The sequence below is a fragment of the Mesorhizobium sp. WSM4819 genome (assembly GCF_055811215.1).
Genome location: NZ_JBVVQO010000010.1, coordinates 1 through 174555, shown reverse-complemented (window position 1 = coordinate 174555; position 174555 = coordinate 1). Strand labels below are relative to the sequence as shown.

Genomic DNA, 174555 nt, shown 5'->3' with positions numbered 1-174555 from the left:
GCCTCGGTCGCCGGCCTGCTGGTCACCACCGAAGCCATGATCGCGGAGGCTCCGAAGAAGGAGTCGGCTGGCGGCGGCATGCCAGGCGGCATGGGCGGCGGCGGCATGGGCGGCATGGGCGGCATGGATTTCTAAGAAATCCATCAGCCTTCATTTACGGAAAGGGCGGCCGAGAGGTCGCCCTTTTCATATGACCAATGGTCTTCCAAGAAGGTCGAGACTCACGTGCTATCACTAAAAAAGCGACGTTGAATCACCCCAAAATGTGTATTATGTTACACGGAGCGCTCTTATGGAACGCGGCAGCCGGAAGCTGATCAAACTGCTTGAGGAGGACGGGTGGTTTGAGATCGGCATCACCGGCTCGCATCATCATTTCAAGCATCCAACGAAACCTGGAAAAGTGACAATTCCCCACCCTCGTAAAGATATACCGATTGGCACGGTTCGGGCGCTGATGAAGCATGCGGGGCTGCTCAACAAAGCAAGATAAGAAAATGCGCTACATCGCCTTTATTCGCAAAGATCCTGATAGCGTCTATGGCGTCGACTTTCCCGATATGCCCGGCTGCATTTCGGCTGGCGACACGATAGACGAGGCTGTGCGCAACGCTGTCGAGGCGCTTTCCGGTCATGTGCGAATGCTGGAGGCCGACGGCGATCCGGTGCCTTCCCCTCGCGATTTCGATGCGATTGCAAATGATCCAGAACTTGCGGAGGAACGCGAGGGCGCTATGACGACGGTCGTTCCGCTGATCCGTGACCGTGGTTCCACAACGCGTATCAATGTATCCTTCGATCTCGGCCTGCTTGAAGCTATCGATGCCGCGGCGCGTGAACGGGGACAAACCCGCTCCGCCTTCCTTGCTTCGGCCGCACGCAAAGAGATTGTTGACTAATTGTGCAGACGTGGGCGCTGGCGAGGCCGAGCCTGTCAAGCTCAGACAAGCAGTATCAGTTCGCCGTGACGGCGACTTCTTTGGCCGGCAAAGCACTCTCTATCAGCGCGGCGACTTCATCGGCCACCGCCAGCACCGGGGCGCGGTCGCGGCTGGCGCGCGCGATCACCATCAGCCCTTCCAGCGATGATTCGACAAGCAGCGCCAGGGCGCGGGCGCGGCGCTCGGGCACCCCTGCCCTGACGAAGGCCGCTTGCAGCAGGCCTACCCATTGCTCGAAAGCCGACCGGCACAGTTCGGCCAGTTCCGGCACGTCGGCCGGCGAGTCCAGCACCACGGGTGCGATCGGACAGCCAAGCGTGAACTGGTTGTCCTCCAGCATGCGTGCGACCGACTGGTAGATGTGGTGGACAGCCACCGCCGGATCTTTTTCGGCGGCCAGCTCTTCGCCAAGCCATCGAGACACCTTGTCCACGCTGTCGCGCGTCACCTCGATGACCAATTGGTCCTTGCCGCCCGGAAAATGAAAGTAGAGCGATCCTCTTGGCGCACCGGAGGCGCTCAAGATGTGGTTGAGCGAGGTGCCGTGATAGCCGCGCTGCCTCAGCAGCAGCGCCGTCGCCTCGATGATGCGGATGCGGGTGTCGTTCGCCATGTCAACCTCTGTCAGGAGTGAGCACTATAGGCTTGCGCCGAATATGACAATCGGTCTATATAATATGTAGATCAGTCTATATATTCGGCGCCATTCCATCGAAGAGGAGAACGACAAAATGACCATTCGTGAAGCAGAGGCCCAATGGCAGGGTTCGTTGAAAGAAGGCTCGGGCCGGCTGCGGCTCGGCAGCGGCGTCTTCGAAGGCGCCTATTCCTTCCCATCGCGCTTCGAAAACGGTCCCGGCACGAATCCCGAGGAACTGATTGCGGCGGCGCATGCCGGCTGCTTTTCAATGGCGCTGAGCGCCATACTGGGCAGCGGCGGCCATGTCCCCGTACGGATTCACACCGTCGCCAAGGTGCATCTCGGCACGAGCACGGCAGGACCGACGCTCACCCGCATTGACCTTGAAACGGAAGCCGAAATCCCGGGCCTGGCGCCCGAGGAATTCCAGCGCCTTGCCCAATCGGCGAAAGCAACTTGCCTCGTTTCCCGGGCTTTGGCAGGCGTGGCTGATATCAGGCTCAGGGCCGACCTCGTCACGGCCGCCGCTACGGAAAAATGAAATCAGGAGGTACCGAGATGAAACGGGATAGCATCATTGTCGTCCATCCCGACGACCAATCCAGACAGACGGCCGATATCATCCGGCGCTTCAACGACGTGTTCCAGCTTCATGATCCGTCGGCGCTCGCCGAGCTGGTGGCCGAGGACTGCGTCATCGAAAACACCGTGCCGGCGCCGGATGGCGCCCGCCATGCCGGCCGTGAGGCATGCATGCGGCTGTGGTCGGCGATCGCCAGCGAACCCGGCACCTGTTTTGACATCGAGGAGACGTTCGTCGCCGGTGAACGGGCGACAATCCGCTGGCGTTACTGGCCTGCCGACGGCAACTCCATCCGTGGCGTCAATCTGATGCGCGTAGCGGACGGGCTGATCGTCGAAGCGATGGGATACGTCAAGGGCTAGCGCCAACAGGCGCTACCGCTCGGTCAGCGCCAGTTTTGCGCGAGCGCGACGAAGGCGCCGGCGAAGGTGCGGCGCATCCTGGTTCTGCAGCAGGGTGTGTCCATGACCCGCAGCGGAAGTTCGCTCGTCCTCGATTGGACTTTGATTTTGGGAGTTGATTTGCTGCAATTCAATAAGAATGCTACCAGATTTAGTCGTCAATATTTTTTTGCCGATCAGCGATCAGCCTGCCAAAACGTAGGGCGCGTTCGTCCGTCGCGAAGTCCATCTCGGATTAGCGGGCGCGAGTTAGCGCTACCGGATATGTGCACATCCAGATGAGCATCGCGAGGTTCGGCGGCATAGGTGCGGCCCCGTAGCCTCAAATCCCGCTTGCATGCATGAACAGCCACCACGGGCACCGGCCAGCGCGGCGTTGAAGATAACGCAACGCACATCCAAACCCAAGGAGATCGTCATGAATGATATTCAGGAGCGCGGCGAAGCCGCAATCGCAACCCCGTCAGCGCGAAGGGTCGACATCAAGCTCGAAGTCGCCGTCATCCCCGTTTCGGACGTCGATCGAGCCAAGCGATTTTACGGCGGCTTGGGTTGGCGGCTCGACGCCGACATCACAGGCGACGAATTTCGTGTCATCCAGTTTACGCCTCCGGGCTCCTCGTGTTCGATAGTCTTCGGCTCAGGGGTCACCCCAGGGCCCTACGCCCGGGTCGAGCTCGATGTCCTCAAAAGCGTTGGCGAGCTCGTCGTGTCAGACATCGAGGCAGCGCGCGCCGAACTCGCCGATCGCGGTGTCGACGTGAGCGAGGTTTACCACTATGCCGGCAGTGAAGGCCGTGTCAGCGGTCCGGACCCTGAGCGGCGCAGCTACTCCTCGTGGGCCTCCTTCAGCGATCCGTCCGGAAATGTCTGGCTGTTGCAGGAGGTCACTGCGCGAGCGCCCGGCCGCGTCGACGCTGACGACACCACGTTTGTCTCGCCGGCCGAACTCGCGGCCGCGCTCCGGCGTGCGTCTGCGGCCCATGGCGAGCACGAGAAGCGGACAGGCGGCCAGCGTGATGAGAACTGGCCGGACTGGTATGCCGAGTACATGGTGGCCGAGCAGGCTGGCAAGCCGCTGCCGCTGTAAGGATGGATCACGACGTCATTTGAAGCAGCATCGACGCAATAGTAACACTTTGATCGGGGAGCCAGCGCCCTCGGCGGCTCGATCGAAGTGCAGGGCGTGCGCATCCCGGTACCAACCACGCTTTGAGGCATTTGTTTCTCGGGCAGATGCGCTTGCAAGCGACCGTGCTCTTATCTTCGGGCGCCGAGCGGCCTCCATCTGGCGCTATCTCATGGCCGACGGCAACTCGCTGCGCGGCGTCAACCTGATGCGCGTCGGGAACAGGCGGATCGTCGAGGCGATGGCTACATGAAGGGATAGCACCGGCGGCTCTACCGCTCGGTCAGCGCCAGTTTTGCGCCGAGCGCGACGAAGGCGCCGGCGAAGGTGCGGCGCATCCAGGTGAGCACCATCGGCCGCGACACGACATGGCTGCGGATCGAGGCGGCGAAGATGCCGTAGCCGACAAAGACGACGAAGGTCAAAAGCATGAAGACGGTGCTGAGTTCCAGCATCTTCGACAGCGCATGCGGTTCGGTGGTGCTGACGAACTGCGGCAGGAAGGCGAAGAAGAAAATCGACAGCTTCGGGTTGAGGATATTGATGAGGATGCCTGAGGTGATCACCTTGCCGGTCGTGCGCGGCGCGACATCCTGCCCGACGTTCAAGCTGCCGCTCTCCTTCAGCGTGTTCCACGCCATGTAGAGCAGATAGGCGACGCCCAGATATTTCAGCGTCTCGAAGGCGAGCGCGCTGGTGTGCAGCAGCGCCGCCAGACCGGTGATGGCGGCCGCGATGTGCGGAATGATGCCGAGCGTGCAACCAACAGCCGCGATGATGCTGGCGCGCGCGCCACGCGAAAGTCCGGCGCTCAGCGTATAGAGAACGCCGGTGCCGGGCGAAGCCACGACGATCAGCGACGTCAACAAGAATTCGATGCTCACGATGCGTCCTCCGGTGACCTGCCGCCGGCAAGGTGGCCAGCGAAACGCGCGGGCACAAGCCAGCCCGAAGACCGTTAGTGCCTCATTTCGAATTTCGGGTCACGACCCAAGGCGGTATCCCTCGGCGGGATTTTAATCCAACTCCCGTAGGCGACGTTTGTCAGAATCGTCAGCTCGTTTCCTAAGGCAAACCTTGCACAGCTGGCCCTGCCGTCATCGCATTGGCCTGACTTTGGACACCACCTTCACTGCGAACGAGGCCAGTCCGGTGCCAGTCCGGAACACTTCTTGACCCGATGCCGTGTAAGCTACAAACTTGTCCTTGCGCCGTGACCACCTCTCCTGAAGCGGGATAATCGTCATGTGTCACAAATCCTTTGGATCGCAGGAGCTGACGAAAGGCAAGGTTGCGGCGCATGCCCTGTCCTGCGCCGCTGTGTTGTTCTTTGTTGCGCGCCCGGTTTTCACGATGCTTCGCTCTGGCAGACAAATGCTTGCGGCGGCTCTCCTGCTTGGACTTTGCGCCAGCGCGAGCGCCGATGACGTGCTTTTCGAAAACGTCCGTATCTTCGACGGGAAGGGCGCCGCACTTTCGGCTCCGTCGAGTGTGCTGGTGCAGGGCAAGCTGATCGCGCGGATTTCGACAAGTCCCATCGCGGCCGAGGGCGCGCAGCGCATCGCCGGCAACGGGCGAACGCTGATGCCGGGGCTGATCGATGCGCATTGGCACGCAATGCTGATTGCATCCACCCCGGCAGAGGCGATGGGCGACATCGGCTTCGCCAATCTTGCGGCCGGCGACGAGGCGAGGGATACGCTGATGCGCGGCTTCACCACCGTTCGCGACGTGGGCGGGCCGGTGTTCGGCCTCAAGCGCGCGATAGATCAAGGCATCGTCGCGGGACCGCGCATCTATCCGTCCGGAGCCATGATCACCGTGACCAGCGGGCATGGGGATTTCCGCCAGCTCAGCGACTTGCCCCGGACGATCGGCGGCTTGTTCACCCCCATGGAGAGGAACGGCGGCAGCATAGTCGTGGACAGCCCCGACGAGGTGCGTTTGCGTGCCCGCGAGCAATTCATGCAGGGGGCCGCGCTGCTGAAGCTGACAGCGGGCGGTGGAGTGTCGTCGCCCCACAGCCCGCTCGACGTCACCACCTTCACCGAGCCCGAACTGCGGGCCGCCGTTGAAATTGCCGAGAATTGGGGCACCTACGTCGCCGCGCACGCCTTCACCTCGGATGCGATCCGGAAGGCTGTCGCGGCTGGCGTCAAGTGCATCGAACACGGCTTCCTCATGGACGAGGCAACCGCCAAGCTGATCGCCGAAAAGGACGTTTGGCTGAGCTTGCAGCCGCTTCCCGAATTGATGAGGACAGGCCTCCGAGAGGGTTCGGTCGAGCGAGCCAAGGCCGATGAGGTGTGGCCGGGCATCGGCAGGACCTACGAACTCGCGAAGAAATACAAGATCAAGACGGCATGGGGCACCGATGTCCTGTTCTCCCGCGCGCTGGCGAAGCAGCAGGGAGCAATCCTGGCGTCGCTTGTGCGTTGGTACACGCCTGCCGAAGCGCTCGTCATGGCGACCGGGACCAATGCCGAGCTGCTCGCGCTGTCGGGCCTTCGCAATCCCTATCCGGGAAAGCTCGGCGTGATCGAAGAGGGCGCGCTCGCCGACCTCCTGCTCGTCGAAGGCAATCCGCTGGAGAACCTCGACCTGGTGGCCGATCCTGCCAACAACTTCAAAATCATCATGAAGGACGGCCTGATCTACAAAAACACGCTGACTCAGTGAGGAACGACTGAGCCGCCCGTCTCTACTCGACGCATCCGATGGCCTGGCCGCAGAGCGCTGGAAATGCACAGCCCAGCGACAGGAATGGCCGCTTCCCACCCGAGGTGGAAATTCAAACTGAGACCTATCGAGGCCCGTTGTCAGGGCGCCGGCAGACCATGCGCCTTGCGCGCCATCAGGCAGTCGTCGCCACCGGGCATGCAAGCGCGGCAGACGTCCGGCCGGACCTCGTAGATGCCGCAAATGGTCGACTTGCCGACCTCGCCGGAAAGTGCCGAGCAGCGCACGCCGTCGCAGCGCATGCCGGCTTCGTCGGCAGCCACATAGTCTTGCGGGATCCGGTCGAGCTGCGCGTCATCTTCGGTCGAGAAGCGCGGCCATTCGGCCGAATAGGAACAGCAGGCGCCACAGCTCTGGCAGTCGAAGAGAGGGGCGGCGCGCTCCTCCAGTGACGAAAAGTCCCCGGCGCTCGCCAGGGCGAGCAGCCCTGAGGCAACGGGATTCTGGTCGGCGCTTCGCGGCAAGGGCGCTATTTTTTCTTCCTGGTCTTGCGCGACGCCACGTCCGCCGGCGACTTGAACAGGTCGGTCGCTGCCTCGGCGGCGACATCGGCTTTCGGCGCGGCGGCCGGCTTGGCCAGCTTTGCGGTGGCAGCGGCTGCTGCCGGCTGATCCTTGGCGGAAAATTTTATGGCCATATCAATCCTCGTCGGAGAAACGCGATGATGGCGCATTCGGGTTGCGAAGCCGGCCGATCAGCGCCGAGACCGCCGTGATGTTCATTTCCTCGGGCGACCAGTTCCTGGCCTCCTCGATGTGCCGGGGTGCCAGTTCGCGATGCGTGCTGCCGCTATAGGCGGCATCCTGATGGGTGACGCGCTCACGGGTCTTGGCATTTTCGCGGACATACTCGATCAGATAGTTCGGGCATTCGGAGCGACCACGCACGCCGAGCCTGACCTGGGCATCGCCATGGGCGCGCTTGCAGCGCTCGAGCTTTTCGAGCACGCGCCGGACATACTCGACTGGCTTGTCGAGGGCTCCCACGACATCGGCGATGGTCGAATCGGCGGCGATCGCCTCTTGCGGGACGCGCTTGGTGGCCATCAGCGTTTGCCCACGCGCTTCGGCGCGGCCGCGAGCGCGGCGGCTGCAGCCAGCTCGTCAGCTTCCTTTTCCAGGCGCAGTTCGCGCAGCCGCGCGGTCTTGGCTTCCCGGGCCTGGCTGACAGCATCCTGCTCGGAAATAATGCGGTTGAGCGACATGGACTGGGTCTGGGTCTTGCTGAAGATGGATTCGGCGTGGTCGCGGGATTTCTTCGAAGTGGCGGTCAAGGTTTTTCTCCCGGTTCGGAGCGTAATGGCGAAAATGGCGAGACCGGTCTTTCGACCAGGACCACGCACAAAGCAATACGGCAGTCGATTTCAAATTGCTGGAGCATCCTTAGCACGTTCAAGCGAACGCGCGGTGCTCTTTTCGAACTTTTGCGGCGCCCGAAACGCAAAAGGCCAGGCATTGCCTGACCTCCGCTGGAGCGCCGCGCGTCCGGTTGAACGCGCGTGCACTTGCTCATTCTGCGCATGATCCTTTCCGGAAACCGGTGTTTCCGGGACCATGCGCTGGAATTAGCCGTTCACCGGTGCCAGTACATCCGTGGTCACCGGCGAGGCTGATTCCGTTTTAGGCCGCCTTCAACTGATCGGCGGACATCTTGCCCGACTTGTTGTCGCGGACCATCTCGTAGCCGAGCTTCTGGCCCTCGACGATGTCGCGCATTCCGGCGCGCTCTACGGCCGAGATGTGGACAAAAACGTCGGCCGAGCCGTCGTCAGGCTGAATAAAACCGAAACCCTTGGTGGCATTGAACCATTTAACTGTGCCTGTGCTCATAACGAACCCTTTCCGTGGCAAATATTCGTTCGCCGTCATGCGAATGCACAACAGCGTTTGTCTCGATTTTGATGGGGGAAGTTCGTCAAAGGCGCGCCTGGACACGCGGATAACAAAAGTCGGTCAAACAAATATCGACGAATTGCTTTTAGACTTCTTTTGGCGCCGTGTCAATTTTTTGCTTTCGCCGTCTACTTTCGTCGTCGGCGGGCCGATGGCGGCACGCTGGCTGCGCAGGCAATTCGACGGCGGATCTGACGCCGAAAACCGGGCCCAGCGCCAGCTGTTAAAAATGTAAAAAAATCGCGCCATGCCGGGAACCATCTTGGCATCCGTGCATTTTAAATATCGCCAGCAGTTCATGAGAGCAATCTCAGGAAAGGCTGACACAAAGGACGCCTCCCGTGCAATAAAACGCGCGAGGGGCGTTCTTTTATGCCGAGTAGCAATCGCCATGGCGGTCAGGGCCAAAGGCCGTACCTGTTGATTGACCGACGAGGCAGGGCTCCGGAACCGAAAACCCAGCCACCCGTTTCCCAAACAGCAGATTGATTCCGGGAGATGCGGCCATGGTGAACAAGAGTCAGATTGCGGGCCTAGCCAAGCAGCTCAGGGCTCGGTGAAGAAAGCCGCCGGCAAGGCCACCGGCAACAGGCGCGTCCAGGCTGAAGGCGTGGCCGACAAGATCGCCGGCAAAATGCAGAAGGCCTATGGCGACATCAAGGACAAGTTCAGGAAGGTGATCTGACCCCTGCGCTGCTGTTTCGATAGCGATGAGGAAAGCGGTTTAGCGGTCAGCTCTATGCTTCAGTTGCCGTTAGAAATTCAGGCTCTTTGAGAAAGCGTTGGTGAAGGCGATCTCGCCATGGTCGCCAACGGCTTCGCCAAGCGCCACGTCCATGCTGTCGCCGCTCACCCGCGCCAGCGCGAAGCCGCCCATATAAGCGGCCTTCGGCTTGAACAGGTCGAGCCCATCGCCGCGGTAGATCATCGCTGTCTCGTGCTGGTGGCCATGGAAGATGCCGATGACGTTGTAGCCCTTCAGCGCCGCCAGCAGCGCCTGCCGGTCCGCCTCGCTCCACCAGTGCGGCGCACCAGCGCCTTCATCGTCGAAGGTTCCTTTGGCGGCATCCCACCGTTCGATCGAGAAAACATCCCAACCATAGTGCTGGAACAGGATGACGGGGCGGCCGTCCGCTGCATAGGTCGCCAGATCCTGCTTCAGCCATGGCAGGCCGGAGACCGCGCCGTGGCCGGTGTCGCCGGCGAAACGGTGCGTCTGGACGAGATGCAGGCCGCCCCAGTCCCACGAGTAGCAGTCGGTGTCGACATCGTAACTGGTCACCGGCACCGGCGGCTTGAAGAACACGCCGGCACGATGGTTGACCTCGACATAGTCGCGCATTTCACGGCGGTACCAGTCGACGTGGTTAGGCGGGCCATTCTGGTCGAGATCGTGGTTGCCGAGGCCGACATAGACCGGCACATGCACGCGATCGGGGCCGACGCCCTGCTGGAAACGCTGGCTGAACTGGAGCAACTGTGTGCCTTCGCTGGGCTGGATGACCTGGCCGCCGCCGTCGTCGGTCATGTCGCCGCCGACGACGAGGCCGAGCGGCGTGTCGATGCGGCTGCCGGCTGAGCGCAGGCCGGTGGCGATGCCGTTGATTTCGGCCGGCCAGTGCTTCTCGCCAATGGCGTTCAACGCGGCGATACTGCGCAGCAAGGCGGCGTCGGTCTTGCCTTCCTGCTGGCAATTGGGGCTCAGCCCGCTGGCCATGCGGCAGGCATGGACATCGGCGACGAACAGGAAGGTGGCGTCGACAGGCGCAATGCGCTGTCCGGTCTGTCCGAGTGCCGGTCGCGCAAGGACGCCGGCCGCGGCCAACCCTGCTCCCTGCGTCAGGAAGCGTCGCCGGGAGAGTGATCCTGAGGAGATGCGATTCATGGCGTGAAATTCAGCACAGCCGGCGCCTCTTCGTCCAGTTGCCGCGAACGGTATGTCGACACGCTGCCGCAGGTCTGGCATTGCTTTCAGGTCAGGACTCAACTTGCGCGGGCAAACGCTATGAAGACTATAACCATCGCAACGGCACTTACCATCCTGGCGAGCGCCGCTTATGGTGCCGAGTGCATCGACGCCAAAGCCGCCAAGGCCGGCTTCATTCTCGAAAGGCCCGGCATCCACAGCGAGTTTCGACCGGCGGCGGGTGGAATGGTGTCGGTCGCCAACGAATACCAATCCCAATCGCCGCAGACGCAGTTTCTGTTCGGCGGTCTGATCGAGGTGTTTCGCGACAGCGAGACCGGTCAGCTTGCGATGATCCCGTTTTCGGATCTCAGAAAGCTGTTTCCGCTCAAGGCAGGGGCGAAAAGCAAGACCGTGTTCGTCCGCCTCGCAGCAAACAAACAGCCCAAGGGCACCGAGACGCTCGAGATCAGCGTCAAAGGCAAGGAGACGTTCAGCCTGGGCGACTGCAAATACAACGTGCTCGCCGTCAGGCTTACGATCAAGAACGAGGCCGGCAAGACACAGGATGAATTCACCGCGCTCTACGCGCCCGATCTGCAGGCCGTTCTGGCCAGGCGCTATGACGAGGGCACCAACGCCGAAAGCGTGGTCGGCTACCAGGTCATCAAACCGCTGCCGAATTAACTCCCGGCAGGGCAGAAGGCGACTGGCGCTCCGGCATCAAAAGGCTTTGTACTGCCGCAGCACCCTCCGACGTCGCTTCGCTCTTGCTGAGGAAACTCCCTGCTCCAGCGCGTTCAGGCAATCGCGCAGCACAGCAGAATCCTGCGTCGTCTTGGCCATCGACATGGCGCCGGAATAGGTCGCGACCGCGAGTGCCGCGAAACGCTGCGGATCGGTGTCCTGCTCCCTGCCCGCTTCCTGGTCGGCCCCGACCTTGTCGGCGATCGCCTGGCGCCACGCCGAAAAAATGCCGGCAAAGGCGGTGCGGAAATCCGGATCGGCAAGCGACAATTCATGCGCCAGGTTGTTGAGCGGGCAGCCGCGCACGAAACCCTGTTGCTCCAGTTCCGCGGCCACTGCCTCGAACACGCTGCGCACGCCCTCGCGCGTCGAGCCTGCCGCCTGCACCGGCGCGATCCATGTTGCTTCGACGGCCGCGGCGACCCGCTCCTCGATCACCGCCAGCGCCAGCGCCTTCTTGGTCGGGAAGTGATGATGCAGCGCGCCGCCGGTGACGCCTGCCGCGGCCATCAGGTCGCCGAGGCTGGAGGCATGGTATCCGCGCGCCTGAAACGAGGCTTCGGCGACATCGAGCACGCGTTTGCGCAGGCCTTCCGGGTCGTTGGTCCGTTTGCCGGGCTGCGCCTTTGGGCGAGCGGTCATCTCTGCTGACATTTTTCAACGATAGCAGATTGACAAAACAGGACAACCGGTCTGTTTATAAAACAGGATGAACGCCCTGTTTTGGAGATTGCGCGATGAGCCTGCCCCTGAATGCCGCGTCCAAATCCAGCCTCAACGCCTCGCCGGTCGTCGAGCTCAGGCAATACACGCTGAAACCTGGCCGGCGCGACACGCTGATCGGCATCTTCGACGGTCACCTCATCGAGGGTCAGGAAGCGGCTGACATGACCATCATCGGTCAGTTTCGCGATCTCGACCGACCTGACATGTTCATCTGGCTGCGCGGCTTCGAGGGTATGGAAGCGCGGAAAAATGCACTGACCGCGTTCTATGAGGGGCCCGTCTGGGCCGCCTGGCGCGACGCCGCCAACGCCACGATGATCTCCTCCGACGACGTGCTGTTGCTGAAACCGGCATGGCCCGGCGCCGGCTTCGATCTGTCGGGATCGCAACGAGCACCCTTGGATGGTTACGAAAAACCAAGCGGAGACAATCGCTTGTCGGATATTGTTGTCATCAAGATTCATCATCTGCGGCACGGCGCCGAAGCCGACTTCGCCAACCGCTTCAAAACCGACGCGATTGCTGTGTTGGCGGCACATGGCGCGCGGCCACTTGCTGCGTTTGTCTCCGAACATGCCGAAAACAGCTTTCCCCGCCTGCCGGTGCGATCAGGCGAAAATGTCTTCATCAGCGTCGCCGCCTTCGACAGCGCGGACGCCCATGCCCGCCACGAGGCAGTCCTTGCCAGTTCCCCGGAGTGGCAGGCATTCGAGCGGGATGCCCAGCCATGTCTGGCTAGATCGACCGAGACCTTGCGCCTATCTCCAACCTCACAGTCGCTGCTTGGGCGGTGAGAGGCGCTCCTTCAACCGATTTGCATCCTTGTCGCCCGCAATCTCCGCTTGAAGCCATTTGTGCAACGCGATAGGCCGTTTGCAAATTGCAATGCGGAGAGACATGTGAGCGCGCCAGAGACCAGAACCGAAACCGACACGTTCGGTCCCATCGAGGTCGCCGCCGATCGTTACTGGGGCGCGCAGGCGCAGCGTTCGCTGGGCAATTTCAAAATCGGCTGGGAAAAGCAGCCGGCGTCGATCGTTCGCGCGCTCGGCATCGTCAAGCAGGCGGCGGCCGAAACCAATATGGAGCTGAAGCGGCTCGACCCGGCCATCGGCAAGGCGATCATCGAAGCCTCTCAGGAAGTCATCGACGGCAAGCTGAACGATCATTTCCCGCTGGTCGTCTGGCAGACCGGCTCGGGCACGCAATCCAACATGAACGCCAACGAGGTGATCTCCAACCGGGCGATCGAACTGCTGGGCGGTGTCATGGGGTCGAAGAAACCGGTGCATCCGAACGACCACGTCAATATGAGCCAGTCGTCGAACGATACCTATCCGACGGCCATGCACATCGCCTGCGCCGAGTGCATCGTGCACGATTTGTTGCCGGCGCTCAGGCATTTGCACGCCGCGCTGGAGGCCAAGACCAAAGCATTCGCCCACATCGTCAAGATCGGCCGCACCCACACGCAGGACGCGACGCCCCTCACCCTTGGCCAGGAATTTTCGGGCTATGCCGCGCAGGTCGCCTCCTCGATCAAACGCATCGAGATGACGCTGCCCGGCCTGCAGGAACTGGCGCAAGGCGGCACGGCCGTCGGCACCGGCCTCAACGCGCCGGTCGGCTTTGCCGAGAGAGTGGCGGATCGCATCGCCGCGATCACCGGCATCGCCTTCGTCACCGCGCCAAACAAGTTCGAGGCGCTGGCGGCGCATGATTCCATGGTGTTCTCGCATGGCGCCATCAACGCCTGCGCCGGCGCCCTGTTCAAGATTGCCAACGACATTCGTCTGCTCGGCTCCGGCCCGCGCTCCGGCCTTGGTGAACTGTCGCTGCCGGAAAACGAGCCGGGTTCGTCGATCATGCCGGGCAAGGTCAATCCCACCCAGTGCGAGGCGATGACCCAGGTCTGCATCCAGGTGTTCGGCAACAATGCGGCCGTGACCTTCGCCGGCAGCCAGGGCCATTTCGAGCTCAACGTCTACAACCCGCTGATGGCCTACAATTTCCTGCAGTCGGTGCAACTGCTCGCCGACGCCTCCATCTCGTTCACCGACAATTGCGTCGTCGGCATCGAGGCGCGGGAAGACAATATCAAGGCCGCCCTCGACCGTTCGCTGATGCTGGTGACAGCACTGGCGCCGACCATCGGCTACGACAACGCCGCCAAGATCGCCAAGACCGCTCACAAGAACGGCACAACCTTGCGTGAGGAAGCGCTTGCCACCGGGCTGGTCAGCGAAGCCGACTACGACCGCCTGGTTCGGCCAGAGGAGATGACGCATCCGGGATGATCTTGCGCTCATCGCAAAAACTTTACTGCGGTGAACAATCTGTAACCAAATCTGCATCTTTGGTGAACAGTCTCCCTGCTTTATGTGGGTGGGCACCACAACCCCTCCCGGAGAGAGCCCATCATGTCCACCAACACGACCGTTGCCGGTTCCGGCACCGTTTCCAACGCCTCAGGCAGCATCCTGTTCGGCCGTATCCTGCTTTCGGTCATCTTCGTGCTTTCCGGTTTCGGCAAGCTCACTGCGATCGCCGGCACCGCCGGTTACTTCGGCAGCATGGGTCTGCCGATGCCGACCGTGACGGCGATTGTCGTCGGTCTGCTCGAGCTGCTCGGCGGCCTCGCCATCCTCATTGGCTTTCAGACCTGGATCACCGCCTGGGTGCTGGCAATCTTCACCGTCGCCACGGGATTGGTCGCCCACACCGGCTGGGCCGATCAGATGCAGATGATCAGCTTCATGAAGAACCTGGCGATTGCCGGCGGCTTCCTCGTGCTGGCTTCCTCGGGCGCCGGCGCCTATTCGGTCGACGCCAAGCGCGGCTGAAGCAGTCCAGGAACCACTTGCAGCAAGGGGCGCGGAATTTTCCGCGTCCCTTTTTCGTTGTCGGTTTATGCCCGTCGATCAGCCGGCCGGACTTTCTGCTAGGATGAGGTGTCGGGGTGAAGCCAACCGCCGCCGACGTCGGAGGTGACCAATGCCCGGCAATGCGCTGCTTCTGCTTTCGCGGCTGCTGCTCGCGGCTCTATTCGTTCCGTCCGGCTTTCACGCGCTTACCGACATTGCCGGCACATCGGGCTATTTTTCCGGCCTTGGCCTGCCGCTGCCGACACTTGCAGCCTGGGCGACGGGGCTGTTCGAAATGATCGCCGGACTGCTCATCCTCGTCGGCCTCAAGACGCCTGTCGTGGCGCTCCTGCTTGCCGCTTTCTGCATCGCGGCAGGCTTCATCGGCCACTATGGCCAGGGCGGCGACGATCCGACGCTGACCTTCATGCATTCGCAGATGCTGATGAAGGACATCGCGCTATCGGGCGGTTTTCTGGCGCTGGCAATGGCAGGCGCCGGCGCCTACTCGATCGACGGGCGGATGCTTCGGATCGGCGCTGAAACGACTTGACCGACACAACTGCCGGACTGAGCCGAATTACTTGACTGAGCCAGACTACTTGGCTGGCATAGTGGGGCCGCCCTCGACCGCCAGCACCAGCCGGCGATTGGTGACCCTCGCCAGTTGCGCCAGTCGCCCGGCCGGCCGCTCGCCGTAAAGGTCGGCCAGCGACGCCGGCAGCACCAGCGCCAGCACGCCATTGCCGCGCCTCTCCCATTTCAACCGCGGCATGACGCCCGGCATTGCCGCCGTCAGCAGGTAGACGACGCGCATCACCGCGGCCAGCACACGGGCGCGCTCGATATAGCGCGGCGTTGCCAGTGCTTTGATTTCCGGCGCGATCGATTCGTTGAAGACGCCATCATGACGGTAGGCGTTGGCCAGCGCCAGGAAGGCGCGGCCGGGATGGTCGACGCCGATGAAGGAGGCGTGGGCAATGATGTTGAGCGATTGCTTGCCGCGATATTCGGGATGCGCGCGCCAGCCGATGTCGGCAAGCAGGCAGGCGGCCTGGCGGTAGCGCGCCTCGTCGACCGTCTCCTCGATGCCGAAGGCGGCGAAGGTCTTGCCCGTCCACTCGACAAGCTCATGCGCGTGGGTGACCGAGCGCGAACGCAGCCGGGCGAGTTCCTCCGAGGCCGAGATCAGCGGATCCGCCTTCTGCTCGGCTTTGTCGAGCAGCGAGTAGAGAAAGCCCTCGCGCACGCCCAGCGCCGAGACGATGATCTTGGACGGCTGCATCGCCGCCATGATCTCCTGCAGCACGATGGCGCCATAAGGCAGCAGCGAGCGGCGGTTCTTCGAGACGCCCTCGATACCCCTTACTTTCTCGATCTCACCCTTGGCGACCTGCTTGAGGAAGTTCGCAGCGGCGTCGATGCCGATCTCGTAATGATGCATGACACTCAGCGGATAGCTGGTCATTTCCATGTACAGCCGGGCGAGGTTTCGCCAGGTGCCGCCGACCGCATAGAAAGGCCTGCCCTGCCCGCCTTTCAGCAGTCTTGCCTTCGCGAGCTCGTCGCGCGCTATCTTTGCCGCCTGGGCCAGTGAGTTCTTGGCCATGTCCTGCAGGCGCAGGCCGCCCAGCGGCAGCGTGATGCCGTCGCCGATTGCCTCGCCATCGACGTCGACCAGTTCGAGGCTGCCGCCGCCGAGGTCGCCGGCGATGCCGTTGGCCGGGTGGAAGCCGGAAATGACGCCAAGCGCGGAATAGTGGGCTTCCTGGCGCCCGCTCAATACCTGGACCTCGGTCTTGAGCACATCTTCGGCGCGGTGGATGAAATCGGGGCCGTTGACCGCCTCGCGGGCGGCGGCGGTCGCCAGCACATACATATGCTCGGCGCCGGCCTGCTCGGACAGCGCACGGAAACGCCGAAATTCCTCCATCGAACGGGTCACCGCCTCGGGATCGAGCTTTCCGGTCGAGACAATGCCGCGACCGAGGCCGGCCAGCATCTTTTCGTTGAACAGCGTGGTTGGCGAGCGCGCCAGCCCCTCATAGACGACAAGCCGGATCGAGTTCGACCCGATGTCGATGATGGACAGCGGTCGGCGGTCCTGAAGCCGGCCCTGGGACGTTGAAATCATCAGCCGGTCGCTGCGGCGTTTTTCTTGCGGCGCTTGAACTGCGCGATGCGCTTGGGCGCATGCGATTTCAGCGCATCGCCGCGTCCGGAGAGGCTCGGATTGGTCATGAAATATTCCTGCGCGTTGAACGGTTCCTCGCCCTCCTCGAGCGTGGCGCGCCGGGAGGTTCCGTCAGCCAATACGTCGAAACTTTGCTGGTTGTCCATGATGTTGCCCAGCATGATCTGACCGAGGACTTGTTCATGCACCGTTGGATTGGTGATCGGCACCATGGTTTCGACGCGACGGTCGAGATTGCGCGGCATCAAATCGGCCGATGAGATGTAGACGATCGCCCCGTCCGACGGCAGTCCATGGCCGTTGCCGAAACAATAGATTCGGCTGTGTTCGAGGAAGCGGCCGACGATCGACTTGACCCTTATGTTTTCCGACAGGCCCGGCACTTGGGGCCTCAGGCAGCAGATGCCGCGCACGACGAGATCGACCTCGACGCCGGCGCGGCTGGCGTCATAGAGCGCGTCGATGATGATCGGGTCGACCAGCGAATTCATCTTCATCCAGATGCGGGCCGGCCTGCCCTCCAGCGCATGGGCAATCTCGTCCGAAATGTGCTTGAGGATGCGCTTGCGCAGCGTGAACGGCGAGATGGCCAGCCGCATCTCCTCGGTCGGCTCGGCGTAGCCGGTGATAAAATTGAACAGCTGGGCGACATCGCGGGCGATTGTCGGAGCGGTGGTGAAGAAGGACAAGTCGGTGTAGATGCGCGCGGTGACCGGATGGTAGTTGCCGGTGCCGAGATGCACATAGTTGCGCAGCTTGCCGTCCTCGCGCCGCACCACCAGCGACATTTTCGCGTGGGTCTTCAGTTCGAGGAAGCCGAACACGACCTGAACGCCGGCGCGCTCGAGGTCGCGCGCCCAGCGGATGTTGGCTTCCTCGTCGAATCGCGCCTTGAGCTCGACCAGCGCGGTCACCGACTTGCCGGCCTCAGCCGCGTCGACCAAAGCGCGCACGATCGGGCTGTCGTTCGAGGTGCGATAGAGCGTCTGCTTGATCGCCACCACTTCCGGATCGGCCATCGCCTGGCGCAGGAACTGCACCACCACGTCGAAGGATTCGTAGGGGTGATGAACGATGATGTCCTTCTCGCGGATGGCGGCGAAACAGTCGCCGCCGTGCTCGCGGATGCGTTCGGGAAAGCGCGGATTGTAAGGCTTGAATTTGAGATCGTCGCGGGCGATGGCGACGATCTCGGAAATCTGGCTGAGCGCCAGCGGACCGGTGAGCACGCTGATCCGGCTCGACGAGACGCCAAGCTCGCCGGCGACGAACTCGCGCAGTTCGGCCGGCATCAGCTTGTCGAATTCGATGCGGATGACCGAGCCGCGACGACGCCGTTTCAGCGCCGTCTCGAACAGGCGCACGAGATCCTCGGACTCCTCCTCGACCTCGATGTCACTGTCGCGGATGATGCGGAACGTACCGGAGCCCTTGACCTCGTAGCCGGGGAACAGCTTGCCGATATAGAGGCCGACCGCTTCTTCCAGCGGAATGAAGCGGACATGATGCTTGCGGTCAGGCAAGCGGATGAAGCGCTTCAGCGCCACCGGCAGACGCAACAGCGCGCTCATCTCCTCGCCATTCCTGCGGTGGCGCAGTTGCAGCGCCATCGAGAAGCCGAGATTGGGAATGAACGGGAACGGATGCGCCGGGTCGATCGACAGCGGTGTGAGCACCGGAAACACCTGCTCCTGGAAATGATCCTCGAGCCAGGTCTTCTCGTCCTTGGTCAGCCCATCGCGGCTGATGCTCTCGATGCCTTCCTTGTCGAGCAGCAGCATCAGAGCGGATAGGCTGTTCTGCTGGTCCTCCTGCAGGCGCTCGACCTCGCGCAGCAATTGTTCCAGCTGTTGTTCGGGGGTGCGGCCGTCCGCGCTCTTCAGCGTGATGCCTTCGCGAACCTGGCCCGCGAGACCGGCGACACGGACCATGAAGAACTCGTCGAGATTGGCGGCCGAAATCGACAGGAAGCGGACCCGCTCGAGCAGCGGATGGTTGGCGTTCAACGATTCTTCGAGGACGCGGCGGTTGAATTGCAGCCAGGAAAACTCGCGGTTGACGAACCGATCCGGGTTGCCGCCCTCTGGGCTCGCCACCTCGACGGTGGTGAATTCGCTCTGCACCGGCTTTAGTTCGTTCATGGTTCCTGCTCGTTTCGCACCCGCTGGCCACAGCGTCGCGCGTCTTTGCGGACGCGCAAAAGGACGCTCCCGCCACTTAAGCTACGCATGATCCCCAGCAAAACCGAATTCGGTTTCGGGGCCATGCCTTAACCGGCTTAGCTTATCCTGTGACAGGCTTTTACGACAGTTTGATTTCATCGATCTTGCAAAGAGACTGCTTATGATCCAGATGCAATCCAGGTACAGCGCGGCGCGTCCTTTGGACGCGCAAAGGACGCGGTGGAATTTTGATTTTGCACATGATCCGGGGTCATGCGGCAAATATAGGAGACGACGATGGCAGGCGGTTCCATTCCCCATTTCCAGAACGATGCGGGTTATGCGGCGATCGACATCGGCGTCAAGGAATTCATGTGCACCGGCGCCAACCCGCCTTTCGACCATCCGCATGTGTTTCTCGACATGGGCGACGACAATGAAAAGGTCTGCCCCTATTGCTCGACGCTTTATCGCTATTCGCCAAAGCTGAAGGCGACGGAAACGCAGCCTGCCGGATGCCTCTATATCCACCAGGCCGCCTGACGCGCACACCATCCGATGGACGACACCCGTTCCCGGCAGGTCGTTATCGCCGGAGCCGGCGTCGCCGGACTGACCGCGGCACTGGCGTTTTCCGAGCGCGGCTATCTGGTGCGGCTGTTCGAACAGGCGCCGCGCCTCGAAGCGGCCGGCGCCGGCATCCAGCTCTCACCCAACGCGACGCGCATCCTTCGCCAGCTCGGCGTGCTCGACCGGCTGTTGCCGGCGGCGGTGCGGCCGGAGGCGGTCGTGCTCAAGGACGCCGCCACGCTGCGTGAGCTGGCGCGGGTGCCGCTTGGCGAAGCGGCCGAAAAGCGCTGGCAGGCGCCTTATCTCGTCGCTCATCGGGCTGATCTGCAAGACGCGCTGATGGCGCGCCTTGCCGAACAGCCGGACATCAGTCTCGTCACCGGCGCGCGCGTCGGCGGCATCGCCACAGGACCGCGCCATGCCACGGCAACAGTCGAGATTGCCGGCAAGACAGTCGAAGCCGGCGGCTTTCTGCTGATCGGCGCCGACGGCGTCTGGTCGGCGATCCGGGCTTTTGGCGGGTTTGCGGCCAAAAGCCGGTTTTCGGGCGAGCTTGCCTGGCGCGCTACGATCAGTGCAGGCAGTGTCGCAGGAGAAGCCCTTGCGGCGGTCGGCGCCGCCAATTGCGTGACCACCTTCCTGCATCCCGGCTTCCACCTCGTCGCCTATCCCGTCAGCAACGGCATAGCGTTCAACCTGGCTGCCTTCACCAGGGGCGAGGTCATGGCCGAGCGCTGGTCGGGCCACGCCGACCCCAATATCCTCGTCGGCGCCATGCGTGGCACGGCGGCAGCGCTGGCCCGGCTTGCCGAGGATGCCGGCCCGTGGACCGCGTGGCCGATCCATACGGTCGACCAGGCACAGCCATGGACGACGCCCGCCGGCATCGCGCTGATCGGCGATGCGGCGCATGCAATGACGCCGTTCGCGGCGCAGGGGGCGGCGATGGCGATCGAGGATGCCGCAACCCTTGCCGGCTTTGTCGCTGCCGCGCCCGCCGATCCGTGGGGCGCGCTTGCCGCCTGGGAGAAGATGCGCCGCCCGCGCATCGCCAAGGTCGCCCGCCGCGGGGCGGTCAACCGGCTCGCCTGGCATGCAGCGGGGCCGGTGGCCGTCGCGCGCAACCTGTTCCTGAAGTGGCGCTCGCCGGAAAAGCTCGCGGCCGATCTCGACTGGCTCTATGGCTGGCGGCCGCCGGATGGCGATCGGCGATGAAAGCTCGACCGGTTGGCGGGACAGCGCCGCCCTCTGTCCTGCAGGACAGAGGGGGCGCGCCGCAATGAGGCGCTGATTACCCGGAGCATCAATTATAAATCCGCATCGACAGGTCGAGTGAGGCCGGCAGCGGATTCCACCAGCCTGTCCGCAGGCCGGCGATACGCAGAGCCGCCGCTGTCCAGGTGTTGCAGCCAACCAGCGCATTGAAATGGCCGTTGGCTTCGTAGAAGCGGTCGAACCTGGAATAAGCGGCATTCTCGATCAGGATCGGACCGTTCGGCCCTTGCTGGAAACTCGCCGCGATGAAGTCGAGCAGCGCTGCAAAACGCTGCTCGCTGATGTCGAAGCCGGCGACGTCGGGGTGCGGCTCGACAATGTTGCCGGCGACATCGACATGCATCACCGATGCGTCCAATGTCAGCGCCTTCATCACCGGCGCCGCCTTCAGTTCCGACCAGGTCGGCGTCTCCAGATAGAAGGCGCGGCCTCCCCAGCCGAAGACGATGTAGCGGACCCCAGCCATGTCGGCCGGAATGCCGCCACCGACCAGGAAATGGAAGCGCTTGCGCACGTCGTCATCGATCGGGATCGCGATATCGGTGTGGATCGGATTTTTCAGCACCAGGACGTGCCTGGTGGCGGCGGGATCGGCGGCGGCCGCCGGCAAGAGCGGCCGTGGAATGAACGTGCCCAGAACCGCGGCAAGCACGATTGCCACCACCAGAATGGCGAGAAAACGCCCAAGCCTTTTCACGAGGGACGGCTTTTTCATGAGGCACGGCCTCGCAATCGGGGCGCAATCGCCTGCTGACGGCTCAGACGCAAAAGAGCCCGGCAGGGTTCGGCCGGGCTCTTTTGATTCGCGTGAGAGCAATCAGTGCAGGATTTGCGACAGGAACAGTTTTGTGCGCTCGTGGCGCGGATTGTCGAAGAACTCGGCTGGCGTGTTCTGCTCGACGATCTGGCCCTGGTCCATGAAGATCACCCGGTTGGCGACCTTGCGTGCAAAGCCCATCTCGTGGGTGACGCAGAGCATGGTCATGCCCTCTTCGGCGAGGCCAACCATCGTCTCCAGCACTTCCTTGATCATTTCGGGATCGAGCGCCGAGGTCGGCTCGTCGAACAGCATGATTCGCGGATTCATGCACAACGAGCGGGCGATGGCGACGCGCTGCTGCTGGCCGCCGGAAAGCTGGCCGGGATATTTGTTGGCCTGTTCCGGAATCTTGACGCGCGTGAGGAAGTGCATGGCGATTTCCTCGGCCTGCTTCTTCGGCGTCTTGCGCACCCAGATCGGCGCCAGCGTGCAGTTTTCCAGGATGGTCAAATGCGGGAACAGGTTGAAATGCTGGAACACCATGCCGACCTCGCGGCGCACCTCGTCGATCTTCTTGAGATCGTTGGTCAATTCCTTGCCGTCGACGATGATCTTGCCCTTCTGGTGCTCTTCCAGCCGGTTGATGCAGCGGATCATCGTCGATTTGCCCGAGCCCGAAGGGCCGCAAATGACGATGCGCTCGCCGCGCATCACCTTCAGGTTGATGTCCTTCAGCACATGGAATTCGCCGTACCATTTGTGCATGGCGATGATGTCGATGGCGACATCGGTGGTGGAAACCTGCATCTTGGCGGCATTGACCTTGATCTCTTCCGCGCTGACTGCATTTTCTATTGTCATGGAAGGTTCCCTTTTTTGTTCTTAGCGCTTGTGGCCGGTGTCGAGCCGGCGTTCCGTGAACATCGAATAGCGCGACATGCCGAAACAGAACAGCCAGAAGACAAAGGCAGCAAACACCAGGCCGGACCTGGCCGTTTGCGGCGTTGCCCAGTTGGGGTCGTTAAAATTCTGTTTGACGACGCCGAGCAGGTCGAACATCGAGATGATCGAGACCAGGCTGGTATCCTTGAACATGCCAATGAAGGTATTGACGATGCCGGGAATGACCAGCTTCAGCGCCTGCGGCAGCACGATCAGGCCCATTTTCTGCCAGTAACCGAGGCCGAGCGAATCCGCACCCTCATACTGGCCCTTGGGGATCGCCTGCAGGCCGCCGCGCACCACTTCGGCCATATAGGCAGCGGCAAAGAGCGAAACACCGATTAGCGCGCGCAGGAACTTGTCGAAGCTGACGCCGGCCGGCAGGAACAGCGGCAGCATGACGCTGGCCATGAACAGCACGGTGATCAGCGGGATGCCGCGCACCGTCTCGATAAAGATGACGCACAGCATCTTGACGATCGGCATCTTCGAGCGCCGGCCGAGCGCCAGCACGATGCCGAGCGGCAGCGACACGGCAATACCGACGAAGGACAGGGTGAGCGTCACCAGCAGCCCTCCCCATAGCGGGGTTTCGACATGCGGCAGGCCGAACACGCCACCAACCAGCAGGATGAAGGCAAAGATCGGCAGCGCCCCGAAGAACAAGATGGCGTTCAGCCCCTTGCGCGGCACCTTCGGGATGAGCAGCGGCACCAGAAGCGCCACGAACAGGATGGCGACCAGGATCGGCCGCCAGCGCTCATCGATCGGATAGCGGCCGAACATGAACTGGCCGAACTTGGCGTTGACGAAGGCCCAACAGGCGCCGGACCAGCCGTCCGGCTGGACGCCGCCCTGTGCCGCCGTGGCGCAAAAGGTACGGTCCGCGCCGGTCCATTGGGCGTTGATGAAGGCCCAGCTGATCAGTTGCGGCAGGATCATCGCGACCAGCACGATGCCGATGATGGTCAGGATCGTGTCACCGGTCGACGCAATCAGGTTCTTACGTATCCAGGCGCCCAGGCCGCGCTCGCTTGCAGGCGCCGACTGTGCCAGCGCCATTTCGACGCGGACGAAGGAAAGATCGTGCTCCTGCATGTCTCTACCTCTCCACCAGCGCCATTCTGGCGTTGACCACGTTCATGACCGCCGACGTCAACAGGCTGAGTGCGAGATAGACCACCATCATGATCAGCACGCACTCGATAGCCTGGCCGGTCTGGTTCAGCACCGTGCCGGTCGTCGCCGTCAGATCCGGGTAGCCGATGGCGATGGCCAGGGACGAGTTCTTGGTCAGGTTCAGATATTGGCTGGTCAGCGGCGGAATGACGATCCGCATGGCTTGCGGAATGACGACAAGCCGCAGGATCGATCCCGGCCGCAGCCCGAGCGCACCGGCTGCCTCTGTCTGACCCTTATTGACGCCCATGATGCCGGCCCGCACGATTTCGGCGATGAAGGCCGCCGTATAGAAGGACAGCGCCAGGTAGAGCGACAGGAACTCCGGCTTGACCTGAAAGCCGCCAGTCAGGTTGAAGGTCGATTGCTTTGGATAATCGAAGCTCAGCGGGAAGCCGCTGAGCGCGTAGGCCAGCAACGGCAAGCCGATGATCAAAGCCGCCGATGTCCAGAACACAGGGAATTGCTGGCCGGTCGCCATCTGCCGCTGACGCGCCTTGCGGGCGACGAACCACGCCATGGCGATGCCGAGAAGCAAAGCAACCAGGATCAGCCAGGAGCCTTCGCCCCACACGGCGCGTGGAAAATAAAAGCCGCGTTGGTTGAGAAAGGAGCTGAACGGCAAATTGATGCTTTCACGCGGCGGCGGCAGCACCGAAAGCACGCCGGAATACCAGAAGAAGATGACCAGCAGCGGCGGGATGTTGCGAAAGACCTCGACATAGACCATGCAGATCTTGCGGATCAGCCAGTTGTGCGAAAGCCGGCCGACGCCAAGGATAAAGCCGATGATGGTGGCGGTGACGATGCCGGCGGCGGCAACGATGAGCGTGTTGACGAAGCCGACCAGAATGGCGCGGCCATAGGTCGAATCCGACGAATAGGCGATGGCGCTGTCACTGATGTCGAAGCCGGCGCGGCCCCGGAGGAAGCCGAAGCCTGACGCAATGCGCAGGCGCGTCAGATTGTCTATGGTGTTTTGGACGATCCACCAGACCAACGCAACCAGCACGATGACTACCACCGCCTGGAAGACTATGCCGCGGACCTTTGGATCATTGATGAAGGAGCCGCGGCTTGGCTCCTCGCGAAGAATTTCCTGCGATGCCATTCGACCATCCCCTGGAAAGAGAAACCGGGAGGCAGACGATCTGCCTCCCGGATCACATTTCGATCAGCGGATCGGCGGAGAGTATTGCAGACCGCCCTTGGTCCACAGCGCGTTGATGCCGCGCGCGATCTTCAGCGGGCTGCCCGACCCGACATTGCGTTCGAACATTTCGCCGTAATTGCCGACGGCCTTGACGATATTGACGACCCAGTCGTTGGAGACGCCGAGATCGGTGCCGATCTTGGTATCGGCCTCCTGGCCGAGCACGCGCTTGATCTCGGGATTTTCCGAGGCCTTCATTTCCTCGACATTGGCCTTGGTGATGCCGAGTTCCTCTGCCTGCAGCAGCGCAAAATAGGTCCACTTGACGATGTGGTACCACTGGTCGTCGCCCTGGCGCACGGCCGGTCCGAGCGGTTCCTTGGAGATGATCTCAGGCAGCACGACGTGGTCGGCGGGCGCGCCCAGCGTCAGCCGGATGCCGTAGAGACCTGATTGGTCGGTGGTGTAGACATCGCAACGGCCGGCGTCATAGGCCGCGTCGACCTCTGACAGCTGTTCGAAGACGACGGGGCTGTACTCCATCTTGTTCGTCTTGAAGTAGTCGGCGAGGTTGAGTTCGGTCGTGGTGCCGCTCTGCACGCAGACCGCCGCGCCCGAAAGCTGCAGCGCGGAATTCACCCCCGGCAGCTTCTTGGCGTTGATCATGAAGCCCTGTCCGTCATAATAGGTGACACCGACGAAGTTCAGACCAAGCGCCGTATCGCGGTTGATGGTCCAGGTGGTGTTGCGCGACAGAACGTCGATCTCGCCTGACTGCAGTGCGGTGAAGCGTTCCTTGGCACTGAGCGGCGTGAACTTGACCTTGGTGCCATCGCCGAACACGGCGGCCGCGACAGCGCGGCAGAAGTCCGCATCGATGCCTTGCCAGTCGCCCTTGTCGTCCGGCGCCGAGAAGCCGGCCAGACCGGTCGACACGCCGCATTGGATGAAGCCCTTGGCCTTGACGTCGTCGAGCGTGGCCGCCGACGCGGCCGAAGCCACCAATCCAAGCGCGGCGGCGCCCAGAATGCCGATTGCAATGTGTTTCATAACCCACAGACCCTTTTCTGTTTTTTTCAGGCGAACCTGACTTTTTTCGGTGTGAACGCAGCTTCCCGTTCCGGCCCATTACCGGAACCCGCATCGCAACCGACGCGCTGCCTCCCATTCACGAACTACATCGAAGGCGATTATCACAGTGAGGTCAAGGAAAATGACCGAAACCCAAAGAGTTTCAAACCATTTGCCGCTAATGCCTGAATTGCAGACAAACGCGCCCGAAAATTAGCCAGCAACTGCGAGGTCCGGCCAACGCGAATCGGAGCTGGCTTCTGAAATCCGTCTTCGGCGAGACAGCGCCCGCGCGTGAATGCCATCGGAGCGATTGGCACAACCAGTCCGCCGGCTGGCGGTTGACGAACGGTTGCGCGGCCAATGCCGCCGCACTATGGCTGGCGCTTCATCAGAGGCGAAGCGCAATGGCAAAAGACGGCAATGAAATGGGCATCAACACGCGGCTTGCCCACTCGGGCAACAATCCGCATGACTATTTCGGCTTCATCAACCCGCCGGTCGTACATGCCTCGACCGTGCTCTTCCCCAACGCGGCGACGATGGCGGCACGCAGCCAGAAATACACCTACGGCACGCGCGGCACGCCGACCACCGACGCGCTTGCCAGCGCCATCGACGGACTGGAAGGCTCGGCCGGCACGATTGTGGTGCCCTCCGGCCTGGCGGCGGTGACAGTGCCGCTGCTCGCCTTCCTGTCGGCGGGCGACCATGTCCTGATTGTCGATTCCGTCTATCACCCAACCCGCAATTTCGCCGACACGATGCTGAAACGGCTAGGCGTCGAGGTCGAATATTACGATCCGCCTGTCGGCGCCGGTATAGCGGCGTTGATCAAATCCAACACCAAGGTCGTGTTCACCGAATCGCCGGCCTCCAATACTTTCGAGGTGCAGGACATACCGGCCATCGCCAGCGCGGCACACGCCGCAGGTGCGATCGTCATGATGGACAACACCTGGGCGACGCCGCTCTACTTCCGCCCGCTGGACCACGGCGTCGACATCTCGATCCATGCGGCGACGAAATATCCGGCCGGCCATTCCGACGTGCTGCTCGGCACGGCGTCGGCCAACAAGGCCTGCTGGAAACAGCTTTGCGAGACATTTTACACGATGGGCTGCTGCGCCGGGCCGGACGATGTCTATCAGGTGCTGCGCGGCCTGCGCACCATGGGTGTGCGCCTCGACCACCATCAGCGTAGCGCTCTGGCGATCGCCGGCTGGCTGGAGGGCCAGCCGGGCGTGGCGCGGGTGCTGCATCCAGCGCTTGCCAGCCATCCCGACCACGATCTCTGGAAGCGCGACTTCTGCGGCTCGAGCGGCATTTTTTCGATCGTGCTCAAGGGCGGCGGCCAGAAACAGCAGCATGCCTTCCTCGACGCGCTCAGGATATTCGGCCTCGGCTATTCCTGGGGCGGCTATGAGAGCCTTGCGGTGCCGGTCTTCCTCGGCGACCGCGTCGTCGCCAAGGGGCCTTATGACGGCCCGCTCATCCGCCTGCAGATCGGGCTCGAGGATGTCGAGGATTTGAAGGCCGATCTGGCGCGCGGCCTCACTGCGGCGGCGGGTTGAGCTACGGTAGCGAGCTTCCAAAACCGATTCAGAAAACGCGCTCAACCTCTTGAAAAGACTAGCCGGATCACGCTGTGTAGCTGCTCCGGCTGGCGGCCGGACCTCGCCTGATCTACCCGCGTAGCGCAACAATATTTCCCAAATCCGCTATTTCTCGGATTGGTTTGGCTTTCGAATTCAGCAGTCTGGCGTCATTGCAAGGCGTTTCAAAGTTCAACACTCCTCGGGGATCAACCCCAGAGTGGGATAAACCCCAGAGCACCCATGGTCTTTCGTCTTTTTTCTCCCATACTGGCCGGCGCGACACTGCGCGAGCGCATGATCGCCTGTTTCGGTGCGACGATCGGCATTGCGCTGACCGGCGCGATCAGTGGCCTCGTGCTCGGCAGCGGCCCGCATGTGCCGCTGCTCGTGGCGCCGATGGGTGCCTCGGCCGTGCTTTTGTTCGCAGTGCCGGCGAGCCCGTTGGCGCAACCCTGGTCGATCATCGGCGGCAACACCATATCGGCGCTCGTCGGCGTGATTGTGGCGCGTTTCATACATGAGCCCGTCCTTGTGGTGGGCATTGCGGTATCGTTGGCCATCGCCGCGATGTCGTTCACACGCTGCCTACATCCACCAGGCGGCGCGGCGGCTCTGACGGCGGTGTTCGGCGGCCCGGCCGTCATCGACGCCGGCTTCCTGTTTCCGTTCGTGCCGGTGGCATTGAACTCGATCGTGCTGGTGGCGCTCGGATACGGTTTTCACAAGCTGACGCGACGGACCTACCCGCATGGTACCACCGCTGCGTCAAAGAACAGCCACGGCACCATCGATCCACCGGCGCAGGAGCGTATCGGCTTCCGGCCCGAGGACATCGATGCTGCGCTCGGCGCTTTGGAGGAGACGTTCGACATCGACCGCAACGATCTCGAACGGCTACTGCGGCAGGTGGAGTTACAGGCGATGGTGCGCACGCACCGGACCTTGCTGTGCGGGGATATCATGTCGCGCGACGTGATTGCCGTGGACGAGCATGCTGATGCCGACGAGGCGCGTCATCTGCTGCTCGATCACAATATCCGGATGCTGCCGGTCGTCGACGCGGAGGCCAAGCTTATCGGCGCCGTCGGACTGCGCGAACTGGCGCGGGCGGCGCAAGCGGTGAAAAGCGTGACAAAGGCCGTGGCGACTGCCTCGGCGAGTGCGCCGGCCATGGGCCTCCTGCCGGTGCTTACCGACGGCCGCAGCCACGCCGTCGTCATCGTAGACGACAACCAGCACATCCTCGGCCTCATCACGCAGACCGATCTGCTGGCCGCAACGGCACGCGCGCAAGCTGGCGACAAGGCGTTGGCGGAAGCGGCAGCGTAAGCGGTGCCGGCCGCCGGGAAAAATGTTCGGGAACCTTTTCGCTGTTAGCCCGTCCAATGTTTCGATCGGAGGATTTGCTTCCGGTCATGAGATTGGCTCGCGATGAGGAAACCGGCCATATCTGCAACCGTCATGCCCGCCGCATCTGGCGAGATGCAGCTTGTCGGCCGTGCGCTGGCGCGCGAGGGCGGAGCCTTCCACACGATTATCAAAATGCACAACCAGCGACTCTATCGTATCGCCCGCAGCGTCGTCCGCAACGACAGCGAGGCTGAAGACATCGTGCAGGAGGCCTATGTCAGGGCCTTTGCCCAGCTCGGGGATTTTCGCGGCGAATCCTCTCTCGCCACATGGCTGTCACGCATCGTCATCAACGAGGCGCTTGGGCGTTTGCGCAAAAGGCGGCGAACGGTAGCGATGCCGCAAAATCTCCAAGCCGAAATCATCGAGTTCCCCCTCAATCCCAGCGACGATCCGGAGCGGATGATGGCGCAACGGCAGATCCTCGAGCTTGTCGAACGGGCGACCGATCGACTTCCCGATGTCTACCGGACAGTATTCGTGGCGCGGGTGATCGAGGGTCTCAGCATAGACGAGACCGCCGAATTACTCGATGTGCGGCCCGAAACCGTCAAGACCCGGCTGCACCGAGCCCGCGCCCTAGTCCGCAAGGCGCTGGCCGATCAGATCGGCCCGGTGCTGCTCGATGCCTTCCCCTTCGCCGGCCGCCGGTGTGAACGGCTGACCGCCGCGGTGATGCAGCGGCTTGGCTTTACCAGCTGATTTTCCCGAATTCCCGGGAACGTTTGCCCCCTTCCGGCATCCAAACGTCGTCAACTGAAAATGCCCGGAGCCAACTGCGTCCGGCGAAGGAGAACGTCATGTTTATTCGATCGACCACCGCACTGGCAGCGCTTTTCCTGCTCAGCGCAGCGACGTTGGCGCAAGCCTCCGACAAGCCGAGCGACCCGCAGATCGCCCACATCGCCTACACAGCCGGCGTGCTTGACGTTGAGGCGGCCGTGCAAGCGCTGAAGAAATCGAAGAACAAGGAGATTCTCGATTTCGCCAAAGACATGGTGCGAGACCATGAAGCCGTAAACAAACAAGCGCTTGACCTGGTCAAGAAGCTCAACGTGACCCCAGAGGACAACGCCACCAGCAAGGCGCTGACCAAGGCGGCGGACGAGGAACGGGCGAAGCTCGCCAAGCTCGACGGCGCTGCGTTCGACAAGGCCTATCTCGACAACGAGGTCGCCTATCACAAGCAGGTCAACGGCGCGCTCGAAACCCTGCTGATCCCCTCGGCCGAGAATGCCGAACTGAAGAGCCTGCTGGAGACCGGCCTGAAGCTATTCCAGGGCCATGAACAGCATGCCGAACATGTCGCCGGCATGCTGAAATGAGAACAGCACCGACGGTGTCGAAACGGCATCTGTGGATTGCAATGGCGTTGACTATTGCTGCCGCACCAGCCAGAGCCGAAACGATTGGGGTGACGATCGAGAAGCTTGTATTTTCGCCCGCAAGCATTGAGGCGAAGGTCGGCGACACGACCGTGTGGGTCAACAAGGACGTGTTCGCCCACACGGCGACCGTCAAAGGCGGCTGGGAGGTGACGATCCCGCCGAAGACATCGGCGAGCATGATCCTTCAGAAGGCGGAAGCGTTCGACTATTTCTGCCGCTTCCACCCCAATATGAAAGGCCGTCTGACGGTGAAGTCGCCCTAGCCATGCCAGCGGAGACCGCCCTGCGCGCGCGCAGGGCGGTCGGGCGGCGTCAGGCCGCCTGGTAGCGAGGCGCCGGCTCGCCGGTCTGCGTCGCGGTGAACGACATGGGTTATCTCCTGAACGTTGAGGGCTCAAATGTTGAGCGCTCAACCAACTAGCCAAATCTGCGCCCCTTTGCAATGCTTCAGCCCTCAACTATTTTGTAAGGATGAAAAAAACAGTCGAATCGTTCACATCGCTAAAAGGTCGGGGCGAGCCAGACGCGGAAGCGCCCGGCATGCCGAACGATTTCGTCTGCATCAATTCGTCGCTGCGCCGTGCGGCGCGGCGGCTTGGCCAGTTGTATGACGTGGCGTTGGTCCCAACCGGGCTGACGTCAACGCAAACCCTTCTGCTCGGCCAGATCGATCGGCTCGCGGCCGCTTACGGCGATGACGGGCCGACGCTGCAGGTCCTCGCCGGCCGCCTAGCGATCCAGATCTCAGCGCTGACGCATGCCCTGCGGCCGCTTGTGCGCGACGGTCTAGTCGAGGTCCGCCACGATATCCACGACCGGCGAACCAAGCATGCTGTGCTGACGCCGCTCGGCAAGGCGCGATACCAGCAGGCATATGTCGTGTGGGTCGAGGCCAACCGGCGCGTAGAGGCGATTCTGGGGGCGGCCGCGGCCGAAAAGCTGAGGAGCCTCGCCGACGATGTCGCCTCGCAGGACTTTCTCGACGCCTATGTTTCGGGCGCGAAGCCGCCGAGCAGCACCGAATCGTCGGAGTGTTAAAGCGCCGCGCGCCCTTTGGGACGCGCTATGGACGGTCTGATTTTGCGCGACCAGCAACCGCTCGGATGCAGGCGGACGACAATCTGTGCTAAAATAACGCTATGAAAGCCTGGCTGGAAGCCGCAAAGCGCCGGGCGCGCGATATCAAGCTCGATGTCGTCGCCCTGTGGTTCGCTGCACGCGATCGTCGGGTGCCCTGGTTTGCGAAGTTCGTTGCCGGGATCGTGGCCGCCTATGCGCTTTCCCCCATCGACCTCATCCCCGACTTCATTCCGGTGCTCGGCTATATCGACGATCTGATCATCGTTCCGCTCGGCGTAGTCCTGGCCATAAGGCTTGTTCCGCCGTCGCTGATGGCCGAATTTAGGGCGCGGGCTGCCGCGCTCGAAAAACAGCCGCAAAGCAGGATGGGGATGTTCATTGTCGTGGCGCTCTGGCTGGCTCTGGCAGCTTTGCTGATCTGGGCGTTCTGGCCCACGCACGCCAAATAGTCCGACCAGGCCTGCACCTGGAGCAGCCTTGCCTGCTGCTAAAACCCAAGTGCCAGCCATGCCGTCCCGGCAAGCAGCGTGACCAGCGTCAGCGGTAGGCCGACCTTGAAGAAGGCGGCGAACGACAGTGGTGTGCCGGAGACCCGCGCGTACTCGGCGACGATCAGATTGGCGACTGAACCGAGCAGCGTGAAATTGCCGGCCAGCGTCGAGCTCATGGCGACGACCAGCCAGGCTCGCTCGGGGTCTTCCAGGCCGGGTATGAACGGCCGCAGCGCCAGCACGGCCGGAACATTGCTCATGATGTTGGACAGCACCGCGGTGAAGCCGGACAGCCGCCAGACGTCGTCCAGCCCGAGGCCTTTTGCCGAGGCTATGATGTCGGGCGTGAGCAGCGTCTTCTCGGCGCCGGCGACGACGATGAACAGGCCGGCGAACATGAACAGCAACGGCCCGTCGATCTCGCGGTAGATGCGCGCCGGCTTTATGGCACGGGTCACGAGAAGAATGGCCCCGCCGATGAGCGCCGCCTTGGCGACCGGAACGCCGGCAAAGAAGGCGATCGCCAGTCCGATGCAGACCACCACCGCCTTGAGTACCTGGCCCGGCAACATGCGGCCGCGATAGACTTCGGGGCTGACTTCGGCCTTGCGCGCGAACTCGGCGCGATAGACGATGCGCACGATGACGACGACGGCGACGAGGCCGAACAGCGCGACCGGCGCCAGGGCCGCCGAAAAGGCCGGATAGGAAATCCCCGACAGCGCGCCGATGACCATATTCTGTGGGTTGCCGGTGATGGTGGCGACACTGGCGCAATTCGACGCCGTAGCGGTGGCGATCAGATAGGGGACAGGGTTTCGGTTGATGACGCGGGTGACGTGGACGACGATCGGCGCCATGACCAGGCAGATCGCGTCGTTGACCAGGAACGCCGACAGCACCCCGGTCAGCAGCGTCACCATCACAAGCAGCATGAACGGCGCATGCGCATGCTCGATGGCAATGGCGCCGAGCGCACGGAAGGCGCCCGAGACTTTCAGATGCGCCACGACGATCATCATGCCGAGCAACAGCGTGATCGTGTCGAAACTGATGGCGCGGTATGCGTCCTCCAGGCTGAGTGCGCCGATGGCGATCATCGCCGCACCGCCGAGCAGCGCGATGCCTGCCCGGTCGAGGCGCAAGCCGGGGAACCTGCCGACGGCGACGCCGGCATAGGTCAGGATCAGGATCAGCAGTGCCGCCGCGCCCATCAAAGTCATTCGTGGAAAAGCCCCGTTCAGATCCGCCCTGTCCCAGGCCCTAAGGGCAGCCGGCGCAAGCTGTGATTCCTGCCGCCATACTCACCCGAACTCAATCCGATCGAGCGAGCCTTTTGGCAACATCAAAGATTGATGTGACGCGCACGGCGTCGAACCATTGGCGCACATCGGCCAACAGACAATCACACCGGCAGAATATCTCGTAAAACGTTGGGTAGGGTTCCGTCAAAAGATGAAAGGTTTGGAAGAGGCCCAAGCTCATCGAAATCGTGGGCTCTATCATGCCCTGAACACTCGGCTGACGCGGGGAACAAGCAGCCGATTGCGGAGTTGGAACGGCGGTAGAGGTTTGCCGGTATGAGACCCACTCCCGTGCTGCAGTACATTTATAGGATAATTGCTCGCGACGTTTTTCTCGTGCTTGCGCGTGACGCTCTTTGCGCGGCGTGGCCGCAATGACGCAGCGCGATCGTAACGCCACTTCACCACGGGAAGACAAGAAGGACGGCATAGGGCGAGCACTTGGACTCGGCCTTATCACCGGCGCCGCCGACGACGATTGCTCGGCGATCGGCACCTATGCAAGTGCCGGCGCGCGCTTTGGCCCGGACCTGCTTTGGACCGCTCCTGTAACGCTGCCGATGATGTACACGGTCGTGTATCTCTCGTCGAAGCTTGGACAGGTTTCGGGCCGCGGCCTCTTTCATGCGATCAAGGACTTCTATCCCCGATGGCTGCTCTGGGCTGTCCTGGTGGGCGTGCTGATCGGCAACACGATCGAAGCAGCCGCCGATCTCGGCGGCATGGCTGCATCCATCAACATCTTCCTTCCTGTTCCGATCCCCCTCATTGTGATTGTAGTCGCGGCCGCGATCTTTGCTCTCCAGCTTTGGGGCTCTTACACGCTCATACGCAACATCTTCCACTGGCTCGCGCTGGCCCTGCTTGCCTATGTCGGCTCGGCCATCATGGCGAAGCCGGATGCGGCAGCCGTGCTGTGGGGAACCCTTGTTCCGAAGATCCAGTTCAGCCGCGAGTTCCTGTCCATTCTGGTGGCCATCATCGGCACCACCCTTTCAGCCTATCTTTACACCTGGCAGTCGAATGAGGAGGTGGAGGAAGAGATTGCCGAGGGGAGAACGACGCTGAGGAAGCGCAAGGGCGCCACCGACGGTGAACTGCGCCGCTCCCGCCGCGATATCCTGATCGGCATGATTTTTTCCAACCTCATCATGTACTTCATCATCCTGTCGACAGGGTCTACGCTCTATGAAGCCGGTGAGCACGACGTCGAGACCGCCGCTCAAGCAGCCGAAGCTCTCAAGCCGCTCGCTGGTGCAGCCGCCGGCGTACTGTTCGCTGCCGGCGTGATCGGGGTCGGGTTCCTTGCCGTTCCGGTCATGACGACAGGTGCCGCATACGATCTGGCGCAGGCGGTCGGGTGGGAGCACAGCCTTCATGCCAAGCCGCGTGAGGCGCCAAAGTTCTATATCGCGATCGGCGCCTTCACGCTGATTGCTGTTGGCCTGAATTTCCTGGGTTTCAACCCAATGAAGGCGCTCGTCTGGTCCGGTATCGTGCAGGGCTTTTCCACGCCGCCACTGCTTCTTCTCATCATGCTGATGACGAACAACCCGCGGATCATGGGAGACAAGGTCAACAGCCGGACAACCAACGCCCTGGGGTGGGCTACTACGATCGCAATCTTTTCCGCCTCTTTGGGGCTGGTGGCGACCTGGTTTATCTAGGTCACCATGACTCGCGCTCATGCCCGGCAATTCGAGCTCACTTTCAATGAAGGAGTTGGCAATGAAGGAGTTGGTCTGCACATCTGCCGCAGCTACCGCGCTCCCGGCGGCAGGGCCAAGTGCGCGTGCTTGTGGAAGATCGCAATCTTGTCGGGATAGGTAATCCGGATCTCGCGTCCGCATCCCTCGCACTTGTAATGGGAAACGACCTGAAACCAGCTGCCGTTCTTGATGACGGTGAAGTTGCACTGCGGGCATTGGAAAGTCAGGCCAACAGAGAATAGGCTGGGAGACAGGGACATTGCAGCACTTCTTGTCAGTCCGGCGGATCGACGACGAAGGATGCGGCAATCAAATCGTCGGCATCGATTCTACCCTTGCCGTCCTCCAGGACTGCTGCGACCTTTCGAAAGGTCTTCAGTTCGTTTTCGGTAATCCGGGCGCCGCGCATCCTTTCAGCGAGGTCAGCCACGCGTATTCGCAGCGCCTGCGACGCTCCAATCTCACGGTTCGACATGGTGATCACATTCCTCGTCGCTCGACTTCCCGCCGCACCTTTCGGCACGGCGGGTCCAGTCGCTTAGCTCATTCGATGACTTTGATGATCTTGCGCGTGCCCGGGTCAACCACAACGGTCCGGTTGTCGACCACCACGTAACGGTATTTTGTGTCGGGGACTTCATGAAGTTCGACGGTTTCGGGCAAGGTTGAACCGATATTGAGCTCCACTCCAGGGATTTTCACCGATGCCAGCGGCTGCTTTTTGACATATTCCCTGATGACGGTCTCCTGTTCAGGCTCGATGACTACGTCCTGAGCGGCAGCGGCGCCGATACCGGCCAGCAACAGAAACCCAGCGGCTGCAGTGGAAAGACGCATACTCATAAGTGCCTCCTTGATGTGAGCTCTCTTGCGCTGAACGGCATCGTCTTCGCGCCAGGCTCACCAAACCTCAGGCAGCCGCAAACGTTCCTTGGTTGGGCTTCGGTCTGATTCGAGACGGGACCTAAGTCTCACCTGTTTTTGCGTAGTAGCCCGGACACCGCGCTACCCGGAACTGCGGCTGCTCGTAGCAGTTGCTAGCTGTGAGCTCACGCAAGGAGCCAATGGAAAATGGCGTCCACCAAGCCCGCTGGTTACTCGCTGCAGTCTTCGCCGTATCGATCACGTTCCTGGCGATAGGAATCATTGGTAGCTAGAGGCACCCGATTTGAGATCCGCGCAGCTAAGTCCCTCCTGCGCTGATAAGCGACCACCCGCCATTTCCCGATTTGGCGGGTGGTCCGCAATCCTGCTGACCAAGTCCGCCCGCGCGAGGCCTGTCCGGGAAGCCCCATCGCCCTTAACCGAACTGAAAACCAGCCCAGCAGCAAATAACCGTGGAACCTTTCAAAGCCGCATGCCTTGTCCGTTCTCCATGGAAGGAGGTGCGAAATGAGCCTTGACATAGGAAAAGTCGCCATAGCCCTGCTTGGCCTGCTTGCCTACAAGAATAAGGATAAGATCGGCGAGTTAATCGCCGGCAGGAACTCGACAGATGCCAAAAACGCTGGCTCCACCGGCGGGCTCGGGGACATCCTGGAGCGTCTCAGGAATGCGGGTGCGGGCGATCAAGTCGATTCCTGGGTTGGTACAGGATCGAATCGCCCCGTTCCGCGCGACCAAGTCGAGAAAGCGATCGACCCGCAAACGTTGAGCGATCTGGCGGAGCAAACCGGTTTGTCCCGCGAGGAACTTCTCGACCGGCTCACAAGTGAACTGCCCGACGCGGTGGACAAGCTTACTCCCGACGGCCAGATGCCTGTGAGCAAAGGGCCAAATCTCCTCGACGAGGCACCTGGAGCCAGTCGCACTTAGCACCAGGCTGAAAAATGAAAGCCCGCGCCTCCTGGCGAGGACGCGGGCCGATCAGCGTCGATCCAATGAGTCCGGAATGGACAACGAAAATGCTGGCGATCCCGACAGGATTCGAACCTGTGACCATCGGCTTAGAAGGCCGGTGCTCTATCCAGCTGAGCTACGGGACCGCTGGCCGACGCCAAGGCCGGCAAATTTATGCGCTGGGACGGCTGCCCGGCATTTGCCGGTCAATGCGTCCAGGGCGTCCTGCGGTCATAGCGGAAATTTTCCGCATAGGAAATCTGGCGGCGCTTTGATTCCTTCGGCTCCTCGACGCGGTAGGCCAGCCCCTCTTTCTCCGCATAGGCCACCGCCTCTTCCCTTGTGTAGAAGGTGAGCCTGATCTGGCTCCGCATGTCAGCCGACGTGGTATAGCCCATCAGCGGATCGATTTTCTTGCGCATCTCGGGATCGAATTCCAGCACCCAGTGGCCGGTCTTGGCCTTGCCGGACTGCATCGCGGTTTTGGCTGGGCTGAAAATGCGCGCGGACATGAACACCTCGTTACTACGTGCAAGCGGCACCGCCGCTGTATTCCCGTCATTACTGCGCAATGCTGCCGGCGGCAAGGCCGAGCCTGCCGAACCCGCTTCACGCCGGGCCACCGACGATGATCGCGCGAGGTGACGGCCGTGGATAGGACGAGAGATCGCAGCGGGCGTTTTCTTCCCGGCGGGGACGTTTTAGCCGGGTTAACGGCAGCGTGTTATCCGGGTAAACGGCAGCGTGCCGCTGGACAGCAACCTGGGTGCCTGAGGTGGCGCTGCCGCGAAACCGTTGCGCGGGCCGGCATTTCCCACTCCGCTCTCGACCCGAGCCTGCGTTTGTTCCGTTTTCGTCTTTTAGGGGTTGCGCAGCCAAGCCCGGAACCCTATACGCCGCCAAGGACTCGGAGTGTAGCGCAGCCTGGTAGCGCATCTGGTTTGGGACCAGAGGGTCGGGAGTTCGAATCTCTCCACTCCGACCATCCATTCACCGGAAATCATCGGCCGTGCTGCCGGCGCAGTTGCGCCGGACAGCATCTGCGACTGACGAAACACCCAAGCGACCGACGGGCAACCGAATTTCCGAGCGTGCCCGCCTGAAGCTTGCGAAGCGTCAGCCCTGGATGAACGCCAGGAGATCCGGATTGATGATCTCCGGGTGGGTGGTGCACATGCCGTGCGGCAGGCCCTTGTAGACCTTGAGCGTGCCGTGCCTCACCAACTCGGCGGCAAGCAGGGCTGAGTCGGCAATCGGCACGATCTGGTCATCATCGCCGTGCATGATCAGGACGGGCACGTCGATCTTCGTCAGGTCTTCCGTGAAGTCGGTCTCGGAAAAAGCCTCGATGCAGTCGTAGTGGGCCTTGGCTCCGCCCATCATGCCCTGGCGCCACCAATTGTCGACGGCCCCTTGCGAAACCTTGGCGCCCTGGCGATTGAAGCCATAGAACGGGCCGGCCGGCACATCCCTGTAGAACTGGGCGCGGTTGGCGACCAAAGCGGCACGGAAGCCGTCGAAGACCTCGATCGGCAGGCCGCCGGGGTTGCTGTCGGTCTTGAGCATGATCGGCGGCACCGCGCCGATCAGCACCGCCTTGGCGACGCGTCCTTCGCCACCGTAGCGGGCCACGTAACGCGCCACCTCGCCGCCGCCGGTCGAATGGCCGATATGGACGGCGTTCTTGAGATCAAGATGCGCGACCAGAGCCGCAACGTCGGCGGCATAGGTGTCCATCTCGTTGCCGGTCGCGGTCTGTGTCGAGCGGCCGTGCCCGCGCCGGTCATGCGCGATGACGCGATAGCCCTTGTCGAGGAAGAACAGCATCTGGTTGTCCCAGTCGTCGGCGCTCAGAGGCCAGCCGTGATGGAACACGATTGGCTGGCCTGTGCCCCAATCCTTGTAGAAAATCTCGGTGCCGTCCCTAGTGGTGCATGTGCTCATCGTCGTGCTCCTTGTTAGCCGAATTGGTTGGAGGAAGGTTCGTTCCTTCTGTGGACAAGCTATTGCAACGGAGTCATGGTGAGAATTGGCAAAACAGACATTGAACGTGGCAAAACTGACAGATGGGTGCGGGGCGTGATCGGGTCGAAATCGGGCTTGTTGCGTATCCCGGCGTTCAGCAAGCGGCAGTGCTGGGCCTCACCGATCTCTTCCAACTGGCCAACCGGCTGGCTGCCGACCGGTCGCCGGACGCGTTGAGGCTTCGCGTCAGCCATTGGCAATGGCAGGAGGCGAGCCAAACCGTCATCCGCAGCTTCGACAGCGAGCCCGGCCCCGACAATGGACCTGCCATGGTCATCTTGCCTCCGACCCTGGGTGATCCGATCGCTCGCGAGACGGCTGCGCCCTATGCCGACTGGCTCAGGGCCCGCCACGCTGCGGGCGCGACGCTCGGCTCGGTCTGCGCCGGCGCCTTCGTGCTTGCCGAGACCGGCCTGCTGTCGGGTCGTGCGGCGACCACGCACTGGGCCTATCGCGACGCGCTGGCGATACGCTTTCCCGACATCGCACTGGATGCCGACAAGCTGGTCATCGACGACGGCGACATCATCACCGCCGGAGGCTATATGGCCTGGACCGACCTCGGCCTGAAACTCGTCGACCGGGTGCTTGGGCCGACCGTCATGATGGACACCGCCCGTTTCATGCTGGTCGACCCGCCGGGACGCGAGCAACGCTTCTACAGCCCTTTTGCTCCCAGGCTGAACCATGGCGACGAGGCCATCCTCAAGGTGCAGCACTGGCTCCAGGCGAGAGGCGCGCGCGATGTAACGCTTGCCACCATGACGGAGCATGCGGCCTTGGAGGAGCGGACTTTTTTGCGCCGCTTTCGCAACGCCACCGGCCTCAAGCCGACCGAGTATTGCCAGCACCTGCGCGTCGGCAAGGCGCGTGAGATGCTGCGAGCGACGACCCGATCCATCGACCAGATCGCCTGGGATGTCGGCTATGACGATCCCGGCTCCTTCCGCAAGGTTTTCGCCAGGATAACCGGCCTGGCGCCGGGCGATTACCGCAGGCGCTTTGCCGCGGAACGAGCGGCGGTGGTGGGCGTAGGGAGCTGAGTTATCACCTCGTTGAAGGCAAGCTCGCCGGGAAGAGAACCCCAACCGCCTCATCTCCCGGCGAGCCTACAACCTGATTTGATACGCATCAGGACCGGGGTTAGCCGGCAAGCTTGCAGGTGCAAGAGAGATGCCAGTCAACCTTTCCCGAAATGGGACACCAGCCGAGCTTTTTCCTTCTCCCCTTGTAGTAGCAGGTGGATCGGCGCGCCGCGCCGAGCCGGATGAGGGGTGTTGGAAGAAATGAGGCGCTGGCGATCCTGTCGCAGTGCGCCCGATTTGGACGAGAGTGTTCGCCAAGCTGGAACACCCTCATCCGACCGAGCTTCGCTCGGCCACTTTCTCCCACAACAGAGGAGAAGGGAAGTTCTCCCACCGCCTAAATCTCGAACTCGCCCTGCCCCTCATCCATGGCGCTGACGGTTTCGGCGGCGAGCGCCCTCGTGATCGGCGTCTTGCGTTCCAGTGCCGTGCGGTCGAGCCGCTCGACCACGCGCATCGCGGTGGCCAGCGAGCGCTCGATGCGGCGCACCAGATATTGCACGACATGCGGCTCGACCTCGACCTGGCGGTCGGCGAATAGTTTGGTGATGACACCGGCCAGCAAGAGATCGTCGGGCTCGTGGATCTCGACCATCGCCGCCGCCTTCAGCCGCGATGCGAGGTCGGGGAGCATGACACCCCAGGCGGACGGAAAGCGCCGCGCGGTCAAGAGCAAGGTCGAGCCGGCCGCGCGCACCGCGTTGATCAGATGGAACAGCCCCTCTTCATCGACCGGACCGGCATCGACATCGTCGATCAGGGCCGGCCGCGCGCCGAGGCTCGCCATGCAGTCGCCGATCCGACCGGCGTCGACCTTCACCGCGCCGGCGCGGGCGCGCCAGATCGACGCCAGATGGGTTTTTCCACAGCCTGCGGGGCCGGCGAGCACGACCACCGGCGACGGCCAGTCCGGCCAGCGATCGACCAGCGCCACCGCCTGGCTGTTGGTGCCTGAGACGACGAGTTCGTCGCGCGAATAACCGGTGCCGTGGCCGAGATCGAGCGGCAACTGGCGCGGCGGGTCGATCCTGTTGTCCGGCATCTGGCTCAACTGCGCGGCCCACCGCTCCCGCGACGACGCGCCGGCAGCGGCGGCACAGGTTCGGTGCTGTGGCCCTTGTAGAGCGGCGACTCGAGATAGCGGGCGATGGCAAAGCGCACCAGGACGGCAACGGCAGCCGAGGCAGGCACGGCGATCAGCAAGCCGACGAAGCCGAACAGCGCGCCGAAGGCAAACAGCGAAAACATCAGCCACACCGGATGCAGGCCGACGCTTTTTCCCACCAGCCTCGGCTGCAGGATGTTGCCCTCGATGAACTGGCCGACGAAGAACACGCCGGCCACCGCCGCGACCATGGTCCAGTCCGGCCAGAACTGGACGAAGGCGACGCCGACGGCCAGCACCAGCCCGGTCAGCGAGCCGACATAGGGGATGAAGGAGATCAGACCGGCGAACAGGCCGATGAGGATGGCGAAATTCAGACCGGTCAGCGTCAGCCCGGTGGCGTACATGGCACCCAGTACCAGGCACAGCGTGCCCTGACCGCGCACAAAGCCGGCGGTGGCGGTGTTAATGTCGTTGGCGATCGCCCTGACGGTCTGGACATAATCGCGCGGCACCCAGCTGTCGACAATCGTCACCATGCGATCCCAGTCGAGCAGCATGTAGAAGGCGACGACGGGCGTGACGACGAACAGGCTGACCACCGAGACCAGCGCCACGCCGGAACTCCAGATCGAGGTGAACACCGTGGTCAGCAGGCCGAAGCCGGAGGTCAGCAGCGAGTTCAACCCTTCGCGCAGGCCATTGGCGTCGACGCCGAATTGCTCTTCCAGCCATCTCGGATCGAAGCTGGTGATCAGGCTCTGCAGCCGGGTCAGGTATTCCGGCAGCTTGCTGGCAAAATCGGCCATCTGCGAAGCCAGCACCGGAATGAGGATGACGAAGGCCAGCACCAGAACGACGATGAAGGCAAACAGGATGACAATCGTCGCCATCAGCCTGGACAGGCCGAGCCGCTGCAGCCGGTCCGCGACCGGGTCGAGAAAGTAGGCGAGCACCATGCCGGCGACGAACGGCAGCAAGATGCCGCTGAAGACATAGAGGAAGACCGCGAGGATGATGGCGCTGATCAGCCAGAAGCGGATTTGGCGCCGAAACACGCCGGACGCGGCCGCATCGGCAGCGGCAGCTTCGGCTGCCGCGTCGATGTTCTGGTCAGGTATCCGGTTTGGAGCCTTCGCCATAGCCGCTCATATGCCTCAGCCAAGCCACGAGATAGGCCGCGGCCGAAGCCACGGTCAAGACCCCGGACAGCAATATGAGCACCGGCCTGAGCGGATCGAGATCGACGGCGAGGGCCAGTTCGCCCAGCACCACCGCCGCCAGCCCGATCTGGACGGCGGTGTTGGCCTTCGACACGAACAGCGGCTTCATCTCGACCGGGTGGGCCATGACGGTGGACAAAACGACGGCGCAGACGATCAGCGCATCGCGCGACACCATGGTGACGACCAGCCACAGCGGCAATTCACCGATGAAGCCCAGCACCACGAACACCGAGACCAGCAGCAATTTGTCGGCCATCGGATCGAGATAGGCGCCAAGCTGCGAAAACTGGTTGAAATGGCGGGCGATGAAGCCGTCGACGCCGTCGGAAATGCCGGCGATCAGGAAGCCGGCGAAAGCCCAGTCCCAGCGCCCCTGCAGCATGGCCAGCACCACGCCCGGCACCAGCACGAAACGCATGATCGTGATCATGTTGGGGATGGTCAAACGCATGTCCCGTCGCTTCTGTTTTGATGATACATGATAGAGATGAGAGGCTACGGCAAGTCAGAGCGACGCAGATGCTGCCAATCTCCGCTCGTGGGAAGAGATTGGCTATCTTCAAGGCCTTCGCCATCGCCAATGTTGGAGATTTGCCTGAGGCCTCTGTCCACGATTTTGTGATGCCGAAAATGCCTGAGCCAGCCGTTATCCTTGCGAGGCGCAGCCGTTCATGCGAAGAGCCCCGGAAAGCAGGAAAGAGTGATGAGCAAGCGCAAGAACGGGCTCACCTATGCCGAGGCGGGTGTCGACATCGATGCCGGCAACCTCATGGTCGAGAAGATCAAGCCGCTGGTGCGCGCGACGCGCCGGCCGGGCGCCGATGGCGAGATCGGCGGCTTCGGCGGCCTGTTCGACCTCAAGGCCGCCGGCTTCACCGACCCGGTGCTGGTCGCCGCCAATGACGGCGTCGGCACCAAGCTGAAGATCGCCATCGATGCCGGCAAGCACGACACGATCGGCATCGACCTCGTCGCCATGTGCGTCAACGACATCGTCGTGCAGGGCGCCGAGCCATTGTTCTTCCTCGACTATTTCGCCACTGGCAAGCTCGACCCCTACCACGGTGCGGCGATCGTCGGCGGCATCGCCGAGGGCTGCCGGCAGGCCGGATGCGCGCTGATCGGCGGCGAGACGGCGGAAATGCCCGGCATGTATCACGGCAAGGACTACGACCTCGCCGGCTTTGCCGTGGGCGCGGCCGAACGCGGCCAGTTGCTGCCGACCGACGATATCGTCGAGGGCGACGTGCTGTTGGGGCTGGCCTCGTCGGGCGTGCATTCAAATGGCTTTTCGCTGGTCCGCCGCATCGTCGCCACCAGCGGCCTTGCGTGGACCGATCCAGCGCCCTTCAACGATGAAGCCACGCTGGCCGAGGCGCTGCTCGAGCCGACCCGCATCTACGTCAAGTCGATCCTCAAGGCGATCCGTAACACGCATGGCATCAAGGCGCTGGCCCATATCACCGGCGGCGGTTTCCCGGAAAACATCCCGCGCGTCCTGCCGAAGGATTTTTCGGCCGAGCTCGACCTCGACGCCATCGAAGTGCCGGCGGTGTTCTCATGGCTGGCCAAGACCGGCGGCGTGGCGCCCGACGAGATGATGCGCACCTTCAACTGCGGCGTCGGCATGATCCTCGCCGTCGCCTCCGGCCAGGCGGCACAGGTTGCGGCCGTGCTGCAGGAGGCCGGCGAGACGGTGACGCCAATCGGCCGCATCGTGCCGCGTCGCGACGCCGGGGTGATCTATCGGGGCGCGATCGGCCTATGAGCATGCGCAAACGCACCGTGGTGCTGATTTCGGGACGCGGCTCCAACATGACGGCGCTGATCGCCGCGGCCACCTATCCGGGTTATCCGGCTGAGATCGTCGGCGTAATTTCCGACCGGGCCAATGCCGCCGGTCTCGGCATCGCGGCGGCGCGCGGCATCGCCACCAAGGTGATTTCGCGGGCCGACTATAGCAGCAAGGAAGCGCATGACGGGGCGATCGACGCCGCACTTGTCTCGTTCGGCGCCGAGATCGTGGCGCTGGCCGGTTATATGCGCATTCTCGGCGCGCGCTTCGTCGAGAAATGGCTGGCCCGGATGATCAATATCCACCCTGCCCTGCTGCCCGCCTTCAAGGGGCTGGATACGCATGCGCGCGCCTTGCGCGCGGGCATGCGCATCCATGGCTGCACGGTGCATTTCGTCACGCTCGACATGGATGACGGCCCGATCATCGCTCAGGCCGCCGTGCCGGTGATGGTCGGCGACAATGAGGACATGCTCGCCGCGCGCGTGCTGAAGGCAGAGCACCGGCTTTATCCGCTGGCGCTCGGGCTGGTCGCCGAAGGCAAGGCGCGGATGGAAGGCGGCCGCACCGTGCTTGCCCACTTCGCCGACGATGCCGACAACAGCACCTCCGTGATCATGGCGCCCGATCCGCTGCGCGAGGAGACCGACCTCGAGCATCTGGCGCGCATCACTCCCTGAGAACCATCCTTGCCAACATGGTAGCAAATGTTGCTACCATGTTGGCAAGGAGACAGGTTGATGGCGACAGTCGAAAAGGTCAGCGTGGCGCTTTGGGCGACCTTGATACCGCCATGGGCACAAAACATGGCGGCGGATATGGGAAAGACTTTCAGCCCGACATTCCTTGGTCTTAAATTGAACTCATGAAGCAACTCCTTCTTCTGCGTCACGCCAAGTCGAGCTGGGACGATCCTGACCTCATCGACTTCGACCGGCCGCTTTCCGGGCGCGGGCTGAAGGCCGCCCCGCTGGTCGGTCGCGAACTGGCCAGCCAGGGCTGGCTGCCCGATCTGGCGCTGGTATCGCCGGCGTTGCGCAGTCGCGACACATGGCGGCTGGTTTCGGCGGAACTACCCGCGAAAACGCCGGCCAAATTCGTCCAGGCGCTCTACGAGGCCAGTGCGGCAGACGTTCTCGCCAAGGTACGGCAGGCAAATGCGGCAACGAGCGATCTCTTGGTGCTCGGCCATAATCCCGGCCTGGAGGAATTCGCGCGCCGACTTGCCGGCGCCGGGTCGGATGCCGCGGCACTCAATAAGCTTGGAGAAAAATTCCCGACAGCGGCTCTTGTCCGCTTCCTTTTCGACGGTGACTGGGCACGGCTGGCCCTCGGCGATGCGCGGCTGACACACTGCGTTTGGCCGAAGGATCTGCGCTAAACGAGGGCTGTGACTTGATATGCAAAAGCAAGAACGGCGGGCCAAGCCCGCCGCTCTTTGCGTTCCGCAGCTTGAGGGTTTAGCGGCCCCAGTTGCCCCGGCCGGACTGAGGCACGACCGGTTCAGTCGTGCCGGGCTGGGTCGTCGCGTTGGTATTGACGGTATTGTGCTCCGCCGTAAACGGCTTGCGAATCGAACCCGTGAACGTGCTGTCGATATTTCCAACAGCCGCATTGCCAACAGGCGCGGCCGGCTGGTTGGCGCCGTCCGAACCATAGTGGTCGCTGCCGGCAAAGGCGCTGCCTGTGGCAATGAGGATGGCCGCAGCGGTGAGAGCAATCTTGGTCATTTCAGGTACTCCAGTACTTTCATACTTTCAGTGTTGTTGTCCGTCTGGTGGCGTGCCTTGGGAGGATTTCGCGTCGCTCGGACCACCCCGAGGTGGGTTGGCCCTGCAGCAGTTTCCAATCACAAAGATGTTCCGGCTACGCCCTGAACCGGCTGCTTGAAATCCGTCAAAAGGCTTCCTTCGCACAATCTTTGACCTTCTTCTCAATGCGTTAGGCGAATATTTCTGCCGCGTGGCCTGGCCATTTGCTGAGCCGACGTTCACTTGGTCTTGCACAATGCGTCAACAAAAAACGAACCGATCGGTTCGATTTCCTGCACAAATGAAATCGCGGATCTACCGGTTTTGCGCTGCCGCCCTAGACGTGCACGTCGCCAAAGGAGAGCTCGCCGTCGTCGCTGGCGGTCAGGAACGCCGTGACCAGCAGGCCGGCATAGAGGGCGGCGACCAGCACGACGATGACCAGGCCGGGAATGGGCCCCAGAGCAGCGCCGGCAACCGCCTCGCGCACCGAACTGACGAAGTCGATGCGGACACCTTCGGTTAGAAGACTGGGGGTCGACAGTTTCAGGATCCAGGCCAACAGCAGGATCAGCAGCATGTGGATGTAGTTTCGACGCAGACGGCGCGCCAACGCCGCTCGTTGCGAAATGAGGAATTTTGGAGTGCGCAGACTTTCGCCGACGACCAACAGCCAATCGGACGCGAAGTCCGGCTGCGGCGAGAATATCTGCGCGAAATAGTGCCGTTCGAACTGGCGCACTCGGGCCCGGTAAACGTCGAAGAAGCGATATCGCCGCGCTTCTATCCACAGCAGCAACAGGACAAGCAGCATGGCAAAAAGCAGTACGCCGTGATGCGCGCTGGCCGTCGAAAGCGAGATGGACAACATTGCCGCGACGACCGTTATCGCCCAATTGCTCGTCCGGTCCAGGCGGTCGCGCCACCCCGTCATGCGCAGAATCTCGGCGCGATGAAAATGCGCCATCGTGGTCACGAGTTCGCCGGGCGAAAGCGTCCTTCCAACGGGGGCCGGCGCTGCCAACGCTTCTGCCATCACCATGTCTCCACCGCCACGCAAAAACGGTTGGTTGGGCTTATCGTTCCGACGCTTCACTTTGCCGGGCGCAGCCACACCTTGTTGTCGTGGAACGCCGCACCGCCATAGGGCGCCGGCGCGTCGGCGCCGGTCAGGACGTTGATGCCCTCGCCGCGCTCGTGGGCGCTGTTGGGCCAGATGCCTTCGGCCACCACGACGCCGCGCTTGACGCCATCGAACAATCTTGCGTGCAGCACAACTTCGCCGCGCGCATTGCCGATCTCGACGCGGTCGCCATTGGCCAGCCCATAGACTGCCGCATCATCCGGATGCAAAAGCAGTTCCGGCCGGCCCTCCTTGGCCATCGACACCGGCGTCTCGGAAAAAGTCGAGTTGAGGAAATTGCGCGCCGGCGAAGTGGCCAGCCGGAACGGATGCGCAGCATCCGCCACCTCGATCAGATCGACATGGTCGGGAAATTCCGGCAGGCTTGCCACCGGCCCGAACAGGCCCATGCTTTTCGGCGGCCGGTTGGGCGCCGCCTGCCCGGTCCAGTCGGCGCGAAAGCGGAATTTTCCGTCCGCGTGGCCGAAGCCGTCGATAAAATGCGCCGCTTCGAAAGCCGGCTGCAAATCGAGCCACTTTTGTTCCTTGAGGCTCGAAAAACTGCCCAGCCCGCGCTTGCCCAAAATGATGTCGATATGCTGCCGCTCGGTCATGCCGAAGCCAGACCTGTCGCCAACACCGAGCCTTTTGCCGAGTTCCTCGATGACGAAATGGTTGCTGCGCGGCCCTTCCGGCGGGTCGATCAGCTTCGGCCCGAGCGTGATGTGCTGATTGCCGCCGCCCTTGTAGACATCGTCATGCTCTAGAAACATCGTCGCCGGCAGCACGACATCTCCGAGTTTTGCGGTGTCGGTCATGAACTGTTCGTGCACGCAGGAAAACAGGTCGTCGCGCAAAAAGCCCTGCTTCACCAGCCGCTGCTCAGGCGCGACATTGACCGGATTGGTGTTCTGGATCAGCAGCGCCGTCACCGTTGGGCCGCCATAGAGCGCATCCTCAGCGCCGGTCAGCACCGGGCCGATGCGCGAATGATCGAGGTGGCGGATCGCCGGGTCGCGCATCCGCGTGCCTTCCAGCAGTTCCTGGTTCAGTTTGAAGATGCCCGAATTGGAATGGAAGGCGCCGCCGCCCTCATATTGCCAGCAGCCGGTGACCGCGGCGATCGAGGCGGCGGCATGCATGTTGACCGAGCCGTTGCGCTGCCGCGAAAAACCGTAGCCGAGGCGGAAATAGGTTTTCTTGGTCGCGGCGAGACGGGCGAAGGCCTCGATCTCATCGACGGAAAGCCCGGTGATATCAGCCGCCCATTGCGGCGTCCTCGTCTGAAGATGCGCTTCCAGACCGTGCGGATCGTCGGTGTATTTTGCCAAATAGGCGCGGTCGGCCATGCCGTCACGGAACAGCACATGCATCACCGCGCAGGCCAGCGCACCGTCGGTGCCGGGCTTCAGCACCAGGCCGAGATCGGCCTGCTTCATCGTCGCGTTCTCGTAGACGTCGATGACGACGATCTTGGCGCCACGCTCCTTGCGCGCCTTGATCGCGTGGGTCATGACATTGACCTGGGTGACCACGGCATTGGTGCCCCAGACCACCACGCAGTCGGACTTGGCCATCTCGCGCGGGTCAGGACCGCGCAGCGCGCCGGCCCCCATCATCCAGCCGGTCCAGGCCAGATTGGTGCAGATCGAACCGAAGAAGCCGGAATATTTTTTCGCGTGGCGCAGCCGCTCGATGCCATCGCGCTGCACCAGTCCCATGGTGCCGGCATAGTAATAGGGCCAGACCGTCTCCGAGCCGTATCTTGCCTCGGCCGCGATGAATTTTTCGGCGACCAGGTCGAGTGCGGCCCCCCAGCTCGCGTCCTTCCAAAGGCCCTCACCCTTGGCGCCCGCCCGGATCAGCGGCTTCAGCAAGCGGTCGGGATGATGGACGCGGTCGGCATAACGGGCGACTTTGGCGCAGATGACGCCGGCCGTGTAGCTGTTGGCCTTGGCGCCATGGACGCGGCCGATGCGCTTGCTGTCGAGCAGCTCGACCTCGAGCGCGCAGGTCGACGGGCAATCATGCGGACAGGCCGAATGGCCGATCCTGAGCTTGGCGTGCTGATTCATGGGAGCAGACTAGTCGGTTGCGAAAGCGGCGTGTAGGGCCAGATGCAGCGCTAACTTGCTTCTCCTTGCTGAGGCAAGCTGAAAATCTGGCGACCACCAGCGCGGGGCCGTTAGAACTGCGTCGTCAACGCCGTCAGCCACTCGGGCGAAGCGTTGACGAGTGCGGTTTCCAACGCCTTGTCGAACCCAGACAGAATCGCGGCGGCGGTCATCACCAGCAAGACGCCGAAGGCGACCTTCAGCCCGCTGCCGGCGCTGGCGATGTGGCTGCGCCAACTCAGCAAGGTCTCGCGGGACAGTAATCCGAGGATCAGCAACGGCACGGCAGCACCGAGACCAAACAGGACCATGGTGACCCCAACCTGGCCAAGGTCTTGGCCCTGCGCTGCAAGGACGGAAGCGGCACCGAGAGTCGGGCCAACGCAAGGGCTCCACACCGCGCCAAGCAACAGACCGACGCCGAACTGCCCCCAAAGGCCAACGGATGAAAAGCCGCCAAACCGCTGCTCGACCCAGTTGCCGGCCGGACCGGCCGCAACCGCGATATGCGCCTGGAGTGGCGGCACGATCAATATCGTGCCGAGGACGAGCATCAGAACTGCGGCGGCGCTGCGAAAGACACCGCCGTCAAGCCCGACGGAGAACCCGATCGTGGCGACGAAAAGCCCTATGGCCGTGAAGGATATGGCAAGTCCTGCGGCCAGCGCGATGGGGCCATAGCGATGCTGACTGACGGCAGCACCGAGCACGATCGGTATCAGCGGCAGCACGCATGGCGACAGCGTCGACAGCACCCCGGCCAGGAACGAAAATATGAGACCGAGTAGCATCTCCGCCGCTCAGATCGTTTTATCAAGCAATTGCTTGATGGCATCCGCCTTGGTCACCCCAACAAGCCGACCGACTTCCGTTGCGCCCTTGAAGGTGATCAGCGTGCTCTGCATCCGCGCACCAAGAGCCCGAACAACCTCTTTTTGGGAATCGAAATCGACTTCGAAAACGGCCAGGTTTGCGTGCTCGGGCGCAGGCAGCAACTTGCCGAGCACCCGCTTCTGCGCCTTGCAGATCGGACACCAGCTGGCGGTGATCTCGACCAGGATCGGCTTGCCTGCCTTTTGCGCCTTTTCGAAGGCCTGCCGTGTGTAGGCCATGCGGCTGGCAGCCAGCGCCGCCGGAGCCGAGGCGAGGCCGGATATTGCGGTCAGGCCGATGAGGAAGGTGCGACGGTCTAGCATTTCTTGACTCCTGAAGTCGTCGGCGGGCAAGTAATCCCGCCGTGGTCGGACATGAGGATACGGTCCGTTGTTCGCGCCAGCGACGGCGAACGTTACAGGCTCACGGTAATGTTACCGAGGCCGCCCTTCGCTTGCGTCCACTTGCATTCGACGCCGTCAGCAGCCATCAGGTGCTGACGCCAAGCGCACCAGTGGCTTCAGCAAGCGCTCGGGATTATGGACGCGGCGGCGTAGCGGGCGACCTTGGCGCCGATGACGCCTGATGTATACGTATTGGCCTTGGCGCCGTGGACGCGGCCGATGCGCTTGCTGTCGAGCGGTCGACGGGCAAACATGCAGACAGGCCGAATAGCCGATCCTGAGCTTGGCGTGCCCCAAACTAACTTCTGACGACCAGCTGTAGGGCCAGATGATTAGCCAATCTCCCCCCTTGTGGGGGAGATGTCCGGCAGGACAGAGGGGGGCGCGAAGGATCGCCAACTTTAGGTGTGATCCCGCCCTGATCAAGAAGAACGGCAGTCGGGCGGGGCAAATACTGCCAGGCCGGCGGGACAGCGCCCCCCTCTGCCCTGCCGGGCATCTCCCCCACAAGGGGGGAGATTACGCTTCCCCTACTCCGCCGTGCCTTCCTCGTACTCTGCCGACATCGACAGCCATTTTTCCTCATGGCCGGCCAGTGTCTGGGCCAGTTGCGAGCGTTCCTTGGCCAGCCGTGTCGCCGTCGACGGGTCCTTTTCGTAGACCGCCGGATTGGCGAGTTCGTCCTCGATCAAGTCGATGCGCTTGCGAATGCGGTCCATCAGCGCTTCGGTGGCGCGGATCTCCTTGGCCAGCGGCTCGAAGGCGGCGCGGCGCGCCGCCGCGTCACGGCGGCGGTCGGCCTTCGAGGCCTTTTCGGCCTCGCGCTTGCCGCGGCGGTCGCCGGCCACGCCGGTGACCAGCGTCTTGTAATCATCGAGGTCCCCGTCAAAAGGATTGACCGTCCCGTCCTTGACCAGCCACAGCCGGTCGGCCGTTGCCTCGAGCAGATGGCGGTCGTGCGAGATCAGGATGACGGCGCCGGGAAACTCGTTCAGCGCATGGATCAACGATTCACGGCTGTCGATATCGAGATGGTTGGTCGGTTCGTCGAGGATGAACAGGTTTGGCCCCTCGAACGCCGACAGGCCCATCAACAGCCGCGCCTTCTCGCCGCCCGACAGGTCCTTGGCGGCGGTGTTCATCTTTTCGGTGGTCAGTCCGAACTGGGCGACACGGCCGCGCACCTTCGATTCCGGTGCTTCCGGCATCAGCCGGCGGACATGCTCATAGGCGTTTTCACTCGGTCGGAGATCGTCGAGCTGATGCTGGGCAAAGATCGCCACCTTCAGGCCGGGCGCCACCGTCATGGTCCCGGTCTCCTGCTTCAGGCGGCCGGACAGCAATTTGGCGAAGGTCGACTTGCCGTTGCCGTTGGCGCCGAGCAGTGCGATACGGTCGTCGGCATCGATGCGCAGCGTCATCTTCTTCAGGATCGGCTCACCCTCGACATAGCCGACATTGACGTTGTTGAGCGCAATGATCGGCGAGGCCACCGTCTTCACCGGCTCGGGAAAGGAGAACGGCCGCACGTTGTCGTTCACAATCGCGGCGATCGGCTTCATCTTCTCCAGCGCCTTGATGCGCGACTGGGCCTGTCTCGCCTTGGAAGCCTTGGCGCGGAAGCGCTCGACGAAGGACTCCATGTGCTTGCGTGCGGCTTCCTGCTTGACCCTGCCCTTCTCCTGCAATTCGCGCTGCTCGGTGTATTGGCGCTCGAACTGGTCGTAGCCGCCGCGCCAGAAGGTCAGCTTCTTCTGGTCGAGATGGACGATCGAGTTGACGGCGCGGTTGAGCAGGTCGCGGTCATGCGAGATCAGCAGCACCGTGTGCGGGTATTTCGACACGTAGTTTTCCAGCCACAGCGTGCCTTCGAGGTCGAGATAGTTGGTCGGCTCGTCGAGCAGCAGCAGATCGGGCTCGGCAAACAGCACCGCGGCGAGTGCGACGCGCATGCGCCAGCCGCCGGAGAACGACGAGGCCGGCCGCCGCTGGGCGGCGTCGTCGAAGCCGAGGCCGGCGAGGATGGTGGCGGCACGAGACTCGGCCGAATGGGCGTCGATATCGGCCAGCCGCATGTGGATGTCGGCGATGCGGTGCGGATCGGTCGCCGTCGATTCCTCATCGAGCAATGCGGAGCGTTCGAGGTCGGCCTTGAGCACGATCTCGATCAGCGGCTCCTCGGTGCCGGGAGCCTCCTGCGCCACCTGGCCGATGCGCGTGTTCTTCGGCAGACCGATCGAGCCGGTCTCGGAGGCGAGGTCGCCGGTGATCGCCTTGAACAAAGTGGTCTTGCCGGTGCCGTTGCGGCCGACAAGCCCTGCCTTGCTGCCGGCCGGCAAAGTCAGCGAGGCATGGTCAAGAAGCAGGCGTCCGGCCATGCGGAGCGAAAGGTCGTTGATGATCAGCATGGCCGCGCTTTTGCACGGGACGTCAGCGCTTCGCAAGACCTCGAGCGGCGGTTGGCCGCATAACGCATGAAAATGGCCGCCAGCGGCAGGTTGCCCGGTGCCGCGGGCGGAGAAAGAAGACGATTGATCCGATCACCGGCCTCGCCGGATCAACGGACCAGCTCCGGGCTGGGCCGGCAACCGCTGCGATGGCGTGGCGCCTGGCGAGCATCGGCTTCTCGCAGCCGAAAACTGCGCATTTGTCAGTCAATTGCCGGTGCAAGGCGGTCGTCTTCGGCTATCGCGTCATGACGCAAGGGCAAGACTCAGCTATGTCTAGGTGTGCGGCGGACCTGATACCCGCCTGGCCGGCGTCATCGCTCCCCTCCCAAGCGGCGCCGGCCATCTTTCCTACAGCTTTCACTGCGCCGGCGGCGCGGCGGGTTGATCATCGCCTGGCGTCGCGTTGGGCGCAGGGTCGACCTGCGGGTTTTGATCGGCGCCGGGAGCCTTTGTCGGTGGAATGTTGTTGTCGCAAGCCGCGATTGCCAGCGCTGCGGCCAAAACGAGCCAGGTCGGGGCCAGCAAAGTTGAGAGCTTGTTCATCGCAACCTCCTGTCACCGGGCAAACGAGACGGTGCCGATTTGGTTGCACGCTCGGGCAAGAGCTTGGGACGTTTTGGAACCCCGGGAACAAAACGAGAGAGGGGAACAAAACGCCGGCTCCTCGGTTGGTCCACACCAATGGAGAAAATCATGATCCGTCTGCTCATAGCCGGGGCCGCCGTCTATGTGGCCTACCGCATCGTCAGGGAAATCGTCGACGAGGTGCCCGACGACTTCGATCCGCTGTTGCTGCCGCCTCCCGATGACGACAAGTCGCTGCCGCGGCAGTCAGCGGCGATGGGCGTCGAGCCGCAGCGCTAGTTCCGGTTCGTCGGTCGGGCGCCAGCAGGATCGGACGCACGCACGAAAGCGTTGCGAACAAAGCAGAAACGATGCTTGATGGGCAATGAACCTCGCTGCCCGTGATTCGACCTTCCGGCCTGCCTATCTCGCAAAGCTGAATGCCGAGCAGTGCGTTGCCGTCGAGCATGGCGACGGCAAGGTCGCCGGGCCGCTGCTGGTGATCGCCGGGGCCGGCTCCGGCAAGACCAGCACGCTGGCGCATCGCGTCGCGCATCTGATCGTCAGGGGCGCCGACCCGAGGCGCATCCTTTTGATGACGTTTTCGCGTCGCGCCGCATCGGAATTGGCCAAGCGCGTCGAGCGCATCGCCGGCGAGGTGCTCGGCCGCGACGCTTCCGTCATCACCGATGCTCTCACCTGGGCCGGCACGTTTCACGGCATCGGCGCCAGGCTGCTGCGCGACTACGCTATGGAGATCGGCCTCGATCCGGCCTTCACCATCCACGACCGCGAGGATTCGGCCGACCTGATGAACCTCGCCCGGCACGAACTCGGCTTCTCGAAAACCGAAGGCCGTGTTCCGACCAAGGGCACCTGCCTGGCGATCTATTCGCGTGCCGTCAACGCGCAGGCGCCGCTCGGCGAAGTTTTGGGTTCGGTGTTCCCCTGGTGCGCGGGGTGGGCAGAACAGCTCAAGGCGCTGTTCGCCCGATATGTCGAGGCCAAGCAGGCGCAGAACGTGCTCGATTACGACGACCTGCTGCTCTACTGGGCGCAGATGGCAGGCGAGCCGGAGATATCGGCGCATCTGAGTGGGCGTTTCGACCATGTGCTGGTCGATGAATACCAGGACACCAACCGGCTGCAGGCCTCGATCCTCGCGGCGCTCAAGCCGGACGGATCCGGGCTGACGGTGGTCGGCGACGATGCGCAGTCGATCTATTCGTTTCGCGCCGCCGAAGTGCGCAACATCCTCGATTTTCCAAAACAGTTCGCCCGGCCGGCCGAGATCGTCATGCTGGAGCGCAACTACCGTTCGACCGAGACCATCCTGGCCGCCGCCAATGCGGTGATCGGCGAGGCCTCGGAGCGCTTTACCAAAAACCTCTGGTCGGAGCGCAAATCGACCGAAAAGCCGAAGTTGGTCAGCGTCCGCGACGAGGCCGAGCAGGCGAGTTACGTCTGTCAGGCGATCCTAACCGAGCGCGAGGCCGGCACGGCGCTGAAGGCGCAGGCCGTGCTGTTTCGCGCTTCGCACCACAGCGGGCCACTGGAGATCGAGCTGACGCGCCGCAACATCCCGTTCGTCAAGTTCGGCGGGCTGAAGTTCCTCGACGCCGCCCATGTCAAGGACGTGCTGGCGGTGCTGCGCTTCGCCGAGAACCCGCGCGACCGCGTCGCCGGCTTTCGCGTGCTGCAGCTTTTGCCCGGCATCGGCCCTTCGGCGGCTTCGCAGATCGTCGACACCATGGCGACGTCGCTCGACGAAGCGATGGGGCTGGCGCGCTACCGCCCGCCGCAACGCGCCGCCGACGACTGGCCGGGTTTCGTCGCGCTGTTCTCGCAGCTTCGCGCCGGGTCGGGAAAATGGCCTGTTGACCTCGAACAGGTCAGGCTCTGGTATGAGCCGCATCTCGACCGCATCCACGAGGACGCGACGACACGCCGGGCCGATATTCTGCAGCTCGAACAGATCGCCTCGGGCTATGCCTCGCGCGAGCGTTTCCTCACCGAACTGACCCTCGATCCGCCGGATGCAACCAGCGACGAGGCTGGGCCGCCGCATCGCGACGAGGACTATCTGATCCTGTCGACCATCCACTCGGCCAAGGGCCAGGAATGGAAGAACGTCTTCGTGCTCAACACCGTCGACGGCTGCATCCCGATCGATCTCGCCGTCGGCTCGAAGGAGGATATCGACGAGGAGCGCCGCCTGCTCTACGTGGCGATGACGCGGGCCAAGGACGGCCTGCACCTGGTCATGCCGCAGCGCTTTTTCGTCCACGGCCAGGCGGCGCGCGGCGATCGTCATGTTTACGCCTCGCGCACCCGCTTCATCCCGGCCTCGATCCTCGGCGCCTTCGAACAGACATCGTGGGCGAGCGTCCAGGCCAGGGATGATCCGCGCCGCCAGCCGCAAGTGCGCGTCGACCTTGGCGCCCGCATGCGCGACATGTGGAAATAGGCCGCTCTTCGGCACGACGCTCATGCCACGGAGCCTGGTGGCGAAAAATCAAATTTCGGCAACATGGAACCTGATGCCGCAATCCGCGTTTCTGGGCGTCCTACCCCCGGTCGGAGAGCGGCGTCCGCCCGTCACCTCCGCCCAATTCGAGAGGCCAGAATGCACGATAAGACATTTTTCACCCCGGTCGCCGTAACCGTCGGCGCCGGCCATAAGCGCATGATCGCTTCGCTGTTCGACATGCATGAGTTCCTGACCGAGTTTCCACCATCGCGGCGACGCCTGAGCTATGGCGCGGCGGTGAAGGCCTGCGAGGCGGCACGCGCCGGCGAGATCTCGCCCGAAGCGGCGTGCGACGCCCTGATCACCTTCGCAGTTTCGGCAGGCATTCTCTGGCCCTCTGCGCAGCCGGCAGTCTCGGTCAAGCCGATCTCCCGCGACCAGGGCGGATACGCCGCCTGACTGGCCAGGCCTGTTTTGCGACTATGGCCCGCCGAAGATGCTGTTCGTCTTCGACGGGTTTTCCTGTCAATTCGACCCGGATGATCCGAAATCAGGCGTAGGCGCGGCCCTCTTCGCTGCGCTGGAACAGCGTCAGGTCGAGCGGCACCGAAGGCCGGCCGAGAATGGTCAGGATCGCGTGCGCCTGGCCGCGGTGATGGGTCTGGTGGTTGAAGAAATGATCAAGCGCCGGCGCAAGCCGCTGCGAGACGGTGCGCATATCGGAGACGGTCATGTAGGAGAAGCGGCCGGACAAAGCCTTGTCGCTTAACGCCCCAACCCAGTCGACGATCCTTTTGTCTTCGGCCTCGCGCGCCAGCCGCAAGCCCGGCAGGGCGCGTTGCAGGACCGTGTCGAGCCTGGCCGGCGCGTCGCCCTCGCCGGTAAAGCGCCTCATCCAGATGCGATCGGCAGTCAGAACATGGTTGAGCGTGCCCATCATCGAGCCGAAGAAGACCCCGACGTTGCGGTGAAAATGTTCCTCGTCGAGATCGGCGGCGGCATCGTAGATGCGGCTATTGGCCCATTGATTGTAGGCCGCAAACATCATGAAGTGCTGTTTCATCGTTTTTTCTCCGGCCCGCGAGACCCCGTTCCGGGTGCTTACCGCAAGGCCCACAACGTCGCTCTAGTAGACCGCAGGGAAGCTGCCGCCAATGACCATTCTGCTCTATGATCTCGTCGGACGCGATGGCGCCCGTCCGTTCAGCCCGCATTGCTGGAAGGCGACGATGGCGCTTGCCCACAAGGGCCTCGATATCTCAACCGTGCCGACACGCTTTCTCGAAGTGCCCATAGTTGAAGGCGGCGTTTCAAAACTCGTTCCGGTGATCCGCGACGGCGAGAAGGTGGTCGCCGATTCTTTCGCCATCGCGCTCTATCTCGACGAGGCCTATCCAGAGCGACCGACATTGTTTTGCGGGGACGGCGGCAAGGCGATGGCGCGCTTCGTCGAACGCTGGTCGCAACTGACCATCCACCCCTATGTCACCACTGCGGCGATCATGGACCTGCACGCCATGCAGGACGAGGCCAACGCCGCCTATTTTCGCCAAAACCGCGAGCAACGCTTCGGCCAGAGACTGGAAGAGGTGGTGGCGGCGCGGGACGCCGGCCTTGGTGCCTTCCGTACCTCGCTGGAACCATTGCGCTCGATGCTTGCCTATCAGCCGTTCATCGGCGGCCAATCACCGCTGTTTGCCGACTACATCGTCTTCGGCGCGCTGCAATGGGCGCGCATCGCCTCACCCTACCGGTTGCTCGACGACAGCGATGTGGTGGCGCAGTGGTTCGAGCGCTGTCTCGACCTGCATGAGGGGCTCGGCCGCAAGGTGGCGGCGGCTGCTGCATAGGGGAGTAAGGCAGTAGGGCAGTAGGGCAGTAGGTATGCGCGCCGCCGTGACTTCCGTACTTCCTTACTGCTGCCTTACTGCCCTACTGCCCTACTGCCCTACTGCCCTACTGCCCTACTGCCCCTACCCCTAGCAAAGGCAGCACGACACCATGACGTCAGACCCGGAATTCCCGGACGATTTTCGCGCCGATCTGGTCAACCTCTTCCTGTGGCGGCGGGATGTCAGGCGATTCAGGCCGACGCCGCTCCCCGAAGGCGCGCTAGAGCGGCTGCTTGACCTCGCCAGCATTGCGCCGTCGGTCGGGCTGAGCCAGCCTTGGCGTTTCGTCATGGTCGAGAGCGCGGAATGCCGCGCCGCCGTCAAGGCATGCTTCGAGCGCTGCAATGCGGAGGCGCTCGCGTCGTTCGGCGGCGAACGCGCCGCGCTCTATGCGCGCCTGAAGCTTGCCGGCCTGAACGAGGCGCCTTGTCAATTCGCTGTCTTCGCCGACCGCGGGACGCAACAGGGACATGGGCTCGGCCGCCTGACCATGCCCGCGACCATCGAATATTCGGCGGTGATGGCGATCCATACTTTTTGGCTGGCGGCGCGCGCCGAAGGAATAGGCATGGGCTGGGTCTCGATCCTCGACCCGGCCGAAATGGCGACGATCCTGGATGCACCGCCGGAGTGGACGCTGATCGGTTACTTCTGCGTCGGCTACCCCTGCGAGAACCACAGCGTGCCGGAACTGGAGCGAGAAGGCTGGGAAGTTCGGCGCGCTTCGATGGTGATAAGGCGGTAGTGCAACGGCAACGCTGCCATCCTCCCTTGCAGGGAGAATGGATATTAGGATGATTTCGCCGATCGTCGGCGTTGCCGACAAGACACCATGGCAAAGCCAGCCGTGACGGCCTTGATCTGAGGAAGGGCACAAATGCTTCGCTACGACGTGCAGGCCGAGATCTGGGTCTATCCAGGCAAGGGCGGCTGGCATTTCGTGACGCTGCCGCCGGAGCTTGGTGCACGGATCAAGACGGCAATGGCGGGGATGGCACGACCCTGGGGCTCGCTTGGCGTGGAAGCCGTCATCGGCCAGACGAGATGGCGAACATCGCTGTTTCCCGACAAGAAATCCGGCGGCCTGCTGTTGCCGATCAAGACGGCAGTGCGGGTCCGCGAAGGCCTTCGGGCTGGCGACACGGCCAAGCTGACAATCGAGATGAAGTTATGACAACATTGGTTTTGGCCGACGGCGACACGCTATGCGGCGGCTAAAGCACGTCGGCGACGCGCTTAAGTTCTTGTTTTTATGGATGTCGTTATCGCAAATCCGCTGCGCACTTTGGCGCGAGATGCATTAGCGCCAGCCCCTTGGCAAGCCGGCGGGCGGCTTGTATAGAGCCCGCCACCGTGAATTCCACTCTCTATCACAAGGACGACTCCATGGCGCTCGAACGCACCTTTTCCATGATCAAGCCGGACGCAACCCGGCGCAATCTCACCGGCGCCATCACCCAGATGCTCGAAGAAGCCGGCCTGCGCGTCGTCGCCTCGCGCCGGGTGTGGATGAGCCGCCGCGAGGCGGAAGGTTTTTATGCCGTGCACAAGGATCGTCCGTTCTTCGGCGAACTGGTCGAGTCGATGTCGTCGGGCCCAACGGTCGTGCAGGTGCTGGAAGGCGAGAACGCCATTGCCAAAAACCGCGACGTGATGGGCGCCACCAACCCGGCCAACGCCGCCGAAGGCACCATCCGCAAGCTGCACGCGCTGTCGATCGGCGAGAATTCCGTGCACGGCTCCGACGCGCCGGAGACCGCCGCGCAGGAGATCAAATACTGGTTCTCGGACACCGAGATCGTCGGCTGAGCCGATAAGTCACCACGTCATATGCAAAAGGCCGGCGCAATGCCGGCCTTTTTCGTTGCGGCGATCCGGCACCAGACGCCGGGCGCCGACACCCGCCACCTGCGCATGATGCTCAAAAACCGAAACCGGTTATCAGCTCGCGGCGTTGAAGCGCAGGATGACGCGGTCGTCTTTGTCGACGATGATGAGCTTGCCGGCGTCGACGTGATACGATGCCGCCTTGGCCAGCGCCTCGAACAGCGCCTTTTCCTCGGCCATAGTCTCGGGCGCGCAGGCCTTGAAGGTCGAACCGATGTCACTGATGGCAATCGTCGAACCATCGACTTTGGCGGTGGCGAAGTAGACGTTGCAAGGCCCGCTGCCGCCGGCCTTGCCGGCCTCGTCGATCCTGAACGTCGCCTGCGGTTCGGCGATCACACCGATGCCGTCGATATACTCGATCAGCCAGATCTGCCCGACCACCGGGGCCGACGCCGGCTGCTCGCGCGACGTCACCATCTTCAGCATGATGGTCTGCGGCGCGTCGCTCAGTGGATCGACCTGGTGGCGCATATCGGAGATGAACAACAGCCTGTCGTCGACGGTGATGCGCGCCTGCAGCGCATAGGTCATATGGGGCCGGATCACCTGGGGATCAAAGCTGATCTCGAACTTGATCGGCACCTGGCCGGCCGGCGCCACCTTGCGCTCGCCGATGACGGCGGCCGTCGCTTCGGCCAGCGAGACATCGGCAAGCTGCACGGAAAGCACGGCGTTGGGCGGCAGAGCGATGCGCTCGCGATACATCACCTCGCCCTTCAGGGTCTTCTCGGCGGCGACGGACAACTCAGGCACCACCAGTATACCAACGACCAGCGGCCCGACACCGAAGATGAAGAACTCGGCGATCCTGCCCAGCATGATCCTGCTCCCCATAATGCGCCAAACTGGTCGGAAGGTCTCGCAGGATTGCGGTGGTTCCGTGGCGCCCCACACGGGCTGTTCACACGGCGGCGCCTTCCGGCGGCTCGTTGCCCTGTGGTCGGCCTCCTTGGCGTGACAGGCGAAATATTGCTCACGCCAAGTCCCCAGGTGATCACAAAGTCGTGTTCCAAAAAGATGTAACGCAGGGAACCTCCGGACCGAACTGGCCAATGCGCGCTTGAGGAATGGCGCGCGCAACAACCCAATCGGAGGTGAAATCATGTCAACAAGATCAACCGTGAGCGCGGCCTTCCTGGCCGGCGCCGTTGCCACGGCTCTTGCTTCTTTTGCGACGGCCGCGCCGCTGTCCGAGGCAGAGGCCAAGGCGGCGATGGATGCCGGCAAGGAGAAGTGCTTTGGCGTCGCCCTGAAGGGGCAGAACGACTGCGCGGCAGGACCTGGCACCACCTGCCAAGGCACCTCGACTGTCGATTACCAGGGCAACGCCTGGAAGTTCGTCGACGGCGGCACCTGTACGACGATGGACCTGCCCGGCGACCGCAAGGGCTCGCCCACGGGGCTGACCCGCGACATCCCTTCCTAAGCAATGCAAGCTGCCCGGAAAGCGGAGATGAAGATGAACGGACTGGCCCCGGCATCCCGCATATCGAAAACCTCGCGCTTTCCGGCGCACCCGATCGCCGGCCTTGCCGGCACCAGTTTCAAGCACGAGCATCTGCACGCGATCCTTGGCGACGGCCCAAAGGACTGCTTCTTCGAGGTCCACGCCGAAAACTACATGGGGGCCGGCGGTCCGCCGCACGATGCGCTGGCCAGGATTCGCCGCGACTATCCCGTTTCGCTGCACGGGGTGTGCATGTCGATCGGCGGACCGCGGCCGCTCAACAAAGTGCATCTCGGCCGTTTCAAGGCGCTCGTCGACCGCTATGAGCCGGCGCTCGTTTCCGAGCATCTCGCCTGGTCGACCCACGACACCACCTATTACAACGACCTGCTTCCCCTGCCCTATACGCCGGCAACGGTTTCGCGCGTCGCGGATCACATCGATGAGATGCAGGAGACGATCGGCCGCCCGATCCTGCTCGAGAACCCCTCGACCTACGTCCTTTTCGCGGAATCGACGATGAGCGAGACGGATTTCATCGGCGCGCTGGTGCAGCGCACCGGTTGCGGCCTGCTGCTCGACGTCAACAATGTCTTCGTTTTGGCCACCAATCACGGCTATTCAGCACTTTCCTACCTCGCGGATTTCCCGCTCGCGCATGTCGGCGAAATCCATCTGGCCGGGCACGCCGAGCAGGAGGATGACGAGGGCGACCTGCTGCTCATCGACAGCCATGACGGTCCGGTCGCCGACGCGGTCTGGAAGCTCTTCGATATCGTCATCGGCCGATGCGGACCGCTGCCGACGCTGATCGAGTGGGACAGCGCCATTCCCGACTGGCCGGTGCTCAAGGCGGAGGCCGCCGCCGCCCAAGCGATTCTCGACCATCACGCCGACAGCCACCAAGTGTTCGGAAAAGCCCATGCCGCAGGATAAACTCCAGTCGGGCGATCTTGGCCACCGGTTCGACTATGCCGCGGCATTCACCGCCGGTTTGCTCGATCCTGACCGTGTCCCGCCTGACGCTGTCTCGGGGCCGAACGGCAAGGCAGCGGTCAAACGATACGCCGTCTACCGCAACAACGTCACGGTCAGCCTGATCGATGCGCTGGCCGCCAGCTTTCCAGCGACGCTGCGCATCACCGGCCCGGACTTTTTTCGGGCGATGGCGCGCTTCCATGTCCGCGAAACGCCACCCACTTCGCCGCTTCTGTTCGAATACGGCCACGACTTTCCCGACTTCATCGAGCGCTACGACTATGCGCGGCCGATGCCATGGCTGGCTGACGTGGCGCGCTTGGAGCGGGCCTGGCTCGACGCCTATCATGCCGCCGACGCGGAACCGCTGGCTTGCGTAGCACTGGCCTCGATCCCGCCCGAACGGCTGGCCGATACCGTGTTCGTACGGCACCCGGCAACGCATGCCATTCGCTCGCGCTATCCGGTCGTGACGATCTTTGCGGCGAACCTGCGCGACGGCCCCGTCGGGCGGATCGAGGCGGACGGCCCTGAAGATGCGCTGGTCACGCGGCCCGGGCTCGAAGTCTTTGTTCGCCACCTGCCGCCCGGCGGCGCAGCTTTTCTGGATCGTCTGATGGCGGGCGAGCCGCTCGGCGCGGCGGCCGCGGCAGCATTTGCGGAAACTGCCGAATTCGACCTTGCCGCCAACATTGCCGGCCTGCTGCAAGCAGGCGCCTTCACAGCGGCAGACCAGGGAGGGTGAGCATGACGAACCATGGATGGAACGCCAGCACCGAGCCGCGAGGGACTGCCACCCTCGTCGAGAGGGTGAATGCCGCGCTGCGCACGAGTGCCACACCTTCGCTGACGCAACTCGTCCTGCGCTGCGCCCTCGCTGTCCCGTTCTGGCGGTCCGGTGTCAACAAATGGGACGGGTTTTTGCAGTTGAACGAGGTCGCCGTGCTGCTTTTCAGCTCGGAGCTCAAGCTGCATCTGCCCGGCGGCCCCTACGTTTTTCCTGCGCCTGGGCTGGTGGCGTTCGCCTCAGGATCGGCGGAAATCCTGCTGCCAATTCTTCTCGTTCTCGGCCTAGCGACACGACTGGCGGCATTCGGCCTGCTCGTGATGACGCTGGTCATACAACTCACCGTGCCGGACGGCTGGCCGCTGCACATCACCTGGGCGGCGATGGCGCTCGGCATCATGGCGTGGGGACCCGGCCGGGTTGCGCTCGATCACTGGATCGGCACTGACAAGGCTGATGGGAGGCCGAGGGGTGATCGGGGTTGATGTGAACCTCGCCCTCCAGCGGTGACGCGAAGCATCAATTTCGTTTCGGCACGGCCTGCTTCCAGCGGCTGGCGGCCTCGTCGTCGGCCTCCTTGGCATCGACCCAGCCGCCTGCCGAGCCGTCGGTGTGATGTTCCTTCTTCCAGAACGGCGCGCGCGATTTGAGATAATCCATCAGGAAGTTCGCCGCCTCGAACGCCGCCTGCCGATGCGCGGAGGCAGCGACCACCAGCACGATGTTCTCACCGGGCGCGATCCTGCCGTGGCGATGGATGGCGGTGAGCCCCTGCAGCGGCCAGCGGTGAACCGCCTCGGTGGCGATGCGGCCGATCTCGGCCTCGGCCATGCCGGGATAATGTTCGAGCTCGAGTGCCGCGAGCCTACCTGCCTCGTCGCGGCAGAGACCCGAGAAAGTAACCACGGCGCCGATGTCGGCGCGGCCTTGCGTCATCTTGGCGATCTCGGCGGCGACATCGAAATCCTCCGCCTGGATGCGCACCGTCGGCACCACCGCGCCGGGCATTTCAGCCACCCGTCATCGGCGGGAACAGCGCGATCTCGCGCGCGCCTGATATCTTCTCGCGGTGCTCGACATGTTCCTGGTTGATGGCGACGCGGATCACGTCAGGATATTGCAGCGCGTGCTCGTACTCCTCGCCGCGCGATTTCAGCCAGCGCAGCAGGTCGGCCACCGTCTCGATGCCGGCGGGCAATTCGACGTCCTCTTGCGGCTTGCCGATCCGCTCGCGCACCCAGGCGAAATAGATGAGCCTCGTCGACATGCTACTCATCCATGATGTGCTTGAGGCCGGCGCGGAAATAGTCGTAGCCGGTGTAAAGCGTCACCAGCGCGGCGATCCACAACAGCACCAGCCCGACCTGGGTGGTCAGCGGGAAGATCTTGTCGCCGGCAGGTCCGGCGAGCAGGAAGGCGATGGCGATCATCTGGATGGTGGTCTTCCACTTCGCCAGCTGCGTCACCGGTACCGAGACCTTCAGCGCCGCCAGATATTCGCGCAGGCCCGAGACCAGGATCTCGCGGCACAGGATGATGATTGCCGCCCACAGCGACCAGCCGGCGATGCCGGCATGCCTATCGGTATCGGCCGCCAGCAGCAGCAGGCATGTGGCGACCAGCAACTTGTCGGCGATCGGATCGAGCATCTTGCCGATATTCGAGGTCTGCTGCCAGGCGCGCGCCAGATAGCCGTCGAAATAATCGGTGATCGAGGCGAGCAGGAAAATGACCAACGCCGACCAGCGGGCGAAGTCGCTCGACTTCAGATGGCCTTCGAGAAAAAAACACAGCACAACCAGCGGCACCGCTAGGATGCGGACGTAAGTGAGCATGTTGGGCAGGTTGAATGCGCGCTGGGCCATTTCTTTGGAACTCTTTCTACCTGCCTACTCAAATCAGAAGCGAATGTGGGGGGTCAACAGATGATAGTCGATGGACCAGCCGAAAATAGCCGAATCATCAGCTCTCGTGAAAATGGTTGTAGACCAGCTTGGCGACCTGCTCGGAAATGCCATCGACCTTGACCAGATCCTCGATCGCGGCGCGGCTGACCGCCTTGGCGGTGCCGAAATGCATGAGCAGCGCGCGCTTGCGACCGGGACCGATGCCGCTGATCTCGTCAAGCGGGCTCTTGACCATCTCCTTCTTGCGGCGGGCGCGGTGGGAGCCGATGGCGAAACGGTGGACCTCGTCGCGCAGCCGCTGAACGAAATAGAGCACGGGGTCGCGTACGGGGAGCGAAAACGGTGGCTTGCCCCTGACGAAGAAGCGTTCGCGGCCGGCGTCACGGTCCTGGCCCTTGGCGATGCCGATGGCCTGGACGCGGTCCTCGATGCCGAGGTCGGCGAGGATTTGTCGTACCGCCGTCATCTGGCCCTGGCCGCCATCGATGAGGATGACGTCTGGCCAGGCCGGGAAGCCGCCTGCATCCTCGATATCGTCGCCCTGTTCGGCCAGGATGTCGTCCGCCGCCTGTTCGCTCCGCGGCACATCGCCATGTTCCTTCAGGAGGCGGGAGAAACGCCGCTCCATCACCTCGCGCATCATGCCGAAATCGTCTCCCGGCGTGATCTCGGTCGAGCGGATGTTGAATTTCCGGTACTGGTTCTTCACGAAGCCTTCCGGCCCGGCGACCACCATGGCGCCGACGGCGTTGGTGCCCATGATGTGGGAGTTGTCGTAGACCTCGATGCGCACCGGCGGTTTCTTCAGGCCGAAAGTCTCGGCGAAACCGGTGAGCAACCGCCCTTGCGTCGAGGTCTCGGCCAGCCGGCGGCCGAGCGCCTCACGGGCATTCTGCAGGGCGTTGTCGGTCAAATCCTTCTTCTCGCCGCGCTGCGGCACCGAGATCGCCACCTTGCGACCCGCGCGGGTGGAGAGCGCCTCAGCCAGCAATTCCTGGTCCTCGACGCCATGCGACAACAGGATGGCGCGCGGCGTCGGCTTGTCGTCATAGAATTGCGCCAGGAACGAGCCCAGCACCTCGGCCGCCTCCATCGCCGGATCGGCCTTGGGGAAATAGGCGCGGTTGCCCCAGTTCTGGCCGGTGCGGAAGAAGAAGACCTGGATGCAGACCTGGCCGCCTTCCTGATGGATGGCGAAGACATCGGCCTCGTCGACGGTCTGCGGGTTGATGCCCTGATGGCTCTGCACATGCGACAACGCCGCCAGCCGGTCGCGATAGATTGCGGCGCGCTCGAAATCGAGATTCTCCGCGGCCTGCTGCATGGCGGCGGAGATGTCGGTCTTCACCTTCTGGCTGCGGCCGGACAGGAAGTCCTTCGCCTCGGCGACCAGCCTGGCATAGTCACTATGCGAGATTTCGCCGGTGCACGGGCCGGCGCATCGCTTGATCTGGAACAGCAGGCACGGCCGGGTGCGGTTCTCGTAGAAGGAGTTGGTGCAACTCCTGAGCAGGAAGGCGCGCTGCAGCGAGTTGATGGTGCGGCCGACGGCGCCGGCCGAGGCGAAGGGGCCGAAATAGTCGCCCTTGCGCGAGCGCGCGCCGCGATGCTTGTAGATGCCGGGCGAGACATGATCGCCGGTCAAAAGGATGTAGGGAAACGACTTGTCGTCCCGCATCAGCACATTGAAACGCGGCCGCAAGCGCTTGATAAGGTTGGCTTCCAGCAGCAGCGCTTCGATCTCGGTGCGGGTGACGACGAACTCCATCGTCGCCGTCTCGCGCACCATGCGGCCGATGCGGCTGGTGTGGAAGCGGCCTTGTGCGTAATTGGTCACCCGCTTCTTCAGGCTGCGCGCCTTGCCGACATAGAGCACGTCGCCTGCGGCATCCATCATGCGGTAGACGCCGGGCGCGTTGGGCAGCCGTTTGACCAGCGTCTGGATGACTTCGGCGCCGACCATGCCGTCGGCATCGCCAGCATGCGGCGTCCAATCGATGGCGGTGAAGGCGACGTCAGGGCCACCGGGGCCGGGCGTTGACGGTTCGACGATCTCCTCCGCCACCTCGTCCTCGAGGTCGACATCGGGCGGCAGGTCGTCGGCGGCGCCGACGCGTTTGTGTTTCTGGTCCATGGGACTCATTCGACAATGCCTGTCACATCCGGCGTCTGCCATGCAAGGTGCTGGCCGCCGTCGAGCGCGATCATCTGGCCGGTGACCGAGCTTGCGCCCCAGAGATAGCGGATGGTGGCGCCGAATTCAGGCAATTCCGGGCCGCGCTTCAGGATCAGGCCGTCGACCTGTGCGGCAAAGTCGCTGTCTTGCTGACGCGCGCTCTTCAGCGTCGGGCCGGGACCGATGGCATTGACGCGAATGCGGGGTGCCAGCGCCTGCGCCATCATCTGCGTCTGCGTCCACAATGTCGATTTCGACAGCGCGTATGAGAAATAGCGGGGCCTCGGGCGCCAGACGCGCTGGTCGATCATATTGACGATCAGCCCTTCCTCGCCTTCCGGCAGCGCGCGGGCGAATTGTTGCGCCAAAAATGCCGGCGCCTTCACGTGGATGGCGAAGTGACGGTCCCAGGCAAGCCAATCGACGTCCTGAACCGTATCATCCACGAACAGCGACGCATTGTTGACCAGCAGTGTAACAGGCCCGAGCGCGGCTTCGGCGCGGCCAACGAGGTCCTCGACCGCGGCCATGTCGGTCAGGTCGGCGGCGACCACAGCAGCGCGGCCACCCCCCTGGCCAAAGTGACCGCTGTTGATCCGCGCGGCCAATGCTTCCGCCTCGGCCCGCGAGCGGTTGCAATGGATGGCGACGGCAAAACCGTTCGCGGCGAGATCCTCGACGATCGCCTTGCCGATCCGCTGGCCCCCGCCCGTCACCAGCGCCGTTCCAGCGGCCTTGCTCATCCTGTCAATCCTCAATGGGGCTCGATTTTGAGCCAGCCGGCAAAATATGGCCGGCGAAGCGTTAAATGCCGTTCGGACCTTGGGCAGCATTGTGGCAAAGCGGCCGGATCGGTCTTTCGACTGTGGCCGGGACTCGGCCTGCCAGCCGCAATATAGGGCTACGGACCCCTTGCTCCAAGCGTCGTTCAGCGCGGCACGGCTAAGCCTCCTGACACCATCTGTTGCGCAGATGCAACGTCAAAGTTCAGCCTTATTCGTGCCAGGTAATGACCCAAGTTCAGGTTCGCTTCAGCCGTATTTTGACACGACATTCGGAACCGTTGAGCGCCAGACCCGTTTTTCCCCCCGGCGGGTTGAGGGCGCTTGTGAAAAGCAAGCCTGTGCCTGTGGCTTAAGGAGTAAAGAACAATGCAAGCCAATCTTAAATTTGCGCGACCGCTGGCGGTGGCGTTCGGGCTCTTCGCCCTCGGCGGAACCGCCTATGCTGCTGACGTCATCGCGGAAGAGCCGCCGGCCCCCGCCCCGATCGCCGAACTTCCGGTCGCTTCCTGGGCCGGTCCCTATGCCGGTGTGAGCGTCGGCTACGGCTTCAGCGGTCACGCCGATGCCGAGGATATCGGCACTGACGTCGACACCGATGGTTTTGTCGGCGGCGTCTTCGGCGGCTATCAGTGGCAGGCGGAGAACTTCGTCTACGGTGCTGAAGCCGATATCGGCTATAGCGGCATCGAGGGCGACGATGGCGGTGTCGAGGCCAAGGGCGGCTTCGAAGGCTCGCTGCGTGCCCGCCTCGGCTACGCCGTCACCCCGGAAATCCTGCTCTACGGCACCGCCGGTGGCGCGCTCAAGAACCAGGAGATCGAAGCGCTCGGCGCCAGCGACGAAAACACCATGCTCGGCTGGACGGCCGGCGTCGGTACCGATATCAAGATCACCGACAATGTGTTCGGCCGTGTCGAGTATCGCTACACCGACTTCGGCGACAAGGACTTTGACGGTATCGGCAAGGTCAAGTCGACCGACAACCGCGTCACCTTCGGCGTCGGTATGAAGTTCTAAAATCGTCCAAGCCACGACACGAAAAAGCCGGGCCTCGTGCCCGGCTTTTTTATGACCCCTTCTCTGGCTGCCGCTCACGCCGGGACGCAGGGTTTCAGCTCGGGAAACTTCTCGTCAAATCGCGCCGCCCAGCGGATCAGCCGATTGCGGCCCTTTTCCCATTTTCCGGCAAAGCGCAGTGAGAGATAGCCAAGGCAGGCGCGCAGCGCCAGCTGGCCGGCGGTGATCTTCTTTGGCAGTTTTGGCGGATTGGCGTTGAGCAGATCGAGCGCGCTGGTGATCTTCGCCCACTGGCGGTCGAGCCACGGCTGATAGACCATATCCTCGGGGCGCGTGCGCCGCTCATAGACCATCGACAGCGCGCAGTCGCAGATGCCGTCGGCCAGCGCTTCAAGCACTTCCGCATCGAGGCGCTTGTCGGGATTGCGCGGAAACAGCGCGTTCTTCGACATGCGGTTGAGGTGCTGGGTAATGGCGCGGCTATCGTGGATCGAGCGGCCGTCGTCGAGCACCAGCACCGGGATCTTGCCGAGTGGATTGGCGTCGATCAGATCAGCCGGTTTGTCTTCGGTTTTTATCGGCACGAGCTCGACGGCGATGCCGGCATAAAGCGCGGCCATGCGCACTTTGGAACTATAGGGTGACGTGGACGCGTAGAGCAGTCTGGGCATGATCGGGTTCCTGTTTGCCGAGTACAGAGCATGGACGCGCAAAGGCCGCTGTAGCACTTTGAATTTGCGTATGATCCATTTCCGCGACACTGTTGGCCGGACATCCCGACATGATCAACAGCCCACAGGCGGAAAAACCGGGCGCCACAGCGAACGACCGTCCTCTTCCACGATCCGCAGGCAGATGAGCGGTACAGTGCCAGCCTGAGAGCATCTGAACAGGTCAGACGGGTTCGAAACCGAGCCAACTCGGTCTTGCACCAAGAATTTTTCTCCGGGCACAGAGAAATGCCCCACCGGACTTCGCCATAAGGCGAAGTCCTGGGAGCTGCGAAAAGCTGTCTTCCCTCCGCCTCTGTTGCTGCCCGAGCACTGACCCTGCGAGCGAGGCGCCTATCCGGCACCCGCCCTCAACCGTCCTCAGCACTGTCCTCCGCGAGCGAAGAAGCGCGATTACTTCTTGGCCTTCGCGGTCGCGGCCTTCGCCTTTGGTTTGGCCGCAGGCGCTGCTTTCTTCACCGCTACCGAAGACTTCGCTGCCGCCGCTTTCTTTGCCGGCGCAGCCTTCTTGGCCGGTGCAGTCTTGGCAGGCGCAGCTTTCTTCGCTGCCGGCTTGGCCGCGGCCTTTGCAGCCGGCTTCTTGGCCGGTGCTGCTTTTGCCTTGGCGGGCGCAGCCTTGGCCGGTGCTGCTTTCTTCACTGCCGGTTTTGCCGCAGCCTTAGCAGCCGGCTTCTTGGCGGGCGCTGCTTTTGCCTTGGCCGCGGCGGCCTTCGGTTTGGCAGCAGGTGCTGCTTTCTTCACAGCGGCTGCGGCCTTTGCCGCCACTGCCTTTACTGGTGCTTTCTTTGCCGGTGCCTGCTTTGCCGGTGACTTGGATGCCGGCGCTTTGGATGACTGTTTAGCCATATCATGCCCCTTAGTTGTGCCGACGGCCGTTAATGACCCGGCGCGTAATGCATATCTGACTCGCGCTTGTCTAGCCAGCGAAGCATCAGCATGATTTCCGAAGTTTAAGTTTCGGTTACAGGCGACACTACGCTCGTGCTGATTTCGCAAAATGCCGGCGCTGCTCTTCGAGCTTTGCCGACCGTTTGCGACAGACATTCTGCGCGCATTGCCGGAACCAATCCCACTTCAAGGCGCTGAAGCTTAGCAAGTTTTTTGTTCGTTGATCGTCGGCCGACACCACCATGACGGCTGCTTCATCGATCTCATCTTCTTGTTCTAGCAGGCGATCTACACAAGCTGCAAAAGCAAAGCGCGGCAATTCCGCTGCCATGATTTGTCCGCGGTTGACAGATTACTCTATTTAGCAGAGTATTCTGAATCATCTGGAAGAGCGCATGTCATTCGCGCAATATCGGGCGGCGCTGTCCCAGATCAGTGAGACTGAACGCCGGACACCACAGCAGGCCCGATAATGGCTGCCGACGAAATCATCCACCAGAGCGTGCGGCTCAGGATCATGGCGGCGCTGAATTCTCTGGAACGGCGCGAAGCGCTGGAATTCACCCGATTGAGGCTCATCGTCAATGCGACCGACGGCAATCTCGGCTCGCATATCGATACGCTTGCCACGGCGGGCTATGTCGATGTCGAAAAGCTGTTTGTCGGACGTCGACCGCAGACGCGGGTCAGGGCGACGTCAATCGGACGGCGCGCCTTTCGCGGTCACGCCGCTTTCCTTCGCGCCATCCTCGATGAGGCGGAGCAGCCCGGCAAACGCGTTCAGCGCAGGACGCGGCAGCGGCCGTTGTAGACCATCCAGCGGTCGAAGCCCGCGACACAGAATTCGACATTATCGCCGATCGAGGCAAAGCCCTGCCCTTCCTCGATCAGATACCAGATGGTGCGGGCGTGGCCGTCGGACAGGCTGACGGTGGCGCCGCAATAGCGGCGGCCGATCGGCCAGGTTTCGTTGGCTGGCAGATAGCGATTCTGGTGGATGCCGTGGAAATCGACAATCGCGACGTCGGGCAGATTCGGCACGTGGTGCACCTGGTAGGAGAAGCGGCTGGTGATCTTGTTCAGCACCCAGGCCTCACCGCAAACGCCGCTGTCTTCTTCGGTATAGACGGCAAGGTCGGCCGCCTTTGCTGGCTGGGTGACAGAGAGGAACGTGCCGAGCGGCGTGCAAAGCGCTATCAGTGCGGCAAGGGCGGATTGGGCGAAGCGAGTCATGGCAGCCTCTTATGGTCGACTGCGCGCACTGTGCGGATTCGCTTGCGCGCGGTCAAGCGGTTGTAGCGACAATGGTTTCCTAGTTTGAAATCGCCTTCAACGAGGACAGGCGCGCGGATAGCTCTGCCGCCCTACGCCGCCAGCCATTCCAGCGTCCAATGCGCCGGTTTTTCAATGACAAGCAAATTGTGCAAAGCCGGCAGCAGTGTGCGCAATTCGCCCTCCAGCGTGAACGGCGGGTTGACCACCACCATGCCGCTGCCGTCAAGGCTGGGCTCGGCCGACGGCGGCCTGATCTCGAAGCCGATGTCGAGCAGCTTCGGGACACCTGACTGCGCCAGCGCATTGCGGAATGCGGCGACCGCCTTGCGGTCCTTGACCGGATACCATAACGCATAGACGCCGCCGGGCCAGCGCTTGTGGGCATTGCGCAGCCCATAGACGAGGCGGTCGAATTCGCCCTCCTCCTCGAAGGGCGGATCGACCAGCACGAGGCCGCGCTTTTCCTTCGGCGGCAGATGCGCGCCGAGTGCCAGCCAGCCGTCGAGCTCGATCACCCGGGTCTGGAAATCGCCTTGGAACAGCGCCCTCAGCTTCGCGGCGTCCTGGCGATGCAACTCGATCGCCGACAGCCGGTCCTGCTTGCGCATGAGATGACGCGCGATCAGCGGTGAGCCCGGATATTTTTTCACGCCGCCTTCAGGATTGAGCGAACGGACGGCTTCCAGATAAGGCGCCAGTAGCGCTGCCGCCGGTGCGTCAAGCGCGGCATCGACCAGTCGGCCGATACCGCCTTGCCATTCGCCGGTCTTTTGCGCTTCAGTCGACGATAGGTCGTAGCGGCCGATGCCGGCATGGGTGTCGATGACGCGAAAGGCCTTGTCCTTCTGCTTCAGATATTCGACGAGCCGGCTCAGCACGACATGCTTGATGACATCGGCGAAGTTTCCAGCGTGATAGGCGTGGCGGTAATTCACGATCTAGTTCGAGCCCCTGCCCCAGCGTGGCGGTGGCGGCTGCGAGTTCGGATTTTGCGGCCGGCGGCCGCCGAAACGCAACGCCAACAGCAGCCCAATCAGGCCGGCCGCTATCAGCGAGAAACCGACCGGCCGCGCCCGGCGATCGATCTCACCGGCGCCGGAACGCAGCACGAGGTCCACCGCCCGCATCTCGATGCCTTCGGCGTCGCCCGGGCCGATGGTGAAGAGGTACGGGCCGGGGCTGACCTTCGCGATCAGGCCGGCTTCGTCGCGAAAGATCTTGTCCGGCAGTTGCGGGCTGACCTGGCGCGGATTTTCCGAATGGTTGAATCGCAGCGTTGAGGCGAGCACGGTCCTGCCGCCGGTGGCGGCGGTCAGCGTCAGCACGGTGCGTTGTTGCGAGACGACGAGGCGTTCGGTTCTCGCGGTGAGGTCGACCAGCACCCGCACCGGCGCGTCGCGAGCGGCCAGCGGCACCGTCACCGGCATGAACCGGCCCTGTTCGTAGACCCGCCAGGTGCCGATCTCATGGCCGGAGAAATTGGTCATCGCCCAGGGATAGACGACGCCGATGCTGATGCCGGCGAGCAGGATCAGAAGAAACAGAAAGCGCATGCGCTCGACTACCTTGCCGGATATTAGCATTAGCGCCGCCGCGGGCGCGTTCCATCTCGTCCCAGAGCTATGTCGAGGCCGAGATCAAATGTCGTATCGAATTCGGCGGTGCCAAGATAGACAATAGCATCGGACCCAAAGGTGGGAACCGGTTTTGGGAGAATCCGAATGATCTGAACGCCCGATAAGGACGATCAGCCTTTCCCCTGCTGGAGGCTCGTTTCCAATGCGCGTATTCCAGTCTCGTCGAACAAATGCAGATGTTGCGGCGGGAAAGCCACCGTCACCGTCGGGCCAGCCGTCAGCGCCGCCCTGTCCAGCGTGAAGACGTTGAATGGCAGGCCATGCAGGCCGAGATGCAGGATGATGCCGAAGCCGGTCGGCTCGATCAGGTCGACCGTCGCCCTCAGGCGGCTCTCCGATGCCGGCGACATCTCGACATGCTCCGGCCGGATGCCGAGCGTCACCGCCGCGCCTTCCTCCAGTTGATAACCAGACGAAAGCCCAATCAGCGTTCCGTCAGGCAATCGTGCGCCGGCCGTGCCTGCGCCGACCTCATAGCGCGCCGACAGAAAATTCATCGCCGGCGATCCGATGAAGCCGGCGACGAACAGGTTGGCAGGGCGGTCGTAAAGCTCCAGCGGACTACCGACCTGCTGCACCACGCCCTCATGCATGGCGACGATCCGGTCGGCCAGTGTCATCGCCTCGATCTGGTCGTGGGTGACATAAATCGAGGTCGCGCCGAGATCGCGGTGCAGCTTCTTGATCTCTGCCCGCATCTGCTCACGCAAGCGCGCATCGAGATTGGACAGCGGCTCGTCGAACAGGAATGCCTTGGGCTGTCGCACGATCGCGCGGCCCATCGCCACGCGCTGACGCTGACCGCCCGACAGTGCCTTCGGCCGCCGCGCAAGCAGCGGCTGCAGCTCAAGCTTCCTGGCTGCATTGCTGACGGCGGCCGTGATCTTCTCGCGGGCAGCCTTGCGGATGCGCAGGCCGTAGCTCATGTTCTCGGCAACATTCATGTGCGGATAGAGCGCGTAGGACTGGAACACCATGGCGATGTCGCGGTCCTTGGGCGCCCGCTCATTGACGCGCATGCCGTCGATCCGGATCTCACCTTCGGTCACCTCCTCGAGCCCGGCGATCATGCGCAGCAGCGTGCTCTTGCCGCAGCCCGACGGTCCCACCAGCACCACGAACTCGCCGTTCTCTATCGACAGGTCGACGCCATGCAGCACGGAGATGACGCCGAAATTCTTGCGGACGTTGCGGATGTCGATCGATGCCATTGAACCTCACTCAGCCCTTGACCGCGCCGGCCGTCAGGCCCTGGACCAGATAGCGCTGGATGAACAGGAAGAAGAGGCAGGCCGGGACCAGCGCCAGCACGCCGGCCGCCATCATCTGCCCGAAATCGACCGAAAACTTCGACACGAAGGTGAGCAGACCGACCGGAAACGTGGCGGCGCTGTTGCCCGAAATCAGCATCAGCGCGAACAGCAGTTCGCTCCATGCGGCGGTGAATACAAAACCCAGCGTCGCCGCAATGCCGGGCAGCGTCAGCGGCAGGACGATCTGGCGAAACGCCATGAACTGCGTGGCGCCATCGATCTTGGCCGCCTCCTCCAACTCCTTGGGAATGCCGTTGAAAAACGACTGCATCAGGAACGTCGCGAAGGGGATGTTGAAGGCGGTGTAGACGACCACCAGCCCGGTCAGGCTGTTGGTCAGCCCGAGTGGCGAGAGCATCTTGAAGATCGGCGCGACCAGCATCACCAATGGAAACATCTGGGTGAGCAGCATCAGCGCGACCAGCCAGTATTTGCCGCGGAAGGTGAAGCGCGACAGCGCATAGCCGGAGAGAGACGCAAGCAGCGTCACGATCACGGCCGTCGCGCCGGCAACGATCATGCTGTTCCTGAAGAAGACCGGGAATGCGCTGTGGGCCAGCACGAAGCGGAAATGTTCAAAGCTCATCCGGGACGGCCACATGCGCACGCCCTCGGAATAGAGCAGGTCGTTCGGCGTGACCGATACTTTCAACAGCCAGAACAGCGGGAACAGTGCAAAGAGGACGTAGCAGAGGATCGCCAGGCGGTGCAGCGCGGTGCCGAAGGTCGAATAGCTGTTCATCTGGTCATCCCGATCAGGCCCGATCCATCAGGACTTGCCGCAGCATGACGATCAGCATCGAATAGGCGAGCAACAGGACGAGCAGCACCAGCGCAATGGCCGAGGCATAGCCGAAATCCAGGGCCCTGAAGGCTTGCGTGAAGATGTAGCTCGCGACGATCTGGGTGCGGTCGGCAGGCCCGCCGCTGGTCATGACAATGATCAGGTCGGCGAAGTTCGAGATCCAGACGGTGCGCAACAGCACGGTGATCGCAATGGTCGGCGCAAGGAACGGCAAGGTGATCGACGTGAACCGCCTGAATGCCCCGGCGCCGTCGATCGCCGCCGCCTCGTAGAGGTCGCGCGGGATGGCCTGGAGCGCGGCCAGCAGCGTGATGGCGAAGAAGGGAATGCCCCACCAGACGTTGGCGATGATCGGTCCCCACATGGCAAGCTGCGGATTGGAAAGGATGTTGGCCGGTTCATTCATGAGGCCGAGCGCATAAAGCCAATGCGGCAGCGGTCCGATGACGGGGTTGAACAGCCACGCCCAGTTGAGCCCGGTGAGGAAAGTCGGTACCGCCCAGGGCAGGAACACCAGCGCCTGCGCTATGGCGCGGCCGGCGAACGGCCGGTCGAGCAACAGCGCCAGGATCAGGCCGAACACGAATTGCAGCAAGACGGACGCGCCGGTCCACCACAGCGTGTTGCGCAGCGCCCGATAGAAATTGTCGTCGTCATAAAGGGTGCGAAAATGATCGAGCCCGACATAGCCGCCGGAGAAGGGGTTGAGCAAGTGCACGTCGCGGAAGGCGTAGGACAGGCCTAATACCAGCGGCGCCAGCATGATGGTGACGATCAGAATCAGCGCCGGGGCGGTGTAAAGATATGGCTCGGCATGGCGCGTGATCCGGTCGACCAGCGACCGGCGGCGCGATTCCGGGAACCCGGCGGTGGCGTCAAAGACCATCAGCTAACGCTTTCGCTCCAATTGGCCATCCGTCCAATCGACCATCCTTCCAATCGACCCTCCTTCCAATTGACCATGGACGAGACGTATCGGAGCCACCCGCGATGGGCGGCTCCGATGCCTGGCGTCCGCCGTTTATTTCTTGGCCAGGTATTTCTGCTGCGCCTTGGTCAGATAGTCGGCCCACTGGTTGGCCATTTCCTCTGGCGTGATATCGCCAAGCAGTGCCTGTTGACTGGTCTTGATGACCATGGAGTCCTTGAAGAAGGCGAACTCCTCGAGATAGGTCGGCATAACTGTTGGCACCGCATCCTTGTCCTCGAGTTCAGCGAACCAGCCCTTGAACTGCTCGCTTGCGTAGAAGGGATCCTTTTCGGCCGACTTGTGGACCGGCAGCGCTCCGGTGCGCTTGTTCCACTCGACATTGCCCTCGGGCCCTTCGAGCGTTTCGATCAGCTTCCAGGAGAGGTCCTTGTTCTGGCTGGCCGCCATCATCGACCAACCGGCATAGCCGATGGTCGGGAACGTCTTGCCGCTCGGCCCCTTCGGCATGGTCGTGACGCCGTAGTCTTCCGGCTTCATCCGCTCGGCTATCGCGATCAGCGCGTCTGGATCCTGATCAAGCATTGCGCAGGTGCCGGTGTAGAATCCGGCGACGATTTCGTTAAAACCCCAGTTGACGCTGTCCTTCGGCGCCAATCCCTTCTTGTACAGATCGACGACCCAGGTCAGTCCCTTGACCCAGCCCTCGCTGTTCATGGTCGAGGTGCCGTCCTCATTGAAGAATCCGTTGGAGCCGGCCATGGTTGCGCCGAACATGATCCAGCCGTTGAGGCCACCCGGCCCGCCGCGCAGGCAGTAGCCATATTTGCCTGGAAGCTTGGATACTTTCTCCGATACCGCCACGAACTCGTCCATTGTCTTGGGCGGCTCGGTGACACCAGCCTCCTTGAACAGCTCCTTATTGTAGAACATCGCCCGCAGATAGAAGCCGTAGGGCAGCATGTAGGCGGTGTTGTTCACGTCGCGGCCGAGTTCGAGCGCGCGATCGGTGAGGCCCGAGGTGTGCTCCCATTTGGCAAGATAGGGTTCGAGGCTTTCGAGAAGGCCGTTGTTGGCATAGAGCGACAGCCAGGTGTCCGGCATCTCCATGACGTCGGGGATTTCGCCGGCAGACACCATGGTCGCGAATTTCTGGAACGCCTCGCCCCAGGGCAGCGAGATCACCTCGACCTTGGTGCCCGGGTTGGCCGCCTCGAATTTGGCGACGATCGACTTCAGGGTTTCGGTACGCTCGGGGCTGGTGATCACCTCCACGAGCTTCAGCGTCGTGTCGGCGAGTGCAGCACCCGACATCAGTACGGTGGCGAATGCGGCGATAAGAAGCTTCTTCATTTTCCGTTCCCTTCTTGTCTGGTTGCTTCAGGTCTTTTCTTCGGAAGCGGCGTCGATCGCCGTTTCCAGGTCACTCCACAGCGCCTCGGTTCCCTCGAGGCCGACATGGAGACGCACGGACCGCGGATGGACGCCGAACGCCATCGCGGAATTGGGTTGGGCCTTCTGCTGCAGCACGACCTCGCCGGGCACAATGAGGCTTTCGTGGCCGCCCCACGACACGCCCAGCTTGAACAGCTTGAGGCGGTCGGCAAAGGTGCGGATGTCGATGCCGTCGCGGAAGACAAATGAGAACAGGCCCGACGTGCCGGTGAGCCCCGCGGGAAGCAGGTTGGCCAACCCTGGATGGCAGACCCTCTCAACGATTGGATGATCCCGCAGGCGCCGTGCGATTTCGAGGCCGGAGGCCTGATGAGCGCGCATCCGGATCGGCAGTGTGCGCAAGCCGCGAATCAAGAGCCAGGCATCGAATGGCGACAGCTTGCCGCCGAGATATGGATAGGCTTCGCCGCGGATGCGGCCGATCAATTCCTTCGAGCCCGCGACCACGCCGGCCACCACGTCGCTGTGGCCGCCCAGGTACTTGGATGCGGAGTGGACCACAACGTCGACGCCGAGCGACAGCGGCCGCTGAAAGACCGGGCTGGCCCAGCTGTTATCGATGATGGTCGGGATGCCGCGAGACTTTGCCAGCGCAGCGAGCGCGCCGATGTCATGCGTTTCCATGACCCAGCTGGTGGGGCTTTCCATATAGAACAGCCTGGCGCCAGGCAGCGCGCTCGCGACAGCCGCCTCGTCGCGCCCATCGACATAGGTCACCTCGATGCGCATGCGCGCGAGCAACGTCCCGAACAGTCTGAACGCGTCCGGGTAGATATGCCTGACCGCGACAATGCGGTCTCCCGGTTCGACGAAGCTCAGCACGGCCGACGAGATGGCGGACATGCCGCTTGCAAAACCGATCGCGTCCTCGGCGCCCTCCAGCTTCGCCAGCATTTCCTCGAACATGCGCACGGTCGGGTTCAGCCCGCGCGTGTAGGTCGGCCGCACTTTTTCGCCGCGGTATGTCTCGAGCATCTCGTCATAATTCGAGAAGGTGAAGAGCGAGGTCTGCACGATCGGCGGGACGACGGCATCGAAGGCGTTGCCCTCGTCATGGGCGGCGATCAGCGAGGCCTGGTCGAAAAAATCCGGGCCATTCATTTCGACATTTCCTCGATATCCTCTTCCACGATCTCGAGGATCTTCAGCGTTTTTCCGCGCGCCAGCTCCGCGTCCCCGGCGACGATGGCATCGAACAGCTCACGGTGATACGGGAACGATCGCCGCGCGAAATCCTGCCGGTCGAAAGGATGGTCCCAGAAGCGCTCGAACGCTTCGCGCATCTGCCCCAGGAGCTGCCGGAAAAGCGGGTTGTGCGTGGCATCGTAGACCGCCAGGTGAAAGGCCAGGTCTTCCGGCCCCGACGTGCCGGTGGCGAGATGGACGCGCTCCATCTCGATGAGTTTCTCCTCGATCGTCCGCAGATCGTCGACTGTCCGCCGCCGCGCCGCAACCATGCTTGCCTCGGCCTCGATGCCGCGGCGCACCTCGAGGGTATGCAAGAGACCGTCGCGCAGCTCAACCGTATTGAGCGACAGCGGCAGATGGATCGTTCCGGCGGATATCGGCTTGAGAAGATAGGTGCCGCTGCCTTTGCGGGTCTCGGTGACGCCGAGGGCTTCGAAACGCCCCATCGCCTCGCGAATCGTCGAACGCCCCACGGAAAGCGCGGCCATCAGTTCGCGTTCGGTCGGAAGCCGGTCGCCGCTCTTCAGCGCAGCGCGCTCGACATAGTCTGCCAGCGCTTCCATGACTTGTTTGCCGCGGTCCAACGGCGGGAGCGTGGCGATTGCCACACGCGTGGCAGGTGCCCCGGGCAGTTCGCCGCGCATACGCATGGGTACCTACGCACAAAATTGGTCTGACATCTTAGCAGTTTTGCGCGCCGCCGGCCTTTCGTCAAGTGGCCTCGGCAGTGCAGAGGTTGCATTTCGGCTCACACCCATTGCGGAACCTTGGACGTTGCCGCGTCTTCTGCGACCTTGCAAAAATCAGCTGCAAACTGTGACTTTAATCAGCGATTTTGCGACAGTCGCTTTCAGCCATAGCTACCGTTCAGCCTCATTTTGGAGAGAGGCCATCGAGCAGGAAGCCGAGGCCATTCCTGAAAGCGCCGTCCCAATCATTGTCCAACAGCAGACGAGAGCGTTCGATTGTCGGATAACGTTCGCTGAGACGTGTAAGGCGCTGCTGCGCAGCGGCCCTGTCGTCGTCCGAGAGGTCGAAGCTCGACCGGGTGATGGTGGCGCCCATCACATAGTTCCAGAGCGACCATATCGCAACGTTCACATCCGCGTCCGCAACGCCGGCTCTGGACAACGTCTTGCTCAGCAGTTCCAAGCGACCGAGGATGTTCGGGCCGAGCGCCCGGCGCGGCAACAGCGTTGCCGACCAAGGGTGGCGCAGCATGCTGGCGCGCCAGTCTTCAAGCACATGAACGACTTCTCCGCGCCAGTCTTGAGCTATTTGCGGCGGTCCGCGATATTCAAGCACCGAGTCGAGCGCCAGATCAAAGACATCCTCTTTGTTGTCGACGTGCCAATACAGGCTCATCACGCCCGAGCCGAGGCGATCGGCCAGCCGACGCATCGTCAATCCGTCGACTCCTTGAGCGTCAAGCAGTTCCACCGCGGTCGCCACGATTCGTTCCCGAGAGAGCGGCGGTTCACTGCGCGGCTCCTGCAAGGGCTGGAGCCGCTCATTTATCCCTCGTTTGCTCCGGCCGCTGCGTTTGGCCGCCATCCGTCTTCCTCGCTGTTCAGAACGTCGATTTTGACCGGCAACGCGAACGAATGTCGATCTGAACGATTGACTCGTACGGCGTACCATACGATGACTCGTACGTCGCACGAGTCATCGTATGGGCGATACGGTTAAAGTTCAATAATGCCGGCCGCGAGGCACGTTGCTCGCATAGCCAAGAGAAAATCATGTCACGCGCAATCAAGCATCTGCTTATCGAAGGGCTAATCATCATGACCATGGGAGTTCCCACTGCCACGACAGCCAAGGAGAAGGATCTCAAGCTGACCATCGTCAATCCACAAAACCTCTACGACCCGTCGCCAAATGGCTACAGCACGGCGGTGATCACGCCGCGCGGAGCCCGGGTGGCCTACATCTCCGGACAGGGCGGGCAAGACAGCACGGGAGCCTTGTCGCCCGACTTCGCTGTCCAGGTTGAGCAGGCCTACACAAATTTGCGCACCGCCCTCGATGCGCTCGGTGCGAGGCCGGATCAGGTCGCCAAGCTCACCGTCTTCGTGGTCGATCACGATATGTCCAAGCTCGAGGTGTTGACCAAGAACGTCAAAAAAATGTTCGGTGAAGCGCTGCCGGCGCAGACCCTGATTCCCGTCCCCAAGCTTGCAATTGACCCCATGCTCTTCGAGGTGGAGGCCGTCGTCATTCTGGAATAGTGGTGCCGGTCGCCTTTGGCAATTGTCCAGAGCTTCGCGGAATTACGAATTACGGATCGCGGTAGGGACGCTCAGCAATGGGCGTCCTACCGCGATCAGTAATTAGACGCCATCAACAGCAAAACCGGACAGCCGGCATTTCCGAGATCATGCCATAATTGGACATTTTGCTGATTTGCCTCCCTGACTGCGCTACAACAAGGCACAGATGGTGCTTAACGGGGTCTGCATGATGCGGGCAATCCGATCCGCCTTGGCAATCGTCCTACTCTCCGTTTCCGCTTTCGGAGCCGATAATTCTTCTGGAGAGGATGCGATTAGGAGCCTCCTTATCAGACCGGAGACCTGGACGATGTACTTGGAGTTCACGGACGCGGCGATGCCCAGCGACCGAGCCCAGAAGATGATTTGGGAGTACTTTCAGCGTGATCAAAAGGTAATGGGACGCCGGGTCGGCCTCGCATTTGGAGGCTGCGATCTTGAACTCTCGTTGAGAAGCTACGGGTTCAGTTTTCGTTGGTGCCCGCCCCTCGACGCCGGCGGGCCATCACTCGTTTACGATCCGAGTGATCCACAATACCCCTTCAAGGGTCACGGTCCGCAAAAGGTCTGGCTCAAGGCAAACGAATGAAGGAGGGTGGGCGCGATGGTGGCGCCCGCCACCCTTCCGCTCATGCCGGTACCGGGTTGTTGCCGGCGCCCAGGCCACTGGAATATCGGTGACAGTGCCCTTGTCTATTTTGCAATCTAATTGGCACAGCCGTCATCGCGCGTAAGCCCGACCGCATCGCCGAGCAAATTGGCAAGGCCGTGAAAAGGGGAAAACGAGGCAGGCGACGAAGGAAGAATAGTGGGGATCGAGGAGCCGAATGTGATGGAATTGGATGGCGTACGTGCGTTGGTATTCGACGTGTTCGGCACTGTCGTCGATTGGCGCAGCGGCGTGGCGCGCGATGCTGAGCCGTTCCTGAAGCGGCATGGAGCAGGATCCGCTATCCCTACCGCTTTCGCGGATGCGTGGCGTCGCCGTTACTCTCCAGCGATGGAGGAGGTGCGCAGCGGCCGGCGGCCCTTTACACGGCTCGACGTGCTGCATCGGGAGAATCTGGAAGCCATATTGCCAGAATTCGGGATCGACCCGGCTTCGATGCCAGCGTCCGAGTTGGACGAACTGAACCTGGCATGGCACCGATTGGAGCCATGGCCGGACGTGGTGGCCGGCCTTACACGGCTCAGGGCCCGCTATATCATCGCGCCGCTCTCGAACGGCAACATCGTCCTCATGCTCAATATGGCGAAGCGCAGTCGCATCCCCTGGGATGCGATCCTCGGCGCCGAAGTCGTGCAAGCCTACAAGCCTGCGCCGGAAGCCTATCTTCGCACCGCTGACGTCCTGTCAATGAAGCCGGATGAGATCTGTCTTGTGGCCGCCCACAATGGCGACCTTGCAGCGGCTCGGGCATGCGGATTGCGAACAGCCTTTGTCCCGCGTCCGACCGAGCACGGGGTAGCGCAGACCACGGATCTGCACCCTGATCAAGCCTGGGACCTGGTGGCCAGCGACTTCATTGACTTGGCTGAACGACTTCAGTTGTAGCAACCCCAGGTTGCTGATCGCCCAGGCGGCAGGCTTTACTACGCCTTGCGTTCCCAGCGCCGGTCTGAGGTCTGCTGCCAGTAGGTGACTGCGTGGCCGGCTTCCTTCATCGTCTTCCAGTGCGTGCGCGCCGCCTCGAGCTGGGCCGCATCGTGGCCGTCGAACAGGAACACGGCGCGCTCATAACCGGCAAGCTTCGGCGGCACCGCGCCGTCAACCAGGAAGCGTATCTGCGCCTCGTTCGGATTGTCATGGCCAGTTGTCAAAAGGATCGGCTGCTCGGCCAGATAGGATTCGTGGTCCGTCGCATGCGCCAGGAAGGAATCGTCCCTGAAGGTCCAAAGATGCTGGTCCAGCGCGTCGCGCCGTTCTTCGGAGCCGGTCTGTACCACGGCGCGCCAACCGCGATCGACACTGCGCTCGAGCAGGCCGGGCAACGCATCCTCCAGAGTCGATTCGGTCAGGTGGTAGAACAGGACGTCGGCCATGATCGCGCCTTGAAAGGCTCACTCCTCGTAGTTGTCGCGAACCAGCCGGTCGAGCAGCCTGACGCCGAAGCCGGAGGCCCATGACTGGTTGATCTCGCTGGACGGCGCGCCCATCGCGGTGCCGGCGATGTCGAGATGCGCCCAGGGTGTATCCCTGACGAAGCGCTGCAGAAACTGCGCCGCGATGATGGCGCCGCCATAGCGGCCGCCGATGTTCTTCATGTCGGCATTTTTCGAATCGATCAGCTTGTCGTATTCGGTGCCGAGCGGCATCCGCCACACGCGTTCCTGCGTCGCCTGCCCGGCGCTCGTCAGCCTGTTCGCCAATTCGTCATTGTTGGAGAACAGCCCGGCATAGTGCTGGCCGAGCGCGACCATGGTGGCGCCGGTCAGTGTCGCCAGATTGACCATGAATTTCGGCTGGAAGCGATCGCTGCAGTACCACAGCGCATCGGCCAGGACGAGGCGGCCTTCGGCGTCGGTGTTGAGCACCTCGATGGTCTGGCCCGACATCGAAGTGACGATGTCGCCGGGGCGCTGCGCATGGCCGTCGACGGCATTTTCCACCAGCCCGATGATGCCGACGACATTGGCCTTGGCCTTGCGCGCGGCCAGCGCGTGCATCAGCCCGGTCACCGCGGCCGCGCCGCCCATGTCGCCCTTCATGTCCTCCATGCCGGAGGCCGTCTTTATCGAATTGCCGCCGGTGTCGAAAGTGACGCCTTTGCCGACGAAAGCAATCGGGCTGTCCTTGGCCTTGCCGCCGTTCCATCGCATGACGGCCAGGCGCGCGCCACGCGGCGAGCCTTGTGCGACGCCGAGCAGCGCGCCCATGCCGAGCTTCTTCATCTCCTTCTCGACCAGGATCTCGACCGCGACGCCGAGCGCCTCCAGTTCGTTGACGCGGGCGGCGAATTCCACCGGCCCCAGTATATTGGCCGGTTCGTTGACCAGATCGCGCGCCAGGAGCACCCCGTCGATCACCGCCACCTCGTCGGCGAAGGCCTTTTTCGCCGACGCCGGATCGGCGGTATGGATGGTCACCTTAACCGGCTTTTTGGGCTCGGCCTTGTTGCCGTCGCGCTGGCCGTCGCCATTGTCCTTTTTCGTCTTGTACTTGTCGAAAGCATAGCTGCGCAGGAGAATGCCCGCGGCAAGCTGTGCCGCTCGCCTGCCGCCGACGTCAGCACCCGGCAGATCGAGCATGACCGCCACCTCCGTCGCCTTGCGCAAGGATGCAGCGATGGTGCCGCCAAGCTTGAGCCAGGCATAGTCGTCGAGCGCCGAGACCTTGCCGGCGCCGACCGCCACCAGCCGGTCGAGCGATGTGCCCTCCGGCGCCAGCACTTCGACCAGGCCGGCGAACTTGCCGGAAAAGTCGGCCACCGGAAACGCCCGCTCCAGGGTCTTTGCCGGATCGCAAGCCTTTGCCGCGTCGCCGAGACCGCCATCGTTGGCCGCCAGCATGAAGACGCTGCCTTTTTTGGGCACTGCGAACCTGGCAAAGGCGATCGAAGGTCTCGAAGTCATCATGTCCTGCTTTCGGGAAAGGCGTTGGGTTTTCGGGGGAGTGCCTTGACGAACCAGATATTTGGCTGTTTCCGACCGGAAGCACCACCCCCATTTTCAATCATCGCCCCTGCCTGGCGATCTGCTGCGTATTGTGTTGGGCGCCGATCACGACCGCACCGTGAAAAATCGATTCCTGGCCGGCTTTGCTGCGCAATTCTGTTACTTCTGCTTTCATGCCTGTACCTGTCGCAGCCGCGGCGGCCATGTCAGTGACCGGCGCGACATTTGGTCGTTTTCCGGCATTTGGCAAGACTTTGCCGGAATCCGATCCCATATGGCAGATGGAATCGATGGCGATTCGTCGCGGCACGGCCCCGCTTTACTGCCGCAACCTGTTGTTAACCATTGATGTTCGCCCTTTCTTATCCAATACCGCCGACACTCCGGCCACCGGAAACAACGATGTGGGACGGAAACCAGATCGAACCGCCAACGGACCGGTTGTGCAGGCGTCGCCGGGCGACTACCTTGTCTGGAGGCATGATGCCGTTCGGCAAAATCGAGAAAAGCCTTCATGAAGGTCGTTGAACGCTACATCATGCGTCGTGCGTTGGCCGTCTTCCTCGCAGCGCTCATCTGGACGCTGGCGATCGTGTGGACGACGCAGGTGCTCGCCCGCATCGATCTCGTGACCGACAGTGGGCAGTCGGCGCTGACCTTCTTCGAGGTCGCTGCGCTGATCATTCCGTCGATCGTCCCGATCGTCGTGCCCTTCGCCCTGGTGGTCGCGGTCGCGCAGACACTGAGCGCGATGAATTCCGATTCTGAGCTTGCCGTCTTGAACGCCGCGGGCGCTTCGCGCTGGACCATCGTCACGCCGATCATGCTCCTGGCACTGGCGGCCAGTGTTTTTTCGTTCGCCGTCGACAACGGCGTCGACCCCTATGCACGACAGAAAAACCGCGAACTGGTGGCGTCGTCGCGCGCCGATCTTCTGTCGCTCATCATCCAGGAAGGCACCTTCCGCAAGATCGACGACGGCCTGTTCCTGCAGATCGGCCAGCGGCTTCCGGACAACCGCCTTGGCGGCATTTTTGTCGCCGATTCACGCGAAGAAGGCGTCAACCTCATCTACTACGCCAAGAGCGGCGCCATCATCGAAAGCGGCGACGAGCGGGTGCTGATGATGAACGACGGCGTCATCCATCGCAAAACGCTGGCCGGCGATCTTTCGGTCATCCGGTTCACCTCCTATGCCTTCGACCTGTCGGCCTTCATGTCGGCCTCATCGGAGGTATTGCTGTTGCCGAAGGACCGGACGACACAGTACCTGCTCAATCCCAGTCCGAACGACAAGATGTTCCAGAAAAGGCCGAACAAGTACCTGGCCGAGGTCCACCAGCGTTTCTCCGAATGGTCCTATTCACTCGTTTTCGCGCTGATCGCGCTTGCGGTCGCTGGAGACGCGCGTTCCCATCGCGAGGCGCGCATTCATCCGCTGATCACGTCTATCGCAATCGCCCTTTTCGTGCGCTGGCTCGGTTTCTTTGCCGCTGGGAAGGCCGACAACATTCCGCAATACGCCTATATGGTCTACGGCGTTCCTATTGTGGCGTCCGCAGTCGCGACATGGTTCATCGTCTCCAACCGGACCATGGAATTGCCGGTCGCCTGGGCCGACTGGATGACGAATTTCGCCGGCCGCTTCGGTGACGGCTGGAGCGCCCTGAAGCTCCGCTTCGCCAGGCGCGGCGCTTCTGGCCAAGAGGCCGGCTGATGGGCTGGACACGCTAATGGGCTGGACTCTGGGCAGATACTTCTTCTTCCGCTACGTGACGATCACCATCTGGTTCTTCATCGGCCTCCTGGCGCTTGTGTTCCTGATCGACTTCACCGAGCTTTCCGGCCGCACGACCGGCTTGCCGGATTTTACCTACGGCACGGCGTTTGCCATCTCAGGGTTGCGAATGCCGATGATCATGCTGCAGACGGTGCCGTTCGTCGGCCTGTTCTCGGCGATGGCGACGCTGGTCTCGCTTAATCGCAGGTATGAACTGGTCATCGCGCGTTCCGCCGGCGTATCCGCATGGCAATTCCTGCTGCCGTGCTGCATCGGGGCGCTGCTGTTCGGGGTGTTGTCGGTCGGCGTCATCAATCCGATCGCCGCCTATGCGTTTTCCTGGTCCGAAAAAATCGAAACCCAGCTCCGCTCCGGCAAGTCGAACACCGTCTCGGCTGACGCCGAGCCCTGGATCCGGCAGAAAACCAGTTCCGGCGATACTATCATCGGCGCGCGCGCCATCCTCAATCAGGGCCTGGAGATGGCCGACGCCGCCTTCTTCGTCCTCAACCCGCAAGGCGACATCGTCGAACGCAAGGACGCGGCGCACGCCTATTTGCGGGATGGTTACTGGGAACTGCAGGACGTCAAGGTGTTCCGGGACGGCAACATCCAATCGGTGGCAACCGACCGCATACCGACCGATCTCAAGCCCGAGTTCGTGCAAGAGCGGCTGGCGCGCCCGGAAACCATCCCTTTCTACGATCTGCCCGGGAAGATCGAGGTTGCCCGCTCCTTCGGCCTCAAGGCAAATGCCTTTGCCATGCAATTTGATTCACTGGTAGCGCTGCCGTTCCTTCTCGTCGCCATGACTTTGATCGCCGCAACGGTGTCGATGCGATTTGCGAGGATGGGACAATCCGCGACGATGATTCTGGGTGGCGTCCTGGCCGGGTTTCTGCTTTATGTCGTGACAGTGCTGGTCAAGGCATTCGGCGTGGCGGGATTCGTACCCACAGTCGTCGCTGCATGGGTTCCGGTTGTCGTGGCTATGTTCTTCGGGGTGACTTTCTTGCTGTACAAGGAAGACGGCTAGTGAGGGGGGCGGTTTTGCGCATCCATAGGCAGGCCGATTCGGCGCGCCTCTATGGGGCGAGCGCCTTGGCGTGCCTGCTCGCTTGCGTCGTTCCGAGTATCCCGGCTTTTGCCCAGGATATCAGCGGCATGGCAGCCGACGTTCCCACCGGTTCGCAAATGCTGCTGGCGGCAGATACGCTGGTCTATGACAATGACAACCAGACCGTAACGGCCGTCGGCGGCGTGCAGATCGATTATGGCGGCAACCGCCTCGTCGCCCAGCGGGTGGAATACAATCGCAACACCAAGCGGCTCGTCGCCAGCGGCAATGTCGAGGTCATCAACAGCGACGGCACCAAGTTCTATTCGCAGCATGTCGACATCACCGATGATTTCGCCGACGGCTTCGTCAACGCGCTGCGTGTCGAAACCGTCGACAAGGCCTATTTTGCCGCCGAAAGCGCGGAACGCATGGGCGGCGTACTGACGACGTTCCACAACGGCGTCTACACGGCCTGCGAGCCGTGCGAGGACCAGCCGGACAAAGCGCCGACCTGGCGCATCAAGGCCAGAAAGATCATCTGGAACGGCGAAAAGAAGACGGTTCGCTTCGAGAATTCGAATTTCGAGTTTCTCGGCTTTCCGCTCGCCTACCTGCCGGCCTTCGAAATTGCCGACCCGACCGTCAAGCGCAAGAGCGGCTTCCTGATCCCCGGCATCGCTTACAAGAGCGACCTCGGCCTTGGCGTCAAAGTCCCCTATTATTTCGCGCTCTCACCAACCTACGACCTCACCGTCACCGGCAGCGGCTATACCAAGCAGGGCTTTCTCGGCGAAGCCGAGTGGCGCCAGCGCTTCAACAACGGCCAGTACAGTCTGAAGATCGCCGGCATCCGGCAAGAGGATCCCGACGAGTTTATCGACGACGACGGGCGCAATGTCGATTCGGGTGCGGCCGGCGACCCAAACGAGTTCCGCGGCATGATGGGCACCAAGGGCCAGTTCGCTATCAATCCGCGCTGGGACTTCGGCTGGGATGTCCTGCTGCAGACCGACAAGAACTTCTCACGCACCTACGCCATCGAAGACTTCGGCGACAGCGTGCATCGCTCCTCGATCTACCTGACCGGCCTCAACGGCCGCAACTATTTCGACGTGCGCGCCATGCGCTTTGTGGTCCAGGAAGAGGCACTCTCTGACGATCCGACCGCGCGCGCCGGCAAACAGCCCTGGGTGCTGCCCTCGCTCGACTACGCCTACATCCCCGACATGGCGGTGGGCGGCGGGCAGCTGTCGCTCAATGTCAACGCGCAGGCTATCAGCCGCGACAGGCTGGATAGGGCCCTTGCCGATCCGAACAACGCTGCGTCCGTCACCAGTGTACGCGGCATCGAGGGCCAATCGGGCCGTCTCACTGCCGAAGCGGAATGGAAGCGCACCTTCACCACCGATGGCGGACTGCTGCTGACGCCCCTTTTGGCGCTGCGCGGCGATGCCGGCTATGTCAACGCCTCTTCGGGATCGCTCAATGCCATCAATCAGATGGCGTCTAACCTCGGCGTCGACGACGATACGCGATCGTCTCTCGCCCGCTTCATGGCAACCGCCGGACTGGAAATGCGCTGGCCGGTGCTGTTCTCGTCGACCAGTTCCAGTCACATCTTCGAGCCGATGGCGCAGGTCTTCGTGCGTCCGAACGAGCAATATGTCGGCGGCCTCGCTGTTCCCAACGAGGACGCGCAGAGCTTCGTCTTTGATGCCACGACATTGTTCGAGCGCGACAAGTTCTCCGGCTACGACCGCTTGGAAGGCGGCACGCGCGCCAATGTCGGGCTGCGCTATTCCGGCGCCTATGACAATGGCTGGAGCACCAACGCGCTGTTCGGCCAATCCTACCAGCTTGACGGCCAGAACTCCTTCGACGCGCCGGACCTGGTCAACGTCGGCGAAGATTCGGGCCTGGAGACCGCGAGCTCCGATTATGTCGGCCTTGTCGGCTTCAACAGCCCCGGCGGGCTTTCCGGCTCGGTCAGCGGCCGCTTCGACGAGCAGAGCTTCGAGATTCGCCGCGCCGAGGTGAAGGCAGCCTATTCCGGCCTGCCGATTTCGTTCAGCGCCAAATACGCCTTCATCCAGGCACAGCCGCTCTATGGTTTTACGACCGATCGTCACGAGGTCACGCTCGGCGCCTCGGCGCAACTTGCCGAGAACTGGCGTGTCTTCGGTACCGGCACCTACGATCTCGAGCAAAGCGTCCTGGTCAAGGACGGGGTCGGCTTTGCCTATAGTGATGATTGCTTCACCTATTTGATGACGTTCTCGGAATCCCGCGACCTGAGCACCAAGGAAGTGTCGCAGAATATCGGTTTCAACCTGTCGTTTCGCACGCTCGGCGATTTCGGCTCGACGCAAAGCTCCTTCAACACTGTCCAGTAGCAGACCACTGGCCAATAACGGACAGGCGGAACGGGCGGCCGGCCAACGCACCAGCCCGAAAAATTCAAAGTGTCTTGAGCATACGTCGTGCGTCAAAGTGGACGCACATCGCAGCTAACGACATCGTTTCGCCGCATAGGGCAGGCACGGGTTCCAGTTCCCTCAAAATGCGATAAAATTGGGCCGCAACCGAGATAGGATTGGGATGCTTTCGATGAGGAAATACCTCTTTTCGGCAGGGTTCGCGCTGCTGGTGGCGGCGACCTCAGCCTCGATCACCATGATGACGCCGCCGGCTTTCGCCAGCCAGATCAAATACGTCGTCAACAACGTACCGATCACCACTGGCGACATCCAGCATCGGGCTGCCTTCCTGCGCCTGCAGCGCAAGAAGGGCAATGCCGCCGAGGAAATGATCGAGCAGACGCTGCGCGTCGCCGAAGCCAAGCGTCTCGGCATCCGCATCAGCGACGCCCAGGTCGAGGCCGCCTATCAGCGCTTTGCCACGACCAACAAGATGCAGCTCAAGCAGCTCGATGGCGTCATGGCGCAGTCCGGCGTCGGCAAGGAGCATTTCAAGGAGTTCATCCGCTCCCAGATGGCCTGGAACCAGGCGCTGACCGCGCGCCATCGCTCGGAGAGCGGCGGCTCCGTGAGTGAGCAGGACGCAGTCAGGCGCATGCTCGACAAGGGCGGCAACAAGCCAACCGCCATGGAGTACATGCTGCAGCAGGTCATTTTCGTCGTACCGGCGGCCGAGCGCAGCGCGACGCTGTCCAAGCGCAAGCGCGAGGCCGACGCCATGCGCGCCCGCTTCAACGGCTGCAACACCTCGCGCGAATTCGCCAAGGGCCTGATCGACGTCACCGTTCGCGATCTCGGCCGGATACTGGCGCCGCAATTGCCGCCGGACTGGGCCGACCAGATCAAGGCCACCAAGGTCGGCGGCGCCACCCCCACGCGCGAAACAGACCGTGGCGTCGAGTTCATCGGCATCTGCTCGTCGCGCGAAGTGTCCGACGACAAGGCTGCCCAGATGGTGTTCCAGAGCGAAGGCTCGAGTGGCAAGGACGCCGATGAGCTCTCCACGAAATATGTCGAGGAGTTGCGGAAGAAAGCCCGCATCGTCGAGCGCTGAAGCCGCCAGAGCCAGCGCTGGCGCTGAGCGCCGGCGATCCATCCGGCGTCGGGCCGGAAATCGCCATTGCCGCCTGGCAGGCGCGCGACAGCGCCGGTGTGCCGCCCTTCTACCTTATAACCGATCCGGCGCTGATTGCCGCACGGGCGCGCCTGCTCGGCGCCGATGTGCCAATCACGGAGACAGTGCCAGCCGAAGCGGAGCGCGTCTTTGGGCGCGCCCTGCCCGTCATGCCGCTTGCCGCCCGCTTCGTCGACGACCCCGGCCGGCCGGACCCGGCCAACGCCGCCGGTATCATCGAGGCCATCGACCGCGCTGTTGACGACTGCCTTGGCGGTCGCGCAGCGGCGGTCGTTACGTGCCCGATCGCCAAGAAGCCGCTCTACGATGCCGGCTTCCGTTTTCCCGGTCACACTGAGTATCTGGCGCATCTGGCGACGCTCCACACCGGCGCACAAGCAATGCCGGTGATGATGCTTGCCGGTCCCGAGTTGCGCACGGTTCCGGTCACCATCCACATTGCGCTGCGCGAGGTGCCGGAAGCGCTGACAACGGATCTGATCGTCGCGACCGCCCGCATCACCGCCACCGACCTCGAATATCGCTTCGGCATTGCCAAGCCGCGGCTTGCCGTTGCCGGCCTCAATCCGCATGCCGGTGAAGGCGGCGCGATGGGCGCCGAGGACGAGCGCATCATCCGCCCGGCGATCGAAAGGCTGAGGGCGGAGGGCATCGACGCTTTCGGGCCGCTGCCGGCCGATACGCTGTTCCACGCCCGCGCCCGAGCCGGCTACGATGTGGCGCTGTGCATGTATCACGATCAGGCGCTGATCCCGGCCAAGGCGCTGGCGTTCGACGAGGCGGTCAACGTTACGCTCGGCCTACCCTTCATCCGCACTTCACCGGATCACGGCACCGCTTTCGATATCGCCGGCAAGGGCATAGCCCTGACCGACAGCCTGATCGCGGCGCTCAGGCTCGCCCGCAGGCTTGCCGACATCGGGGCGAAGGCTGCCGCCGCATGAGGCTTTGCATGAGAGCGGTCGCATGAGCACCGACGGGCTGCCGCCGTTACGCGCGGTGATCGAACGCCATGGGTTGCAGGCAAAAAAGGCGCTCGGCCAGAATTTCCTGCTCGACCTCAACCTTACCGGCAAGGTCGCGCGTGCCGCCGGCGACCTGACCGACGCCACGGTAATCGAGGTCGGTCCGGGTCCAGGTGGCCTGACCCGGGCGCTGCTTTCCCACGGCGCGGCTCGGGTCATCGCCATCGAGCGCGACGAGCGCTGCCTGGCAGCGCTCGCGGAGGTGTCAGATCACTATCCGGGCCGTTTGGAAATCATTGCCGGCGACGCGTTGAAGACGGATTTTGCAGCGCTTGCCGAAGGCGCACATGGAGGCAATGGATCTGTGAGGATCGTCGCCAACCTGCCCTACAATATCGGCACCGAACTTTTGATACGCTGGCTGACCGTCGCCGAGTGGCCGCCCTTTTACGCATCGATGACGCTTATGTTCCAGCGCGAGGTGGCCGAGCGCATCGTCGCCCGCCCCGGCAGCGATGCCTATGGCCGGCTGGGCGTGCTGGCAGGCTGGCGGACGGAGGCAAAAATCGCTTTTGACGTGCCGCCGCAAGCCTTCACGCCGCCGCCCAAGGTGGTGTCGTCGGTGGTGCATCTGGTGCCGCGGGCAAATCCGCTGCCCGCCGAAGTCAAGAAGCTCGGCCGCGTTACCGAAGCGGCCTTCGGCCAGCGCCGCAAAATGCTGCGGCAGAGCGTCAAGAGCCTCGGCGGCGAAGCCCTGCTCACCCGCGCCGGCATCGATCCGACGCGGCGGGCGGAAACCTTGAGCGTCGAGGAATTCGTGCGACTGACCAACGCGGTGTGATTGCGCCGGCCCCTAGTCCGTCTTCTCGTCGAGCAGCCCCGAGACGAAATCGAACAGCCCGGGCCGGCGGTCGCGTCTGAGCCGCTCGGCGATGACTATGCCGCGTACCTCGGCGAAGGCACGGTCGAGATCGTCGTTGATGATGACGAAATCATATTCTTTCCAGTGCTCGATCTCGTTGCGAGCGTTCTTCAGACGCGTCTCGATCACCGATTCCTGATCCTCGGCGCGGCGCTTCAGCCGCGCCTTCAACTCTTTCATCGAAGGCGGCAGGATGAAGATCGAGACGATGTCGGCGCGCATCTTCTCCTTGAGCTGCTGGGCGCCCTGCCAGTCGATGTCGAACAACATGTCGCGGCCCTGTGCCAGCGCCAGTTCGGCCGGCTCACGCGGCGTGGCATAGCAATTGCCATGCACTTCGGCCCATTCAAGCAGCTCGTCCGAATCGCGCAGCCGCTCGAACTCACGCATAGTGCGGAAATGATAGTGGACGCCTTCGATCTCGCTGCCGCGGCGCGGCCGCGTGGTGACGGAGACCGACAGTTCGAGACTGGCATCGCTCTCCAGAAGATTGCGCGCGATCGTCGACTTGCCGGCGCCGGACGGCGACGACAGCACGAGCATCAAACCCCGCCGGCGAATGCGGGAACCCAAATCCCTGGCAACCATAGGCTCCTTGGCGACCATCAGGGTTACTCCAGATTCTGGACCTGTTCGCGAAACTGGTCGACGACCGCCTTCAGCTCCAGCCCTATGGCGGTGATCGCAGCGGCGTTCGACTTCGAACACAGCGTATTCGATTCGCGGTTGAATTCCTGCGCCAGAAAATCGAGCTTGCGGCCGATGGCGCCGCCGCCTGCCAGCAGCACCCGGCCGGATGCCACATGTGTCTTCAGCCGGTCGATCTCCTCGCGGATGTCGGCCTTGGTGGCCAGGAACGCCGCTTCCATATGCAACCGGCTGGCGTCGAGATTGGCGGAGGCATCCATCAGCAGCCGCACCTGCTCGGTAATCCGTTCGCGGATCACCGCCGGCTCGCGCGACGGATCGGCCTCGGCGCGCAGTGTCAGTGCTTCGATAGCGTCGATATGACCGGACAGCAGCGAGCGCAGGGCGGTGCCCTCGCCCTGGCGTGCCTGCTCCAGCCCGCCCAGCGCCACTTCGAGCGCCGCGAGTATCGCGCTGTCGAGCGCCACCCGCGCCTCTTCGGTTTCGACGGTTTCGGGGATGTCGAGCACGCCGCGCAGCGAAAGCAGCCCGTCGGCTGTCGCAGGCGCTGCGCCGAACATCTCCTGCAGCCGCTTGGCCAGCCCCGCCAGATCTCTCAGGAAGGCCTCGTTGACCACTGGCTGCGCCTGCTGGCCGGCTGCGCGGCCGACGGTCAGCGTTGCCTGGAAATTACCGCGCGCAAAGCGCTTCTGCACCGTCTGCCTGACGGCCGGCTCAAGCCGCTCGAGGCCTTGCGGCAGCCGCAGCCTGACCTCGACGCTCTTGCCGTTGACCGACTTCACTTCCCAGGCGATCGACGTGCCGTCATGTTCGGCGACGGCCCGTGCAAAACCGGTCATGCTCTGCAAATTCATGATGCCCTTGCTTCCCCCTGGCGCATGATCCCGGAAGCGGTTCCGGGCCAGATCGTGCGCGGCTTCAAAATCCGGAGCGCCTGTTCGCGTCGAATCGGACGCAGGGCGCTCCTGATGACAAAATCAGCACGTCCCGGCCGTCAGACGAATCGGAGGGACGACTTCACAACCGTCCGGCGCTACTGCGCCGCCGCTCCGGCGTCGCCATCGCCGTCGTCAACCGGCGCGTCGGTCTGACCTTCCACCTTGGCGGCGTCGGCCTTGACAGCACCGGCCTTGGCGGCTTCATCGGCCAGTTCCTTCTGCAGCGCCCGGTAGCGGGCGACGTTCTCGTTGTGCTCGGCCAGCGTCGCGGCAAAGACGTGACCGCCGGTGCCGTCGGCAACGAAATACAGGTCGTCGGTCTTCGACGGATTGGCGACGGCTTCCAGTGCCGCACGGCCAGGATTGGCGATCGGCGTCGGCGGCAAGCCGTTGATCAAATAAGTGTTGTAGGGCGTCGGCTTCTTGATGTCAGACTGATAGATCGGGCGGTCGGCGGGTTTGCCCTTGCCGCCGAACAGGCCGTAGATAATGGTCGGATCGGACTGCAGCCGCATGCCCTTGGCCAACCGGTTGAGGAAGACGGCCGCGACCCGCGAGCGTTCGTCGCCCTTGCCCGTCTCTTTCTCGACGATCGAAGCCAGGGTGACGAAGTCTTCGACACTGGCCAGAGGCAGATCGGAGGCGCGCCGCTGCCAGACTTCCTCGACAAGCTTCTTCTGGTCCGCCAAAAGCTTTTCGACCATCTGCTGGCGTGTCGCGCCGCGGGTGAAACGCAGCGTGTCGGTAGCAAGGCTGCCCTCGGGTGGAATGGTCCCCGGCATATCGCCGTCGAGCGCTGCCTGATCGGCGATGCGCTGCAGCGCCTGCTCGACCGTCAGCCCCTCGGGGACGGTCAGCGAATACATCACCGACTTGCCGCTCTTCAGCAACTCCATGATGTCGCGCATCGAGGCCTGCGGCTTGATCTCGTATTCGCCGGCTTTCAGGGCGGAATCATTGCCAAAAGCGCGCACGCCAAGGCGGAAGATGCGCGCGTCGCTGATCAGTCCGCGCCGCTCGAGCTGCTCTGCAATCTCCTGGACGCCGGTGTTCGGCTTGACCAGGAAGGTGTCGGCATTGGCCGAAGGGCCGGGCTCGTTGAATTCCTGCTTGCCGAAATACAAGGCAAAGCCAGCCGCCAGAACCATCAGCATCACCAGGGAGATGACGAAGTTCATGAACACGACGAACTGGCTGCGCGAGGCGCGTGAGCGCTTGGGCGGCGGCGTGCCGGCTTCAGGCCGCAATGCCTCGCTGGCCGTTTTCGGCACGATCGGGCCCGACGGTGCGGACCGTTGCCCGAATTGCCCGTTGTCCGCCGAATTTGTGCTCATGGCGCCCTACCGTTTGATCTTTGCAACGAATCCCCTTGGGCACAGTAGGGGCGAATATGGCAAAATTGACGACACGCATAGACCGTGCCGGTCGGCGGACCGGTCAGCCATTGTAGCGCTGGAAGACCAGCGAGGCGTTGGTGCCGCCGAAGCCGAAGGAATTGGACAGCGCCACATCGATTTGGCGGGCGCGCGGCTTGTGCGGCACCAGGTCGATCGCCGTTTCGCGCTCCGGGTTGTCGAGATTGATGGTGGCCGGCGCGATGTTGTCGCGAATGGCGAGGATCGAAAAAATCGCCTCGGCGGCGCCCGCCGCCCCCAGAAGGTGGCCTATCGACGACTTGGTCGACGACATCGATATTTTCGACGCGGCGTTGCCGACCAGCCGCTCGACGGCGCCGAGCTCGATCGTGTCGGCCATGGTCGAGGTGCCGTGCGCATTGATGTAGTCGACGTCTGCGGGCGTCAGCTTGGCCCGGTTCAGCGCCGCCACCATGCAACGGAAGGCGCCGTCACCATCTTCGGCCGGCGCGGTGATGTGATAGGCATCGCCGGTCAAGCCGTAACCGGTGACCTCGGCATAGATCTTGGCGCCGCGCGCCTTGGCGTGTTCCAGTTCCTCCAGAATGACGACGCCGGCGCCCTCGCCCATGACGAAGCCGTCGCGGTCGCGGTCATAGGGACGCGAGGCCGTTTCCGGAGCGTCGTTGCGGTCGGTCGACAGCGCCCGGCAAGCGGCGAAGCCGGCGATCGACAGCCGCGTCACCGGCGCTTCCGTGCCGCCTGCGACCATCACGTCGGCATCGCCCCACATGATCAGCCGGGCGGCATCGCCGATGGCATGCGCGCCAGTGGAGCAAGCGGTGACGACGGCGTGGTTGGGGCCTTTCAGCCCATGCCGGATCGAAACCTGGCCGGATACGAGATTGATGATCTGGCCGGGGATGAAGAACGGGCTGATGCGGCGCGGACCGCGCTCCTTCAGGATCATCGCATTCTCGGCGATGCCTTCGATGCCGCCGATGCCGGAGCCGATCAGCACGCCGGTGGCGCACTGCTCTTCATGCGTCTTCGGCGCCCACCCCGAATCCTTCAGCGCCTCGTCGGCGGCCGCGATCCCGTAGAGGATGAAGTCGCCGATCTTGCGCAGTTCCTTCGGCTCGAGAACAGTCTCGGGATTGAAGGTGGCATTCTCACCATTGCCGCGCGGAATGACGTGGGCGACCTTGCAGGCAAGATCCTCCACCTCGAACTCGGTGATGCGCTTGGCTGCGCTGCGGCCGGTCAGAAGTTCCTTCCAGCCATGCTCAAAGCCTACGCCGAACGGCGAAAGCAGCCCAAGGCCCGTGACGACGACACGCCTCATCGCAGGTCCTCCTCGGTGATGACTGCAAATAGCGTCAGGCCGAAGCCTTGTCGATGTACTTCACCGCATCGCCGACAGTCAGGATGGTTTCGGCCGCATCGTCCGGGATCTCTACGCCGAATTCTTCTTCGAACGCCATGACGAGTTCGACCGTGTCGAGACTGTCCGCGCCCAGATCATCGATGAAGCTCGCCTGCTCCGTCACCTTGTCGGCATCGACGCCAAGGTGCTCGATAACGATCTTCTTGACGCGCTCTGCGGTGTCACTCATTTGGGCATCCTCGTCTTTTGTTTGTCTGTCTTCGTTAGCGGGCAGAATGCCGCTAATCAAGCTGAAAGATGGTCCTGTCGGAAACGCAACGGCACCGGACCGGTTTTTGACCGAACCGCCGGGTTGCGGGCCGCATTACACGAAAATAGGCCGGGCTCCAAGGTGAAAAGGGGGGTTTTCCCGCAACTGTCAAATCATCGCCATGCCGCCATTGACGTGAATGGTCTGGCCGGTGACATAGGCGGCTTCGTTGGAAGCGAGGTAGGCGACGGCGGAGGCGACTTCGGCGCTGGTGCCCATGCGCCGTGTCGGAATCGCCGCCATGATCGCCTCTTTCTGCTTGTCGTTGAGCTTGTCGGTCATCGCCGATTCGATGAAGCCCGGGGCGACGCAGTTGACGGTGATGTTGCGCGTGGCGATCTCCTGCGCCAGCGACTTGGAAAAGCCGATCATGCCGGCCTTGGAGGCGCAGTAGTTGGTTTGGCCGGGATTGCCGGTGACGCCAACCACAGAGGTGATGTTGATGATGCGGCCATGCCGGCGCCGCATCATCGGATGGGTGAGTTCGCGGGTCAGCCGGAACACGGCGGTCAGGTTGACCTCGATCACCGAATCCCAGTCGGCGTCCGCCATGCGCACGAACAGCCCGTCGCTGGTGATGCCGGCATTGTTGACGAGAATGTCGACGCCTTCGAGATCGGCCTCGGCCTTCTGGCCGAGCGCCTTGACCTCGTCGCGATTGGAAAGGTTCGCCGGGAACAGCTTGACCCGGTCGCCGAACTCGGCCGCCAGCGTTTCCAGCTTCTCGACGCGGGTGCCGTGCAGGCCGACGACAGCGCCCTGCGCATGCAGCACCCTGGCGATCGCCTCGCCGATGCCTCCCGATGCGCCTGTGACGAGCGCCTTGCGGCCGGTCAATTCAAACATGTCTTATCCTCTTCCAAATCGGACAGGCCGGCGATTGCGGCTACCTGTAGACATCACTGCGGTGGCCTATTGTAACCACCAGAATGACGAGCCGCTTGTCCTGCACATCGCAGATAATTCGACAATCCCCAACCCGGTACCTCCAAAAACTCGCTAACGGTCCCTTCAGCGGCTTGCCGGCTTCACGCGGATTGTCGAGAGCGGCAATACGGTTCTCGATGAAGTCGCGGAGCCGGTGACGTGTCTGCGGATCCAGTTTTTCAATAAATTTGCGCGCCGAGCGGGCATATTCAAGCGTCCAGGCCACGCCAGAAGTCCTCGGCTGTCATGACGTCCTCCTCGCCGCTTCTGATCCGCTCCAGCACTTCGGCCGCGAGGTAATAGTCTTCCACGTCCTCAAGACCGCGCGCGATGAGCTCGCGCAGATAAAAAGCTTTACTGCGGCCAGTCCTGGCCGCGAGAAAATCCAGACGCTCTTCGATTTCGGGGGCAAGTCGGATGGAAGTCGGCATTCCGATCTCCTGTGAATACATGTATTCACATATCCCGACGAGGTTAAGAATTCAAGCGCCCGCATCAGCCGGACGCGCATGGTTCAATCGAGCGCCACCAACGCCGCCTCGACATCGGCCGGCGTGCCGACGGCGCCGGTGGCGATGTCGCGGTTGATGCGCCGCGCCAGTCCCGACAACACCTTGCCGGCGCCCACCTCGTACAGCGTCGCAATGCCGTTGGCGCCAAACCATTCCACCGTTTCGCGCCAGCGCACGCGCCCCGTCACCTGTTCGACCAGGCGGTGGGCGATTGCATCCGGATCGCTGGACGGCGTGACCGACACGTTGGAAACCACGGGTACGAACGGCGCGTTCTTCGTCACGCCGGCCAGCGCCTCGCGCATGACCTCGGCCGCCGGTGCCATCAGCGCCGAATGGAAGGGCGCCGAGACCTGCAGCATCAGCACCCGCTTTGCGCCCTTTTCCGTGCACAGCTTCGCCGCCTGCTCGACGGCCGCCCTGGCGCCGGAGATCACCAGTTGGCCACCGCCATTGTCGTTGGCGATCTGGCAAATCGACTCTTTGGCCGCTTCAGCGCAGGCGGCTTCGACATCGGCCTGTTCCAGCCCGATGATCGCCGCCATGGCGCCCTCGCCGGCCGGCACAGCCGCCTGCATGGCATTGCCGCGGATACGCAGGAGCCGGGCGGCATCGGCGACCGAAACGAAACCGGCGGCGGCAAGTGCCGAATATTCGCCGAGCGAATGGCCGGCGACATAGGCGACCTTGTGCTTCAGCGAGAGGCCGCGCGATTCCAGCGCCCGGATGGCGGCGAGCGACACAGCCATCAGCGCCGGCTGGGCATTGGCGGTCAGCGTCAGCCTCTCTTCCGGCCCTTCCCAGATCAGCTTCGACAGGTTTTCGCCGAGCGCGTCGTCGACCTCTTCGAAGATCTTCCGCGATTCCGGAAAGGCGTCGGCGAGGTCCTTGCCCATGCCGACAGCCTGGCTGCCCTGTCCCGGAAAGGTGAATGCGACGGCCATGCGTGCCTCCCAGCGGCTGATTTTTCCTGCCTGTGACGCAAGGCGGGCGGACAAGTCAAGTCCGCTAGCAGCCCGACCCGGGCCGCTCCGGCTCGGTATCGCTGGCCGAGTACCTGTTCCAAAAGGCTTTTTTTCGATCACTCATGATGAAAATCGCTCACGATTCGTTTGCTGGCTCTTCTTATTTCAGCCACAGACGCTAGCTTTTCGTGACATATCGATGACAGCTCAATGACACTTTTGTGTATGGTCGGGGGAATTGTAAGTTGGCAAGGATCAAGAAAGGCGTTGGCAAATCCGCGCCGCAGTTTCTGGAAGGCGATCCGGCCACCGGCTATCTGCCAGGCCGGAAATGGCCTGTTATCCGCTATGGCCTCGTCAGCCTTCTCGTCGCCACCATCCTGGTTTTTGCCATCGAACTGATCGTGCGCGGCGACTTTGCCGGCACCGTCGGCTTCTTCCTGCAGCCCTTCAAGCCGGGCTGGACCACCATCATCATCTTCGCGCTGCTCCTGATCGGCCTCGATGCCGTGCTCGGCCGCAGCCACCAGAGCCTGATGATCGTCGCGCCGCTGACGCTGGCGCTGGCCTTTGTCGGCCACCAGAAATCGCTCTATCTCGGCGATCCGCTCTATCCGACGGATTTCCTCTATTCACGTCAGATCGTGGCGCTGATGCCGCTGCTGGTGCGCGAACGTCCGGGAACCGCCATCGCTCTGGCGGTCGGCATCGTCGGCAGCCTCTCGCTGCTCGTCTATGGCTGGCGGCTGTGGCGCCGCCGCGTTCCGGCGCTCGGTCGCAAGGGGCGCCTGGCCCGGCTGACGCTGACCGTGCCGCTGCTCGCCTTCTTCGTGTCGATCATGGATTACGCGACGTTCTCGTGGACCCGCGACCGGCTGCAAATCATTCCGATCATGTGGGACCAGAAGGAAAATTACGCCTCCAACGGCTTCGCACTGGCCTTCGCCCTCAACGTGCCAATGGCCCATGTCCCCGCGCCTGCCGGCTACTCCGACAAGGCGATCGCGGCGATCGAAAGGCCTGACGTGAAGGCATCGGTGCCGGCCGAGAAGCCAGACATCATCATCGTCATGAGCGAATCCTTCTGGGATCCGACCGAACTGCCCGGCGTCACCATCACGCCCGATCCGATTCCCAACGTGCGGGCGCTGCGCTCCGGCCACGTGTTCTCGCCCGAATTCGGCGGCATGACCGCCAATGTCGAGTTCGAGGCGCTGACCGGCTTTTCCAACGCCTTCCTGCCGGCCGGCAGTATCCCTTACCAGCAATATGTCCGCGCGCCGGTGCCGTCGATGGCGACGTTCCTGAAGAGCCAGGGCTATGAGACGCGCGCCATCCATCCGGGCACAAGCTGGTTCTGGAACCGAACGCCGGTCTATGCCGATTTCGGCTTCGACGACTTCAAGTCCGAAGAAAACATGCCATATCTCGAAAAGCGCGGGCCGCTGACGTCGGACGCGGCGATGACCGACGAGATCATCCGCGAAGCCGACGCCACGGACGATCCGTTCTTCTACTTCGCCGTCAGCCTGCAAAACCACGGCCCCTATGAACCGAATCGCTATTACAATCCGACCCACGAGGTGCAGGCTCCGACCAGCCAGTGGGCAAAGGATTCGCTGCTGAGCTTCACGGAAGGCGCATCCGACGCCGACAAGAGCCTCGAGCGCCTCATCGAATGGGCGAAGAACCGGCGGCGACCGACGGTCATCGCCTTCTTCGGCGACCATCTGCCGCCGCTCGGTCCGGTCTATGTCGAGACCGGCTTCCTTAGGGATAACGTCGCGCCACGCAAGGAGCCGCCCGACCAGATGCTGCTGCATCACCGAACACCGCTGATCGTATGGTCCAACCGCACCGGTCCGGTCGCGGACATGGGCACTGTCAGTCCAGCCTTTCTGCCCTACCATGTCCTGACCACGGCCGGGATCAGCCACCCCTATTACACCGGCTTCCTCGGCCAGATGCGCGAGCGCTACAGCGTCGTCGACCGCAATTTACTATTGACGCCGACGGGCGAGGACACGCCCGACTGGGCACGCAAGAAGCAAATCGACCCGGCGATTCGCGATTTCCGTCTGCTGCAATACGACATGATGTTCGGCAAGCGCCGTGCAGCGCCCGATTTCTTCCCGGAGACGGTGAACAAGCGGGTCCCGCATACAAGCTGAAGATGCGCGACATGTCGTCCTGAGCGCGGCGGTTTTTCGGCTCGCCCTTGTCTTGCGGCCAAATTCCTGTATAGACGCCCGCAATCTGCCGGTCCTTGCTGGGGGCTGAACGGAGGGCCGGAGGTTTTTCGAAACCTTCGTGTGGAGCCAGAAGCGCTTCCGCCTCCCGTGTCTCCGCTCTCGACCGTCTCGTCATGCTCCTTTCTTCCCCGCCCCGCCAGGGATCGCCGGGTCAGAGAAGTTGCAGAGGCTTTTGCCGCCGGGACCGGGAGAGAAACGAAGAAAGGCAAAGAACAATATGGCTCTTTACGAACATGTGTTTCTTGCCCGGCAGGACCTCTCGCAGCAGCAGGTCGATGCGCTTGTCGAACAGTACAAGGGCGTCATCTCCGCGAATGGAGGGTCCGTCGGCCGGGTCGAGAACTGGGGACTGAAATCCCTCACCTACCGGGTCAACAAGAACCGGAAGGCATACTATACGCTGATGGACATCACCTGCCCGCCGGCCGCGCTCAACGAGATGGAGCGCCAGATGGGCCTGTCCGAGGATGTGCTGCGTTTCCTCACCATCAAGGTCGATGCGCATGAGGAAGGCCCGTCGGCAATGATGCAGAAGCGCGAAGAGCGCTCGGAACGCGGCGGCTTCGGCGACCGTGACCGTGGCCCGCGCTCGTTCGGCGACCGCGATCGCGGCGACCGTGGCGATCGCCCGCCGCGCAGCTTCGGTGGCGATGGTGCAGACCGTGGCCCGCGCCGTCCGCGCGAAGCTGTTGAAGGGGGTGCAGAATAATGGTCGACATCAACCAGATCCCGACCCGGCGCCCGTTTCATCGCCGCCGCAAAACCTGTCCGTTCTCCGGCGCCAACGCGCCCAAGATCGACTACAAGGACGTGCGTCTTCTGCAGCGCTATATTTCCGAGCGCGGCAAGATCGTGCCGTCGCGCATCACCGCCGTCAGCCAGAAGAAGCAGCGCGAACTCGCCAAGGCGATCAAGCGCGCCCGCTTCCTCGGTCTGCTGCCCTACGTGGTTCGCTAACACTGATCGGTTGACCATGATCTTGTCCGAAAACCGGTTTCCACTTTTCGGGATCATGGACAACACTGACTAGTAGACCATGATCTTGTCCGAAAACCGGTTTCCACTTTTCGGGATCATGGACAACACTGACTAATAGACCATGATCTTTTCCGAAAACCGGTTTCCACTTTTCGGGATCATGGTCTAGCCAGCGGGCGGTTCGCCGCCCGCTTTTCCCACGGCGACGGGCGCCGCAGGGTTGCCATCAAACCCCGGGTTGAGGTGAAGGCCTCTAACTGCCGCGACAGGCAGGACAGCGACATCGGCGGCGACGCCCTCAGCTTCCTGACCTGTTCCAGACAATTCGGCGTCGATGCCAGTGATTTGGCGCCCCAAACGAAGGAACAAAACCATGGAAGTCATTCTTCTCGAACGCGTTTCCCGCCTCGGCCAGATGGGCGATACCGTCAAGGTCAAGGATGGATTCGCCCGCAACTTCCTGCTGCCGCAGGGCAAGGCGCTGCGCGCCAACGAAGCCAACAAGAAGAAATTCGAAGGCCAGCGCGCCCAGCTCGAAGCCCGCAACCTCGAGCGCAAGTCCGAGGCGATGCAGATTTCGGAGAAGCTGGACGGCAAGAGCTTCATCGCCGTGCGTTCGGCCGGCGAAACCGGCCAGCTCTACGGCTCGGTGTCGACCCGCGACATCGCCGAGTTGCTGACGGCGGAAGGTTTCTCGGTCAACCGCAACCAGATCCTGCTCAACCAGCCGATCAAGACCATCGGCCTGACCAATGTGGCGATCGCGCTGCATCCGGAAGTCGAGGTCACCATCACGCTCAACATCGCCCGCACGGCCGACGAAGCCGAGCGCCAGGCCAAGGGCGAGATGCTGACCACAGCCGAAGCCATCTATGGCGACGACATCAACGATAATGCGCGCCCGGACAACTTCTTCGATCCCAATGCCGAGTTCGAAGGCGGCGAAGACAACGGCTGATTGCACGTCACAAGGCGTCAGAGCGGCGCTTTAAAACGTTTCGTCGGCTTCCAGTCATTTCTGGACCAACGCCCGGGCGCCTCGCCCGGGCTTTTTTGTGCCAAACGGAACTTTTCGACCCCCTATATCTTGATGCAGACTATAGCGCCGCGCGTCGTTTGGACGCGCAAAGGACGCTGCAGGACTTTGGTTCGGCGCATGATCCTTTCCGAAATCGATTTCGATTGTCGGGTCATGCGCCGAGACAGCGTGTCTGACCGAGAGGGGACATTTGTTCATGAATATTCTGCTGAAACGCATTCTCGACCGCCTGGTGCGCACCGGCAATCTCAAGGTCACCGGACCGAAAGGCCTCTCGGTGACTTTCGGTGACGGCAGCGGCGATCTGGTGCACATGCACATCAAGACCACGCATGCCGAGCGCGCCATCAGCTTCGATCCGATGCTGGCGGTGCCGGAAGCCTATATGGACGGTGAGCTCGATATACTCGAGGGCGGCGTGCTGGGGGTGATGCGCATCGCCTTCCAGAACATGGACAGCGGCGGCATCGATGCCACCTGGTCGAAGGCGATTGAAGGCCTGCGTCACGCCTTCCGCCGCCTGCAGCAGATCAACACGGCGGCGCGAGCGCGCCGCAACGTGCAGCGCCATTATGATCTGTCAGGCGACCTCTACAGGCTCTTCCTCGACGAGGACATGCAGTATTCCTGCGCCTACTTCGAGCAGCCGGACATGACGCTCGACGAGGCGCAGGCAGCCAAGAAGCGCCACATTGCGGCCAAGCTCAGGCTGAAGGCCGGCCAGACGGTGCTGGACATCGGCTCCGGCTGGGGTGGGCTCGGTCTCTATCTCGCCAAGTCCTTCGACGTCGACGTGCAAGGCGTGACGTTGTCGACCGAGCAGCATGGCGTCGCCACCGACCGCGCCCATGCGCAAGGCCTGGAAAACCGCGTGCATTTCGAAGTGAGGGATTACCGCGAGCTCAACGAGCGCTTCGACCGCGTCGTCTCGGTCGGCATGTTCGAGCATGTCGGCGTCAACCACTACCGCACCTTCTTCGACAAATCGGCGACGCTCTTGAAGCCGGACGGCGTCATGCTGCTGCACACGATCGGCCGCTCCGGCGCGCCGTGGGCGACCAGCGCCTTCATCCGCAAATACATTTTCCCGGGCGGCTACGTCCCCTCGCTCTCGGAAGTGATGCCGGCGATCGAAAAGTCGGGCCTCATCGTCACCGACATCGAAGTCCTGCGGCTACATTATGCCGAGACGCTGAGACATTGGAGCCAGCGCTTTGCCGCCAACCGCGACCAGGCCAAGGCGATCTATGACGAACGGTTTTGCCGCATGTGGGAGTTCTATCTGGCAGCCTCGGAAGCCGCATTCCGCTGGCAGGATCTGGTGGTCTTCCAAATCCAGATCGCCAAGAAGAACGACACGCTGCCGATGTCTCGTGACTATATGGCCAAATGCGAGAAGGCGTTGCAGCTGCGCGACATGGGGCATCGTCCAAAAGCCCCTGCCGCCAAGCCCGCCCGGCGCCGCAAGGTGGCGGATATGGAATAGACCGCCGGCGATCACGCCATTGCCGCTTGCCATTGGCGGCCCACACGCTGAAAAAGGTCTCGCCGTCGCCGCGAGACTTTTTTCATGACCTATCTCATCTACATCGTTGTTGCCCTTGCCGAGATCGCCGGCTGCTTTTCGATCTGGGCGTGGTGGCGGCTGGAAAAGTCGCCGCTGTGGCTGGCGCCAGGCCTGGTCTCGCTTGCTTTGTTCGGCTTCCTGCTGGCGCTGGTAGACATCAGTGCTGCGGGCCGCGCCTATGCCGCCTATGGCGGCATCTACATCGCCGACTCGCTCGGATGGCTGTGGCTGGTGGAAGGCGTGCGCCCCGACCGCTGGGACCTTGCCGGTTCCGCGCTCTGCATCGTTGGCGCCTCGGTGATCCTGCTCGCACCTCGGGGTGCCTGAGCTATGGAACTGCCTATCCCGCTTCGACAGGGCGTCGAGCGCCTCCTCGAAAAAGTGCCGCTGCCGACGCTGAAACAAGCGGCAAAAACGCTGTCGGACCGCTATCGCGCCGAACTGCGCGACGGCCGCCTGCATATGGCCGAGGAGATCGCGGTCAAAGCCTATCTGGCGACGCGGCTGCCGGCGACCTATGCCGCTGTCCGTGCCAGTCTCAATGCGCTCAGCGAGGCAAGGCCCGATCATGCACCCAAAACCCTGCTCGACGTCGGCGCCGGCCCCGGGACCGTGCTTTGGGCTGCGCTCGATCTCTGGCCCGACCTCGAGCAGGCGGTGCTGATCGAGGCGAGCGCCGCGGTGCGCCGGGTCGGCGCGGCGCTTGCCGCTGAGGCGATGACGGCCAGGGTCGCCTGGCTGGCCGGCGATGTCACCCTCGATCTCGCCGATCTCAAGCCGGCCGAGCTGGTCACCTGCGCCTATGTGCTGGACGAGATCGTACCAGCGTCGCTGCCAACACTCATCGACCGGCTCTGGCACCTGACCAACGACACGCTGCTGGTCGTCGAGCCGGGCACGCCGGCCGGATGGCAGCGCATTCTTGCCGTGCGCCGACAGCTGATCGAGGCGGGCGCGCACGTGCTTGCGCCTTGCCCACATGCGGCTCCCTGCCCGCTCGTGCCGCCCGACTGGTGCCATTTTTCGCGCCGTGTCGCGCGTTCGCGCCTGCACCGGCTGGCCAAGGACGCCGACGTGCCATGGGAGGACGAGAAATTCATCTATGTCGCTGCCTCCCGCCACGCTGTTGCCCCGCCGCAGGCGCGTGTGATCGCACCGCCGAAATCGGGCTCGGGCAAGGTCCTGCTGAAACTTTGCGAGAAGGACGGCAGCGCCGACGAGAAACTGTTCACCAAACGCGACGGCGATGTGTTCAAGGCCGCGCGGCGGCTCGACTGGGGCGACGCACTGCCGGAGTGATTGGCAGCTATTTTCCTGTTTTGTTCTCGCCCGAGAACGGCTAGGCTCGCCGTCTTGATTCGAGTCAATCGAGATTCTTTCCACCGAAAAATCTTGGCTGTGAATCGCGGGCACCGAAGCTGATTGAATGAAGACTGATGCAGATAAGTCATCACCGACCTATCCCGTTACTGATATCGAGAGACCGGCATCGAAATCGGGGACGTCATGGCAGAGGCAGCACGAAAATTCGGCGTGGCGGAAACACCGCTCTATCGCGAGGCACCGAACAACATCGAGGCAGAGCAGGCGCTGCTCGGCGCCATCCTCGTCAACAACGACGCCTTCTACCGCGTCTCGGATTTCCTGAAATCCGGCCATTTTTACGAGCCGCTGCACAGAAAGATCTTTGAGGTCGCCGCCGAGCTCATTCGTATGGGCAAGATAGCGACGCCGATCACGCTGAAGACCTTTCTGCCGGCCGACGAGAGGGTCGGCGACATGACGGTTGCGCAATATGTGGTACGGCTGGCCGTCGAGGCGGTCACCGTCGTCAATGCCGCCGACTACGGCCGCGCCATCTATGATCTCGCCACGCGACGCGCCCTGATCACCGTCGGCGAAGACATGGTCAACATCGCCTACGACGCGCCAGTCGACATGTCGCCATCCGAGCAGATCGAGGACGCCGAGCGGCGCCTGTTCGAACTGGCCGAGACCGGCCGCTACGATGGCGGTTTCGAGAGCTTCACCGACGCGGTCAAGACCGCCGTCGACATGGCCAACGCCGCCTATATGCGCGACGGGCACCTGTCGGGCGTCGCCACGGGCCTGCGCGATCTCGACCGCCGCATGGGCGGCCTGCAGCCGTCCGATCTGATCATCATCGCCGGCCGCCCGGGCATGGGCAAGACCTCGCTTGCCACCAACATGGGCTTCAACATCGCCGAAGCCTATGTGCCGGCACAACAGGCCGACGGTTCGTTCAAGGCGGCAAATGGCGGCGTCGTCGGCTTCTTCTCGCTCGAAATGTCGTCGGAACAGCTCGCCACCCGCATCATTTCCGAACAGACCGAAATCCCGTCGTCGAAAATCCGCCGCGGCGAGATCAGCGAAATGGATTTCGAAAAGCTGGTCGCCTGTTCGCAGACCATGCAGAAAATCCCGCTGTTCATCGACCAGACCGGCGGCATCTCGATCGCCCAGCTGTCGGCGCGGGCGCGGCGGCTGAAGCGCCAGCGCGGCCTCGACGTCATCGTCATCGACTATATCCAGCTGATGCAAGGGTCGAGCGCCAAATCCTCGCAGAACCGCGTGCAGGAGATCACCGAGATCACCACCGGCCTGAAGGCGCTGGCCAAGGAGCTTGCCGTGCCGATCATCGCGCTGTCGCAGCTGTCGCGTCAGGTCGAAAGCCGCGACGACAAGCGCCCGCAGCTCTCGGATCTGCGCGAATCGGGTTCGATCGAGCAGGACGCCGACGTGGTGATGTTCGTCTACCGCGAGGAATATTATCTGAAGAACCGCGAGCCGAAGCCGGGCACCGACGAATACATCAAATGGGAACACGAGATGAACGAGATGCGCGGCAAGGCCGAGGTCATCGTCGCCAAGCAACGCCATGGACCGACCGGCTCGGTCAGCCTCGCCTTCCAGGGCGAGTTCACCCGCTTCTCCGACCTCGCCGAGGAGCATCATATTGCGGAGAGGTTTGAGTAGGCATGGGTAAGCGTTTCAGGTTTTCTGTCCGCCTGACTCTCGTGCTCGTCAGCGCGGCGGTCCTGCCTGACGTCGCTTCAGCTTGTTCAATGCCTGCAAACTGGACGCCACAACGAGCATTTGCTGAGGCGGCCCTGGTGTTCCGAGGCTTGGTGACAGCCACAGAGCTTAGTCCGACAAAGCTTGGAATTGTCGCAGCCGATGAGGGTGATGGTCGGATACTGGTTAACGTTCGCTACGAGACAATGGAGGTGTTCAAGGGCAACCCGGAACCGAATGGTGTGATCTCCACGACCACTCTGATCATGGGAGGATGCGGCGTGCCTGTTCTGGCTGGGCAAAATTTCTTGTTTTACGTCGACGCGATTGATGAGGAGGCGCGAAAAACGCAGCCTGAGTTTGCAGGCCAAACTCAAGGCATGATCTCCATTTACGACACCCAGATGCTGTCGCCCAATCCGCAGTTGCTCGATGAGTCGCTTGCCGAAGTACGCGCTCTCGCCAAGAAACACTGAATTGTATCCGCGCTCGCCAAATCCCGGCCGAAAATGCGGACGTTCTCGATCCGCCTCCTTTCCAAGGTATGCGAGATTTCATGGCTAAATCGCGCGTCCAGTTCATCTGCCAGAATTGCGGTTCGGTGCATCAGCGCTGGGCTGGCAAATGTGATGCCTGCGGCGAGTGGAACACGCTGGTCGAGGAGGGCACGTCCGGCGGCATCGGCTCGGGCCCGGCCAATACCCGCAATGCGCGCAAGGGCCGCGCCGTGGTGCTCACGACCTTGTCCGGCGACATCGAGGACGCGCCACGCATCGTTTCCGGCATCGGCGAACTCGACCGCGCCACCGGCGGCGGTTTCGTGCGCGGCTCGGCCCTTCTGGTCGGCGGCGATCCCGGCATCGGCAAGTCGACGCTGTTGACCCAGGCGGCCGCAGCACTGGCGTCCAAGGGCCACCGCATCGTCTACGTCTCGGGCGAAGAGGCGGTTGCCCAGATCAGGCTGCGTGCGCAGCGGCTCGGCGTCGCCGATACTCCGGTGGAGCTTGCCGCCGAAACCAATGTCGAGGACATCCTCGCCACCATCGCCGACGGCAAGCGGCCGGACCTGGTGATCCTCGATTCGATCCAGACCTTGTGGACCGACATGGCCGATTCGGCACCCGGCACCGTCACCCAGGTGCGTGCCGCCGCCCAGGCGATGATCCGCTATGCCAAATCCACAGGCGCGGCGATCGTGCTCGTCGGCCACGTTACCAAGGAAGGCCAGATCGCCGGGCCGCGCGTCGTCGAGCATATGGTCGACGCGGTGCTTTATTTCGAGGGCGAAGGCGGCCACCACTACCGCATCCTGCGCACGGTCAAGAACCGCTTCGGACCGACCGACGAGATCGGCGTGTTCGAAATGTCTGATATGGGCCTGCGCGAGGTCGCCAATCCATCCGAGCTTTTTCTCGGCGAACGCCATGCGAAAGCGCCGGGCGCCGCGGTTTTCGCCGGCATGGAAGGTACCAGGCCGGTGCTGGTCGAGATCCAGGCGCTGGTGGCGCCGTCGTCGCTGGGCACGCCGCGTCGAGCCGTCGTCGGCTGGGACGGTGCCCGGCTGTCGATGATCCTCGCCGTTCTCGAAGCCCATTGCGGGGTCCGCTTTGGCACGCATGACGTCTATCTCAACGTCGCCGGCGGCTACCGTATCTCGGAGCCGGCCGCCGATCTGGCGGTGGCGGCCGCACTGGTTTCCTCGCTCACCGGTCTTGCCCTTCCCGCCGATTGCGTCTATTTCGGCGAAATCAGCCTTTCGGGCGCCGTGAGGCCGGTTGCGCACGCGCAGCAGCGCCTGAAGGAAGCCGAAAAGCTGGGTTTTGGAAGCGCGGTTCTGCCCTTGGGCAGCGAGGAACTTGCCGGGGGGATAGGGGCCGGCGCTTTCCAGCCCACCGAGCTTGCCGATCTCGTGGCGCGCATAGCCGGCTCACGGCGCAGCCGCGCCGACGAGCAAGAATGACGCGGCTCATGAAGTGGGGCAAAAGACATGCCGATTACGCTGCTTGACGGAATTCTCGTCGGCTTCACCTTGGTCTCGGCGATGCTCGCCATGGTTCGCGGCTTTTCGCGCGAGGTCCTTTCCGTCATCTCCTGGATAGCGGCGGCCGCGGCAGCGTTCTTTTTCTATCAACCGGTCCTGCCTTACGTTCAGCCCTATGTCGACAATGAGAAGATTGCCATGGTGGTGGCCGCCGGCATCGTCTTCATCGTCGCGCTGATCGTCGTCTCCATCATCACCATGAAGCTCGCCGACTGGATCATCGATTCCAGGGTCGGCGCGCTCGACCGCACGCTTGGTTTCCTCTATGGCGCGGCGCGCGGCATCCTGGTCGTCGCGGTGGCCCTGCTGTTCTTCAACTGGCTGGCCGGCCCCAAGGCTCCGGGCTGGGTCGCCGATGCCAAGTCGCGGCCGCTGCTCGAATCGATCGGCGCCAAGCTCGAAAGCCTGCTGCCCGAGGATCCGGAAAACGCGATCCTCAACAGGCTCAATCCGAATCAGCCGGCACCCGAGACCGGCGCCGAGACACCTCCGGCAGCGGATGCACCCGCGGCGGACGCACCGGCAACTGGCGACGATGCTCCGGCGCCCGACGGCAGCGAAACCGACGCGCCACCGGCCGACAATGCACCGGCCAATCCGGCGCCGGCAAACTGACGATCATGTGAAGGCCGCAAACTCTACGTTGCTCTCGAGCCGTCATCACACTATATAGCGACTTTAGCGGAGCTGAAGATGGCAGACGCAGACGACGTGCTTTCCGCCGAGGCTGACGATCATTTCCATGACGAATGCGGCGTGTTCGGTATTTTTGGCCGGCAGGACGCTGCGGCTATCGTCACGCTCGGCCTGCATGCGTTGCAGCACCGCGGCCAGGAAGCGGCCGGTATCGTTTCCTATGACGGCACCCAGTTCCATGTCGAACATCATGTCGGCCTGATCGGCGATACGTTCACCAAACAGCGCGTCATCGACAGCCTGCAAGGCAACCGCGCCATCGGCCACACGCGCTACGCCACCACCGGCGGCGCCGGCCAGCGCAACATCCAGCCGTTTTTCGCCGAGCTCGCCGATGGCGGCTTCGCCGTCGCCCACAACGGCAACCTCACCAACGCCATGACGGTGCAGCGCGCGCTTCAGAAACAGGGCGCGATCTTCTCGTCGACCTCCGACACCGAGACACTGCTGCATCTGGTCGCCACCAGCAGGGAACGCGATCTCAACTCGCGCTTCATCGATGCGGTGCGCCAGGTCGAAGGTGCCTTCTCGCTGGTGGCGATGACTTCAAAGAAGATGATCGGCTGCCGCGATCCGCTCGGCATCCGGCCGCTGGTGCTCGGCGATCTCGACGGCGCCTGGATCCTGGCTTCCGAAACCTGCGCGCTCGACATCATCGGCGCGCGTTTCGTGCGCGACCTGAAGCCCGGCGAGATGGTCGTCGTCACCGCCAAGGGCATAGAGAGTCTGTTTCCGTTCGAGCCGCAGAAAACCCGCTTCTGCATCTTCGAATATGTTTATTTCGCGCGTCCGGATTCGTCGGTCGAGGGCCGCAACGTCTACGAGGTGCGCAAGCGCATCGGCGCCGAGCTGGCGCTCGAAAGCCCGGTCGAGGCCGACATCGTCGTGCCGGTGCCGGACAGCGGCACTCCGGCGGCGATCGGCTTTTCGCAAGCCGCGGGCATCCCGTTCGAGCTCGGCATTATCCGCAATCACTATGTCGGCCGCACCTTCATCCAGCCCGGCGATTCGATCCGCCACATGGGCGTCAAGCTCAAGCATAACGCCAACCGCCGCATGATCGAAGGCAAGCGCGTGGTGCTGGTCGACGATTCGATCGTGCGCGGCACCACCAGCCAGAAGATCGTGCAGATGGTGCGCGATGCCGGCGCCAAGGAAGTGCACATGCGCATCGCCTCGCCGCCGACGCGCGCTTCCTGTTTCTACGGCGTCGATACGCCGGAGAAGTCGAAGCTGCTGGCGTCGCGCATGTCGGTGGAAGAGATGGCCGAGTTCATCCGCGTCGATTCGCTCGGCTTCCTGTCGATCGACGGGCTCTACCGCGCCGTCGGCGAGGCCGGCCGCGACAATGAGCAGCCGCAATTCTGCGACGCCTGCTTCACCGGGCAATATCCGACCCGGCTTGCCGATTTCGAAGGTTCGGACAATGTGCGCACGCTGTCGCTGCTGGCGGCGGGCGGGGCGTAGGATTGCCGGAACACCAATTGCCTTCCCGAGTTTCACGCCTACTCACGGAGGCCCTCGCATGATCCCCACCCCTGGCCTCGACCTTTCCGGCCGCGTCGCAGTCGTCACCGGCGCCTCGCGCGGCATCGGCTACTTCATCGCCCTGGAACTTGCCGCCGCTGGAGCCCACGTCATCGCGGTTGCCCGCACCGTCGGCGGACTGGAGGAACTCGACGACCAGATCAAGGCAACGGGCGGACAGGCGACGCTGGTGCCGCTCGACCTCGCCGACATGGCCGGCATCGACCGGCTGGGCGGCGCCATCCATGAGCGATGGGGCAAGCTCGACATCCTGGTCGCCAATGCGGCGGTGCTCGGCGTCATCTCCCCGATCGGCCATGTCGAGGCCAAGACTTTCGAGAAAGTTATGACCATCAACGTTACCTCGACATGGCGGCTGATCCGCTCGGTCGACCCGTTGCTCAGGCTCTCGGACGCCGGCCGTGCCATCGTGCTTTCCTCCAATGCCGCCCATTCGGCGCGGGCCTTCTGGGCGCCCTACGCGGCGTCGAAGGCGGCAGTCGAGACCATGATGCGTTCCTGGGCGCATGAGACGGAAAACCTGGCCCTCAGGGTCAATACCGCCGATCCCGGCGCCACCCGCACCGCCATGCGTGCGCAGGCGGTGCCTGGTGAGGATCCGGAGACGCTGCCGCATCCCCAGGAGATCGCCAAACGCATCGTGCCGCTGGCCAGCCCCGCGCTTACGGAGACCGGGCTGATCTTCCAGGCCAAGCACAACCGCTTTGTTGCCTACCGGCAGCCGGAGTAGACGCATCGCGCATTTCGACGGAAGAATTGCGCCGCCGCCGACGTTATTGGAATGCCAGATTTTCCGAAACGGAGGACCACTATGCGCAAACTGCTTCTCGTCACCGCCGCTGCATCGCTGGCAGCCATCGGCGTCGCATCCTCGCAGGACGCGACGATGAGCTTCTTCGTCACCAGCGTCGGCTCGGGCAAGGGCGCCGATCTCGGCGGCCTCGCGGGCGCCGATGCGCATTGCGCCTCGCTGGCTGAAGCCGCGGGCGTTGCGGGCAAGACATGGCGCGCCTATCTCTCGACCAGCGACACCGATGCGCGCGATCGCATTGGCACGGGACCGTGGTTCAACGCCAAGGGCGTCAAGATCGCCGACGATGTCGCTTCGCTGCATAGCGATGCCAACGCCATCACCAAGCAGACGGCGCTCGACGAAAAGGGCGAAGTGGTCAACGGCCGCGGCGACAAGCCCAACCGCCACGACGTGCTGACCGGCTCCAAGCCCGACGGCACGAAAATTGCCGACCAGACCTGCGGCGACTGGACGCTCAGCGGAGCGGAAGGCGCGGCAATGACGGGCCATCACGACCGCACCGGTCTCGACGATTCGGCCGCCGCCAAATCGTGGAATTCCTCGCACGCTTCACGCGGCGGCTGCAGTCAGGAGGCACTGAGGAGCACCGGCGGCGACGGCCTGTTCTACTGCTTTGCCGCAAACTGAGCCGGCCCAACAAATGCAGGACATCACGCGGCTGTGGCGACCCACCGCGCCCGGCCGAGCTTTCGTCGGTTGCCCGGAGTTGATAGGATCGCCCGACTCCCACAACAAGCGAGGAAATTTCCATGGCTTCGAGCGTAGCGCTGGTCTGGTATCTGGTGATTGCCGGCCCGCAAGGCGGCATGGTGGTGCTGCCCAGCACGTTCGACACTCGCGAACAGTGCGCCTTCGCCGTCACCGAATATCAGAAGCAGCCAACGCCGGCCGGCTGGTCGGTGCAGTGCGTGCCGAGCGCCTCGCCGTTCGCCGACGAGGGCGAAAGCGAGTAGCCGGCGGCGCGCGTTCAGCGCTGAGCGCTGACCGTCAGTTCCGGCCTCGTATTGATGGTTTGAAACACCACGCAATAGCGTTCGGTCAGCTTGAGCAGTGTGTCGACGCGCTCTTGTGGCTCTTCGCTGTCGAGGTTGAAATTCAGCCGGATGGCGCGGAAGCCGACCGGCGCATCTTTTGCCACGCCTAAGGTGCCGCGAAAATCGAGATCGCCTTCGGCCTCCACGGTGGCGGCGCCGAGTTTGAACTCCAGCGCCGTCGCCACTGCCTTCAGCGTTACGCCAGCGCAAGCGACCAGCGCCTCCAGCAGCATGTCGCCCGAGCACAGTTCGAGCCCGGAACCGCCGGTAGCCGGATGCAGACCGGCAACGGCGAGCGCCCTGCCGGTCTCGACCTTGCAGGCGATCGACTGGTCGTCGACCGAGCCCTTGGCCCGAAGCGTGATCAGCGCGCGCGATGCGTCGTCGCGATACGCCTCCTTGAGCGGCGCCTGCATGGCCTTCAGTCCGGTGGTGTCCATGTCCAACCCTTTTCGGCAGTCATTTTCATCGCTCGTCACGATACTCGAATAGAACCGGTACGGCCTAAACCTTGATTTCACGACATTTGGATCGGAGTGACAAGCTGTCCAGACATTGCTGCGTCGTTAGACTTGATGCCTTTCATGCGGCCTGGGGCCGCCACGCGATGACGCCGTCCGTCCGCGCCCGCACCTCGGGTGAGGCCAGGCAGGTGGCGACGGCCTCGTAGCCGGGAGTGCCGGGGTACCGGGCGACGTACGTTGGCGGGCTGTGATTGGCGGGGCAGAGGATGATCGCTTCGTCGGTGCCGACAGCCGCCAGGTCGAGTATCGCGCAGGAGCGCGTGAGCAGAAAAAGCGGTCGACCGCCGGGGCCGCGGCGACGCAAATGGGCAATCAGAGCTTCTTGCGAGGCTTGATCCAGCCCCTGTTCGATCATGTCGACGACCAGGATGGCCGGACCTTCGGCTTCCAATCCGACGAGTAGAGCGATCATTGCGTCGGACAGCGCGGCACCGTCCTCGACGAGCCAGGCCAGCGTCTGATCGACCCGCGACCTGAGAGCTGGGTCGGCGTCCACACGAGCCAGAGCCGCCGCACAGCCATTCGCCAGTCGATCCAGGCCAAGGAAGGCGGCGTCAGGCAATGTCTCGGCCGGCGCTGAGCCAGCCGGGTCTTGCCACTGCCCAGCGGGCCGATGATGTAGTTCAGCGGTCGGATCTGTCCCAGTTCGAACCGCTCGCCTCCCCAAGGCCAGGGAAGGTCGAAAGCGACGCTGAGCGTAGCCTCTGGCGCCAGCAGGCGCGCCAGTTCCCCGGCGCTTGGCGCTTCGCCTCGAGCGAGGTCGTCCCGCAGGCTACCGATCTTCTCTATTACGCCGACAAGCTGGCGCAGCCGGCTCTCGAGTACTGCCTGGTGTGCGGCCAAGGCCGGCTCCATGCCCCGGGAGTCACCCTCCATCACCCGCGCCACCTGGGCTAGGCTGAAGCCAAGCGCGCGCAGGGCCGCGATCTCGGCGGCGCGGCTCATTTCGACAGGACCGTAGGCGCGCCATCCGGCCGCAGTGCGGATCGGAGCGATCAGGCCGCGCTGCTCATAAAGCCGCAGGGCCTTGGCCGACACCCCGAGCCGGCCGGCGGCTTCGGAAGCGTTCAGGAACTGGGCGGAAGAGTTCATGAATCACCTTGTTGCTGTTGACCGCCTTTCTATCGGGGCTGACCCTGGGGCCGAGTCAACAGGGATGTTCGCGGTCCGCAGGAGCCGTGGGAGAGACAAGATCACTTCGTGTCGAACTGACACATCGGCTTTGATGAGATGAATCGACTTGCACAAGGGCATTTCCGCAGCGGCTGCAGGATACGGCAACCCCTGCTGACAGTACGATGTCAGGACAGGGCAGCATAGTCTGGTGACATGACCGGATTCCCAACCATGCCTGACACCGCCGCCGAGCGCACCCTTGGCATCATCCTGGTTTCGGCGTCGGCAGCCGTCTTCGGCCTCACCGGCGTGCTAACCAAGTCGATCCATGCCGATCCGCTGACCATCACCTGCTGGCGGGGCTTCGTTGGGTCGATCCTGATCACCCTCTATGTGCTTTGGCGGCGCCGTCAATCCGGTGGGCGTGAAAGCCTGCGCCTCGGCTGGCGCGGCTGGCTGTTGGCGAGCGAGGGCGCGCTAGCCAGCATCGCCTTCATCTCGGCGTTCAAGTTCACCTTCGTCGCCAATGTTGCGATCATCTACGCCACTGCGCCCTTCGTCACCGCGCTGCTTGCCTTCATTCTGGTTCGTGAGCGCTTTCGGCTGCAGACGCTTGCCGCCGCCGCCGTGTCGCTCAGCGGCGTGGCGATCATGGTCTGGTCCGGCTTCGGCACCGGCCATCTGTTCGGCGACGGGCTGGCGCTGCTTATGACAATCGGCAGCGCGCTCTACATGATCATGGTGCGCGCTTTCCGCGACACGCCGGTAGTGTGGGCCGGGGCGGTGTCGGCATTCCTTTTGTTCGTGCTCGGTTGGTTCGTCACCGATCCATTGGCCGTCTCGGCCAGGGACGCAGTGTTGCTCGTCGCCTTCGGCACGTCGTTCGCGCTGGCCTCTATTCTGTGGACGGAGGGCGTGCGGCTCATTCCGGCTGCCGAATCCGGCCTGCTGGGCTCGGCTGAAGTACCGTTCGCGATCCTGTTCGCCTTCCTGTTCCTGGCCGAGGTCCCGCCAGCCGCCAGCATGATCGGCGGCGCCATCGTGCTCTGCGCGGTGTTCGCCCATGGCGGGCGCGACTGGCAAGCGGCCAGGCAGCGCTCTGCCTGAGAAAAAATCTGCCCCCGAAAATAAAATTGCGGGTGCAAATAAATTAGCAAGGTCATGGAACCATCAACAGGTTCAGGCATTGTTGGCTTTGACGGGTCATCCAAGTCCCCCCAAACCCCTCGGCCCGTCTAAACTATAGCCGATCGCAAGGTCGGCTTTTTCTTTTGCGAAATCAGCTCGGTGCGCCTGGCAAGGCAAGGTTGCCGCTGAACAGCGCAGCCAGATCCTGGGCCGGGGGCTCGGCATCCTGGCGCAGCCGGATGGCGAACTCGGCGATGGGAACCTGCGGCAGGCCAAACTCGCGCGGTGCCTCGACGATGCCGGAATGGGCAAACCGCGCCGTCCGCAGCGTCAGAGCAATGCCGGCATGCACCGCCGTGCGCAGCCCGGCCAGGCTGGCACTGCCGGCGGCGATGCGGTAGCGACGGCCTGCCCTGTCGAGTGCCGCGATCGCCGCTTCGCGAAAGCCGCAATGCGGATCGAGCAGCGCCAGCGGCAGTTCGTCCTGGTGTGTGGCCAAGCCTCTTTGCGAACAGAGCCACATCATCGGTTCGCGGAGCACGCCGATCTCGTCCGGCGCCGGAGCCTGTCGCATGGCGACCATCAGATCGAGGATGCCGGTTTGCAGTGCCTCGGCCAATTCTGCGGAGCGGCCGACGCGCAGTTCTATCCTGACGCGCGGATAGCTCGCGGCAAAGGCCCTGAGCAAATCCGGCAGCCCGCTGTCGGCGAAATCTTGTGTCGTGCCGATGGCCACGCGCCCATCGGCTCGCACGCCCTTGAGGGCCAGCCACGCTTCGCGATGCACAGCAAGGATGCGCCGCGCATGACCGACCAGATCCTCGCCCGCCGGCGTCAGGACGCGCCCTCTTCCCTGCTGCACCAGAAGTGGTTCGCCGACAATATCCTCAAGCCGCTGCATCTGCGTGGTCACCGCCGACGCCGAGCGCCCGACAAATGACGCCGCCTGCGCCAGCGAGCCGCTGTCGACGAAGGCGAGAAAGGTTTTGAGGAGGTCGGGGTCGAGCATAATTCGATAATATCAAAGTTTCTCCTGAAAACAATTCGATTTTTCATAATGCAAGAGCGATGGCAAAGATTTCTGACGGCGGAGAGACGCCGCGTAACCCGAGGAGAGATTATGCCGATCATCAATGTCAGCGTCACAGGCAAGCCCGATGCCGCTTTGTCCGCCGCCATCGCCAGGCAGGTGACCGAACTGACCGCCACGCATTTGCGCAAGGATGCGACGATCACAGCGGTGGCCATTTCCTACCATGACCCCGAGCACTGGTTCGCCGGCGGCAAGTCGTTGGCCGAGCATGACGCCAACAGTTTCTGGCTCGACATCAAGGTGGTCGACGGCACCAACACCAAGCTCGAGCTGGAGGCCTATCTCAAGGCGCTCTTCCTTGGCTTTGGCAGCCTGCTGGGCAAGGTGCATGAGGAGAGCTATGCCTTCGTGCATGAAGTCCCGGCCGCCGCCTATGGCTATGGTGGCAAGACACAGGAATTCCGCTTCATCAGCGGGAGGCTGAAGGCGGCGTGAGCCGCCCCCATCAATCCAGGCTCATGCCGCAGGCGCTTTCTCTGCCGCAAGGAAACATAGACACAGCACTTTTCATGGCCGGCCAGGCCAGTAATGCGAAGGTACCGCACCTCCGCATTGACGTTGAGCCCACTTCGTCTAGGTTCTCATCGAAGCGGTCGCGAAGAGCCGCGAGGTCAAGTCTGTTGGGAGAGACGCGGCATGATCCTGACACTGGCGCTGCTTGCGGGTCTCGTCGCGGCCTGGCTGCTGATCGGCGTGGTGGAAAAATTCCGCCTCGGCCTGCGCTTCACGCAGGCGCTGCTCTATGTGCCGTTCAAGCTCGCCTACCGGATTGCCGATGATCGTATCAAGATCGCCCGCAGAACAGCCGCCCCGGTCATTTACGTCATTTCGCACCAGTCGCGCCTCGAACCGGCGCTGATGCTGTCACTGCTGCCGGAAGACACACTGCACATCCTCGACGAGGTCTCGGCGCGATCGCCCTGGCTCGAACCATGGCGCGAGCTTGGCCGCACTATCGCTTTCAACGCTGAGCATGTCTTCGTCAGCCGCCGGCTGGTGCGGGTGCTGAAGGGCAAGGGCCGCCTTGCCGTCTATCTGCCGGATGCGGTCGAGCCTGACATCAAGACATTTCGCCTGTTTCGCGCCGTCACCCGCATCGCCATGCAGGCCGACGCCCGCATCGTGCCGATCTTCGTCGCCGGCGCGCGCACTCTGCCGGTATCGCTGACTGCGGAGGACAAGGCGCCCCGGCGCTGGTTTCCGCTCCTGTCGATCAGCGTGCTGGAGCCGATGACCATCGCCGAGCTGGTAGCGCGAAACCCTGATCAATCCTCGAACACCAATGCGCTGTTCGACCGTTTCGCCGAAGCCCGGCTTTTCGGCAGCGATCTTGACCGCGGCCTGTTCCTCGCCATGCGCGACGCCGCCGACCGAGTCGGCGCCTCGCATCCTATCGTCGAAGACGTGATCAGCGGCACGCTGAATTACAGAAAGCTGTTCATCGGCGCGCGGGTGCTGGGCCGCCGCTTCGAGGCGGTGACGGCGCCGAATGAAGCGGTTGGAGTGCTGCTGCCCAACGCCAACGGTGTCGTGCTGTCGCTCGTTGGCCTGTTGTCAGCGAGCCGGGTGGCGGCGATGATCAACTACACCGCAGGCCCGGCCAGCGTCACCGCCGCCGTGCGCACGGCGGAGATCCGCACCGTGGTCTCGTCGCGCGCCTTTGTCGACAAGGCCAGCCTCGCTGACATCGTCGCGGCGGTAGAAGAAGGCGGCGCCAGGCTGTTGTGGCTGGAGGATGTGCGGGAAAGCGTAACCGTGCTGGACAAGCTCGCCGCCGCCTTGCTGTGGCGCTGGCCGCTGCAGCCGCAGAATGCGGCCAAACCAGCGGTGATCCTGTTCACCTCAGGCTCGGAAGGCACGCCGAAGGCGGTGGTCCTGTCGCACAGAAATCTTCTCGCCAACGCCATGCAGGCTGAGGCCCGCATCACCATCTCGCCGGCCGACATCCTGCTCAACGTGCTGCCGGTGTTCCACTCGTTCGGGCTCACCGGCGGCACCATCCTGCCGCTGGTCACCGGCGTGAAACTGTTCCTCTATCCCTCGCCGCTGCACTACAAGCTGATCCCCGAGGTCGCACGCAAGGCAAGGCCGACGGTCATGTTCGGCACCGACACGTTCCTCGCCAACTATGCGCGCACCGCCAAGGACGGCGATTTCTCCAGCCTGCGCTTCATCGTCGCCGGCGCCGAAGCGGTGAAACCGGAGACGCGCCGCGTCTACCGGGAGCGCTTCCAGGCCGAGATCATCGAAGGTTTCGGGCTGACCGAGGCAGCGCCCGTCGTTGCCGTCAACACCGCCATCCACGGCCGCGACGGCACGGTCGGGCGACTGTTGCCGGCCATGCGCATGAAGCTCGAGCCGGTCGAGGGCATCAGCGGCGCCGGACGGTTATTGCTCAAGGGGCCGAATTTGATGATGGGCTACATGACCTCAGATCGGCCCGGGGAATTGCAGCCGCTCGACGGCTGGCACGATACCGGCGACATCGTTTCTGTTGACCGCGAGGGCTTCATTACCATTCGCGGCCGGGCCAAGCGCTTCGCCAAGATCGCCGGCGAGATGGTGTCGCTGGGCGCGGTCGAGATGCTGGTGCAGTCGCTGTGGCCGGAAGAGCACCACGCTGTGGTGGCGGTGCCGGACAAGCGCCGCGGCGAGCGTATCGTGCTGGTCACCACCGCCGATGACGCCGACCCCGATGAATTGCGCAAATTCGGCAGACAAGCCGGCGCCGCCGATCTGATGGTGCCGAACGACATCATCAAGGTCGAGGAAATCCCGGTGCTGGGCTCTGGCAAGACCGACTACGTCTCGACCCGCAAACTGGCGATTGACCGACTGGGACTCAGCGCGGCGGCCTAGCGCCTAAAGCGCGTCGCGTCTGGAGGGATTTATGCGACGCGCTTTAAGTTCTTGCTTGAATGCATCTCGTTGTCCCAAAACCGCTGCGCAGCTTCGGGTCAGGCCCGAGGGCATGCTTTTGGGCGACATGCATTACATTAGAGGACCACCACCGACAACAGCAGGATGAACCCGACCGCCATCATCAGCAGGCCCGGCCAGTTCTGCGACAGGCCGAGGAAACCGAGGCCGCGCCGCCGCGGCTCAAGTGTCGGGCCTGGCGTTGCAAGATTTGGCGTCGAGCGGTCCGGCGCCGCGCGAGCAGGCGCCGGATCGCTGAGCCGCCCACGCCAAAGGGCTGCGCCGGCCATATACACAACGCCAGCGACAATGAGCAACGCGCCAATGAGGACGACAGCCATTTCTCCTCACTCTTCTTTAAGCTCCTGCGCCTGGGACAGCAGCAAGGGCTGAAAGCGAGGCGTTCGCGACGTCGCTCGCCTCGCCCGCTGAGACAGAACGGTCAAGACGCCGGCAGGTTCCCGCTAGAGCGGGATGCGTCCGACTTGAACTAAACTAATTGAACTATCAGCGAATTGGCGACAGATCTGTCAGCCGAAGTCCGAAGGCGGCACCTTCTCGCCTTCGCGCTTGGCGCGCCTGGAATAGGCGCGGATGCTGAGCGGCAGGAAGAGCAGATAGCCGGCAACCGACGCCGTCAGCGTGTACCAGGGATAGGTCATCAACAGCAGGATGTAGAGGACGACACCGAGGATGATCGGCAGCACCTTGTCGCCCGGGACTTTCAGGCTTTTTCCGGAATAGACCGGCAGCCGGCTGACCAGCAGGAAGGCTATCAGAACGGTGAAACCGGCGGCGATGAATGCGGCTGGGCGGGACGGCTCCACACCAAGCCGCAGGAAGTACAGGTAAAGCGGCAGCATCACCAGCACGGCGCCCGCCGGCGCCGGCACGCCGACGAAATACTCGGTCTGCCACTGCGGGCGATCAGTTTCTTCGTCGAGCACGTTGTAGCGAGCGAGTCTCAGCCCGCAGGCGATGGTGAACAGCAGCGCGGCAATCCAGCCCGGCGAGCCGGCCTGGTCGAGCAGGAAGGCATAGAGCACCAGCGCGGGTGCTACGCCGAAATTGACGATGTCGGCCAGCGAATCCATCTGCGCGCCGAATTTGGACGTCGCCTTCAGCATGCGTGCCAGACGGCCGTCGATGCCGTCGAGGAAGGCGGCCAGCAGCACCATCACCACTGCCGGCTCGAAACGGCCTTCGAAGCCGAAGCGGATGCCCGAGAGGCCGGCGCAGATGGCGAGCACTGTGACAAGATTGGGCAGCACCATGCGCATCGGAATTTCACGGATGCGCGGGCCGCCGCTGCCATGCGCCTCGAATTTTTTGAACGGCGCGCCCACGGCTCAGGACACCCGCACGAGCGGCGTTGCGGCAACGCCGCCGAATTCGGCCAGTATGGTTTCACCGCCGACCGCAGTCTGGCCGACGGCGACACGCGGCGTTGCGGTCGACGGCAGGAACACATCGACGCGCGAGCCGAAGCGGATCAGCCCGAAGCGCTCGCCGATGCCGATCGTGCCGCCGGTCTCGGCCCAGCAGACGATGCGCCGCGCCACCAGGCCGGCGATCTGCACCGCGGCCACCGTGCCGTTGGGGCTGTCGATGACCAGGCCATTGCGCTCGTTGTCGGCACTCGCCTTGTCAAGTGCGGCGTTGAGGAACTGGCCGGGCCGATGCTCTATCCTTGTGATGCGGCCGCGCACCGGAGCCCGGTTCACGTGGCAGGAGAAGACGTCCATGAACACCGAGATGCGGGTCATCTCGCCGCCCCCGAGGCCAAGTTCGCGCGGTGGCACTGCCGGACCGACCGCCGTGATGATGCCGTCTGCCGGACTCACCACCAGCCGGTCGTCGACCGGCGTGACGCGCTCGGGATCGCGGAAGAAATAGACGCACCAGGCCGTCGCGATGAGGCAGACCCAGAACAGGATCGAAGAGAAATAGCCGAGGAAAAGCGTCACCGCTGCGAAGGCGGCGATAAACGGATAGCCTTCGCGATGGATCGGAACCAACGTTTTCTTGATCGTGTCGACGAGGTCCATGAAATGGAAACAGCCTAGTTTCAGGTCCGGCCTCAATAGCGGAAACACCCTGTGGCCGCAACGCGACAATGAGGGAACGCCGGATCCAGCGTTCTCGTCCGCATTAGCCGATCGCGGGCGTGGAAGGGTTCCAATGCGCCTGTCCAAAAAAGCATGACTGGTGTCGGGGCGAACCGGCCTCACGCGTCCTTGGAGATACGGGCCTTGTCAAAGCGCCCGCCGAACGAAAGCTGGAGGCAACAAAATGCTGTCACGGAAATCAGCAGCAAAGGAAGCGCGGGTCGTGATGAACGGTCTGGCGTTCGGCGAATCGCCGCGCTGGCATGACGGCAGGCTTTGGTTCTGCAACTGGGGAACCGGCCAGATCATCGCCGTCGATGCCGACGGCAACAGTGAGATCATGCTCACCGTGCCGGCCACCCTGCCCTATTCGGTCGACTGGCTGCCGGACGGTCGCCTGGTCGTCGTCTGCGGGCGTGAGGGGTTGGTGCTGCGGCAGGAAGCAGACGGGACGCTGGTCACCCACGCCGATCTGCGACACCTCTCAGGGAACGCCTGGAACGAGATCGTCGTCGACGGGCGCGGCAACATCTACGTCAATGGCGGTGGGCCAGCGCCGGTTCCCGGCAAGCATTTCGGCCCCGGCACCATCGTGCTGATTGCACCGGACGGGTCCGTGCGGCAGGTGGCGGACAAGATCGCCTTCGCCAATGGGATGGCGGTGTCGCCTGACAACAAGACGTTGATCGTCGCCGAGTCCCACGCCAACAGGCTGACCGCCTTCGACATCGCCGCCGATGGCGGCCTTGCCAACCGGCGGCGATGGGCCGACCTCGGCAACGGCTTTCCCGACGGCATCTGCCTCGATGCCGAAGGCGCCATCTGGTATGCCGACGTCCCCAACCGGCACTGCGTGCGGGTGCGCGAGGGCGGGGCGATGCTCGACAGCGTCGATGCCGATCGCGGCTGCTTTGCCTGCATGCTCGGCGGCGCCGACGGCAAGACGCTGTTCATCGTCGCCGCCGAATGGCGCGGCTTCGAGCACATGATCAGCGATGCGCGCACCGGCCAGGTGCTCAGCATCGAGGCTTCCGCGCCGGGCGCTGGCTGGCCGTAAGGGCTACGACACCTCGGAGGGGCGGCGGCGGACGACAACGCCGAACTCGTCGCGCTCGCGAGCAATGCGCAACCGCTCCTCGGCCTCGGTTGCCTCACGCTGGCGGTCCCACATCGACGCGTACAGGCCGGCCTTGCGCATCAAGGCGGCATGCGTGCCGCGCTCGGCAATCTGGCCGTCCTGCAGCACGATGATCTCGTCGGCCGAAATCACCGTCGACAGCCGGTGGGCGATGACGATGGTGGTGCGACCCTTGCTGACGAGGTCGAGCGCCGCCTGGATCTCCTGTTCGGTATGGCTGTCGAGAGCCGAGGTCGCCTCGTCGAGCATCAGGATCGGCGGCGCCTTCAAAATGGTGCGGGCGATTGCCACGCGCTGCTTCTCACCGCCGGACAGTTTCAGTCCGCGCTCCCCGACCATCGAACGGTAGCCGTCGGGCAGCCGCTCGATGAACGGCCCGATCTGGGCGAGTTCTGCCGCCTTGCGCACATCCTCCTCGCTGGCATCGACGCGGCCGTAGCGGATGTTGTAGGCGATGGTGTCGTTGAACAGCACGGTGTCCTGCGGCACCATGCCGATCGCCGCGCGCAAGCTCTCCTGAGTCACGTCGCGAATGTCCTGGCCGTCGATCAGGATCTTGCCGCCCTGGATGTCGTAAAAACGGAACAGCAGCCGCGAAATGGTCGACTTGCCGGCGCCCGATGGCCCGACAATGGCAACCGTCTTGCCGGCCGGCACTTCGAAGCTGACGCCTTTCAGGATCTTGCGGTTGGGATCGTAGGAAAACTGCACGTCGCGGAACTCGACCTTGCCGGAGCCGACGACCAGCGGCTTGGCACCCGGCTTGTCGACGATCTCCTGCGGCACATCGAGCAGATCGAACATCTGCTCGATGTCGGTCAGGCCCTGGCGGATTTCGCGATAGATGAAGCCGATGAAGTTGAGTGGCACCGAAAGCTGGATCAGCATGGCGTTGATGAAGACGAAGTCGCCAACCGTCTGCGTGCCGGCCTGCACCTCCAGCGCCGAAAGGCACATGACGATAACCGTGCCGAGACCGAAGATGACGCCCTGGCCGAAGTTCAGCCAGCCGAGCGAGGTCCATATCCGGGTGGCGGCGGTCTCGTAGCGCGCCATCGAACGGTCGAAGCGCTCGGCTTCCATGCCCTCGTTGTTGAAATACTTGACCGTTTCGAAATTGAGCAGCGAGTCGATCGCCTTGGTGCTGGCATCGGTGTCGCTGTCGTTCATGTCGCGGCGAATGACGATGCGCCAGTCGCTCGCCCTGATGGTGAACCAGATATAGAGGCAGACCGTCACCGCCACCACAGCCACGTACTTCCAGCCATAGGTGACCGCGAATATGCCGGCTGTCAGCGCGAATTCGAGGATGGTCGGCAAGGTGTTGAGCACGGTGAAGCGGACGATCGTCTCGATGCCCTTGGTGCCGCGCTCGATGATGCGCGACAGGCCGCCGGTGCGGCGTTCGAGATGGAAGCGCAGCGACAATTGATGCATGTGGACGAACGTGCGGAAGGCGAGCTGGCGCACCGCATATTGGCCGACGCGGGCAAACAGCGCGTCGCGCAGCTGGTTGAAACCGAGCTGCACCAGCCGCACGACATTGTAGGCGATGACCAGCATGACTGGCGCCAGCATGAAGGCCGGCAGCGGCGGCGCCGACTTGGCGTCACCAGCCAGCGCATCGGTCGCCCATTTGAAGAAGTAGGGACCGGCAACCAGCGTCAGCTTGGCGACGACCAGAAGCACGGTCGCCCACACCACCCGCGCCCGCAGGTCGGCACGGTCGGCCGGCCACATATAGGGCCAAAGATTGCGCAATGTGTTGAAGGTCGAGCCAGAATCGGCGGAGACGGTTTTTTCGGCCATTTTATCGCCTTTTCGTATTTCTTATTGCTTGACCATGATCTTTACCGAAAACCGGCTTCCACTTTTCGCTGACGCGGCCTTCGTTCGGGATGATGGCCTAGCGGCCGGAGCAGCACGAATTGACCAGCGCGGCCAGCGATGCAGAAATATCTTCGAGCGCATCGCTGTCGACTTCATAGCGCGAGCGTTGCCGATCCGGCTGGTAGCGGACGAGCCCGGCATCGACCAGTATCTTCAGGTGCTGCGAAACGGTGGACTGCGCCAGGTCGAGATGGTCGACGACCTCGCGGCAGCAGCAGGAGCGGCTGGCCGAAAGGTGCCGGAGAATTTCGATCCGGGCCGGATGCGAAAGCGCGGCGAGCTTCGCGGCGACGGTCTGGCTGTCGGCGAAGCCGCAGGTCTTTTCGGTCAAGGGAGCGTTCATCGTCTATCGGCGATAGACGATGAATTAACTTTCCGCAAGAGCCCGCTAGAGAAGAAAAGGATTTCTAGTTGGCCTTTGTCGGGGCCGTCGTCATCTGGTCGCCCATCGCCTTGAGGTTGGCGGCTTCGCCTTCCTGCGATTTTCCGGGGACCTTGAACACCTGCCCCGGCCAGATGCGATCGGGATTCCGGATCTGATCCTGATTGGCGAGGTAGATGGTCGAGTAGCGAACGCCTTGGCCGTAGACGCGCCGCGAAATCCGCCACAGCGTATCGCGGCGGCGAATGATAACGGCGCTGTCGGCGTGTTCGAGCTTCGGCGCCGCGGTCTCGGGCACTCCGGTCGGGGGCGTCGCAGCCGCCATATCGGCTGGCGCCTCGGCCGCGGGCGCCGCAGGCGTGGTTGCCGGCGCGGCCGGCTTTGCCTCGGCAGGCGCCACGGCGGCGATCGACTCGCCCGGCTCGCGCTCGAACGGCACGGCGGCACGGGCCACCACCTTGACCCCGTCGGCATCCAGCGCATCGACGTGGATCGTGTAGGTGCCGACCGGAATGTTGCGCGTCGCCTCGACCAGGAAATGGCCGTCGGGCGAAGTCTTCGCGTCGCCGAGCAAGATATCGTTGGCATAGGCGCGTACCTTGCGGCCGGGGTCGGCGAGCCCGGCGACGAAGATCTTGTTGCCGTCGATCTCGATCGCTTCGACGACGACCTTTGGCACTGCAGCTGGTGTCGCTGGTGCGGCCGGCCCGCCCGGAGCGGGCGCGGGGACGGCTTCGACGGTGGCCGGCGCCGTGGCAGCCGGTGCGGCTGGGGCTGGTGCTGCGGCAGCGGGGTCCTCGGCAGCGGAGTCCTCGGAAGCCGGGGCGGCCGCCTTGTCGCCGGCAGGCGGCGATTCAGGCTTTGTCTCGGGTGTAGGAACGGTGAGCAATTCGGAGGCCTTGCCCGGCTCCTCGATCATCGCCAGCACCTGGCCAGCAGGACTCTTGGGAATCGAGACGATAGCCGTCTGCGCCGAGGGGGTCACGACATTGCCGGTCATCGAGCGCAGCGCGATCGTGTAATCGCCGGGTTTCAGCGCATCGTCGAGAACGATGGCAAAAGCGCCATCGGCACCGGCGACCGTCGAGCCGAGAACCGTCGAACCGTTGAGAATCTCGACCTTGGCGTTGGGTGCGGCTTTGCCGGCGACGACAATAGAGCCCTTGATCTCGACCCGAACGATGTCGAAAGTCGGCGCAATCGCATCGGCCGTGGCCGGCGCTGCCGGTGCCATCGCACCAGCGGCAGGCGCCGGCGGCGGCGGTGCATCGGTCACTGGTTCGGCCGGCGTCTCCACCGGCGGCGTCAGCGATGCCACTTCCGCCGGCGGCGTGCGATTGAGATACGGATCGAGCGCGCCCGACACATAGGCGGTTCCCGCCGCGGCGACGGAGCCGCCGACGACGAACAAAAACGCCTTCAAAGGATTAATTGCCATATTTCCCTGCCCTTAGCCACCTAATGCGGTCTAGCCTGTTTTGCCCAAGGCGACAAGAACAAGGGGGACCGACAGGAAAAAGGGCCGACACGAGTAAACGGGGCCGACAAGAAAAAACCCGCCCGGGCTTGACCGCGAATAAAGACCCAATCACCAATCATCTCATGAACACGATTCGATCCATCTGCGTCTATTGCGGCTCGTCGCCGGGCCGCGATGTAACCTATGCCAAGGCCGGACACCTGCTTGGGCGTTCGATCGCCAAGTCCGGCCTGCGTCTGATCTATGGCGGCGGCACCAGGGGCATCATGGGAGCCGTCGCCGAGGGCGCAATGCGGGCCGGCGGCAAGGTGACGGGGATCATTCCGCGCTTCCTGATCAACAGGGAGGCCACCGAAACCGCGCTTGACCGGCTTGACGAGCTCGTCATCACCGAAAACATGCACGAACGCAAACATACGATGTTCGAGAAATCCGACGCGTTTGTGGCGCTTCCGGGCGGCATCGGCACTGTCGAGGAAATCATCGAGATCATGACCTGGGGCCAGCTCGGCCATCATCGCAAGCCGATCGTCTTCGGCAACGTTGGAGGATTCTGGGACCCGATGCTGGCGCTGCTCGACCATATGATGGCCGAAGGCTTCATCCATACCGCGCAGCGGGTCAGGCCGCTGGTGGTCGACGATCCGGAAGCGATCGTCGCTGCCATCATGGTCGCGGGATCGTCGGTCGACGCACCGACCGAAGGCGTGCAGTCGGTGATCGACAAGCTTTAGGGGGTAGAGGAGTATGTAGTGCATGCCGCGCTTATGAGGCGCTGCCCTACTGCCCTACTGCCCTACTGCCCTACTGCCCTACTGCCCTACTGCCCTACTGCCCTACTGCCCTACTGCCCTACTGACCCGCCAGATGATATTGCCGACATCGTCGGCGACGAGCAGTGCGCCGCTCTGATCGATAGCAACGCCGACCGGACGGCCCATCGCCCTGCCGTCACGCCCGACGAAGCCAGCGAGCACATCTTTCGGGGGACCGCTCGGTTTACCACCGCGGAACGGCACGAAAATCACCTTGTAACCGCTGAGCACACTTCTGTTCCACGAGCCGTGCTGACCAACGAACGCGCCGTTGCCGTAGGCTGGGCCGAGCGACGCCCCTTTGGAGAAGGTCAGTCCCAGCGAGGCGGTATGGGAACCCAGCGCGTAGTCGGGCTTGACCGCCCTAGCCACGAGACCGGGGCGCTGCGGCTTGACGCGTTCGTCGACGTTCTGTCCGAAATAGCTGTAGGGCCAGCCGTAAAAAGCGCCGTCACGAACCGAGGTCATATAGTCCGGCACAAGATCGTCGCCGATCTCGTCACGCTCGTTCACGGCGACCCAAAGCTTGCCGGTTTCAGGGTTCCAGGAGAGCCCGTTCGGGTTGCGCAGCCCTGACGCGAAGACCCGGGTATGGCGGGTCGACCGGTCCACTTCAAGGACGGCGGCGCGGTTCTTCTCCGCGGCCATGCCGTTTTCTCCAACGTTACTGTTGGAGCCGACGGTGACATAGAGCTTGCGTCCATCCGGACTTGCGATCACATCCTTGGTCCAATGATGGTTGAGATCTCCGGCCGGTAAGTCGACGATCTTTTCCGGCGGCGTTGTGGCTCGGGTCTGGCCATTGGAGTAGGGGAAAGCGACAAGCGCGTCGGTGTTCGCTACATAGAGAATGCCTTTGGACAGCGTCATACCAAAGGGAGAATTGAGGCCTTCTGCGAACGTCCTGCGCACATCCGCAATGCCGTCGCCATTGGTGTCGCGCAGGAGCGTGATGCGGTTGGCGCTTTTGGTCGCGGCCCCGGCGCGCTTCATAGCCAGGTCCATAAAGACCTTTCTAAGGCTGAAGCCTTCGTCATGCTTGGCAGGGGCATTGGTTTCGGCAACCAGCACGTCCCCGTTCGGAAGCACGTGCAGCCAGCGCGGATGGTCGAGGCCGGTGGCGTAGGGGTTCACCGTCAGCCCGTTCGCCGGGGTCGGCATATCACCTTTCTGCCAGCCTTTCGCCTCGGCGATGTTGACGGTCGGGATCAGCGTCGGTCTTGGTTTCGGTAAGGTTGGCTTGGGGCCATAGCCGGTTATTGCCCCCGTTTTCTGCGCCGAAAAGCCAGCGCAGCCCGCAATGACGGCTCCCAATACCGCTATGAGTAGGCTTCGTGGGAAGCCGGCATGCATCGGACGTCCTCCGCATGGATTGCGTCGTGCCCTTTACGCAAACGCGAGAGAACGACGTATTATTCCAAACTGGCTCCAAACAACGGCGTTGGTACGCCGCCTCGGATGACCGTCAAAACAGTCACACGAAAACGGTTCGCCCGTGCTAATAATCACAGTCTAGATCGCCACCACGCGGCGTATTCGAGAGACTGGCGGCGCGATCATGAACATCCCTCTCAATCCAGACGGTAGCGATCTGTCGCCTTACCTGCCGGACGAGCACGGGCTGTTCTTCGTCTATCACTTCACCGCCGAAGGCGCGAGAACCAAAGACGCGACCGCCACACACTGGACCTGGCGCAGCTACCAGCTTTCCGACATGCGCGCCCGCCACGAGATCGCCACCGAGCCGGCTTTGCCGCCGCCGGTGCGCGATGCCTTCCTGTCGGCCGGCCATGGCTGCCATATCGACCTCGAGGGCGACTGGCTGTACGGCGATTTGCCGGACCTGCGCCACGACTATTCGGCGGAGGCGCGCGGGCTTGGCCATTTCCGCTTCGCCTTCAACCACACGATGCTGATCGGCGGCCGCAAGCAACCGCTGCAATCGGTCGAAAAGATCCGCAAGGCGATCGACAACGGATCGCGAAAGTTCCGCTCTCCGGCCGAACTGATCGAGGCTGTCATGGGCCAGTCGCTCGACGGCATGACGACGGAACTCGCTGGCCTTGGCGACACGCTCGATGGCATCGAGGACCGCATCGTCTGCGATGCATGGCACAATGAGCGGCAGGCGCTGGTCGATGCGCGCCGGCAACTGGTGGTGATCCATCGGCAGATGGCGACGCTGACCAGCCTGTTCCGCCATCTCGACCATTCGCATCGCAATGACCTGCCGGACGCGATCAACGACATGGCGGCACGGCTTTCGCACCGCGCCCATACGTTGCATCATGACGGCGAGCAATTGCAGGCCCGCGCCCGGCTCTTGCAGGACGAGCTGATGGCCAAGCTGACGACGCAGTCGAACCAGTTGCTTTACATGCTGTCGGTGATGACCGCGGTGCTGTTGCCGATGACGATCGTCTCAGGCCTGTTCGGCATGAATGTCGGCGGGCTGCCGCTGGTCGATACGCCGGTGGGCTTTTGGGTGGCGTCGGCGATATCGCTCGCCGTCGCGGTGGTCGTCTATCTGTTCGTTAGGCGGCTGGGGCGCGGGATGTAGCGGCAACCGTTACAAGGTCGCGCGAAAATCCTCGATGACAGTGCCGGCAGCGCGCGCCTCCGCTTCGTGGTTCGGCTCGCGCCACTCCTCGGCAAGGGCTGCCGTGTACCATTCGCGCATCGCCGGCAGAGCCAGCAATCGCGCCGGATAGGTGGCAGCTACGCCCTCGAAGGACAGTCCGTAGGACTGAACCCTAAACGCCACCGGGGCAAAGAAGGCGTCAACGGCAGTGAAGTGATCGCCAGCCAGGAACGGTCCGCCGAAGTGGCGAAGCCCGTCGTCCCAGAGATCGCCGAGGCGAAAAAGGTCGTGCTTCAGCGCATCCGACATCGGCACCGGCGCGACGCGGACACCGCAGTTCATCGGACAGGAGCCGCGCAAGGCGGTGAAGCTCGAATGCATTTCGGCCGCTGCCGACCGCGCCCAGGCTCGCGCCTTCGGCTCGGCAGGCCAGACGCCAGCGTGGCGCTCGGCCAGGTATTCGGTGATGGCGAGCGAATCCCAAACTGCCCAGCCGTCGTCAATCAGGCACGGCACGAGGCCACTGGGCGAGAACGGCCGGTAGAGGCTCCAACTCGATCCGGTCGGAAACGGTGTCAGCCGCTCCTCGAAGGCGACGTCCAATGTCCGCATCAGCACCCATGGCCGCAGCGACCACGAGGAATAGTTCTTGTTTGCTATGTGCAGAACGTACATCGAAAATCCTCGCTCTAACGCATTGCCGGCCGGATCTCGCGGCCGCGGAACATCGACCAGGAATAGACCGCCAGCGCCGCCCAGATCAGGCCGAAGGCGATGGCCTGGGTGCTGCCGAAGGGTTCGCCGAAAATCAGCACGGCGATCAGGAACACAATGGTCGGCGCGATATACTGCATGATGCCGATGGTGGAGAGACGCAGCAGCTTTGCCCCGAAGCCAAACAGCAGCAGCGGTATGGCGGTGACCGGGCCGCAGCCGATCAGCAGTGCGGTATCGTTCAGGGAACTGGAGACGAAATGGTCCTGCCCGGTGACGATGAGGAAGATGATGTAGCCGAGGGCCGGCACCGACAGCAAAAGCACTTCAAGCAAGAAACCCTGGCTGGGACCGATCGGCAGCGTCTTGCGGAAGAAGGCGTAAGCGGCGAAGGAAAACGCCAGCACCAGCGACACCCAGGGCAGCTTGCCGGCGTCGATCGTCAGCACCGCGACCGCGATGGCCGCCAGCACCACCGCCGCGATTTGCAGCCGGTCGAGCCGTTCGCTGAGCAGCAGCGCGCCGACGACGACGCTGACAAGCGGGTTGATGTAGTAGCCAAGCGCAGTCTCGATGGTACGGTCGACCGCGATCGCCCAGACATAGATGCCCCAGTTGACCGAAATCAGCGCCGCCGTCAGCGCCGCCATGGAAATGATGCGCGGCGAACGCAACGCCGCTTTGAAATCCGCCGTGCGGCCGGCCCAGATCAAAACGGCCGCCGCGATCGGCACCGACCAGACGATGCGGTGCGCGATGACTTCGGCCAGCGGCAGATGTGCGACCGCCTTCATATAGAAGGGCAGCAACCCCCACAGGAGATAGGCGCCCAGCGCCAGCAGGAATCCACGCCGGGCCTTTGAGTCTGCTTCGAGCTGAATTGCATCCATGGCCATGGCCCAACGCTATGCGCCAGCCACCGGGTCAAGACCATCGCAAAGTTCTGATGGATCAATGGACTTTCGCTGATGGTTCAATCTACTCCGCCGCGACCAGCCCGGCCATCTCGCGGTTCTTCATCAGCTTGTAGACGATCGAATCCATCAGCGCCTGGAATGAAGCGTCGATGATGTTTTCTGAGACGCCGACCGTCCACCAGCGGGCGCCGGTCGCATCGTGCGATTCGATCAGCACGCGCGTGATCGCCTCGGTGCCGCCATTGAGGATACGCACCTTGAAGTCGGCAAGCTCGAGGTCAGCGATCTCGTTCTGGAATTTTCCGAGATCCTTGCGCAACGCGATGTCGAGCGCATTGACCGGACCGTGCCCTTCCGCCACCGACATCTTCTCCTCGCCATCGACCAGCACCTTGACGATCGCCTCTGAGACCGTCTTCAGCTGGCCATTGGCGTCGAACCGGCGCTCGACCATGCAGCGGAACGAGGTGACGCTGAAGAATTCCGGCAGGCCGTGCAGCATCTTGCGCGCCAGCAGCTCGAAGCTGGCATCGGCGCCTTCATAGGCATAGCCCTCGGCCTCGCGCTCCTTGACCACTGATATCAGCGCGTCGAGCCGGTGGTCGTCCTTCGGCATTTCTATGCCGCGCCGTTTCAACTCGGCGAGGAAATTGGCCTTGCCGCCCTGGTCCGAGACCATGACCCGGCGGCGGTTGCCGACCGCTTCCGGCGGCACATGCTCGTAGGTGGCCGGCTCCTTGGCCAGCGCCGAGGCATGGATGCCGGCCTTGGTGGCGAAGGCGGAAGCGCCGACATAGGGCGCCTGCGCTTCCGGCGCGCGGTTCAGCAATTCGTCGAAGGCGCGGGACAGGCGCGATATGCCGGCCAACGCTTCGGCCGAGATGCCTGTCTCGAAGCGGCTGGAAAAGGCCGGCTTCAGCGCCAGCGTCGGCACCATCGAGATCAGATTGGCGTTGCCGCAGCGCTCGCCGATGCCGTTCAGCGTGCCCTGGACCTGGCGCACGCCGGCCTCGACGGCGGCCAGCGAATTTGCCACCGCCTGGCTGGTGTCGTCATGGGCATGGATGCCGAGATGGTCGCCCGGTATGCCTGCCTCGATGATCTTCTCGACGATGGCGCGCACTTCCGACGGCTGCGTGCCGCCATTGGTGTCGCACAGCACCACCCAGCGCGCGCCGGCGTCGTAAGCGGTCCTGGCGCAAGCCAGCGCATAATCGGGATTGGCCTTGAAGCCGTCGAAGAAATGCTCGCAGTCGACCAGTGCTTCCTTCCCGGCAGCAACCGCCGCCTCGACCGACGCCTTGATCGCCTCGAGGTTTTCTTCGTTGGTGCAGCCCAGCGCGACGCGGACATGGTAGTCCCAGCTCTTGGCGACAAAGCAGATGGCGTCCGACTTCGACTGGACCAGTGCGGCAAGGCCTGGATCGTTCGAGGTCGACACCCCTGCCCGCTTGGTCATGCCGAAGGCGACGAATTTGGCGGTTGCCGTGCGGTGCTTGGCAAAGAAGGCGGTGTCGGTCGGGTTGGCACCGGGATAGCCGCCTTCGATATAGTCGACGCCGAACGCGTCAAGCAGCCCGGCAATTGCGATCTTGTCCTCGACCGAAAAGTCGATGCCTGGCGTCTGCTGGCCATCGCGCAGTGTGGTGTCGAAGAGATAGAGGCGCTCGCGGCCCATGATCATTTCCCCGCAAACTTATCCGTCGCCCGGATCAGCCGGTCGAGGATGCCCGGCTCCGAATAGGCATGGCCGGCGCCCTCGACCAAGTGGAAGTCCGCCTTCGGCCACGCCTTGTGCAGCGCCCAGGCGTAGCGCGCCGGGCACGGCATGTCGTAGCGGCCATGGACGATGGTGCCGGGGATGTCCTTCAACTTGAAGGCATCACGCAGCAGCTGCCCTTCCTCAAGCCAGCCAGCATGGACGAAATAATGGTTCTCGATGCGGGCGAAGGCGACGGCGTAATCGTCTTCGCCAAACCGGCTGCTGGTTTCCGGAGCGGGCAACAGCGTGATCGTCTCGCCTTCCCACAGGCTCCAGGCGCGGGCGGCCTCGACCTGCGCCTTGCGGTCGCTGCCGACCAGCCGCTTGCGATAGGCGGCCATCATGTCGCCGCGCTCGCCCTCGGGGATCGGCGCCAGGAAGCGCTCCCATTTGTCGGGGAACATTTCCGAGACGCCGAACTGGTAATACCATTCGAGCTCCGCGCGCGTCAGCGTGTAGATGCCGCGCACGACCAGTTCGCTGACCCGCTCGGGATGCGTCTCGGCATAGGCCAGCGCCAGCGTCGACCCCCACGAGCCGCCGAACACCAGCCATTTGTCGAAGCCGCACATGTCGCGCAGGCGCTCGATGTCGGCGACCAGATGCCAGGTGGTGTTGGCCTCGAGCGAGGCGTTGGGCGTCGACTTCCCGCAGCCGCGCTGGTCGAACAGGATGACATCGTAAAGCTTCGGATCGAACAGCCGTCGGTGCTTTGGGGAAATGGTGCCGCCCGGTCCGCCATGCAGGAACACGGCCGGCTTGGCGCCCCTGGTGCCGGAACGCTCCCAATAGACCTGATGGCCATCGCCGACATCGAGCATGCCTGAGTCGAAGGCCTCGATCTCCGGATAGAGGCTGCGCAGGTCATTGCTCATAATTTCAGGCCCTGTTGCGGCCAATTGGCCGTCTCGTGATCCGGATGCTGGAAGGAGATGATCGATTCCTGCCTTGTGTAGTAGTCAGGATCGTCATGGACCGGCGCGTCGAAGATCTTCTCCACCCAAGGCAGCCGGGCGGCGTAGTTGACCTGGATCTGCGGTGAGAGGTCGGAGCGATCGTCAAATGCGCCGATGGCGATCTCGAGCCCGCCAGGCTGCCTGTAGGTCAACGGCGTGCCGCAGCGGCTGCAAAAGCCGCGATCGATGTTGACCGACGACTGGAAATAGCTCGGCTCCTCGCGCACCCATTCGACACCGTCCTTCGGCACCGTCACCAGCGCGCCGAAGAAGGAACCGAACTGTTTCTGGCACATGCGGCAATGGCAGATGGAAGGGCGTCCAAGCGCCCCACGAATGCGGAAACGCACGGCGCCGCACTGGCAGCCGCCGGTTCGAACGGTTTCGGTCATGATCTTTCCTCCGGCGGCCATTGATCGGTGTCGTGGTCGGGGTGCTGGTAAGAAACGAGATCGGCGAGATAGGAGGACGACGAAACATCGGCCATCGTGTCCTCGCCAGGCAGTTCGTGGATGTGATCGACATAGGGGAGTTTTGCTTCGGTGCCCCACTGGATGGTCGGCGCGATCTCCTCCGCATGGTCGAAGGCCGCGATGGCGAGTGCGATGCCGTCGGGCGCCTCGAAAGTCAGCGGCGTGCCGCAATCGGCGCAAAAACCGCGCCAGGCGGCGTTGGAGGAACGAAAGCGTTTGGGCGCGCCGCGCGTCCAGTCGAGTTTTGCGCCACGCACCGACACCAGCGGCAGGTAGAAATTGCCGCTTGCTTTCTGGCACATGCGACAATGACAGACGGAGGCGTCGCCCAGCGCGCCTTCGACACGGAAACGCACGGCGCCGCACTGGCAGCCGCCTGTGTAGACCGGTCTGTTATCCAGGCTCATCACTTCACTCCGGGGCATGGCAGACGGCTTCGACATTGTTGCCGTCGGGGTCGAAGACAAAGGCGCCATAGTAGTTCGCGTGATAGTGCGGACGAAGGCCCGGCCCACCATTATCCCTGCCGCCGGCGGCGATGGCGGCGGCGTGGAAGGCATCGACTTCAGCGCGGCTGCGCGCGGTGAAGGCGACATGCTGGCGGTCCTTCGGCTTGTCCTTGCCTCGATGCAGCCAGAACACCGGCCGGTCGCGGCCATAGCCGCCGACCATGGCGCCACCGGTGTATTCCTGCGGCACCATGTAGAGCAGCGAGGCACCGAGCGGCGCCATCGCCCTGTCGTAGAAAGCTTTCGACACGTCGAAATCGGAAACGGTGATGCCAAGATGGTCGATCATGGAACTACCTCCCTTGCTGTTTCGCCGGCCGGCATTTCGGCAGCGGCCAGAACGGCCTCGATGACGATGTGCTGGCAGACGTTGTCGATGTCGCGAATGACGTCGTCGTTCCAGAAACGCAGGATGGTCCAGCCGCTGGCCTTCAAGTAGGCGCTTCGTGCCACGTCACGCTCGACGTTTTCGGGATCCGCGTGCTGGCTGCCGTCAACCTCGACGATCAAGTTGTGTGTCGGACAGGCAAAATCAACAATGTACGGTCCGATCGGCACCTGCCGGCGAAAGCCAAGCCCCATCAATCGATGTGCGCGAAGCTCGTTCCAAAGTTTCAACTCGGCGTCGGTCATCACATGACGCATGGATTTTGCATTCTTGCGCTGGCGCGATGGAACGAGGTCGTGACCCATTAGGCACCCTCGTCTTCGTGATTGGCGAAAGCATCGATGATGGCCGATCTCCCCCCTTGCGGGGGAGATGCCCGGCAGGGCAGAGGGGGGTGCTGTCCCTCCAGCCTATCAACCGATCGCAGCCACGCCCTCGGGCTGGTTTCCGGTTGCGAATGGGAGACATCGAATGTTGGCGATCCTTCCCACCCCCCTCTGTCCTGCCGGACATCTCCCCCGCAAGGGGGGAGATCGGCCGTCGCCGGCGCTTTCGCCAACCGTCCGCCAACCCCTCTCATCGCTTTACCTCCCACGACGTCACGCGCTCGCCGGTGGCGGGGTCCTTGCCGTCCTTCAGTTGCACGCCCTGCGCCAAAAGCTCGTCGCGAATGCGGTCGGCCTGGGCCCAGTTCTTGGCGGCGATCAGTTCCAGGCGCCTGGCGATGGCCCTGGCGATGGCATCTTCATCGACCTTGGCCGGCGCAACTTCAAAGCCGAGGAACGACAGTGCCGCCTTCAGCGAAGCGGCAGCATCGTTGCCCGCGGCGGCGTTGCCGCCACCGGCAGCATTGGAATCCACAGCCTCGCCGGCCAGTTGCGTCAGCACCTGGAACGCGGAATAGGTTGCGAGATCGTCCGACAAGGCTTCCACCACTTCGACCGGCAATTGCTTGGCCGCCGCCGGTGCCAGGTCCGCCGCCCGCTTCCATTTGCGCAGTGTATTTTCCGCCTCTTCCAGCTTGCGCACGGAAAAGTCGATCGGCTCGCGATAATGCGTCATCAGCATCGCCAGCCTGAGCACCTCGCCCGGCCACTTGCGGCCGCCAAAGGTCTCCGTCTCCAGCAACTCGTTGATCGAGTAGAAGTTGCCCAGGCTCTTGGACATCTTCTGCCCCTCGACCTGCAGGAAGCCGTTGTGCATCCACACTTTTGCCATCACATCGGTGCCGTGGGCGCAGCGCGACTGTGCAATTTCATTCTCGTGGTGCGGGAAGATCAGGTCGAGCCCGCCGCCATGAATGTCGAAGACCTCGCCGAGATAGGCGGCCGACATCGCCGAGCACTCGATGTGCCAGCCCGGCCGGCCCCTGCCCCACTGGCTGTCCCAGCCCGGCTCTTCCGGCGAGGACAGCTTCCACAGCACGAAATCGCCAGGGCTCTTCTTGTGCGCATCGACGGCAACGCGAGCGCCGGCCTGCTGCTCGTCGAGATTGCGTTTCGACAATTGGCCGTAGTCCGGCATCGAAGCTGTGTCGAACAGAACTTCGCCTGCCGCAACATAGGCATGGCCGCGTTCGATCAAGCGTTGAATCAAGGAGATCATGTCGACTTTGCCATCTGCGCGCGGCTCGACGAATTCAGTGGCGCACGGCTCGACCGTAGGTTGCAGGCAGCCGAGCGTCGCCACATCCTTGTGGAACTGGTCAGCGGTCTTTTCGGTGACCCGCCGGATCGCCTCGTTCAGCGACAGCTTTCCCGAGGCAATCTCAGTGCCGAAATCGCGCAGTGCGCGGTCGTTGATCTTGTCGTCGACATCCGTGATGTTGCGCACATAGGTGACGTGCGCTTGCCCGTAGAGATGGCGCAGCAGACGAAACAGCACGTCGAAGACGATCACCGGCCGCGCGTTGCCGATATGGGCAAAGTCGTAGACCGTCGGGCCGCAGACATACATGCGCACATTGCGCGGATCGATCGGGAAGAAATCCTCCTTAGTCCGCGTCAGCGTGTTGTAGAGGCGCAGGCCCTTCGATGCGTCAGACATTCGTGCCTTCCCGGTGCGTTACTTTTTGGTTGGGGCCACTTGCGCCGAGACGCAAATCAGCCACCAGCCTGCTGGCCGGGGCGTTTGTCCACTCTAGAAGGAAGATAGGCGAAAACGTCCGGACCAGCGCGAAGCTAGCCAATAATGCAGATGCCACAAATGGCGAAAGACGTTCTCATGAGCGGCTTTATCGCCTCAGCCAGTGTTGCCGTCAAGTCGCAACTTACGGCAAAAGAGCCGCTGGATCACAGGTAATGACGCGGCGAAACATTTTATTAAACATCTCGGCACAGTCATGAAACATTCACCGGCTAGATCAGCAGATGTCACGATTTGGTCGGATTCGACCAGCAAACGCGGACACGAAGACGTTACCAGGGAAGAGAAAAATGCCTCGAGCCAAGCACGACTCCAGCAGCGCCAAGCAACCGGCGCTCGCCAGCCAATACCGGGCGATCGGCCCGGCCGCGATCGTCGCCGCCCTTCTCCACACAGCGAAGAAGAAGAAGCCGGTGCAGAAGATCACCTCGCCGCGCGCTGCCTGATGTGACGTGCGGCCGGCGGGTTCGCCAGGAAATGGCAGCGCCGGCAATGAAGGCGCTGAAGCGCCCCAGAAAATAGCAGCTACTGCTGGAACAAGCTCATCTGACTGTCGTCGGCGCCCGGCTTCCGGCGCCTGGCCTTCTCGAACTCCGGCCACCTTTCCTGAATCTCCGGCCCGGTGTTGGCGACCTTGTTGACGAGGTCGGAAACCGGGACGGCCTCGAAAAAATCGAGTTGTGCCGGTCTGAGCAGGTCGGCCACGTCGCGCGGCTCGCGCGTGCGGCAATCCAGCCAGCGGGCGAAATCCTGCGGATCTATCACCACCGGCATGCGGTCGTGGATATGGGCAATGTCGGCATTGGCGTTGACGGTCAGGATGGCGCCGGTGTCCATCTCCGAGCCGCCCGGCTCGGCATAGGTCTCGATCAGTCCGGCGAAGGCGACAAGCCCGCCTTGCTTCGGCCGCACCCAATAGGGCTGTCCCCGCTTGCCGCCTGATTGACGCCATTCGTAGAAGCCGGAAGCCGGCACCAAAGCGCGGCGATGGCGCATGGCGGCGCGAAACGAGGCCTTTTGCGCTGCTCCCTCCGCGCGCGCGTTGAACAGTAACGGAAACTCACGCGTGTCCTTCACCCACGCCGGGATCAACCCCCAGCGCACCAGCATCGGCTGCCGGTCTTGCAGGTTCGAGTCTGGCAGGTTCGAGCCTGGCGCTCGCGGCAAGCCTGCAATCGCCATCAGCACCGGCTGCGTCGGTGCGATGTTGTAGCGGGGCGGGAAATCCTCCAGTTCTGGCAGACCGAGAAAAGCGGCGGACCGGTCCGGCGTGGCGGTCAAGGCGAAGCGTCCGCACATAAGCTGAAACTCGTTGGATTGGTCGGATGTGAAGGTGGCGATGGAACCGGCGTTGCGCAACCGCTAATGCTTGCTCTCGCCGACCGGTCCACAACCGGCTGCGGCAAATGGCGATCGGAGATCCATGGACGAGATGCGCAAAATACTCCCGGCTGTATCGGTCGCCATTGTCCGCGGCGACACGGTGCTGCTGGTCAAGCGGGCGCGGCAGCCTTCGCAAGGATTCTACGCGTTTCCAGGCGGCAAGGTCGAGGCCGGCGAAACGCTGGAACAAGCCGCGCAGCGCGAATTGCTGGAGGAAACCGGGTTGCATGCGCACAACTACCGCCGCCTTCGGGAAATCCACATCGACGGCGGCAGCGACGGGCACCCGGTCGACTATCTGCTGACGGTATTCGGCGCCACCTATGCCGGCGGCGAGCCCGTGGCCAGCGACGACGCCGAGACCGCCGCCTTTTATACACTCAGTGAAATGACGGCGCTGCCGATTGCCGCTTCGGTGTTTGCCGTTGCCGACGAATTGCTCAGGAATACAGGCGCGTAACCTCCAAATCGCCTTGCAGGCGACAAATTGTTTGGCCACATAGATTTATGATCCGCGCATCGGTTTTCCTTGCAGCTTGCCTCGCCGCCAGTACGGCAATCGGGGCGCGGCCGGCCATGGCCGCCGAGTCGCCGTTCGAGCCGGGGCTGATGCGGCTGGCCGAGGTGCTTGGGTCGCTGCATTTCCTGCGTAACCTGTGCGGCGAGAAGGGCGACCAATGGCGGGTCGAGATGGAGAAGCTGATTGCTTCGGAAAACCCGAACCCGGAGCGGCGCGCCCGCTTCATCGCCAGCTTCAACCGCGGCTACCGCTCCTTTGGCGGCACCTACACACAGTGTACCGCCTCGGCGACCGAAGCCATCAGCCGCTACATGAAGGAAGGCGAGACGCTGTCGCGCGACATCGCCTCGCGCTACGGCAACTGAGCCTGGCTCCCCCTGCTTGTGTCCCGGCCCGCTTGTGTCTGGAGGCGTCTTGGTGCAATTGTTGTGTTGCACTTCTGCAACGGTGTTAACAAAACATTACGGCGCGGATGTGGAATTAACTCAAACTGAAGGTTTTCATCCCGCTCGCCGGCCTAATCGGCTAAGTTTTGAATCGGATCGAACGCAGGTTTGCAAAACGTGACGAACCCTTGTCGAAACGACCCCAAAAATGTCGTATTTACAAGTACTTACTTAACCTGCGAGTAAAAGGGACAGCCCAAGCCTGATCCGCATCCGGCGGATCGCCGCTTGAGAAGGGTGGACATCGCAATGGAACATGGCGTCAACGACATCGACGCGCTGGTCAGGGAAGAAAAGCGCCTGACTGCAGTGGAAAGCCACAGCGAGGCCTGGGCGGAAGGGCTTTCGGCCGGAATCGAGACGGAAATCATCGCCGAGGCGGCCCTCGAAACCGCGTTCGGCGAGATGCTGCGCGCCAATGGCGAGACCTCGGCCCTTGCCTTGCTCGACCGCATGCGTGAAAAGGTGATAGCTGGGGCCTTCGAGCCGGGACGGCTGCGGCACTGACTGGCATCAGGCTCTTCAATGACGGCGTGCCGCTTGGGCGTCATGCCCCTGGCACCTGGGCGGGCCTGGGCACCTGTAAGGGCTCGGGCAGCTGGACGGAATCATGGAGAGGCAGGCGGTGAATTTTTCGACGTCAGGCCAGCCGCGTGGCTTGGCCCTCAGCATCCAGCTTGCCGCTTTTTGCGCCGCGTTTCCGCTGGCGCTTTGCCTCGCAATCAGCCCCGCCTATGCTTTGAGTGAAATCAAGCGCGAGGACCTGCCCTCGCCAGTCACGCCGCCCGCCGACGACGACATGTCGCCGCCCGGAACCGCGGTGCCGACGCCCGGCCCGCTCGGCGCGACGCCGCCTGCGGCCAGCCAACCGACGCCGCCCGACGAACGGCAACAGGTCGAACCGGGCGGACCAACTGACGATGGCGGCACAGCCAATCCGCAAGCCGACCCGGATGAACCCTTGCCCGAGGTCGTCTACGATCTCGGCAAGCTGCCGGAGCCGGTCAGGCGCATGCACGATCTGATTATCGGGGCCTGCAAAAGCGGCGACATCGAAAAACTCCGGCCGCTGATCGGCCAGGGCGATGCGATGACCCAATTGTCGCTGAGCGAGATCGAAGGCGACCCGATCACCTTCCTGAAAGGGCTTTCGGGTGACACGGAAGGCCAGGAAATCCTCGCCATCCTGGAAGAGGTGCTCAGTGCCGGCTATGTCCATGTCGATGTCGGCACGCCGCAGGAGCTCTATGTCTGGCCATATTTCTTCGCGCTGCCGCTGGACAAGCTCGACGCCAGGCAGCGGGTCGAGCTGTTCAAGATCGTCACCGCCGGCGACTATGACAGCATGAAGCAGTTCGGCGCCTACATCTTCTACCGCGTCGGCATCACCCCGGATGGACAGTGGACGTTCTTCGTCGCCGGAGACTGAGCGGCATAGCCTCTCCTACCTCAAGCCCGCCCAGAGCATCGGAGCGAATGCCGGTTTTGGGAAAATCCGATGCTCAAACAGAAGATAAGCGGCGGGACGATGCGATTTGAAAGTCCGCCGCTCTATACCGCCAGCGCCTCGGAAAACTCCACCGCACTGCCCTGTCCGGGGGTGACGATCTCGCCTTCCCACATTACGCGCCGGCCGCGCACGATCGTGCCGACCGGCCAGCCGGTGACTTGCCGGCCGTCGTAGGGCGTCCAGCCGGCCTTCGAGCCTGCCTGCGCATTGGTGATGGTCTCGCGGCGCTTCAGGTCGACGATCGTGAAATCGGCGTCGTAGCCGGCGGCGATGCGGCCTTTCCTGGCCGTGCCGAAGATACGCTGCGGGCCGTGGCTGGACAGGTCGACGAAACGCTGCAACGTCAGCCGGCCGGCATTGACGTGATCGAGCATGATCGGCACCAGCGTCTGCACGCCGGTCATGCCCGACGGCGAGGCCGGGTAGGGTTTCGCCTTCTCGGCCAGCGTGTGCGGGGCGTGGTCGGAACCCAGCACATCGACAATGCCTTGCACAATGCCGCGCCAGATGCCGTCGCGGTGGCGCGATGCGCGCACCGGCGGGTTCATCTGGATCAGCGTGCCAAGCTGCGCATAATCGCCCGCGCTCAGCGTCAGATGATGCGGCGTCGCCTCGCAGGTCGCGACGTCCTTGTGCTGTTCGAGGAAGACAATCTCCTCGGCGGTCGAGATGTGCAGCACGTGGATGCGGGCGCGAACCTGGCGCGCAATGCGCACCAGGCGCTCGGTGCAGCGTAAGGCGGCGATCTCGTCGCGCCACACAGGATGCGAGGCCGGGTCGCCCTCGATGCGTTCGCCGAGCCGCTCGCGCAGCCGGAATTCGTCCTCGGAATGGAAGGCCGCACGGCGGCGCGTATTCCTCAGGATCGAGGCAACGCTTTCATCGTCCTCGACCAAAAGGTCACCGGTCGACGAGCCCATGAACACTTTTATGCCGGCAGCACCGGGTAGCCGCTCAAGGTCGCCGGCGTCCTTTGCGTTCTCGCGGGTGCCACCGACCCAGAAGGCAAAGTCGCAATGCATGCGGCCGGTGGCACGCCGAACCTTGTCGGCAAGCGCTGCTTCGCTGGTGGTCAGCGGGTTGGTGTTGGGCATCTCGAAGACGGCGGTGACGCCGCCCAGCGCCGCTGCCCGCGAACCTGTCTCCAGATCTTCCTTGTGCTCCAGCCCCGGCTCGCGGAAATGCACCTGGCTGTCGACGACGCCCGGCAGGATGTGCAGGCCGCGACAGTCGACCGTTTCGCCAGCGGAAGCCTGGCCGAGATCGCCGATAGCGGCGATGCGCCCGCCGTTGATGCCGATGTCGCGCCGGCCTTCGCCGTCGTGGTTGACCACCGTGCCGCCTGTCAGGATGAGGTCGTAGGTCGTGGCCATGCTGATCCGGTCTCTTGCGGGGGGAGTGCCAGCGGCTTACGTAATGGCCGACCGTTTTGCAAGATCAGGTTGTTTTCCGCCCATGCCCTTTGCCCAGTTGAAAGACCGCGCGCTCGTTTCCGTCTCAGGCCCGGATGCCGAGAGTTTTTTGCAGAACATTCTGACCACCGACCTCGACGCGCTGGCTGCCGGCCAGGCAAAGCCGGGCGCTTTGCTGACGCCGCAAGGCAAGATTCTGTTTGACTTCCTGATCTCCCGCGCTGGCGAGAATTTGTTCCGCCTCGAATGCCGATCCGATATATCAGACGATTTCATACGCCGGCTGATGCTCTACAAATTGCGCGCCAAGGTCGAGATCGCCAAGGCAGATCAGGGACTTGTCGCTGTTGTTTGGGGGGATGATTCAACTGCTTCGCAGTTTGATTCAACGCCGGTTGCCGATGCACGGTTCCGCGACGCAGTCGTCAATCGCTTTTATGGCGCCGCTGCCGCCGGCGGCGACCCGGCCGCATGGCAAGCTCTGCGCATCGCCCACGGGATTGCCGAAAGTGGCAGCGACTATCAGCTCGGCGACGCCTTCCCGCATGATGTGCTGCTCGACGAGATCGGCGGCGTCGGCTTCAGGAAGGGTTGCTATGTCGGCCAGGAGGTGGTTTCGCGGATGCAGCATCGCGGCACCGTCAGACGGCGGGTGCTGATCGTTTCGGCCGAACGGCCCCTCCCCGCTCCCGGCACAGATTTGACAGTTGCAGGGCGACCGGTCGGCACGCTTGGCACGGCCGCCGGCACGGCGGGCCTCGCCATAGCCCGCATCGACCGCGTTAAGGCAGCGCTCGAAGCCGGCCAGCCGATCATGGCGGATGACGTCCCGGTGTCGCTCACCATCCCGGCCTGGGCGAAATTCATCTTCCCGCAGGAACCCGTCGGCGCGGAGGAGGCCTGATGGCGGCCGACCGTCCCGGCGCGCCGCCGCGCGCCTGGCAGCGCATGCTGTCGGGCCGGCGGCTCGATCTGCTCGACCCCTCGCCGCTCGACATCGAAATTTCGGACATCGCCCATGGGCTTGCCCGCGTCGCCCGCTGGAATGGCCAAACCATCGGCGATCACGCCTTTTCCGTCGCCCAGCATTCGCTGCTGGTCGAGGCGCTTTTCGGCGAGCTGGTGCCGGACGCCCCAGCCGATGCGCGGCTGGCGGCTTTGCTGCACGACGCTCCGGAATATGTCATCGGCGACATGATCTCACCGTTCAAATCGGTGATGGGCGGCAGCTACAAGGAGTGCGAGCTGAGGCTGCAGCGTGCCATCCATCTGCGCTTTTTGCTGCCGGTCGAACCGGTTGCGGGCCTGCGCAAGGAGATCAAGCGCGCCGACCAGATCGCCGCCTATTTCGAGGCGACGCTGCTTGCCGGTTTTTCGACCGCCGAGGCGACCGAATTCTTCGGCCGGCCGCGCGGCTTCAATGCCGACCGCTTCGATTTCACCCCGCGTTCGGTGACCTGGGCGCAAAACGCGTTTCTCAAACGGTATGCGGCAATCGAGAAATCGCGGCGCCAAACAGTGCAGCCGGCCGACTGAAAAACGCTGAGGGATACAGCGCCGTGTTCGGGCGGGGAGCCGAAGGTGTGAGCCTGCCGCGACGAATAGAAGGCTGGGACGTCGATCGGATAGAACCCCTGCTACCGTCCCTGTCGGTCGAGCCGCTCCAGGAACCACTGCGTCAGCCGCACCCAGACCTCATCTTTTTCGCCAGAGTCCTCCCAGCCATGGTCGAGGTTGGGATTGTCGTTGACCTCTATGACGAAGACACCGTCCTTGGTCTCTTTGAGGTCGACGCCGTAGAGGCCATCGCCGATGCAGCGCGCCGCCCTCACCGCCGTCTCGACGACATGGGCCGGCGCCTCCTTCAAGGTGAAGGTCTTGATGCCGCCTTGGTCGGGCTTGCCGTTGGCCTTGTGGTTGACGATCTGCCAGTGCTTCTTGGCCATCAGGTAGTGCACGGCAAACAGAGGCTGGCCGCCGAGCACGCCGACGCGCCAGTCATATTGGGTCGGAATGAATTTCTGTGCGATCAGGAGATCGGAATCCTCCAGCCATTCGGTGGCAAGCGTCTTCAGCTCCTCAAAGGTAGCGCATTTCTTGACTCCGCGTGAAAACGACGAGTCCGGGATTTTCAGAACCAGCGGAAAGCCCAGCGTCTGCGCCGCCACTTCAAGGTCGGAGATGCCGGCGATCATCACCGTCGGCGGAACCGGCACCTTGTTGTAGGTCATCAGCTCGTTGAGATAGACCTTGTTGGTGCAGCGGATCATCGACAGCGGATCGTCGATGACCGGCATGCCTTCCTGCTGGGCGCGGCGCGCGAAGCGGTAGGTGTGATTGGAGATCGAAGTCGTCTCGCGGATGAACAGCGCGTCGTAGTTGGCGAGCTTGGCCAGATCCTTTTTGGTGATCGGCTCGATTTCGACGCCCATCTTCTCGGCGATCTTGGCCCAATAGCGTAGCGACGAGATCTCCGATGGCGGCAACTCCTCATGCGGATCGACCAGCGTGGCGAAGGTGTAGCGCGCCGGCGTGCGGCCCTTGGTGTCACGCCACTCGCGGCTGGTGTAGGTCTCGAGGCTTTGAAGAAAGCGCTTTTCTTCCTCCTCGGTCATCCTGGCCAGCGGATGGAAGCCGATCTTGCGGATCGAGGCCCATTCAGCGCTGTCCGTGATGTGGACTTCCAACGCCGGCGCCCGGAACCAGTCGAACAAAAGCTTGGCGAAGCGATCCCATATCCTCGACGAGCCGATGCCGAAGAAGATGCAGACTTTTTGCGGAAAGGCTCCGCCCAGATCCTTGCGGCATTTGTTGAGCGCGAGTTCCAGCTCGGGCAGCGCATGCTCGTAGAGCTTGCGCTCGGACAGGTCGATCATCGTCTCGACCGTCGGAATGACCTTGTGACCGCGCGAACCGGCGAGCAGCGAGGCATAGTAGCCGCGGCTTTGGTAGCCGTAATTGTTCGACAGGTTGATGACTTTCGGCCGCTGGCCGCGAAATAGCGCTGGATGCGCGAGATAGTCGCGATTGGTGATGATCTTGTGCGGAGTCGCCACCTGATCGAGATCGTTCTGCCGGCCGGTAAGGATGACCCAGGTCATTGTCTTCAGCGCTTTCCGAGGATTATGGCGGCACGCAATCCATCGCGGCCGAATTGCGCCATGTTCATGAAGATGCCGTAAGGCACCGGAATGTTGGCGGCATCAAGGATGGTCTCCTGTCTCTCGTCTTCGACCCAGGGATCGTGGATCAGGATATGGTCACCATCGTCGCCGATGGCCAGCACCCAGTGCGGAACCTTCTTGCCGAACATAAGGAAGCCGCTGATCAGGACCAACACCAGTTTTCCTTCTGCGATTGCGGTGCGGATATCGTCGATGGCGAATGGACGGTAATTCACCGGGATGCCGTAACGTTCCGCGCGCCGGCGAAAGTCGACCTGCGCCAGTTCCATCACGCGCCGCTTGTCTTGGCTGCGCACCGACTGCAGGAACAGCGCACCATGGAAGGAGACATATATCTCGGCAGAGAGCCCGCTTTCGTGGCCGGCAACGGCGAGGCCGAACGGCTCGCAGCCGCCCGGCCCCGACATCATGAAAACGGTGGTCGACTCGCGCCACAAACGGATTTCCATCACCGGGTCGGGCACGAAGCCGGCATCGAAATTGGCCATCGCCATCATCAGGCAGCACGGGCCGCAGGTGAATTCGCAGGTCTGCTGGTAGAACGGCACCCTGGTGGCGACCGGAATGTCGCCGCGCAGGGTCTTTTCGTAGCGCAGCGCCGTGGCGCCGTCCTCGTAATAGCCCGGTTCGCGGCCGATCTTGCGGTAGCCGCTCTGCTCGTAAATGCGGATGGCTCGGCTGTTGTCCTCGCGCACCTCGAGACGCAGCATCATGCGGTTGTGCTCGAAGGCGGCTTCCTCGGCCCGGTCAAGCAGCATGCGGCCAATGCCGAGCCCGCCGAAAAGCGGACCGGTGGCAATGGAATAGAGCCGCGCGACTCCGCTGCCCTTGCGAAACAGCACGACCGCATAGCCGGCGATGCGGCCGTCGTTTTCGGCAACCAGCATCTCGGCGGTCTCGCGTTCGATCAACTGACGAAAGGAACGGCGGGAAATGCGGTCGCCAGAGAAAACAGCTTTTTCGATCGCCGCGAGGTCATCGACGTCGGACGCGCGGGCCGTGCGAATCTCGGCAGGCATGCGGGCTTGGAAAACCTCGATTGGATTCTTGGAAAGGCCTGGTCAGAAGTGTCGACAACACAGCCGAAGCGCCAGCATCCGTCAAGCGCTATCGCACCTCGATTCGGGCTGAATTGTGACAGTTTCGGCGGCGCATGACCCCCAAAAAATCGAAATCGATTTTCGAAAAGGATGATGCGCAAATTAAAGTGATACAGCGTCCTTTGCGTGTCCAAAGACGCGGCGCTGTAGACGCAAGCTTTGAAAAACAGCGCAGCTCAGCTGGCAAGCCCGGCGACAAGCTGGCTGTAGGCGCTCTTCGCCACTGCAGTCAGCTGCGCGCGCGGCAGCGAGCCGACGACGGCGCAGCCATAGCCCTTGTCCAACCAGTAGATCGCCTCGGGGCCGTCTTCTTCCGATCCATAAGTGCCCTTGGTCTTCTCGGCCGATTCCGCTGTGACGAACAGCGAGATGCGCTCGCCCTTGGCGTCCTCATAAAGCAACATCGCGGCCTTGCTCTCGCCAGCGGGCAGCAGCCGACCGCCGACGAGCTGGAATCCTTGCGCCGCCAGATCCGGTGCGACCAGCTTCAGGCCGACCCTATTGGACAGCCAGGTCTGCAGATGATCCTTGTCGCTGGCCGGCACTTCCACAGCATGCCGCTGCTCGGCGGCATAGAGGACATGGGCTGCGATCGCCTGCTCGACGAGTTGGTCCTCGGCCGGATCTTCCACACCGAGATGGTCGATGCCGGCGACATAACCGCCAACACCGCCGATGGCCAGCATCGCCGCTGCGGCAGCCGCCCGCCACCAGCGCGAGCTCGATGCCGCCGTCTTGACCGGCGCCTCGCCGAACACGATATTTTGCAACCGCGCCGGCACCGGCTCGTCGACCACGCCGGCGAAGGCGGCGCGCAGTGCTGCGCGGTCGGCGACATAGCGGACGCTCCTCGCCTTCATTTCAGGATTGGCCTCGAGCCAGGCATCATAAGCCACGCGCTCGTCAACCGGCAGCTCGTCATCGAGGGCCATATGGATGTCGCGTTCGGAAAAGTCGCGCCGGGTCATTTCTCGACGATCCTTATCGCCCGGCGACGCGCGGCATCATCCAGCAACCCGCGCAACTCGTCACGCCCGCGCGCGATGCGCGACATCAGCGTGCCGGCCGGGACGCCGAGGATATTGGCGGCCTCGGCATAGGAAAAGCCTTCGATGGCGACCATGACCAGTGCTGCGCGCCGATCGGGGCTGATCGCCTGCAACGCGTCGATGATCTCGCGCGAGGCGATGCTCTCCACCTGCTCAGCGGGCGCTGCCTGCGCCTCGCGCGCTTCCAGCGGCAGGATCGCTGCTTCGCCGCGCCGGTTCACCTTGCGCATCTGGTCGATGAACAAATGATGCATGATCGTAAACAGCCACCTCCTGGGGCTTTCTCCAGTCTGCCAATTGTCGAGCCGCACAAGCGCCCGTTCGAGACAGTCCTGAACGAGATCGTCGGCGGAATCGCGATCGCGCAGCAGCGAGCGCGCATAACGGCGCAGGCGTGGTATCTCGCCCAGGATTGCTGCCTTCTTGTCGTCCATGACCGCTGGTTCTGAGGTCGCCTTTGTTCATCCGATTGAACGCGCCTTCACGGCGCGGCGCAAGCGGCCAACGCGAAGCGGTCCGCCGCCCGGCCACCCAAGCAACAAGATAACGCTGGCGCGGACTGGTTTATTCCCGGTGGGATTGAGAGGGAAGGCAGAGTCGTGGCATGTGCCGGAAAGCGCAGCGATCTACAATCGAGCCGTCGAGTTCCTTCGCATCCCCCAGCGCTGCGGAATCCCACGCCGTATTGGCACTCACAGTTGAACCGCCCGGATCGGGCTCGCCAACGTCAGTCTTCCCATGCCTCGTGCGGTGAATGCCTTCATGTCGAAGTTGGGGTCGGATGGCCCCAACGCGGCACACTTCTCCTGCCACACCGCAATCCTGTCACGCAAAGGCTTGCGGGCGTGGTTACGCTCAAGTTCATGCAAGAGTGCAATCCGCACTGCTTCCGTTTTACTGGCAGCGTTGATCTCGCACTGCAATTTTGCGGCCAGCGCACCCACTTCTTTGTCGCGAATATAGAGAGGCACTTTTGAATATCTCCTGCTGAACGTTCAAACTATTCCATTTTATTGGACATTCAAACAGACGATCCCTTAGGTTCCTCTCGCCGCTCTTGTCAGCAGTCGCTGATAAAACAGGCCGATGCCGATCAGCACTGCGCCAAGGCCGATGAAGGACAGCGCCCTCAGCACGCCTTCCAGTTCCGACATGTCGAAGAGGAACACCTTCAACACGGCGACCGAGATCAGGGCGGCCGACGCAACGCGCAGCACCTGCGACTTCAGCCAGACGCCGGCGGTTAGCAGCGCCACGCCGATGATCAGCCACAGCGCGGAATAGGTGTAGGTCTCGAGCTGGCCGAGGCCACTCCACAGGCCGATGAACTCGCCCTTGAACAGCCGCCGCACCGATAGCGTCGCATAGACGAAGGCGAGCAGCGCCGCCACCAGCGCCAGCATCGGGGCATACCATTTCGGCCGCTTGTCGCGGGCGTAGAGCGCGAGCCCCCCGGCAGCGAGGGCCGGCAAGAGATAGGCGAGGAACAGCAGGTTGAACACCGGGATCCGGCCAGTCGATTCGTCGGTAAACAGCGGGTTCAGCGCCACAAAATGCTGGATGACGATGAAGGCGACCGAGACGACGCCCGCGGCAAGCGAACCATAGCGCAGCACCAAGCTTGGCGAGCGCATGTCGATGGCGACCAGGATTGCGCCGGCGCCGATGGCGATCAAAGTGTAGATCGCCTGCTCGGCGAGCGTCGCAGCACCCATGTCGATGACGCCGCCATGCATGGCATGGCGCACCAATATGGCAACCGTGAGCACTGCAAACAGTGCTGCGCCCGCTTCCATGGCGAGGCGTGGCCGGCCATTTGTGGTGCGGGCGAGTTGCCAGGCGGCGAAGCCGAAGGCAAGCGCCGGCACGCCGTAGCCCGGCAGCAGCCAGTTGAACACCGGCGTCCTCGACAGGAATTCAGCGCCGACGATTGTCGGATCGAAGGCAATGCGGCCGAGCACCGCGATGACCGCAGCGACCGAAATCCAGCCGAGCACCGGATAGGCGCGCCAGCGGGTGGCCAGCGCCGGCACGATGGCCGCGGCACCCAGAAGCATGGTCGTCCAGCCGGACCCAAAGGCCATGTAGAGCATCAGCAAGGCAGCGACTGCTGCCCCGCCAAGCGCGAACGAGACGGCCGCACCGCCCTGCAGCGGCGGCTGTTCACCGCGCGCAATCCACTCGCCGCCGGTGGCGAAGACCCCCACCAGAATGGCTGCAACCGCCGCGTAGACAAGATCGCGGTCGAGATTGCCGAAGGTGAACCAGAGCGCCAACAGAGTGACCAGCGGTGCGACAACACCCCATGCCGCCCATGAGGCGGCGCGGATGTGAGCCGATGCAGCAAATTTGCGCGCTGCCCAGAAGCCGGCTGCGATGAACACAAGTCCGAGAAAGATGCCGATCCTGAGCATCAGCGTGTCGGCAACTGCCGCCGGCAGGCCATCGACGCCGAGAGCGCCACCCGAAAAGTATGAAACGACAGAGGTTGGCGGAATGATGCCGAGATAGACCAGAACCGTCGCCAGCCCTGCGGCGTGCAGAAGCGCCAGCGCCAGCGGCCGGTAGAGCGCTACCGCGACCAGAGCTGCGATAAGGGCTGCACCCGGCAGAGCATCGCCGGCAGCGTATGCGGGGTCGACGAACAGCGCCATCGCCGCAAGGCCGACGAAGAAGCCAGGCGCGACCGATGGCCAGTCGAAGCCCCTGGCGGGTTCTGCTTCGCCACCGCGACGGCCGAGCCAGACGAGGGCGAGCACCGCCAGGGTCACCGCATTGATAAAGAGGACGACAGGCAGGTTGGTGCCCGGCGCATCGGTCATGTAAAGAATGGTCCAGAGGCCGGTGCCGACGAACGCTGCCGCCATCAGCAATTTCCAGTCGCGCAGGCGGGCGATCACACCGGTAGCGGCGAGCACAATCGCCAAATAGCCGAACAGCGCCCAAGGATTCGGTGCCTGCGAGGCGACCAACATGGGCGTCACCACCGCGCCGAGCAGGCCGACGCCGGCCAGCGCCTGGCCATGGACGAGGGCTGCTGCGATCGTCGCCACACCGATGGCGCCGAGCAGCGTGAAGGCGAGCGCCGGCCCGATGAAGCCGTAGACGCCCTGCGCGGCATAAACCGTGCCGAAAAGGATGAAAGCACCGGCCGCCGTCAGGATCGCCGGAATATAGGCGCCGGCGACGCCCTGCACCGGAACCTTGAAGCCGGTACGGCGGATGAACTCGCCGACGGCAACCAGCACCAGCCCGAGCATTGCTGCCATGCTCAGCCGCACGCCGGGACCGAAAATGCCGGCCTCGATAGTGTAGCGGATCAGAAACAGCCCGCCCAGCGCCAGCGCGATGCCGCCGACCCAGACCGCCCAGCGGGTGCCGAGCGCCGTTTCAATGTCGGGTTTTTGGGCCGCTTTCGCCGTCGCTGCGGCCGGTGGCGCAGGTGCAGATCCAGCCGGCGCCGCTTCGCCCCCAGCCCACGGTCCGGATGCGGCCTCCCCGGCTTCAACTTCTATGGACGGCTTTTCCTCAGCTTCGCCCGCCGCTGGCGGGGCAATGTCGGTCACGGCTGCAACTGCCGCGTCTGCCGGCATGCTGTCGTTTGCGGCCTGTTCTACCGGCTTGGGCTGCGGCGGGCCAACATGGACGCCCGAAAGCACGAGGCTGCGCAGCGCGCCAATTTCGCGCTCGATCAGGCCGATGCGGCTCTGCTGGCGCGAGATAATGACGAACAGCGCGATGATCGCGACGAGGCCGATCAGGCTTTCGAACATGGCGGTTCCCCCAAACCAAGCCAGTAGTGACCGACAAATACGGCGGCCAGACGGCCAGCCGAGTCAGCCCGCCGCCCAGATTGGCGGCCGGAAGATCGAGCACGTTTCGGTGCCGAAAGCCAGCGGCAGCGCCTTGTGTTTGTTGTCGATAATGCGCTGGAGCAATTCCAGGCCGGTATATTCAGCGATGCCGAGGCGGAGCGGCGACACCCGGCCGGGATAGAGTTCCGCTTCACTCATGTAACGGTCTCTCCCCCGATCACCTTGTGCAGCGCATGGTGCTTGCGTAGGGCGGCGAGGAAGCCGGTGCGGGCGCCGGGCGCCTCGATCCCGCGCGGCTCGTAGACATGGCGGGCAAAAAAGAAGCCGGTCAGCCGGAAGGCGTCCTCGATCGCCGCCGGATCGGCGTGCAGCCCGGAGCCGCGCTGCAGGAATGCGGGGAGCACCAGCATCTTGTCGCGCCATGGCGCGCCGGCCTGGCGCGACACGGCGCGCCCGGACTTCGGCGAGACATAGGCAAGGTCCTGCCTGGCGCCGGTCGCGGCACACTGGCTGAGATCGAGGCCGAAGCCGAGTTCGTCGAGAATCAGCAATTCGAAGCGCGCCACCAACTCGCCGGCGGCGTCCGCATCGTCGAGATGGGCGATCATCACGGCCAGCGTCTCGTAGAGGCCGTCATGCGCGTCGCGCTCGGGCAGCAGGCGCAGATGCGCCGCCATGGTCTGCAGCCCATAGATGGCGACGGCGCTGTCCATGAGCCGGGCGGCGTTCATCTCGATCGCCTCGGCCTGGAAGGTGCCCAGATGCTCGTCGAGTCGCGCCCGCCACAACAGGTCGACGCGGTTGCCGGGCTGCAGAACCGGCTGCTGCTTGCGCGAGCGGCCGCCGCGCACAAGGCCGAGGTGGCGGCCGTGCGCACGCGTCATGACCTCAAGAATGGCGCTGGTTTCGCCATGCTTGCGGGTGCCGAGAATAATTCCCTCGTCGCGCCATTCCATGAACGCAGCTTGTCACCGCTTCGGTGGCGAAATCAAGTTTTTCAGGCGCTGTGTCGGTGCCCTCCGCGGCGGTCCGCGCTGAGGTGATCGGCAAGCACTTCATCGATCACGCGTCGCGACTTTTCAACCTCAATTGGATTGATGTCTATATGGCCGGCGACCGTAATCAGCGCTTTCCATAGCGTCCAGCCACGGCCCCGCGCCCAGGTAGCCTCATCGGCCTGAAGACCGGCGCGAAACACCTCTCGGCTTTTCCCTTTGAAGAGCGTCCACGCAATCGCCAAGTCGCACGAGGGATCGCCCACGCCCGAAGTCCCGAAGTCGATCACCGCGCTCAAAGCACCTTGCCTGACCAACAGGTTTCCCCAACTGACGTCGCCGTGGAACCAGACGGGCGCGCCGTGCCATGTCGCGGCAAGCGCTGCTTCCCACACCGCACTCGCGGCGACCGTATCGATCCTGCCATCGAGCGCTGCAATTGCTTGCCGGGTCTCACCGTCATAGACGCTCAGTGGTCCGCCGCGAAAAAAATTGTGCTGCCCTGGCGCCGGTCCACCGGCGGGATCGATCCGTTGCAGGGCGACCAGGAACTGGGCCAGGCCGGCCGCGAATTGCGGCAGGCTGGCAATACGCTCCAGCGTCGCCGTCTCGCCTTCGATCCAGCGGTAGACGGACCAGTGCCAGGGATAGTCGTCGGCCGGGGCTCCCATCGCCAGCGGGACAGCGACAGGCAGCGGCAGCAGAGGCGCAAGCCTTGGCAGCCAGCGATGTTCCTTTTCGACCTGCAAGGCATAGGCGGCCGCACTCGGCAGCCTCACCAGCATGTGGTCTCCGAGATGAAAGGTCCTGTTGTCCCATCCGCCTGATGCAACCGGCCGGACAGCAAGATCCTTCCATCGGGGAAATTGCGTGGCGACCAACCGGCTCACGAGGGCTGTATCGATAGTGACTTCTTGTTCGAGCATGATCTTTCCGAAAACCGGCTCCCACTTTTCGGGAACATGCTCTAATGCGGAAAATCCAGCCCCATCTCGCGATAGCGCTCGGGGTCGTCGCCCCAGTTCTCGCGCACCTTGACGAACAGGAAAAGATGCACCTTCTGTTCGAGGATACCGGATATCTCCATGCGTGCCGCCTGGCCGATGGCACGGATCGTCTCGCCCTTGTGGCCGAGCACGATCTTCTTCTGGCTGTCACGCTCGACATAGATGGTCTGGTCGATGCGCACCGAGCCGTCCTTCTTCTCTTCCCATTTCTCGGTCTCGATATGGGAGGAATAGGGCAGTTCCTGATGCAGCCTGAGATAGAGCTTTTCGCGGGTGATCTCGGCCGCCAGCTGACGCATCGGCAGGTCGGAGATCTGGTCTTCCGGGTAATACCAGGGGCCGGCAGGCAGGGTTTCCGAGAGATAGTCGAGCACGTCCTTGCAGCCCGACCCGGTTAGCGCCGAGACCATGAAGGTGCGCTTGAACGGCACTCTTTCATTCGCTGCCGCGGACAGGGCCAGCAGCGCCTCGGGCTTGACCCGGTCGACCTTGTTGAGGATCAGCACCATCGGCTGGCGGACAACCTTCAGCCGTTCGAGGATCGCGTCGGCGTCGCCCCTGATGCCGCGCTCGGCGTCGATCAGCAGCAGCACGATGTCGGCGTCCTTGGCGCTGCCCCAGGCGGTCGTCACCATCGCCGTGTCCAACCGCCGCTTCGGCTTGAAGATGCCCGGCGTGTCGACGAAGACGATCTGTGCGTTGTTGTGGATGGCGATGCCGCGCACGATGGCGCGCGTCGTCTGCACCTTGTGGGTGACGATCGACACCTTGGCGCCGACCAGTTGGTTGACCAGCGTCGATTTCCCCGCATTGGGCGCGCCGATCAGCGCGACGAAGCCGGAATGCGTGGTGGCGGCTTCTGTTGCCGGCGGGACGTCTTCGGTGGCGGTCATGCCGCGCTCCCCTTATTTAGCCAGACGCCTTCGCGCAACAGCAGCGCAGTCGCGGCGGTTTGCTCGGCCTCGCGCTTGGAGCGCCCGCTGCCGGTCGCCGGCGGATAGGCGCCGACCTTGACGGTGACGGTGAACAGCGGATCGTGGTCCGGTCCCTCGCGGCTGTCAATTATGTAGACCGGCACGGCGCCTGCCGCCTGATGCGCCCACTCCTGCAACTCGGTCTTGGCATCGCGGCGGGCGGCGCCGATGGCCTGCGAGCGCGGCCGCCAGTATTTGTGGATGAAGGCGCGGGCCGCCTCCAGCCCGCCGTCGAGATAGAGCACGGCGATCAGCGATTCCAGCGCATCAGCCCGCAGATTGACGCGTTTGCGCCCGTCCAGGCCGCGTACGTCCGAGCCGGCACGGATCAACTCCGGCAGGCCGATCTCCTCGGCGATGTCCGCCAGCACCTCGGCATTGACCAGCGCGTTGAGCCGGAGCGACAGCTCACCTTCGGCAGCGTCAGGATACGCCGCCAGCAGCATGTCGGCGACGACCAGGCCGAGGACGCGGTCGCCCAGGAATTCGAAACGCTCATAGTCGATGCCGGCATGGCTGCTGCGGGCGCTGGCATGGGTCAGCGCGCGCTGCAAGCGCTGGCGGTCGGCAAAGGCGTGGCCGGTGCGCTCCATGAGCGCTTCGGCGAGCGCGTCGACGGTCAGCCGTTTTGTCGCCACCATGACCTATCTGACGAAATGGAGCAGGCGCGACGCGCGCATCTGCGACGGCCATTTCCAGATTTCGAGCGGGCTGGCGCTGCCACCGATCGAGAAGAAGATGAGGTTGGCGCGACCGACCAGGTTCTCGTCGGGCACGAAACCGACGGTGAAGCGGCTGTCCGAGGAATTGTCTCTGTTGTCGCCCATCATGAAATAGTGGCCGGGCGGCACGTCGAATTCCTGGGTGTTGTCACCGATCGAGTTGGGTATCAGGTCGAGCGTGTCAAAGCTGACGCCATTCGGCAATGTCTCGCGATAGACGTCGACCGGCCCGCTCTCCTCGGTGATGTCGCGATTGTCGATCTGCCCGACCTTCTGGCGCTGCACGCCGACGCCGTTGATGAAGAGCTGGCCATCCTTGACCTGGATCTTGTCGCCCGGCAGGCCGACGACGCGCTTGATGTAGTCGACGGAGGGGTCCGGCGGGAACTTGAACACCGCCACGTCGCCGCGCTTCGGCTCGGCGCCCCAGATGCGGCCCGAAAACAGGTCCGGCCCGAACGGCAGCGAATAGCGCGAGAAGCCATAGGACCATTTGGTGACGAAGAGATAGTCGCCCTCGAGCAAGGTCGGCCGCATCGACCCGGACGGGATAGAGAAGGGCTGGAAAAGAAGCGTGCGGATGACCAAAGCGAGCAACAGCGCCTGGACGATGACGCTGACGGTTTCGCCAAGCCCGCCGGATTTCTTCTGGGATTTTTCAGCCACGCTCATGTCGTCCTCGATTATGCGTTGGTTGGTATAGAGTCTCGGCGCGCGCTGGGCAACGTCATGCCGGTGGTCAGATGCGATCAATATGGCGCTTATTCGACGGGCATCGCCTCGATTATCACAAAGGCTTGAGCAAGCGGAAAATCATCGGTGATGGTGAGGTGGATCGCCGCTCTGTGCCCTTCAGGCAGGATCTTGTCCAACTGCGCCGCCGCCCCGCCGGTCAACGCCATGGTCGGCTTGCCGCTGGCCAGATTGACGACACCCATGTCGCGCCAGAACACCCCTTGCGCCATACCGGTGCCCAGCGCCTTGGCGCAGGCCTCCTTGGCAGCAAAACGCTTGGCATAAGAGGCGGCGCGGGCGCCGCGGTTTTCGGAGCGGGCCTGTTCGACCTCGGTGTAGATACGCTGGATGAAGCGCTGGCCATGGCGCTGCAGCGATTTTTCGATGCGTCTGATATCGATCAGGTCGCTGCCGATGCCAATGATCATTGGGCGGGAACTTCCCGTCCGGCCGTTCCAGCTCTGTTCATCAGGCGCATGGAGCGCGAGAAAGAGCGGCGTGGCCATACATGGAGACGCACCCGGTCGAGAAGACCATCAGGCTTGCGGCGTCGAAAAAGCACTCTGTCCCTGTCCTGATCCAATACGCCGGCCCGGCCACCCGCACGCCGGAAGGCAATCAAGGCTTCGATATAGCGACACCCAAGCCCCAAGACAACGAATCGCTGCCGCGATGGTCTGCCACAGGAGGTAACCAAATGCGACGGGTTCGCCTTGCCCCGAAGCAGCAAGTTGCATGGATGTCAGCTTGCGAGCGCCAAGCTTCAGCCGCAATCCTATAGTGCGCGGCCGGCGTTGCCGGTCTCGAAAACCCAGCCGTCGGGGTAATCCTCGGCAAAGCCAGCCTCGGGAATGAGCAGCTTAGCACGGTATGGCACTGTGGGAGCCTCGTAGATGTACTCGGTCTCACTCACACGATGGTAGCTTTGCGGCAGAACAACCAAACTCGACGCGCCAGCCACAAGCCAAGCCACCGGAAAATCCGCCTTGTCGCCGACCTTCAGGTTCATTCTGCGAATTTGTTGCAGGTTCGTCGCCGGCGTAAAGCTGTAGTCCAGGTCCACCATCGACTGAACCGCCGGCTGCCGCTGCCCATTGACAGTCCAGCCGGTCTCGTTGCGGATGCCGGTCTCGTTGCGGATTATTGTCAGATCGACTGACTGGGAACCGATGAACCCGCGAACGCTGCCGGATTTGGTCGTCCAATCTTCGGCCAGTTGCACAGTGTAGTCCAAACGTGCCGGGCCCGCATCCGACAGGTATACAGCGGCTCCATTCAAGTGCCAGCCGAGGTCTGTCTGCTTTAGCTGCACGACATCGTGCCCTGGTTCGTCCGTCCTGCGCCAGATAGCGAGTAGAGACATCTTTCACCTCTCGATGCGTTGTTCATCACCACGATCAATTTTTCGGCCGAGGTCGGATACGAGTTGCTGAAGGCTGCTCCCCAATATGACCAGGCTCACTCCGAGCAAGGCGACATCCTTGATCAGAAAGGCACCTAACCCGTTGAGGAAGGGAAACCCTCCGGAGCCCGTTTCCCAGATCGGCAGGGTGAGCATTGTCGAGGACGTCAGCGCGAAGATGACTGAACCGATGGCACCCCCCACGAGGCCAGCCCAGACGCTACGGACAGATGCTATCAGCAGAAGCGCTGTGACCAGTTCGACCACGCCCAGGAAGTAGGAGGCTCCCGCAGATCCGAATGCGGGATAGAGCCATGCCAGCCAAGGCGTATTCTCGACGAATGGCCTAAGTGCCTCGATCTCGATTGCGGTGAATTTCAAAATGCCGATCAACAGCAGAGGAAGCACCACCCCCAGAAGGGTTACCGCGCGACCCACGGCAGCAAGGTGGTAGCCAGCTTGATTGATGCGCGCCACGAACGGAGCGTTGGCGGTTGCAGAGGTAAACATGGCCTTCTCCTTTCGATTTGTATGCTCCAAGCATATAATAATTCGACCTTGATGTATATGCTCCGAGCATATATTTTTTGGCGATGACCGATTCCAGGATTGAAAATGTGATTGGCGCTCTAGCGCTCGCCTTTGCGGACATTTTGCAGCGGGACGCTCAGGCCAAAGCACCGGAGCCCGGCCCGGCGGCTTCCGCGATCACCCTCATTGGCCACGTACCGGGCCTGTCGATCGAGAGGCTGCGCCGCGCATTGTCACTGTCCCATTCGGGCACCGTCAGACTGGTCGATCGACTGGTCGCGGAGGGATTGGCGGCTCGGTTCTCGGCGCCTGACGACCATCGCGCGGTAGCGCTAAGGCTCACTCCTTTGGGCGAGACGACCTGCAGTGCTATTCTTTCCGCTCGCCAGAAAGGGCTCGCGTCAGCGCTCGCTGTTCTAAGTCAGGAGGAGCTGCAAGAATTCGGTAACCTTGCCGCCAAGCTGTTGCGTGGGCTCGTCAGCACCGAGGACCATGCATACCGTATTTGCCGGCTCTGCAACTATACCGCTTGCCAAGACTGCCCTGTGGAAGCGGAACTGGCCTGAGCTGTGGCTTTGGGCGACATGCCTTAGATGTTGCGGCTGCCCGGCTTGACTGGCGGTATGGCGGCAAGCTCGGGCGGCAGCCTGTCGGCCGGGTAGGCCGGAACCTCATATTCGGCGAGCGCGATCAGCGGCACGCCGACATCGGTCTTGCCGGCCGAGCGGTCGATGATGCAGGCAGCGGCAACCACCTCGGCTCCAAGCGCGCGCAGGCAGTCGATGGTCTCGCGGATCGACAGGCCGGTGGTGACGATGTCCTCGACGATGACGACGCGCGACCCGCTGGCGATCTCGAAGCGGCGGAGCCTGAACTCGCCCGCTTCCCGCTCGACCCAGATCGCCGGTGCGCCAAGATGGCGCGAGGTCTCGTAAGCCGGGATCAGCCCGCCGATCGCCGGGCCGACGACGTAGTCGATCCTGCCGGACACAGCAGCGCGGATTTTTTCGGCCAGCGCCTTGCACAGGCGCTCGGTCTTGTCGGCATGCATGAAGACCCGCGCCTTCTGCAGGAAGACCGGGCTACGCAAACCCGAAGTCAGGATGAAATGCCCCTCGAGAACGGCACCGGCCTCACGGAAAACGCCCAGCACTTCGTCGGTGTTCATTGTTCGCTCCGTTCATGATGAATGGTGAATGGTGAATAGTGAATGGTCAGTAGTCGGCAGTGAGAGCGCCCTTCTTTCACTATTCACTATTCACTATTCACTATTCACTATTCACTATTCACTATTCTCGCCATTCACCCATTCACCCGCCGTGCGTCGCTGACGCTCGAATTGTCCTTGAGCTGCGACAGTAGCCGGTTCAGGTGCTTCAGGTCCCAGACTTCGAGATCGATCAGCATTTCGGTGAAATCAGGCGCGGTGCGCACCATCGACAATGTATGGATGTTGGCATCGTTGGATGCAACGACCTGCGCAATGTCGGCCAGTGAGCCCGGCGCGTTGATGGCGGTGACCGAGACGCGCGCCGGAAACCGCTCCTTGGTGCGCTCGTCTATGTCCCAGCGCACGTCGATCCAGCGTTCTGGCTGGTCGTCGAAGGCCTGCAGCGCCGGCGACTGGATCGGATAGATGGTGATGCCGGTCCCCGGCTGCACGATGCCGACGATGCGGTCGCCGGGCACAGCACCTTCCGGCGCGAAGCGCACCGGCAGGTCGCCGCGCACGCCGCGGATCGGTACGGCGCCGTCCCTTGGCTGGTCCTTGTCCTTGCGTGCGGCGCGGCCCGGAATCTGGAACAGCATGCCGGCGGCGTTGCGGATCTTCGACCAGCCCTCCTCGCGCTGCTTGGGCGCCGCCAGCGTGATGCGCTCGTCCTTGTAGTCGGGAAACACCGCCTTGATGACATCGGTAGAGGCAAGTTCGCCGCGGCCGACAGAGGCCAGCACATCCTCGATGTCCTTGCGTGCCAGCCGATGCAGCACCGATTTCAAGCTTTCCTTGGTAAAAATCTTGCCTGACCGCTCGAAAGCACGTTCCAGTATGCGGATGCCGAGACCCGAATACTGCTTGCGGATGGCATTCTTGGTGGCGCGGCGGATCGCCGAGCGCGCCTTGCCGGTGACGACCACCGATTCCCATGCCGCCGGCGGCACCTGCGCCTTGGAGCGGATGATTTCGACCTCGTCGCCATTCTTCAGCTCGGTCATCAGCGGCATGATGCGGCCGTTGACCTTGGCGCCGACGCAGGTATCACCGACATCGGTGTGCACGGCGTAGGCGAAATCGATCGGCGTCGCGCCGCGCGGCAGCGCGATCAGCATGCCCTTGGGCGTGAAGCAGAAAACCTGGTCCTGGAACAGTTCCAGCTTGGTGTTTTCGAGGAAGTCCTCGGGATTGTCGCCTTCGGCAAGCTGCTCGATGGTGCGCCGCAGCCAGGCATAGGCGTTGGTCTCCTTCGAGATCGCGTGGGCGGTGCCGTTCACCTTGCCGCCGCTGTCCTTGTAGATCGAATGCGCGGCAACGCCATATTCGGCGATCTTGTTCATCTGATAGGTGCGGATCTGCAGCTCGACGCGCTGCCGCGACGGTCCGACGATGGTGGTGTGGATCGAACGGTAGTCGTTCTGCTTCGGCGTCGAGATGTAGTCCTTGAAGCGGCCGGGCACCATCGACCACGTGGTGTGGATGGCGCCGAGCGCGCGGTAGCAGTCCTCGACGGTATCGACGACGACGCGAAAGCCGAAAATGTCGGACAGCTGTTCGAAGGACAGCGCCTTGGCCTCCATCTTGCGGAACACCGACCACGGCTTCTTCTGACGGCTCTTGACCTCGGCCTTGATCGCATATTTGTCGAACAGCGTGGACAGCGCCTTCTCGATCTCGGACAGCACATCCTTGTTGCGCTCGAAGATTTCGGCGAGCCGCGCGGTGACGGCGCGGTAGGCTTCCGGATTGATGAAGCGAAAGGCGATCTCCTCGAGCTCCTCGCGCATGCCTTGCATGCCCATGCGCCCGGCCAGCGGCGCATAGATATCCATCGTTTCCTCGGCGATGCGCAGGCGCTTGGCTTCGGGCACATGGTCGAGGGTGCGCATGTTGTGCAAGCGGTCGGCAAGCTTGACCAGAAGCACGCGAACGTCTTCCGATATCGCCAGCAACAGCTTGCGCAGGTTTTCCGCCTGCTCGGCCTTTTTGGAGACGAGGTCGAGTTTCTTCAGCTTGGTCAGGCCTTCGACCAGCTTGCCCATTTCCGGACCGAACAGCTCGTCGATCTCGGCCCTGGTCGCCGTGGTGTCCTCGATCGTATCGTGCAGCAAGGCAACCGCGATGGTCGCCTCATCCATGTGCATTTCGGTGAGGATGGCGGCGACTTCGAGCGGATGCGAGAAATAGGGATCGCCGGAGGCGCGCTTCTGGTGACCATGCTTCTGCATGGCGTAGACATAGGCCTTGTTGAGCAGCGCCTCGTTGACGTCAGGCTTGTAGCGCTGGACGCGCTCGACAAGCTCATACTGACGCATCATGGGCGGGATCTCGCAGTGCTGAAATGAATCATGCGCCGCACTGGCGTACGGCGCATGTCATAGATAACCACGAAACCGCCGGCGCGAAAGTGTCGGCGGCCGGTGGGAAGATTAATAATCGTCGCTTTTTTCCGGCGGCACCAGACCTTCGATGCCGGCCAGGAGGTCTTCCTCGGTCATGCGGTCGAAGGTGATGTTGTCCTCGGTGTCGTCGGCGTCGGTTGCCGCAGCGGCGGTACCGGTCTGGTCGGCGATCGCCTCGCCGTCGGCTTCCGGCTCGTCGACCTCGACATGCTTCTGCAGCGAGTGGATCAGGTCTTCCTTGAGGTCGTCGGGCGACAATGTCTCCTCGGCGATCTCGCGCAGCGCGATGACCGGATTCTTGTCGTTGTCACGAGGAACGGTGATCTGCGCGCCCTGGCTGATCTGACGGGCGCGGTGGCCGGCCAGAAGCACGAGCTCGAAGCGGTTGTTGACCTTGTCGATGCAATCTTCAACGGTTACACGGGCCATGAGCTGCCCCTTTCATGCCTGGATTTGATGGAAAACAGGCGCGGTCCATAACCCGAACGCCGCCAAAATACAAGCTTCTTGGCAGTGCCGGACAATGCCGGGCCTGGGGGCCTCGGCCCCGGGTCTGGCCAAGGCCAGTCTTGGCGCGCGCCGCCTGCGACATGCGGCACCGATCACAATTGCTTGCGATGCAGCATCATACCCTTGGATTGCCGTAAAACCGGCGTTATCTCGAATGACGAAGGTCAGCCGGTTATTTCAAGCCGACCGATAGTCACGCGCATTTAGACGACCGCTTATTTTCGAAAAGGAATATTTCCATGTTCGACCCTCGTGAAAAAATCGCTCTTTTCATCGACGGTGCCAATCTTTACGCCACCTCGCGTGCGCTCGGCTTCGACATCGACTACCGCAGGCTTTTGTCAAACTTCCAGAAGCGCGGCTACCTGCTGCGTGCCTACTATTACACCGCGCTGGTCGAGGATCAGGAATATTCCTCGATCCGGCCGCTGATCGATTGGCTCGACTATAACGGCTTCAAGGTGGTGACCAAGCCGGCCAAGGAGTTCACCGACTCGACCGGCCGCCGCAAGATCAAGGGCAATATGGACATCGAGCTGACCGTCGATGCGCTGGAACTCGCCGATGTCGTCGACCACTATGTCATCTTTTCCGGCGACGGCGATTTCCGCACGCTGGTCGAGGCGCTGCAGCGGCGCGGGCGCAAGGTCTCGATCGTCTCGACCATGGCTTCGCAGCCGCCGATGATTTCCGACGATCTGCGCCGCCAGGCCGATCATTTCATTGACCTGATTACCTTGAAGAGCGATGTCGGCCGCGATCCGTCCGAGCGGCCGGTGCGCCGGCCCGAACCAGCCGAAGTCGACGAGGACGAGTATTGACGGCGGCGGTCTTGACCGCTCCCCTGGTCGCGTCCTCCGAGCCCGACCGCGATTGCCCGCTCTGCCCGCGGCTGCATGATTTTATTGCGCAATGGCGGCAGCGCGAGCCGTCCTGGTTCAATGCACCAGTGCCGACCTTTCTGCCACCCGAGGGCGAGGAGGCGGTGCGGCTGCTGATCGTCGGACTGGCGCCGGGCCTGCGCGGCGCAAACCGCACCGGACGCCCCTTCACCGGCGATTTTGCCGGCGACCTGCTCTACAACACGCTGATCGCACACGGCTTTGCCCGTGGCCAATTCAAGGCGCGGCCCGATGACGGGCTGGAGCTTGTCGGCACGGCGATCACCAATGCAGTTCGCTGCGTGCCGCCGGACAACAAGCCGGCCGGCGCCGAGATTGCCACCTGCCGGACGTTCCTGGTGCCGACGATCGCGCGGTTCAAGAACCTGCGCGCCGTGCTGGCGCTGGGCTCGATCGCGCACCAGTCGACCGTGCGGGCGCTCGGCCAGCGTGTCGCCGCTTATCCGTTCAAGCATGGCGGGCAGCAGCAAACCAATGGCGTGACGCTGTTTTCCAGCTATCATTGCTCGCGCTACAACACCAACACCGGCGTGCTGACGGAAGCAATGTTCGTAAACGTCTTCAGGGAGATAGCGGCGTTTCTGGAGAGATAGATTCGGGCGGTGACGCAAACAGCTCGGCCAATTTCTCCGGCCCGCCCTGAAGCACATTCAGATCGACATCGCCGGTGATGCCGTCGACGCGACCGCTGTCGTGGTACTGCCAATAGATCCAGTCGTCATGACCTGGCTGCAGCGCCAGCGAACGAACCCAGCGCGGGCGGCCGACGATCTGGCTGGTATAGGCCCGTGCCGCGTCGTCGGTCACATAGAGGATCGCCGTCTTGCCGAAAGCTGCCTCGACAGGGCCGAGGAAAGCCGAGAGTTCAACGCTCAATTCTTCGGGCGATGGCCGCCGCGGGCAATTGCCGACGAATTCGATATCCACCACCGGCGGCAGCAGCGTTTGATCGCGCGGCACGACGGAGATGAAATTCTTCGCCTGATCGGCGCCAGGCCTGCAGAAGGTGAAGAAATGATAGGCGCCGACCGCCAGACCAGCCGCACGCGCCTCGCTCAGATTGGCGGCGAAGGCATCGTCGACATGGTCGCCGCCTTCAGTTGCCTTGATGATGGCGAAGGCGACATCATCGGCGGCAACACGCCGCCAGTCGATCTGTCGCTGGTGATGGGAAACGTCGATGCCCCTGACCGGATATTTGCCGCGGTCCGGAGAAAATGGTCGGGAGTAAAAATAGCCGGCGGCCGTGACAAGGCACGCCAGGATCAGGCTGGCCGCACCCCAAAAGACAATCCGGTTCCTCATCCGGTTCTTCAAAAGAGGCCTATCCCTGTTGAACCGCCCTGCCCTCCGCTATGGCTCCGGGCGTTCGTCGCTCGAAAAGCCAAATCGTTGGCTTTTCGTCCGCTTCGCGGACCGCTCCTCACCCACGCTCCTTCAGCAGCCGGCCCTTTTCGCGCGACCAGTCGCGCTGCTTTTCGGTTTCGCGCTTGTCGTGCAGTTTCTTGCCGCGGCCGACGGCGAGCAAAAGCTTCGCCCTGCCTTTTTCATTGAAATAGATTTTTAGCGGCACCAGCGTCATGCCTTCGCGATCGACGCTCTGCGACAGCTTGGCCATCTCGCGCTTGTTGAGCAGGAGTTTGCGGCGCCGGCGTGGCTCGTGGTTGAAGCGGTTGGCCTGCAGATATTCCGGCAAATAGGAGTTGATCAGCCAGATCTCGCCGCCCTCGACCGAGGCGTAGCTGTCCTGGATGTTGGCCTGGCCCTGGCGCAGCGACTTCACCTCGGTGCCGGTCAGCACCAGGCCGGCCTCGATCGTGTCGAGCACCTCGTAGGAAAACCGCGCCTTGCGGTTTTCCGCAACGGTTTTGTTGTTGGGATCGGCTTTTCTGACCTGGTTCATGACGTCTAGAGTCCGTTTCGAAACTCGCTCCTGCGAGTCAGATGATGGTGGCACTAGAGCGCCGCGCGATTTTCAAACGCGCAAAGTACGCTCTAGAAGCCTGAGCTTGCGCATGGTCCTTTCCGAAAGCGAACGCTTTCGGGGCCATGCGCGAACCGGAGCGGAGCGTACATATAGTACGTGAGCACCGGAAGCGCAGGTGACGCCTTCAGTTGGCCGCAGGAGTAGAGTTTCCAAACGGGCTCGCTAGTTAATCAAGCCGGCGTGCTTCATGGCCGCATCGATCTTTTCGGCGGTCGACTGCTCGATGGTGACCAGCGGCGAACGCAGCACGTTCTCGACCTTGCCGAGCTTCGACAGCGCATATTTCGCGCCGGACACGCCGGGTTCCAGGAAAATCGCCTTGTGCAGCGGCAGCAGGCGGTCCTGCAAGTCCAGCGCCTTGGCGTGGTCGCCGGAAAGCGTCGCCTCCTGGAATTCGGCGCACAGCCGCGGCGCGACATTCGCCGTCACCGAGATGCAGCCGACGCCGCCATGGGCGTTGAAACCGAGTGCCGAGGCGTCCTCGCCGGAAAGCTGGATGAAATCCTTGCCACAGGTGGCACGCTGCTCGGAAACCCGCTCGACCTTGCCGGTGGCGTCCTTGACGCCGACGATGTTCTTGAAGTCATGCACCAACTGGCCCATGGTCTCGGGCATCATGTCGATCACCGAGCGCGGCGGAATGTTGTAGATGATGATCGGCAGGCTGGTCGCCTTGGCGACGGCAGCGAAATGCGCATAGAGGCCGCGCTGCGTCGGCCGGTTGTAGTAGGGCGTGACGACGAGTGCCGCGTCGGCGCCGGCCTTCTCGGCATATTGCACCAGGCCAACCGCCTCCTCGGTGTTGTTGGAGCCGGCGCCGGCGACGACCGGAACGCGGCCCTTTGCCATTTCGACGCACACTTTTACGACGTGGCGGTGCTCGTCATGCGACAGCGTCGGCGACTCGCCGGTGGTGCCGACCGGAACCACGCCGGTCGTGCCTTCAGCGATCTGCCAGGCGATGAAGGCGCGAAACGCTTTCTCGTCGAAACGGCCGCTCTTTTCGAACGGTGTCACGAGCGCGGTAAGCGAGCCTCTCAGCATGTCGTCCAACTCCTTGGGACTGGCGCACGAGCCCGAAAATCGGAGCCGATTCACGGAAAGATCATGCGCCAAAATTTAAAGTGCTACAGCATCCTTTGCGCGTCCGAGACGACGCGCGGTGCTGCAGGTGTTTTGTCGTGCGCGCCTTCTAGCCGAAAGCGAAGCGGCGCACCATAGTCTCGACATTGTTGCGCGGCAAGCATGACAAGAATGCCAGCAAGCGCAATTTGAACGACTTCGATAGCCCCGTTTACAGGCTCTTCACCACAGCCAACTAGGCTTCAGTTGATCTGTGCCTGTTGGTGATTGTGCAAGACAGGAAATGATGAAGACGATGCCGACCCGGCAGCCTCATTTTTTCGCGCTGCTTGGCGCAATTCTCCTGTTGACGCCGACCCTTGTGGCCGCCGGCAAGGTCGATGCACAGGTCACGTCGACCATTCCGAAGCCAAACCTGCTGGATACCGGCCTGCAGGGTCCGGAATCCCCTCCCGCCAGCGTCGCCAGGTTGAAGAGCGGCCTCGATGCGCTGGCGGCAAACGACATTGCCGGTGCGCGCCAGGTGCGCGACGCCCTGCCGGTCAATTCGCTCGACCAGCACATCCTTGCCTGGGCGATCGCGTTCTATGGCGGCGACAGGGTGCCAAGCGGCGACATCGCCGATGCTGCGAAAATGCTGCCGAACTGGCCGGGCATGATCGCCTTGCGCAAGAACAGCGAGCGCGCGCTCTACCGCGAGAACCCCGCGCCTGAGATCGTGGTGCAGGCTTTCGGCGGCAGCCAGCCGCAAACAGCCGAGGGCGTGGTGATCCTCGCCCGCTCCTATGTCTCGCAGGGCAACGTCCAGGCGGCGCACTCGGTGCTGTCGCCTTTCTGGCGCACCGAAAAACTGCAAGCCAGGGACGAGGCGGCGATCATCCAGGAATTCGGCACGCTGATCCCCGCAGCAGACCACCGTTTCCGCATGGAGCGCATGTTTTATGCCGACCGGGTCAGTTCGGCGCTGCGCGTCGCCGGCCTTGCGGGCGCCCGGCAACTGGCCGACGCCTGGGCCGCGGCGGACAAGGGCGACAAGAATGCGGTCGACAAGAACGCCGCCAGGCTGCTGAAGGCGGTGCCCGCCGCGCAGCGTTCGGCCGGCTATCTCTTCGCCCAAGCCCAATATCTGCGCAAGCAGCAGAAGTTTTCCGACGCCGCCGCAACGGTGATGAAGGCGCCGAGCGACCGCAACGCTCTGGTCGACCCGGATGCCTGGTGGGCCGAGCGCCGGGTGCTGTCGCGCGAACTGGTCGACCAGGGCGACATGAAAACCGCCTACAGGATAGTCGCAGCACACGCCGGCGAAACGGCTGCCAACGCGGCGGATGCGGAGTTTCATGCCGGCTGGTACGCGCTGCGCGGCCTCAACGATCCCACCACCGCTGCCAAGCATTTTGAGCGGATCGCCGGTCTCGCCCAGGGGCCGATATCGCTGTCGCGCGCCTACTATTGGCTCGGCCGTGCCGCCGAAGCCGGCGGCCCTGGCAGCGCCAAGGATTATTTTAGCCGTGCCGCAGGTTACGGCACGACGTTCTACGGCCAGCTCGCCGGTGAGCGCGTCGGCCGGCAGGTCCTCAACAGCGCCCATCCGCAGCCGAGCGCCACCGATCACCGGAATTTTTCCAACCGCGAGGCGGTCAGCGCCATCAGGCGACTGCAGCAGGCAGGCTATCAGCGCTACGCCGACACGCTTTACCGCGACCTCGCCGGCCAGTTGAGCAGCCCCGGAGAGCTGGCGCTTCTGGCCGCGATGGCGGAAAAGCAGGGCAATCACTTCCTGGCACTGAAAGTCGGCAAGATCGCCGGCGCGCGCGGCATCGATGTCGGGGCGCTTTCGCATCCGCTCGGCGTCATTCCCGAGACGGCCAACATTTCCGGCTCCGGCAAGGCGCTGGCCTATGCGATCGCCCGCCAGGAAAGCGAGTTCAACATCGGCGCCGTCTCCAGCGCCGGCGCACGTGGCCTGCTGCAGCTGATGCCGGCGACCGCCAGGCAATTGGCTGACAAGGCCGGAATGACCTTCTCGCAAGCGCGGCTGACCACCGACGCCGGCTACAACGCGACCTTGGGCGCCGCCTTCCTCGGCGAGCAGCTCGGCCGCTTCAACGGCTCCTATGTGCTGACCTTCGCCGGCTACAATGCCGGCCCCGGCCGCGCCGCCCAGTGGGTGGCCAGATACGGCGACCCGCGCGGCAAGGACATCGACGCCGTCGTCGACTGGATCGAGCGGATTCCTTATACCGAAACAAGAAGTTACGTCCAGCGCGTGATGGAGAATTACGAAGTCTACAAGATGCGTATTTCCGGCAAGTACGACATTGTCGGGGATTTGGTGAACGGGCGGAGTTGATCCGTTCGGGCGAAGGCTGGCTTGGCGAAGCACCCCCCTCTGCCCTGCCGGGCATCTCCCCCCTCAAGGGGAGATTGGCAGTTACACTGGCGGCGCCTTCCTTATCAGCGTTGGCGATTGGCGAAAAGCAGAGGGACAGCCAATCTCCCCCCAAGTGGGGGAGATGTCCGGCAGGACAGAGGGGGGCGCTGTCCCGCCGATATCTCGAAAATGACGCTTCGATTTGACCACCCCCGCCCTCGCCTGTAGCAGTCGAGACGATCCGACAACGGCGAGGAATCGAGTCCCAAAATGTCGAGCGGTTTTTCCGACTTCTTCTACGCCTCGCCGGACGGGCTTGAACTCCACGCCCGCATCTATGGCGAAGCGAATTCCGGCCACTGGCCGGTCGTCTGCCTGCCCGGCCTGACCCGCAATAGCCGCGATTTTCATGAACTGGCGCTGCACCTGTCGCGGCGGGCGCAAACGCCGCGAAAAATCGTCGCTTTCGACTATCGCGGGCGCGGGCAATCCGCCTGCGACCCCGATATCGGCCACTACAATATCGGCGTCGAAGCCGGTGACATCCTCGCCGGGTTGGCGGCGCTGGGCATCGACGAGGCAGGTTTCATCGGCACGTCACGCGGCGGGCTGATCATCCATGTGCTTGGCGTGATGCGGCCGGCAGTCCTGCGGGCTATGGTGCTCAACGATATCGGCCCGGTGCTCGAGGCCGGCGGTCTCGCCCATATCCGCTCCTATCTCGAGCGCGCGCCGAAGCCGAAAACCCACGCCGAGGCCGTCGGCGCCCAGCGCGGCGCGCATGGCAGCGACTTTCCTGCCCTGACCGAGGCGGATTGGGAGCGGATGGTAGCGGCGCTCTACCGAGAGACGGTTGAAGGATTATTGCCGGATTTCGACCCGAAGCTGGTCGAGACGCTGGCGGGACTCGACCTGACCCAGAAGCTGCCAGACATGTGGCCGCAGTTCGAGGCGCTGGAGGCAATACCCTTGCTCGCCATACGCGGCGCCAATTCGAAGCTGCTGTCCGCCGAGACCTTCGAACAAATGCGAAACCGTCATCCTTGTGTCGAGGCGATCACGGTCGAAGGCCAGGGCCATGCGCCTTTCCTCGAGACCGGCGGCCTGCCCGGCGCCATCGCCGCTTTTCTGGACAGGACCGAGCAACGCTTCGCCGGGAGCCGGTTTTTTCAACGATAATGGGTCAGGCTTGTTGATTGTGCCGGCGCTTTTCTTTATCCACCAGCGCAACGGAGAGGTGGCCGAGTGGTCGAAGGCGCTCCCCTGCTAAGGGAGTAGAGGTCAAAAGCTTCTCGTGGGTTCGAATCCCATCCTCTCCGCCATCCCGCTTCGCGCTTCGCGCTCGCCGCTTTTCGCCATGCGGCAATGCCTTGGCCGGCGACTCACAGACATCGCCGCAATTGCGGCAGCCAATTGCCGGAATCGGCCGGATTGCAAGGGCTCGCCCAAGGGTCTGCGACGGCTCGATGGTTAACGGGAGCTTTCCGAGTGAGGCCAAATCGTGTCATTTGTGCAACAAGGCAGGGTGATAGCGCCTGCACAGACCTGCCGCCGATGCGATGGTTGTTGAACGCCGCCGCCTCATGGGTAATGTCGGGTTCGAAGGAGCGGCGCGGTGCGCATCTTTTTCGGTAGTGGGGATGGGGCAGGGAACGCTGTCCTTCAGCAAAGAATACCCAGACCCGTTTTTTAACTTTTGACTGGAGGTCAGAAAATGAACATCAAGAGCCTTCTTCTTGGCTCCGCTGCGGCTCTGGTCGCAGTTTCCGGTGCGCGCGCCGCCGACGCCGTCGTCGTCGCCGAGCCGGAACCCGCTGAATACGTCCGCATCTGCGACGTCTACGGCGCTGGCTACTTCTACATCCCCGGCACCGAGACCTGCCTGCGCATCGGCGGCTACATCCGCTACGACATCGGCGTCGGCGACGTCGGCTCGTTCGACGGTGCTGAGAACTTCGACGTCGAGGACGGCGACATCCAGGACACCTACTACAAGCAGGCCCGCTTCACGCTGAGGACCTGGACCGGCCAGGAAACCGAACTCGGCACCTTGAAGACCTTCACCGAGACCCGCTTCAACTTCGGCAACAACAACCGACACGTCAGCATCGACACCGTCGATCCGGACGGTGCCGGTCCGCTGCTGCCGGTCACGACCATTGTCGATAACCCTGCCGGAAACAAAGGCATTTCGCTGAACTTCGCCTGGATCCAGCTCGGTGGCCTGCGCGTCGGTAAAGACGAATCGGCCTTCGATACGTTCATCGGTTATGCCGGCAACGTCATCCAGGATACGCTGGTTCCCTACGGCGGTTTCGACACCAACGTCGTCCAGTACTATTTCGACTTCGGCAACGGCTTCTCGGCCGTCGCCTCGCTCGAACAGGGTTATGGCGACTTCACGATCGACAGCTATGTTCCGCATGTCGTCGGCGGCTTGAAGTGGACGCAGGGCTGGGGCGCCATCACCGGCGTCATTGCTTACGACGCCAACTACGAAGAGGTGGCCGGCAAGGTTCGCCTCGACCTCACCCCGATGGAGAACCTGTCGCTGTTCATCATGGCCGGCTACGGCACCGACGACAACTACACGGACGGGACCTTTGCACTCCCCGCCACCGGCGGCCGCGGCATGTACAAGCTGTGGAGCGGCAATTGGGCGGTCTGGGGCGGTGGCACCTACACCATCAACGAGAAGACGTCGTTCAACACCCAGATCTCCTATGACGAAGGCGAAAACCTCGGCATCGCTGCCAACATCGCTTACGACATCGTTCCGGGCCTGACGATCACGGCCGAAGTCGACTACCTGCACGCCGGCGAGTTCGGCGAGGCCGGCTTCGACAACTGGACCGACGCGGACGACGAAGACAGCCTCGGCGGCATGCTCCGCTTCCAGCGCTCGTTCTAATCAGCATCGTCTGACTGAAATCGAACCCGGCGGGCAACCGCCGGGTTTTTTCGTGTCGGCGTGGCTGTCAAGGGCGGAATGTTTTCAGCCGAATAATGCAGCTGCACAGAATGAAAGCAGCGGCGATCCTTCGCGCCCCCCTCTGTCCTGCCGGACAGGGCTCTTCCTTCTCCCCCTGTGGGAGAAGGTGGATTGGCGCGCAGCGCCAAAACGGTTGAGCAACCGTGCTTCAAACGGAAGTCGGATTCCAGGGTTTGTTGGTGCGCACCATAGCGTTGAGGGTTGTGATGAGCTTGCGCAT

General features: G+C 63.0%; 191 protein-coding genes, 3 tRNA genes and 3 pseudogenes. 88 read left to right on the top strand and 109 right to left on the bottom strand.

Annotation, left to right across the window (positions count from 1 at the left end):
* Positions 1 to 292 precede the first annotated feature (292 nt).
* Together AC0L18_RS12380 and AC0L18_RS12375 are read left to right on the top strand one after the other, a co-directional pair.
* Positions 293 to 493 (top strand): type II toxin-antitoxin system HicA family toxin, encoded by a 201-nt coding sequence (locus tag AC0L18_RS12380; RefSeq protein ID WP_473492450.1) that lies wholly within the window; start codon positions 293 to 295, stop codon positions 491 to 493.
* Positions 494 to 497: 4 nt separating this feature from the next.
* Positions 498 to 899, top strand: a complete 402-nt coding sequence (locus tag AC0L18_RS12375; RefSeq protein WP_473492448.1) for a type II toxin-antitoxin system HicB family antitoxin — start codon at positions 498 to 500, stop codon at positions 897 to 899.
* A gap of 55 nt (positions 900 to 954) precedes the next feature.
* On the opposite strand, the gene AC0L18_RS12370 is transcribed toward AC0L18_RS12375, so the two are convergent.
* A complete protein-coding gene (locus tag AC0L18_RS12370) occupies positions 955 to 1554 on the bottom strand; it encodes a TetR/AcrR family transcriptional regulator (RefSeq protein WP_473492446.1) in 600 nt (199 codons plus the stop codon).
* Between the two features lie 118 nt (positions 1555 to 1672).
* Between AC0L18_RS12370 and AC0L18_RS12365 the strand changes: the two genes are divergently transcribed.
* The 3 genes from AC0L18_RS12365 to AC0L18_RS12355 all read left to right on the top strand — a co-directional run bounded on the left by AC0L18_RS12365 (position 1673) and on the right by AC0L18_RS12355 (position 3655).
* Complete coding sequence (locus tag AC0L18_RS12365) at positions 1673 to 2122, top strand: OsmC family protein (protein WP_236371434.1); 450 nt, start codon at positions 1673 to 1675, stop codon at positions 2120 to 2122.
* A gap of 17 nt (positions 2123 to 2139) precedes the next feature.
* Complete coding sequence (locus AC0L18_RS12360; RefSeq protein WP_473492444.1) at positions 2140 to 2526, top strand: nuclear transport factor 2 family protein; 387 nt, start codon at positions 2140 to 2142, stop codon at positions 2524 to 2526.
* A gap of 457 nt (positions 2527 to 2983) precedes the next feature.
* Complete coding sequence (locus AC0L18_RS12355) at positions 2984 to 3655, top strand: VOC family protein (RefSeq protein WP_473492442.1); 672 nt, start codon at positions 2984 to 2986, stop codon at positions 3653 to 3655.
* A gap of 311 nt (positions 3656 to 3966) precedes the next feature.
* On the opposite strand, the gene AC0L18_RS12350 is transcribed toward AC0L18_RS12355, so the two are convergent.
* Entirely contained in the window at positions 3967 to 4578 is a 612-nt protein-coding gene (locus tag AC0L18_RS12350) for a LysE family translocator (RefSeq protein WP_473492440.1), read from the bottom strand.
* 490 nt (positions 4579 to 5068) lie between these two features.
* Between AC0L18_RS12350 and AC0L18_RS12345 the strand changes: the two genes are divergently transcribed.
* Complete coding sequence (locus AC0L18_RS12345) at positions 5069 to 6373, top strand: metal-dependent hydrolase family protein (protein ID WP_473492438.1); 1305 nt, start codon at positions 5069 to 5071, stop codon at positions 6371 to 6373.
* 140 nt (positions 6374 to 6513) lie between these two features.
* Here the strand turns inward: AC0L18_RS12345 and AC0L18_RS12340 are convergent, their stop codons facing one another.
* The 6 genes from AC0L18_RS12340 to AC0L18_RS12315 all read right to left on the bottom strand — a co-directional run bounded on the left by AC0L18_RS12340 (position 6514) and on the right by AC0L18_RS12315 (position 8733).
* On the bottom strand, positions 6514 to 6849 hold the full coding sequence (locus tag AC0L18_RS12340) for a YkgJ family cysteine cluster protein (protein ID WP_473492461.1): 336 nt from the start codon (positions 6847 to 6849) through the stop codon (positions 6514 to 6516).
* A gap of 53 nt (positions 6850 to 6902) precedes the next feature.
* On the bottom strand, positions 6903 to 7070 hold the full coding sequence (locus AC0L18_RS12335; protein ID WP_287120983.1) for a hypothetical protein: 168 nt from the start codon (positions 7068 to 7070) through the stop codon (positions 6903 to 6905).
* 1 nt (position 7071) lies between these two features.
* The gene (locus tag AC0L18_RS12330; RefSeq protein WP_473492436.1) at positions 7072 to 7479 is read right to left on the bottom strand and encodes a hypothetical protein; all 408 of its coding nucleotides are present in this window, start codon (positions 7477 to 7479) and stop codon (positions 7072 to 7074) included.
* Positions 7479 to 7706 (bottom strand): hypothetical protein, encoded by a 228-nt coding sequence (locus AC0L18_RS12325; RefSeq protein ID WP_128248410.1) that lies wholly within the window; start codon positions 7704 to 7706, stop codon positions 7479 to 7481. The genes AC0L18_RS12330 and AC0L18_RS12325 overlap by 1 nt, the downstream gene beginning before the upstream one ends.
* Positions 7707 to 8052: 346 nt before the next feature.
* Positions 8053 to 8262, bottom strand: coding sequence for a cold-shock protein (locus tag AC0L18_RS12320; RefSeq protein WP_010915421.1), 210 nt, complete (start codon positions 8260 to 8262; stop codon positions 8053 to 8055).
* A gap of 123 nt (positions 8263 to 8385) precedes the next feature.
* Positions 8386 to 8733 carry a hypothetical protein gene (locus AC0L18_RS12315; RefSeq protein ID WP_473492434.1) on the bottom strand — a complete coding sequence of 116 codons (348 nt, stop codon included), beginning with the start codon at positions 8731 to 8733 and terminating at the stop codon, positions 8386 to 8388.
* A 98-nt stretch (positions 8734 to 8831) separates the two neighbouring features.
* Between AC0L18_RS12315 and AC0L18_RS12310 the strand changes: the two are divergent.
* A pseudogene (locus AC0L18_RS12310) lies at positions 8832 to 9010 on the top strand (CsbD family protein).
* 69 nt (positions 9011 to 9079) lie between these two features.
* On the opposite strand, the gene AC0L18_RS12305 reads toward AC0L18_RS12310, so the two are convergent.
* Positions 9080 to 10210, bottom strand: coding sequence for a metallophosphoesterase (locus AC0L18_RS12305; protein WP_473492432.1), 1131 nt, complete (start codon positions 10208 to 10210; stop codon positions 9080 to 9082).
* A 120-nt stretch (positions 10211 to 10330) separates the two neighbouring features.
* Between AC0L18_RS12305 and AC0L18_RS12300 the strand changes: the two genes are divergently transcribed.
* The gene (locus AC0L18_RS12300; RefSeq protein ID WP_473492430.1) at positions 10331 to 10918 is read left to right on the top strand and encodes a hypothetical protein; all 588 of its coding nucleotides are present in this window, start codon (positions 10331 to 10333) and stop codon (positions 10916 to 10918) included.
* A 36-nt stretch (positions 10919 to 10954) separates the two neighbouring features.
* Here AC0L18_RS12300 and AC0L18_RS12295 read toward each other — a convergent pair whose 3' ends face one another.
* On the bottom strand, positions 10955 to 11620 hold the full coding sequence (locus AC0L18_RS12295) for a TetR/AcrR family transcriptional regulator (protein ID WP_473492429.1): 666 nt from the start codon (positions 11618 to 11620) through the stop codon (positions 10955 to 10957).
* A gap of 95 nt (positions 11621 to 11715) precedes the next feature.
* Here AC0L18_RS12295 and AC0L18_RS12290 point away from each other — a divergent pair, with 95 nt between their 5' ends.
* The 4 genes from AC0L18_RS12290 (at position 11716) to AC0L18_RS12275 (ending at position 15121) form a co-directional block, all read left to right on the top strand.
* The gene (locus tag AC0L18_RS12290) at positions 11716 to 12498 is read left to right on the top strand and encodes an NIPSNAP family protein (protein ID WP_473492427.1); all 783 of its coding nucleotides are present in this window, start codon (positions 11716 to 11718) and stop codon (positions 12496 to 12498) included.
* A 105-nt stretch (positions 12499 to 12603) separates the two neighbouring features.
* The gene (fumC, locus tag AC0L18_RS12285; RefSeq protein WP_473492425.1) at positions 12604 to 14001 is read left to right on the top strand and encodes a class II fumarate hydratase; all 1398 of its coding nucleotides are present in this window, start codon (positions 12604 to 12606) and stop codon (positions 13999 to 14001) included.
* Positions 14002 to 14124: 123 nt separating this feature from the next.
* Positions 14125 to 14547 carry a DoxX family protein gene (locus AC0L18_RS12280; protein WP_473492423.1) on the top strand — a complete coding sequence of 141 codons (423 nt, stop codon included), beginning with the start codon at positions 14125 to 14127 and terminating at the stop codon, positions 14545 to 14547.
* A gap of 151 nt (positions 14548 to 14698) precedes the next feature.
* Positions 14699 to 15121, top strand: coding sequence for a DoxX family protein (locus tag AC0L18_RS12275; protein WP_473492422.1), 423 nt, complete (start codon positions 14699 to 14701; stop codon positions 15119 to 15121).
* A 45-nt stretch (positions 15122 to 15166) separates the two neighbouring features.
* Here AC0L18_RS12275 and ppx read toward each other — a convergent pair whose 3' ends face one another.
* Positions 15167 to 16702 carry an exopolyphosphatase gene (gene ppx, locus AC0L18_RS12270; protein ID WP_473492420.1) on the bottom strand — a complete coding sequence of 512 codons (1536 nt, stop codon included), beginning with the start codon at positions 16700 to 16702 and terminating at the stop codon, positions 15167 to 15169.
* Positions 16702 to 18903 (bottom strand): RNA degradosome polyphosphate kinase, encoded by a 2202-nt coding sequence (locus tag AC0L18_RS12265; protein WP_473492418.1) that lies wholly within the window; start codon positions 18901 to 18903, stop codon positions 16702 to 16704. Before AC0L18_RS12265 ends, ppx begins: the two co-directional genes overlap by 1 nt.
* Before the next feature lie 318 nt (positions 18904 to 19221).
* Between AC0L18_RS12265 and AC0L18_RS12260 the strand changes: the two genes are divergently transcribed.
* Both AC0L18_RS12260 and AC0L18_RS12255 read left to right on the top strand, forming a co-directional pair.
* The gene (locus AC0L18_RS12260; protein ID WP_091590655.1) at positions 19222 to 19467 is read left to right on the top strand and encodes a zinc-finger domain-containing protein; all 246 of its coding nucleotides are present in this window, start codon (positions 19222 to 19224) and stop codon (positions 19465 to 19467) included.
* A 15-nt stretch (positions 19468 to 19482) separates the two neighbouring features.
* The gene (locus AC0L18_RS12255) at positions 19483 to 20709 is read left to right on the top strand and encodes an FAD-dependent monooxygenase (RefSeq protein ID WP_473492416.1); all 1227 of its coding nucleotides are present in this window, start codon (positions 19483 to 19485) and stop codon (positions 20707 to 20709) included.
* Positions 20710 to 20797: 88 nt separating this feature from the next.
* Here the strand turns inward: AC0L18_RS12255 and AC0L18_RS12250 are convergent, their stop codons facing one another.
* The 5 genes from AC0L18_RS12250 to AC0L18_RS12230 all read right to left on the bottom strand — a co-directional run bounded on the left by AC0L18_RS12250 (position 20798) and on the right by AC0L18_RS12230 (position 25853).
* Positions 20798 to 21484, bottom strand: a complete 687-nt coding sequence (locus AC0L18_RS12250) for a TIGR02117 family protein (RefSeq protein WP_473492415.1) — start codon at positions 21482 to 21484, stop codon at positions 20798 to 20800.
* A gap of 102 nt (positions 21485 to 21586) precedes the next feature.
* Complete coding sequence (locus tag AC0L18_RS12245; RefSeq protein ID WP_023800620.1) at positions 21587 to 22390, bottom strand: amino acid ABC transporter ATP-binding protein; 804 nt, start codon at positions 22388 to 22390, stop codon at positions 21587 to 21589.
* Positions 22391 to 22411: 21 nt separating this feature from the next.
* Positions 22412 to 23569 carry an amino acid ABC transporter permease gene (locus AC0L18_RS12240; RefSeq protein ID WP_027155356.1) on the bottom strand — a complete coding sequence of 386 codons (1158 nt, stop codon included), beginning with the start codon at positions 23567 to 23569 and terminating at the stop codon, positions 22412 to 22414.
* A 4-nt stretch (positions 23570 to 23573) separates the two neighbouring features.
* Positions 23574 to 24761 carry an amino acid ABC transporter permease gene (locus tag AC0L18_RS12235; protein WP_473492414.1) on the bottom strand — a complete coding sequence of 396 codons (1188 nt, stop codon included), beginning with the start codon at positions 24759 to 24761 and terminating at the stop codon, positions 23574 to 23576.
* Between the two features lie 63 nt (positions 24762 to 24824).
* Positions 24825 to 25853 carry an amino acid ABC transporter substrate-binding protein gene (locus AC0L18_RS12230; protein ID WP_128169208.1) on the bottom strand — a complete coding sequence of 343 codons (1029 nt, stop codon included), beginning with the start codon at positions 25851 to 25853 and terminating at the stop codon, positions 24825 to 24827.
* Positions 25854 to 26281: 428 nt separating this feature from the next.
* On the opposite strand from AC0L18_RS12230, the gene AC0L18_RS12225 reads away from it, so the two are divergent.
* The 7 genes from AC0L18_RS12225 to AC0L18_RS12195 all read left to right on the top strand — a co-directional run bounded on the left by AC0L18_RS12225 (position 26282) and on the right by AC0L18_RS12195 (position 31799).
* Entirely contained in the window at positions 26282 to 27448 is a 1167-nt protein-coding gene (locus AC0L18_RS12225) for a cystathionine beta-lyase (RefSeq protein ID WP_473492413.1), read from the top strand.
* A 264-nt stretch (positions 27449 to 27712) separates the two neighbouring features.
* The gene (locus tag AC0L18_RS12220) at positions 27713 to 28801 is read left to right on the top strand and encodes an HPP family protein (RefSeq protein WP_473492412.1); all 1089 of its coding nucleotides are present in this window, start codon (positions 27713 to 27715) and stop codon (positions 28799 to 28801) included.
* A gap of 102 nt (positions 28802 to 28903) precedes the next feature.
* Positions 28904 to 29584 (top strand): RNA polymerase sigma factor, encoded by a 681-nt coding sequence (locus AC0L18_RS12215; RefSeq protein ID WP_473492411.1) that lies wholly within the window; start codon positions 28904 to 28906, stop codon positions 29582 to 29584.
* Positions 29585 to 29682: 98 nt separating this feature from the next.
* Positions 29683 to 30207, top strand: coding sequence for a DUF4142 domain-containing protein (locus AC0L18_RS12210; RefSeq protein WP_473492410.1), 525 nt, complete (start codon positions 29683 to 29685; stop codon positions 30205 to 30207).
* The gene (locus AC0L18_RS12205; RefSeq protein ID WP_473492409.1) at positions 30204 to 30533 is read left to right on the top strand and encodes a cupredoxin domain-containing protein; all 330 of its coding nucleotides are present in this window, start codon (positions 30204 to 30206) and stop codon (positions 30531 to 30533) included. The genes AC0L18_RS12210 and AC0L18_RS12205 overlap by 4 nt, the downstream gene beginning before the upstream one ends.
* A gap of 277 nt (positions 30534 to 30810) precedes the next feature.
* On the top strand, positions 30811 to 31308 hold the full coding sequence (locus AC0L18_RS12200) for a MarR family winged helix-turn-helix transcriptional regulator (RefSeq protein WP_473492408.1): 498 nt from the start codon (positions 30811 to 30813) through the stop codon (positions 31306 to 31308).
* 101 nt (positions 31309 to 31409) lie between these two features.
* Positions 31410 to 31799, top strand: coding sequence for a YkvA family protein (locus AC0L18_RS12195; RefSeq protein WP_287174243.1), 390 nt, complete (start codon positions 31410 to 31412; stop codon positions 31797 to 31799).
* A gap of 38 nt (positions 31800 to 31837) precedes the next feature.
* Here the strand turns inward: AC0L18_RS12195 and AC0L18_RS12190 are convergent, their stop codons facing one another.
* Complete coding sequence (locus AC0L18_RS12190) at positions 31838 to 33064, bottom strand: anion transporter (RefSeq protein WP_473492407.1); 1227 nt, start codon at positions 33062 to 33064, stop codon at positions 31838 to 31840.
* A gap of 25 nt (positions 33065 to 33089) precedes the next feature.
* Here AC0L18_RS12190 and AC0L18_RS12185 point away from each other — a divergent pair.
* Together AC0L18_RS12185 and AC0L18_RS12180 are read left to right on the top strand one after the other, a co-directional pair.
* Positions 33090 to 33178 (top strand): annotated as a pseudogene (locus tag AC0L18_RS12185) (transposase); the annotation flags it as partial.
* A 341-nt stretch (positions 33179 to 33519) separates the two neighbouring features.
* Complete coding sequence (locus AC0L18_RS12180) at positions 33520 to 34812, top strand: Nramp family divalent metal transporter (RefSeq protein ID WP_473492406.1); 1293 nt, start codon at positions 33520 to 33522, stop codon at positions 34810 to 34812.
* Between the two features lie 316 nt (positions 34813 to 35128).
* Here the strand turns inward: AC0L18_RS12180 and AC0L18_RS12175 are convergent, their stop codons facing one another.
* Both AC0L18_RS12175 and AC0L18_RS12170 read right to left on the bottom strand, forming a co-directional pair.
* Positions 35129 to 35329 (bottom strand): hypothetical protein, encoded by a 201-nt coding sequence (locus AC0L18_RS12175; RefSeq protein WP_023800633.1) that lies wholly within the window; start codon positions 35327 to 35329, stop codon positions 35129 to 35131.
* Between the two features lie 68 nt (positions 35330 to 35397).
* Complete coding sequence (locus AC0L18_RS12170) at positions 35398 to 35697, bottom strand: DUF1236 domain-containing protein (protein ID WP_023800634.1); 300 nt, start codon at positions 35695 to 35697, stop codon at positions 35398 to 35400.
* Between the two features lie 549 nt (positions 35698 to 36246).
* Here AC0L18_RS12170 and AC0L18_RS12165 point away from each other — a divergent pair.
* Positions 36247 to 36669, top strand: a complete 423-nt coding sequence (locus AC0L18_RS12165) for a YidB family protein (protein WP_128185518.1) — start codon at positions 36247 to 36249, stop codon at positions 36667 to 36669.
* Positions 36670 to 36762: 93 nt separating this feature from the next.
* Here the strand turns inward: AC0L18_RS12165 and AC0L18_RS12160 are convergent.
* Positions 36763 to 36839: transfer RNA gene (locus tag AC0L18_RS12160), tRNA-Arg, on the bottom strand.
* Positions 36840 to 36899: 60 nt separating this feature from the next.
* Positions 36900 to 37205, bottom strand: a complete 306-nt coding sequence (locus tag AC0L18_RS12155; protein ID WP_473492405.1) for an ETC complex I subunit — start codon at positions 37203 to 37205, stop codon at positions 36900 to 36902.
* 396 nt (positions 37206 to 37601) lie between these two features.
* Here AC0L18_RS12155 and AC0L18_RS12150 point away from each other — a divergent pair.
* Positions 37602 to 37678: transfer RNA gene (locus tag AC0L18_RS12150), tRNA-Pro, on the top strand.
* A gap of 131 nt (positions 37679 to 37809) precedes the next feature.
* Here AC0L18_RS12150 and AC0L18_RS12145 read toward each other — a convergent pair.
* A complete protein-coding gene (locus AC0L18_RS12145) occupies positions 37810 to 38637 on the bottom strand; it encodes an alpha/beta fold hydrolase (RefSeq protein WP_473492404.1) in 828 nt (275 codons plus the stop codon).
* Positions 38638 to 38759: 122 nt separating this feature from the next.
* On the opposite strand from AC0L18_RS12145, the gene AC0L18_RS12140 reads away from it, so the two are divergent.
* The gene (locus tag AC0L18_RS12140; RefSeq protein WP_473492402.1) at positions 38760 to 39761 is read left to right on the top strand and encodes a GlxA family transcriptional regulator; all 1002 of its coding nucleotides are present in this window, start codon (positions 38760 to 38762) and stop codon (positions 39759 to 39761) included.
* A 379-nt stretch (positions 39762 to 40140) separates the two neighbouring features.
* Here the strand turns inward: AC0L18_RS12140 and hdaA are convergent, their stop codons facing one another.
* Genes hdaA through AC0L18_RS12125 form a run of 3 tightly spaced genes read right to left on the bottom strand, consistent with a single transcriptional unit; the run spans position 40141 to position 42579 of the window.
* Positions 40141 to 40845, bottom strand: coding sequence for a DnaA regulatory inactivator HdaA (hdaA, locus tag AC0L18_RS12135; protein ID WP_473492401.1), 705 nt, complete (start codon positions 40843 to 40845; stop codon positions 40141 to 40143).
* A gap of 5 nt (positions 40846 to 40850) precedes the next feature.
* Positions 40851 to 42050 carry an AI-2E family transporter gene (locus AC0L18_RS12130; protein ID WP_473492399.1) on the bottom strand — a complete coding sequence of 400 codons (1200 nt, stop codon included), beginning with the start codon at positions 42048 to 42050 and terminating at the stop codon, positions 40851 to 40853.
* The gene (locus AC0L18_RS12125; protein WP_473492460.1) at positions 42022 to 42579 is read right to left on the bottom strand and encodes a CDP-alcohol phosphatidyltransferase family protein; all 558 of its coding nucleotides are present in this window, start codon (positions 42577 to 42579) and stop codon (positions 42022 to 42024) included. The genes AC0L18_RS12130 and AC0L18_RS12125 overlap by 29 nt, the downstream gene beginning before the upstream one ends.
* A 258-nt stretch (positions 42580 to 42837) precedes the next feature.
* Here AC0L18_RS12125 and purM point away from each other — a divergent pair, with 258 nt between their 5' ends.
* From purM to AC0L18_RS12105, 4 genes are read left to right on the top strand one after another with little or no spacing between them, the layout of a single operon-like run.
* A complete protein-coding gene (gene purM, locus AC0L18_RS12120) occupies positions 42838 to 43902 on the top strand; it encodes a phosphoribosylformylglycinamidine cyclo-ligase (RefSeq protein ID WP_473492398.1) in 1065 nt (354 codons plus the stop codon).
* Positions 43899 to 44609, top strand: a complete 711-nt coding sequence (gene purN / locus AC0L18_RS12115; protein ID WP_473492397.1) for a phosphoribosylglycinamide formyltransferase — start codon at positions 43899 to 43901, stop codon at positions 44607 to 44609. Before purM ends, purN begins: the two co-directional genes overlap by 4 nt.
* Before the next feature lie 60 nt (positions 44610 to 44669).
* Positions 44670 to 44798 (top strand): hypothetical protein, encoded by a 129-nt coding sequence (locus tag AC0L18_RS12110; protein ID WP_473492396.1) that lies wholly within the window; start codon positions 44670 to 44672, stop codon positions 44796 to 44798.
* Positions 44795 to 45310: a SixA phosphatase family protein gene (locus tag AC0L18_RS12105; RefSeq protein WP_473492395.1), complete on the top strand. Its 516-nt coding sequence runs from the start codon at positions 44795 to 44797 to the stop codon at positions 45308 to 45310. The genes AC0L18_RS12110 and AC0L18_RS12105 overlap by 4 nt, the downstream gene beginning before the upstream one ends.
* Before the next feature lie 79 nt (positions 45311 to 45389).
* On the opposite strand, the gene AC0L18_RS12100 is transcribed toward AC0L18_RS12105, so the two are convergent.
* The 8 genes and pseudogenes from AC0L18_RS12100 to AC0L18_RS12065 all read right to left on the bottom strand — a co-directional run bounded on the left by AC0L18_RS12100 (position 45390) and on the right by AC0L18_RS12065 (position 53187).
* On the bottom strand, positions 45390 to 45659 hold the full coding sequence (locus AC0L18_RS12100) for a DUF680 domain-containing protein (protein ID WP_473492394.1): 270 nt from the start codon (positions 45657 to 45659) through the stop codon (positions 45390 to 45392).
* 358 nt (positions 45660 to 46017) lie between these two features.
* Positions 46018 to 46716 (bottom strand): DUF2270 domain-containing protein, encoded by a 699-nt coding sequence (locus AC0L18_RS12095; RefSeq protein WP_473492392.1) that lies wholly within the window; start codon positions 46714 to 46716, stop codon positions 46018 to 46020.
* 56 nt (positions 46717 to 46772) lie between these two features.
* Positions 46773 to 48878 (bottom strand): molybdopterin-containing oxidoreductase family protein, encoded by a 2106-nt coding sequence (locus tag AC0L18_RS12090; RefSeq protein WP_473492390.1) that lies wholly within the window; start codon positions 48876 to 48878, stop codon positions 46773 to 46775.
* Between the two features lie 110 nt (positions 48879 to 48988).
* The gene (locus AC0L18_RS12085; RefSeq protein ID WP_473492389.1) at positions 48989 to 49708 is read right to left on the bottom strand and encodes a cytochrome c biogenesis CcdA family protein; all 720 of its coding nucleotides are present in this window, start codon (positions 49706 to 49708) and stop codon (positions 48989 to 48991) included.
* 9 nt (positions 49709 to 49717) lie between these two features.
* Positions 49718 to 50143 (bottom strand): thioredoxin family protein, encoded by a 426-nt coding sequence (locus AC0L18_RS12080; RefSeq protein WP_473492387.1) that lies wholly within the window; start codon positions 50141 to 50143, stop codon positions 49718 to 49720.
* Between the two features lie 132 nt (positions 50144 to 50275).
* A pseudogene (locus tag AC0L18_RS12075) lies at positions 50276 to 50491 on the bottom strand (molybdopterin oxidoreductase family protein); the annotation flags it as partial.
* Between the two features lie 233 nt (positions 50492 to 50724).
* On the bottom strand, positions 50725 to 52602 hold the full coding sequence (locus tag AC0L18_RS12070; protein ID WP_473492385.1) for an ABC-F family ATP-binding cassette domain-containing protein: 1878 nt from the start codon (positions 52600 to 52602) through the stop codon (positions 50725 to 50727).
* Between the two features lie 399 nt (positions 52603 to 53001).
* A complete protein-coding gene (locus tag AC0L18_RS12065) occupies positions 53002 to 53187 on the bottom strand; it encodes a hypothetical protein (protein WP_473492384.1) in 186 nt (61 codons plus the stop codon).
* 150 nt (positions 53188 to 53337) lie between these two features.
* Here AC0L18_RS12065 and AC0L18_RS12060 point away from each other — a divergent pair, with 150 nt between their 5' ends.
* The 3 genes from AC0L18_RS12060 (at position 53338) to AC0L18_RS12050 (ending at position 56137) form a co-directional block, all read left to right on the top strand.
* Positions 53338 to 53508, top strand: a complete 171-nt coding sequence (locus AC0L18_RS12060) for a hypothetical protein (RefSeq protein WP_077375704.1) — start codon at positions 53338 to 53340, stop codon at positions 53506 to 53508.
* Positions 53509 to 53593: 85 nt separating this feature from the next.
* Positions 53594 to 55675, top strand: coding sequence for an ATP-dependent helicase (locus AC0L18_RS12055; protein WP_473492383.1), 2082 nt, complete (start codon positions 53594 to 53596; stop codon positions 55673 to 55675).
* A gap of 159 nt (positions 55676 to 55834) precedes the next feature.
* On the top strand, positions 55835 to 56137 hold the full coding sequence (locus AC0L18_RS12050) for a DUF982 domain-containing protein (protein ID WP_091590606.1): 303 nt from the start codon (positions 55835 to 55837) through the stop codon (positions 56135 to 56137).
* A gap of 91 nt (positions 56138 to 56228) precedes the next feature.
* Here the strand turns inward: AC0L18_RS12050 and AC0L18_RS12045 are convergent, their stop codons facing one another.
* A complete protein-coding gene (locus AC0L18_RS12045; RefSeq protein ID WP_473492382.1) occupies positions 56229 to 56741 on the bottom strand; it encodes a DinB family protein in 513 nt (170 codons plus the stop codon).
* Between the two features lie 91 nt (positions 56742 to 56832).
* On the opposite strand from AC0L18_RS12045, the gene AC0L18_RS12040 reads away from it, so the two are divergent.
* The 4 genes from AC0L18_RS12040 (at position 56833) to ndk (ending at position 59379) form a co-directional block, all read left to right on the top strand.
* Complete coding sequence (locus AC0L18_RS12040; protein WP_473492380.1) at positions 56833 to 57528, top strand: glutathione S-transferase family protein; 696 nt, start codon at positions 56833 to 56835, stop codon at positions 57526 to 57528.
* A 151-nt stretch (positions 57529 to 57679) separates the two neighbouring features.
* Positions 57680 to 58315, top strand: a complete 636-nt coding sequence (bluB, locus tag AC0L18_RS12035) for a 5,6-dimethylbenzimidazole synthase (protein WP_473492379.1) — start codon at positions 57680 to 57682, stop codon at positions 58313 to 58315.
* Between the two features lie 132 nt (positions 58316 to 58447).
* On the top strand, positions 58448 to 58744 hold the full coding sequence (locus AC0L18_RS12030) for a DUF1905 domain-containing protein (protein WP_473492377.1): 297 nt from the start codon (positions 58448 to 58450) through the stop codon (positions 58742 to 58744).
* A 212-nt stretch (positions 58745 to 58956) separates the two neighbouring features.
* Positions 58957 to 59379: a nucleoside-diphosphate kinase gene (gene ndk, locus AC0L18_RS12025; RefSeq protein ID WP_077375544.1), complete on the top strand. Its 423-nt coding sequence runs from the start codon at positions 58957 to 58959 to the stop codon at positions 59377 to 59379.
* 132 nt (positions 59380 to 59511) lie between these two features.
* Here the strand turns inward: ndk and AC0L18_RS12020 are convergent, their stop codons facing one another.
* Positions 59512 to 60279, bottom strand: coding sequence for a YbaY family lipoprotein (locus AC0L18_RS12020; protein ID WP_473492376.1), 768 nt, complete (start codon positions 60277 to 60279; stop codon positions 59512 to 59514).
* Between the two features lie 283 nt (positions 60280 to 60562).
* Between AC0L18_RS12020 and AC0L18_RS12015 the strand changes: the two genes are divergently transcribed.
* Genes AC0L18_RS12015 through AC0L18_RS12000 form a run of 4 tightly spaced genes read left to right on the top strand, consistent with a single transcriptional unit; the run spans position 60563 to position 63157 of the window.
* Positions 60563 to 60886, top strand: a complete 324-nt coding sequence (locus AC0L18_RS12015) for a BufA1 family periplasmic bufferin-type metallophore (RefSeq protein WP_473492374.1) — start codon at positions 60563 to 60565, stop codon at positions 60884 to 60886.
* Between the two features lie 27 nt (positions 60887 to 60913).
* Positions 60914 to 61843: an MNIO family bufferin maturase gene (gene bufB / locus AC0L18_RS12010; RefSeq protein WP_473492372.1), complete on the top strand. Its 930-nt coding sequence runs from the start codon at positions 60914 to 60916 to the stop codon at positions 61841 to 61843.
* Positions 61830 to 62630, top strand: coding sequence for an HvfC/BufC N-terminal domain-containing protein (locus AC0L18_RS12005; RefSeq protein ID WP_473492371.1), 801 nt, complete (start codon positions 61830 to 61832; stop codon positions 62628 to 62630). The genes bufB and AC0L18_RS12005 overlap by 14 nt, the downstream gene beginning before the upstream one ends.
* A 2-nt stretch (positions 62631 to 62632) precedes the next feature.
* Positions 62633 to 63157, top strand: coding sequence for a DoxX family protein (locus tag AC0L18_RS12000; RefSeq protein ID WP_473492369.1), 525 nt, complete (start codon positions 62633 to 62635; stop codon positions 63155 to 63157).
* Positions 63158 to 63191: 34 nt separating this feature from the next.
* On the opposite strand, the gene AC0L18_RS11995 is transcribed toward AC0L18_RS12000, so the two are convergent.
* From AC0L18_RS11995 to AC0L18_RS11975, 5 genes are all read right to left on the bottom strand, one after another.
* A complete protein-coding gene (locus AC0L18_RS11995; protein ID WP_473492367.1) occupies positions 63192 to 63680 on the bottom strand; it encodes a molybdenum cofactor biosynthesis protein MoaE in 489 nt (162 codons plus the stop codon).
* Position 63681: 1 nt separating this feature from the next.
* On the bottom strand, positions 63682 to 63939 hold the full coding sequence (moaD, locus tag AC0L18_RS11990) for a molybdopterin converting factor subunit 1 (RefSeq protein WP_023800670.1): 258 nt from the start codon (positions 63937 to 63939) through the stop codon (positions 63682 to 63684).
* A gap of 1 nt (position 63940) precedes the next feature.
* The gene (gene pgsA, locus AC0L18_RS11985; protein ID WP_027152639.1) at positions 63941 to 64537 is read right to left on the bottom strand and encodes a CDP-diacylglycerol--glycerol-3-phosphate 3-phosphatidyltransferase; all 597 of its coding nucleotides are present in this window, start codon (positions 64535 to 64537) and stop codon (positions 63941 to 63943) included.
* Positions 64538 to 64634: 97 nt separating this feature from the next.
* Positions 64635 to 66722 (bottom strand): excinuclease ABC subunit UvrC, encoded by a 2088-nt coding sequence (gene uvrC / locus AC0L18_RS11980; protein ID WP_473492366.1) that lies wholly within the window; start codon positions 66720 to 66722, stop codon positions 64635 to 64637.
* Positions 66719 to 67498 carry an SDR family oxidoreductase gene (locus AC0L18_RS11975; protein ID WP_473492364.1) on the bottom strand — a complete coding sequence of 260 codons (780 nt, stop codon included), beginning with the start codon at positions 67496 to 67498 and terminating at the stop codon, positions 66719 to 66721. The genes uvrC and AC0L18_RS11975 overlap by 4 nt, the downstream gene beginning before the upstream one ends.
* 408 nt (positions 67499 to 67906) lie before the next feature.
* On the opposite strand from AC0L18_RS11975, the gene AC0L18_RS11970 reads away from it, so the two are divergent.
* Complete coding sequence (locus AC0L18_RS11970) at positions 67907 to 68557, top strand: outer membrane protein (RefSeq protein ID WP_091590581.1); 651 nt, start codon at positions 67907 to 67909, stop codon at positions 68555 to 68557.
* A gap of 74 nt (positions 68558 to 68631) precedes the next feature.
* Here the strand turns inward: AC0L18_RS11970 and AC0L18_RS11965 are convergent, their stop codons facing one another.
* Entirely contained in the window at positions 68632 to 69228 is a 597-nt protein-coding gene (locus AC0L18_RS11965) for a glutathione S-transferase family protein (RefSeq protein ID WP_473492362.1), read from the bottom strand.
* Positions 69229 to 69688: 460 nt separating this feature from the next.
* Between AC0L18_RS11965 and AC0L18_RS11960 the strand changes: the two genes are divergently transcribed.
* Positions 69689 to 70228: a hypothetical protein gene (locus AC0L18_RS11960; protein ID WP_473492361.1), complete on the top strand. Its 540-nt coding sequence runs from the start codon at positions 69689 to 69691 to the stop codon at positions 70226 to 70228.
* Between the two features lie 33 nt (positions 70229 to 70261).
* On the opposite strand, the gene AC0L18_RS11955 is transcribed toward AC0L18_RS11960, so the two are convergent.
* Positions 70262 to 70507 carry a hypothetical protein gene (locus AC0L18_RS11955; RefSeq protein WP_473492360.1) on the bottom strand — a complete coding sequence of 82 codons (246 nt, stop codon included), beginning with the start codon at positions 70505 to 70507 and terminating at the stop codon, positions 70262 to 70264.
* A gap of 141 nt (positions 70508 to 70648) precedes the next feature.
* Between AC0L18_RS11955 and AC0L18_RS11950 the strand changes: the two genes are divergently transcribed.
* A complete protein-coding gene (locus AC0L18_RS11950; protein ID WP_473492359.1) occupies positions 70649 to 70987 on the top strand; it encodes a transcriptional regulator in 339 nt (112 codons plus the stop codon).
* On the opposite strand, the gene AC0L18_RS11945 is transcribed toward AC0L18_RS11950, so the two are convergent.
* The 10 genes from AC0L18_RS11945 to AC0L18_RS11900 form a co-directional block, all read right to left on the bottom strand.
* Positions 70957 to 71409 carry a hypothetical protein gene (locus AC0L18_RS11945; protein ID WP_473492357.1) on the bottom strand — a complete coding sequence of 151 codons (453 nt, stop codon included), beginning with the start codon at positions 71407 to 71409 and terminating at the stop codon, positions 70957 to 70959. The genes AC0L18_RS11950 and AC0L18_RS11945 overlap by 31 nt on opposite strands.
* A gap of 131 nt (positions 71410 to 71540) precedes the next feature.
* On the bottom strand, positions 71541 to 72386 hold the full coding sequence (locus AC0L18_RS11940; protein ID WP_473492355.1) for a 23S rRNA (adenine(2030)-N(6))-methyltransferase RlmJ: 846 nt from the start codon (positions 72384 to 72386) through the stop codon (positions 71541 to 71543).
* Positions 72387 to 72389: 3 nt separating this feature from the next.
* Positions 72390 to 73004 (bottom strand): hypothetical protein, encoded by a 615-nt coding sequence (locus AC0L18_RS11935; RefSeq protein ID WP_473492458.1) that lies wholly within the window; start codon positions 73002 to 73004, stop codon positions 72390 to 72392.
* Positions 73005 to 73198: 194 nt separating this feature from the next.
* Positions 73199 to 74299 (bottom strand): ABC transporter ATP-binding protein, encoded by a 1101-nt coding sequence (locus AC0L18_RS11930; protein WP_473492353.1) that lies wholly within the window; start codon positions 74297 to 74299, stop codon positions 73199 to 73201.
* Between the two features lie 10 nt (positions 74300 to 74309).
* On the bottom strand, positions 74310 to 75143 hold the full coding sequence (locus AC0L18_RS11925) for a carbohydrate ABC transporter permease (RefSeq protein ID WP_473492351.1): 834 nt from the start codon (positions 75141 to 75143) through the stop codon (positions 74310 to 74312).
* Positions 75144 to 75156: 13 nt separating this feature from the next.
* Positions 75157 to 76092, bottom strand: a complete 936-nt coding sequence (locus tag AC0L18_RS11920) for a carbohydrate ABC transporter permease (RefSeq protein ID WP_027152651.1) — start codon at positions 76090 to 76092, stop codon at positions 75157 to 75159.
* 135 nt (positions 76093 to 76227) lie between these two features.
* Complete coding sequence (locus tag AC0L18_RS11915; protein ID WP_473492349.1) at positions 76228 to 77487, bottom strand: ABC transporter substrate-binding protein; 1260 nt, start codon at positions 77485 to 77487, stop codon at positions 76228 to 76230.
* Between the two features lie 27 nt (positions 77488 to 77514).
* Positions 77515 to 78690 carry a PLP-dependent transferase gene (locus AC0L18_RS11910; RefSeq protein WP_287341789.1) on the bottom strand — a complete coding sequence of 392 codons (1176 nt, stop codon included), beginning with the start codon at positions 78688 to 78690 and terminating at the stop codon, positions 77515 to 77517.
* Complete coding sequence (locus tag AC0L18_RS11905; RefSeq protein ID WP_473492348.1) at positions 78687 to 79421, bottom strand: FadR/GntR family transcriptional regulator; 735 nt, start codon at positions 79419 to 79421, stop codon at positions 78687 to 78689. The genes AC0L18_RS11910 and AC0L18_RS11905 overlap by 4 nt, the downstream gene beginning before the upstream one ends.
* Positions 79422 to 79650: 229 nt before the next feature.
* Complete coding sequence (locus AC0L18_RS11900; protein WP_473492347.1) at positions 79651 to 80331, bottom strand: TetR/AcrR family transcriptional regulator; 681 nt, start codon at positions 80329 to 80331, stop codon at positions 79651 to 79653.
* Positions 80332 to 80519: 188 nt separating this feature from the next.
* Between AC0L18_RS11900 and AC0L18_RS11895 the strand changes: the two genes are divergently transcribed.
* Together AC0L18_RS11895 and AC0L18_RS11890 are read left to right on the top strand one after the other, a co-directional pair.
* Positions 80520 to 81008, top strand: coding sequence for a RidA family protein (locus AC0L18_RS11895; protein WP_473492345.1), 489 nt, complete (start codon positions 80520 to 80522; stop codon positions 81006 to 81008).
* A gap of 850 nt (positions 81009 to 81858) precedes the next feature.
* Entirely contained in the window at positions 81859 to 82605 is a 747-nt protein-coding gene (locus tag AC0L18_RS11890; protein WP_473492343.1) for a haloacid dehalogenase type II, read from the top strand.
* Between the two features lie 38 nt (positions 82606 to 82643).
* Here the strand turns inward: AC0L18_RS11890 and AC0L18_RS11885 are convergent, their stop codons facing one another.
* From AC0L18_RS11885 to AC0L18_RS11875, 3 genes are all read right to left on the bottom strand, one after another.
* Positions 82644 to 83093, bottom strand: a complete 450-nt coding sequence (locus tag AC0L18_RS11885; RefSeq protein ID WP_473492341.1) for a DNA polymerase III subunit chi — start codon at positions 83091 to 83093, stop codon at positions 82644 to 82646.
* A gap of 18 nt (positions 83094 to 83111) precedes the next feature.
* Positions 83112 to 84623: a leucyl aminopeptidase gene (locus AC0L18_RS11880; RefSeq protein ID WP_473492340.1), complete on the bottom strand. Its 1512-nt coding sequence runs from the start codon at positions 84621 to 84623 to the stop codon at positions 83112 to 83114.
* 100 nt (positions 84624 to 84723) lie between these two features.
* Positions 84724 to 84870: a hypothetical protein gene (locus tag AC0L18_RS11875; protein WP_473492339.1), complete on the bottom strand. Its 147-nt coding sequence runs from the start codon at positions 84868 to 84870 to the stop codon at positions 84724 to 84726.
* On the opposite strand from AC0L18_RS11875, the gene AC0L18_RS11870 reads away from it, so the two are divergent.
* The 7 genes from AC0L18_RS11870 (at position 84869) to rsmA (ending at position 92923) form a co-directional block, all read left to right on the top strand.
* Complete coding sequence (locus AC0L18_RS11870) at positions 84869 to 85183, top strand: hypothetical protein (protein WP_473492338.1); 315 nt, start codon at positions 84869 to 84871, stop codon at positions 85181 to 85183. The genes AC0L18_RS11875 and AC0L18_RS11870 overlap by 2 nt on opposite strands.
* Positions 85180 to 86382 carry an LPS export ABC transporter permease LptF gene (gene lptF / locus AC0L18_RS11865; protein ID WP_473492337.1) on the top strand — a complete coding sequence of 401 codons (1203 nt, stop codon included), beginning with the start codon at positions 85180 to 85182 and terminating at the stop codon, positions 86380 to 86382. The genes AC0L18_RS11870 and lptF overlap by 4 nt, the downstream gene beginning before the upstream one ends.
* Before the next feature lie 16 nt (positions 86383 to 86398).
* The gene (gene lptG / locus AC0L18_RS11860) at positions 86399 to 87481 is read left to right on the top strand and encodes an LPS export ABC transporter permease LptG (RefSeq protein WP_473492335.1); all 1083 of its coding nucleotides are present in this window, start codon (positions 86399 to 86401) and stop codon (positions 87479 to 87481) included.
* Between the two features lie 128 nt (positions 87482 to 87609).
* Complete coding sequence (locus AC0L18_RS11855; RefSeq protein ID WP_473492334.1) at positions 87610 to 89898, top strand: LPS-assembly protein LptD; 2289 nt, start codon at positions 87610 to 87612, stop codon at positions 89896 to 89898.
* A 205-nt stretch (positions 89899 to 90103) separates the two neighbouring features.
* Positions 90104 to 91036: a peptidylprolyl isomerase gene (locus AC0L18_RS11850; protein WP_023800699.1), complete on the top strand. Its 933-nt coding sequence runs from the start codon at positions 90104 to 90106 to the stop codon at positions 91034 to 91036.
* Positions 91033 to 92061 carry a 4-hydroxythreonine-4-phosphate dehydrogenase PdxA gene (gene pdxA, locus AC0L18_RS11845; protein WP_473492457.1) on the top strand — a complete coding sequence of 343 codons (1029 nt, stop codon included), beginning with the start codon at positions 91033 to 91035 and terminating at the stop codon, positions 92059 to 92061. The genes AC0L18_RS11850 and pdxA overlap by 4 nt, the downstream gene beginning before the upstream one ends.
* A gap of 22 nt (positions 92062 to 92083) precedes the next feature.
* Positions 92084 to 92923: a 16S rRNA (adenine(1518)-N(6)/adenine(1519)-N(6))-dimethyltransferase RsmA gene (gene rsmA, locus AC0L18_RS11840; protein WP_473492333.1), complete on the top strand. Its 840-nt coding sequence runs from the start codon at positions 92084 to 92086 to the stop codon at positions 92921 to 92923.
* Between the two features lie 12 nt (positions 92924 to 92935).
* Here rsmA and gmk read toward each other — a convergent pair whose 3' ends face one another.
* The 9 genes from gmk to fabD form a co-directional block, all read right to left on the bottom strand.
* The gene (gmk, locus tag AC0L18_RS11835) at positions 92936 to 93610 is read right to left on the bottom strand and encodes a guanylate kinase (RefSeq protein WP_473492331.1); all 675 of its coding nucleotides are present in this window, start codon (positions 93608 to 93610) and stop codon (positions 92936 to 92938) included.
* Positions 93611 to 93615: 5 nt separating this feature from the next.
* Positions 93616 to 94506, bottom strand: a complete 891-nt coding sequence (locus AC0L18_RS11830) for a YicC/YloC family endoribonuclease (protein WP_473492330.1) — start codon at positions 94504 to 94506, stop codon at positions 93616 to 93618.
* Positions 94507 to 94685: 179 nt separating this feature from the next.
* Positions 94686 to 95924: an endolytic transglycosylase MltG gene (gene mltG, locus AC0L18_RS11825; RefSeq protein WP_473492329.1), complete on the bottom strand. Its 1239-nt coding sequence runs from the start codon at positions 95922 to 95924 to the stop codon at positions 94686 to 94688.
* Positions 95925 to 96027: 103 nt separating this feature from the next.
* Positions 96028 to 97290 carry a beta-ketoacyl-ACP synthase II gene (fabF, locus tag AC0L18_RS11820; RefSeq protein ID WP_091590545.1) on the bottom strand — a complete coding sequence of 421 codons (1263 nt, stop codon included), beginning with the start codon at positions 97288 to 97290 and terminating at the stop codon, positions 96028 to 96030.
* 34 nt (positions 97291 to 97324) lie between these two features.
* Complete coding sequence (locus tag AC0L18_RS11815) at positions 97325 to 97561, bottom strand: acyl carrier protein (protein WP_006203723.1); 237 nt, start codon at positions 97559 to 97561, stop codon at positions 97325 to 97327.
* A gap of 189 nt (positions 97562 to 97750) precedes the next feature.
* A complete protein-coding gene (fabG, locus tag AC0L18_RS11810; protein ID WP_473492327.1) occupies positions 97751 to 98488 on the bottom strand; it encodes a 3-oxoacyl-[acyl-carrier-protein] reductase in 738 nt (245 codons plus the stop codon).
* A gap of 40 nt (positions 98489 to 98528) precedes the next feature.
* Positions 98529 to 98795, bottom strand: coding sequence for a type II toxin-antitoxin system RelE family toxin (locus tag AC0L18_RS11805; protein WP_473492326.1), 267 nt, complete (start codon positions 98793 to 98795; stop codon positions 98529 to 98531).
* Positions 98779 to 99000, bottom strand: coding sequence for a type II toxin-antitoxin system RelB family antitoxin (gene relB, locus AC0L18_RS11800; protein ID WP_473492324.1), 222 nt, complete (start codon positions 98998 to 99000; stop codon positions 98779 to 98781). The genes AC0L18_RS11805 and relB overlap by 17 nt, the downstream gene beginning before the upstream one ends.
* An 83-nt stretch (positions 99001 to 99083) precedes the next feature.
* Positions 99084 to 100025: an ACP S-malonyltransferase gene (gene fabD, locus AC0L18_RS11795; RefSeq protein WP_473492322.1), complete on the bottom strand. Its 942-nt coding sequence runs from the start codon at positions 100023 to 100025 to the stop codon at positions 99084 to 99086.
* Between the two features lie 266 nt (positions 100026 to 100291).
* Between fabD and AC0L18_RS11790 the strand changes: the two genes are divergently transcribed.
* The 15 genes from AC0L18_RS11790 to AC0L18_RS11720 all read left to right on the top strand — a co-directional run bounded on the left by AC0L18_RS11790 (position 100292) and on the right by AC0L18_RS11720 (position 114970).
* The gene (locus tag AC0L18_RS11790) at positions 100292 to 102217 is read left to right on the top strand and encodes an LTA synthase family protein (protein WP_473492320.1); all 1926 of its coding nucleotides are present in this window, start codon (positions 100292 to 100294) and stop codon (positions 102215 to 102217) included.
* 298 nt (positions 102218 to 102515) lie between these two features.
* The gene (gene rpsF / locus AC0L18_RS11785) at positions 102516 to 103007 is read left to right on the top strand and encodes a 30S ribosomal protein S6 (protein WP_236371601.1); all 492 of its coding nucleotides are present in this window, start codon (positions 102516 to 102518) and stop codon (positions 103005 to 103007) included.
* Entirely contained in the window at positions 103007 to 103255 is a 249-nt protein-coding gene (rpsR, locus tag AC0L18_RS11780) for a 30S ribosomal protein S18 (protein WP_006203718.1), read from the top strand. The genes rpsF and rpsR overlap by 1 nt, the downstream gene beginning before the upstream one ends.
* A 394-nt stretch (positions 103256 to 103649) precedes the next feature.
* Positions 103650 to 104234 (top strand): 50S ribosomal protein L9, encoded by a 585-nt coding sequence (gene rplI / locus AC0L18_RS11775; RefSeq protein WP_091590536.1) that lies wholly within the window; start codon positions 103650 to 103652, stop codon positions 104232 to 104234.
* Between the two features lie 277 nt (positions 104235 to 104511).
* Positions 104512 to 105801 (top strand): SAM-dependent methyltransferase, encoded by a 1290-nt coding sequence (locus tag AC0L18_RS11770; RefSeq protein WP_287216710.1) that lies wholly within the window; start codon positions 104512 to 104514, stop codon positions 105799 to 105801.
* An 84-nt stretch (positions 105802 to 105885) separates the two neighbouring features.
* Positions 105886 to 106209: a YnfA family protein gene (locus tag AC0L18_RS11765; protein WP_473492318.1), complete on the top strand. Its 324-nt coding sequence runs from the start codon at positions 105886 to 105888 to the stop codon at positions 106207 to 106209.
* Positions 106210 to 106212: 3 nt separating this feature from the next.
* Positions 106213 to 107181, top strand: coding sequence for a small ribosomal subunit Rsm22 family protein (locus tag AC0L18_RS11760; RefSeq protein ID WP_473492317.1), 969 nt, complete (start codon positions 106213 to 106215; stop codon positions 107179 to 107181).
* 207 nt (positions 107182 to 107388) lie between these two features.
* The gene (locus AC0L18_RS11755; protein WP_473492316.1) at positions 107389 to 108879 is read left to right on the top strand and encodes a replicative DNA helicase; all 1491 of its coding nucleotides are present in this window, start codon (positions 107389 to 107391) and stop codon (positions 108877 to 108879) included.
* 2 nt (positions 108880 to 108881) lie between these two features.
* Positions 108882 to 109394 (top strand): hypothetical protein, encoded by a 513-nt coding sequence (locus tag AC0L18_RS11750; RefSeq protein WP_128247650.1) that lies wholly within the window; start codon positions 108882 to 108884, stop codon positions 109392 to 109394.
* 80 nt (positions 109395 to 109474) lie between these two features.
* Positions 109475 to 110878 carry a DNA repair protein RadA gene (gene radA, locus AC0L18_RS11745; protein WP_023800715.1) on the top strand — a complete coding sequence of 468 codons (1404 nt, stop codon included), beginning with the start codon at positions 109475 to 109477 and terminating at the stop codon, positions 110876 to 110878.
* 27 nt (positions 110879 to 110905) lie between these two features.
* Complete coding sequence (locus AC0L18_RS11740; RefSeq protein WP_023800716.1) at positions 110906 to 111574, top strand: CvpA family protein; 669 nt, start codon at positions 110906 to 110908, stop codon at positions 111572 to 111574.
* A 78-nt stretch (positions 111575 to 111652) separates the two neighbouring features.
* Complete coding sequence (gene purF / locus AC0L18_RS11735; protein ID WP_023800717.1) at positions 111653 to 113122, top strand: amidophosphoribosyltransferase; 1470 nt, start codon at positions 111653 to 111655, stop codon at positions 113120 to 113122.
* 58 nt (positions 113123 to 113180) lie between these two features.
* Positions 113181 to 113933, top strand: a complete 753-nt coding sequence (locus tag AC0L18_RS11730) for an SDR family NAD(P)-dependent oxidoreductase (protein ID WP_473492314.1) — start codon at positions 113181 to 113183, stop codon at positions 113931 to 113933.
* An 81-nt stretch (positions 113934 to 114014) separates the two neighbouring features.
* On the top strand, positions 114015 to 114644 hold the full coding sequence (locus AC0L18_RS11725) for a hypothetical protein (RefSeq protein WP_473492313.1): 630 nt from the start codon (positions 114015 to 114017) through the stop codon (positions 114642 to 114644).
* A gap of 122 nt (positions 114645 to 114766) precedes the next feature.
* Positions 114767 to 114970: a hypothetical protein gene (locus AC0L18_RS11720; RefSeq protein WP_027152685.1), complete on the top strand. Its 204-nt coding sequence runs from the start codon at positions 114767 to 114769 to the stop codon at positions 114968 to 114970.
* 14 nt (positions 114971 to 114984) lie between these two features.
* Here AC0L18_RS11720 and AC0L18_RS11715 read toward each other — a convergent pair whose 3' ends face one another.
* The 3 genes from AC0L18_RS11715 to AC0L18_RS11705 all read right to left on the bottom strand — a co-directional run bounded on the left by AC0L18_RS11715 (position 114985) and on the right by AC0L18_RS11705 (position 116667).
* Positions 114985 to 115491, bottom strand: a complete 507-nt coding sequence (locus AC0L18_RS11715; protein ID WP_473492311.1) for an OsmC family protein — start codon at positions 115489 to 115491, stop codon at positions 114985 to 114987.
* A 142-nt stretch (positions 115492 to 115633) separates the two neighbouring features.
* Entirely contained in the window at positions 115634 to 115987 is a 354-nt protein-coding gene (locus AC0L18_RS11710) for a hypothetical protein (protein WP_473492310.1), read from the bottom strand.
* Positions 115984 to 116667 carry a MerR family transcriptional regulator gene (locus tag AC0L18_RS11705; RefSeq protein WP_473492309.1) on the bottom strand — a complete coding sequence of 228 codons (684 nt, stop codon included), beginning with the start codon at positions 116665 to 116667 and terminating at the stop codon, positions 115984 to 115986. The genes AC0L18_RS11710 and AC0L18_RS11705 overlap by 4 nt, the downstream gene beginning before the upstream one ends.
* A gap of 255 nt (positions 116668 to 116922) precedes the next feature.
* Here AC0L18_RS11705 and AC0L18_RS11700 point away from each other — a divergent pair, with 255 nt between their 5' ends.
* Positions 116923 to 117798 (top strand): DMT family transporter, encoded by an 876-nt coding sequence (locus AC0L18_RS11700; RefSeq protein ID WP_473492307.1) that lies wholly within the window; start codon positions 116923 to 116925, stop codon positions 117796 to 117798.
* Positions 117799 to 117970: 172 nt separating this feature from the next.
* Here AC0L18_RS11700 and AC0L18_RS11695 read toward each other — a convergent pair whose 3' ends face one another.
* A complete protein-coding gene (locus tag AC0L18_RS11695; RefSeq protein WP_473492306.1) occupies positions 117971 to 118828 on the bottom strand; it encodes a LysR substrate-binding domain-containing protein in 858 nt (285 codons plus the stop codon).
* A gap of 111 nt (positions 118829 to 118939) precedes the next feature.
* Between AC0L18_RS11695 and AC0L18_RS11690 the strand changes: the two genes are divergently transcribed.
* Positions 118940 to 119347: a tautomerase family protein gene (locus AC0L18_RS11690; RefSeq protein WP_091590519.1), complete on the top strand. Its 408-nt coding sequence runs from the start codon at positions 118940 to 118942 to the stop codon at positions 119345 to 119347.
* A 201-nt stretch (positions 119348 to 119548) separates the two neighbouring features.
* Positions 119549 to 121771 (top strand): AMP-binding protein, encoded by a 2223-nt coding sequence (locus AC0L18_RS11685; protein WP_473492304.1) that lies wholly within the window; start codon positions 119549 to 119551, stop codon positions 121769 to 121771.
* Between the two features lie 137 nt (positions 121772 to 121908).
* Here the strand turns inward: AC0L18_RS11685 and AC0L18_RS11680 are convergent, their stop codons facing one another.
* From AC0L18_RS11680 to AC0L18_RS11670, 3 genes are all read right to left on the bottom strand, one after another.
* Positions 121909 to 122172 carry a hypothetical protein gene (locus tag AC0L18_RS11680; RefSeq protein ID WP_023800726.1) on the bottom strand — a complete coding sequence of 88 codons (264 nt, stop codon included), beginning with the start codon at positions 122170 to 122172 and terminating at the stop codon, positions 121909 to 121911.
* A 189-nt stretch (positions 122173 to 122361) separates the two neighbouring features.
* Entirely contained in the window at positions 122362 to 123177 is an 816-nt protein-coding gene (locus AC0L18_RS11675; RefSeq protein ID WP_023800727.1) for a CDP-alcohol phosphatidyltransferase family protein, read from the bottom strand.
* Between the two features lie 3 nt (positions 123178 to 123180).
* A complete protein-coding gene (locus tag AC0L18_RS11670) occupies positions 123181 to 123879 on the bottom strand; it encodes a phosphatidylserine decarboxylase (protein ID WP_236371635.1) in 699 nt (232 codons plus the stop codon).
* Between the two features lie 244 nt (positions 123880 to 124123).
* On the opposite strand from AC0L18_RS11670, the gene AC0L18_RS11665 reads away from it, so the two are divergent.
* On the top strand, positions 124124 to 124996 hold the full coding sequence (locus AC0L18_RS11665) for an SMP-30/gluconolactonase/LRE family protein (RefSeq protein WP_473492302.1): 873 nt from the start codon (positions 124124 to 124126) through the stop codon (positions 124994 to 124996).
* Between the two features lie 3 nt (positions 124997 to 124999).
* Here the strand turns inward: AC0L18_RS11665 and AC0L18_RS11660 are convergent, their stop codons facing one another.
* From AC0L18_RS11660 to AC0L18_RS11650, 3 genes are all read right to left on the bottom strand, one after another.
* Complete coding sequence (locus AC0L18_RS11660; protein ID WP_473492301.1) at positions 125000 to 126886, bottom strand: ABCB family ABC transporter ATP-binding protein/permease; 1887 nt, start codon at positions 126884 to 126886, stop codon at positions 125000 to 125002.
* 97 nt (positions 126887 to 126983) lie between these two features.
* Positions 126984 to 127310: an ArsR/SmtB family transcription factor gene (locus AC0L18_RS11655; RefSeq protein ID WP_473492300.1), complete on the bottom strand. Its 327-nt coding sequence runs from the start codon at positions 127308 to 127310 to the stop codon at positions 126984 to 126986.
* Positions 127311 to 127374: 64 nt separating this feature from the next.
* Positions 127375 to 128787: an Ig-like domain-containing protein gene (locus AC0L18_RS11650; protein ID WP_473492299.1), complete on the bottom strand. Its 1413-nt coding sequence runs from the start codon at positions 128785 to 128787 to the stop codon at positions 127375 to 127377.
* Positions 128788 to 128951: 164 nt separating this feature from the next.
* Between AC0L18_RS11650 and AC0L18_RS11645 the strand changes: the two genes are divergently transcribed.
* Positions 128952 to 129563: an LOG family protein gene (locus AC0L18_RS11645; protein ID WP_027152697.1), complete on the top strand. Its 612-nt coding sequence runs from the start codon at positions 128952 to 128954 to the stop codon at positions 129561 to 129563.
* 102 nt (positions 129564 to 129665) lie between these two features.
* On the opposite strand, the gene AC0L18_RS11640 is transcribed toward AC0L18_RS11645, so the two are convergent.
* On the bottom strand, positions 129666 to 130997 hold the full coding sequence (locus AC0L18_RS11640; RefSeq protein WP_473492297.1) for a PQQ-dependent sugar dehydrogenase: 1332 nt from the start codon (positions 130995 to 130997) through the stop codon (positions 129666 to 129668).
* 205 nt (positions 130998 to 131202) lie between these two features.
* On the opposite strand from AC0L18_RS11640, the gene AC0L18_RS11635 reads away from it, so the two are divergent.
* The gene (locus AC0L18_RS11635) at positions 131203 to 132204 is read left to right on the top strand and encodes a transporter (RefSeq protein ID WP_473492296.1); all 1002 of its coding nucleotides are present in this window, start codon (positions 131203 to 131205) and stop codon (positions 132202 to 132204) included.
* Positions 132205 to 132213: 9 nt separating this feature from the next.
* Here AC0L18_RS11635 and AC0L18_RS11630 read toward each other — a convergent pair whose 3' ends face one another.
* The 9 genes from AC0L18_RS11630 to cysS all read right to left on the bottom strand — a co-directional run bounded on the left by AC0L18_RS11630 (position 132214) and on the right by cysS (position 139990).
* A complete protein-coding gene (locus AC0L18_RS11630) occupies positions 132214 to 132900 on the bottom strand; it encodes a glutathione S-transferase family protein (RefSeq protein WP_473492294.1) in 687 nt (228 codons plus the stop codon).
* Positions 132901 to 132914: 14 nt separating this feature from the next.
* On the bottom strand, positions 132915 to 133835 hold the full coding sequence (gene rarD / locus AC0L18_RS11625; RefSeq protein WP_473492293.1) for an EamA family transporter RarD: 921 nt from the start codon (positions 133833 to 133835) through the stop codon (positions 132915 to 132917).
* 82 nt (positions 133836 to 133917) lie between these two features.
* Positions 133918 to 135534 carry a citramalate synthase gene (gene cimA / locus AC0L18_RS11620; RefSeq protein WP_473492292.1) on the bottom strand — a complete coding sequence of 539 codons (1617 nt, stop codon included), beginning with the start codon at positions 135532 to 135534 and terminating at the stop codon, positions 133918 to 133920.
* A gap of 2 nt (positions 135535 to 135536) precedes the next feature.
* A complete protein-coding gene (gene pip / locus AC0L18_RS11615) occupies positions 135537 to 136493 on the bottom strand; it encodes a prolyl aminopeptidase (protein WP_473492291.1) in 957 nt (318 codons plus the stop codon).
* On the bottom strand, positions 136490 to 136966 hold the full coding sequence (locus AC0L18_RS11610; protein ID WP_473492290.1) for a GFA family protein: 477 nt from the start codon (positions 136964 to 136966) through the stop codon (positions 136490 to 136492). The genes pip and AC0L18_RS11610 overlap by 4 nt, the downstream gene beginning before the upstream one ends.
* A complete protein-coding gene (locus AC0L18_RS11605; RefSeq protein WP_091590504.1) occupies positions 136963 to 137454 on the bottom strand; it encodes a GFA family protein in 492 nt (163 codons plus the stop codon). Before AC0L18_RS11605 ends, AC0L18_RS11610 begins: the two co-directional genes overlap by 4 nt.
* Positions 137455 to 137458: 4 nt before the next feature.
* Positions 137459 to 137845, bottom strand: a complete 387-nt coding sequence (locus AC0L18_RS11600; protein WP_473492288.1) for a VOC family protein — start codon at positions 137843 to 137845, stop codon at positions 137459 to 137461.
* Positions 137842 to 138249, bottom strand: a complete 408-nt coding sequence (locus AC0L18_RS11595) for an endonuclease domain-containing protein (RefSeq protein WP_473492287.1) — start codon at positions 138247 to 138249, stop codon at positions 137842 to 137844. The genes AC0L18_RS11600 and AC0L18_RS11595 overlap by 4 nt, the downstream gene beginning before the upstream one ends.
* A 271-nt stretch (positions 138250 to 138520) precedes the next feature.
* The gene (gene cysS, locus AC0L18_RS11590) at positions 138521 to 139990 is read right to left on the bottom strand and encodes a cysteine--tRNA ligase (protein WP_473492286.1); all 1470 of its coding nucleotides are present in this window, start codon (positions 139988 to 139990) and stop codon (positions 138521 to 138523) included.
* A gap of 389 nt (positions 139991 to 140379) precedes the next feature.
* On the opposite strand from cysS, the gene AC0L18_RS11585 reads away from it, so the two are divergent.
* Positions 140380 to 140535 carry a hypothetical protein gene (locus AC0L18_RS11585; RefSeq protein WP_473492284.1) on the top strand — a complete coding sequence of 52 codons (156 nt, stop codon included), beginning with the start codon at positions 140380 to 140382 and terminating at the stop codon, positions 140533 to 140535.
* Positions 140536 to 140614: 79 nt separating this feature from the next.
* On the opposite strand, the gene AC0L18_RS11580 is transcribed toward AC0L18_RS11585, so the two are convergent.
* Positions 140615 to 141388: an SOS response-associated peptidase gene (locus AC0L18_RS11580; RefSeq protein ID WP_473492282.1), complete on the bottom strand. Its 774-nt coding sequence runs from the start codon at positions 141386 to 141388 to the stop codon at positions 140615 to 140617.
* Positions 141389 to 141512: 124 nt separating this feature from the next.
* Between AC0L18_RS11580 and AC0L18_RS11575 the strand changes: the two genes are divergently transcribed.
* From AC0L18_RS11575 to AC0L18_RS11560, 4 genes are all read left to right on the top strand, one after another.
* Positions 141513 to 141932, top strand: a complete 420-nt coding sequence (locus tag AC0L18_RS11575; protein WP_023800745.1) for an NUDIX hydrolase — start codon at positions 141513 to 141515, stop codon at positions 141930 to 141932.
* A 47-nt stretch (positions 141933 to 141979) separates the two neighbouring features.
* Positions 141980 to 142357, top strand: a complete 378-nt coding sequence (locus tag AC0L18_RS11570) for a TIGR02301 family protein (protein WP_027152710.1) — start codon at positions 141980 to 141982, stop codon at positions 142355 to 142357.
* Positions 142358 to 142687: 330 nt separating this feature from the next.
* The gene (locus tag AC0L18_RS11565; RefSeq protein ID WP_023800747.1) at positions 142688 to 142945 is read left to right on the top strand and encodes a hypothetical protein; all 258 of its coding nucleotides are present in this window, start codon (positions 142688 to 142690) and stop codon (positions 142943 to 142945) included.
* Positions 142946 to 143063: 118 nt separating this feature from the next.
* A complete protein-coding gene (locus AC0L18_RS11560; protein ID WP_473492455.1) occupies positions 143064 to 143867 on the top strand; it encodes a hypothetical protein in 804 nt (267 codons plus the stop codon).
* Positions 143868 to 143989: 122 nt separating this feature from the next.
* On the opposite strand, the gene AC0L18_RS11555 is transcribed toward AC0L18_RS11560, so the two are convergent.
* Positions 143990 to 145321 (bottom strand): dihydroorotase, encoded by a 1332-nt coding sequence (locus AC0L18_RS11555; protein WP_473492281.1) that lies wholly within the window; start codon positions 145319 to 145321, stop codon positions 143990 to 143992.
* Positions 145322 to 145403: 82 nt separating this feature from the next.
* Here AC0L18_RS11555 and ygfZ point away from each other — a divergent pair, with 82 nt between their 5' ends.
* Both ygfZ and AC0L18_RS11545 read left to right on the top strand, forming a co-directional pair.
* Positions 145404 to 146264 (top strand): CAF17-like 4Fe-4S cluster assembly/insertion protein YgfZ, encoded by an 861-nt coding sequence (ygfZ, locus tag AC0L18_RS11550; protein WP_473492279.1) that lies wholly within the window; start codon positions 145404 to 145406, stop codon positions 146262 to 146264.
* Positions 146264 to 146896, top strand: a complete 633-nt coding sequence (locus tag AC0L18_RS11545) for an HD domain-containing protein (RefSeq protein ID WP_128170814.1) — start codon at positions 146264 to 146266, stop codon at positions 146894 to 146896. The genes ygfZ and AC0L18_RS11545 overlap by 1 nt, the downstream gene beginning before the upstream one ends.
* Before the next feature lie 101 nt (positions 146897 to 146997).
* On the opposite strand, the gene AC0L18_RS11540 is transcribed toward AC0L18_RS11545, so the two are convergent.
* The 15 genes from AC0L18_RS11540 to AC0L18_RS11470 all read right to left on the bottom strand — a co-directional run bounded on the left by AC0L18_RS11540 (position 146998) and on the right by AC0L18_RS11470 (position 160854).
* Complete coding sequence (locus tag AC0L18_RS11540) at positions 146998 to 148461, bottom strand: RimK family protein (protein WP_473492278.1); 1464 nt, start codon at positions 148459 to 148461, stop codon at positions 146998 to 147000.
* Between the two features lie 5 nt (positions 148462 to 148466).
* The gene (locus AC0L18_RS11535; protein ID WP_473492277.1) at positions 148467 to 149564 is read right to left on the bottom strand and encodes a peptidase C39 family protein; all 1098 of its coding nucleotides are present in this window, start codon (positions 149562 to 149564) and stop codon (positions 148467 to 148469) included.
* A gap of 257 nt (positions 149565 to 149821) precedes the next feature.
* Positions 149822 to 150613, bottom strand: coding sequence for an anti-sigma factor family protein (locus AC0L18_RS11530; RefSeq protein ID WP_473492275.1), 792 nt, complete (start codon positions 150611 to 150613; stop codon positions 149822 to 149824).
* Positions 150610 to 151128 (bottom strand): sigma-70 family RNA polymerase sigma factor, encoded by a 519-nt coding sequence (locus tag AC0L18_RS11525; RefSeq protein WP_128172707.1) that lies wholly within the window; start codon positions 151126 to 151128, stop codon positions 150610 to 150612. Before AC0L18_RS11525 ends, AC0L18_RS11530 begins: the two co-directional genes overlap by 4 nt.
* A gap of 258 nt (positions 151129 to 151386) precedes the next feature.
* Entirely contained in the window at positions 151387 to 151665 is a 279-nt protein-coding gene (locus AC0L18_RS11520; protein ID WP_473492273.1) for a type II toxin-antitoxin system VapB family antitoxin, read from the bottom strand.
* Positions 151666 to 151731: 66 nt separating this feature from the next.
* Positions 151732 to 154467, bottom strand: a complete 2736-nt coding sequence (locus AC0L18_RS11515) for a DUF2339 domain-containing protein (protein WP_473492271.1) — start codon at positions 154465 to 154467, stop codon at positions 151732 to 151734.
* Positions 154468 to 154530: 63 nt separating this feature from the next.
* Positions 154531 to 154707 (bottom strand): hypothetical protein, encoded by a 177-nt coding sequence (locus tag AC0L18_RS11510; RefSeq protein ID WP_473492270.1) that lies wholly within the window; start codon positions 154705 to 154707, stop codon positions 154531 to 154533.
* The gene (recO, locus tag AC0L18_RS11505) at positions 154704 to 155465 is read right to left on the bottom strand and encodes a DNA repair protein RecO (RefSeq protein WP_473492269.1); all 762 of its coding nucleotides are present in this window, start codon (positions 155463 to 155465) and stop codon (positions 154704 to 154706) included. Before recO ends, AC0L18_RS11510 begins: the two co-directional genes overlap by 4 nt.
* Positions 155466 to 155506: 41 nt before the next feature.
* Positions 155507 to 156430 carry an aminoglycoside phosphotransferase family protein gene (locus AC0L18_RS11500; protein WP_473492268.1) on the bottom strand — a complete coding sequence of 308 codons (924 nt, stop codon included), beginning with the start codon at positions 156428 to 156430 and terminating at the stop codon, positions 155507 to 155509.
* A gap of 41 nt (positions 156431 to 156471) precedes the next feature.
* The gene (gene era, locus AC0L18_RS11495) at positions 156472 to 157404 is read right to left on the bottom strand and encodes a GTPase Era (RefSeq protein ID WP_473492267.1); all 933 of its coding nucleotides are present in this window, start codon (positions 157402 to 157404) and stop codon (positions 156472 to 156474) included.
* Entirely contained in the window at positions 157401 to 158126 is a 726-nt protein-coding gene (gene rnc / locus AC0L18_RS11490) for a ribonuclease III (protein ID WP_473492266.1), read from the bottom strand. The genes era and rnc overlap by 4 nt, the downstream gene beginning before the upstream one ends.
* A gap of 3 nt (positions 158127 to 158129) precedes the next feature.
* Positions 158130 to 158879: a signal peptidase I gene (gene lepB / locus AC0L18_RS11485; RefSeq protein ID WP_473492265.1), complete on the bottom strand. Its 750-nt coding sequence runs from the start codon at positions 158877 to 158879 to the stop codon at positions 158130 to 158132.
* 89 nt (positions 158880 to 158968) lie between these two features.
* Positions 158969 to 159370, bottom strand: coding sequence for a holo-ACP synthase (acpS, locus tag AC0L18_RS11480; RefSeq protein WP_236386542.1), 402 nt, complete (start codon positions 159368 to 159370; stop codon positions 158969 to 158971).
* 347 nt (positions 159371 to 159717) lie between these two features.
* Positions 159718 to 160305 (bottom strand): putative glycolipid-binding domain-containing protein, encoded by a 588-nt coding sequence (locus AC0L18_RS11475; RefSeq protein ID WP_473492264.1) that lies wholly within the window; start codon positions 160303 to 160305, stop codon positions 159718 to 159720.
* 3 nt (positions 160306 to 160308) lie between these two features.
* Positions 160309 to 160854, bottom strand: a complete 546-nt coding sequence (locus tag AC0L18_RS11470) for a DUF417 family protein (RefSeq protein ID WP_473492263.1) — start codon at positions 160852 to 160854, stop codon at positions 160309 to 160311.
* Between the two features lie 83 nt (positions 160855 to 160937).
* Here AC0L18_RS11470 and AC0L18_RS11465 point away from each other — a divergent pair, with 83 nt between their 5' ends.
* The gene (locus AC0L18_RS11465; RefSeq protein WP_473492454.1) at positions 160938 to 161441 is read left to right on the top strand and encodes a MarR family winged helix-turn-helix transcriptional regulator; all 504 of its coding nucleotides are present in this window, start codon (positions 160938 to 160940) and stop codon (positions 161439 to 161441) included.
* Positions 161442 to 161464: 23 nt separating this feature from the next.
* Here the strand turns inward: AC0L18_RS11465 and pyrE are convergent, their stop codons facing one another.
* From pyrE to rpoZ, 3 genes are all read right to left on the bottom strand, one after another.
* Positions 161465 to 162043, bottom strand: coding sequence for an orotate phosphoribosyltransferase (pyrE, locus tag AC0L18_RS11460; protein ID WP_473492262.1), 579 nt, complete (start codon positions 162041 to 162043; stop codon positions 161465 to 161467).
* Between the two features lie 134 nt (positions 162044 to 162177).
* On the bottom strand, positions 162178 to 164406 hold the full coding sequence (locus tag AC0L18_RS11455) for a RelA/SpoT family protein (protein ID WP_023800771.1): 2229 nt from the start codon (positions 164404 to 164406) through the stop codon (positions 162178 to 162180).
* A 111-nt stretch (positions 164407 to 164517) separates the two neighbouring features.
* Entirely contained in the window at positions 164518 to 164919 is a 402-nt protein-coding gene (rpoZ, locus tag AC0L18_RS11450; RefSeq protein WP_023800772.1) for a DNA-directed RNA polymerase subunit omega, read from the bottom strand.
* A gap of 320 nt (positions 164920 to 165239) precedes the next feature.
* Between rpoZ and AC0L18_RS11445 the strand changes: the two genes are divergently transcribed.
* Positions 165240 to 165821, top strand: a complete 582-nt coding sequence (locus tag AC0L18_RS11445; protein WP_023800773.1) for a LabA-like NYN domain-containing protein — start codon at positions 165240 to 165242, stop codon at positions 165819 to 165821.
* Positions 165818 to 166495, top strand: a complete 678-nt coding sequence (locus tag AC0L18_RS11440; RefSeq protein WP_473492261.1) for a uracil-DNA glycosylase — start codon at positions 165818 to 165820, stop codon at positions 166493 to 166495. The genes AC0L18_RS11445 and AC0L18_RS11440 overlap by 4 nt, the downstream gene beginning before the upstream one ends.
* Here AC0L18_RS11440 and AC0L18_RS11435 read toward each other — a convergent pair.
* The 3 genes from AC0L18_RS11435 to dapA all read right to left on the bottom strand — a co-directional run bounded on the left by AC0L18_RS11435 (position 166464) and on the right by dapA (position 168933).
* Complete coding sequence (locus tag AC0L18_RS11435) at positions 166464 to 167207, bottom strand: glycoside hydrolase family 25 protein (RefSeq protein WP_473492260.1); 744 nt, start codon at positions 167205 to 167207, stop codon at positions 166464 to 166466. The two genes, AC0L18_RS11440 and AC0L18_RS11435, sit on opposite strands and share 32 nt — an antisense overlap.
* Positions 167208 to 167325: 118 nt before the next feature.
* The gene (smpB, locus tag AC0L18_RS11430) at positions 167326 to 167805 is read right to left on the bottom strand and encodes an SsrA-binding protein SmpB (protein ID WP_128172698.1); all 480 of its coding nucleotides are present in this window, start codon (positions 167803 to 167805) and stop codon (positions 167326 to 167328) included.
* Between the two features lie 246 nt (positions 167806 to 168051).
* Entirely contained in the window at positions 168052 to 168933 is an 882-nt protein-coding gene (gene dapA / locus AC0L18_RS11425) for a 4-hydroxy-tetrahydrodipicolinate synthase (protein WP_473492258.1), read from the bottom strand.
* Positions 168934 to 169267: 334 nt separating this feature from the next.
* Here dapA and AC0L18_RS11420 point away from each other — a divergent pair, with 334 nt between their 5' ends.
* From AC0L18_RS11420 to AC0L18_RS11405, 4 genes are all read left to right on the top strand, one after another.
* Positions 169268 to 171322 carry a lytic transglycosylase domain-containing protein gene (locus tag AC0L18_RS11420; RefSeq protein ID WP_473492452.1) on the top strand — a complete coding sequence of 685 codons (2055 nt, stop codon included), beginning with the start codon at positions 169268 to 169270 and terminating at the stop codon, positions 171320 to 171322.
* Between the two features lie 291 nt (positions 171323 to 171613).
* A complete protein-coding gene (locus AC0L18_RS11415; protein WP_473492257.1) occupies positions 171614 to 172522 on the top strand; it encodes an alpha/beta fold hydrolase in 909 nt (302 codons plus the stop codon).
* 52 nt (positions 172523 to 172574) lie between these two features.
* A tRNA-Ser gene (locus tag AC0L18_RS11410) sits at positions 172575 to 172665 on the top strand.
* A 392-nt stretch (positions 172666 to 173057) separates the two neighbouring features.
* On the top strand, positions 173058 to 174254 hold the full coding sequence (locus AC0L18_RS11405) for a porin (RefSeq protein WP_473492256.1): 1197 nt from the start codon (positions 173058 to 173060) through the stop codon (positions 174252 to 174254).
* On the opposite strand, the gene AC0L18_RS11400 is transcribed toward AC0L18_RS11405, so the two are convergent.
* On the bottom strand, positions 174251 to 174555 hold a 305-nt coding region (locus tag AC0L18_RS11400), incomplete at its 5' end, for a hypothetical protein (RefSeq protein ID WP_473492255.1). The genes AC0L18_RS11405 and AC0L18_RS11400 overlap by 4 nt on opposite strands.

Bases quoted from the DNA above. Each gene is read 5' to 3' on its own strand.
- AC0L18_RS11470 (WP_473492263.1), bottom strand. From the start codon at position 160,854: ATGTTTACCTCTGCAACCGCCAACGCTCCGTTCGTGGCGCGCATCAAT.
- AC0L18_RS11705 (WP_473492309.1), bottom strand. From the start codon at position 116,667: ATGAACTCTTCCGCCCAGTTCCTGAACGCTTCCGAAGCCGCCGGCCGG.
- AC0L18_RS12235 (WP_473492414.1), bottom strand. From the start codon at position 24,761: ATGGCATCGCAGGAAATTCTTCGCGAGGAGCCAAGCCGCGGCTCCTTC.
- AC0L18_RS11895 (WP_473492345.1), top strand. From the start codon at position 80,520: ATGTCACGCGCAATCAAGCATCTGCTTATCGAAGGGCTAATCATCATG.
- rsmA (WP_473492333.1), top strand. From the start codon at position 92,084: ATGAGCACCGACGGGCTGCCGCCGTTACGCGCGGTGATCGAACGCCAT.
- AC0L18_RS12170 (WP_023800634.1), bottom strand. From the start codon at position 35,697: ATGAGTATGCGTCTTTCCACTGCAGCCGCTGGGTTTCTGTTGCTGGCC.
- AC0L18_RS11530 (WP_473492275.1), bottom strand. From the start codon at position 150,613: ATGACCCGGCGCGACTTTTCCGAACGCGACATCCATATGGCCCTCGAT.
- AC0L18_RS12220 (WP_473492412.1), top strand. From the start codon at position 27,713: ATGGTCTTTCGTCTTTTTTCTCCCATACTGGCCGGCGCGACACTGCGC.
- AC0L18_RS11510 (WP_473492270.1), bottom strand. From the start codon at position 154,707: ATGAGTGAAGCGGAACTCTATCCCGGCCGGGTGTCGCCGCTCCGCCTC.
- rplI (WP_091590536.1), top strand. From the start codon at position 103,650: ATGGAAGTCATTCTTCTCGAACGCGTTTCCCGCCTCGGCCAGATGGGC.
- AC0L18_RS11585 (WP_473492284.1), top strand. From the start codon at position 140,380: ATGCCTCGAGCCAAGCACGACTCCAGCAGCGCCAAGCAACCGGCGCTC.
- AC0L18_RS11475 (WP_473492264.1), bottom strand. From the start codon at position 160,305: ATGTCTCTACTCGCTATCTGGCGCAGGACGGACGAACCAGGGCACGAT.
- AC0L18_RS11975 (WP_473492364.1), bottom strand. From the start codon at position 67,498: ATGAGCAAGGCCGCTGGAACGGCGCTGGTGACGGGCGGGGGCCAGCGG.
- rpsR (WP_006203718.1), top strand. From the start codon at position 103,007: ATGGTCGACATCAACCAGATCCCGACCCGGCGCCCGTTTCATCGCCGC.
- gmk (WP_473492331.1), bottom strand. From the start codon at position 93,610: ATGGTCGCCAAGGAGCCTATGGTTGCCAGGGATTTGGGTTCCCGCATT.
- AC0L18_RS12005 (WP_473492371.1), top strand. From the start codon at position 61,830: ATGCCGCAGGATAAACTCCAGTCGGGCGATCTTGGCCACCGGTTCGAC.
- ppx (WP_473492420.1), bottom strand. From the start codon at position 16,702: ATGATTTCAACGTCCCAGGGCCGGCTTCAGGACCGCCGACCGCTGTCC.
- pgsA (WP_027152639.1), bottom strand. From the start codon at position 64,537: ATGGCCCAGCGCGCATTCAACCTGCCCAACATGCTCACTTACGTCCGC.
- rnc (WP_473492266.1), bottom strand. From the start codon at position 158,126: ATGGTGGCGACAAAACGGCTGACCGTCGACGCGCTCGCCGAAGCGCTC.
- AC0L18_RS11595 (WP_473492287.1), bottom strand. From the start codon at position 138,249: ATGGGTCACGACCTCGTTCCATCGCGCCAGCGCAAGAATGCAAAATCC.
- pyrE (WP_473492262.1), bottom strand. From the start codon at position 162,043: ATGAACACCGACGAAGTGCTGGGCGTTTTCCGTGAGGCCGGTGCCGTT.
- AC0L18_RS11725 (WP_473492313.1), top strand. From the start codon at position 114,015: ATGCGCAAACTGCTTCTCGTCACCGCCGCTGCATCGCTGGCAGCCATC.
- AC0L18_RS12070 (WP_473492385.1), bottom strand. From the start codon at position 52,602: ATGCTGATCATCAACGACCTTTCGCTCCGCATGGCCGGACGCCTGCTT.
- AC0L18_RS11655 (WP_473492300.1), bottom strand. From the start codon at position 127,310: ATGAACGCTCCCTTGACCGAAAAGACCTGCGGCTTCGCCGACAGCCAG.
- AC0L18_RS11815 (WP_006203723.1), bottom strand. From the start codon at position 97,561: ATGAGTGACACCGCAGAGCGCGTCAAGAAGATCGTTATCGAGCACCTT.
- ndk (WP_077375544.1), top strand. From the start codon at position 58,957: ATGGCGCTCGAACGCACCTTTTCCATGATCAAGCCGGACGCAACCCGG.
- AC0L18_RS12215 (WP_473492411.1), top strand. From the start codon at position 28,904: ATGAGGAAACCGGCCATATCTGCAACCGTCATGCCCGCCGCATCTGGC.
- lptF (WP_473492337.1), top strand. From the start codon at position 85,180: ATGAAGGTCGTTGAACGCTACATCATGCGTCGTGCGTTGGCCGTCTTC.
- moaD (WP_023800670.1), bottom strand. From the start codon at position 63,939: ATGTCGACGAGGCTCATCTATTTCGCCTGGGTGCGCGAGCGGATCGGC.
- AC0L18_RS12045 (WP_473492382.1), bottom strand. From the start codon at position 56,741: ATGAAACAGCACTTCATGATGTTTGCGGCCTACAATCAATGGGCCAAT.
- AC0L18_RS12165 (WP_128185518.1), top strand. From the start codon at position 36,247: ATGAGCCTTGACATAGGAAAAGTCGCCATAGCCCTGCTTGGCCTGCTT.
- AC0L18_RS11905 (WP_473492348.1), bottom strand. From the start codon at position 79,421: ATGCGCGGCGAACTGCCCGGGGCACCTGCCACGCGTGTGGCAATCGCC.
- AC0L18_RS11870 (WP_473492338.1), top strand. From the start codon at position 84,869: ATGTCAGTGACCGGCGCGACATTTGGTCGTTTTCCGGCATTTGGCAAG.
- rpsF (WP_236371601.1), top strand. From the start codon at position 102,516: ATGGCTCTTTACGAACATGTGTTTCTTGCCCGGCAGGACCTCTCGCAG.
- AC0L18_RS11855 (WP_473492334.1), top strand. From the start codon at position 87,610: ATGGCAGCCGACGTTCCCACCGGTTCGCAAATGCTGCTGGCGGCAGAT.
- AC0L18_RS11720 (WP_027152685.1), top strand. From the start codon at position 114,767: ATGGCTTCGAGCGTAGCGCTGGTCTGGTATCTGGTGATTGCCGGCCCG.
- AC0L18_RS12320 (WP_010915421.1), bottom strand. From the start codon at position 8,262: ATGAGCACAGGCACAGTTAAATGGTTCAATGCCACCAAGGGTTTCGGT.
- AC0L18_RS12050 (WP_091590606.1), top strand. From the start codon at position 55,835: ATGCACGATAAGACATTTTTCACCCCGGTCGCCGTAACCGTCGGCGCC.
- pip (WP_473492291.1), bottom strand. From the start codon at position 136,493: ATGAGCAATGACCTGCGCAGCCTCTATCCGGAGATCGAGGCCTTCGAC.
- AC0L18_RS11640 (WP_473492297.1), bottom strand. From the start codon at position 130,997: ATGCATGCCGGCTTCCCACGAAGCCTACTCATAGCGGTATTGGGAGCC.
- hdaA (WP_473492401.1), bottom strand. From the start codon at position 40,845: ATGCCGGACAACAGGATCGACCCGCCGCGCCAGTTGCCGCTCGATCTC.
- fabF (WP_091590545.1), bottom strand. From the start codon at position 97,290: ATGAGGCGTGTCGTCGTCACGGGCCTTGGGCTGCTTTCGCCGTTCGGC.
- AC0L18_RS11830 (WP_473492330.1), bottom strand. From the start codon at position 94,506: ATGAATTTGCAGAGCATGACCGGTTTTGCACGGGCCGTCGCCGAACAT.
- AC0L18_RS12140 (WP_473492402.1), top strand. From the start codon at position 38,760: ATGGGTGCGGGGCGTGATCGGGTCGAAATCGGGCTTGTTGCGTATCCC.
- AC0L18_RS11565 (WP_023800747.1), top strand. From the start codon at position 142,688: ATGGAACATGGCGTCAACGACATCGACGCGCTGGTCAGGGAAGAAAAG.
- AC0L18_RS11665 (WP_473492302.1), top strand. From the start codon at position 124,124: ATGCTGTCACGGAAATCAGCAGCAAAGGAAGCGCGGGTCGTGATGAAC.
- AC0L18_RS12090 (WP_473492390.1), bottom strand. From the start codon at position 48,878: ATGAATCAGCACGCCAAGCTCAGGATCGGCCATTCGGCCTGTCCGCAT.
- AC0L18_RS12015 (WP_473492374.1), top strand. From the start codon at position 60,563: ATGTCAACAAGATCAACCGTGAGCGCGGCCTTCCTGGCCGGCGCCGTT.
- AC0L18_RS11650 (WP_473492299.1), bottom strand. From the start codon at position 128,787: ATGGCAATTAATCCTTTGAAGGCGTTTTTGTTCGTCGTCGGCGGCTCC.
- AC0L18_RS11945 (WP_473492357.1), bottom strand. From the start codon at position 71,409: ATGACTCGCTTCGCCCAATCCGCCCTTGCCGCACTGATAGCGCTTTGC.
- AC0L18_RS12370 (WP_473492446.1), bottom strand. From the start codon at position 1,554: ATGGCGAACGACACCCGCATCCGCATCATCGAGGCGACGGCGCTGCTG.
- AC0L18_RS12305 (WP_473492432.1), bottom strand. From the start codon at position 10,210: ATGAATCGCATCTCCTCAGGATCACTCTCCCGGCGACGCTTCCTGACG.
- AC0L18_RS11730 (WP_473492314.1), top strand. From the start codon at position 113,181: ATGATCCCCACCCCTGGCCTCGACCTTTCCGGCCGCGTCGCAGTCGTC.
- AC0L18_RS12290 (WP_473492427.1), top strand. From the start codon at position 11,716: ATGAGCCTGCCCCTGAATGCCGCGTCCAAATCCAGCCTCAACGCCTCG.
- AC0L18_RS11605 (WP_091590504.1), bottom strand. From the start codon at position 137,454: ATGAGCCTGGATAACAGACCGGTCTACACAGGCGGCTGCCAGTGCGGC.
- AC0L18_RS11750 (WP_128247650.1), top strand. From the start codon at position 108,882: ATGGGTAAGCGTTTCAGGTTTTCTGTCCGCCTGACTCTCGTGCTCGTC.
- AC0L18_RS11950 (WP_473492359.1), top strand. From the start codon at position 70,649: ATGGCTGCCGACGAAATCATCCACCAGAGCGTGCGGCTCAGGATCATG.
- cysS (WP_473492286.1), bottom strand. From the start codon at position 139,990: ATGTCTGACGCATCGAAGGGCCTGCGCCTCTACAACACGCTGACGCGG.
- AC0L18_RS11695 (WP_473492306.1), bottom strand. From the start codon at position 118,828: ATGCTCGACCCCGACCTCCTCAAAACCTTTCTCGCCTTCGTCGACAGC.
- relB (WP_473492324.1), bottom strand. From the start codon at position 99,000: ATGCCGACTTCCATCCGACTTGCCCCCGAAATCGAAGAGCGTCTGGAT.
- AC0L18_RS11755 (WP_473492316.1), top strand. From the start codon at position 107,389: ATGGCAGAGGCAGCACGAAAATTCGGCGTGGCGGAAACACCGCTCTAT.
- AC0L18_RS11660 (WP_473492301.1), bottom strand. From the start codon at position 126,886: ATGGCCGAAAAAACCGTCTCCGCCGATTCTGGCTCGACCTTCAACACA.
- AC0L18_RS12105 (WP_473492395.1), top strand. From the start codon at position 44,795: ATGAAGCAACTCCTTCTTCTGCGTCACGCCAAGTCGAGCTGGGACGAT.
- AC0L18_RS12260 (WP_091590655.1), top strand. From the start codon at position 19,222: ATGGCAGGCGGTTCCATTCCCCATTTCCAGAACGATGCGGGTTATGCG.
- AC0L18_RS12000 (WP_473492369.1), top strand. From the start codon at position 62,633: ATGACGAACCATGGATGGAACGCCAGCACCGAGCCGCGAGGGACTGCC.
- AC0L18_RS12360 (WP_473492444.1), top strand. From the start codon at position 2,140: ATGAAACGGGATAGCATCATTGTCGTCCATCCCGACGACCAATCCAGA.
- AC0L18_RS11600 (WP_473492288.1), bottom strand. From the start codon at position 137,845: ATGATCGACCATCTTGGCATCACCGTTTCCGATTTCGACGTGTCGAAA.
- purN (WP_473492397.1), top strand. From the start codon at position 43,899: ATGAGCATGCGCAAACGCACCGTGGTGCTGATTTCGGGACGCGGCTCC.
- AC0L18_RS11760 (WP_473492317.1), top strand. From the start codon at position 106,213: ATGGAACTGCCTATCCCGCTTCGACAGGGCGTCGAGCGCCTCCTCGAA.
- bufB (WP_473492372.1), top strand. From the start codon at position 60,914: ATGAAGATGAACGGACTGGCCCCGGCATCCCGCATATCGAAAACCTCG.
- AC0L18_RS11670 (WP_236371635.1), bottom strand. From the start codon at position 123,879: ATGGACCTCGTCGACACGATCAAGAAAACGTTGGTTCCGATCCATCGC.
- AC0L18_RS11610 (WP_473492290.1), bottom strand. From the start codon at position 136,966: ATGACCGAAACCGTTCGAACCGGCGGCTGCCAGTGCGGCGCCGTGCGT.
- smpB (WP_128172698.1), bottom strand. From the start codon at position 167,805: ATGAACCAGGTCAGAAAAGCCGATCCCAACAACAAAACCGTTGCGGAA.
- AC0L18_RS12355 (WP_473492442.1), top strand. From the start codon at position 2,984: ATGAATGATATTCAGGAGCGCGGCGAAGCCGCAATCGCAACCCCGTCA.
- rpoZ (WP_023800772.1), bottom strand. From the start codon at position 164,919: ATGGCCCGTGTAACCGTTGAAGATTGCATCGACAAGGTCAACAACCGC.
- dapA (WP_473492258.1), bottom strand. From the start codon at position 168,933: ATGCTGAGAGGCTCGCTTACCGCGCTCGTGACACCGTTCGAAAAGAGC.
- AC0L18_RS12205 (WP_473492409.1), top strand. From the start codon at position 30,204: ATGAGAACAGCACCGACGGTGTCGAAACGGCATCTGTGGATTGCAATG.
- AC0L18_RS12275 (WP_473492422.1), top strand. From the start codon at position 14,699: ATGCCCGGCAATGCGCTGCTTCTGCTTTCGCGGCTGCTGCTCGCGGCT.
- AC0L18_RS12065 (WP_473492384.1), bottom strand. From the start codon at position 53,187: ATGAACAAGCTCTCAACTTTGCTGGCCCCGACCTGGCTCGTTTTGGCC.
- AC0L18_RS11700 (WP_473492307.1), top strand. From the start codon at position 116,923: ATGCCTGACACCGCCGCCGAGCGCACCCTTGGCATCATCCTGGTTTCG.
- AC0L18_RS12085 (WP_473492389.1), bottom strand. From the start codon at position 49,708: ATGCTACTCGGTCTCATATTTTCGTTCCTGGCCGGGGTGCTGTCGACG.
- AC0L18_RS11885 (WP_473492341.1), bottom strand. From the start codon at position 83,093: ATGGCCGACGTCCTGTTCTACCACCTGACCGAATCGACTCTGGAGGAT.
- AC0L18_RS11500 (WP_473492268.1), bottom strand. From the start codon at position 156,430: ATGCTCGAACAAGAAGTCACTATCGATACAGCCCTCGTGAGCCGGTTG.
- acpS (WP_236386542.1), bottom strand. From the start codon at position 159,370: ATGATCATTGGCATCGGCAGCGACCTGATCGATATCAGACGCATCGAA.
- AC0L18_RS12300 (WP_473492430.1), top strand. From the start codon at position 10,331: ATGAAGACTATAACCATCGCAACGGCACTTACCATCCTGGCGAGCGCC.
- AC0L18_RS12145 (WP_473492404.1), bottom strand. From the start codon at position 38,637: ATGAGCACATGCACCACTAGGGACGGCACCGAGATTTTCTACAAGGAT.
- AC0L18_RS11635 (WP_473492296.1), top strand. From the start codon at position 131,203: ATGAACATCCCTCTCAATCCAGACGGTAGCGATCTGTCGCCTTACCTG.
- lptG (WP_473492335.1), top strand. From the start codon at position 86,399: ATGGGCTGGACTCTGGGCAGATACTTCTTCTTCCGCTACGTGACGATC.
- AC0L18_RS12250 (WP_473492415.1), bottom strand. From the start codon at position 21,484: ATGAAAAAGCCGTCCCTCGTGAAAAGGCTTGGGCGTTTTCTCGCCATT.
- era (WP_473492267.1), bottom strand. From the start codon at position 157,404: ATGACCGCCACCGAAGACGTCCCGCCGGCAACAGAAGCCGCCACCACG.
- AC0L18_RS12255 (WP_473492416.1), top strand. From the start codon at position 19,483: ATGGACGACACCCGTTCCCGGCAGGTCGTTATCGCCGGAGCCGGCGTC.
- AC0L18_RS11645 (WP_027152697.1), top strand. From the start codon at position 128,952: ATGAACACGATTCGATCCATCTGCGTCTATTGCGGCTCGTCGCCGGGC.
- AC0L18_RS11965 (WP_473492362.1), bottom strand. From the start codon at position 69,228: ATGCCCAGACTGCTCTACGCGTCCACGTCACCCTATAGTTCCAAAGTG.
- AC0L18_RS12245 (WP_023800620.1), bottom strand. From the start codon at position 22,390: ATGACAATAGAAAATGCAGTCAGCGCGGAAGAGATCAAGGTCAATGCC.
- AC0L18_RS12265 (WP_473492418.1), bottom strand. From the start codon at position 18,903: ATGAACGAACTAAAGCCGGTGCAGAGCGAATTCACCACCGTCGAGGTG.
- purM (WP_473492398.1), top strand. From the start codon at position 42,838: ATGAGCAAGCGCAAGAACGGGCTCACCTATGCCGAGGCGGGTGTCGAC.
- AC0L18_RS11415 (WP_473492257.1), top strand. From the start codon at position 171,614: ATGTCGAGCGGTTTTTCCGACTTCTTCTACGCCTCGCCGGACGGGCTT.
- AC0L18_RS12365 (WP_236371434.1), top strand. From the start codon at position 1,673: ATGACCATTCGTGAAGCAGAGGCCCAATGGCAGGGTTCGTTGAAAGAA.
- AC0L18_RS11995 (WP_473492367.1), bottom strand. From the start codon at position 63,680: ATGCCCGGCGCGGTGGTGCCGACGGTGCGCATCCAGGCGGAGGATTTC.
- AC0L18_RS11545 (WP_128170814.1), top strand. From the start codon at position 146,264: ATGGCGGCCGACCGTCCCGGCGCGCCGCCGCGCGCCTGGCAGCGCATG.
- AC0L18_RS11915 (WP_473492349.1), bottom strand. From the start codon at position 77,487: ATGAAGAAGCTTCTTATCGCCGCATTCGCCACCGTACTGATGTCGGGT.
- AC0L18_RS12095 (WP_473492392.1), bottom strand. From the start codon at position 46,716: ATGGCAGAAGCGTTGGCAGCGCCGGCCCCCGTTGGAAGGACGCTTTCG.
- AC0L18_RS12100 (WP_473492394.1), bottom strand. From the start codon at position 45,659: ATGACCAAGATTGCTCTCACCGCTGCGGCCATCCTCATTGCCACAGGC.
- AC0L18_RS11910 (WP_287341789.1), bottom strand. From the start codon at position 78,690: ATGAATGGCCCGGATTTTTTCGACCAGGCCTCGCTGATCGCCGCCCAT.
- fabG (WP_473492327.1), bottom strand. From the start codon at position 98,488: ATGTTTGAATTGACCGGCCGCAAGGCGCTCGTCACAGGCGCATCGGGA.
- mltG (WP_473492329.1), bottom strand. From the start codon at position 95,924: ATGAGCACAAATTCGGCGGACAACGGGCAATTCGGGCAACGGTCCGCA.
- AC0L18_RS12055 (WP_473492383.1), top strand. From the start codon at position 53,594: ATGAACCTCGCTGCCCGTGATTCGACCTTCCGGCCTGCCTATCTCGCA.
- AC0L18_RS12330 (WP_473492436.1), bottom strand. From the start codon at position 7,479: ATGGCCACCAAGCGCGTCCCGCAAGAGGCGATCGCCGCCGATTCGACC.
- AC0L18_RS12225 (WP_473492413.1), top strand. From the start codon at position 26,282: ATGGCAAAAGACGGCAATGAAATGGGCATCAACACGCGGCTTGCCCAC.
- AC0L18_RS12230 (WP_128169208.1), bottom strand. From the start codon at position 25,853: ATGAAACACATTGCAATCGGCATTCTGGGCGCCGCCGCGCTTGGATTG.
- AC0L18_RS12175 (WP_023800633.1), bottom strand. From the start codon at position 35,329: ATGTCGAACCGTGAGATTGGAGCGTCGCAGGCGCTGCGAATACGCGTG.
- bluB (WP_473492379.1), top strand. From the start codon at position 57,680: ATGACGTCAGACCCGGAATTCCCGGACGATTTTCGCGCCGATCTGGTC.
- AC0L18_RS11555 (WP_473492281.1), bottom strand. From the start codon at position 145,321: ATGGCCACGACCTACGACCTCATCCTGACAGGCGGCACGGTGGTCAAC.
- AC0L18_RS12020 (WP_473492376.1), bottom strand. From the start codon at position 60,279: ATGCTGGGCAGGATCGCCGAGTTCTTCATCTTCGGTGTCGGGCCGCTG.
- AC0L18_RS11455 (WP_023800771.1), bottom strand. From the start codon at position 164,406: ATGATGCGTCAGTATGAGCTTGTCGAGCGCGTCCAGCGCTACAAGCCT.
- AC0L18_RS11445 (WP_023800773.1), top strand. From the start codon at position 165,240: ATGTTCGACCCTCGTGAAAAAATCGCTCTTTTCATCGACGGTGCCAAT.
- AC0L18_RS11880 (WP_473492340.1), bottom strand. From the start codon at position 84,623: ATGACTTCGAGACCTTCGATCGCCTTTGCCAGGTTCGCAGTGCCCAAA.
- AC0L18_RS11680 (WP_023800726.1), bottom strand. From the start codon at position 122,172: ATGGCTGTCGTCCTCATTGGCGCGTTGCTCATTGTCGCTGGCGTTGTG.
- AC0L18_RS11935 (WP_473492458.1), bottom strand. From the start codon at position 73,004: ATGCGCTTTCTGTTTCTTCTGATCCTGCTCGCCGGCATCAGCATCGGC.
- AC0L18_RS11850 (WP_023800699.1), top strand. From the start codon at position 90,104: ATGCTTTCGATGAGGAAATACCTCTTTTCGGCAGGGTTCGCGCTGCTG.
- AC0L18_RS11580 (WP_473492282.1), bottom strand. From the start codon at position 141,388: ATGTGCGGACGCTTCGCCTTGACCGCCACGCCGGACCGGTCCGCCGCT.
- AC0L18_RS12240 (WP_027155356.1), bottom strand. From the start codon at position 23,569: ATGCAGGAGCACGATCTTTCCTTCGTCCGCGTCGAAATGGCGCTGGCA.
- AC0L18_RS12345 (WP_473492438.1), top strand. From the start codon at position 5,069: ATGCTTGCGGCGGCTCTCCTGCTTGGACTTTGCGCCAGCGCGAGCGCC.
- fabD (WP_473492322.1), bottom strand. From the start codon at position 100,025: ATGGCCGTCGCATTCACCTTTCCGGGACAGGGCAGCCAGGCTGTCGGC.
- rarD (WP_473492293.1), bottom strand. From the start codon at position 133,835: ATGGCCATGGATGCAATTCAGCTCGAAGCAGACTCAAAGGCCCGGCGT.
- AC0L18_RS11715 (WP_473492311.1), bottom strand. From the start codon at position 115,491: ATGGACACCACCGGACTGAAGGCCATGCAGGCGCCGCTCAAGGAGGCG.
- AC0L18_RS12155 (WP_473492405.1), bottom strand. From the start codon at position 37,205: ATGTCCGCGCGCATTTTCAGCCCAGCCAAAACCGCGATGCAGTCCGGC.
- AC0L18_RS11405 (WP_473492256.1), top strand. From the start codon at position 173,058: ATGAACATCAAGAGCCTTCTTCTTGGCTCCGCTGCGGCTCTGGTCGCA.
- AC0L18_RS11970 (WP_091590581.1), top strand. From the start codon at position 67,907: ATGCAAGCCAATCTTAAATTTGCGCGACCGCTGGCGGTGGCGTTCGGG.
- AC0L18_RS11900 (WP_473492347.1), bottom strand. From the start codon at position 80,331: ATGGCGGCCAAACGCAGCGGCCGGAGCAAACGAGGGATAAATGAGCGG.
- AC0L18_RS11535 (WP_473492277.1), bottom strand. From the start codon at position 149,564: ATGCCTGCCGAGATTCGCACGGCCCGCGCGTCCGACGTCGATGACCTC.
- AC0L18_RS11420 (WP_473492452.1), top strand. From the start codon at position 169,268: ATGCCGACCCGGCAGCCTCATTTTTTCGCGCTGCTTGGCGCAATTCTC.
- AC0L18_RS11540 (WP_473492278.1), bottom strand. From the start codon at position 148,461: ATGACCTGGGTCATCCTTACCGGCCGGCAGAACGATCTCGATCAGGTG.
- AC0L18_RS12380 (WP_473492450.1), top strand. From the start codon at position 293: ATGGAACGCGGCAGCCGGAAGCTGATCAAACTGCTTGAGGAGGACGGG.
- AC0L18_RS12180 (WP_473492406.1), top strand. From the start codon at position 33,520: ATGACGCAGCGCGATCGTAACGCCACTTCACCACGGGAAGACAAGAAG.
- AC0L18_RS12295 (WP_473492429.1), bottom strand. From the start codon at position 11,620: ATGACCGCTCGCCCAAAGGCGCAGCCCGGCAAACGGACCAACGACCCG.
- AC0L18_RS11920 (WP_027152651.1), bottom strand. From the start codon at position 76,092: ATGGTCTTTGACGCCACCGCCGGGTTCCCGGAATCGCGCCGCCGGTCG.
- AC0L18_RS12375 (WP_473492448.1), top strand. From the start codon at position 498: ATGCGCTACATCGCCTTTATTCGCAAAGATCCTGATAGCGTCTATGGC.
- ygfZ (WP_473492279.1), top strand. From the start codon at position 145,404: ATGCCCTTTGCCCAGTTGAAAGACCGCGCGCTCGTTTCCGTCTCAGGC.
- AC0L18_RS11740 (WP_023800716.1), top strand. From the start codon at position 110,906: ATGCCGATTACGCTGCTTGACGGAATTCTCGTCGGCTTCACCTTGGTC.
- AC0L18_RS11525 (WP_128172707.1), bottom strand. From the start codon at position 151,128: ATGGACGACAAGAAGGCAGCAATCCTGGGCGAGATACCACGCCTGCGC.
- AC0L18_RS11930 (WP_473492353.1), bottom strand. From the start codon at position 74,299: ATGGCATCGATCGACATCCGCAACGTCCGCAAGAATTTCGGCGTCATC.
- radA (WP_023800715.1), top strand. From the start codon at position 109,475: ATGGCTAAATCGCGCGTCCAGTTCATCTGCCAGAATTGCGGTTCGGTG.
- cimA (WP_473492292.1), bottom strand. From the start codon at position 135,534: ATGGGCCGCGAGCGCCTCTATCTCTTCGACACCACACTGCGCGATGGC.
- AC0L18_RS12210 (WP_473492410.1), top strand. From the start codon at position 29,683: ATGTTTATTCGATCGACCACCGCACTGGCAGCGCTTTTCCTGCTCAGC.
- uvrC (WP_473492366.1), bottom strand. From the start codon at position 66,722: ATGAGTCCCATGGACCAGAAACACAAACGCGTCGGCGCCGCCGACGAC.
- AC0L18_RS11770 (WP_287216710.1), top strand. From the start codon at position 104,512: ATGAATATTCTGCTGAAACGCATTCTCGACCGCCTGGTGCGCACCGGC.
- AC0L18_RS11925 (WP_473492351.1), bottom strand. From the start codon at position 75,143: ATGAACAGCTATTCGACCTTCGGCACCGCGCTGCACCGCCTGGCGATC.
- AC0L18_RS11765 (WP_473492318.1), top strand. From the start codon at position 105,886: ATGACCTATCTCATCTACATCGTTGTTGCCCTTGCCGAGATCGCCGGC.
- AC0L18_RS12040 (WP_473492380.1), top strand. From the start codon at position 56,833: ATGACCATTCTGCTCTATGATCTCGTCGGACGCGATGGCGCCCGTCCG.
- AC0L18_RS12335 (WP_287120983.1), bottom strand. From the start codon at position 7,070: ATGGCCATAAAATTTTCCGCCAAGGATCAGCCGGCAGCAGCCGCTGCC.
- recO (WP_473492269.1), bottom strand. From the start codon at position 155,465: ATGGAATGGCGCGACGAGGGAATTATTCTCGGCACCCGCAAGCATGGC.
- AC0L18_RS11630 (WP_473492294.1), bottom strand. From the start codon at position 132,900: ATGTACGTTCTGCACATAGCAAACAAGAACTATTCCTCGTGGTCGCTG.
- AC0L18_RS11515 (WP_473492271.1), bottom strand. From the start codon at position 154,467: ATGTTCGAAAGCCTGATCGGCCTCGTCGCGATCATCGCGCTGTTCGTC.
- AC0L18_RS12190 (WP_473492407.1), bottom strand. From the start codon at position 33,064: ATGACTTTGATGGGCGCGGCGGCACTGCTGATCCTGATCCTGACCTAT.
- lepB (WP_473492265.1), bottom strand. From the start codon at position 158,879: ATGAGCGTGGCTGAAAAATCCCAGAAGAAATCCGGCGGGCTTGGCGAA.
- AC0L18_RS11685 (WP_473492304.1), top strand. From the start codon at position 119,549: ATGATCCTGACACTGGCGCTGCTTGCGGGTCTCGTCGCGGCCTGGCTG.
- AC0L18_RS11875 (WP_473492339.1), bottom strand. From the start codon at position 84,870: ATGGCCGCCGCGGCTGCGACAGGTACAGGCATGAAAGCAGAAGTAACA.
- AC0L18_RS12130 (WP_473492399.1), bottom strand. From the start codon at position 42,050: ATGGCGAAGGCTCCAAACCGGATACCTGACCAGAACATCGACGCGGCA.
- AC0L18_RS12030 (WP_473492377.1), top strand. From the start codon at position 58,448: ATGCTTCGCTACGACGTGCAGGCCGAGATCTGGGTCTATCCAGGCAAG.
- AC0L18_RS11465 (WP_473492454.1), top strand. From the start codon at position 160,938: ATGACCGATTCCAGGATTGAAAATGTGATTGGCGCTCTAGCGCTCGCC.
- AC0L18_RS11710 (WP_473492310.1), bottom strand. From the start codon at position 115,987: ATGATCGCTCTACTCGTCGGATTGGAAGCCGAAGGTCCGGCCATCCTG.
- AC0L18_RS12195 (WP_287174243.1), top strand. From the start codon at position 31,410: ATGAAAGCCTGGCTGGAAGCCGCAAAGCGCCGGGCGCGCGATATCAAG.
- AC0L18_RS11690 (WP_091590519.1), top strand. From the start codon at position 118,940: ATGCCGATCATCAATGTCAGCGTCACAGGCAAGCCCGATGCCGCTTTG.
- AC0L18_RS11435 (WP_473492260.1), bottom strand. From the start codon at position 167,207: ATGAGGAACCGGATTGTCTTTTGGGGTGCGGCCAGCCTGATCCTGGCG.
- AC0L18_RS12060 (WP_077375704.1), top strand. From the start codon at position 53,338: ATGATCCGTCTGCTCATAGCCGGGGCCGCCGTCTATGTGGCCTACCGC.
- AC0L18_RS11570 (WP_027152710.1), top strand. From the start codon at position 141,980: ATGATCCGCGCATCGGTTTTCCTTGCAGCTTGCCTCGCCGCCAGTACG.
- AC0L18_RS12110 (WP_473492396.1), top strand. From the start codon at position 44,670: ATGGCGACAGTCGAAAAGGTCAGCGTGGCGCTTTGGGCGACCTTGATA.
- purF (WP_023800717.1), top strand. From the start codon at position 111,653: ATGGCAGACGCAGACGACGTGCTTTCCGCCGAGGCTGACGATCATTTC.
- AC0L18_RS11955 (WP_473492360.1), bottom strand. From the start codon at position 70,507: ATGGCAGCGGAATTGCCGCGCTTTGCTTTTGCAGCTTGTGTAGATCGC.
- AC0L18_RS12200 (WP_473492408.1), top strand. From the start codon at position 30,811: ATGCCGAACGATTTCGTCTGCATCAATTCGTCGCTGCGCCGTGCGGCG.
- AC0L18_RS11575 (WP_023800745.1), top strand. From the start codon at position 141,513: ATGGACGAGATGCGCAAAATACTCCCGGCTGTATCGGTCGCCATTGTC.
- AC0L18_RS12280 (WP_473492423.1), top strand. From the start codon at position 14,125: ATGTCCACCAACACGACCGTTGCCGGTTCCGGCACCGTTTCCAACGCC.